Below are 230,686 nucleotides of genomic sequence, written 5' to 3'. Positions count from 1 at the left end.
ACTCTCTCTACAATCAAGCCCTCAATACCCTCAAAAAAGAAGCCAAAAATCTATCCCAAATCCACCAAAATATGAACGAAGCCAACAAGATTCTCAAACAAGCACAACAAAAGCCCCCAAACAATACCTCCCAAGAACTGCGTGTGGGTGACTATGTCAAATACGGCAACAACAAAGGTATCATCGTAGAAAAACGCGGAGATTTGTGCGTAGTTGAATGCGAGGGTTTGCGTCTCAAAACCAAAACACATCAGATCACTCCCACCCACAAACCCCCACTGCCCAAAACCCCAAAAAAACATATCACCTACACCCAAAAGCCTGTAGGGATCACGCTAGATCTGCACGGACTACGCGTAGAAGAAGCACTAGAAAAAGCGGAAGTTTTTATCTCGGATTGTTTGTTGGCAGGATATGATGAAGTGCTGATTTATCATGGAATCGGTGGAGGGATCCTCGCAAAAGCGATCAAAGATTTTTTGAAACACCACCCAAAAGTTGTGAGATTTGAAGACGCCCCTCCACAAATGGGAGGCTTTGGAGCCAAATTGATTTGGCTTTAGCTGTTGCTACGATTTTGGATAGTTTGTGCCACCTGTGAAGCACTTTCGCGAATCTTGTCCATAAACTCTTTTGCTTCACCTGTGAGCTTCACCCCGTCATCGACCTGATCGATACTCATCTTGATACTATCCACAACGCGTCCTGTCACATCGCGGATAGAGTTGATAGTCGTGGTGATCTCTGCGATAGATTGACCTGTGCGTTCTGCTAGTTTTCTCACCTCATCTGCCACCACTGCAAACCCTCTTCCATGCTCTCCTGCCCTTGCAGCCTCAATCGCAGCGTTGAGGGCTAGGAGGTTGGTTTGATCTGCAATGTCTTTGATTGTTTGGATGATTGAAGTGATTTCATCAGATTGTGAGCCAAGACTTGCTACAAGTGAAGAGCTTGTTTGCATCATTTCAGAGATTTGCTTCATATTGTCTGTTGTTTTTTCGATGACTCCTGTCCCCTCTGTCGTCAATCTGTCGTTTTCTTGTGCCATTTGAGAAGCGATTTTTGTATTTTCTCGATCGTTAAGCACTTGAGCTGTGATGTCAGTCGCAAACTTAATCACACGATACACGCGTCCATTAGAATCCAAAATCGGGTTATAACTTGCCTCTAGCCAAACCTCTTTGTTGTCTTTGCCAAGACGCTTAAACTTCCCAGCGACAAACTCGCCTCGTCTCAATCGCTCCCAAAACTGCGTATAGTCCTTTGACTGCACAAAAGAAGGTTCGCAAAATATCCTATGATGTTTGCCCTTGATCTCATCAAGCGTATAATTGACGGTTTTGAGGAAATTTTCATTGGCACTAATAATGCTACCATTGATGTCAAATTCGATTGTTGCCATTGAGCGATTGACCGCATTGAGCGTGTCGCGTGACTCATTTGCTTTTTGGACAAAATCGCTGATTTCAATCGCAAACGCCAAGACATGCAATACTTTGCCCGAATCATCGCATACGCAATTGAAGCTAGTATAAAACCATACAAGCCCACCGCCTCTTTTGACTTGAGAAAATACCCCCGCCACATCTTCTTTGTTTCTGATTGAAGCCCATAGATTGTTGTAATCGCTCTCGCTCACTTGAGGATTGCGGATATTTTTGTAACCAATACTCTTAAGCTCTTCAAAAGTATATCCGACCGTTTGCAAGTATTTTTCATTGGCAAAAATCATTTCACCACTCAACCCCAACTTCACAACGCAAACTGACTGATCAACGCATTTGACAAATGTATTGACATCTCTTAATTTCTCTTGACACAAAGCAAGTTGTGCTTTTATTTCCTGACCAAAAAACAATTCAAACTCCTTAACTTTTGATAATTGATATTATAAATCATCTTATGAATTTGATGATTAAGTTTTTATATTTTTGCCTCAATTTTACAACTACCTTCTTTTGTTTCTTTGTTTTTTGGGGCGATATTCCACAAACATCACATTGTGATCTCTTCCCCCATAAGTGATTTCAAAATCCTCAAGTGTTCTAAACACCTCCCCCCAAGTTTCTTTGCCGTAGGAAGAAGCTGTTTTGAAATACTGCTCTTTGAGCCACAAACCCACTCTAGAAACCAAAGATTTGCCCTCATCATTCATCGTAACCTCTACAGCACTACGCAAAATGCTCATCAAATAATGATTGGCACTCAAATCTATTTTTCTATCTTCCACACCCACTTCCTCAAAGCTCGAAAACGCATTTCTCAAGCTATCGCGACTTTTACTCTCTCCAAAGCCCACAGCCTGTAATCCACGCGTCCGTATCTCTTGAGCCAATGGGGCAAAATCACTATCGCTTGTCGCCAAAGCAATACAATGCATACGATCAGAATACAAAACATTCATCACATCAATGGCGATTTTTATATCGCTTGAGTTGCTTTTGTTGCCACTCCCTGTCACAATATGGATAGGCTCTATAGAATATTTTTGTAGCACTTCATCCCAACCACGCAACTCGCTTCTACGCCAATCCCCATAGGCTTTTTTGATACATATTTCACCAAAATCCTCAAGTCTCTTGATCACTTCAGAAATCAAACGATAGCTAATATTCTCGCTATCAATAAACAATGCGACTTTCTTTTTCCCCCCACTAATCTCTAACATTTTATTCATCTAAACATCCAAGGCATTTGTTTTGACATATCTCCAAATCAATCATCGTATCTTGTTCTCCACTTTTGAGATTCTTGAGAGTGACTTTGCCACACTTCATTTCTTCTTCGCCGACAATCAAAGCGAACTGATGTCCTTTGCGATCAGCATAAGTCAAAGATTTTTTCAAACGCACAATCTCTGGATAGACCTCAACCCCTATGCCACTATTACGCAGCTTGTGAGCCTGTTGATAGACAAAAGGCATCGCTTCTTTGTCCATCGCAATACACAAAATCTGTGTTTGTGTGGATTTTTGCTCCACTTTTCCAAGCTCAGACAATGCACTAAGCAAACGATCTAGCCCCACACTCGCACCAACTCCACTAAGTTTGTCTTTGGCAAATGTCTGCACTAGATTGTCATATCTCCCACCAGAGCATACACTCCCTATACTTGGCAACAAATCCAGCACACACTCATAAACAATCCCTGTGTAATATCCAAGCCCTCTAGCAATCGAAAAATCAATGCAATAAGATTCTTTGGGCAATCCCACCTTCTCAAGTATCGCATAAAGCTCATCAAGCTCCTGTAAAGACTTTTGCAAGGTTTCATTATAAGACTTCAGTTTGCTCACTTTGTCCAAAAACCCTCGCTCACCCCGCTCCTCTTTGAGTGTGATCAACTCTAGCAATGAGCAAACCTGCTCTTCACTCAACTCTCCTTCAAGCTCCTGTCTTACCCCATCTTGCCCTATCTTATCAAGCTTGTCAATGATTCTCAAAACAGCGTGGATTTTGTCGATCCCCAAATATTCACAAATGCCATTAAGCACCCCCCTATGGTTAATCTTCAAGCAAAATCCGCCCACATTGAGCTTGTGCATTATCGCGATGATGACCTGAATCACCTCGCTATCACTTGCAATACTCTCACTCCCCACCAAATCAAAATCACATTGTGTGAATTCCCTATATCTACCCTTTTGTGCTCTCTCTCCTCGAAACACATTGCCAATGGCATAACGCCTAAAAGGAAAATCCAACTCCTGCTTATGCTGTGAAACAAATCTTGCCAAAGGCACAGTGAGATCAAAACGCAATGCCACATCTCTCCCTCCGTGATCTCTAAAAGCATAGAGTTCTTTTTGGATTTCATCACTCCCCTGCTTCACCAAAATATCAGCATACTCCAAATGTGGCGTTTCAATCGGAGTGAAACCAAAACTATCAAAAACCTCGATGATTTGATTGATTATTTTACGCTTCAGAAGTGCCTCGCTTGGTAAGCGATCTTTAAAGCCACTTAATGTCTTAGCTTGAATCATTGCAATCCTTAAATCATTACTCTCAAAAGCAAATCTTACCATTTTATGCAAAAATACAGAAAACCAACTCAATCGCAAAGATTAAAAATGAAAATACTACTCCGACTTCCAACTTGGCTTGGTGATGCTGTGATGAGCACACCCACAATCGAACTCCTAGCACAGCACTACCCTCAAGCACAAATCAGTCTTGTCGGCTCAAAAGTAGGGATAGAGCTTTTCAAACGCCACACTTTTATCCATAATCTTTACCACGATGAAACCAAACTTGCCAAAAACCGATTCTTAGCCACTTTGCAACTAGCAAAAACCATCGGCAAACACGATATAGCCATCACATTGCAAAACAATCTCCCCTCTGCACTTTTGCTTTTTTTGACACGATCTAACATACGCATAGGCTACAGAGGCAACCTAAGATCCCCTCTCCTCACACACGCACTCAAACCCCAAAAGCAACTCCACCAAGTCCAACAATATCTACACCTCCTCACCGCACTCAACCTCTCTATCCCAGAGGACACACCCCTCAAGCTCCCAAACTTTCCAATCCCTCATAACACAAACATACGCATAGGAATCAACGCAGGAGCAAAATACGGAAGTGCGAAACGATGGTGCGAAGAATACTTCATCGAATTGATCGCGATTTTGCTCAATCGCAAATATGAGGTTTTCCTCTATGGTGGAAGTGAGGAATCAGAATCCAACATGCGTATCACTCAAGCCATCCAATCACTTGCACCAACCCAACTTTTCCACAACCTCACCAACCAAACCAACATCTCCCAGCTCATCGACAATATCGCCTCTCTTGATTTGTTTGTCACCAATGATAGTGGTCCTATGCACATTGCTTCAGCACTTGGTATCCCACTTCTTGCTATCTTTGGTCCCACAGATGCGACAGAAACCTCACCCTACAATTCCCAATATCCTCAAATTTTGCTCAACAAGCACCTCCCCTGTGCCCCCTGCAAAAAACGCCAATGCCCCCTCAAACATCACCAATGTATGAAGCTCATCACTCCTGATGAAGTGCTAAACAGCATTGACATCTTACTCAAGAGGTGAGAGGCAAAATGGATTCTTTTCTTTATGAAACACTTTTTTTTGCAGTCGTTGCTATCGGGCTATTGATTTATCGCTCAAGATTGAAAGATTAGCAATGAATCTCTTTGAATGGCTCGAAACGATTTTGCAAACAAGCGATATTCCGACACGCTTTGGACTTTTTGAGCAGGGGTATCAAGATTTCAAACACCAACCCCTTGCCCACACAGCACAATGGCAAATCACGCCAATCCAAGAGCCCATTTATGCGAACATTTGCAAAATCCTACATCCGACCAAAATCTCTCGCGACAAACAACTCAAATCCGATCAATCAATGGCAAGATTTTTGCATTCCATTGCCCATATCGAGTATTCTGCCTTTGATTTGGCACTAGATGCGAGTTATCGTTTCAGACATTTGCCACGCACTTATTATGAGCATTGGCTTGAAGTCGCAAACGAGGAGAAACGGCATTTCACCCTCCTCAATCAGCACCTAGAGGCACTAGGCTACACCTATGGGGATTTCCCAGTGCATACTCATCTTTTTGATGCGATGAAGCACACTCCACTTTTTGCCGATCGTATGGCAGTCGTGCATCGCGGTCTTGAGGCAGGGGGATTGGATGCCAACCCCTTCGTCTGCCAAAAAGTCCTCTCTAGCCTACACCCACTCAGTCCCAAAATCCTAGAAACTTTGCACATCATCCTCAATGATGAGATCTCCCATGTCCAAAAGGGCGATATTTGGTGGAAATATTCCAATGATTCTAGAAGTTTTGTCGAGATTCTCAGACAGCACCACTACCCACCACCCAAAATCCTCAATCAAGAGGCACGATTGCGATGTGGCTTTTCTCAAGAGGAGCTAGAAGCACTACAAAATTTCCACAAGGAGTCAATATGCTAACCCTACTCATCATTTTTGCCACACTCACTTGCCTTTTGTCTTTTGTTAGTTTGCGTTTTTATTTGCAGAGCAAACACACTAGCCAACTTGCACAAGAGCGAGAGAGGGCGTTGCAATCACAAATCCAACAAAAAACTCAAGCCCTGCAAGATACAAAAGAAAATTTTGCCAATGAAAAAGCACAGATTCAGCAATTCCACTTAGAACACATCCAAACCCTCCAATCCCAATATCAAGACAATCTCAAACATCTCAAAGAAGAGCTAAGCAAACATTACAAAGAACAAAACACTGCACTCCTAGCCCAAAATCAAAATCTCATCAATCAAGATAGCAAAAAGCTTCTCAATGAGATTTTTGTCCCCATCAAAGAACAAATCAAAATCTATTCTGAAGGGCTTATCCGCAATGAGAGTGCGATCAAAACCCAAATCGAATCAATGTTCAAATACTCCCAAAGCGTCGAGCAAAACGCCAATCAACTCGCCAAGATTCTCAAAGGAGACAAAAAAGTGCGTGGAAATTTTGGAGAAATCCAACTCAAATCGGTGTTGCAAAATAGCGGTCTAATCGAAGGGGAGCAATACAAACTCCAGCAAGGAATGCAGGTGGAAGACAAAAAATATATTCCTGATGCCGTGATTTATCTAGACAAAGAGAAGCAAATCATCATTGATGCCAAATTTTCCCTGCCTACGCATTTTGATTTTGAGGAGATTGATGCGGAGGTTTGCTCTAGCCTTTTAGCCAATCTCAAATCCAGAATCGATGAACTTAGCAAAAAGCCCTACAATGACGGACAATACACTTATGATTTTGTTTTGCTTTTCATTCCTTATCAAAATATCTTAGATCTTGCTTTGAGTTTAGATCCTAGCCTTTATGCCTATGCGTATGAGAAAAAAATATATCTCACAACGCCCCACACTCTCTTTATGGCACTCAAAACCATACAAATCACTTGGATTGACATCAAACGCAATGAAAATGCCCAAAAGGCTTTTGAGGAGATTGGGAAATTTTATGACAAATTTGTCGGCGTTCTAGAGGAGTTTGAAAAACTCAAAAAACAAATAGGGCAGATCCAAAACACCAGCGCAGAATTGGACAAAAAGCTCTCAAGTGGGAGTGGCAATCTCGCCTCAAGGTTTGAATCCCTCAAAGAACTTGGAGCAAAAAGCAAAAAATCTATCCAGTTTTAAATCAAATTGGCATTTTGCTAAAAAATATCTTATTGGCTATAATTAACTTTTTATTACATTGATGAAACTAAGGAGTGTATTTTGAACAAAACGATTTTGACTTACATTTTGTGTCTTGGATTTTTGGTCGCACAAGAGGAGATGACCAATCCCTCTGAGACTCTCCAAACTCTAGGAACCACCACAATGGAGGACAAACCCAAACAAAGCTTCATAGAGAGGATGAAAGAAAAAGAGAGGCAAAATGCTGTCCCACGCGAGACCGTGCCGGTAGAAGAGAGCAAATTCCTCATTGACACCCCTATCCCCAAAACCGCTCATTATCTACCTTTTTTGCAGACACTGCTCAATATCGAGCCGGGCACATTGCCCAATCCAATCGGAGTCTCTGTCATTGGAAGCTTCACGGATGAACGCTACACGATTACAAAGTTTAGGGGAACGATTGGCAAAGACATCGGTGGGGCACTTGTTCGTGGATTGCAACCCTCGATTGCTGGAGACAAGCAAAAAATTATACAAGCTATCAAAAACTCCAATCTGCCACTTTATATACGAATACCCGCGATTGCTCTTGTTAATAATATTGCTAAAGGCGATTTGGCAACACTTAAACTTTTACAAAACACAATCAACAACACTCTTGGTGCTGGAGAGGCGACAGATTGGCAACTCTCTGAAGGCAAGATCCACACCAAAACAGGAGCAGTAGGGATCAAAACAGATGTATTCCTCTTTCCTTTTATGAATCTATTTTTCACCGGAGCATATCTCAATGTCCAACAAAGCACCAATGTGGGCAATGCCACCATCCCTCTCAAAAAACCACTAGGAAAGCTCACTTCTATCACCTTTCCCGTTGGCACACTTAGCAATGATCTTGATGGCTATCTCCTGATGGGTGGGACCAATCTGATGGTGGGTTACAAAGGATTTTTTGCATCATTTATGGTTTCAGGAGGCTATGTGCGTCTTGATGATCTCAAAAACAATATCGCAAAATTTGTCGAAAAGCCTTTTATGTATCTCGCCCCACGCATTGGCTATAGCTACCATGGCATATTCACCACGCATGTCGGAGTGCAACGCATCGAGCTTTTTGGCGAAACCAAAGGGAGCGATTTGAGCCAAATCACAGGCGGATTGGTGGAGGGATATTCTGTGGAGATTCAGAAATTCCCTGTCAATTTTGTCGCAGGGGCACAGTTTATGTTTATGCGTGACTTGGGACTTTCTGTCGAGTATGTGGGAAGCCCTGATGTCAATGGGTTTAACGCAGAGATCGCTTATCGTTTCTAAGCTATGAAACCTTGCCCCCACTCTCCACTCATCATCGCAGAGCTTAGTGCCAATCACAATCAAGATTTGGATATAGCCTTGCAAAGCATTAGCAAAGCCAAAGAGATCGGAGCTGATGGGGTCAAAATACAGACTTACACCCCAGACTGCCTCACGCTTAATTCTCACAAAGAGCATTTCAAAATCCAACAAGGACTATGGGAAGGGCAATACCTACACGCGCTCTACCAACAAGCCTATACGCCACTAGAATGGCACGCAGAGCTGTTTGCCTATGCAAAGAAGCTAGATTTTCCGATTTTTAGCTCACCTTTTAGCCCAAAGGCACTAGAGCTTTTGGAATCCCTTGATTGCCCAATGTATAAAGTCGCAAGTTTTGAGATGGTCGACCTTGAGCTTATCTCCCTCATCGCCCAAACCCACAAACCCATCATCCTCTCAACAGGCATTGCAACCGATGAGGAGATCACAGAGGCGATTGAGGTTTGCCGACAAGCCGACAACCACGACATTACTTTGCTCAAATGCACTTCAGCCTACCCCACTCCACTCCAAGAGGCACATCTCTCTAGTATGCAAACTTTTGGGGAAAAATGGGGAGTCAAATATGGCTTGAGCGATCACACCAAAGGCTTTTTGGCTCCAGTGATTGCCACAAGTCTTGGGGCAACGATGATTGAGAAGCATTTTGTTTTGCACCACCAGTTGCAAACCCCTGATTCTCAATTCAGTCTAGATGCCTCTGAGTTTGGAGAGATGATCACTTGGGTGAGGCAAACCTCAATCGCCCTTGGGGATCGTGCATATTCCAACACAGAGCAAAACCCCAACAGAGTTTTTGCTCGTAGCCTTTTTGTCCAAAAACCTATCGCAAAAGGAGAGGTTTTCACCCCCAACCACATCACGATCAAGCGTCCAAATGTCGGACTGCACCCAAAGTTTTTCAAACAAATCTTAGGCAAAAAAGCGACAAGAGATCTAGAATACGGAGATCCACTCCACCCGCAAGATGTGGAGTTATAGCTTCCCGACACACTCACTACATTTGATGAAGAGCCTCATATCGTGGCTGATGAGTTTGGCATTGTGCTTCTTTGCCACCTCAATCTGCAATCTCTCAATCTCAGGATTGACAAACTCAATAATCGCCCCACATTCTAGACAAATCAAATGATCGTGGTGTTCTTTGGAGGCGATCTCATAGCGTTTGCCCCCCTTATCAGTTTTGAGTCCGCTGATGAAGTTTTCTTGCTCCAAAAAACTCAAAAGACGATAGACAGAAGAAATAGAGGTGCTTTTGTTGGCGATTTTGATCTGTTGGGCGATTTCTTCGGGGCTAAGGTGTGTGCCGGTTTTGTATAACACTGCCAAAATCTGCTCTCTTTGTTTGGATTTTTTAAGCCCATTATCCTTTACACATTGTTGCAATCTTTGGAGCATAGACTCCAAAGTCTCGATCCGCATTTCCATTTGTCAAGCCCTCTTTTTGATTTTTGTTCCTATGATTTTATACTAAGTTTTTATAATATTGCAATTATTACCTCAAAGCAAGGACACAAATGCCGTATTCTAAAGAATTACAAGCACTCAGGCACACCAACCTCCTAAGAGAAAAAACGCTACAAGATTCTGCACTACTTGATTTTGCTTCCAATGACTATTTGGGATTGTCAAGCAACAAACAAAGCCTCACACAAGCCTATCAGAAGCTACTCTCCACCCCTCATCACGCACCAAGAGCCTCCAATGCAATCAATGGCTACCACCTGATTCATCAAGAGTTAGAAGAGTTTTTGTGTGCTTATTTTGGGTTTGAATCTTGTCTGCTTTTTGGGAGTGGGTTTCTTGCCAATCTTGCACTTTTTGATACGCTTGTGCGTAAAAACGATACGCTATTTGTAGATGAGCTTTATCACGCAAGTGGGCGTTTTGTCACTAGGTTTTTGGGGGATCGTGCAGTGTTTTTCAAGCACAACGATCCAAAAGATTTGGACACAAAACTCAAAAGCCACAAACGGCAAAACGGCAGGATTTTGATTGCGATAGAGGGTGTATATTCGATGGATGGGGACATCGCCAAAGCAGAGTTTGCACAAATCGCTCAAGATTGGGGGGCGATTTTTATCGTCGATGAAGCACATAGCAGTGGCACGATCGGCACACATCTCAAAGGATATTTTGATTTTCACTCTTTGCCTATCACAAACCACACAATCAAAATGGGGACGCTTGGCAAATCCTATGGGAGCTATGGGGCGTATGTCCTAGCAAGTGATCCTATCATCAAGTTTTTATTCACGCGCGCCAAAAGCTCTATCTATACGACGGCTTTGAGTCTGTTTGACACAGCCCTTGCTTTGGAAAACCTCAAATATGTGCAATCCAACACCCCCGCCCTCTCCGCTCAACTTCAAGCCACCACCACCCTCACCCAAAAGCTTTTGGGACATCATCTCCAAAGCCAGATCCTCCCTATTTCTTTCCAGCGGCAAGAGCGTATGCTAGAAGTTGCCAAATCCCTCCAAACTCAAGGCTTTTGCATAGGGGCGATTCGCAAACCCACGACACAAACCCCCAAACTGCGTATCACACTCGGGATCAAGAATACCCTAGAAGATACACAAAAATTATGTAAAATATTGCAACAAATCCAAACAAACGAAGGCTTCTGATGTTGCACAAATCAAAAAGATTTTTTTTGATTTTTTTTATTATTTTGATGTTTATCGCTAGTGCTTATATCGTGCGTGTGTATTTTGTCATCACAGAGAAACTAGATATGATTGTCAATTATCGCCCAGAGTTGGCTACGCAAATCTTTGATCGCAAAAATCGCTTGATCGCCAACATCTTCGACAAAGAATTGCGGTTTTATGCACGATTTGATGAGATCCCCTCCAAGATGATTGAAGCCCTACTTGCAGTGGAAGATACGCTATTTTTCGAACACAATGGCATCAATTTTGATGCGATTTTGCGTGCGATGGTGAAAAACCTCATCGCAGGTAAATATGTCGAGGGGGGAAGCACACTCACCCAACAACTTGTCAAAAATGTCGCCCTCAGTCGCGATAAAACACTCGATCGCAAACTCACAGAAGCTATTCTCTCCTTTCGCGTTGAGCAGAAACTAAGCAAAGAAGAGATACTAGAACGCTATCTCAATGAAACATTTTTCGGACATGGATACTATGGAGTCAAAGCAGCCGCACAAGGATATTTCAAAAAACAACTCCAAGATCTCACCCTCAAAGAAATCGCTATCATCGTCGGACTTCCACGCGCTCCGAGCTTCTATGACCCTACGCGTAATTTGGATTTTTCTCTTGGGCGTGCCAACAACATCTTAGACAGAATGAAAACACTAGGCTGGATTTCAGAAGAAGATTATCTTGAAGCGATTGCAGAGATTCCACAAGTCTATCTCCAAACACTCACCCAAAACAAAGCCCCCTATGTCGTTGATGAAACTTTACGCCAACTCTCCTACATTTCAGACATTCGCACAGGTGGCTATACTATCAAGCTCAATATCGATTTGGATTATCAGAAAATCGCACAAGAAGCCGTGCTTGTCGGCTATGAAAACACCATAGCACGCATCAATGCACGCAAAAAGAAGCTCTCACAACCCCAACAATCAGAATCCCAAACAGAAGACTCACTCAATGGGGCGATGATTGTCACAGAGAGCAAAACAGGCAAAATCCTAGCTTTGGTGGGAGGAGTTGATTATGCCAAAAGCTCTTTCAATCGTGCGACACAAGCCAAAAGGCAATTTGGAAGCTCTATCAAACCATTTATCTATCAAATCGCCTTTGACAATGGTTACGCCCCTGCAAGCAAAATCCCAGATGTCGCCAGAAGTTTCAACAAAACCTTTGATCAACACTCACGCAACCAAAACGAGCGACGCGACGCAGAGAGTCTAGAAAAAGACGAATACGAGTATTGGCGACCCAAAAATTTCAACAAAAGCTTCAGTGGTGTCGTCACACTCAAAAACGCCCTAAGCAAATCGCTCAATCTGCCAACCATCAATCTCGTGGAGATTCTAGGGTTTGACAAAGTCTATGATGAGTTTGAGTTTTTTGGATTTACCAACATTCCCAAAGATATGACAATCGCCCTTGGGAGCCTAAGCCTCACCCTCACACAAGCAGCACAGGAGTATTCGATTTTTTCCAACTATGGGACACTTGTGCGACCCTCACTGATTGAGAGCCTCACAAACTTCAATGGCAACACGACATTTTTCCAAACACAAAAAGAAATCATCACAGACCCACAACAAGCCTATCTCACGATTGACATTTTGCAAGATGTTGTCAAAAATGGCACAGGCAGGGGGGCAAAAGTCAAAACAATCGAGCTTGCAGGTAAAACAGGGACAAGCAACAACAACATCGATGCGTGGTTTTGCGGGTTTTCTCCGACAATCCAAGTGATTGTATGGTATGGACGCGATGACAACACGCCCATCGGCAAATACGAGAGCGGAGGCGTTGTCGCCCCATCAGCTTTTGCTTATTTTTTCAGAAATCTCCTCAAAATCCAACCGGGAATCAAAAAAACCTTTGACATCCCAAAAGGGGTTTTCAAAAAAAACATAGGTGGAGAAACTTATCTCTACACAAATATCTCAAACTCATCAGATCAAAACAAACTAGATGACATCCAACAAAAGCTTATTTTTTAGCCCACTTCATAACAATTTAACCTAAAAAAAGCTAAAATAAACCAAAAAATTAAGGCTTGACAATGAGAATCAAATTACAGCACGCACCCTATGTCGCAAACAAAGTAGCACTTGACATTTTCAACTCCCAAGTGATAGAACAAAAATCTCCCATTGAGCAGATTCAAAAAGTCGTTTTTGGGGTGTTGGAAAAAAACATCAAAGAAGAAATGAGTATCGATGAAAAAGCCCGTGTCTTGCTAGACCAAAACCTAGAAGAAATCGAGTTTATGCGCGCAGATGAACGCCAACTTTTTTGGCTCATCAAAAAACAAATCGCCGAGGAAGCCAACTTCCCGATCAATTGGGATGACAGATACAGCAAACTTTCACACGAAATCCTCCAGCAACTCATCCACCAAAAGCTCATCACTTTTTCTCTATCAGACAATGTCATCAAAAACCTCATTTTCAAAGCCATTGATTCTTATGCCAAAATTTACGAAGAAGCTGAAAACATCGTATTTGAAAAGCTCAAAAACTACAAACGCAAACTTGTCGCAGGGAGCGATGAATACGAACTTGTTTTCAACAAACTCTACGAAGAAGAATTACGCAAAAAAGGCTATCTATAATGAAACCCGCTTACATCTACCTCAAAAATGGTTTATTCATTCAAGCGACAAGCTTTGGGGTCGATGGCACAAGGGTGGCTGAAGTCGTTTTCAACACTTCAATGAGTGGCTATCAAGAAGTCATCACAGACCCAAGCTATGCAGGGCAATTCATCACATTCACAATGCCAGAGATTGGGATCGTAGGCACCAATCCGCAAGATTGTGAGAGAGAGGTGAGCCACGCTCAAGGGATTTTTATCCGTCATTACAACCCCAAACTTTTCTCAAACTTCCGTGCCACACAGAGTTTGCAGGACTTTCTCATCGAGCAAAACATCATGGGGATTTGCGATGTGGATACGCGAGGCTTGACAGCGACATTGCGTGATTGCGGGGCGATGATGGCGATCGTTTCTACAGAAATATCAAGCCAACAAGAGCTTCAAGCAATCCTTGAGCGATCCAAAAGTATCGAGGAGCACAACTATATCCCTGCAGTTTCCACGCCGACGCAAAAAGCACACGCCAAAGGTAGATTTGACTTCGCACAAATGGATTATTCGACACCGCAGACACGCAAGTGTGTCGTGGCGATTGATTTTGGTGCCAAAGACAACATCCTCAATGAACTCACCGAAGTGGGCTTACAAACGATCGTAATACCCCATCATTTTGACGCAGACACTCTCATCCAAGACTATCAATCAGGCAAAATCCACGGGGTTTTCCTATCAAATGGACCGGGAGATCCGATGGTTTTGACCCAAGAAATCGCAGAGATCAAGAAACTCATTACAGCCAAAATCCCAATCTTTGGGATTTGTTTGGGACACCAGCTCTTATCAATCGCTCACGGCTACCCCACAGAAAAGCTGAAATTCGGACACCACGGAGGCAACCACCCAGTCAAAAACCTCCAAACAGGACGCGTAGAGATCACAGCCCAAAATCACAATTATTCTGTCACGGAGAAGTTGTTGGAAGTGGCAGATGCTACACATATCAACCTTTTTGATGGCACGATTGAGGGAGTGCGTTACAAAAATGCACCGATTTTTTCTGTCCAATACCATCCAGAATCAAGTCCGGGTCCTTGTGATTCCAAAGAATTATTTAGAGCGTTTGCAGAAATGCTCTAAGCCCCACCCAAGCTTACTTTCCCACCTTTGCACCCCCCCCTCTATTTGATCCTTATTTTTGAAGTATCTCCCCCTTTGATCGCTTAAGCACCTCTATCAGACACTGCCTCAACGGCGTCCTCTGTAGCCACCTCTTGATGAGCGACTGCGAGGAGCACGCGAGGAGTGTCTATCTCTCAAGCCACCGCCTCTCTCTTGTTTGCCATTGCGTCTCTCTGTGTTTTTGTTTTGCAATGCCGCAATCTCTGCTTGACTTGGTCCAAGACGCGATTGCCTGTCATTCTCACACATCAAAGAGAGGATTTTGAGTATCGCATTGGGCTCATCGATTTTGTCCATCAGTTCATTGTAAATATCCACAGCTTTGTCATTGATTTTGGTGTGGAGTATTTTTTGCACGATTTTGTTGTGGCTCTCCTCTTGCACAGGAAGCTCCTCTAGCTCCAGAGACTGCTTCACTTCATCTTGTATCTTTTTCAACTCTTTGAACTCAAGGGGCGTGATCAAAGTGATCGCCACGCCTGTTTTTCCCGCACGACCCGTTCTGCCGATACGATGCACATAGCTTTCGGGATTGAATGGGATATGGTAGTTAAACACATGGGACACATCGCTGATGTCTAGCCCACGCGCTGCCACATCAGTCGCAACCAATAGATTGATTTTCCCCTCACGAAACGCCCTAATCGTTGTCATCCTTTGCCTTTGCTCCATATCGCCGTGCAAAGCACTTACGCGATGTTTGCATTTTTTCAAATGCTCTGCAAGGGTGTCTGCCTCCCTCTTTGTCGCGGTAAAAACGATACTTTTGGGGGGGTTGAGACTATCAATCAAACGCACGATTGCCTCATCTCTATGCCCCTCATTGACCACATAGCATTTTTGCGTGATGTTGGTGTTGGTGATATTCACAGGAGTGATTTTGACATGCTGTGGCTGATAGAGAATCCTTTGAGCCAAATTTTTGATTTGAGCGGGCATCGTCGCAGAAAAAAGCAAAGTTTGACGATTGGAAGCCAAATAAGAAAATATCTCCTCAACATCATCCAAAAACCCCATATCCAGCATTTCATCGCCCTCATCAAGCACCACAATCTTGGGGGTGAAGTTGGGGATACGCTCGTTTTTGAGATGATCTAGCAGTCTCCCGGGAGTTGCGACCAAAACCTGTGGTTTGTTTTTGAGCAATTCGCATTGACGCCCGATGGATTGCCCCCCATAGACGCACATTGTCTTGACACGCAAAAACTTGCCTAGCTTGAAAATCTCATCGCTCACCTGCATTGCAAGTTCTCTTGTCGGTGTGATGACTAGTGCCTCGATCTCACCGCTTTTTTGGATCTGATTGAGGATAGGTATCGCAAACGCCGCTGTTTTGCCTGTCCCTGTTTGAGCCTGTGCGATGACATCTTCCCCCTCCAAAGCCAATGGGATCGCCTGTTCTTGGATAGGACTAGGTGTCGTGAAACCCATTTCTTTGATTCCACGCAAAACAAGTGGTTTCAAGGCAAAAGCCTCAAATCCTGATTTTTTGACATTCTTTTTTGTATTCATTTCTTCCATAATAACCCCGAAAATCTTTGAAAATAAAAGCTGCAATTATAACCAATTTGCTCAAACTCCTATTATAAGGTTTCAAGCTAAGCTTGAAATATCTGCAAACACATCCTGTAGATCAAGCTCGACCAAAAGCAAGGTTTGAAGCGCCAAATAGAGTGTATGACACAAGAAAATGAGTGAAATTGTCACATTTTGAACATCCAAGCTCCTAAAGAAATTACTGAAAAACTCATATTTTGTTTTGTAAATTGTTTTCTTTGTTACTTTCCATTAACTTTTTATATAATCTAACAAAATCACTCAAAAGGAGTCTTCCCAATGAATCCAAAAAACAAAAAATCCAACCCCTCTTTCAAACCTCTCATTGCCACTTCTTTGGCTCTAGCCCTGAGTATGAGCGTGACGAGTGCAGGGACTTGCCCCAACAACCAAGATGCAATCTGCTATGGGACTAGCGGAACAACATTAAAGCAATTTGATCAAATCATTTTTGGAGATGCAAGTGACTTTAAAAAACTTCAAAAACAAGGTACACCCAATGTTGATATTAACAATCTAACTTTCAAATTTACAAACGATAGCTCAACAACACCACCAACACTAACACCAGAAGCATCAAAACAAAATGATTTTACCCTCTCTTTAGGTGGCAATAATGCAGTCTTTCAACTCACCAATGTAGGTGCAAAAGGGCTTCAAATGAATAATGGAAGTGGTGTGATTACAATTGATTTTGGGCAAGATGTTGATGGTAGTGGTAACCCTGTGCAGACTAATTTTACGCGTAACGCCATACTTAATTTCACAGGCAAAAGCACCGATACAGCCCTCAAAGGTAATATCAAAGTCATTGCCAGTGCCTCTCCTACAGACAAACTCACAGCCACTTTTGGAGGCAATATGGAGGGAAATATTACTATCGGGGGACAAAAAAAGAATTCTAATGGCACATTTTCAGATTTCGCCAACATTCATACAGAATTCACATTCTCTAATGGAGCAACACTCAAAGGAAATATAGAAGTGGGAGGAGCACAAGGAGGACAAGATTTTATTTTTGAAGGAAATGGAGGAATTGAACTTAACCCAAAAGATGGAAAAATCAAAAAAAGTGGCGATGGCATTATTATTGATGGAATTAAAACTCAAGGTGCAAACATCATTGGAGGAGGAGGTTCTCCTAGCAATGTCAAAGTAGAAACCAATATCACTTTCAAAGGCGCTACAAATACAATCACAACAACTGGAAGCGTGGAGGGAAAAATTGTAGCCGAAGGTGATGGCACTAATGGAAACAATGCTTATAATAGAATCCTTTTTGATGGCGAGGGACAAATCGGAAAAGTAAGTCAAAAAATCAGTATCAAAAGTGGAAATTTAAGATCTAATAATGCAGCAGCTAAGCGATTTGAATCTCAAAATCTCCTCCTATTCAAAAAGGAAGCAACACTCAATCTTGAAAATTTAGAAACAAAGGCTATAGGAAAATCTGATAGTCGCAATGTTTTGAGTCTAGAGGGAGAGGCAAAGCACAATCTCACTATCACAAACATTACTGCACAAGCAAATGTGGATAGTGGCAATAATTCAACAGCAGTCAATCTCATCGGCAAGGGATTTTTAACATTTATAGAATCTGATTCTCAAAACAAAAATAAGCCTCAAGAAAAATACGCCAAAGATTTGATAGAAAACACTACAGCCATAGCCAACCCCACCAATGCCAATATTGCAGAAGGAACACTCAATGTTGGCACAATAGAAGCCATAGGGGATGGAATCAATAAAATTTTTATCCGAACTCTAAAAGCTACAACGATACAAAGTGGCAAAACCACAGCTGGAGGAATCAACCTTATTAACACCTATGATGCTGAAATTACCACAATAGACACAAAAGCTGGTGGCAAAAACTTCATCGCCCAAAACATTACAGAGAGCCAATTAAAAGATACAGAATTCACATCTACCACTTTTCTCACCGACAAATACGCAATGCAAGGAACACTAAAAATCACAGAAGGGATTTCTAGCACAAATGGAGGAATCAATAATATCTCTTTCAAAGCCAAACACGACATTCAAAATCCCATTATTAGCAAAACTACCGGTGAGGCAATCAGCGGAAGTGCCAATATTTATTTGAATCTGGAAGGAGTAAAAATAATTCCAACCAGTCAGAATCTAGAAAAAAACATCATCAAAGGTAATATCAAAACAGGTGCTAATCAAACCATCAATCTCAAAATCAAAGGAGCAAAAGATGGAAAGATTGGAGGTAAATTTGTCGCAAATGGAGCAAAAGCTACCAATAATTTTGAGCTTCAAGCAGGAGATTTGACAATCACAGACAATGTAGAGGCAACAGGTCAAGGAACAAATGATTTTACTCTCATAGAAAGCACCCTCGCACTAAAAGGCTATTTCAAAAGCCCAACAAATACCGAAAGAAACGAATTAACCTTGCATAATTCAAAACTCATAATTGAAAATGCAGGTGTGAGTGATACAAACACGATCAATGAGCTAACCCTAAATGATTCGGAAGTCATCATCGGAACTGAAAAAACCAAAGGCACCAAAAACGCAATCAAAAGGCTCAATAATGGCAATGGCAAAAATAGCATTGATTTTAGAAGTGGCAGAGTGGAGGATCTAGCATCAGAAACGCAATTCAACCTTCTCACAATAGGAGACAAAAACGACGCTAGCATTGCCAAAGGGCTTCTAGCAGATGGATTGACTTTCAAAGTCTTTGTAGATCCTGAAGCACCAAATGCAACACTTGGGGGAGATGATTCAGCAAAGAGAGGCAACACCAAAGCCTATTCCGATCGCATTGTCGTAGAAACTGGTGCAAAACTCGCATTGCACAAAATGACACATTATGTAGAAGCCACAGCAAAAAAAGAAAACTGGAATCTGATCAAATACAGACAAGGCAAAGGCACAGAGGAAGCAGGCAACATCGCAGTGGCAATAGTCAAAAATGGTGTCAATGCTACATTTGTAGGTGGATCTGAAGTCATAGGATTTGAAACGATACAAACCACGCTCACAGAGGGAATCCCAACAGATGTGAATGGCAAGATTGTAGGAGCCTCAACCAAAGACTACAAAACTTATTTTGTTTCTTCTTTGAATTATGGTGGCATCACCCAAACAAGTCAAGACATCACAGCTTCTGCTATGGGTTCTACTTATGCTCTTTATCTTGCTAATTTCAATTCTTTGAATAAAAGAATGGGAGAGCTAAGAGATACTACAAATGCTCAAGGAGTATGGGCTAGAGTGTTTAATGGTTCTCAAAGCTTAAACTTTGGTATCCAATCTCAAACAATCTATACAACCATTCAAGCAGGTTATGATTATGCTGTAGGCTTTGAGGGAGCTAATAACTACATAGGGTTTGCTCTCTCTTATGCCAACTCTACTACAAAAGCAAAGAATGTGAGTGAAATCAATGGAACTAATAGAGGGATCACTTCTATGACTTCCAATGCCATAGAGTTTGCTCTCTATAATGCCTATGTGCAAAATGGTGCTTCTTCTCTCAATGGGTGGAGTAATGGTTTGTATAGTGATAGCATTCTCAAATTTAGCTATATCACAAGTGATGCTAAGCTAGTAGGAGCGACAGCAAGTGCTATGAGTAACACTGCTTTCACTCTAAGTGAGGAAGTGGGTTATCGTTTCTTGCTAGGAGATCAGCAATGGTTTATCACTCCTCAAGCAGAAGTGGCATTTGGATACCTCAGTCGTGGTAACCTCAATCAAAAGAATGGGATCTATACACTCAATAGCACTCAAGAAAACATCATCACTCTAAGCAATAGGATAGGTTCTGATGTTGGATATACATTTGATATTCCAAAAGAAAAAGGATTCCAAGCAAAGCTTTATCTAGGGACTTACTTTGTTTATGATTATCTTATCGGTGGAGAGATTAATTCTAGAACAGGTATAGGAACTCAAAGTGTTCTTACTCCTTTCACTTCTTCTGCAAAAGGAGTGATCAATGTAGGGACAAATCTTGAAGTCAAAGACAACACTAGAATCTACTTTGATTTTGAGAGAAGTTTTGGAGGCAAAGTAGTGACAGACTATCAGATCAATCTAGGAGTGAGATATGGGTTTGGGGAGAAAGGGAGAGGGGTGAAAAAAGGGCTTGATAGCGACCAAACAAAGGAGTGAAAATGAAATTTGAACAAAACATCAATCACACAAAAATGAGCGAAACCCGCTCACAACCAAAACCTAGCACAAGGAGTTTCTCTATGAATCCAAACACAAAAAATCTAACCCGATCTTTCAAGCCCCTCATTGCCACTTCACTAGCACTGGCATTAAGTATGAGTGTAGCGAGTGCAGATCCTTGTCCTACAAATGATAGTGCAGTTTGCTATGGAAGCAGCGAAAGTGCATTAGACAAATACACTCAGATACAATTTAACACGGACAATTCATCAGCTCTTAAACCCAAATATGGTAGTGGGACACTTCAAAATATCAATAATTTAACTTTCAAGTTCACTCAAAATGGAACAAATTCGGAAACAAAGGATCCTAATTACATTTTCAATTTAGCCACAAGCAACACAACCCTTAAGCTCCTTGGTGTGCTTGATAATGGACAATGGCTTGATATGAATGATGGCAGAGGCACAATCACTATAGATTTTGGGACAAATCCCCCTACACCAACCTCCCCTCGCAAAGCTATTTTGGATTTGCAAAGGAAAAAAGGTTCCAACACAGCTACAATCTTAAAAGGCGGTATCGAAGTCAAAGCAAGCAATAGCAATCAAGATGAAGTTAAAGCAACCTTTGCAGGAAATATGGAGGGGAGTATCACTATCACAGGACAAAATACTGGCAATACACTATTTACAAAAGTTCAAACAGATTTTACATTTAAGAGTGGCAGTTTAATAGGAGATCTAGCAGTCAAAATGGTAGAAGGGGGACAAAATTTTGTTTTTGAAAATGGAGGGATTACAGGAGATATCAAAACTGAAGGATTAAATGGAAATAGTGGTATTACTTCACTTACTAATCCTATAAGCACAACTACCAACATCACCTTCAACAGCTCAAATAGTAAAATTATAGGAAAGAGTGGAGGAGGTAGTCCCAAAGGAGAGATTCACGCCATATCAGACCAAAAGACCAAAGATGCCAACGCTACCAACAAAATCCTTTTTGTAGGCAATGGAGAAATCGGAAGTAGCACAATCAAAACCTCTATCACAGCAGGAGATCCGTTACAAAATCAAAAAGGAGAATCACGAAATCTCATTCAATTTCAAAAAGAAGCAACACTTCATCTTGAAAATTTAGCAACATACGGCAAGGGCGAGGCAAAAAGTTATAATATCCTTAGCTTAGAGGGGGGAGAAAACCACACTCTCAATATCACCAACATCACTGCAACAGCAGGGCAAAATGGCAGCAAAACTGCGACAGCAATCAATCTCATTGGCAAGGGATTCTTAACTCCAAGCAATGGAAATGAAGCTAAAAACTTGAGAGAAAATATCACTGAAGCACCCACCAATGCCAACATCGCCTCAGGCACACTCACCGTTGGCACAATACAAACAGGACAACACGGTATCAACAAAATTTTTATCCAAAATCTAAAAATCACAACCAAAATAGAATCTGGAATTAGCGGAAATGTTTCTACTAGCACCAATCTTATCAATGCAAACAATGCCACTATCAAAACAATGCTTGCACAAGGTGGTGGTATTAACTTCATCGGACAAAACATTCCAAACGATAAATTAAATGGGGATTCCACAGGAGATTCCGCAAAAGGAGATTTTCTCTCTGATACATACGCAATGCAAGGGCAACTTCAAATCACAGAGGGGATTTCTAGTGAAAGTGGAGGAATCAACAATATCTCTTTTAAAGCCAAAGGAGAGATTGCAGCCCCTATTATTGGAAAAAACACTACCACTAACAATGCAATCAACAAAAGAGCAAATATTTATCTCAATCTAAAAGAGGCAAGCATTGCAAGTGGAATAAATATTATTGAAGGGAATATTAATGCAACTGCTAGCGAAACAATCAACCTCAAAATCAAAGGAGTAAGGAATGGAAGTATTAAGGGTGATTTTATTGCAAGTGGCAGTGAAGCCAAAAACATTTTCACTCTTACTTCAAGCACCCTTACTCTAGAAGGTAAATTTACAGAAACTAGCAATGGAGAGAATCAAGCAACCCTTACCAACTCAACACTCACTATAAAAAACACAGAAGGCACTGCTGGTGCTAGCACAATAAGCAATCTAACGCTTAATGATTCAAAACTCATCATCGGCAACAAAGGCACACAGAACACTATCCTAAAACTTATTAGCGATGAAAACAATCATATTGATTTGAGAAGTGGAAGTCTCAAAGAAATAGAAACAGAGACAAAATTCAATCTTTTAACTTTTGGTGGGACAGGTGGCACAGGACTTCAAGCAAACAATTTGCTTTTCAGAGTCTTCGCAGATCCCAACGCACCTGACGCAACACTTGGGGGAGTGGATTCGGCAGGTAGAGATAACACTCACGCCTATTCTGATCGTATCAAAGTAGAATCAGGCAAAGCAGGAGTGCATACCATAGAAGTTACAGCCAAGCCACACAAATGGGGCTCTATCAAATACACAGAGGGCAAAGGCACAGAGGAAGCAGGCAACATCGCAGTGGCAATAGTGAAAAATAACACAGGTATCACTTTCAAAGGTGGCTCTGAAGTCATCGGCTTTGAAACGATACAAACCACTCTCAAAGAAGTGAAAAACACAGATGGAAATGGCAAGATTACTGGTGCTCAAACTACAAACTACACCACCTACTTCCTCTCCCCTCTAGGTTATGGTGGCATCACCCAAACAAGCCAAGACATCACAGCTTCTGCTATGGGTTCTACTTATGCTCTTTATCTTGCTAATTTCAATTCTTTGAATAAAAGAATGGGAGAGCTAAGAGATACTACAAATGCTCAAGGAGTATGGGCTAGAGTGTTTAATGGTTCTCAAAGCTTAAACTTTGGTATCCAATCTCAAACAATCTATACAACCATTCAAGCAGGTTATGATTATGCTGTAGGCTTTGAGGGAGCTAATAACTACATAGGGTTTGCTCTCTCTTATGCCAACTCTACTACAAAAGCAAAGAATGTGAGTGAAATCAATGGAACTAATAGAGGGATCACTTCTATGACTTCCAATGCCATAGAGTTTGCTCTCTATAATGCCTATGTGCAAAATGGTGCTTCTTCTCTCAATGGGTGGAGCAATGGTTTGTATAGTGATAGCATTCTCAAGTTTAGCTATATCACAAGTGATGCGAAGCTAGTAGGAGCGACAGCAAGTGCTATGAGTAACACTGCTTTCACTCTAAGTGAGGAAGTGGGTTATCGTTTCTTGCTAGGAGATCAGCAATGGTTTATCACTCCTCAAGCAGAAGTGGCATTTGGATACCTCAGTCGTGGTAATCTCAATCAAAAGAATGGGATCTATACACTCAATAGCACTCAAGAAAACATCATCACTCTAAGCAATAGGATAGGTTCTGATGTTGGATATACATTTGATATTCCAAAAGAAAAAGGATTCCAAGCAAAGCTTTATCTAGGGACTTACTTTGTTTATGATTATCTTATCGGTGGAGAGATTAATTCTAGAACAGGTATAGGAACTCAAAGTGTTCTCACTCCTTTCACTTCTTCTGCAAAAGGAGTGATCAATGTAGGGACAAATCTTGAAGTCAAAGACAATACTAGAATCTACTTTGATTTTGAGAGAAGTTTTGGAGGCAAAGTAGTGACAGACTATCAGATCAATCTAGGAGTGAGATATGGGTTTGGGGAGAAAGGGGGAGGGGTGAAAGTAGAAAAAGGTAGAGGAGCAGAGCAAGTAGAAAAAGACAAAACCACAGAAACAGAAACAAACAAAGCTCCTTTGAAAGTGCAAGGGGATATGTAGGGGGAGAGGGGAAACTCAAGGGGGCAAAGTAAGTTTGAGGGGCTAGGAAGCCGTGGTTTATCCAAAACAAATCAAAAAAACAAAACTTTAAGATTCAACAAACTGATTTCTTTTGCTTGAGATTACTTTTGTAGAAGCACACTATTTGGTGATTCTAGAATCTCTAGGACTTCTTTTTGTAGTTGGCTTGAGAGGCTATGCTCTTTGCTGATTCTAAAATCTCTTAGATTCTCTTTTTGGGGTTTGGTTTTGCAGAAGCACACTTCTTAGCCATTGAAACTTGCTTTGCTTTTTCTATAAGGGGGACAAGGGGGTTTATTGACAGGCTTTCCCCCCTTATCCCCCTTAAAATCCCCCAAACCCCTGCCCGCTTTTTGTGTGACAACCCAACGATAGAGTGCAATGTTTTTGTTTTATTGTGTTTGGTGATTTTTTGATTTGATTTTGGATTTATTGATTTGAAACTAGATTCTAGATTCTTGTTTTTGTTTAGATTCTTTAAATTCTTAGAATCTTTAGAATCTTTGTGAAAAGTTTTGTTTTTGATTTTAAGAATCTCTTTGCAAACTCTTAAAAAACCCTAATCAATCATCAACCTTCACTATTTCAATATAAGCACAAACAACTGCTAACCAAACCAACCTTGTAGAACCCAAAAAGATTCCAAGTCAATGTAATCTTGAACGAGCCTTGCTAATGCAATGCTGGGGTTATGGGGGTTGTTAAGGGGGATAAGGGGAACGCTTGCTATAAGTTCCCCTTGACCCCCTTAAGAAAAACTCTAAGCTAAGCTTGAGAAACCAAAAGCCGTGCTTTTGCCAAAGTAACTTAAAAAGAGAATCTAAGAGATTCTAGAATTGTATAAAGGGTGCTTTGCTCAAGCCAACTTGAAAAGAAAACCCTTAGAGATTCTAGAATTGCCAAAGAACAAACTTCCCCAAGCCAAACCCAAAAAAGATTCAAATCAACTTTGAATTGCCCCCAAAGTCACCCTTTTGCCAAACCAAGATTCAAAAAGAAAACTTCTAGAGATTCTAGGATCGCCAAACACAACCACTACCACAAAATTTCACAAAATAAAATCAAGTTTTGATTATAATTTTGCACAAATATCACAATCACTCTTAGAGGGCTTCTTGATGGATGAACGCTTTTTGTTTTCTTTGTTTGCCAACTTCCCTTTTGTGGCAAGTTTTTTGGCAGGTATTCTTACTTTTTTGAGTCCGTGCATCCTGCCACTCATTCCTGCCTATATCTCCTATATCTCTGGGGTTTCTATCGAATCACTACGCCAAAAACAAGAAATAGCCACAAGCAAAATTTTGTTTAACTGCTGTTTGTTTCTTTTGGGGTTTTCTTTGGTGGTGGTTTTGATGATTGTGCTTTTTGGGAGTGTGTTTCAAAGCCTATTTGATCACGCGATCACACGCTACATCGTCGGAGGTATCATCTGCCTTTTTGGATTGCATTTTTTGGGCATTTTCCGGATCAATCTCCTCTACAAAACCAAACAAATCAATCTGCAGACAAACAACTCGTTTTGGGCACCATTTGTTTTGGGAGTGAGCTTCGCATTTGGCTGGACACCCTGCTCAGGTCCAATCCTTGGGAGCATTTTCTCTCTTGCCTTGACGCAAAAAGGGCTCTCGATCGCATTGATTTGTGTCTATTGCCTTGGACTGGCTTTGCCTTTTGTGTTTTTGGCACTCTTTGTTGGATTGGGGCTAAAATGGATCAAAAAACTCACAAAACATCTTAGAATTATCGAAATGATTTCAGGACTTTTGCTCATTCTCATTGGTATCGCCATCGCTACAGGTTCTGTATCAAATCCATTATTTTTTTTGGAGGGCTAATGGATCTTATCATCAAAAATGGAACACTCTGTGATTTTAGCGGAGAAAGACAGGCAGACATTCTGATCCGAGAGGGACTCATCGCACAAATCGCCCCTACGATCTCACAACAAGGAGTTGAGACACTGGATGCGGAGGGATTGCACATCCTTCCTGCAATGGTTGATCTGTGCATACAGCCCAAAAACTATACGCGAAGCCACCTCCAACAACTACAAGCCAAAGCGATTTCTGGGGGTGTCGGGGCGATTTTGCTCTCTCCCAAAAGTGATTGCTACCATTATGAGTTTCTCAACACTCTTTGTGAAAATGTATTGTTCCCTTATGACATCCAACCTATCATCGACAATCAACTCCAAAACATCGCGATCCTCCACAAATCAGGTGGGCGTGCATTAAGCTTTGATAGCTCTTTGGATTCACACACGCTCCAAAGCTTGTATCAATACGCACAAATGCTCCAAATCCCCTGTCTTGCACACCACGATGACAATCTATCTGCGGTGATGACTGCTAGTCCGCTAAGCTATGAGCTAGGATTGTCTGCAAATGCCCCGATTATGCAAACGCTTGATTTTGTGAGGATCTCTGAGATGGCGTTGTTCTATCAAGTCCCTACACTTTTGCACCTCATCCACGAAAAGCGTATCTTGGAAATCACCCAAAACCACCCATTCCTCATCAAAGAAATCAGTATCCATCATCTGATTTGCAATGAAGAGCAATACCGCACTTATGATCCATACACCAAACTCTCCCCTCCCCTTAGCACGAAGCAAACTCAAGAGTTTTTCCGTTCCCACATCGATGAGATAGACATCCTCACATCTAGACACACGGAGTTTTTGCCTCATCAAAAAGAACAAGTGTTTCAGGACGCACTTGCAGGGATTGATTGCTTGAGTTTTTATTTTGCTCTTGCTTACACTCATCTTGTCAAAACCCAGTGTATCTCTCTTGCCAAACTCAGCCAAATCACCTCATACCGCCCTGCCCAACTTATCAATCTCAATATGGGAGAAATCAACATAGGCAGACAAAGCAACCTTATCGTGGTGGATCTCAATCAACAGATCCAAATCAATCAGCAAGGACCCTACAAACATCAGACACTTTATGGGGCAATCCAAGCGTATGTTTCCAATACCAATGGATTGATGAGGCTCTAGCGATGGAAGTGGCTCTCTCATATCTTTTGCAATACAAAAGCTTGCTTCTCTCGATTCTCAAAGCCCTAATGATAGGAGGGCTTGGAATCTATCTCGCCTTTTTCATACGCACCTACATCTGCAAATGGCTAAGCAAACAAGATCCGATTTTGGGGAGTTTCATCAGTCAAGCTTTTTTTGTGCTGTTTCTCATCCTTACAGGGATCACGACACTTGGGACTTTGGGCGTGCAAACCACTTCTATCGTCGCACTGCTAGGCACGATCGGACTGACGATCGCCCTTGCACTCAAAAACTCTCTCTCTAGCCTTGCAAGTGGGATTTTGCTCATCGTATTGCGACCATTCAAACAAAACGATTTTGTAGAGATTGGCTCAATCGCTGGACATATAGAATCCATCAATCTTTTTCAAACAAGCATTCGCCTTGAAAATGGCAAACTCGCGATTTTCCCAAATGACAAAATCAACAACAACACCATCATCAACTGCTCCAATCTCATCAAAAAACGAGAGGTGCAATGGCTTGTCAATATCGCTTCCCTACAACAAAACACGCAAGATTTGCTACTAGCAATTTTCATCGATCCGCCCCTCAACCTCAAACCATCAGACATCGCAATCTGTGCTGTGGGGCTAGATAGCAATGGGATGGATTTCCATATCAAAGTGTGTGCAGAAAATCCAAGCCAAATCCCTCAAATCAAAGACCATTTCATCCACACAGCCCAAACGACACTATCAGAAATCACCAGTATCAAGGAAATCAAATGAAACTGATCGGAGCCAGTAAGGTGTTTGTATGCAACCCCTCTTTTGAGATATTGGATCGTTATGGGATTCTCTTTGATGTCAGTCAAGAGCAAAACACGATACTTGCTATCGATACATTTGACACACTCAGGCAACAATATCCAAGTGCCGAATATGAGTTTTTTGAAGATTGCGTGCTGACCCCTGCACTTAGCAATGCACACATTCATTTTGAGTTTAGTGCCAACAAAACAAGTCTTGTCTATGGCGATTTTGGAGAGTGGCTCAATAGTGTGATTGACAAGCGTGAAATGCTATTGAGCGATCACACTCAAGCAATCCACAATGCGATACAAGAACAACTCAAAAGTGGCATCGTCAATGTCGGAGCAATCAGTAGCTATGGTGGAGACATCGCACCATTGGCACATTCTCCGTTGAGGGTGGTGCTTTTCAATGAAGTCATAGGATCCAATGTGGGAATGCTTGATATGCTTTTCAATCATCTGCTCAATCGTTTGCAAGAATGCCAAACACACCAAAGCCCCTCTTTTTATCCAGCACTTGCCATCCACTCCCCATACGCGACACACAAGGCTCTGATACAAAAAGCCATCGCACTTGCAAAACAAAACAAACTCAGAGTGAGTGCTCATTTTTTGGAATCCCCACAAGAAAAAGAATGGCTACAACACCAGCAAGGGTATTTCTCAGATTTTTTTCAAAAATACTTTGATGTCAAAAACCCTGCTCCGACATTGGATGCCACAGAGTTTCTAGAGATCCTTGCAGGGACACAGCCCCTACTCACGCATTGTTTGCAAACTTCAGAAACAGACTTGCGACGCATTGCTCAAATACAAGGGCATATCATCAGCACACCAAGATCCAATCGCCTCCTCAACAATCAATATCTCGATCTTGAAGCCCTAAGCAAACACGATCTGCACCCAATCATCGCAACAGATGGACTGAGCTCAAACCATACGCTCAATTTGTTTGATGAGTTGAGATGTGCGATGTTTGCCTATCCGCACATTCCGCTCCAAAACCTTGCCCAATCTCTCATTTTGGGCGTTACGCACTATGCTTCTCAAGCCCTCAATATCAACAATGGCATCTTGGAGAAAGGAAAATTTGCAGATCTTGCAGTGTTTGAGATCCAAGGAATCACAAACAGCTCACAAGAAGCTCTGCATTTTGTTTTGCACACCAACAATGCCAAAGCATTATTTATCAATGGACAAAGGATCACGCTATGACTATTTTGACAAAACTCTATCAAATGATTGTGGGAGTATTTGATTTTTGTAATCGTTACTTCAAGACTCTTGTGTTATTTTTGATTGTGGGATTATTGTTTTTGCCCACACCAGAGAAACCGGCAAATCTTGCCAAGCTTTATCTACGCGACATTATTTTGCAAAGTGACACATTTAGAGAGCAAGTGGAGCAAATCACCAACAATCCAGACATTCAAGGCGTTTTGCTGATCATAGATTCTCCGGGTGGAGCCGTCGGATCAAGCATAGAAATCGCCAATCTTGTCCAAGAACTTGCTCAAAAAATGCCTGTCATCGCTCATGTTGAAGGTGCAATGGCAAGTGGAAGTTATTATGCAGGAATGTATGCCACAGAAGTCATCGCCAATCGAGGTGCTATCATCGGCTCAATCGGGGTAGTCCTCAATGGATTCAATGTCGCCGAAACATTGCAAAAACTAGGGATCAAACCACAAGGGCTTCAAGCAGGGGAATACAAAAACATCGGGACACCATTACGCGCTTGGAATCCCAAAGAAAAAGATTTTTTGCAGAACTTTATCCAAGCCCAATATCAAATGTTTGTTGATGATGTCATCCAAGCACGCAAGCTCACACAAACCAATCCAGAAGTTTTTGCAAATGGCAAGATTTTTACCGCAAAAGAAGCACTCAAGCTTGGGCTGATTGACAAAATCGGATCACAGAATTTGGCGATTCAAGAATTGCTGGCACGCACTCAAGTCAAAGACCCACAATGGCTTGAAAAAAGTCAGCTAGATCGCTTGTGGGACAAAGCAAGCCTATCACTCAATACATTCTTTTTGAATCTCCTCAAAGGACAAATACAATGAAGCATATTTTGAGCGTAAGCTCGCCAGATGCACAAGGATTGATTGCCAAAATCTCCTCAATCCTTTTCAAACATCAATTAAATATCGAAAAAAACGATGAGCATGTCGATGAGGAATATGGGCAGTTTTTCATGCGAACTTGTTTCAGTGGCGAAGCGGATTTTCAGGCGATTTTGCAAGAGATACGCACACAACTTCCGACATCTGCTGAAGTCAAAATCAGCCACACAGCACGCAAATCTATCGTCATTTTATGCACCAAAGAAAACCACTGCCTTGGGGATCTCCTGCTAAGACATGAGAGTGGAGAGCTTGATGTGGAGATCAAAGCCGTTGTCTCCAATCACGCTATTTTGGAGCCTTTGAGCCAAAAATTTGGTGTGCCTTTTTTTCATATCGATGCTGAAGGAATCTCAAGAGAAGCACACGAAGAGAAAATGCTCCAGTGTCTCAAATCTCTCAATCCTGATTTGCTAGTGTTGGCAAAGTATATGCGTATCTTATCTCCGCATTTTGTAGAGCAATTTCAAGAAAAAATGATCAATATTCATCATTCTTTTTTGCCAGCCTTTGTCGGTGCTAACCCATACAAACAGGCTTATGAGAGAGGGGTGAAAATCATTGGAGCTACAGCACACTTTGTCACACAGCTTTTGGATGAAGGTCCTATCATTTTTCAAGATATTGTGCGTATTGATCACACATATAGTTGGCAAGAAATGCAAAAAGCAGGGCGTAATGTGGAGAAAATCGTGTTGGCTAGAGCGTTGGATCTTGTTTTGAAAGATCGTATTTTTATCTTCCAAAACAAAACGATCGTGTTTTAGTGGCTGCAGCCACAACCACCGCCACCGCCTCCACAGCACCCGCCGCCGCCGTGGCTATGCCCCCCGCCTCCACAGCACCCGCCACCAAGAACCATCAAATCTTCTTCGCTTGCCTCACGCACACCCAAAACCTTGACATCAAAAAGCAAAGTTTTGCCTGCTAGTGGGTGATTGTAATCGATGATAACCATATCATCATTGAAGCTTTTGACACTCACCTGCACACTTTGTCCATTTTCTCCGTGCCCAAAAAGCGTCATCCCCTCTCTAAGCTCAATGCCTTCAAACTGCTCTCTTGGCACTTCTTGCAAATACTTGATATGGTATTCCCCATACGCTTCATCAGGCTCGATTTTGAGCTGTTTTTGATCGCCCTCTTTGGCATCACTCAATGCTTTTTCCAAACCTGCGATGACTTGAGAAGCACCTAGCAAAAATTCTAGAGGCTCCCCTCCGACATTTTGATCCAATACCTCACCAGTTTTAGCATCTTTGACGCTGTATTCGATTTTGATCATTTTTTTATTTTCCATTTGTTTTGACTCCTTGTTTTGATTTGGATTGAAGCTTGGCTTTGATTTGTTGAGCCTCTTTAGCTTCTTTTGTTTGGGGGTGGTTTGCAATCAAAATATCAATAAAATCGATTGCCTTTTGCTTATCCCCCAAAGCCCTAAAGGATTTGATAGTGTGCAAAAAAAGTATAGGCATATATTCTGCTTTTTGATTTTCTACAGCAGACACTTTGTAATAATACACGGCATCTTGATAACGCTTCTGGCGGTAGGCAATCTGCCCCAAGAAAAAACTAGATTCAGCTTTTTTGTATCCTTCATCAAAAAGCCAAGAAAAACGCAAACGCGAATCATCAAAGCGTTTATCCCAATAAAGTTTTTTTGCCTCTTCAAACACTTGAGGCTTTTTGTTGGGATCTTTGAATGCGTTTTTTTCTTGTTGTTTCTTTTTTGCCTCATAGAGTTTTTCTAACTCTAGGCTTAACTTTTTGATATTTTCTTGATCTTGCACAATCACATTGGCTTGTTTTTTGAGCTCTTCTTTGACTTGACCTAGCTCCACGCTCATCAATTCATTGAGCTTCACTCCGACATCAGCCAACTCTTTGAGTCTAGTCTCTGCCAATTTTAGATTTTCTCGATTGTCTTTGATCTCTTTGGCGTATTGGAGATTTTGCTCTTTGAGCTCGATATTTTGTTCTTGTAAAATATCAAGTTTGGCTTTTAGCTCAGCAAGTTTGAGCTCTATATCTTGCACTTGCGTCAAAATCCCCTGCACACTTTGACTCTGCCCGTCATAGAGGCTTTGGATTCCGTATTGGGATTGCTCCAAAGCATTGAGTCGATTTTGCAACTCCGTCACAATCCCTGAGAGATTGATACTGCTATCTTTGAGATTTTTGATGTCTTTTTTTGTCGCCCCACTCTGTCTCTCAAAAGCCGACGGCTCCGCTTGTAAAACACTCAAAGACAAGACGACAGATAGAAAAACGCTACTGCCCCTCAACAACAAAATTGACCCTCCTATTTTTGGCACGGCATTCTGCACTCATCTCCAAACAAACAGGATTGGTCTCGCCAAAGCTTACAAATGTAATGCGTGACTTATCAATCCCTGCCACCACAAGTGCATCTCTCACAGACAATGCACGCTTAGTGCCAAGAGCGAAATTATACTCATCGCTCCCATAGGCATCGGTATTGCCCTCGAGTTTGATTTTGACTTCTGGATATTCTTTGAGAATCGCTATGTTTTCATTGACTATTTTCAACATTGGCTTAGAAAGTGTGAAAACATCAAAATCAAAATAAATTGTCTGAAGTTTGGAAGCGTCAAAAACCGCTTGTGGTGGAGTGTAATCCTCGATCACCTCTTCGATTTTTGGAGGAGTTGCATTGGGCTTCTCCTCCAAACTCACAGAACTACTTACATCAGTTTTTTTGCCACCACAACCCACCAAAAAAACAATCATACCAACAAGTAAAATTAATCGCACTAATACTCCTTTTACCAATCAAAAGATTGAATCTTAAAGCCTGAAATTGGAAATAAATAGGTTTTATTATATCTCAATCTCACAATCCCCAAGGCACTTTGATTGGAATTTTTCAAAAACATCACATTTTCACCATCTTGCGAAAAACGGGGCATTTGGTTGGCTCCATTGAGCGTGATACGCTTGATCCCTGTCCCCTCCATCGGGATGATATACAGATTGAACACACTCAAGCCAAATTCATTTTTCTCTTCACGACTAGAATAAACGATATAGCTACCATTTGAAGCCGCAGAAGAGTTGTTGCGTCCGTGAAAAACCGCTTGGCGTGGATTGCTTCCATCATAATTCATCAAAAACACATTTGGATAACCCAAACGATCTGAAATGAAAATGATTTGATTTTTGGATTCCATAAAATTCGCCCCAACATCAATGCCGGGATAGTTTGTGAGCTTTGTCAATTTTTTGCTATCTACGCCATACATATAGACATCAGCCTGTCCAATCGGCGACATACTGACCAATAAGTTTTTAAAATCCGCACTCACATCAGACACAATCGCAATCCCCTGTGAAGCAAGTATCTTGTGGAATCTGTGATTTTTCAAATCATATTTGATGATTGTTGGTTGATCGAGATATTTTGTGAAATAAATGCTCTCCTGCTTTGCATCAGCCCATTTTGGAAATATATTGAGTCCGTCATTGATAATGGGTTTTTGGTAGGTCAATGTGTAGTCTGCCACCACAATGGCACTTTTGGAGGGTGCTAAGATTTTTGCAAAAACGACTTTGCGATTCATCCATCGGATATTGGGTGCTTGTAAATAATCATTGATCGCGTTGGCAATCCTATGAGCGACAAAAGGGTATTGCTCTTTTTGACTCATATCAAAAGTCTGCTCTATCGCCTTTTTCCCAGCATTGATGTCAAACAAAACCAAAGAGAGTTGTTGCCCCTTTGGGAGAAAATAAGCCAATAGATCTACTTTTTGACTCCTATACAACACATAGCTTGGATCAAGATCCAATGCCTTTTTTTGAGTCTCTACCTCAAAATTGCCACTGACTTCCAAATCTTTGGCAATCATCTTGGTGATTTTTTCTTCTACGCCTGATGTTGCAAGATTGATGAGAATGTTTGGAAGTTTTTTTTGATCACGCACAATCTCAAGTTTGGCGTCATTTGCAAAAACAAAACAACATAAAACAAAACAAGAAAACAAGATTTTATTCATTGACTCCCTTTATTTCTAAAATCTACTGTTATGACTTTGATCTGTCCATCAGGATAAGGTGGAAAACTCTCAAGAGATAGACCCTCAAGGACACTTTGTATGTGAGCATTATAAGATTGATTGTGTGAATATTTGATAATCTTGTAAGAAAACTTGCCATTTCTATCGATGGTGATCACCGCTGTTAGCAACGCAGGTTCATAGAAATTGTTTTTCCATTTTTCATCGATACGCTTTTTGATTTCTGCAAACCACTCATTATAAACGCCATCTGCTGTATCTTGTGGAGGAGGTGGGCTGATCTCAAGCTCTTTTTCCCACATTTCTTCTAATTGACTCTGGATTTTTTTGTTTTCATCATTTTGCTGATCGAGCTGCTCATTGTATGTGTAATCTTGAGTTTGAATGCTATTGGCTGTAAAAGTTGGGCGTTCATCTTGGACAACTTCCTCTCTTACAGGGGGTTCAGGGCTATCGATTTTTTCAAACATTTTTTTGACATCAGCTCCTGCCACAGGGGCAGTTTTGACTGATGGAGTTGGGGCAGAAGCAACTATTTGCTCTTGTGATTCGGATTTGGGGGCTTTGGGTTTTTTGGGGTTTTTGGTCTTGTCCTCTTGAATCCTCACCTCAAAATACTCAATCTGTGTTTTGTCATTGAATATATATTTTTCTTGAGTCTTTGGCAAAAACGCCACAACAAGCAACACACAAAGGGAAAACTGCACAATCAGTGCTAAAAGCCCACTCCAGATTAAACGCATATCCATTTTAGCCACTTGTCACAAGAGATGCACGAGAAAAACCTGCCTCTTTTACAACCTTTAGAACATAAATCACATTGTCATACAACAAATTTTTATCAGCGGCGATATAAATTGGGGTTTCTTTTTTCATTTCTTGGCTTAGAAGCAAAAAGTTATCGGCAAATGCCTTCAGATCATAGCTCTTGCCACGCATAATAACCTTTTTGTCTTTTGTAACTTGTATCTCCAATATCTGCTCTTCTTGCTTGACTTTTGTTTTGGAGCCTTGAGGCAGGGCAATATCCTCACGATAATCCACGGTGGGAATAGTGACCATCAAAATTGCAAGTAAAACAAGCATAATATCCACCAAAGGCGTGATATTGAGCTCGGGCGTTTCATCAAAATGTTGCATTCTCAAAACCTAAGACATTCTTCTCGTCTAGCAAACAACAAATCTAGCTCAATTTGCAAAAGGACACCAAAATCATAGAGTTTTCTTTTGAGAATCAAATGGAAACTATATGCAGGGATCGCTGTCAAAATCCCAGCAGCTGTGGCAATGAGAGCCTTAGAGATAATAGGGGCAACGGTATCAAAAGCTACTTTTCCTCCGCCACCCAAATAAAAAAAAGCCTCCAAGATCTCAACAACGGTGCCAAAAAGCCCTATAAATGGAGATGTTGAAGCAACGATTGCCAAAAATGTCATTCCCATAGAGGCTTTTTGGATCAATTGTTGTTTCCAAATATGCAAAGCCTCTTTTTTGGTTTCATTTCCTGAAATTCCATCGATTTGTTGCATTGATTGTGGAAATGCGATTTCATCTGCAATCATCTTTTGCAACGACTTCTGCTCTGCTTTTGCCAACGCTCCAAGACACCAAAAACGATAGATAAAAACCCACAATGTCAAAAAGAGATAAAAACAGAGCCAACACAAAACCAACAAGCCCACCAAAGAACTAGTGTGCAAAAAATTGCTAATCATCTCTGTCATTTTTATGCCTTGTTTGCAGACTTATCGAGCTTATACAACGCACTTGCGATGCCAATGTTATCCATACTTGCCTTTTGGAGCAATTCTTTGGCTTTGGCTAGATTCTGTGCAACATCTCCACAGAGCGCACTCGCCCCATGTGCCAAAATATCCACGCTATGGGCATTGACTTTTGCATAACCCCAATCTATTGCGACCAACTCCACTGCTCCATCGTTTTTGATGATTTCAATCACTCCACCTTTGAGCAAAGTGACCAAATCACAATGGTTGTATTGCACACCAAATTCCCCATCGATACCTGGAAGAGTGACACTTGTGGCTTCTTGATCAAAAATAGTCCCTTCAGGCGTCGTAATATTTACCTTCATCTCTTCCATATTCGATCCTTACCCATTCATCTTTTGTGCTTTTTCCAACACTTCATCAATTCCGCCAACCATATAAAACGCATTTTCAGGGATATCATCGTATTTGCCTTCCAAAATTCCTTTGAAGCCCTCCAATGTTTCAGCAAGTGAGACATATTTGCCCGGACTTCCTGTGAAAACTTCAGCAACAAAGAATGGCTGTGACAAGAATTTTTCAATCTTTCTTGCACGCTCAACAATCTTTTTGTCTTCTTCTGATAGCTCATCCATCCCGAGCAATGCGATAATGTCTTGCAAATCTTTATACTTTTGCAAAACCCTCTGCACTCCTGTCGCAACAGCATAATGCTCATCGCCAACGATTTGAGGATCCAATACTCTAGAAGTAGAATCCAAAGGATCCACTGCTGGATAGATTCCTTTTTCGGCAATCTTTCGATTCAACACGGTTTTGGAATCAAGGTGTGAAAACACAGATGCAGGTGCTGGGTCTGTCAAGTCATCTGCAGGCACATATACAGCTTGCACAGAAGTGATAGAGCCTTTTTTGGTGGATGTGATTCTCTCTTGGAGTTTGCCCATCTCACTTGCCAATGTCGGCTGATAGCCCACAGCTGAAGGGATCCTTCCCAAAAGTGCAGACATTTCAGCCCCTGATTGTGCATATCTGAAAATATTATCAATAAACATCAAGACATCAAGTCCCTTTTCATCTCTAAAATATTCTGCCATTGTCAAACCTGTAAAGGCGATTCTGTTTCTCGCACCCGGTGGCTCATTCATCTGTCCATAGCACAATGCCACTTTGTCCAATACCCCACCCTCTTTCATTTCGTGATACAAATCATTCCCCTCTCTTGTGCGTTCGCCAACACCTGCAAACACAGAATAACCACTATGCTTATAAGCCACATTGTGAATAAGCTCCATAATGATCACCGTTTTGCCCACTCCTGCACCACCAAACAATCCGACTTTTCCCCCTTTGAGATATGGAGCCAAAAGATCCACGACTTTGATTCCTGTCTCAAACATCTCTGTTTTGGTGCTTTGCTCTTCAAAACTTGGAGCATCGCGATGGATCGCCCATTTTTGCACATCTTGCAATGGAGTGCCACCATCGATGACTTCTCCTGTCACATTAAAAATCCTACCCAACACCTGCTCTCCGACTGGCACTTCAATCATTCTGCCACGCGCGGTTACCTCTTGACCACGCACCAATCCCTCTGTCATATCCATAGCAATCGTACGCACGGTTTGATCGCCCAATTCTGCTGCGACTTCCAAAACCAAAGTTCTCGCTTCTCCCTCGACTTCAAACTCGACATCAAGAGCCTCATTAATCAAAGGGATATAATCCTCAAACTTCACATCTACCACAGGTCCCATAACCTGAATAATTTTTCCATTTTTTTTCATCTTTCCTCCTTTATCTATTTCATTGCCTCAACACCAGCATTGATTTCCACCAATTCCGTTGTAATCGCCTCTTGTCGTGCTTTGTTGTAAGCAACAGTCAAACTTCTCACCAAATTACCTGCGTTATTGGTCGCTGCTTCCATCGCTTGGACTCTCGCACTATGCTCTGCAACCAAAGAATCCAAAAGAGCATAATAAAGCGTATATTCCAAATATTTATAAGACAGCTCTTCTAGGATCTGAGAAGCACTCTCATCAGGCTCAATCTCCATATTTGATATTGCCTCCCCCTCTTTTGCATATTCTTCAACTTTGAGAGGCAAAAGTGTCTGCACCTTGATTTCTTGAGAAATCATAGTCTTGAATCCATTATGAACGATCACCAAACCATCCGTGGCTTCTGATACAAAATCATCCACCGAACGCTTGATAAACTTTGCAGCCTTCTCATAATCAGGCGTAGAACTCAAATCCTCCATTTCATCCAATAATGCCACTTCATTGAATTGAAAAAATGAAATCCCTTTTTTGCCAATACCCCTAAGCCTCACTTGTATGCCATCTTGCTGGTATCGCCTAATCATTGCACTCACTTCTTTGATCGTCGCTTGATTAAATCCACCACACAATCCCTTATCTGATGTGACAAAAATCACATCGATGGTTTTGACATCTCTAGGCTTTGAAGCTTGAAAAATTGCATTGTCAAGATTCTCAAACCCCACCAATGCAACTTTCTGCACAATCTCGCCAAACACTTCATCTATTTTTTTAGCAAATGCTTTGGAAGCCTTTGCCAACTCCTCCGCCTTTTTGAGCTTTGAGGCAGAGACTAGCTTCATTGCACGAGTTGTTTTCTGTGTATTCTGAACGCTTGAAATCTTCCTGCGAATCTCTTTTAGATTGTTTCCCATAATCTACCTTATTTAACCGATAAAATTTACCTTGCACTCTTCAATCGCTTGATTGAGCATAGATTCAATCTCAGTATCCAAAGCTTTCTTCTCGCGAATGTTTTCCAAAATCTGAGGGTATTTCGTCTCAATAAATGTGTGAAGTGCTTTTTCAAATTGAACAATCTGTGCAATCTCTAGATCATCCAAAAATCCTTTGGCACCTGCATAAATGATAGCAACTTGTTTTTCAATAACCAAAGGAGAGTATGGAGCCTGTTTCAACACCTCAACCATTCTTTGCCCTCTCTCCAATTGTTTGCGACTGCTCTCATCAAGATTTGAAGCAAATTGTGCAAACGCTTGTAGCTCTCTATATTGAGCCAAATCAAGTCTTAGAGTTCCTGAAACTTGCTTGGTGGCTTTGATCTGTGCTGCACCCCCAACCCTTGAAACAGATAGCCCCACATTGATAGCAGGACGAATCCCTGAATAAAACAAATCAGTTTCCAAGAAAATCTGTCCATCTGTGATAGAAATCACATTGGTAGGAATATAAGCAGAAACATCTCCTGCTTGAGTTTCAATGATTGGCAACGCTGTCAAAGAACCTGCACCCAAAGCATCGCTAACCTTTGCAGCACGCTCTAGTAGTCTAGAATGTAGATAGAAAACATCCCCCGGGAAAGCCTCACGACCAGGAGGTCTTCTCAGAATCAAAGACATTTCACGATAAGCAACTGCGTGTTTGCTCAAATCATCATAGACAATCAAAGCGTGTTTGGCATTGTCTCTAAAATACTCGCCCATTGTCACACCTGTGTAAGGAGCCAAAAACTGCATTGCCGAAGACACAGAAGCGGGGGCATTAATCACAACTGTGTATTCCATCGCCCCGTGTTCTTCCAATTTCCGCACAACTTGAGCCACTGTGGATTCTTTTTGCCCAATCGCCACATAGATACAAACCACCCCTTGACCTTTTTGGTTGATGATTGTATCGACTGCAACTGTTGTTTTTCCTGTCTGTCTATCTCCGATGATCAACTCTCTTTGCCCACGACCGATTGGCACGAGTGCATCGATTGCTTTAATTCCTGTTTGCAATGGCTCATGCACTGATTTACGATCCATAATCCCCGGCGCTTTTTCTTCTACGAAGCGATACTCACTTGCATTCAAAGGACCTTTGCCGTCGATTGGATCTCCAAGCGCATTGAGGACCCTGCCTGTGACGCACTCACCCACAGGAACCTTCATCAAACGCTTGAGACGCTTGACGCTCATTCCCTCGCGTATTCCCTTGCCAGAACCCAAAACAACAACACCGACAAAATCCTCTTCCAAACTTGAGGCAAGACCAATGTCTCCGCTTTCAAATTCCACCATTTCATAATACATCACATTTTGAAGACCATAAACTTTTGCAACACCATCTGCATAAGTCAAAACTTTCCCTATTTCATCAATTTTTAAATCCATATCAAACTTTTGAATTTTTTCCTTGATGATTGCACTAATCTCTTCTGCTTTAATTTTCAACCTAGACTCCTTTTAAAATGAACTTAAAATACTTTGTTTAAGTTTTTGCATCACTCTTTCTTTTGAGAATGAAAACTCTACCCCTAATTCCTCAATGCTAATACGCATCTTTTCTTCAGACACTATACATTCGACAATCTCTGTCTTCAAGCCAAACTTTTGCAAAATAATCTCTTGTAATTTTGCTTTATTTTCCTCTCCAAGCTTTTGATGATAATAAACAAAAGCCCTGCATTCCTTTTTTTTGTTGGCAAGATACAAAGCAAGGTTTTGCATCACCAATGGCAAAAGTTTCAAGCGATTATTACGCACCAAAATACGCAAGAAAAAAGCAAAAGTCTTATCTAGCTCTCCACAAACCTGCTTGATCAACTCAAGCTTCTGATCATCTACAACAAGTGGAGATGTGACAAAAGTCCAAAAATCTTGATTCTTGAAACTCTCATCAATTTTTGCTTGATAGCTACAAAACAATGCCAATGTATCCAAATCCACACTCTCAATCAATGCCAAAGAATATTTATTTGCGATTTTTTTCAATTCTTCCCTCCATTTTGCAATGCTTCCAAACCAAGATGAGCGAGATCTTTTATCTGCACTTTTTGCTCGACTTCTTCAAGCAAACAATTCACCTCATTAAGCATCAACTTGCGTCTGTATGCCTCATAGATATTTTGATTGAGCAAATTGAATTGTTGAGTGTCTTTGGTTAGCTTTTCCTCATATCTTTGTCCGATCTCAAGCACTTCTTTTTTGGCATTGTTTTCAATCTCAAGGGCTAACTTTTTACTCTCCTCAAGAGCCTTAAGCGCTTGTTCTTTTTCGTTTTTGATGAGCAGAAGCTGCTCTTGTGCTTCCATCAGCCTTTTTTGTATCCCCTCGCGTCTATTAACAAAAATTGATTTGATAGTAGAACCCAAAAAATAATACAAAAGCCCAAAGAACAATACAAAATTGATCAAACGCACTAGAAAATCGCTCTGTCCGATTGACACCTCTGAAGCATACAACCCCACAGCACACATCAATACGACCAACAACTTCCTCATTTGCTATCTCCTGCAATTTCAAACTTTTGATCCAAAGCCCCAACAATCTCTTGCATTTTCCCGTGCAACTCTTGTCGCAAAACCTTCATTTCATCATCACATTCTTTTTCCAATGTCTCAAAATGCACTTTGATTTTGTTTTTGGCGTTTTCAAATTTCTCGACATAATTCGCACTCGATTCTTTTTCTGCATTGTCAATCATCGTTTTTGCTTGATTTTTGGCATCTTGAAGAATCTGCTGAGCTTCATTTCTAATCGCCTGTATCTCATCTCTATACCTCAAGGTTTCAAGATTTTCATCATCAACCAAATTGGCTCGTTTTGCCAAAAAATCTAGCATTGGAGTATACAACCAACGATTGAGTAATACAACCAATAAAATAAAAATGAAAAAAACCAAATACATTAAGTCTAGGTTTGGATTTAAATCCATACTGCCTACTCCTCACTCTTTATTTGAAACAAAGCATTCTAGCAAAATAAGTCAGATTTTAAAACTCTCACCTTTTAATTTTTTCTAAAAAATCAGCGATTTGCGTTTGTGAAGCAAACTCTATCATCAATTTTGATCCATTCAACTTGACGCTGTGGCAATAAGATTGCAAAACCTCACACAACTCTAGACACTTTTCACTCATCTCGTTTGTGTCTTGTGTGCGATTCTTTGGAGATTTTTTCGAATCACTTTTAAACTTCTTGACCATTTGTTCTGTTTGACTGACAGAGAGTTTTTGCCCAACAATTGAATGTGCGATTTTGAGCTGTTCGTCTCGCGGAAGTGCGACCAAAATTTTGGCGTGACCTTGTGTGATTGCGTTGGTCACAAGCATTTCTTGGACTTCTTGCTCCAACTGCATCATTCTGATTGTGTTTGTCACTTGGGCTCTTGATTTTTGAATACGCTGAGCTAACTCTTCGTGTGTCAAGTGGTATTTTTCCACCAATTCGCTATAGGCTTGTGCCAACTCGATTGGATTGAGATCCTCTCTTTGGATATTTTCAATCAATGCAAACTCTTGCAAATACTTCAAATCAATCTCTGCAACAATCGCCTTGATACTCTCTAGTCCCGCAAGTTTTGAAGCACGCAAGCGTCTTTCTCCAGCAATCAAAACATACTCTTGCTTTTCGTTTTGATAAACCAGAATCGGTTGCAACAATCCATACTCTTTGATTGAAGCAGCCAACTCATCCAACGCCTCGTGGTTAAAAGTTTTACGCGGTTGATATGGGTTTGGGATCACCTCATCGATCTCTAGCTCCACCACTCTTTCTTGATTGCCAGAATGATTCTCGTATGCTCTTTCTGTTTCAGAAAGCAACTCACTTAGTCCGCGTCCCAAAACCTGTCTTTTTTTGCCCTGCACCTTATGCCTCCTCCAAAATTGCTTTGGCTAGATCTTGATAAGCAATATTGCCATTTGACTTGCGATCATAGAGCAAAATAGGCTTCCCAAAGCTTGGTGATTCTGCAAGTTTGATACTACGCGGGATCACGATATGCTCCTTGTCTTGTTTGAACAAACTCTCATCAAAATGCTGAATCAAATCTGCTAATACCTGCTTGGAAAGATTGTTTTGCGATGAAAACATTGTGGGCAAAAATCCTCGTATCACCAAACTAGGATTGCTACTTGCTTTGAGCATTTTAATGGTGCTCATCAATTGTGCCAAGCCCTCAAGTGCAAAATACTCACATTGGATAGGAATGATCACAGAATCAGCCGCACACAAGGCATTGATCGTGAGCGGTCCCAACGCAGGAGGCGAATCAATCACAACAAAATCATACTGCTCTTGCAATTCTAGAATCTTCTTTTTGAGAATAAACTCTCTACCTGCATTTTTTTTGTGATAAAACTCCTTCTCAAACCCTACAAGCCCGATGTTTGAGGGAATAAGAAATAGATTTGCAACATCTGTTTGATGCACAATGTCTGATATTTTTTTTCCTCCAATGAGGGCGTGATAAATATCTGCCCCAATCTCATTGCGACGCAATCCCAAACTAGTTGTCGCATTTGCCTGGGGATCAAAATCAATCAGCAAAACCTTCTTACCTTGACTAGACAAAGAAGCAGAGAGATTGACAGCTGTTGTAGTTTTGCCTACACCCCCCTTCTGATTCGCAATTACGATTACCTCACTCATTTATCCTACCTTGATCCAAAATAATACTCTTCATCCACACAGATTGAGCCATCATCACACAATACTGCTTGAGCAAAACGAATTTTTCTATTGTTTTTGTCGTGAAAAGAGAAATCAAAATTTTTATAAAATTCTAACTTGTATTCCTTGAAAATTTGCTTCCAAGTTGGAAAAACAAACAAAAATTGCAAAAAATCCTCTAACATTTCTTTTTTGTAGCTCAGATTCCACTCCACTCCAAGTGCCTTGTAGCTTTGGCTCTGTAGATTCAATCCAATACCACACAAAATCTTTGTGCCAATCACCTGTGTGATCACACCACCTGCTTTTGATGTGTCGATATATAGATCATTGGGCCACTTGAGCCACACCTCAAACCCGTGCCTCCTAAGCCATTCTTTGAACACAAAACCAAAATAAATAGAGCAAGATTGCAGTGGCAAATCCTTGGGCAACACATCCAAATCCAATGCAAAAGAAAATGTCCAAGCATTTTCTACGCTCTGCCATTGATTATTCCTGCTACCAATTCCTGAGCTTTGCCTGTCTGCCAAAAAACAAATAGGCAATGCCGCATCGATATGTTGGTGCAAATATTCTTTGAGTGCGATTTGTGTTGATGGTAATGTCTCAAAGCTCAAGATTCTAGCAAAAGTCATCGCCAATCTCTAAACGCCTTCCACGCACATAGTCCAATGCCCCCATAGTGGATTTTGATGGAGGCTGAACTTCCAAAATCTCAAAAACCCCCTCCAAAGCACAGACCAACACCCCATTTGAACTCAAGCCGATGATTTTCCCATATCCTGCCTCGCTCTTTGTGTCTGTTAGCACCAATTTCCTAAGCTTTAGCCCATTATCAAGATAGAGCGTGGGCCATTGCGACAAGGCTAAATATTTGGCATAAATTTTTTGTGAAAAATGCACAAGCCCTGCTTCTTTTTTGATTTTCTTGCAAAATGTTGCATCGCAATGAATCTGCGCAAGAGGTTTGAGATTTGGCAAATATTTCAACACTTTGAGTGCCAATTTTGCACCCAAAATGCTTAATTTTTCATCTAAATCCGACAGGGTAAGGTTTTCATTTGTAGGCAAAAAGCTTATGCCAAGAATCTCCCCACAATCCAATCCCTCTTCCATTTTCATGATCGTCACCCCAAACCTCTGCCTCTCTTCTAATATCATCTCTTGCATTGGGGAAGCTCCACGCAAGTGAGGTAAAATCGATGCGTGGATATTGAGACACAAAGCGCTTTGCAAATATTGTGGAGGAAAAATCTGTCCAAACGCCACCACCAAAAACAAATCCGCCTTGAACTCAAGCAATGTTTGCAACAAAGCGTCATCTAATTTCTCTGGTTGAAATATTGGGCAATGATATGTGATTGCCAATTCTTTGATAGCACTCATTTTGAGTGTTTTTTGACGCCCAAATGGTCTATCTGGCTGGGTCACAACAGCCAACACCTCACACACTGCACCAACGATTTTTAGCACCCTTTGTGCAAATGCAGGGGTTCCAAAGAAAATAATTTTTTGCATTTCAAACTCCAAACAAGATTTTGTGCAGTGCCCACCAAACATTACACCTAGCCTCAAACCACGCTCACCCCCCCCAATATCTATGGATTGCAAAGCTTTAGCTTTTTTGCCACCTCAATGCTTGATGGATAAGGACTTTGAGCCTATCAATATTGATAGCACAAACCGATGAAATAGGCAAAACAAACAATGGCTCACCTGATTTTCTTTCTGTCCAAGAATTTGATTCTTTCAAACATTCTGCGATATAGCAACGCTCATCACAAGGAAGCCACCCAAACGCTTGTATAAGCTTCTCTAGCTCCTCTTCTTCAAGCAACTCGATTTTTGTCAAAACAACTCCAAAAGGACGCTCAAGCAAAGAATCTGAAAAAGATTCTAACTCTTTGCAAAGCTTCTGATACTGCTCCATTGGGCTATAACGATAACTCACATCAAGCACAAACAACAAAATCCCTGTGCGTTCAATATGGCGTAAAAACTCTATTCCAAGTCCCTTGCCACTACTTGCCCCATCAATGATTCCTGGAATATCTGCCACCACAAAACTATCAAAATCCCCGACATCAACCACTCCCAAATTGGGAACAAGTGTTGTGAATTCATAATTTGCAATCTCTGGCTTTGCATTTGAAATCGTAGCAATCAATGTGGATTTCCCCACATTTGGGAACCCCACCAATCCCACATCAGCAATCAGCTTAAGCTCCAAACGCAAATGCATTTTGACCCCTGCAATGCCCTTTTGTGCATAAGTTGGACGCTGATTGATAGAATTTTTAAATCTCGCATTTCCCATTCCCCCTTTGCCACCCTCAAGCAAAAGATGCTTCCCCTCCTTGACATCCAATAGCATTTCGCCAGTTTCTTCATTATAAATCTGTGTCCCTGCAGGAACTTTGATCACCAAATCATTGCCACCACGCCCACTGCGATTTTTTCCCTCACCGGGACGCCCATTTTCTGCTTTGTAATGCTTTGCACCTCGAAACCTTGAGAGCGTATCGGCATTGTGATCGACTTCAATATACACATTGCCACCACGCCCACCATCGCCCCCATCAGGTCCGCCCTGTATAACAAACTTCTCACGGCGAAAGCTCACTGCCCCCATTCCACCATTGCCAGATGAAGCAAAAATATCCACACAATCTACAAACATTTCTTATACTCTTTCATCTTATACTTGATACCATTTAGATATTCTTAAATGATTTTCTATATATTCTGCACTTTTTCTTTGGGATGTAATTATTTGGCAACATTGAGTTTTCTAGACACTTAACATCGCTTGTATTTTCAATACAAACAAGACAAACAAAGGAATATTGTGCAGATTGAGGAAGCATTGCATTGCAAAATTCCTAAATCCTAGGATTTAGGAATGCGATGCATTGGGATGAAGGGGATAGACAGAAACCTTCTTGCGATCTTTTGTCTTTTGTTCAAACTTTACAACCCCATCAATGAGGGCATAAATCGTATGGTCTTTGCCAATTCCTACATTATTGCCCGTATGAAACTTTGTCCCTCTTTGACGCACGATGATATTTCCTGCACGCACAAATTGAGAACCAAATTTCTTGACACCTAAACGACGACCGGCAGAATCTCTATTATTCTGCGTACTACCCTGACCTTTCTTGTGAGCCATAAATACTCCTTATTTTCCGAGAATTTTTAAGATTCTAACACGAGTGAAATCGCGTCTAAAGCCACGCTTAACTTTGCTGTCTTTGCGTCTTCTTTTCTTAAAAGTAATTACTTTTTTGCCCCTACCCTCATTAATCACTTCTGCCTCAATTTTTGCATTGGCAATATATGGGGAACCCAATTGACTTTTTTCTCCATCAATGATTGCCAACACTTCTTGCAACTCAAACTTTGATTTTGGCTCAAGGTTCATTTTATCAAGTAGGACAATATCACCCTCTTGCACCTTGTATTGCTTGCCTCCATTCTTAAACACTGCATACATCGTGTATCCTTAAAGTAAAATATTTTGTTCTTACAGAAAAACAAAAGTCCTCATTCTATTACATTTTCAGTAACTTTGTGAAAAAACAGCGAGATTTTCTCATCTTGATTGTTAGTTTTGCGAAAATTTGCGACAAAACAAAAGAATCAAATCATTTTAGGAATTATTTTTGCTGACGATTTGTCTGACTTAAAGATACAAATCAAAACGCTCAAGTGGAATGACACATAAATTTGGGTATAGAAGGTAAAAAATGAGAGTAACTTTTGGTGGAAAATACAACCAAATGCACAAAACACAACGCAATCTACAGGGAGAGCTCAATGAGCTTAATGCCAAACTTGCTTCTGGCAAAAAGATTCAGCATAGCTACGAAAACAGCAGTATTTACAACAGAGATCTACAACTTGGCTATCAAGAAAACACCCTAAGTCAAGGTATCGATATAGCACAAAATGCCTACAACTCTACGCTCAATACAGACAAAGCCCTTTCAGAACTGAATTCATCTTTGATGCAATTCAACACCAAACTCCTTCAAGTTGCCAATCAACCGCAATCCCAAACATCAAGAATCGCTATCGCCAATGATTTACGCTCTCTCAAAGACCATATGATCAATATCGCCAACACCTCAATCGCAGGGGATTATCTTTTTAGTGGGACCAAAATCAAAACCCCTCCCATCTCTCCAAATGGTAATTACAATGGCAATAACGAAAAGCTTGAAGCACTGATCGGCTCAAATGTGCGTGTGCCATACAATATCACGGGGCAAGAATTGTTTTTGGGGAAAAGCACAAGCCAAAATCGATCTATCACAAGCAATATCAAACATTACAATCTGACAAAACTCCAGCCTTCGATAATGAGCAAACTTGAAAAAGACGCTCCACCTCAAGAAGTTTTTATCAAAGCAGATGACACGATTCGCGATTTGTTTGGAGATAATGACGATGATCCAAGCAATGATGCACCAATTTATTTCTATCTGCAAGGCACACGACCTGATGGGACACACTTCAAAAGCAAATTTGAATTTGAGCAAAAATACGACAATGTCGAATACGCCACAAAAGTAGAGGATTTGCTCAGAAAAATTGGGCAAGAATATGGCAACAACCATCTCTCCAAAACCGTTGATGTGCAACTCAACGCTTGGGGCGAAATCGAAATCAAATCCCTAGTGCCCGGTAGCCCACATCTTGATTTCAACCTTGTTGCAAGCAATGCCAATGTTGAAAATCTCAAGGAACTTGGAAGCTCAGGGGCAAAAGTGATGAGTTTTCAAAAAAGCCCATACATTTCTAGCCAAATGCTTGATTCTATTACGCAACAAAACGATGATTTCAAACCCTTCATCATTGGCACACCAACGACTTTTATCTCGCTCAAAGAAAACACTTTGGCAAATCTCAACACTCCATTGCAAGACACTCTAAGCCCATTAGCCCAAAGCCTGTTGATAGATATTGGACCAAGTGCCTCAACAGATCAGGAAACACAAGAAAATATCACCCTTGAAATCCCAAAAGATGGCACCACATTTGGAGAGTTGGCAAAAAAAATCAAAGGACTTTATCAGCAAAATGGGAAAAATGTGGAAGTTGAAATCGCAGAAGGCAAAATCTTTGTGATCGATTTGGATGCTCAAAAAAATGGCGAAAAAACTCCACTCACTTTGAAAATCACTGCTCTAGATCATCAAAAACAACCGGTGGCAGGAATCCCCACAAACTATCAACTCGCACACGATGATGTGTTTTTTGAAAAAAACAGCTCAAAGCTTGTTTCAAATATTTCACAAATTTTGCTTGACAATTCTGGATATGCCAAAGACACTACAAAGCTATCTGAAGTGGCAGGAGATCTCGTTGGGCAAGTTTATACACTCAATATCAAAGATCACAATGGACAACCAATCCAAGCTCAACTCAGCTTTGAAGAAAATGGAGGGTTTTTGATTCTGCCTTCTTTGCAGTCAAATGAAGAGCCATATAGGATCCCCATTGTTGATCTCAATGAAAAAGGTGCAAGTAGTATCACACCAACGCAAAATATTACATACAGGCAACTTATGGGAGCTTTTAGTCTTGCTTTGAATTATTCCAATCAAGAAGACAAAACTTACAAAGCACTCTCTAGCATTCCACAAAATTTCACAATAGAACTCAAAGAACTCTATGAAAAAACCATCATCCAAGCACAAAGCAGAACAGAAATCTCCCTCAATCAAAAGGGGCAAATGCAGATTACCGATCGTGTTCATTCTGTCACAAAGATGGACTTTTCTTTTAGCAATCAAAACGACTTGGATTTTTCTGCCCCCACCATACAAGACACGATGTCAGGGTTGAGACTCCATAGCAACAATGCTCTGACGGTCAAGAATTCGTTTTTTGATTTTTTTGGTGCTTTGGATACCGCTATCTCAGCCGTGCAAGATGGTATTTATCGTCCAGATGAGTTTCCATTGTCCTACAATGACGGAATGCGTAACATCGGGATTCAAAATAGTCTTGACATCATCACACAACTCACCGATCATATTGAAAAAGTGACTGCACTCAATGGTGCGTATGGCAGGAATTTGGAAAACTCAATCGAAAAAAATCAAGCCCTCAAAACACAGATCCAAAATCTTAAGGGAGAGAATATGGGAGCAGATATTGCCGAAACTTACAACAAGTTTCAAACACTTAGCACCAATTACGATGCTGCACTTAGCTCTGCAGGTAAAATCAACAAAATGACAATCTTGGATTATGTTTAAAAATTAAACACTCTTTTGTTGTGTTATAATCTTTAAAATAATTTTAATCCAACAATAAAAAGGCGAGGGAATAAGATATGAGAATCTTAATTGTAGAAGATGAGCCAACACTCAACAAAACACTTAATGAGCTCTTGGGCGAATATGGGTATCAAACAGACATCGCCGAAAGCCTCAAAGATGGGGAGTATTTTTGTGAAATCAGAAATTATGATTTGATTATCATCAACTATCTTCTTACCGATGGCGTCGTGACAGATTTTATGACAAACATCAAATCAAAAATGCCCAAAGCTCAAATCGTGATTCTCTCCTCCAAACACAAAAAAGAATTTGAGCTTGAAGCCTTTAAATATGGTGCTGATGATTTTATTGTCAAACCCGTTGATTATGAGATACTCCTCGCAAGAATTGGGGCAAGATTGAAGTTTTGGGGATCCAATACAATCAATATCGGAGACATCATCATCAATCCCGACGAAGAACGCATCTCATACAAAGGCAAAGAAATCGAAGTGAAAGGCAAACCCTTTGAAGTCCTCACTCACCTTGCTAGACATCAAGATCAAATCGTTTCTAAAGAGCAACTCCTAGATGCAATTTGGGAAGAACCAGAGCTTGTGACACCCAATGTGATTGAGGTGGCAATCAATCAAATCCGTCAAAAAATGGACAAGCCTCTAGAAATCACAACGATTGAGACAGTGCGACGCAGAGGCTATCGTTTCTGCTATCCCAAAAAATAACCTATTGAGTTTGAGTGGGGTTGCAGAGGGATCGCACCCTATAATTTCTACAATCCAAAATCAACAACCACCATCCCTAGAAACACATCTCCTTCATAAAACTCTACACGATACTTTTTCCCCTGTTTGTCAATCGCATAACGCTTGATAAGTTTGTTTAGTCCCACCCTCTCCCCCGCTTCATTGCGTCTTACCCCTTGATAGCCAATGATATTGACGCGTTGCTGAGCTCTCAATGAATCCTCTTCAACCTTGAAAAACTTGCGTGCTTTTACAATGCTTCCCGCCTTGACCTGCTGTTTCACCCCGTCAATCTCAAATTCAAATTGACTGACCTCTGTAGCAAACTTCAAATACAGCGGTGTAAGTGTTGTCATTACGCGATTGCCATATTTTAGAACGATGTTTTTTTCTTTGGATACAAGCCCTGTGATATATTGATTGGAATCTAGCTTCAATCCATCAGGCTTCACGCCACTAGGAAAAGGGAAAAAAGTCAGATTTTTTTGGAGATCAAACAATGGAAGTTCAATCAATGGCGTAATTTTGACCCAAGATTTTCGATCATTGATCAAACGATCGATTGCATTGGGTGTCAAATCAAAATCCCTCTGATAACGCACCCCTATAGCCTGAAGCATCCCCTCAATAGCCAACAGATGATAATAAACGCGTTCTTTTACTGGCAAATTTTTACTCGCCTCGTTTGCCACCGCAGGTTTGTTGTGACGCACTGCAAAATAAGTCAAAGCCTTCTCCATCTCTCTGTCGCCTTTTGCAGTGTGTGTGTTGTGGATATGATAGCGATGCTCTGCCTTCAGAAGCCCCTGATTGATGTTTGCCACCACGGCGTTAGAAACTTTCAGCAAATCTCCATATTTGATTCCATCCACCACCTCTTGATCAATGATAGAACAATTGCCCCACTTGTTGGGATTAAACTCTTTGTCAATATATTCTTTGCGATAAAACCCACTTCCATCGTGCAGATGAAAAACAAAATCCACATCATCACGCACAATGATGTTTTTGACCCTCTCTACGATTTGATATTCCTCATCCTTGGGGCTTAGGGTGCTAAATTTACGATTCATATCTCCATAAATCCCGCGATGATTACGCATAATGCTGAAGTGATTGAGATTGGGGATTGCAAGCACTGCACCCTCCAAAATCTGATAATGTTGCAAAAACAAATTGATCGCATTAAATCCCCCCGGTTCATCGCCCTGTATCCCTCCGATAATCAACACTTTGGGCTGAGTTTGCTTGGGTGCAGACATTTCAATCAAATCAAAACCAAAGCTCAACCCACACATCAAAAGAATCATCAAATACACTCTCACATCGATCCCCTGCTTCTACAAATTTATGACAATTTTAGCTTAAAATCATCAAAACCACTCTCATATCAATATTGGAACAAAAAATGCTTTGCGTGACTCATTAAATAGATTATTTGGAGTGCATAGAATGGAAAAGACATCGATCTCAATCTTTCAGAAACATCTTGGAAGCCTTGAAGCCACAGAGCAAATCAATCAAGATTTTATACGCAATACCCACAATATCAATGAGGCAATCGGAGCATTGCAAGTCATAGATTTGACACTCAAAAAATGCCTATCACTTGGGGAGGATAGCCAAGCAATGCTTGAGTTAATCTGCAATGCCACTTTTATGGGGACTGCGATCTTTGATCAAGATATCCAAGTGTGTCTCTCTTCTCAAAGCAGACAAATTGCTATACGATGCATTGCTGACACTTTGACAAACAATCACCCTGCGACACTCAATAAGTTTTTATCCCAAAAACGCGAAGAGATTGCAGAATTTTTAGATTGGTTAATGGATTTAATGCAAATAGATGATATACCTTCTACTCAAACATCATACCAGCAAAGTATGACGCTATCCAAAAACTACTGATCCCACACTAGAGGAGCAACGATGGCACGCTTTTGTTTTTTATTGTGTTGCATTTCCTTAGGTGCCACCGAAATTACATTGGATTTTCTCCAAAAACAACCCAAAGGGTTTGCAAGAGATTTCTATATTCTAAGATTCCTAGATCAACAGAACACCACTGCACAAGAAGCACTCCAAGCCTATGATTTGGTCTATAAAAAAAACGCAAAGATTGAAAAATCAATGAATCAAAAAGGCTATGTCCATACACTTCCAAGAGATTTGGCGTGCAAAAATCTCTCTATAGAAGAACTTGTCAAGCAAGATGATCAATGTATCACCTATGGCTTGAAGCTCTCTTCTGTCTCATCTATCACCCAAGCACAAGCTCAAGAGATGATCAAAAAACTCCAATCCTCCAATCCTCTCCTAGCCAAAGAAGTGGAGATTTTGAGATCCAATGCGATTTTAGATAGCATTTTGCAAAACAAAAACGCTCAAATTTTTGGTGAGATTTTTTATGGATTAAATCTCAAAGAAAGAATCAAAACATTCAATCATCGCATTGATCCTCAAGCACTAGGCACACTAAGCCAACAAGATGCTCCGATATTCAACAAAATGCTCCAATACATTCTACTCTCCCAACAATTTCATCATTTCCAAAAATCCATTTTGGAAGCACAAATCAACACTCAAGACGCAGGACTGCTATTGCTACTAGGCATCTCTCACGCCAAAAACAAGCAACCCAAAATTGCCCAGCAATACCTCGCACAAGCCTTGACTTATGCCAAATATCAAGCCCAAAAGGACAAGGTGCTTTTTTGGCAATATCAACTCACCCACGATCAATCTTTTTTGAATCAACTTGCCAAAAGCCCAGATGCCAATCTCTATAGCATTTATGCCAATCAGACTTTGCAAACCAAACCAAGCTACAACCTCATATCCAAAATCGATGGCTTGACACAGGAAAACATAAATTTCAACATCTCCAATCCTTTTGAGTGGCAAAACCTCAAAGACTCTCTGATCAAGATTCAAACCAAAGAAGAATTCAAAAAAACTCTCGATCAACGCCTTGCTTTCACGATGACAGAGCCTCATTATGCCTATCTCCTCAATCGTATCAAACAATACAAAGGCAATTATTTCTTGATGCCCTATTCCAATGCTTTGACTTGGGAAAACAATCATCAAAAAGCCCTCACCTATGCGATTGCAAAACAAGAGAGCAACTTCCTCCCTGCTCTTGTTTCTAGCTCGTATGCTTTGGGAATGATGCAGATTATGCCTTTCAATGTCGCACCCTTTGCCAAAACAATGGGGAAGAAAAATATCACTTTGGATGATATGTTCAAACCACATATTGCCCTAGAGTTTGGGAGATATTATCTCAAAGAACTTGAAGAGGAATTCAAGCATCCATTATTTGTCGCTTATGCTTACAATGGCGGACCGGGCTTTTGGCGTAGAACCCTTGCAAAAAAAGAGCTATTTGTCAAAAATCGTGCTTATGAGCCTTGGCTCAGTCTAGAGCTCATCCCCTATGAAGAATCAAAAAATTATGGGCAAATTGTTTTGGCAAACTATATAATCTACCAACAACTTTTGGGCAAGAGCATCAATGTTGAAAAATTTTTGCAACAAACTCTTATCAACTAAGGAGAAACAATGATAAAGAAATGTTTATTCCCCGCCGCAGGATATGGCACACGCTTCCTTCCCGCAACCAAAGCAATGCCAAAAGAAATGCTCCCCATTGTCAATAAACCATTGATTCAATATGGAGTCGAAGAAGCCTTGCAAGCAGGGTGCAACCAAATCGCCATCATCACCGGACGCAACAAACGCAATATTGAAGATCATTTTGACATTAGCTATGAGCTTGAAGACAATATCAAGGGGACAGATAAAGAGAATTATCTTTTGGGTATTCGCAAAATTATGCAGAATTGCTCTTTTTCTTATACAAGACAAAACGAAATGAAAGGTTTGGGACACGCAATCCTCACAGGAGAGACACTCATTGGCAATGAGGCTTTTGGCGTGATTTTGGCTGATGATCTTTGCTCAAGCACAAAAAGCGTCCTAGCACAGATGATTGAAGTCTATGAAAAATACCAATGTGCTATCGTGGCAATCGAGAGAGTAGATCGCACCCAAATAGACAAATATGGAATCATTGAGGGCGAAGAGATTGAAAAAGGAGTTTTTCAAGTTAGAAAAATGATTGAAAAACCCTCGCCAGAGGAGGCTCCAAGCAACCTAGCAATCATTGGGCGTTATATCCTCATCCCTGAAATTTTTGACATTCTCAAACAAACACAACCGGGCAAAAAAGGGGAGATTCAAATCACTGATGCATTACAGGTTTTGGCACAACAAGGCAAAGTGATTGCTTATGAATTTGAGGGGATAAGATATGATTGTGGCAGTGTAGAGGGCTTCATCCAAGCCACCAATGCGTTTTATAAGAATATGCAATGAATCTTTCATTTTTTATCACACTCTATCTCGCCCTTGCAATTTGTGCGATACCCATCTTGTTGATTGGGTATCTCATCACACCTGAACTAAAAAAAAGACCTCCAAAAATCAAAACACCCAAACGACTTCTAAAAGACATCCGCAAATCCCAAAAAACCTTTGCCTCTGCACTCAAAACCTTTCAGACACATTACATCAGCTCAAGTTCTTGCGATGAAGACTTGTGGCTCAAAATGATTGAAGATATTTTTGCATCCAAGTGGCTACAAGAGGAGGAAAGCAACGCACTCAAAGAAAAACTCATCAGTCAAAACCCCGAAAAAGACAGGCAAATCGAACAGCTCATTAACAGCGAAAGGAGGAACAAATGATCACAGAAAAAATCTATATCGATGGGATGACTTGCACCGCCTGTTCTAGTGGCATAGAATCTGCCCTCAAACGCAAAAATGGAATCCAAGATATCAAAGTTGATCTACTCAACCACAACGCCATTATCGTCTTTGATGAGACGCAGATTTCTTTGGAAACAATTTTTGCTTTTATACAAAAGCTTGGCTATCAACCCTACAAACAAAACTTTATTGAAAAATTCGATGAGCATTTTCTCACACCAAAACGCAAAATCATTCTCTCCTGTATTTTCACCTCGATTGTGCTTTATCTTAGTATGTTTGCAATGAGCTTTCCCGCCCTTGTGCCAGACTTCCTCACGCACCCTATCAATCTTGCCTTACAAATTGTTTGCACACTGATTGTGATGCATCTAGGGAGGGGGTTTTATATCAAAGGATTCAAAAGTCTCTATGCCTTGCACCCAACGATGGATTCTCTTGTGGCTCTAGGGAGTGGTAGTGCTTTTGTGTTTAGTCTGTTTATGATATTGCACAACCCATATCAAGTGTATTTTGAAAGCGTTTGTGCGATCATTTTGTTTGTTTTGATTGGCAAAACAATAGAAGAAAAAGCCAAATACAACACCCAAAATTCACTGCTTACCCTCGCTTCGCTCAAAGATTGCTCCGCGATTAGGATCACAAATCATCTAGAAGAAACCATTGCAATACAGCAAATCCAAATCGGCGACATTCTTAAAATCCTCCCCCAAAGCCTCATTCCAACAGAGGGGGTATTGATTGAGGGAAGTGCCAACCTAGATCTCTCAAGCCTCAATGGAGAGAGTCTGCCAATCCACAAAAAACAAGGGGATCTGCTATCTTCTGGATCGCGTAATCTCAACACGACATTCTTAATGCAAGCCACACAAGTCGCACAAGAATCTTTCTATCATCAAATTCTAGATTTAGTCCAAAACGCACTGATTTCAAAAGCACCTATCGCCAAAATCGCCGATAAAATCTCGCTTTATTTCGTCCCCTCAGTCATCATCATTGCCTTACTTGCTGGAATCTTGTGGGCTTATTTTTCAGACATCACATTTGGTATCATCGTGTTTTGCAGTGTTTTGCTCATCTCTTGCCCTTGTGCTTTGGGACTTGCCACTCCTTTGGCACTCAACATTGCCAACAATCTCGCCCACAAAAAAGGGATGTTTTTCAAAGACGCTCAAGTTTTGGAGCTCATCAGCCATACAGAAGTTGTGTTTTTTGACAAAACAGGAACCCTCACCCAAAAAGAGCTTTCACTGCAAAACATCACATCTTGCTCCTCTTTGACACAAGAAGAGATTTTGCAAATCAGTGCAAGTTTGGAGCAGGAGAGTCATCATATTATTGCCCAATGCTTACTACAAGAAGCACAAAATCGCTCTATCAGACTGCTCACCCCTCAAGCACTTCACATCAATGAGGGTTTTGGCATTGCAGGGCAAATTGATTCTGTGCGATACAAGATTGGCAATGCCAAAAGCTTCAATCCCGCACCAACGATCCAAGACGAAGGGATTGCCGTCTTTTTGGGCATAGAGTCTGAAGACAAAGATCAAATACTAGGATACCTCATCTTGCAGGAAGCACTGCGACAAGAGGCACAAGCAATGATTGCAAACCTCAAAAAGCAAAACATCTTGCCCATTCTTTTGAGTGGAGACCACAGCTCCAATGTCTCCAAAATTGCCCAGATTCTCCAAATCCCTTTTGTCGCAGACGCCCTCCCACAAGACAAGCTTAGCACCATTCAATCCTACACCGACAAAACAACAATGATGGTTGGAGATGGTATCAATGACATACTCGCACTTTCACAAGCAGATATTAGTGTGAGTATGGGTGAAGGAAGCACGGAGGCGATTGCAAGCTCTAATCTTGTGATTTTAAACAATCATCTAGATAATATCCCTTATTCGATCGCTTTGAGTCGTGCGACATTACGCAATATCAAAGAAAATTTGTTTTGGGCTTTTGGATACAATGCCTTGATGATTCCTATCGCTTGTGGAGCATTGTATGGCTTTGGCATTATGCTCAATCCGATGATTGCTTCACTTGCAATGACGCTTAGCAGTCTTAGCGTAGTGCTAAATGCCCAAAGACTAAAAACCTTTCAAGGAGAAACCCATGCAAACACTAAAGATTCGAGTTCCCAAAATGACTTGCAGTCACTGCACACAAAAAATTGAAACCTTTGTTTCAGAAGTTGAGGGAGTGCAAAACATACAATACAACCTAGAAACCAAGGAAGTGGAAGTCAAGTTTATCGCTCCAGCAACGGAGGAAAAGATTATTGAGGCAATTAATGATTGTGGGTTTGAAGTGAATTAAACATTTTTTCCCATTTAGGCAAAATTGCGTGTGCTAAGAATTTTTCCTGCACTCTTTTTTTGGCATTTTTTCCCATTTCTTGACGCAAGTTTTCAGATTGCATTAAAAGTTGCATTTTGCAAGCAAAAGCATTCAAATCCCCATCTTTGATTAAAAATCCACTTTTCTCATTTTCGATAATATCACTTGGACCTGAATAAATATCAAAGGCTATGCTAGCAAGACCATAGATTCCACTTTCTAACAAAACCATACCAAAGCCTTCAAAATAGCTACTCATCACATAGAATGAAGCCTTAAGATATTCTTCTTGAATATTTTGAGTAAAAGGTTTGATAATCACTTGATTTTGCAAATGCAAATCTTTAATTTTTTGCTCAATCTCGCTTTGTAGTTTTCCTTCACCTACTAAAGTTAGTGTCCATTTTGGATATTCCAAAGCGATTTTTGCAAAAATATCAAGCAATCTTAAAAAACCTTTTTGATCACCCCTATCCATTCTTCCAACACAAAGTATATTGGTTTGCTGGTATTGTGTAAGCAAATCTGTCTCAAAGGGCAAAAAGTTTGGAATCACCCAAACATTAGAATGCACTTCCTCCCATTTATCCCTTTCTTTTTCAGAAAGCACAACTAAAGCATCATAAAAATCAAATTTTTTTCTTTTTTTGGGAAAATTTAAATGCCACAAACGCACATATCTTTTGTCCTCTTTTTTACATAATGGAGCTAAAGCACGATCATTAGCCAAAATAATTTGACTATCACTAAGATATTTTTGTGCTTTGAGAGTTAAAAAATAGCGATAAAAAATCCTTTTAAAAAGCGTTTGGATTTTTCCTCCACTTTTTTCTCCCTTTAGTGTGAGAAACTCTACATTGATTTTAGGATTCAGTGGATATGCTATGAGAGTTTGCATTCTATAAAAGCTAATAATTTGAACTTGATGCTTCAAACTCAAAGCATTTGCCAAATTCGCACAAACCCTCTCCCCTCCTCCACGCTCGGTAATATCCCTTAAAACAATGCTAATCTTCATTTCTTTTCATTTCATAAGTTTTCATATATTTTAGCATCGAGCCACTTGCATTAAACCAAGCAATAATAAAGCCCTTATATCCATATTTCCAGCCAGATCTAAAACAATAATCTCTAATAAAAACAAAAACAAATCGCACCACTCCTCTCCAAATTCCCCCATTTTTTCCATTAGAGCACATCTTTTTAGCACTCAATGTTGTATAACGATTCATTTTTGCACAAATCATTTCAATACTCTCTGTTGTATAATGCCTAATCCCCCCTTGTTTTAGTCGCACTTCTACACATTCTTTTGGAATCTCAAGCCCCTCATGCACCAAATCATTTTTAAACTTTATTTCTTGCTTACAAAAAATTCTCTTCACCCAATCAGGATGCCAACCACAGCCCTTAATCCATTCTCTGCCATAGCAATTCTTACGCAAAAAAGAATAATATTGCCCTTTTTGTAATTTAAGCATTTTGATTGTATCAATGAGTGCATCTTCTAATACTTCGTCACTATCAAGCGAGAGAATCCAATCATTTCTTGCATAACTGATTGCCAAATTTTTTAAAGCACCAAAACCAAGAAATTCACTCTCAAAGATTCTAACATTTGCAAACTCTTTAGCAATTTCTTGCGTCTTATCTGTGCTTTGGTTATCCAACAAAATCACTTCATCAAAATCCTTAACACTTTGCAAGCATTCTTTGAGTGTTTTTTGAGCATTTTTTGCAAGAATTGTGACTGAAATTTTAATAGCCAATTTTTTGTCCTTTTTGAATCTTATAAAAAGCACAAATCAAAAGTGTCACCAATGGAAGAGTTACATTAGATTCCCAAGGCTCTCCTACCAAGCTAGGAAAAATCAAATAAAAGAGTATTGAAACCCCACAAAATGAAAAAATCAAGCTATTGCCACTTGTATTCAAAAAAGGTGTAAAAAGCCTAAAAGAAGCAAACCAAACCAAAAGGAGTGCTATCACACCAACAATCCCCTTTTTGGCTGCTTGATTAAGAATCTGATTGTGCTTTTTGCCTCTTGCATCATTGTTGGGATTAGCTTTCTTGATACCTACCAAAGCACTTCCACTTCTTTGCAAAATTTCAGGCATTTTTTTTTCAATTTCAGCAGAAGTCAAACCAAAAAAGGGTGCCATTTGAAACATAACAATCGCCTCTTTCCACATCTCAAATCGCATACCAATACTCGTATGGGCATTGCCCTGCATATATTGTTTCAAATCATTTTCAGCACTATCAAACCTCATCGTGTCTTGTCTTTGCTCTAGTGTCAAACTAGGCACAAATGCCAATCCTCCAGCCAATACCCCAACAAAAAAGATTGGCAATAATTCTCTTTTTTTCCAAAAAATCATCACACCAACAAAAAGAAAAGTCACAACAAATCCCAAAATCGATCCACGCGTGCCTGAGAAAATACAAGCCAAACAAGCCAAAAAAATAGCGACAAAATAAAAAATGCGTTCTTTTTTGCAACTTGCAAATACAAACAACACAAGATTCAACACCGCAAGTAATGCCGAAGCCTCTGCCATTTCTGCAATCCCACTCCAACCATAAACCCTCGAATATCCAAGTTGATAATGCTGATAGATTGCAATGCACCCATTCACCATTGCACCCAACCCAATTGCATAACCAAAAACCTTGGGAGACAAACACCATTTGAGCCTAACGCACAGCAAAAAAACCAATGCTCCCAATAAATATTTAGAAGGTAAATCCAAATCTATCAATGAGGGCATACTAGGATTTCTTACACTTCTCAATTCCCAACCACTCCCAACAATCCAAGAAGTCAAAGCACTTACAAAAAAGCCAATAAAAGCAAAAATAAATAATTTCTCTCGCTGATTGAGCTCTTCTTTGATGCTAGATTTTTTGAAATAGACAATCCCTAAAACAATGAACAATAGCACTTCAGCAATCATACTCATAGAGCGATAAGCCGTCAATAAACATAAAGCAGAAAAAATCAATGTTAAAAGCAAACTTAATTTGTCATCTCGCATTGTTTTGACAAACATAAATATACCTCCAAATTTTCTCTAATAAATTTAGGAACTCTTTTGAGATTTTATAATAGATTGGGATCTTTGCCTTTCTGCTCTCACCCATTTTATCAGCATCAATGCAAGATTGCATATCTTGATTTTCTGTGATCAAACTAGGCACAACAAAAAGATTTGGGACATTGTGCAAAAAAGGTTTATCTATATAATTATCCACAGGACAAAACCAAATCTTTGCTTTTTGTAAAAAAAGTGAAGCTGCAATGGGGGACAAAATATATCCTTGTGTCCCACAAATACTATCAAAAGTTTGGCGGATTCCTTTTTTGAATTCAAAACTTCTTTTCTCAAAATAAGGCATTAAACGCAAAAAATTCAATTCCTCATCTTCAAACAAGTGCTGAATTTGTTTTGCAAAATCTTGTGAAAATACAACATCATCTTCTAAAACTAGAATCTTCTCTTGCATACGCACACATTTTTCCCACAAAGCATAATGCGAAGAAAAACAGGCTTTTTCTCCCAAAGTCAGAGCTTTCCCACGATAAAGTTTTGTGAAAAAATCCCAATCCCAATATTTGCGATAATGCAAAAATCGCTCATCTTCATAAGAGATTGCATCAAAGAAACAAAATTCTATCCCATCAATTTGAGCAATTTGACGCTCCATCTCTTCTTTGCGATGAGTTGCACTTTTTAAATTGATGATATAGGCTTTAATCACACTATCAATCTGCCTTCTTCAAGGGTATAAACTTTATGTGCCAACTCGATCGTACTTGGACGATGTGCGATGATAATCACAATGCGATCTTTGGCGATGGATTGAATGATGTCTTTGAATGCCTCTTCGGTTTTGATGTCCAACGCACTTGTTGCTTCATCCAAAATCAATACCTGCGGATCACGATACAACGCCCTAGCAATAGCGATCCTCTGTCTTTGTCCTCCGCTTAAATTGGCTCCAAACTCATCGAGTTTTGTATAGATTCCATCAGGCAGGGTTTGGATAAAATCCCAAATCAGAGCCTTTTTCAAAGCCCAAATTACGCGTTCTTCATCAACTTCTTTGCCATAAGCGACATTGCTCACAATGCTATCATTGAAAATAAAAATGCGTTGATTGACGAGTGCAAAATGCTGTCGCAAATCTTTGAGTTTAAACCTTTTGTTCTCCTCTTGATTGATAAGGATCTTCCCCTCTTTTGGATCATAAAGCCTCAACAAAAGAGACACAAGGGTGCTTTTCCCACTCCCACTTTTCCCCACTAGAGCGATGATTTCATTATTGTGGATTTGCAAAGAAATATTATGCAAAACACTCTCTTGCTCATAAGCAAAACTCACATTTTGAAACTGAATACTCTGAATCTGATCTTGAAAGCCCAAATCCCCATCAACAATTTTGGGCTTTTCTGACATAATCTCACCAATACGCTCGTTTGCCACAAGTGCCACCTGCATTCCCACAATAGAATTCATCAAACGCTTGATAGGCGTATAAGCCATAAACAAAGCCGTATTGAAAGAAAAAAAGCTTCCTGCACTCATTTCTCCCAAAATCACACTATGCCCACCCACGACAATCACGCTTCCGAGCATACAAGCTCCAAGGACCTCCATCACAGGATTGTTGATTTGATTGATCAAAAAGGCTTTGATATTGAGTTTGAAAAATTTTTGATTCTCATCTTTGAATCTCTGGCTCTCTATTGCCTCTCCACCGCTCCCCTTAATCACTTCGATATTGTTGAAAATCTCGCTCAACCTAGAAGTGATGTCTGCGTTTTTCTCTTGAGATTTACGCGCAAGTCGTTTGAGATGTTTGGAAATAATGCTGATAGGGATAACAATCAAAGGGACAATCACCAAAGCAATCAAAGCTAATTTGGGGCTTTGATAAATCACAACACCTATCAAGGCTACAGCCGTGATACTCTCGCGTATCAAATCAGCAAAAGTTGTTGAAACAGCACTTCTGATCAACCCAATGTCATTGGTGATTCGTGCCATCAACTCACCATTGCGTTTTTTGTTGAAAAACATCAAATCCAATTCAAGCATTTTTTCAAGCATTTTATCACGCATACTTCGGATAATGTCTTCGCCAACATAGCCCATAAAATAAGTCTGCACCAATGCACCCAACGCTTTCCCACAATAAAGAAGCACCAAAAGAAATGGCAAAATTTTGAGCATCGCCATATCTTTGTTGATGAAAATATCATCTAACATCGGCTTCACTAGATAGCTAATCCCAGCCGTGCATAATGCACTTGCAATCCCTCCAAGAATCGCAACAAAAAACAAAACATAATAGCCCTTCATATAAGGCAAAAATGTCTTGAAAAACCTCAGCACTACATCGCCCTTTTTGCTTTGATCCCAAGCACTTCCAAACCTTTTTCAATCGCACAAGACACGCAGAGCAAGACTTTGAGGATCGAGGCTTCATTTTGTTGTCCTATCACCCTATGGGCATTATAAAATGCGTGAAAAATAGAAGATAGATTCTTGAGATAATCGCATATCTTGACCATCGAGCGTTCATCAAAAGCGTTAGCAATCACACTTGGGATTTGAGAAGCAACAAAAACCAATTCCTCAAGCTCCAAATCCAACTCACTGACTTCTGTTTTTGTAATCTCTTCTAGAGTTTGTGTGCTTTTTTCAAGCAAACTATAAATCCTTGCATTCGCATAATGGATATAAAAAATCGGATTAGAAGAATCTTGCTTTTTGAAATCATCGATGTCAAACTCCAATGAAGTGTCCATTTTTTTGCAAAGGAAAACAAACCTTAGGGCGTCGCTCCCAATCTCATCGACTACATCTTGCATCAAAATAAAATTCCCCGCCCTCTTGCTCATTTTGTAAGGTTCGCCATTTTGTAGAAGCTTCACCATTTGCGACAGCAAAATCTCAAGCTTAGAAGAATCAAAACCCAAAAACTCTATTGCTGATTTCACTCTTGCAATATAGCCGTGATGATCTGCCCCCCAAATATTGATGTAATGTGCAAAATCTCTCAAAAACTTATCTTGATGATAGATGATGTCCCCTGCTAGATAAGTGGGCTCCCCATTTTCTCTCACCACAACGCGATCTTTTTCATCATCGTGTTTGGTAGATTGGAGCCAAAGCTTACCATCATCTTCATAAATGCCTTGATTCTTTATAAGCTCTTCCAAGACACTCTCCCATCGGGCATACAGGTGCTTCTCACTCACAAAAGAATCAAAACTAATATCAACAGAAGCAAGATTTTGTTTGATTTCTTGGAGCATCAAATCCTTACCAAACTCCGCAAGCTTTGCAACATCACCCTGCCTAAACACCTCTTCCCCAAACTGCTTGAACGCCTTATGGGCGACTTCTACGATATATTCCCCCTTGTAATATTGCTCAGGATACTCAACAGGGATCTTAAGAATCTCTTCTTGCCCAGCAAGTAAAATCGAGTTCCCAAGCATAGAGATTTGTGCCCCTGCATCATTGACATAATACTCACTCACAATCTCATAGCCTAGAAACTTCCCCAAACGCCCCAAACAATCTCCATATACCGCCCCTCTTGCATGTCCAATGTGCAAAGGTCCCGTTGGATTGGCACTGACATATTCAAGCAAAATCCTCTCTCCACGCAAATCCTTCGCCCTGAAGCCACGCTCTACAATTTCATCCAATACTTGCGTGAGAGCTTCTTTTGAGAGTGTGAGATTGATATAACCATTGAGTGTTTCAACTTTGGAAAAGATGGCTGAGGCTCTAAGCTGTGAGGCGATCTCTTCGCTTAGGATTTTTGGATTCTTGCGTTCTTGTTTGGCAAGCACAAAAGCAATGGGCGTAGCAAAATGCCCAAAACCCCGATTCTTTGGGCGTTCCAACACAACATCACATTGCAATAGACGATCAAGTTCTGTTTTGACTTTTTGATAAAGCATTAAGCGTTTTTGTCCTCTGTTTTTTTCACAGCTTCTGTTTCTTTGGGTGTTTGATTTTCTACCTCTGCTTTAGCCGTCTCTTCCTCATCTTCTTTCATTGCTTTTTTGAAATTCTTGATTCCGCTTCCCATTCCTTTGGCAAGTTCTGGAATTTTTTTGCCACCAAAAAGCAAAACCACAATCAACAAAACTACAATAATCTGCCACGCACTTGGTGCCATTGTCTCTCCTTCATAGTTGGTTTAGAAATTATACCTCAATCATTCCATTCTGCTAGAATCTTTTGTCTTCTCTGCGAGGTTTGCATACAGCCCATACTTCCAACAATAGACAAAATAGATCTTTTTGCCTCGTCGATGTCATCATTAATGATCAAAAAGTCAAACTCATCGATATGTTGCATTTCATTATAAGCGTGCATCAAACGCAACTCAATGATCTCATCGCCATCGGTTTTGCGATTTTTGAGCCTTTGAGCCAAAACCTGCTTGGTGGGAGTGGTGATAAAAACAGACTTCGCACAATCCCCAAAAAACTTTTTGATATTATAATGCCCCTGAACATCGACATCAAAAACAACGATCTTGCCTTGCCTCAAAGCCTCTTTGACAGGTTTGAGTGAAGTGCCATAATAATTGGTATGCACTTGTGCCCACTCCAAAAAATTGCCCTCTTGAATATCGCTCAAAAACTCCTCTTGACTCAAAAAATAATATTCGCGTCCATCTTTTTCGCCCTCGCGAGGCTTCCTTGTTGTGGAAGAAATAGAAAAGAAAACATTGGGGATGGCACGCATAATCTCTTGACATAAGGTGCTTTTGCCACTCCCGCTTGGTCCAGACAAAATAAGAACTAGGCTCATTCTTTCTCCTTCGGGAAAGAAAAATGGATCGTCACCGTCATCCCATCAAGCAGTGTTCGCAAATTTTGGGGCTGTTGTTCGGCAAGGACATTTTGCAAAAACCCCAATGCTTGTTCTTGTGGGATCTGGTTGGCTTCTTTTTTGATCTCTTTTGTTTCGTGCAAAAGTTGTTGAATCTGTGCAATATCATCGGGATTAAAAATCGCAGGGGTTTCATCAGATTTTTCTTCCTCGATCTTGATTCCTTGCTCATCCATATTCCCCACTTCTTCTAGCTCCTCCAAATCTCCCATATCCTCCGATATTTCCTCTTGGGATCCATCAGTTTTAGGAGAGGTGTCTGATATTTGCAAATCTTGATGATCGATCATCTCTTCTGCCAATGGCTCTTTTTGGTCATCTTGGATGCCATCCAACAGATCCTCTAGTTCTTGATCTTCTTCCTCTAGCTTCAGTCCCTCTTCATCAATCTGATTCTCTAGCTCTTGTATCACTAGGTTTAAATCATTGTTATCTGTAGCCACCTCTGCAGTATCGGAATTAGAAATCTGGGGGATGTTTTCAAAAATCTCATCAAAATCCTCATCATTTTTGTCAATTTCAGAGAAAATCTCATCTGTATTCCACTCTTGAGGAATCTCTTGTGTTCCCAATGGATTATTTTGACTTTGCTTCAAATTGGTCAAAAGATCCAAAAAATCTTTGGGCAAAAAAGGTTTGCTGATTGAATAGGTAAAATCACTAGAGCTTGTTCGATCTGATGAATAAAAAAGACAGGTTTTGAGATTATGAATCTTGTCTTGCAACAAAGTCTGATCCTTTGGCAACACCTCATCATCAAACACAACAAGACCATACTGCTCTACATTACCCAATGACACAAACTCTCCCCAAGTTGCTACAAGTAGATACTCAAAATCCGCTCTTTTGAGTGCTGATTCGAGTATCTTTTGCACCACAGGATTGCTATTTACAACCAAAATCTTCAACATAAACTCCAAAATTTAATTCTTTTTTAGGATTATAACGGCTAATATTATGAATTACTTCACAAAATCAAGGAATCACAATGCAAAAACTATTCCTTACACTATGCCTCATTTCTGGTTTGCTTATTGGCGAAGAGATTTTATACTTTATGCCCTATGAGCAACAAAAGGCATTAAACCATATCATCGCCCTTATCAATGGTGCCAAAAGCAATATCAATATCTCCATCTATAGTTTCACCAACAAAGAAATTGCAAAAGCACTCAAAAACGCGGGAAAACGCGGAGTTAGCGTGAATATCATCTATGACAAAGAGAGCAATACAAAAAACCCACATTCCACGATTGGCTATCTATCCAAATATCAAAACATCAACACTTGCTTACTCTCAGGGCTTCAAGATCACGGCAAAAAATTCAAAGGCTTGATGCACCAAAAAATGGCAATCATCGATCACTTGGTTTTGATTCTTGGATCAGCCAACTGGAGCAAAAATGCCTTCCAAAACAACTATGAGACACTTTTTATGACCTCAAATCAAGCAATTATCCAAAAAGCACTCAATACTTTTAGCAAGATGTTCCAACAATGCCAACCCTACTAAACGCCCTAAACGCTCCAAAAAATCTCTTTTAAAAACTCCAATGCCTTCACCAACGCATCTTGAAAATGCCAAATAATCGAAGGCACAACAAGCATAATCACAAAAAGTCCGATAGCGATTTTGATAGGAAAACCAATCGCCAAAAGGTTGAATTGTGGATTGGTTTTCATAATCATTCCAAAAATCACATCGCTTAGAAGCAAAACACCCATCACAGGAAATGCCATTGCAAAACCAATAATCATCATACTTCCAAACGCTTTGATACAATACTCTACGATCTGATCAGATAATGCAAAAGTCCCAAGTGGCAAAGTCTGGAAGCTTTTTGCAATCAACAAAAAAATACTATGATGAAAATCCAAACTCAATGCAATCACCATTGCCAACAAAGCAATCGCTTGTGCCACGATTGGCTTTTGCATTCCACTCACAGGATCATAGGCACTTGCCATTGTCAATCCCATACCAAAGCTCATCAAATCCCCGCCAAATGTCAAACTTGCAAACACAAACTGCAAAACAATCCCCACACAAAAACCAAACAAGATCTCCATCGCCCCTGCAATCATAAACTCAACCATTGTGATTTCATAATGCATATTTGGCACAAGGGGGAAAAACAAAATCGTGCAGAAAAAAATCAAAGCCCCACGCACACTTGCAGGTATCAGTTGATTATCAAAAAATGGGAAAAAAGCAAACAAACCACTAAAACGCAAGAGCAATAGCAAAAAACCTGCGATGTTGTTTTGTGTCAGAAACTCGATTAACTGCAAATAAACTCCAAAAATTTAAAAAGTTTTTTTGATAGGATTGTATCTTTAAATTCAACGATAAGGGACACAAAATGGTCACACGCTATGCACGCAAAGAGATGGAAGAAAAATGGAGCGTTCAAGCAAAATACAATGCTTGGCTAGAAGTAGAAAAAGCAGTTGTCAAAGGATGGTGCAAACTTGGGCTAATCCCCAAGCAAGATTGTGACAAAATCATCGCCAATGCCCGTTTTGATGTGCAAGAAATCGAAGAGATCGAAAAAATCACCAAACACGATCTGATCGCTTTCACAACCTCTGTGGCTCATTCTCTTGGTGAAGAATCTAGATGGATACACTATGGCATCACTAGCAGTGATTGTATTGACACAGCCAACGCACTCCAAATCAAAGATTCACTCCTACTGATTATCCAAGATATACAAAAGCTACAAGTGACAATCAAACAACGCGCACTAGAACACAAATCCACCTTGATGGTAGGGAGAAGTCACGGAATCCACGGAGAGCCTATCACTTTTGGATTGGTTTTGGGCATTTGGTATGATGAAATCAAACACCATTTATACGCTTTGCAAAACACGCTTCAGCTCATTAGTGTCGGGCAAATCAGTGGGGCGATGGGCAATATGGCACACTCTCCCATCGAGCTTGAGGAAATCGTCTGTCAAGAATTGGGATTGACACCTGCCCCCATCAGCAATCAAATCATCCAAAGAGATCGTTATGCACGACTTATAAGTGATTTAGCCCTTTTGGCAAGTAGTTGTGAAAAAATCGCTGTTGCCATTAGGCATTTTCAACGCACCGAGGTTTATGAGGCAGAAGAGCATTTCACTCTAGGGCAAAAAGGTAGCTCAGCAATGCCCCACAAAAGAAACCCTATTTTGAGTGAAAATATCACAGGGCTATGTCGTATGATCAGATCTTATGCTATTCCCGCTATGGAGAATGTAGCCCTTTGGCACGAAAGAGACATCAGCCATAGCTCTGTAGAGAGATTTATTTTGCCAGATAGTTTCATCACGACAGATTTTATGCTCACACGCCTTGATTCTTTGCTCGCAAACCTCATCATTTATCCTCAAAATATGCTCAAAAACCTCAATATGACGGGAGGACTTGTGTTTTCACAACGCCTCTTACTCGAACTTCCCAAAAAAGGGCTTTCACGCGAACAAAGCTATGAAATCATCCAACGCAATGCGATGAAGGTTTGGGAATCATTACAAGAGGGCAAAATGGCTCAAAATGAGAAGGGTGAAAGCTTGTTTTTGCAATTCTTGCTTCAAGATACACAATTGCAAAATTTTCTCACCCCACAAGCAATACGCGAGTGTTTTGAATATGAATATTTTCTGAAAAATATTGACAATATTTTCGCACGAGTTTTCAATGATTGATTTGCCTGTTTTTATCGTAGAAATCCTTGACAAACTTCAAGCACACGGCTTCACATCATATATTGTAGGTGGGAGCATTAGAGATTTGCTTCTTGGCAAAACACCCAAAGATTGGGACCTTTGCACCCCCGCCTCCCCCACGCAGATCAAAGCGATTTTCCCACATCATTTCACTCTTGGAGAGCGGTATGGGACAATAGGCGTGAAATCTCAAGATACAATCGTGCAAATCACGACCTTTAGAATCGAAACCAAATACCACGACTACCGCCATCCACAAGTGCATTTCACCCACTCCCTTCAAGAAGACCTCAAGCGTCGCGATTTTACAATCAATGCCATTGCTTTCAATCCTCAAGAGGGGATCATTGACCCCTATGGAGGTGTGCAAGATTTGAATGCCAAAATCTTAAGATGTGTGGGCAATCCTCAAGAGAGATTCCAAGAAGATGCTTTACGCATTCTAAGGCTTATGCGTTTCCAATCCACCCTCAACTTCCAAGCCGATCCACCCACACTACAACAGGCACTTCAAGCATCCCACCTACTCTCCAAAATCGCAAAAGAACGCATTAGAGAAGAGTTACTACAAAGTCTCATGGGTGATTATTTTGTCAATACATTCTGTGCCTACAAACCAATCTATCAGCAAGTGTTGCCACAACTCAAAAAAGCAAAAAAATGCCACTTCAAAAACCCCGCACTTCTGTTGGCTTTTTTGCTAGAGCAAGAAACAGATGTCCAAGCCCTTGTGCAATTAAAATTTGACAAAAAAACAATCCAACGCACACAAACGCTCCTACGCTACAAACATCTAGAGATTCAAGATGACCCCAAAAAGCTCAAAATGCTACTCAAAGACATTGGTTATGACTGCGTGCTAGCACTATTTGAACTTCAAAAGGCATTGGGGAAAAATATCAAAAAACAATATCAAAGACTACAAAGCATTATGATTCATAATGAATGCTTTATGCTCAAAGATTTACAAGTCAATGGGAATGATTTGCGGATGATTCAAGCACCCACCAAAGAAATAGGCAACATATTGGAAACATTGCTTGATGAAGTCATAGAGGAGAAGATCCCCAATCAAAAGGATATGCTACTCTCTAGAGCCCAAGAATTATTTTGATTCTGCCCTTCTTAGATAAGTAGGAATATCAAGATCGGCATCTTCATCTCGTTTGAATTGATCGACATTGATCGCTTCTGAAATCGAAGAATGCACCTGCTGTGTTTGCTTTTCTTCATAGATTTTGGGATCTTCTTCGCCTTTGATCACTTCTTTTTCAAATCCAGTGGCAATAATAGTCACCTTGACTTTTTCATCACCAATATCTCTTGTGATTGTTCCAAATTTGATATCTGCATCAGGGTGTGCATACTCTGCAACCATCATTTGAGCATCCTCAATCTCTGAATAAGGATATTCTTGACTGATCTCAAAATTCACCAAGATTCCCATCGCTCCATGGATTGAAACATCCCCAAGCAATGGAGAAGAAAGAGCTTTTTTGACAGCTTCAGCAGCTGCATCTGGACCTTCAGCTTCGCCAATCCCCATCAAAGCCAATCCACGATGTTCCATCACCGTTTTCACATCAGAAAAATCCACATTCATATCATTGCTACCATAATCAAGCATCACACTCGTGATCCCTGCGACCGCACGCACTAGCACATCATCTACAATCTTGAAGCTCTCTTTGATACCCGCACGCCTCTCTTGGATCACCGAACGCAAACGATCGTTTGGGACAACGACTATCGAATCACTCTCAACTCTCAAAAGCTTGAGCCCATCTTCTGCCAATCTAGCCTTTTTCTGCCCCTCACTACGGAATGGTTTGGTCACCACAGATACAGTCAATGCGTTGAGTTCTTTGGCAATTTTTGCAATCACAGGAGATGCACCTGTTCCTGTCCCACCGCCAAGACCTGTAGCAATAAACACAATATCTGAACCCTCAAGCATTTTGCGTATCTCTTCTCGGCTTTCCTCTGCCGCAGCTTGACCGATTTCTGGTCGCATACCTGCCCCCAAACCTCGCGTAATCTCCTCACCTAGACGGATCTTGTGGTGTGCAGGAGAACCTTCCAAATGCTGTTTATCTGTGTTTGCAACGATGACTTTCACACATTGGTGCAAACCAATTTCGCTATTAACAAGCGTTCCAACCGCATTGGAACCTCCACCACCGACGCCAATCACTGCAATCTTGGCACCAAAACTAGGTTGGATTTCTTCGACAACAATTTGTTTTTCCATTCCTTACACTCCTTTCTTGTTTAGAAATATTTTTTGAATGCTTCCCAGAAGCTCTCCAATTTGTTTTCTTTGGGTTGTTGATCAGGAGACATTTGCGTTCTTTTTTCGTCTTCAAAAATTTGACTTGGTGTGAGCTCCTGCTGTTCTGCGTTCAACGCCATCATATCGACTTTATCAAACCTATCATCCTCGATAAAACGGCTTTTTTGTACTCTCAAACGCTTGTGGCTATCTAGCTCATATTTTGTAAAATTCCCTGAACTATACAAAATCAAACCAACAAGAGTTGCATTCATATAATCACAAAAATCTTGAGGCATTCCCTCTATCTCTCTAGGCAAAGCAATACGCGTAGGAAGTTCTTTTGAAAAAGCCTCGACCAATTTATCAATCCCCTTAAGTTTCATCATCCCCCCAGTCAAAACCAATCCAGCATTGATTTGTCCTCGTAGCTCATTTTTTTTGAGCGTATCATAAACAATCCCAAAAATCTCAAGCAAACGATAACAAGCGACTTTGGCAAGATCCCCATAGGCAATCTGTTGCGTTTTGTTCGATCCCCCAACCAACGGGATCTCAAGTCTCTTTGAATTGCTTTGTTCTTGATAATTTGCCAAATCACTATGCTCTATCTTGATCTTTTCTGCAGCACTCAAGGGGGTGTTAAAAGCCATAGAAATATCACTAGTAATATGGTGTGAGCCCACCTTAATCACTTCATTATGACACATTGAATTGCCACTATAAATCATCACATCGCAAGTGCTTCCTCCAATATCCACACAAGCAACGCCTAGCTCCCTCTCATCATCTGACAATGTCGCAAGTGCTGAAGCATAAGAAGAAAGCACGATATTTTCAATCTCAATCCCTGCAGTTTTCATTACGCGTTTGAGATTCTCAAGATGTGTTTTTTGAGCAGTCACGATATGCACCATTGCTTTCAATCTGCCACCACTCATCCCATTGGGATCATCAACTTGCTCTTGCTCATCGACAACAAACTGATAGGGAAGCACATGAATCACATCATAGTCTATAGGTATTTGCACATTGTGCAAAGCTCCGACAACGACCCTTTTGATTTCTGCGGTTCCTATTTCGCCATTAGGAATAGTCACGATCCCAGATCCATTGCGACTCTTGGTATATACCCCAGAGATTGAAACAATCGCTTTATTAGCCGTCGTTCCTGACATCCTCCTAGCACAATCTACAGCCTCCTGCACAGATCGTGCAGCCTGCTCAATATTGCTAATTGCCCCTTTTTTAATCCCTCTAGATTGACATTGCCCATAGCCCAAAATCTTTGGCACACCATCTACAACTTCAGCAATCGCACAAGTTGCATTAATCGATCCAAGATCAATAGCCATCACAATTTGTCTCAAAATACACTCCTAAAATTCAAGATTAAAGCCCATTAAATTGATTAATTACCTGTATAATATTTTGTTATTTTATACTTATTTTGTAGATATTTATACAATTCTTCTGCGATCAATTGTCTCTTATAAAATCCAAATGCCTGTTCATTGCCAACAAGTATTTTTGGATCAACTTGCTTTTTATCAACCAGTTTTTGCTCAAGGATTTTATACACGATGCTTTTATCCTCAAGCAACACATAGTCCTGCTTTTTGGGCGTCACAAATAGATGATTGAGAAATTTTTTGGAATCATTCTCCCCAAATGGAAGTTTGGCAAAATCCAATGCAGTCAAAAATCCTGTTTTCACCCCATTGAAGCCCTCTTGAAGCAACTGATGAGATTTTTCTATCATTTTTTGAGTGCTAAGCTCTTTTTTGAGATTTTCAATCACTTCTATTTTGACATCTTCAAATGCTTTGATTTTCCTTGGTTGTTTATCGAGCATCTTGATCACCAAAAATCCATCTTTTACTTCTACGGGCTTTGCAGTTTGTCCTGAATTTAGTTGCTGTATCGTGTCAAAAATTTCAACGCCAAATCGTTTGTCACCCTCGACCAAAACCTCCTGCTTCCCATATTTTCCCGTTTCTTTTTTGAAAATCACATATTCTCTCAATGCCTTTTCTTCAGCCAACAATGCCTTTTGCTCCTCCACCAACTCGCCCTTCACTTGCTGATAAGTTTTGAGACTGCCATCATCATTGATAAAAAGACTCTTGCGTTCCTCATAAAGATTTTTCAACTCGCTTTCTTGAGGCTTTTGATCTGCATTTTTAATCAACAAATATTCGATTTTGTATTCTGCAGGAGATTGGTATTGATCTTTGGTTTTTTCCCAAAATTGCCGGATCTCCTCGTTGTTTGGCTGGAGTTTGAAACTGCTTTGAGAAATGACTTTGAATTCTATTTGATCTGCGATCTCAAAAGGGAAATTCAAAGCATCTTTTTCAAGTGAAGTCAATCCAATCCCATCATTCAAAGGTAGCACTGCCATTATTTTGCTTGACAAAATGCTATCTCTGACCTCTTGCTCAAACTCCGCCGGTTTGATGTGATTCTGCTCCAAAACACTCTGATACAACGCAAAATCAAAATGCCCAATCTGCTGAAACACTTGCATTTTAGCAATCTCTTCTTCGACTTCTTTTTTGCTCACCCTAATCCCCAAATCCAAAGCAAAATTTTGCAACAATGCACGACTGATCAAGTCTTCCAAAGCCCTCTGTGGCAAACCAAGATCATTTGCCTTTTGGGTGTCTAGATTGCCGTCTATGTTGTATTGTGCATAAATCTGCTGATATGCCCTTTGGAATTGTGCACGTGTGATTTGGATCTTCCCTACTTTTGCCACGATGTCATTTGATGAAGAGAAGTTATATGCCCCCCAACCTACAAGCCCTGCGGCAATAAGAGAAATTGTGCTAACCCAAATCACTACAATGAGCCATTTTTTGTGCCTTTGCATCCAATCAATCATTGATTTTCCTTGATCTTTAAAGTTTTGGTTAAGCATTTTAAGATGCTACTCAAAATATTTTTGAAGTTTTAAATTGTTAAAATTATACTTCAATAAATCTTAAAAACTTCTATAAAGGAATTCTCCAATGCTCAACAATCTCTCTGCACAGATTCAAGATTTGAACTACATTTGGCACCCCTGCACACAGCACAAAGATCACGAACAGCTCCCTCCTATCCCAATCGCAAGTGGCAAAGGGGTCTATCTGTATGACTTCAACCAAAAAGCCTATATTGACTGCATCAGTAGTTGGTGGGTCAATCTATTTGGACATTCTCACCCATACATCAATGCCAAACTTGCAGAACAAGCTCAAGAGCTTGAACACACGCTTCTAGCAGGATTTTCACACAAAGGGATCATCTCTTATTCCAAACGCCTCATTGAGCTTCTAGGGCAAGGATTTGACAAATGCTTTTATGCAGATAATGGCTCAAGTGCAGTAGAAGTGGCTCTAAAAATGAGCTTCCATCGACATCAAATCCTAAACAATCAACGCCCTATTTTCCTCACACTTGAAAACTCCTATCACGGAGAAACGATTGGGGCATTGAGTCTTAGCAATATCCCTTTGTATCAGCAGATCTACAAACCGCTCTTGCTCCAATCCCTCAACACGCCCATCCCATCGCAGATGACAAGCACACAAGAGGCTCTTGAAAAGCTTGAAAATATTCTAAAAGAAAAAGGACATCAGATCTGTGCCTTTATCCTTGAGCCACTCATTCAGTGTGCAGGAGGAATGCACTTCTATCCCAAAGAATACTTACAACAAGCTTGCAAGCTCTGCAAACAATATGGGATTGATATTATTTTTGATGAAATTGCTGTAGGGTTTGGACGCACTGGCACAATGTTTGCCTTTGAGCAATGCAACATCACTCCTGATTTTTTATGCCTTAGCAAAGGCATCACCGCGGGTTATTTGCCTCTATCTGTTGTTGTGACCAACAATGAAGTCTTCCAAAACTTTTATGCCCCCTATGAAGAATACAAAGCTTTTTTGCACTCACATAGCTACACAGGAAACGCCCTTGCTATCGCTTGTGCAAATGCCACACTTGATATTTTCGAATCTGAACAAATCTTGCAGAACAATGCCAAAAAACATTTGTTCATCACAGAGCTTTTTGGACAATTGCAATGCTTTGCGTGTGTCTCCAATTTCCGCTCTTTGGGGATGGTTTTTGCGTTTGAGCTTGATTTGGACATACCGCGTGCAGGATTTGTGTTTTATTCTCTAGCACTTCAGCACGGATTGATTTTGAGACCTTTGGGCAACACCATTTATTTTATGCCCCCCTACATCATCACGCAAGAGGAAATTATCCAAGTCTATGAGGGCATTTGCTCTGTGTTGTCAATTTTGGAAAATAAACAAAAGGGTTATATTTAGTAATATATAATTGCACCTTTTATCTGATTTCTAAACCAAGGATTCTCAATCAAAAAAGCTGTTGTGTTGCTCAATATGGGTGGAGCAAGTAATCTTTTCGAAGTGGAAATATTTTTAAAAAACCTATTTTCAGATCCACATATTTTGCAAATCAAAAACAATTTCCTTAGAAAAATCGTAGGCAACTTCATTGCCAACAAAAGATTAGTAGAAGCCAAAAAGAACTATCAAGCCATTGGCGGCGGATCACCAATAGCACGGCACACTTTTGCACTCACCCAAAAACTCAAATCTCTAGATACAAATACCTTCTACACTTACGCAATGCGTTATACGCCCCCTTATTCAAGTATGGTGATCGATGAGCTCATCTCTCAAGAAATCACTTCAGTCACACTCTTTAGTATGTATCCACAATACTCCACTACCACCACACTCTCCTCACTTCAAGATTTTCAAACCCAATGCCAACAAAAACAATACACCCCAACAATCCAAATCATCGATCGCTATTACAAACACCCTCTATTCATCCAAGCAATCACCCAACAGATCCTCCACACACTCTCAGACAAAAATCCACAGGACTACACCTTGCTCCTATCAGCCCACGGGCTACCACAATCTATCATTGACGCAGGAGATCCTTACCAACACGAATGTGAGCAGACTTGCCAAGCACTGCAAAATCACCTCGCACTTCAAGGCATTGTTTTCAAAGAAATCAAACTCTCCTACCAATCCAAAATGGGACCTATGAAGTGGCTAGAACCCTCCACAAAAAACACAATCAAAAAACTCAAAAATCAAAATGTGATCATCTATCCACTTACCTTCACCATCGATAACTCAGAGACACTTTATGAATTAGCGATAGAATTGCGTCAGATTTTTGCTCAAAGTGGAGGCAATGACTTTTTGCTCTGTCCGTGTTTCAACGACAATGATCTGTTTGCAAAGCTGATTATCAATCTCACACAAGGAGGACAACATGACTAAACAAATCAGTCTTATTTTTTTGTGCATTCTAGTATTGCTGGGTTGCAAAGATGACAAAATCGACAACAATGCTTTTTCCTCTGGTTCAAAAATCTCACAAGCAGAATTAGAAAAAAGTCAAAATCTCGATCAACTCTCTTATGCAGGATTGGAACATCTCTTTGGAGATACTAGCAAAATCTCTTCTGATGGCAAATTTGTGATGCTTATTTTTGGCAAGAATAATTGTCAATGGTGTGATTACCTCAAAGATGATATTAAAGAAAATATGAAAATTCAGGAAATATTGCAGAAAGATTTTAAATCCTACTATATCAATTTCAGCTATAGCAAAACGCATACTTTTGATTTCAATGGACAGATTTCAGAGATTGATACTGCTGGTTTGGTGCGTAAATATCAAATACTAGTTACGCCCACAACAATCTTTTTGGATTCTTCTGGAAAAACTATTTTAACTTATCCTGGCTATTTAACACCATCACAAATGCGTGTCACTCTGCAATTTGTTTCAAATGGTCAATACAAAAATGCAGTCAATAGCAACGCAGCCTTTCAAGAATTATCCAAAAAACTAAAGGAAGCACAATGAAATTTCTGAAACTATGTTTTGCGTCAATGTGGGCTGCAATCCCACTTGTTATGGTCTATATCACGGCTTGTGCTGTTGCGACTTTCATCGAAAACGATTATGGCACTCCGACGGCAAGAGCACTGATCTACAACACTTGGTGGTTTGATTTTTTACATCTTTATCTACTTGTTGTTCTCATAGGAGTGTTTTTGGTCTCCAAACCTTGGAAGCGTCGCAAATACGCGAGTATTCTCTTCCATTCAGCTTTTATTTTTATCATTCTTGGTGCAGGGATCACAAGATATTATGGCATTGAAGGAAGTATGCACCTTCGCGAAGGTATGGCGACAGATTTTTTCAGTTCAAGTGATTCCTATCTCAATATCAATGCACAAAAGCAAGGGCAAACAGAGCAAATCTCCCTTCTCGCCAATTTGGTCAATGGGCAAACACTTGAAACCCAAGCAACACTCTTCCACCAACCACTCAAACTTCAAGTTTTGAGCGTCACCAAAAGAAGTCTTGACAAAAAAGATCCGAGTGCCATCCTCAAACTTCGACTTCAATATGAAAACACACAGAGTGAATTAGAGCTCATCGGAGGGATCGGGATACAAGGACGGCTCCAAAGCCTATTGATCGGAGATACGACATTTGAAATCTCTTGGGGAACCAAACCCATCGTTCTTCCATTTGCAATCGCTCTTACGCGTTTTACCCTAGATCGCTACCCTGGATCACATAGCCCATCTTCATACGCATCAGATGTTTTGGTGCTTGACAAAACAAGCACAGGCACACAAACGCACATTATGCCAAACGCCTCATCTTTTCCTTTCCGTATCTTTATGAACAATGTCTTGGACTATGGAGGCTATCGCTTTTATCAATCCTCTTATGATCAAGATGAAAAGGGGAGTATTTTGTCTGTCAATAAAGATCCCGGCAAAAATTTCACATACTTGGGATATTTTTTGTTGATTCTTGGAGGTATTGCTTTGATTTTTAGTCCAAATGGTCGCTTCAGACAACTTGCAAACTTCTTGCAAAAACAACAGATCACAATCTTGCTCTACGCACTGATGTTCTTAGTGCCACAAACTAGTCTCAATGCACAAGAAACACAAGAGCAATACAGCACAAAAGAGATTTTGCAAAACATTCAAAGTCGTTCTCAAGGCTTTGCTCAAGCCTTTGATTCTGTTCTTGTGCAAGACTTTGGAGGACGCATCAAACCCATCAGCACCCTCGCAACAGACGCGATCCACAAAATCACCAAAACCAATAACTACAAAAACTTCAGCAACACCCAGCTCTTGATCGGGATGATGATGTTCCCTCACCAATTCCAGCAATTCAAAATGATCAAAATCTCAAACCCAAAACTCAAAAACATTTTAGGGATCCCATCTGATGAACGCTATATTTCTTTTGACAACTTGTTCAAAGATGGCACCTATGTTCTCCAAAACTATGTCGAGGAAGCCAATCGCAAAAAACCCTCAATGCGTGATATGTTTGACAAAGAAGTCTTAAACATTGACGAACGTGCTAATGTCGCTTTTTCAATCTATAGCGGAGAGATTCTAAGAATCTTCCCTGATACGATGGGTTCAAACACTTGGAGACAACCCATTCAAGCCATAGAATCTGCAGTGCAAAATGGCAACACACAAGAAGCACGCAAAATCGCCACAATCCTCCAAAAATATGCTCAAGGTTTTGGCAAAGGCGTCTTCCAAAATCAATGGAATGAAGCACTTGAGGCTATTGCAGAGATCAAAAATTACCAAAAAGAATATGGATCAGATTTGATGATCAGCGATACCAAAATTCAATATGAGATCTTCCTCAATGAGTTCAATTTCTTTCATCACCTCACCCTTCCATTCATCCTCTTGGGACTGATACTTTTTGGGACAACGATTGTTTATATCTTGCGTGATCGAAGCATCCCCCCCAAACTCACGCTCTTTTTTTATAGCGCACTCATTATTTTGACCTCTATCACCACGCTAGCTTTGATCCTGCGTTGGTATATCAGCAACCACGCACCTTGGAGCAATGCCTATGAGTCGATGCTCTATATTTCTTGGGCGTCTGCTATGAGTGCAATTTTGTTTTTTAGAAAATCAAATCTGGCGATTTCGGCTGCATCATTTATGTCAGGGATCAGCCTGTTTGTCGCAGATCTTGGTTTTATGGATCCACAGATTGGTAACCTTGTGCCTGTGCTCAAATCTTACTGGCTCAATATCCATGTGTCCATCATCACAGCAAGTTATGGTTTCCTAGGGCTTTGTTTCATTCTTGGGTGTATCACGCTTTTGTTATTTATTTTGCGCTCAAAACGCTACAAAAACATAGAAAACACGATCTTGTCCTTACACGCTATCAATGAAATGGCGATGATTGCAGGTTTGTTGTTGCTCACTATTGGGAATTTCCTTGGGGGAGTTTGGGCAAACGAATCTTGGGGACGCTATTGGGGGTGGGATCCAAAAGAGACTTGGGCTCTTATCTCCATAGGAGTGTATGGCATTATTCTACATTTGCGTTTTTTGGGATTCAAAAATATGCCTTTTGTTTTTGCAAGCTCGAGCGTTGTGGGCTTTTTGTCCGTTCTTATGACTTATTTTGGTGTGAATTATTATTTATCAGGGATGCATTCCTATGCAGCGGGTGATCCGATTCCGATTCCGACTTTTGTCTATTTCTTTTTGGCTGGTATCACTCTGCTCGTTTTCCTTGCCTCTTTCAAACGCCAACTTCAATTTCCCAAACTGCCCTAATGGGCTTGTCTGTCCCAAATACTTGGGATAGAGCGAGTTTGGCAAAAACTCGTTTTAAAATATTGTTTGCTAGTGATTTTTGTGTGCTTGAATTCTTTCTTTATTAAGGTTGCTTTGAGGAAATGTGTCTTTGAATGATTCTAGATTCTCTTAGAGCTTTCTTTTTGAATCTTGCTTTGAGCAAACCACCCTTTATACAATTCTAGAATCCCCTAGGATCTCTCTTAAGGGGGGCAAGGGGAACTTATAGCAGCGTTCCCCTTATCCCCCTTAACAACCCCCATAACCCCAGCATTGCATTAGCAAGGCTCGTTCAACATTACATTGACTTGGAATCTTTTTTGGTTCTACAAGGTTGGTTTGGTTAGCAGTTTCCTATGGATTTTTTGAAGTAGTTGGGTTTTATGTTTTTTGGAGTTTTTAAAAAATTGCAACAAGATTCTAAGAATATAAAAATCAAACTTTAAAACACCAAAGAATCAAAACAAAGTCAAAACAATGTGGGTCACACACAAAAAGCGGGCAGGGGTTTGGGGGATTTTAAGGGGGATAAGGGGGGTGCCTCGCAATAAACCCCCTTGTCCCCCTTATAGAAAAAAGCAAAGTGGGATTTGGAAACCAAGAAGTGTGCTTCACTCAAGCCAAGTTTCAGCAACAAAAAATCACCAAAGGACATAACTTCTCAAGGCAACTCCAAAAGGAAATCCTAGAGATTCTAGAATCCCCCAAAAGTGTGCTTGTGCCAAGCCAACTCCAAAACAAGAATCCAAGCCAAGCTTGAAAACCAAACAACAGATTCACAATACTTGATGCAATGCAAAATACCAAAAGCAATGAACTTCTGCACTTTAAATACCATCTTTGAGATTATGCTAAAATCACAAAAAAATCTTTAAGGATTCTTTGATGAAACCCTCCATCATTATTCTTGCCGGTGGCAGTGGGAGCAGAATGTGCTCCACCACACCAAAAGTATTACACAAAATCTGTGGCAAAGAATTATTGTTTTTTTCAATCCAAAACGCATTGCAACTCAGCGATGACATTCATATCGTTTTGTATCACCAAAAAGAACTGATACGAGAATATTGCCAACGCACTTTTGCCGCACACATCGACAGCCAAATCCACTTCCACATCCAAGATTATCAAAACTATCCCGGAACGGGCGGTGCGATTTTGCAAAACCAAAAATTGCTCCACACAAAATATCCATATCTATTGATTCTCAATGCAGATATGCCTCTCATCACCCCGCATTCATTGCAACAATTCCTCCATCCATCACCCATCACACTTGGCGTGATTCGATCCCACAACCCTCACGGCTATGGTCGCATCATCCTCCAAGACAACAAAGTCAGTGCTATTGTCGAAGAAAAAGACGCCACCCAACAAATCAAAGAAATCAAAACCATCAATTCAGGGGTTTATCTCTTCAGTCGAGAGATTCTTGAGCAATACCTCCCGCTTCTCAACAACCACAACGCCCAAAAAGAATACTATTTGCCAGACATCATCAAACTAGCCGCCAAAGACGGGATTGAAATATCGCCAATCATCGTAGAAGAAACAGAGTTTGGTGGGATCAACACAAAAGCACAGCTCACACAGGCTCAAGAAATTTTGTTGGCTCAATTACGCCATCAGGCAATGCTTAAAGGCGTGACAATGCATTTGCCCCATAGCATTTATCTTGATTATGATGTGCAGTTTGAAGGAGAGTGTGAGATCGAGCAGGGAGTGCAATTGCTAGGTCGCACCACGATCAAGCATTCTCATATTTTGGCTCATAGCTCCATCCAAAACAGCACAATCGTGCAAAGCAGCATTGGACCATTTGCGCGCATTCGTCCAGATTGCCATATCACAGATTCTCATATTGGCAATTTTGTAGAAGTCAAAAACTCCAAACTCACCGCAGTCAAGGCTGGGCATCTGAGTTATTTGGGGGATTGTGTGATTGGGGAGGGGAGCAATATCGGAGCAGGCGTGATCACTTGCAATTATGATGGCAAGAAAAAACATCAAACCAACATTGGGAAAAATGTTTTTGTCGGCTCTGATTGCCAACTCATCGCCCCTGTAACCATTGCCGATCATACACTGATCGCTGCAGGAAGCACTGTGAGCAAAGATTCTCAAAGTGGGGATTTGGTGATTGCAAGGAATCCCCAAAAAAATATCAAAGATGGCTTTTTTGCCTTTTTCAAATCCAAAAAGGAACAACAATGAAAAAAATTCCTGTCGGCATTATTGGCGTTGGAGGCTACACGGGATTGGAACTCCTCAAGCTTTTGCTCACACATCCTTACTTTGAGGTTGTTTTTTTGGGAAACACTCAAGGGCAAAGCAAAGCAAGCCATCTTTATCCATCATTACTCAATGTCTTGGAGCAAGAGGTGCAAATCAGTGAGGCTTCAGACATCGCAAGTAAATGCGAGCTTGTTTTCCTTGCTTTGCCCCACAAAAGTGCAATGGAGTTTGCACAAAAACTCCTTGAGTTTCAAGTCAGGGTGATCGATCTCTCAGCAGACTATCGCCTCAGTCTAGAAAATTACGAGCGTTCATACACGCAACATCTAGATCCCAAAAACCTATCTCACGCCATTTATGGTCTCCCAGAATACAATGAGGATTTGATCAAAAATGCCACGCTCATCGCCAATCCCGGATGCTACCCCACAGCAACACTTCTAGCCCTATTGCCATTTGCACCATATCTTGCAGAGCAAAGTGTTTTTGTAGATGCAAAAAGTGGAGTGAGTGGGGCAGGGAAAACACCCACTCCAAACACGCATTATTGCACCATCAATGAAAATTTGTTTGCCTACTCTCCATTGCAACATCGCCATCAAATCGAAATGGAAGAAAAGCTTTCTTTTTTTGGGCAACGCAAACTCAACATTCATTTTGTGCCACATTTATGTCCAGTCACAAGAGGAATGCTTGTCAGCATTTATGCACGCCTGCATCAAGAAATCGATCCGCTTGAAGTTTTGCAAACCCATTATGCTCATAAGCCATTTGTGAGAATCCGCACACAGCCTGTCGAGATCAAAAATGTATCAGGCACACACTTTTGCGATATTTTTGCCAAACGCTCTGGTTTGGATTTGTGGATCAATAGTGGGATTGATAATTTGTTGCGTGGAGCAAGTTCCCAAGCGATCTATAATGCCAATTTGATGTTTAACCTTCCACACGATTGCGGAATCCCAAAGATTGCTTATGTGCCTTGAACTCAAGCCTGATGCAATCTTTGTTGCGGATTCTCATTACAACCCCATCAATGCCACGATACTGATAGATTTTTTGGCATCCCTCCTTCCTTCTCCCCCAAGCCAACTGATTTTGATGGGAGACATTACTCAATTGTTGATCGGTGCAGTCAAAAGCAGTGTAGAGAGTCATACAACCCTTCTAAACGCTCTCAATGATTTAGAAGCTTGTGGAGTAGAAATTATATGGCTTGAAGGCAATCACGACTTCAGTCTCAACAATCTCAAATCTTGCGACTTGCTCAAAAACACATTGTTCATCCCTCGACACCAACAGCCACTACTCGCGACATTCCAAAACCACTATTATCTTTTGGCACACGGCGATCTTTTCCTTGGTCCTCAATACGAATGCTATACATTTTTCTTACGCAAAAGCACTTTGTTGTATAGGTTTTTGGACTTTTTGACAGATGGGACACTTTATTCTGACATCGAATCAAAACTCACCAATAAACAAATCCGCAATTACCACGATGAACGCTTTTATGTTTTTGCAGAAAGGCGTATCAAGGCTTATCAAAAAACATTATCGCAACAATCAGACAAAATCTCAGGGATCATCGAGGGGCATTTCCATATTGGCAAAAAAATCAAACTCTCCAATCTCCTTTATATCGCACTTCCAGCATTTTATTTCACTCAAACTGGGAATCCTATCTCAAAACTTCTAAAATAATTTTATAATATACATATCACATTCTCATTTAAAGGCGGAGCGTTATGGATGAAATGCAAGAAATATTGGAAGACTTCTTAATCGAAAGTTTTGAAATGATCGATCAGCTCGATCAAGATCTTGTGGAACTAGAGAACAATCCTCAAGATTTGGAGTTGCTCAATCGAATCTTTAGAGTTGCTCACACAATCAAAGGCTCAAGTTCATTTTTGAATTTTGAAACACTCACTCACCTTACTCACAATATGGAAGATGTTTTAAACAAAGCCCGAAAAGGCGACTTGATTATCACGCACGAAGTGATGGATGTCATCTTGGAATCCATTGATTTGATGAAAGCCCTCCTAGAAGCAATCAAAGAAAGCGGTAGTGATGATAGAGGGATTCAAATAGCAGACAATGTCAAAAAACTTGAAGCTATTTCCAATGGCGATGAAATCCCAGAAGCTCAAGATCAAGAATCAACACAAGAAGCAATAAGTCAAGAAGTCTCCAAATCTCTTGAAAATGAAGACTACTCTCATCTCTCTCCACAAGAACTTGAAGATGAAATTGAGCGTTTGCTCAAAATCCGCCAAGAAGAAGATCGCAAAAAACGCAAAGAAAAAAAGGAGAAAGCCGCTCAAACACCCCCTCCAAAACCACAACCAAAAGTCGAGAAAACAGCCAAAGAAGAAAAAGTGCCATCCACCAGTATCGAACAAACCGTGCGTGTAGATGTCAAAAGACTAGACCATCTTATGAATCTCATTGGGGAATTGGTGCTTGGCAAAAACAGACTGCTGAGGATTCACGGCGAAGTTGGGGATCGCTACAATGGCGATAGTCTCAACGAAGAACTCAATCAAGTTGTAAGCTCAATCTCCACGGTTACAACAGATTTGCAACTTGCTGTGATGAAGACAAGGATGCTTCCAATCGTCAAGGTATTCAACAAGTTTCCGCGAATGGTAAGAGATCTTGCAAGGGAGCTTGGAAAAAATATCGAGCTTGTGATGAGTGGAGAAGAAACAGAACTTGATAAATCCATTGTTGAAGAGATCGGCGATCCTTTGGTGCATATCATCAGAAACTCTTGTGATCACGGGATTGAGTTGCCACACGAGAGGGTCGCTCAAGGCAAAAGCGAAATGGGCAAAATCAACCTCAAAGCCTACAATGAAGGCAACCACATTGTGATTGAGATCCAAGATGATGGCAAAGGTCTAAACCCCGAAGCCCTCAAAACCAAAGCTTTGGAGAGAGGATTAATCACAGATCGCGATGCCGCAACAATGAGCGATAGAGAAGCATTTGCACTGATTTTCAAAGCAGGTTTCTCAACAGCTGCAGCGATCACCAATATCTCCGGGCGTGGTGTTGGAATGGATGTGGTAAAAACCAATATTGAAAAACTCAATGGAATTATTGATATCGAATCCCAAATGGGCGTTGGAACAATCCTCAAGCTCAAGATTCCTCTAACACTAGCCATTATTCAAGCTTTGATTATTGGTGTGCAAGAAGAATACTACGCCATCCCTCTTTCTTCGGTGCTTGAAACCGTCCGAATCTCTCAAGATGAAATCTTTACCGTGGATGGCAAAAGTGTCTTGAGGCTGCGTGATGAAGTGCTTCCTCTTGTGCGTTTGGCAGATATTTTTGATATTGAAAACGATTTTGGAAGTGTCAAAGAAGTCTATGTTGTCGTGATTGGACTAGCTGAGCAAAAAATTGGTGTGATTGTGGATTATCTCATCGGACAAGAAGAAGTGGTGATCAAGTCACTAGGCTATTATCTCAAAAATATTGAGGGAATTGCTGGTGCCACCGTGCGTGGTGATGGGAAAATCACCCTTATTGTTGATGTCGCTGCAATGATGGAGATGAGCAAAAACATCAAAGTCAGCCTCAACAAAATCATCGAGGAAAAAGCACTTGAAGCAGCAAGTCGCCAACCTAGCGATTACACGATCCTTGTTACCGATGATAGTGCCACTTATAGAGCCATTGCAATCAATGCCCTCAAGGAATTGGGAATGCAGATCCTTGAAGCACAAAACGGCGTAGAAGCTCTTGAGATCCTCAAAGAAAGCAAACGAAAAATCGATGCCGTGCTAGTGGATATTGAGATGCCAAAAATGGATGGCTATACTTTTGCAAGTGAAGTCAGAAAAAACAATCGCTTCAAATCATTACCACTCATTGCAGTGACTAGCAAAAGTGAAAAAAGCGATCGAATGTGTGGGGTAGAATCAGGGATGACAGAATACATTGCCAAACCTTACTCCAAAGATTATCTCATCAAAGTTGTAAAGCGTAGTTTAAATTTAGAAAACAAATAAGGACATAAGATGAATAATGATAAATTAAGAGAAATTTTTCAACAACAAATTACGACAAGCAAAGATAGCTCACAAACCACGCTAGAAAAAACACTTCAAGTGATTGGTTTTATTGTGGGTGATGAAGAGTTTGCAGTGCCGATTCTTAATGTCCGAGAGATTGTTAAACCTATCGAATACACACGAGTCCCGGGCACTCCAGAATATGTTTTGGGGGTTTTCAATCTACGCGGAAATGTTTTGCCTTTGATTGATTTGCGACAAAAATTTGGACTAGAAAGAAAGCGTTTTGATGCGGACACACGATTTCTAGTCATCAACCACCAAGATCAAATCGCTGGGTTTGTGATCGACTGCCTCACCGAAGCAATCCATATCAAAGAAAGCGAGATTGACTACACCGTCACTCAAGAAAGCAAAGAGGACTATCTCATCTATGGGATCGGAAAACAAGAAGATAAGCTCATCACGATTCTAAAAATCGATGTCTTGATGAAGCAGGAGTTTTAACTCCAATCTATTTCAAAAGAGAGAATCAAAGTCTCTCTTTAAGTAGTTCATTCACTCGCACAGGGTTTGCACCTTTGATATTTTTCATCACCTGTCCCACAAAGAATCCAAACAATTTGTCTTTTCCGGATTTATACTCTGCTACTTTATCGGCATTGTTTTTGATAATCTCTTCAATGACTGCAATCATCGCTCCATCATCATTGACCTGTTCTAGCCCCATACTTGCGATCAATGCATCGACATCGCCACCTTTGTTTGCAACCAAGGCTTCCAAAATATCTTTGGCACTCTTGCCACTAATGCGTGATTCTTGAATGCGGAGCACCAAAGTCGCAAGAGTTTTGCTAGAAATCCCGCAGTTTTTGAGATTATTCTCCCCTTTCAACTGCCCCAAAAGTTCCGTTGTCAGCCAAGTCAAAGCACCCTTGACATTTGCCCCATATTCCAACATTTCTTCAAAATACTCACAAAGCTCTAGCGAACTCACCAAGACTTCAGCATCAGAATCTTTGATCCCAAACTCATTGATATAACGCATTTTCTTTTCATCAGGAAGCTCTGCAATCTCACTGCCCTCACGCATCAACTCATCGCTAATAAAAACCGGTAACAAATCCGGATCAGAAAAATATCGATAATCTGCTGCCGCTTCTTTCCCTCTCATTGAACGCGTAACGCCCTTAGCGGTATCAAAAAGCCTTGTCTCTTGCACCACTTCTTTTGCATACACGCCATCTTCCCACGCCTCAATTTGCCTAGACACTTCATACTCAATCGCTTTGGCAATAAACTTGAAGCTATTGAGGTTTTTGATTTCTACTCTCGTATAGAGTTGGTCATCCCCCTTTGGACGAATCGACACATTGGCATCACAGCGGAAGCTCCCCTCCTGCATATTTGCATCAGAAATCTTGATAAACCTCACAATAGAGTGCAGTTTTTTGAGATATGCGATTGCCTCATCAGCACTACGCATATCAGGCTCACTCACAATCTCAAGCAACGGCGTGCAGGCACGATTGAGATCTACTTTTGAAATCTCTCCTTCGTGGATATTTTTACCCGCATCTTCTTCCAAATGTGCCCTAGTGATACCAATCTTCCTTGCCACACCACCAATATCAATCTCGATTTGCCCATTTTCGACAATCGGTCGATCAAATTGACTGATTTGATAAGCCTTTGGCAAATCTGGATAAAAATAATTTTTGCGCGCAAAGATAGAGCTCTGATTGATTGTGGCACCCACTGCCTTACCAAATGAAATAGCCTTTTTGACTGCTTCTTTGTTGAGCACAGGCAAAGCACCGGGCAACCCCAAACAAGTGGGGCACACATTTCTATTTGGCTCTTCTCCAAAAGATGTCGCACAAGAACAGAAAATCTTTGTTTTGGTATTAAGCTGGACATGCACCTCAAGTCCGATAATCGTTTCATATTTCATTTTTTTCCCTAATTCATTGATTTTTGTGATTCTATCGTATTTTCATTGGCACCAATCAAATCAAAAACAACTCGAGCGATTTTCTCCACAGAGCGGATCTCGCAACGCTCACTAGTTGAATGAGGATTGTAGATATTAGGACCGATCGAGCAACACTCTAGCCCCTCTTGCTTCGCACCAATGACACCACACTCTAGCCCCGCATGAATTGCATAAAATTTGGCAGTCGGGATAGATACATGCATCGCATCAAGCACTTGATGTGCAAATGCACTCTCTTTTGCCTCCCAAGGTAAATAAAAATTATCGCTCTGCACCATGCAGCCAAACGCTTTGAAAAATTCCAAAGTCTCAAATTCGATTTGATACAAGCCATCTGCCTCGTTGGATCGGGCAAATAGCTCAAGCCTTATCATTTTGTCTTGCATTTTGACCATCGCAAGGTTGATACTTGTTTTTACAATACCAAGCGTCAAATCATAGCTCCTCAATCCGTGTGCAAAGCTATTGATCATTTGAAGCAATCTTTGAGAATGATCGCACACATCAACTTCTTGCACTCCCAAGAATCTAAGCTCGATATTTTTCCCCTCCTCCATCTGATGAGGGAAAATCACTTTGGCTTTTGCGTATTTGGGGATAGAGTTGATTCTCTCTCCCCCATTAAACTCAATGATTTCTCCTCCATTTTTGGCAATGAAGGAAGCGAGGGTTTTGATTGCATTTGTGGGATTTGTGACAATATCCACTCCCGAATGCCCACCCCTCAATCCGACAACCTCCACCTCATAAAGAGAACCTGTCTTTTTTTGGTATCCATAAGGCATTTGTGCAAATACATCAACCCCACCTGCACAACTAATCGTCACATCTTCTTCATTTTCACAATCCAAATTGAGCAAGTTTTTGGCAATGAGGCGATGTTCCAATCCATTTGCCCCCACAAGCCCCACCTCTTCATCATTGGTAAAAAGGCATTCGATATTTTGGAATCTCTTAAGTGCGACAAGCATTATTGCCACACCAATTCCATTGTCTGCCCCCAAAGAAGAGTTTTTGGCTTTCAAATAGCCCTCATCCTCATACATCTCAACCCTTGGTGCTTCGCCCATACATACCATATCATAATGACTTTGCAGACATAGAGTGGGATTCCCTTTGTAAGCGTGGATATTGCCCACACTATCGACTTTCACCTCACATTGATTTTCAAGAGCAAAATCCACGATAAACTCCCTCATTTGCTGAGTGTCAAAGCTACAATGAGGGATTTGACAAATCGCCTCAAAATATTCTATTACTTCTTGCATAAAGCCTCCTTATAATTTCTTTTTGGTTTTTTGATTTGCAAAAACATCATCTCTCTATGAAAATTGTTCAACCCCATTTTTTCTTTGGCTCCAAGAGTATAGGAGATCCTTTGAAGATATTGCAAAATCTGCTTGTATGGTATCTGGCTTTGATATGCATACTGCTTGAGCAAATAATATGGGATCTTGATTGCCTTGCCACCAAAACCACGCGCGATTTTCTCTGCCAACGCACTCCCTCTTGCCACACAAAAAAGACCAAACACAAATGGCAATCTTTTTTTGTTCCACCACAATAGCCCTAAATCTTTGCACTCTCCACCCTCAAGCTTATACAGCAAGGCACGATCGCCGATCAAAACCTCCCCACTCTCCCCCAACACATCGATCAAAGCATTGGAAGTCGCAGATTGTGCGTCTTTTTTTGAATCATTTGGCAACGCCAAAACACTCCAAACTTCGCCTTTTGCCACGATGCCGATGTCTTGAAAATTGCGTTTGCCACGATTTGCCAAAATAGAAGAAACAAACCCCATATCGATGCGATGAAACAGCAAGTCTTGATTGAGCTTGGCTGGATAGGATTTTTTGTATTTCATCATAGCTTTTAGCTGACTAGGGAGTGCCGAACCTTTGATATAAATCTCAAATGGCAAAAGATTCAAATAGTCAATTTTGCCAATCCCATACATTAAAGCACCAAATTAACCACGGAACTTTGTTTGAATCGCATAAAGATTCGATCACGCTCAGCTTCATCCTGCACGAGCGTTTGGACAATGACAGAGACGAACTTCCCTCCGCTTGATTGCTGTCCATCTTTGATCACACTTGGATGTTCAATCACCTCTTCAATCAATGCCAACAACGCCTCTCTCTGAGAGCCAATCAAACGATACTCCCATTGTGTAGGGTAGTCAATCTGTGGCTTACCTTCTAAAGTTTGCATCGCAAAACCTCCATAAATTCTTCTGGGATCACACTTGGTTTGCCACTAGTGATACTCACGCACCCCATTTTCACACGCATATCAAACAACTTCTCTTCACCCTTATACACTCTCTGACTTAATAGTAGCGATGCCTTTTTGAGCTCCAAAATTTCGGTTTTCACTTCCAAAATATCCCCCAATTTGGCACTTTGCAAAAAATCTGCCTCGATTTTTCGCACTACAAACCCAATCTCTGCGTTACACGGCATTTTCCCATCTTCAAAAAACACCTCGCTACGCCCTCGTTCGCAAAATTTCAAAAAATTTGCGTGATAAACAATCCCGCCACAATCTGTGTCCTCATAATACACACGCACTTGCATACCCTCTCCTTGCTTGACTAAAATTTTCAAATATTATATCAATACTCAATAGCACACTTTGGAAACAAGCTTGCACAACTTAATTAATCAAAATCAAATTGCGATTCTAAAAACTTGCTTTATTTGATCTTAATTTAAGTAATAAATAAGTTAATTTGTATATTATTGTCACCGGAGAGTTTTACCAAGCAAAATTTCTCACACAAATATGCGGTGCATATTTCAGCAGGAGGTATATTATGAATAATTTCAGCAAAATAGGCTTCATTTTAGCGACATTAGGAAGTTCTATTGGATTAGGGCATATTTGGAGATTTCCTTATATGGCAGGAACAAATGGTGGTGGAGCATTTATCGTTTTTTATTTGTTTCTAGCAATTGTGATCGGAGTTTCTATGCTGATTGCAGAAATGCTTATTGGGAACAAAGCAAAATCCAACCCCGTAGAAAGTTTTGCCAAACTAGAGCCAAATCACAAAAGCACTTGGAAATTTATCGGCATTATGGCTATTGGCGGACCAATGGTAATGACTTTTTATGCAGTTGTATTGGGTTGGGTGCTTTATTATTTGTTTGTTGGTAGCTTTAATCTACCTCAAAACCTCCAGGAAGCACAAACAACTTTTGAAACCTTAGCCACAGGTTCGATTCCTACACAAATTGCAGGGCTTTTGGCTTGTATGTTTCTTACTGCCTATATCGTAGCAAAAGGTGCAAAAGACGGGATCGAGAAGCTTAATCTCATCTTGATGCCTTTGCTTTTTATTATTTTTATTGGCTTGTTTTTCTATGCTATGTCTTTTGATTCGTTTGGCAAGGCTGTGGATTTTATGTTTAAATTTGACATTGAAAAAATTACGCCACAAGTAGCTGTAGATGTGTTGGGTCAGGTTTTCTTTGCTTTGTCATTAGGGCTTGGAACGATTTTGATTTATGGTGCCTATGCCAATGACAATGAAAATCTATTCTCAAGCTCTGTTTGGGTTGTCATCTCTGGAATCTTTGTTTCATTAGTTGCAGGGTTGATTATTTTTACCCTTATTTTTGCATTTGAAGGAGAGCCTGCTGCTGGTCCCAAACTTATGTTTATTTCACTCCCTCTTGCATTTTCGCAATTGGAGAATTCTGTTGGGTTTTTTGCCAACATTATTGCTTTTCTCTTTATGCTCTGCGTGGCATTTGCTGGAATCACCTCAACGGTTTCCATCGTTGAACCTGCGATTGCATATCTTAGAGATCGATTTGATTGGACTCAAGCGAAGGCAACTTGGATTTGTTGTGGAATCATCACCATTTTTGGAGTGATGGTTATTCTATCAATCACCAAAGATTATAGTGTATTGTTTAGCTTTGGCGGAACCTCTCTCTTTGATTGGATGGATCTCGCTACCTCAAAGGTTTTGATGCCATTTGGAGGGTTTTTCTGTCTTATTTTCTCTGCTTATGTGATTGGCAAAGAAAGACTTAGAAAATACACAGAGAGCTTTTTCTCCCCTGCAATGTTTGAGCTATGGTATGCCATCATTGCCTATATTGCTCCATTGGTGATTGCAATCATTGCTCTTGCTCCAATATTATTTTAGATAGCTTCCATACTCATCTTGCCCGACTTCTTGGGCAAGTGTGTTTAAAGTTGCTTTAAACTTTTTCTTACTCATTTGGCAAATTTGATAAATTTGATCTGGCGGAGAATCTGTATTGACCGCTATACGACCACCATTTGCTCTCAATAACTCCAAGATTTTTTGACACACATCTGTTTGAACATATTTCAAATCAAGCTTTCCATCTTTTCGCAGTTTTTTGATTCCGACATTTAAGGGCTGAAACAAAACAACCTGAGAGAACACTTCGTTTGCAAACAACAAACCGCTAAATTTTTTCTCCACGACACATTTCCACCCCATAGGTGTTTTTTGATATGGAATTGCTTCTAGATGATTAGATCGTGGATATGAAAGACATTTTTGAAACTCAAGATTAGAACGCGCCAACAAACGCCCTTGTTTGTCAAGTGTGATTTGAACAACCACAAACTCTCCTTTGCAAAGTTTTCTTTGTGTGGGCATAAAAATATCTTTGGCTAATCCTAGATCAAGATATACGCCATTGGCGACAATATCCACAACTTGCAAACATACAATTTCTTTCAAAATCCCAAATGGTCGATCCGTTGTCGCAATAATACGATCTTCGCTATCTGTATAAACAAAGACTTCCACCTCATCGCCCACGCTCAATTGTCTATCGACATATTTTTGTGGGAGCAAAATTTCCTCCTCGCCAAGTATCGCCCCAAATGGCAGAAGTTTTTTTACCAACATTTTTTGATAAGTGCCAACCATAATTGTGAAACATCCTTAGATTGAAATAAAAAAAATTTTAGCCCAAGAATGAAAATAACCATATAGAGCAATCTTTTAGTGTAAGATTTTCGGCAAAAAACCAAAGGAAATCAATGCAAGTTTCTACAATCTATGAACAGCTTGACGCACTTTCTCCATTTACCCTACAAGAAAAATGGGACAATAGCGGTCTAAACCTTGGCAGTCTCAAGAATCGATTCCAACGCATTTATGCGACACTAGAAGTTGATTTGTCTATGGCTCATCAAGTCCAAGAGCATTCCCTCATCATCGCACACCATCCACTTATTTTTTCTCCTCTCAAACATCTCAATCCAGAATATTATCCTTGCAATATCGCCTCGATTCTTTTGGCTAAACATTGTTCGCTTATTGCAATGCACACGAATTTTGATTGCACTCATCTTAATTTGCATTTTGCAAAAGAAATCTTGGGGTTTGAATCTCTAGTCCAACAAAGTTTTGCTCTGCATACTTCTATTCCTCCAACAAGTTTTGAATCACTCATTCAAAGAATCAAAAACAAAATGCAAACCTCTCATCTCAAAGCTGTCAAATCTAGCCCATCAATTTCTCAAGTTTATATCGTCTGTGGAAGCGGAATGAGTGCATTATCCATTATCCCACCCCACTCAGATTCCTGTCTCATCACAGGTGACATCAAACATCATCAAGCAATGGAAGCGCAGAGTCTTGGAATCTCTTTGATTGATGTCGGACATTTTGAGAGTGAAAAATATTTTGCAAAAATCTTATATAAAATTTTGCAAAATCTCGGCTATGAGGTTATAATACCCAATTTGGAAAATCCACTTAAATCTTACTAAGGAATCGCTGATGAATAAACACCTTAAAGAACTAATCGAAGTCTCATCTTTGGACAAAGCTATCAATGCTTTGGAGCCAAAGATTTTGGAAATCAAGAAAAACCAACTTGACAAAGAAGCACAATTAGAAAAACTTGCACAAACCCAAATGCAACTCACAGAACAAGCAGAAGAATGCAATCTCTCGATTCAAAAAAGCAATCAAACTTTGCAAGAACTCTCTACAAAACTAGAAGATTTTGCTAGAAAGCTCAAAGAAGTCAAAACAGAAAAAGAATTGAAATCCCTCAATATCGAAGAAGAGATTGCAAAAGAGCAAATCGGCTTCCAAAATACAGAAATCGAACGCTTAGAAACACTCAAAGCTCACATCCAAGAAAAAATCGAAGCCACACAGAATCAAATCAGTGAAATTAAACATCAAATCAGTGAAATCGAGGGCGACATTCAAGCTCAAGTGCAAGAAGTCAAAAATGAGCAAGGCAAACTCTTTGAACAAAAAAGTGCCATGGTCGCTCAGATGGATCAAAAAATAGCGTCATTTTATGAAAAAGTCAGAAAATGGGCTCAAGACTCTAGTGTCGTCCCAGTCTATAAACAAGCATGTGGAGGGTGTTTCATCCGCATTAGTGATCGAGTTTATTCTGATATACTCAAGGGCGAAAGTATCACAACTTGCCCACATTGTGGAAGAATCCTTTATATCCAAGAATAACCCCAAGACAAGATGAAAGCTCCTTTTCCTTTTGTCTATTTCATCACCCTAAGCCTTTTATACATCTTTGCTTTGCCACTCCTACTACTTCTTTCTTTGAAAAAAAAATATTCTCAATCCATTCCTGCTCGTTTTTTCTTGCGAAACTTCAAAGTCAAAAATACACCAAAATTTTGGTTTCACGCTTGTTCATTTGGCGAGTGCAAATCCTATGCTCCGATTTTGCATTTGATACTAGAGAGAGATCCAAACGCCCAAATACTGCTAACTTGTATCACTCAAACAGGATTCCAAGAGCTCCAGCGAATCACTCGATTTGCCCCCCAAAACTTTGAGATCCACTATCTACCTTTTGAGATTTTTCTACCCTTTTGGCGTTTCCAAAACCTGCAGACACTGATTGTCACCGAGGCAGAACTATGGAAAATGCTCTTTTGGAGTGCCAAAAAATCTCAAGCCCACACCATTCTCCTCAACGCAAGAATCTCAGATCGCAGTCTCAAAAACTATCAACGATTTGCCTATTTTTATCGCGGTTTGTTCAAACTGATTGATAGCGTTTTGGCTCAACAGGCAATCGATGCCAAACGCTTACAGAATCTAGGTGCGACAAACATCTCTTTGTTCCCCAACCTCAAAGTCTTCACACAACCCACGATCACAAAACAATATCCCAAAGATTCTTTAGTGATCCTTGCAGCCTCGACACATCAAGGCGAAGAAAAGCTGATCCTTGAAGCTTATTTGCGATCCAACTCTCAAGCCAAGCTTCTGATCGCACCGCGTCATCCCGAACGCTTTGAGGAGGTGGAGAGATATGCCAAAAACATTTGCAATGCCTCTAGCAAACGCTTCAGTCTTTTCTCTGAGCAATGGGGCGATGTGGTTTTGGTCAATACGCTAGGTGAGCTCAACAATCTTTTTGCGATTAGCGATTGTGTGATACTAGGCGGTAGCTTCATCCAAGCCGGAGGACACAACCCTCTAGAACCTGCCTTTTTCCACAATCCCATCCTAACCGGACCACACATCTACAACCAAAAAGCCCTTTTTGAGCTTGTGGAGAACTATGAAATCATTCATCAAGAAGAGCTTTCTACCAAATTGACAGATCTCCACACCCTTAGCAAAACAAAAATTAAAGATTTTGATTGTAAAATGCAAGATCTGATTACCCTGATTTTTGGACATTAAAATGCAAAAAGCCTATAAACTCTTAGCGATTCAAGAAAACATCTCCAACAAAGAAGCCAAAAACCTCATCGACAAAGGACTCGTAAGCGTCAATGGCAAAAAACTCAATATCGCTAGACAAGAAATAAATCCCAAAAGCATTTTCACAATCCAAACCATACAAAAACCACAAATTATCTTTGAAGATGAACACATCTTGGCTCTTGAGAAACCTCCATTTATCGAAAGCTATGAGCTATGCAATTTTTTCCCGGGATGGACTTTGTTGCATCGTTTGGATCTCCAAACTAGTGGAGTGATTCTCCTTGTCAAAGACAAAAGCCCATTCCACCTTGAAGCCAAACAAGCCTTCAAAGAAGAGCGTGTGGTGAAGCAATATTATGCAATCATCAATGGAATCTTGAGCGAAGAAGTGGAGATCACCAAACCCATTTTGACAATCAAAGGAAATTTTGCAAGAAGCAAAATCAGCAAAGATGGGCTAAGAGCCTACACAAAAGCCACACCACTACAAATCAGTGGCAAAAAAACTCTGCTAGAAGTGCAAATCACCACAGGGAGAACCCATCAGATTCGCGTGCATCTCCAAAGCATCAAGCATCCAATCTTTGGAGACACTTTTTATGGAGGCTCATCGGCAAAACGCCTGATGCTCCACTCGCACACGATCAAACTTTTGGGGTATGAATTGCACTCCCCAATGCCAAAGATATTCAAAGATTTGATGCAATGAAATTACGCTATGAAATCGAGGGCAGCACACTCCTTATGGAATGCAAAGGCAAAACAACAGATGCAAAAAGCTTCATAGAGTTCAAAAAAACTCTTAGCAACACACTCCTTGCAAACCCGCAAATCAAAACCATTGGGATTACTTTTGACACCTTCCCACTTAGCACGCAGATTTTGGGTTTGATTCTCAAATACATCAATATCGATGCATATCCAATCCACATCATCACATCAAACTACGCTTGTTTCAAAACCTTTGAAGATTTGAAACTGGTAGAAAAATTCGATGTCAAATACCAAAAGGATGAAATATGAATTGGTATGAGCATTTCAACCCTGTTGCATTTGAGTTGTTTGGGCTCAAAGTCCATTGGTATGGGATCACCTATATCATCGCACTTATCAGTGCCTTGTTTTTTTCTCTGTTGTTTATCCGAGAAAAACGCTTCCACAACATCACACGCAAAAGCTTTGAAGATTTTTTCATCGTTGCAGAGATTGGGATCTTGCTTGGGGCACGATTGGGATATGTGCTGATCTATTCTCCAGAGCGTTGGGAGTATTTCACACATCCTTGGCTGATTTTTAGCCCATTTGATTCGATGGGAAACTTTGTCGGCATTTCAGGAATGAGCTATCACGGGGGTGTGGTGGGCTTCCTTGTCGCTAGTATCGTTTATACATATTACAAAAACCTACCGCTATTGCGTTATCTTGATCTAATGGCTCTAGGTGTGCCACTAGCATATATTTTTGGACGCATTGGCAATTTTTTGAATCACGAGCTTTATGGACGCATTATTCCTGATAGCGATACTTTTTGGAAACCCTATGGCATCCTTATTGATGGTGCCTTGCGTTATCCAAGCCAACTCATCGAGGCATTTTTGGAGGGCTTTGTCGTGTTTTGGATTGTGTTTTTTGCACGCAAACGCTTCTTGTTTGACGGTGCGCTCATTTCAATTTATGCTATGAGTTATGCTTGTATGCGGTTTATCGCAGAATTTTATCGCGAAGCCGATGTTCAGATGGGTTATTATGGATTCTTGACGATGGGACAGATCTTGAGTTTGGCAATGCTTATCTGTGCATTGGCTTTATTTTTTTATGCCAAACATTTACAAACTTCACAAAAAGGAAAACAATGAAATACATCACTACCCCTATTTATTATGTCAATGATGTGCCACATATTGGACACGCATACACAACAATCCTTGCAGATTTTCTAAAACGCTTTTATGACATCAGCGGAGAGGAAACCTTTTTTATCACTGGCACGGATGAACACGGGCAAAAAATCGAGCAATCTGCCAAAGCAAAAGGAAAAACTCCATTGGAATATGCCACACAGATTAGCCAAACATTTCGCAACCTTTGGGATGAGTTTGGTATCCAATATGACCACTTCATTCGCACAACCGATGATAAACACATTCTTGCTGTCCAAAAAGCCTTTGCATTGATGAAAGAAAAGGGGGATATTTACAAAGGAGAATATGTTGGGCAATATTGCATCAGCTGTGAGAGTTTTTTCACTGCAAGCCAACTCATTGATGGCAATGCTTGTCCAGATTGTGGCAAAGCGACACAAACCATCAAAGAAGAGAGCTATTTTTTTGCCCTTAGCAAATACCAAGACAAGCTTTTGCAATGGTATCAGACCAACCCCATCTTACCTGCCTATCGTCAAAATGAGGTGATTAGATTTGTAGAAAATGGGCTCAATGACCTATCCATCACACGCACAACTTTTGAATGGGGGATTCCTATCCCCAATGCTAGCCAAACAGATTCCAAGCACATTATTTATGTTTGGCTTGATGCTTTGATGAATTATTTGAGTGGCTTAGGTTATGGCGGAGATGAATCCAAAATGCCATTTTGGCAACATAGCATCCATTTGGTAGGCAAAGATATTTTACGCTTTCACGCAGTCTATTGGCCCTGCTTTCTTCTGAGCCTTGGATTGCCTTTGCCTCAAAAAATCCTTGCACACGGATGGTGGCTGAGTGAGGGGAGAAAGATGAGTAAAAGTATTGGTAATGTGATTGATCCTCAAGGGGTGAGCGAGACTTTTGGCAATGATGTTTTGCGTTACTTTCTTTTGAGGGAGATTCCTTTTGGGCAAGATGGTGATTTTAGTATTAGTGGATTAATCCAACGCATTAATGCTGATTTGAGCAATGATTTGGGCAATCTTGTCAATCGTGTCATTGGAATGAGTGAAAAATACTTCAACCTCTCTCTACAGGCACAACATCCAAACGCCACCTTTGCTCAAGAAGACAAACAAATCCACACCTTCATCCAGTCTGCACTCCAACGCATTCCTACTGCGAGTTTTCACCTTTTCTTGGAAGATGTTTGGAAAATTTTCGCTCTCTGCAATGAAATGATCAGCCATTATGAGCCTTGGAAACTTATGAAAAATCAGCAAGAGCACAAGGCAATGGAGCTTCTTGTTTTTCTCAGCAATGCTATCTTGAAAGGCACTCTGCTTTTTTCTGCAGTAATGCCAAAAACTTCACAAAGAATTGCCGATATTTTCAACACTAAAATCGATTCGCATTTGTTTGACAAGCTGATCAACTCTCAAAGTTATCTTGAAAATCTAGCCCTAAACAAAAGCGATCCATTATTTCCAAGAATTCAACAAGAGGAGAAAGAAGTGCAACAAGAAACCCAAACCCCACAAGCCAAACAATACATCAAAATCGATGATTTTCTTGTCTCTGATTTGCGTATTGGCGAAGTTTTGGAGTGTTGCAATGTGGAGGGTAGCACAAAACTTCTTTGCTTCAAAATCGATCTTGGAGAGGAGAAACCGCGTCAGATTCTCTCAGGGATTGCACAATACTATCAACCTCAAGATTTGATCGGGACGCAAGTTTGTGTTGTTGCAAATCTCAAACCTGTCAAACTAATGGGGCATATCAGCGAAGGGATGATTCTTTCTGCAAAAGATGGCGATGGGCTCAAACTCATCATCCCTCAAGGCAAAAAACAAAATGGCAGTCAAATTGGCTAGGAGAGCACTTTGAGAATTCTTGAGATTGTAGAAATTATTAATGGAAAACTTCTAAACACCCCCTCTATTTCAGCATTTACACACATCACCACAGATCTAGACAAAGTCTCAAGGGGTGCGCTTTTTTTTGTTTCCGCACAATCTCAGATTCCTCAAGCGATCAAACTTGGGGCTTATGGCGTGGTCTTTGAGAGCAATTTGACAAAAATTATTGACAATGAAATTGCGTGGATTGAGGTGGATAGTTTGCAAGATGCGAGTATCCGCCTGATGCGTTATCAGATTCTCACACAATCTATGCATCTTTTGTTTTTGAAACCTATTGAGTTTGAACTTGCGTTGCAAATCTGTGCCAAAAATGAAAACTTATTTTTGCAAGGTAGTTTTTTGGAATGCCTTGAGGCAGTGCAAAACCAAAATGCCAAACGCATTATCATCAAAGACACTCATCTCCTTGATCTCTCTCTTGACTACACCTCAAGTATTGAACCAGCACAAGATCCATTCAAAATCATTTCTTACACTCTTTTTACAAGCAAACTCTACTACAATGGTGAGCGTTATGAGATCCCAATCCCTCATTTTTTGCTCAAACCCCTAGCATCCGTGATCACGCTCTTTCAAAATGAAGGCATTGAGCTAGATCTTGCATCAATCAAAGGAATCGATGAGTTTCAACCTTTGTTTATCAACACACGCAACAAGCTTTGCAAATACGGGCAAAGCGAACGCGTTCTGATCGCCCAAACTGCACTTCAAGAATTCAAAGATATCTTAGCCTATATGCTCAGACACGCCAAATGGGCACAAGTCATTTGCTTCGCCCCTCAAGATTATGTTGAGTTTTTTGATCAACTTGCCCCAACTTACCCTTATCAATCAACCCAAGATCTACTTGCACAAATCAAAACAGCGACATTCAATTTTGCACTCATCTTTGATACCTCAACCCAAGATCTACTTGAATATCTCCAACAGCCAGATCAAGAACAGAGCTTGTTTGAATGACATTGCAGACACTTAGAGAAGCCCAAAGCCACAAGCTCCAAGCCTCAAATATCGCCCCACTGATCAAACAAATCGCCTCGCTCCCAAACCTACAGGCACAGATTCATTTCGATGAAAGCATCCATTTGAGTTTCCCCTCTCCACTAACTCCAGAGCAACACAAGCAAATCTATGATTGTGCGATGATGCTCAAACCTTGGCGTAAAGGTCCCTTTCAGATCGACACACTCTTGATTGATAGCGAATGGCAAAGCTTCATCAAATACAATATCATCGCACCACATATCAAACCCGCAGACAAGGACATTGCCGACATTGGCTGCAACAATGGCTACTATCTTTTTGCCCTTCTCCCACACAGCCCCAAAAGCCTCACAGGTTTTGATCCATATCCACTTTTCAAATGCCAATTTGATTTCATCAATCACTTTGCCCAAACACCTATCAATTATGAACTCTTGGGGATAGAACATCTTGGATTGTTCCCAAAACAATTTGATCTGATTTTGTGTATGGGAGTGCTCTATCATCGCACAGATCCTATCGCTTCACTCAAACTCCTCAAAAGAGCATTGAGAGAGGGCGGTGAAATCATCCTAGATACGCTTATTTTTGATTCTCAAGAATCCATCGCCCTATGCCCCCAAACAAGCTATGCCAAAATGAGCAATGCCTATTTTATCCCTAGCCCGAGCGCATTGGAGAGTTGGTGTGAGCGCGCAGGGTTTGAGAGCGTAGAGAGATTGGCTTTCAAATCGACAGATTTTATAGAACAACGCAAAACAGAATGGATTGATACAATGAGTTTGCAAGACTTTCTCAACCCTTGCGACACAAGCCTAACCATTGAGGGCTATCCAGCCCCCATTCGTGGATATTTCAAACTAAAAAGGAAATGAAATGGAAGACAACAAAGAACAAACCAATATAGAGCTTATGACTTGCACAGCACTCAAATCAGACTTGTGTGGAGTTATTTTGAATCACACAGAAGAAGAGATTCTCACCAAATTCACTCCCACCAAACAAATGATCTGCGATGAGGACAATCTCATCCATTCTGGCTTTATTTTCAATGCCGCCAACTATGCGGCGATGTGCTTGGTCAATCAACCTTTTTCTGTAACGATTGGATCTGAAGTGGAGTTTCTAGCCCCGTTGGAATTTGAGCAAGAGATGCATTTTGTTGGTGTCATCAAACAATCCAACAACAAAAAATACGAGGTGCGTGTCATCGGCAATCTATTGGACATCAAAATCTTTGAGGCGACTTTTTATATCGCTATTTTTGACAAACAGCTTTTCAAACTCAATTTTCAAGAATAGTTATTTTTGACAACAATACACTACAGCGGGTGGGAAGTTTGCCCAAATAATTTTGGACACCTTAGTTTTTGGAAACTTAGCAAACAGCAATTTTCTAAATTTCAACGCCTGAGGAGTTGGCAAAACATAGGCAAAAGTAACAAACTTGCCTCCATTTCTCAAACTCCCCTCAATCACATCTAGCAAATCATTTTGCAATTTCTTTGGGAACACACTCCAAGGCAATCCTGAAACAACCACATCAAGCATTTCTACATCTCTTGAGTGCATAATATGTTTGAGGTCTGAAGCATTTTGATTGTAAATGGCAAGATTTGGGAATTTTTTCTTGAGCTTATGCGTCAAATCAGAGGAAATCTCCACAGCAAAAAAATCACTTGCTTCTGGTTTTTGTATCAAAATCTCTTTGGTAAAAGCTCCAAGACCTGCCCCAATCTCTGCAATATATCGGGCTTCTTTTATATTTGCATATCTCACCATCGCCTTAGCAAGATATTGAGAACTTGAACATACAGCACCAACTTTTGTTGGATTTTTGAGAAATTGGACAAACAATGAAGATTGCATCGAGATCCTTGTGTTAAATATTTTCAAAATTCTACAAAGAATTTATAAAACCAAGATAAAGCAAATCAAGCACTTGCAATATGTAGCAAAAATAAATACTCAAACAATGAAAAAAATCTGATTGATGATTTTGAAGAATGGCTCCGGATGCAGGATTCGAACCTGCGACCAAGCGGTTAACAGCCGCCTACTCTACCGCTGAGCTAATCCGGAAAACAAAGGAAAATTTTAGTGTGTTTTGACAACAAAGTCAAGAGTTTATGACAAAAAAATCCATATTTGCCACTTTTTTCACAACAATTCTCTCTGCTTGAAGTAGCTCCTGTATCAAATCCACCCCATCATCAAAAAGTATTGAGCACTCCTCCACCCCGATGGGACGCCTTGATATTATGTCATAGACCTCATTTGCATCTTTGGGCTTTAGCTTATGCTCCATACTATATTGCTCTCGCATTGGGATACTCACACATTGCCCTTTGAAACTCAAGGCTAGTTCTCTTAGTTTTTCTATTTCTACCCCTTTGGCTTTGTAGGCTGGTGGGCGATCTAGAGTTCCCAAATCGATTCTTGCTACTTTGATTTTCTGTGTGAATTCTGCGATTTTTTCCATCTCCTCTTGAGTGTCATTGAGGTTTTCAAGCACTAGGATTTCACAGACTAACTCACCTTGATACAGGGTGGCAAACTCTTGGATTCCTTGCAATATTTCATTGATATGTAGGCTTTTGTGGGGGCGATCGATTTTTTTGAAAATCTTTTCACTGACGCAATCTAGAGAAAATTTAACGATATCAAACTCCAACAATCCTTTTTGCACTTCTGGGATTAGAAATCTTGAGCCATTGCTTAGAATCAGTGTTTTGCAACGCCCTTGCACGAGGGGTTTGAGCTTGGAAGAGAGGGCGGTGAAATGAGGATAGAGTGTGGGTTCTCCATTTGCTGTAATGGTTAAGACATCGATATTTTGCTCTTTTTTTAGAGCGGTTTCTATGGCATTGAGCACTTCTTGCAGGGGCAAAACTTCTTGCATTGATTGAGTGGTTTTTGCACCTCCAAGCTCACAATAGAGACAATCAAAATTGCATTGTTTGTTGCTAGGAGAGAGATCCACTCCCAAAGACACGCCAAAACGACGCGAAACAATGGGACCAAATGTAATTTTTTGCATTAGCGTTTGGTTTTTTCTTTTACCATTTTGACAAGCTCTATCGCATTTTCACGCGGCAAATCAGGAATCATTCCATGCCCTAGATTGAAAATATGCCCTTGAGTTTTTCCCATCACAGCAACAATCTCATCGACTCCTTTTTCCATCGCCTCTTTGTCATAAAGTCGTGCTGGTTCAAGATTGCCTTGCAAGACATATTTTGCCCCCAATTTTTCTTTTGCCAAACTCATCGGTGTCCCCCAATCAACCCCTAGCACATCAAAATTGCCATCTAAATATTCCAAATATGCCCCTACACCCTTAGGGAACAAAATCACGGGAATATGGGGGTATTTGCTTTTCAATGTTTGTGCGATTTCTTTCATATAAGCCCAGCTAAAATGCAAATAGCTCTCAAGCTCCAAAGCCCCTGCCCAAGAATCAAAAATCATCACAGCATTTGCCCCTGCGTTTATTTGCCGCTCAAGATAAGCTTCAAGCTCCTTTGTGAGTTTTTGCAACAAATTGTGCAAAAGGGCAGGTTGTGTGTAGAGCATTTTTTTGCTATGGGGGTAGGTTTTGCTCCCCTCTCCCTCAATCATATAAGTTGCAAGTGTCCAAGGTGAGCCGCAAAAGCCAATCAATGCTTTGTCTTGAGGAAGTTTTGCACGCACGCTCACAAGCGTTTCATAGACATAATCTAGTCTAGAAGTGATTTGAGTGTCAAGCTTTTTGATGTCTTCATCTGTGCGGATTGTTTGGGTAAATTTCGGACCCTCTCCTGCCAAAAAGTTTAGCTCCATTCCCATCGCATTTGGCACCACCAAAATATCACTAAACAAAATCGCAGCATCAACATCTAGAATCTCCACAGGTTGAAGTGTCACTTCTGTAGCAAGTTCTACATTTTGACACAAATCCAAAAACCCTCCAGCCTTCGCACGCGTTTGTCTATACTCACTCAAATAGCGTCCTGCTTGACGCATCATCCAAATAGGCGTATAGGGTGTGGGTTTCCTCAAAGCCGCATCAACAAAAATCATTTTTTCTCCTTAATCTACAATGCATACAGAACTGTATCCTCTGGGACACATTGGTGATTCCTTAAATAAAAACGATAGTTAGGGTTAAATGTTTGGAGTAATTTGGGAATCTCAATCAAATCATTACGCCGATGATAAACGCAAATAGCCAATTTTGGCTTGTATTTTTTAATTGTAGATTCTGCACCCCTAAGAGCTTCAAGCTCGCTCCCTTCAATATCCATTTTGATAAAAGTAATTGGCTTCTCTGTATCTTTTACCAAAGAATCAATACGATCTGTTTGGATAGAAAAACTACCATCTTCTACAACCTTAGAACACCCACTATCATGACTTTCAAATCTTAAAACACCTTTGGATGAATAAGCCCCAACTTCAAAAATTTCAATGTTGAGTTGTTTTGTTGCCTGTTTTAACCTTGGCACAAACTCACTATTTGGCTCCAAGGCATAAATCTTTGAATAATTTGGACACACTTCTACAAATTTCAATGCCGTATCACCATCAAATGCACCACAATCAATCATCACTTCATCCACTCCAAAATTTAGCACGCTTTTAAAATATGCCCCCCCCCCGCATATGTCGAGGCTAATCCTGAAAAATTATTGAAAATTTTGCCTTGAAGATAAGCAACCATACAATCTTTTGATGTCTGATCTTGCAAGATTGCATAAGTTTGTTCAAATCCATCGATGTTCTTTTGGAAATATTCCAAAGTGATATCTTCCAAAAACAATTCTGCAAATGCGTCAAACACAAAAATATTGTGAAAACCATACGATTCAAGCTCTGATCGTGCGTCTATCCAATTTGAGATTCCAACAATCACATTGACATCTCTTGGTATTTCGCATTTCTCAATCGCAACAACTGGTTTGCCCAAATGTGTAGCCTGCTGGATAAACCTCTCATTTGCTATAAAGCCATTAAAATCAATCCCTTTAGTCTTCAAAAATTGTGCATTGACGGAAGCTAAAGACATACTACCAAGACCACCAAAGAAATAAATTTCTTTTTGATTTGCAAGCATTATTTCAACTTGCTCCAATGCTCCCTTGTGTCTTTGCGTGTTATAAATAAGATTTTTCATTTTAACTCCTTTGTTTAATGTTTAGAATCCTTGTGCAAAAAATACAAACCTAGCGATAAGCCCAAGATAGATCCTGCAAAATAAATCATATCTAGAGAAGTTTCAATCCCCATATTAAGCACTTTGGAGAAAAACGCTACGATCAAAGCCATCACAATCACTTTTGCAAGTTTATCTTTGAGCTGATCTAATGTATGTATTTCAAGCACTTTTGAGCTTTGCTCATCTTTGATTTCAATCTTAGCGATAAAAAGTTCATACAATCCAAAAGCAAAGATCAAAAGCACCACAGCAATCAGATACAAATCAACTACACCAACGATTGCATTGAGCAAAATGGTATGGATATCTTCGCCTGCACTCAAGCCGTTTGTGTAGTATTGATAGGTTTTTGCTCCTGCTTTCAAAATATCCACACTTGCCACCCAAAAAAGCAAAATCGAGCCCACCATCGACAAGACAACGGCAAAGATGACAAAGAGTCTAGAATTCCACAAGATATTTGCAAATATCTGATGTAAAAATTTCATATTTCCCCTTACTTTTGCAAAGCAATCCATTTTTGTGCGATTCGCACTGCATTTGTGGCTGCTCCGACGCGGATCTGATCTGCCACACACCAAAGATGTAAAATCTTAGAATCAAAGTGATCGCGACGGATACGCCCAACATAAGTTTCATTGGTATCTGTGGCAATAGAGGGCATAGGATAGAGATTGTTTTGGATCTCATCAACCACAACCACATTTTCTGCCTTTTCTAGCCCCTCTCTTGCTTTTGCAACATCTACATCGCATTCAAAATGCACGCTCAACGATTCGCTATGGCTCCTCAACACCGGGACTCTCACGCAAGTTGCACTGATTGGAAAATCCACCTGCATAATTTTTTGGGTTTCATTGATCATTTTCATCTCTTCTTTGGTGTAGCCATTTTCTGTAAAAACATCAATATGGGGGATAAGATTGAGAGCGATTCTGTGTGCAAATGCTTTGGGCTCACAAGTATCAAGCTCAAAGGCAAAAAATTTCTGCATTTGTGTCACAAGCTCTTCCATACCCTTTTTCCCTGCACCACTAACTGCTTGATAAGTGCTGACATCAACACGCTTGATCCCAAAAAGTTTGTGCAAAGGGTTTAGCACTTGCACCATTTGAATCGTAGAGCAATTTGGATTGGCAATGATTCCTGCTCCTGCTTGAATCATCTCAGGATTTACCTCTGGCACCACAAGAGGAATGTCTTTTTGCATACGGAAATGACTTGTGTTATCGATCACCACACAACCTGCCTCCACAGCACTTTGGGCAAACTCCGCACTCACACTGCCACCTGCTGAAAAAAAGGCGATCTCGATGTTTTCTTTTGCAAAAATTTGGTGTGTCAATTCTTGCACAATCCATTCTTGACCAAATGCCTCAACACTCTGCCCTGCACTTTTTGCACTTGCCAAAGGCAATAGTTTGTTGATAGGGAAATCCACTTCTTCAAGCACACGAGCGATCTCTTCTCCCACAGCACCTGTAGCTCCAACAATGGCAATATTGTATTGTTTCATCTCTCTCTCCTAAAGCGTTTTTTCAAGTTTGAGTATTTTTTCCCAAGTGTGTAGCACGGAATCGGGGTTGAGAGAGATAGAGGTGATTCCTTCTTTGACCAAAAACTCTGCCACTTCGGGATAATCGCTTGGGGCTTGTCCGCAGATTCCACAATACTTCCCTCGTTTTTTGCACGCCTCAATCGCTCTTTTGAACATTTCAAGCATCACAGGATTTCTCTCATCAAAAATATGACTCACAAGCTCACCATCGCGATCAACTCCCAAAGTTAGCTGTGTCAGATCGTTAGATCCGATAGAAAACCCATCAAACAGATTCAAAAATTCATCTGCCAAAACTACATTCACAGGCAATTCGCACATCACATAGATTTCCAACCCATCTTTGCCTTGCTCCAAACCATTGCGACGCATGATCTCAAGGACTTTTTTGCCCTCCTCTGGCGTCCTAAGAAAAGGAATCATCACTTTGAGATTTGTCAATCCCATTTCATCTCTCACCATTGCCAACGCTTGACATTCCCACTCAAATGCAGGGCGATACTGCTCGGAATAATAGCGACTTGCCCCACGATAGCCTAGCATTGGATTTTCTTCTCGCGGCTCATATTCTTCACCATTGAGCATTCCACGATATTCGTTGGATTTGAAATCACTCGTGCGGACAATCACAGGATTGGGATAGAAAGCTGAAGCAATCATTCCCATTCCCTCAGCAATTTTTTGGATGAAAAAATCTTTGGGGCTATCATAGCCACTGATGAGTTTTTTGATGTCTGCTTCACAACGGACAGATTTGTGGTTTTGCATATCTACAAGGGCTAGAGGGTGGGCTTTGATTTGATTGAGGATGATCATCTCCATACGCGCAAGTCCAACGCCATTGTTGGGGAATCGTGCAAAATCAAAAGCCTTTTCAGGATTGCCCACATTGAGATAGATTTTGGTTTTGGGTTGATCAAATTGCTCAAGCTCGATCACTTCCACCTCATAAGGGTGAATACCATTGTAAATATACCCCTCTTCACCCTCCGCACAAGAAATCGTGACCTCTAGTCCATTATAAAGCCTCTCTGTTGCACCCAATGCACCCACAATTGTAGGCACTCCGATCTCTCTAGCCACGATCGCTGCGTGACAAGTCCGACCACCTCGATTGGTGATCACAGCCGCAGCCTTTTTCATCGCAGGTTCCCAATCTGGATCGGTGTTGTCTGTGACCAAAATCTCACCCTCATTGAAAGAACCCATATGCTCAATATCATTGATGATTCTCACCTTGCCACTTCCGATTTTCCCACCAATAGCGATACCTTTGAGTATCACCTCGCTTTTTGGAACTTCTTGCTTGAAGCGATATTTTTCTAATCTTTGCCCACCATCTTTTTTGAGTGCTTGGCTTTGCACGGTTTCAGGACGCGCTTGCACGATGAAAAGCTCTCCACTCTCGCCATCTTTTGCCCATTCCATATCCATCGGACGATATTCTCCAGCTTCCTTGCTATAGTGCTCTTCGATCAAGATCGCATAACGCGCAAGTTTCAAAATATCTTCATTGTTGATAGAGAAAGAGTGGTATTCCTCTTGAGTTGTGGGGATGTTTTTGGTTGGATGTGAGCTTCCTTTGGGGGCATAGACCATTTTTTGGTGCTTGTGCCCTAATTGGCGTTTGATGATTGGGCGTTTGCCCTCCAAAAGCGTAGGTTTAAACACATAAAATTCATCAGGATTGACCGTTCCACCGACGACATTTTCTCCAAGTCCCCAGCTTGAAGTGATCAACACCGCATCTCTAAACCCTGTCTCTGTATCAATCGAAAACATCACCCCCGCACTTCCTTTGTCAGCACGCACCATTTTTTGCACCCCCACACTCAAAGCGACTTTGAAATGATCAAACCCTCTTGAAGCACGATAGCTAATCGCACGATCAGTAAAAAGAGAGGCAAAACAAGATTTCACATAGTGGATGAGCTCGCCTTGTCCTTTGACACTTAGATAAGTGTCTTGCTGACCTGCAAAAGACGCATCGGGCAAATCTTCAGCAGTCGCAGAGCTACGCACAGCCACATCAGCCTCATCCATATTGTATTCTTGGCTCAAAATTTTATAAGCTTGCAAAATCTCATCTTTGAGATCTGTGGACAGTGGCGTTTGGAAGATCAAATCGCGGATTTGTTTTGCTCTCACTTTGAGCACATCAATATCAGTGGGATCTACATCTTTGAGAAGTGAAATGATTTGCTCCCTAATCCCCGCACTATCAAGCAAATACCAATATGCCTCGCTCGTGATTGCAAATCCATTTGGGACTTTGATTCCTACAGGCAACAATTCTTGAAACATCTCTCCGATACTCGCATTTTTGCCACCAACAATCGGGACATCTTTGTTGTTGAGTTCTTTAAAAAACTTGATATATTTCATCTTCTCTCCCATACACTAGAGTGATATTTTCAACATTATGTAATTTTAATCAAAAATTTCACAACTTAAAAATCAAATTCTACTTTATGGGGAATAAAATATTTTTAGTTTATTGAGAATCCAACTTTTGGCATCGTGTATTCTTGGTGAAAATTTCAATATCTATACAAAATATTATAGAATCACAAAATTTAAACCAATCTATCTACTAAGGATTCACAATCAAATATTTATTTTTTGGGCTTTATGCATTGTTTCTTTTTTATTTCATTGCAATTGTTGTGGGTGGATTTGGGCTAATGGGGAGTTGGGGCAAAGAGATTTTTGATTTTAGCTTCAACATCTTTGGGCTATTGGCATTTGCATTGCCCATCGCCCTTGCCTATGCGACATATCTCTACCACAAAGATCCCAAAATCACATTTAGAAAAATCGAGCTATGCCTCACTAGCATTTTGGCTGGGATGATTTGCCTCATCACTCAAAATCTATTCTTGGGCGACACATACGGCGTCATCGGCGACTCCATCATTCAGACACTCAAGCCCTTTCTTGGAGGTTTTGGCATTTTTTTGTTGTGCTTTTTGGGGGCAAATCTATGCTTCATCTCTTTTTATAGCTCCAAGCATTTCCCACCATTTTACAAAAAGGCTTATCACCATATATCTATCTTTGCAATGCAGGGCTTTGAGCTGATGCTCACAACCATCAAAATGCTAATGCAACGATTCAAACACAAGCCCAAACCCCAAGAGAAAAATCTCGATCTCCCAATCCTGCAAACCCCCCAAATGCCCAATCTAGAAAACCTCAAAGACAAGCCCCCTTTTCAGACCCACACGCCTCCACCATTGACACAAAACATCGATCTCACCCCCATCACCCCACCCACACCTGAGAAAACCAATATCCTGCCATTTCTAAACAAAAAAAAGGAGAATCCAATGGACGAAAAAGATATCAAAATCCAAGAATACATCGTGACAAAAAAACTTCAGCAACAACCCACACAGATCAAAATCGTCGATGAGGACACACGCCCACAAGAGACGACAGAGAACCCTTTCAGCCATATCGATTTGAGCCAGTTCCTCAACTCCAACCTTAGCTCGACAGGGGATCTGTTGCAAAAAATCAAACAAGAGACAGAGCCAAAGACGCAAACCCCACAAACCACGCACCCCGCCCCCCAAGATCTAGAGCCACTCTCCACTACAGAAACAATAGTGCCACCCACCACCCAATCGCCCACCACTCCGCCCCAAGATCTCTCTACCATAGAGCCACCCTCTATACCCAATCCATTCCAAGAGGCTTCACCCACAGAATCCCCACTTGCAGATTCTCCGCTCCAAGAGACTCCACTCGTAGAAACCTCACCCATTGAGACACGCGAATCCCCACTTGCAGGATCCACACCCACAGAATTCTCAAAAGAACGATTGGCAAAGCCACAAAAACCCCTCCCCACAAGACCGCATATCACCTCACTTGCGGAGAATGAGGCGTTGTTGCAAAATATCGACAAAGGGGTTTTGGAAATCCCCAAAGATTACAAACTCCCACCAATCGATCTACTTTCTCTCCCTCCATCAACCACGCCAATCCAAGCCGATGAAAATGAAATCGATAGTAAAATTGACAAGCTTCTTGAAAAACTCAATATTTTCAAAATCGAGGGCGATGTGGATCGCACTTATTCTGGACCACTCATCACCACGCTTGAGTTCCGTCCTGCCGCAAATGTCAAAGTCAGCCGTATCCAAAACCTTGAAAACGATCTTGCAATGGCTCTAGAAGCACAATCTATCCGCATACAAGCACCAATCCCGGGCAAAAGCGTAGTAGGGATTGAGATCCCCAACTCCTCAATGCAAACAATCTATCTAAGAGAGATTTTTGAATCTGAAATTTTCAAAAACTCTGCCTCTCCTCTCACTCTTGCACTTGGCAAAGATGTAGTGGGCAATCCTTTTGTCACAGATCTCAAAAAGCTCCCACATTTGCTCATCGCAGGGACTACAGGAAGTGGGAAGAGTGTGGGGGTGAATGCGATGATCCTCTCTCTACTCTATCGCAATTCCCCGGATGATTTGAAGCTTTTAATGGTGGATCCAAAGATGGTGGAGTTTATGCCCTATAGCGATTTGCCCCACCTCATCACACCTATCATCACTGATCCCAAAAAGGCAGTCATAGGGCTAGGCAATGCCGTCAAAGAGATGGAGCGACGCTACACCCTCATGAGCCAAACACGCACCAAAGAGATTCTTAGCTACAACCAAAAAGCCGAAGAAGAGGGGTTTGAGAAGTTTCCATATTTCATCATCATTATTGATGAGTTGGCAGATCTGATGATGACTGCAGGCAAAGATGTCGAATACTCACTAGCACGCATCGCACAAATGGGAAGAGCCTCTGGGATGCACCTCATTATCGCGACCCAAAGCCCAAGAGCAGATGTGCTCACAGGGATCATCAAAACCAATCTCCCCTCACGCCTTAGCTACAAAGTGGGGGGAAGGATTGATTCTAGTATCATCGGATGTGTGGGTGCTGAGACATTGCTAGGGCGTGGAGATATGCTATTTACCCCACCCGGATCTAGCGGACTTGTGCGTTTGCACGCCCCTTGGAGTTCCGAAAACGAAGTCAATCAAATCGTGGAATACATCAAAAGCCAAAGGGAAGTCATCTATGATCCAGAGTTTGCACCTGAAGAAAAAGAAGCATTTGGTGCCATCGACCCAAGTGAGCTTGATAGCGAGATGACTGAGCTCATCCAAAAAGCCCAAGAAATCATTCTACGCGATCGCAAAACCTCAGCAAGTTATTTGCAAAGACGCCTCAACCTCGGCTACAACAAAGCCTCCAACATCATCGAACATCTTGAGCAAATCGGATTCCTCTCTAGCCCCAACAACAAAGGGATCAGAGAGATTTTATAAGGACAATAATGCAAAATTTTCTCGATTTTATCCATTCAGATTCTTTGCAAGATAGCATCGTGTTTCCGATGCTCAACTGCGACATACCAAGTGCGAAAATCTTGCAATCGATGAGCAAAGCCCTCCTTGAAGGGCAAACAGACTTCAATACACTCAATCTCATCGAAGCACTTTTCAGCGTCAAAGGAGAAGCCACCCTCCCATACCTCAACAAAATCAAACACTTGCTCGATCAAGGCTGGATTTTGTATTCCAACTTCTCATCCCACCCCATCACCTCGCTTGAGCTACTCAATGAGACAATCTACCTTAGCCCAAATTTTCTCAAGCTTTTGGAAGAGGGGCAACCCCTGATGAGCCTCCCTGAAGACAGACCCTACAAAGACCATTTGGAATACCTCAAAGATCAGTTTTTGCGGATCGAACTGCTAATGCAAAGCAAAATGCTCTACCCTGCCAATCTAGATCCACAATCTGTAAGCAAAAGCAAACACTACCTTACCTTGCTCAACCAACAAATCCAACACCGCCTCAAACTCACACACAAAAACCTCAACATCCACTCTTTTCTCAAAAAACATCAACTCCAACCCAAAGAAGAAATCATATTTTTTGCCCTGCTCAGAGAGGAGTATTATGGGGGAGAGGGGATTTTGCGTGAGATGAACACACTCATCGAGCTTGTCAGTGAAAACGAATACGAAAAAATCAAAAACCGCTCACTCCTAGATGACAAAAGCACCCTAATCGAAAAAGGATTGATTGATTATGATGAGTTTCTCAGTCCATTTGGGGGGATCAGTCGCACATTTTTTATCACCCAATCCACGCTCCACACGATGATCCACTCATCAAACAAACACAAAAAAACCAAGCACACCCTCTCTCATTTCATCAAAGAACAAGAAATCTTTGAAATCCTCAAACCCAAAAAAAGCCTCAAAGACATCATACTCGCACCGCAGACACGCTCCACTCTTGAAAATCTCCTCAAACAAATGGACCCCAAAATCTTGCTACAGCTCAAACACTGGGGGATCAAAGACAAAAAAACAGGGATTGAATCCAAGATCATTTTTTATGGTGCTTCTGGGACGGGCAAAACCCTCACAGCCCTAGCTCTTGCCAAAAGTCTCAAAAAAGACATACTCAATTTTGACTGCTCCAAAATCCTATCAATGTATGTCGGAGAGAGTGAAAAAAATGTCCGCAAAATCTTTGACACCTATCAAGAGATCGCCAAAAAAAGCAAGAGTGAGCCGATTTTGCTCCTTGATGAAGCCGATCAGTTTTTGAGCACACGCAGTTTGGGGAGCAGCGGTGGTGACAAAATGCACAATCAAATGCAAAACATTTTCCTAGAGCAGATCGAACGCTTCGATGGGATTTTGATCGCTACGACAAACTTGCTAGAGACGATTGATCTAGCATTTTCAAGGCGTTTCAATTACAAAATCGAGTTTAAACGCCCTACTTTAGAGCAGAGGAAACAGATTTGGAATATGCACCTCCCCAAAAATGCAGATTTTTCTCTCCCACAAGAGGATCTGATCGATCAGCTTAGCACATACGATCTAAGCGGTGGGCAGATTGCGTTGGTTTGCAAAAACACTGCCTACAAAGTCGCCACACGCAAAAAGCCGATATTCAACGCCAATGATTTCATCGAAGAGATCCAAAGAGAAAAAGATGGGAATTTTGATAGGGAAAAAAGTATGGGGTTTTTTCACAACCACTGACTAGTTTGCATTGATCGCATTGACCCGATAGAGCCTCCCTGCCCCATTTGCAAGGGTTTGGGAATGCAAAGTTTGAGATCAAATCCTCTCTTGCTTGGCTTTTGATTGATTTATCAGAATCTCTTTGATAGAATCCACGCTTATTTCATCATTTTATCCAAAGGCTCAACTATGTCAGACACGCGTCCCATTCCACACAAAAATCCCAACTCCAAATTCATCAACAACACAGACATCAAGCTCAAAGACAAGCTCAGCCAAATCATCAATGATGATCAGCAAAACATAAGCTATCTTGATTTTCTTGTCGGCTATTTCCAAATCAGTGGCTTCAAACACCTTCAAGACATCATCAAACACAAGCTAAGCTCAATCCAAGAGATACGAATCTTAGTAGGTATCGACCTAGACCCAATTATCGCAGAAATTGCAGGTAGCAATATCGATTTTACAACAGCCAAAAAAGATCGATTTCTCAAGCAGTTTGCCCAAGAGCAAATCGCCCAGCTCAATAATGATGAAAACTATTTGGAAGACACTGACATCTCTATCGATCAGCTCCTAGAAGCGATCAAAAGCAAAAAGATAAAAATGCGTATTATCCGCGAAAGGGGCGTGCATGCAAAATTCTACATCTTGAGTTGTCAGCCCAATTTGAGTCGAGAGATCGATGGTGTCAAACATTATGATTACAAAGGCTCAGTCATTATTGGAAGCTCCAATCTTAGCCACAATGGACTTGTGAAGCACTACGAATTCAATGCCGAGTTACGCGATAGTCAAGACATAGAAACCGCACTTTATGAGTTCAATCAACTATGGGACAAAAGTATCGAGATCCAAGCCCAAGATATAGAGCAAATCGAGCAAGAATCCTTTCTTGCCACACTCACTCCCCAAGAGCTTTATTACAAAATGCTCATAGAATATTTTGGAATGGATAGAATCAAAATTGATGAAAGTATCAAATCCCTCTTTCCAAAAGATTACAAAGCACTCAGATACCAAATCGATGCCATTACAGATGGGGTGAAAAAATTGAGAGAATATGGTGGATTTTTTCTCTCTGATGTTGTGGGACTAGGGAAAACACTCATTGCCACCATCATTGCTCAAAAGCTTGAAGTGAGTGGAGAATTGAAAGGCAGGATTCTTGTCACTTGCCCCCCAGCCCTCAAAGCAAACTGGGAAGATCATTTTGCAAAAGTAGGTGTCAATCGCCACACAACTATCAAAACCCACGATATGCTCCATGAAATCACCAATCCCCAAGATTATGGATTGATCATCATTGATGAATCTCATCGCTTCAAGTCCAAAACCTCACAACGCTATGAGCAACTCTATCGCATTTGCAAAGAAGAAACAAAATACACAAAACAAGTCATCCTCCTCTCTGCCACCCCCCAAAACAACTCGCCTGAAGACTTAGCAAACCAAATCTATCTTTTCACAGATCCAAGAGGAACAAACATAGGCGAACACAACAATCTAGAGAAATTTTTCAAAGAGATTCAAAAAGAATACAAAAATATCAAAGACAGGCTCAAAGCACTCGATGAGAAAAAAGACACAGCAGCCAACAAAAAGCAAAAAGAAATACTAAAAGAACAATTACGAGCGATCTCTAATAGAATGAGAAACGAAGTGCTGGAATCTATTATGATAAGACGGACTCGCAATGATGTCAATACTCTCTACAAAGATGACTTAGAAGCTCAAGGTATTGCTTTTCCTGACACTCCCAACCCCACACCACTAGAATATGAGCTCAAAAATCAAGCAAAAGAGCTCACAGAGCAGACTCTAGCACTCCTTAGAGTCAAAGACGCACCAAGCAAAATCACAAAATATGGCTATTATCGCTATTTGATTTATCCAAACCTCACTCCTGAGGGGCAAAAGATCTACCTAGAAAAAATGGGAACACACAAAAATGGAGAGTTCTATGAGCACACCGCAGAGAGGCTAGAGGGCTTGATGAAGTCTTTGATGTTCAAACGCTTCGAATCATCGATCCATTCTTTCCAACAAACGCTCAAACGACAAATCAAATCGCTCAGCACACTTGTAGAAATGCTAGAAAAAAATCAAGTCTATATTCCTATGAAAAATCTAAGCAATCTTGAAGCTTATTATGAAGCCCTTGAGAGCGACAATGAAAACGGGATCGATGAAGAGTTTTTGGAAAAATATGGAGACAAGTTGATGGAGCTTGATGCCTATGATTTCAAACCTGACTATCTTGACAATCTCAAAAACGATTTGGCTATCTTGCAAGATTTGCTGAAAAAATGGGGAGAGATCAAAGAGGATTCAAAACTTGAAAGACTAGTCGAGCAAATCAAAATCCAGCTTGAAAGGAAACTCGACCAAGACACCCCCAAAGTGATCATTTTCACAGAAGCTCAAACAACAGCCCACTACCTTAGAGACAAACTCAAAGAGCTTTTGCCACAATACAAATTGTTGCAAGTTGATTCTGATAATCGCAAAGACTGCCAAGACAAAATCAAAGAAAATTTTGATGCCAATTATCCTAGAGACAAATGGCAACACGAGATTCAGATCCTCATTTCCACTGACACACTCTCTGAAGGTGTCAATATGCACCGCTCCGACACTCTGATCAACTACGATGCTCCGTGGAATGCCACAATCTTGATGCAAAGAGCAGGGAGGATCAATCGCGTCGGCACACAGCACAAACAACTCTCTATCTACAATTTCCAACCAAGCAATATTGGCGAGGAGACACTCAAGTTTGGGAAGCAAGTCTATCAGAAACTCCAAAGCTTCCATTTCACACTCGGAGAGGACAATGCAGTCTATACTCCCGAAGAAGAATCAGGCATAGCAGGACTCTATCAAGCCACCGAAGATAGCAAAAAAACTGATCCTGAAGTAGCGTTTTTGGCAGATATTCTTGAGCTTCATCGCAACAACCCCCAAGAGTTTGATCGTATCAACTCCCTCCCTAGCAAAGTCCGTAGCTCGATGATTGGAGAGCGTGAGAGCTTTTTCTATCTCAAGCAAACGATACAAAAAATCTACCCAAACCACACGCTTGAGATTTGTAGAAATGCTTTTTATCAAGTCAGCACACAAGGGCACACCAGAGAAGCACGCCAAATCAACTTTTGCCAAATGGCTCAACATCTCAAATCTCATCTCACCAACACCCCAACCCCACTTCCAAAAGAAGTGCATTATGCTGATGCTGAGCTAGTTTGGCAAGCCCACAAACTCCATTCCCAAATCTCTGAAGGAGAGACAAGCCTAGACGCAAAAGAGATCGCTGAGCTCAAGTTCATCATCCGACAAAACCTCCTGCTATCCCAAGAAAAAAAAGATTGCTTGATTCAAGCATTGGAGCGAGGTGTGCATATCGATAGCACCACAAGGAAGCAGATCAAAAATCAAAAGGCTGATTTAGATAAACTTGCAGAAGAGCTCAAAGACACAATGCGAATCAAAGAGAGCGAATCTAGAGTGCAAATCCGATACGCCAAGCCCTCTTTGCAACTTAGCTACACAACAAGAAAGGATCAATAATGGAAAACAATGCGATTTCAAACTTCATAACCCAAGCTTTTGATATTTACAGATTCAGGAACTTCGTGTCTGAAGTGTTTGCAAACTCACAAGATGGCTTAGAATTTTGCAATGCAACATTCACAAAGCTAGGTCACAATCATATCCAAATCCAAGAGGAATGTGCCCTCCTCCCTCAAGCAATCATATTGCAAGATGTCAATATCACCCCACACTTGAAATCTTTGCTTTCAAAGTCTCATCAATCAATGCCAAAATAGGCTTATATCGAGAGCTCAAAGAAAATGTGCTGAGAAAAACTACGGCTAGTGCGATTTTGGCTTGTTTCTTTCAAGAGGACAAACCAGACACCTTCAGATTGACTCTCATTACGCGTTCTATCAATGCAAAAGGCGAAATTGACTACAGCAACCCCAAACGCCAAAGCTTTGTGCTAGGAAAAGGCGTAAAAACACGCTTTGCACAAAAGCAATTTGCAAAACTTATCCAAGCCACACACACCCTTACAGGCATTCAAGAGGCTTTTGCACTCGAACCTCTTAGCAAAGAGTTTTTTGACAAAATTTCAGAGTTTTTTCTTGAATTGACTTTTAGCATATCTTTTCCTCTCGCCATAAACGACAATGAAGACAGAAAACGCCAATTTAGCCTAAGATTGATTGCTAGAATCTTGTTTTGCAAATTTTTGGAAGAAAAGAAAATCATTCCTTCAAAAATTTGGGATACCACTCTCTCACAAGATTATTACCACAATATCCTAGAGTCTCTGTTTTTTCTCACACTCAACACAGCAAAGCAAAAGCGAAATTATGGATTGCTTGAAGAGAAAATCACCAAACTTCTAGATTCTATTCCCTATCTAAATGGAGGGCTTTTTGCCCCACAAGCAGATGATTTTTTCAATCCATCAAAACCAAATTCCCACATCAATACACTCAAGATTCCCAACGAGGCTATACAAAAATTGCTAAATATATTAGAGGAATATCATTTCACCATTGATGAATCCACTCCCCTAGATCAAGAAGTAGGACTCGATCCTGAAATGCTAGGAATGGTATTTGAAAGCCTCCTCTCTGTGCTTTTCACAGATAACAGAGTCGATAATCTCTCAAGCCTTAGAAAAAAGACAGGGAGCTATTACACCCCAAGAGAGATTGTAAGCTATATGGTCAAAAACTCGATTTTGCAATATCTCAAAACCCAAACAGGTTTAGATGAAACAGCCCTTAGAGAGCTTGTGTTTGACTACACCCATTCTTTTGAGCATAGTGACATTTTACGCATAATGGAAGCTTTGCAAAGTTTCAAAATCCTAGATCCTGCGTGTGGAAGTGGGGCTTTCCCTATGGGAATGCTCCAAGAGATTTGTGCGATTTTGGAAGCACTAGATTCAAAGGCAAAGGCATTTTTGAATCTCCAAAATGAAAACTTCAAGGCTCAAAATCAAGGCAAAAATCCAACCTACATTCGCAAACTCTCCATCTTGCAAAACAATATCTATGGGGTAGATATTCAACCAATGGCTACAGAGATTGCACGATTGCGTTGCTTCCTCTCGCTTATATGTGATGAAGATAGCCAAATCCAACCATTGCCCAATTTGGAATTCAAATTTGTAAATGCAAATTCTTTGCTCCCTATACCCAAAAAAGAAAATCTACGATACCCCAACTACAACAATGACAAAAAAGAATTAGAACGACTTCGCAAAAAAACCTTTGAATCAGCAAGTGACAAAGCGTCTTTGGAAACAGAATATTTAGCCCTAGCAAACAAAATTGCCAAAAATCTAGTGTTTGAAGATGAGATCTCTCCTATTGTAGAATGGAATCCCTACAATCCTCAAAGTGTTGCAGAATTTTTTGATAGTGAATTTATGTTTGGATTCCAAAACTTTGATTGTGTGATAGGCAATCCGCCTTATGGCGTATCGCTTACAAATGAGGAAAAGATAAGATATAGGGCTATTTTTAACTCTAAATCAAGCGATACTGCCCAACTCTTTATCTTGCAATCAGATAAGCTTCTTAAGCCAAATGGTGTCAATTCTCTCATTGTTCCTAAAGCTCTTACTTTTGCAACAAATTGGAAACAAATAAGGGATTTTTTACAAAAAGATTTAAGGCAGATTATTGATTGTGGAAAGGCTTGGAGCTATGTGCTTTTAGAGATGATTATTTTTACAAAAATCAAGCAATCATCTACAAAATCTTATACTACAGGTTTTTTGAGTGAGGGTAGAAGCTTATCTCAAATGCTTGAAATAGATAAACAATATATTGATCTTTTCGATTTTTATCTTAATGATTTGACTAAAGAGGAGTTAGCAATAGGAATAAGTATTCGCAATAAGTTTTCTCATTTTCTTATGGATTGTGGTGAAAATTATAGGGGGGATATATTCTATCAACATATTACAAAAAACGGAGATTGTAGAGTGTTAGGAGGAAAAGAGATACAAAGATACTATATTAAAGGTGTAAAGGGTTATATTGCTAAAGATTTTAATGTAAGAAGTTCGGCTTTTATCAAAGATAATGCTGTTTTAACGCAACGATTAATAGCACACATTGAGAATCCAACACCACATATCAAAATGACAGGCACAATTATCAAAGATTCTAAAGATATTCGTATTGTGGATACCATTTATCAAATAGTATGCAAAAAAGAATTTTCAAATAAATTCATTTTAGCCCTTTTACATTCGAGGTTTTTGAATTGGTATTGTTATCGTTTTGTTTTTGCAAAAGCAATAAGGACTTTTCAATTTTCATCTGAAATCGCAAAACGAATACCTATCCCAAAAATAGATTCCACTAACAAAGAAATAGCAGATAAAATCATTGCCTTAGTAGAAAAGATTCTTAAGGCAAAAGAGAATAACCCCACCACCGACACCAAACCCCTAGAATCCCAAATCGATTCTTTAGTCTATACCCTCTACAATCTCACAGAGGCAGAAATCCAAATCATTGAAAACAAGGAGTGAAAATGAAATTAGTTAAATGTAGAATCAAAAATTTTCGTGGTTATAAAGATGTAGAGATTAGTTTTTCAAATTTGAATGTCATTGTAGGAAAAAACGATGTTGGCAAATCAACATTATTTGATGCACTAGATATATTTTTCGAAAACAATAAAGCATCTGAAGATGATGCGAATATCAATGCGAATGAAAACAAATTTAGCATTACTTGTTTTTTTAAAGTTGAACCTGCAATGCCAATTTATCTAGATTCTGCAGAAAGTGAAAGAACACAAACAGCCCTAGAAAGTGAGTATTTATTAGATGAGAAAAAGTTATTGCAAATTAAAAAGGTATGGGAAAAAGGAAAACTGAGCAAAACATATATCGTTTGCAATCATCCAACCAATTGGGAAAAACCCCTTATTACACTAAAAATTACAGACTTGAAAAAAATTATTCCACCTGAATATGTAGATCAAGTCAATAAAAGCATCAAAAAAGAAATAAGAAGTTTTTTATTTCAAAAAGAGCAAAAAAATATAGAACTTGATGAGAAAGAGATAGATATTTCTACAAAAGAAAGTGATATTGCTGATATTTATACAAAATTGAAAGCAGAAATGCCCAAGTTTTTGTTATTTAAATCCGATAGAACAAACACAGACAAGGATAATGAAATTTCTCAAGTGACCAAAGCTATTACACAAAATGCTATCTCTGAAATTGAGCACGAGTTTAATGATATGAGGGAAAAAATTTTGCAGGAAATGAAAAGCTTTGCCAATGCAACACTTGAGAGATTGAAGAGTTTTGATAAAGATATTGTTAAAGATTTGATTCCGAACATTGATTCAAAAGATTTGAGCTCATTGTTTAGTTATGAGTTTAGAAGTGATAATGGAATATCATTTAATAAAAGGGGTAGCGGGGTTAAAAGATTATTTCTTTTAAGCTTTTTTTTTGGAAGATGCTGAAAGAAAACAACAACAAATATGATTTATGCTATTGAAGAGCCAGAAACATCACAACATCCCAACTATCAACAAATCATTATTGACACTTTTAAGAAATTGGCACAAAATAATGGGCGTCAAATATTACTTACAACGCATACTCCAGAGATTGTAAAAATGGTAAATAGAGAAGATGTTATTTTTATTCAAAAAAAACAATGAAGATGAACCAACGGTGCAATATGGCAATGAGATTATCTTAGAGACTCTTGTTGGAACTCTTGGTGTTTTGCCTTATTTGCTATATAAGAGAGTTCTATTTGTAGAAGGGGTAACTGATGTAAAATTTTTAGAAAGACTAAATGAAAAATTTGAATGTTTGAGAAATATATTTAATCTAAATACAATAACTTTGATTCCTTTGTATGGTGGCGGAAATGTTAAGAATTGGATGACTGCAGATTATTTAGAGGGTAGCAATGTTAAGTGCCTTTATTTTTTGGATAGAGATAAAAGCAAAGATGAAACAGGTGCTTCAGATCAAAATCTAATCAAAACAAAAAAATGAGAAATCGAAAATTACTATCCTATCGATGTGCTTGAAGCATATTTTAAAAATAAATTAAAAGAAAATCAGATTTTTTCTGATGACTTCAAACAAGATTGGGACAATCAAGATATTGCTAAATATATATTTAAGCATCAACAAACATTAAATTTTAAAGAAGAAGATATTAAATCAATGTTTCTTTGCAGGGATATTTGGAATCAAATCAATGAAGACAATATGCAAAGTTTTGATGAAATCAAAGAATGGTTTGAAACAATAAAAAAATTTTTTGATGAATAAGTCAATTATTTTTGCTTTTCAAACCGCTCGCAAAAACTCCATAATCCCAAGCTGATTCTATATGCCCTGCATTTGATGGAATCCCAAGCATTAAAACGAGGCGATAGCAATGGCACATCATAATCAAGGGCAAGACAGATAGAGAATTTTGGAGCAGTAAGTTTTTGAGTTGGAGCAACTCTAGATTTTTGGAGATTCCTGATTTTATTGTTATGAGCACAAATAATCTAAAGAGAGCTTGAAACACTTTTGTTTGACATTGCCAAAGAAAAGCAAGTCTTGCAATGCTTTTGCTTCTTTTCTCCCTCCAAAACCATCCGCAAAAACTCCATCATCCCCAACTGATTCTCCACAATCAGCACGATGCTAAGGAGTATTGTTTATTTGGCAATATATTGCTTTTCAAATTGTGGGGGGCTCCCTCAAGCGAGGGAGATCGTTTAAGCTTTTTGTGCGTTAAGCATCCAAATGCTTTTTTGCAATTTGGCAACTTTGTCATCTGCAAAAGCTCCTGTCACTTTATCCCCACACTCATCAGCGACACTTGAGAGCTCCTCTAGAGCCTTTTGGAAATACTTATACTCATTGATGACACCCTCAAGCACTTCATTGGCACTGAAGCTTGTTTGGCTCACTTCTTGCACCTTACTTACTTTGAGACACTCTGCGATCGTGACATAAGGCGTCCCACCAAGCTGGATCACGCGTTCGGCTAGATCATCAAAAAGTGTCGCAAACTCCTCATAGATCTCCTCTGTCGCAGAATGCACTTGCGGGAAACTCAAGCCCCTCACATTCCAATGATAGTTATGCACTTTCATAAAAAACACAAGGCTATCGGCTTGCAACTGCTTCAACAATTCAATCGTTTTCATTTTTTCCTCCTTCAAACGATAATTTTTATCGTTTGAGAAATGCTAAAACTCTTTTCACAATATTTGATTAACTTTTTTGATTTTGATGATAAATGTTTTGGGATCGTGGATCAATGTGATTCCACCCTCGTGTGCCTCAATGATTTGTTTGCACAATGCGAGTCCTAGCCCCGTTCCTTTGAGTTTGGTTGTCTTGAATGGCTCAAACAAAAAGCTACTATCTTTGATCTCCTTGCCATTGTCACTGACTTTGAACACACAAAACTCCTCCTCCTCCTCAAACTCCATCACGATTTCCCCCTCCTCGCACTCCCCCTCCTCGATCGCATCAAGAGCATTGCTCAAAAAGTTCTGCAACACAATCACCAAGAGATTCATATCGCACCATACTTTTTTGCTCTCTGGGAAACGATAGACCACCTCATAAGGTTTGGTAGAAGCCAAATAATGCAAAATCTCTTGAGTGTGTCCCTGAATCTCCCCAAGAGTGTAGAAATCCCTTGTCGCACTCACCCCCTTAGAAAACATCAATGTCGCCTTGATGATATTCTCCACCCTCCACACTGCTTTTTTGATCTCATACACTAGCCCCTTGCTCCCTGTATCCACACGCTTGAGCAATGTGGAAGTGAGCAAAGAGATCGATCCTACGGGGTTGCGTATCTCGTGTGCCAAATGTGCCGACACTTGCCCCATTGACGCAAGACGCTCTTGGCGTTTTTGGTGGGTGATGTTTGTCGCTGTGATGATCTGCTTATCGCCGACAAGCGAGCCCTGCAACAGATAAAAATTAGAATCAAACTCGACCTCTAGCGATTCTCGTAGGGGCAAAACCCCTTGCAAAATCGCCGAGATTTTGTAAGCCTCTGGGTTGTAGTAGAAAAAACTCCCATCTTTTTCTAGCACCCAAACTGCTTGAGGGAGCATTTTCAACACCCCCTCAAACAACATTTTCAGACCTGCAAACTCCTCTTGTGCCTCATCGATTTGAGCGATAAGCTCTGTGAGCGTGGCTAGAAAAGTCTCTTTGTCCCCCTGTGTCAGATTCTCCAAAATCCCATAAGAATGGTTTTCTATCATCTCTTGCCCAACTGCTGTTCTTTGAGGTAATTGAGCAACAATTCACTATAGCCGAAACTTCCGCTCAAGTTTTCAGCCAAAGTGTCCAAATACATCGAATGGTAAATATCGCTCCCAGCCGATTTTGGATAGAGCGGATCTTCATTTTTGATCGCTGTAGAGAGCATCGTTTTGAGGATCAACGCTTCAAAGGCGTCAGTCTGCTCTTTGAGTTTTTGTTCATCATTGTTGTTTTGGGTGACTTGGGGCGTTTTGCCCACCTCATACGCACGCAAACCCATACTGACATCAACTCTCATATCCACACTCCTACACTATTTCCAAATCAGCACTAATCGCACCACTCTGCTTCATCGCACTCAAAATCGAGATGATGTTTTTGGGAGTTGCACCCATTTTTTGTAATGCACGCACCACGCTAGAGACCGTGGGCTTTTTGCCGTTCGTAGAGATGATATTCTGTGCCGATGAGATCATTGTCCCATCTCCCACATCACTTGCTTTGGGATCGTTGAGTTTTTCTTGTGTGATTTTGATTGTGATGGCTCCGTGTGTCACTACAATCGGCTCAATCGTGATACCCACACCAGCGATAATCGTCCCACTACGCTCATCGACGATGATTTTTTCACGCGTAGAATACTCCACCTCCACCTCCTGCACCAGAGCCAAAAACTCGATCATACTCAAATCTTTGGGTTTGTTTATTTTGATTGTCCGCGAATCCACAGCCCTTGCAACTCCTTCACCAAACACGCGATTGAGCACCTTTTGCACACGGATCGCGTTTTGGAAATCCGAGCTTTTGAGGCTAAGGGTCGCATTGTTTTTGTTGTAAATGTCATAGGCGATTTCTTTTTCTACGATCGCCCCGTTGAGGATATTCCCTGCCAAGACATTGCCACTCTCCCCGAGGCTCAAAGGACCCTGTGCCACGGCATAGATATTGCCATCCACAGCCGTCAGAGGCGTGAGCAGAAGCACCCCACCCGCGATAGATTTGGCATCGCCGATAGAGGAGACGACGATGTCTAGCTTGTCGCCTTGTTTGGCAAATGGTGGGAGTGTCGCAGTCACCATCACCGCAGCAATATTTTTGGATTTGATGTCGTTGGGAGAGACTTTGACATTCACGGTTTCAAGCATATTGGCGATGCTTTGCATTGTGAATTTGGAGGCAGACTTATCCCCACTCCCATCCAATCCGACCACAAGCCCATAGCCAATCAGCTGATTCTCCCTGACCCCCACGATATTGGCGACATCCCCAATCTTTTGAGCCATCACACTCGAGCACAGAAGCAAAAACATCAAGATCGCGAAGCGAGATTCCTTTCTCATTTGTATCCTTTCCTTGAACTTTACAAACCAAAAAGCAATTTATATTCCACTAACCCAAAATGATTGTTTTTTCTCTTTTGGCGACAAACTCCCCAATCACAGCACTTCTTGCATACCCCGCCCTTTTCAAAGCATCGACCAACCCATCGGCTTGGCGTTTGGGCAATGCAAACAACAGCCCCCCAGATGTTTGAGCATCAAACAATGCGATCTGCCCCGCTATCTCTTTCTCACACTGCACGCTAGATTCCAAATATCGATGATTTTGCAGACTGCCATTTGGCACAATACCCATCGCAATCAGCTCCAAAACCCCAGCCATCAAAGGCACACGCTCCACTTCAATCATCGCACTTTTGTCCTCACTGCACATCTCACGCAAATGTCCGATCAGACCAAATCCTGTCACATCGGTGCAAGCGTGTATCTCAAACCCTCTTGCCACCTCACTAGCTTTTTGATTGAGCATTACCATCGACACCACCCCCTCTAGATCTTTGTCAAACTTCACTTTGTTGCCCTTCAACGCACTTGCGAGTATCCCACTCCCCAGAGGCTTACTCAACACCAACGCGTCTCCGATTTGACCACTGCAGTTACGCCAAATTTTTTGGGGATGCACGACACCCGACACACTCAAACCATACTTCTGCTCCAAATCATTGACACTATGCCCACCCACCAAAGACACCTTCGCCTCCTCAAGCCTCTCGCTCCCCCCTCGCAAAATCTCACGCACCATTTCCTGACTGATATGCTCTTTGTCCCACATCAACAGATTCATCGCGGTTTTTGGCACACCCCCCATCGCAAAAATATCGCTCAACGCATTTGCACTCGCAATCTGCCCATACACAAAAGGATCTTCTACAATCGGCGTGATGAAATCCACGCTCTCCACCAAAGCGATCTCTTCACTCAAAGCAAACACACCCGCATCATCGCTTCCATCAAACCCCACCATCAACGCATCACTTCTATATGTTTCAATCCCTGCCATAATTTGTCCTAGATCTTCCAGACCTACTTTGGCAGCTCAACCGACGCAACGCACAAAAGAGGTGATTTTCTCCATCTGTGACTCCTTGTTTTGATTTGTTTTGTTTCCATAATTGTAGCCAAACACCCATTTGCCCCACCAATCAATCCCCCCATCAAATCATCACCCTCCTCCCTTTTTATACCCCCTCCCTTTTTATCCCACCAAATCATCATCCCCCCTATCCTTATCCCCCTTAACAACCCCCATAACACCAGCATTGCATTAGCAAGGCTCGTTCAAGATTACATTGACTTGGAATCTTTTTTGGTTCTACAAGGTTAGTTTGGTCAGCGGCTGCTATAGATTTTTTGAAGTAGAGAGAGTTTTGAAGTTTTGATTTTGTATAATCATATCTGTGTTGGAGAAGGACGCTTCCTTGTGAAAGGAGGTGGTGATGATGGATATATTTATTCTCATCATAAGGCTTCTGCTAGCTTTGCTAGAGCTAGCAAGAGCTATTTTTGAACTTATTCAGTTCAATTAATCAAATCAAGAGGCATTATACTCAATCTAGCTAAAGTTTTGATTGATTCTTCAACACAGCAAAAATATACAAGGAAGAAAGTCCTAAACGGAGGCTAGGTTGAGTTGGGGTTTCCCAATGCCTCTCCCCCCTTGTAAATTTTCTTACGCAGTTTTTGTATTGCTTGTTCCCTCATACTTCTTTTTGGTGTTTCTTGTTCTAGAATCTCTTGGATTCTCTCTTTTGGGGGTTTGTTTGGCAAAAGAACGGCTTTGGAGTGATTCAAAGTTGGTTTGAATCTTTTTTAATCTTGGCTTGATCAAACCACCCTTTATACAATTCTAGAATCCCCTAAGATCTCTCTTAAGGGGGACAAGGGGAACTTAAAGCAGCGTTCCCCTTATCCCCCTTAACAACCCCCATAACCCCAGCATTGCATTAGCAAGGCTCGTTCAAGATTACATTGACTTGGAATCTTTTTTGGTTCTACAAGGTTGGTTTGGGAAGCGGTTTTCTTTGCTTTTATGACTTAGTGGGGTTTTTATATTTTTTAGAGTTTTTTGAGAGTTTGCAAACAGATTCTAAAAATCAAAAACAAAACTTTTCAAAAAGATTTTAAAAATCCAAGAAACCAAAGAATCAAGAATTAAAAATGCTTTCACAAAGATTCTAAGAATTAATAAAGAAATACAAGAAACTAGAATCAAGATTCAAATCAATAAATCTAAAATCAAATCAAAAAACCACCAAACACAATAAAACAAAAATATTGCACTCTATCGTTGGGTTGTCACACAAAAAGCGGGCAGGGGTTTGGGGGATTTTAAGGGGGATAAGGGGGGTGCCTCGCAATAAACCCCCTTGTCCCCCTTATAGAAAAAAAGCAAAGTGGGAATTGGTGACTAAGAAGTGTGCTTGTGCAAAAGCAATCTCAAGTAAAGTTTCAAAAACAAAAGAAGTCCAAAGAGTGTAGCCTCTCAAGCCAACTTGCAAAGAAAGCCTCAAAGATTCTAGAATCCCCCAATACCACCACTATGCAAAAGCCCCTCAAAAACCTCTAGCGTCTGCTCGATGATCGCACACTCCTCTTCTGAAGTCATCGATGCAAGGGGTTTGGGCAGTATCACATAACGCCTATCTTTTGTCGCCCATTCCCTCAAATGATCTTGAGCGAAAAGTCCGATAGTCGGGATAGAGAGATTTGATGCGATATGTATAGGACCTGTGCTAGGAGCGATGAGGCATTGAGATCGTGCGACACACTCTATGAGATTTAGCACATCATCATTGTTTTGATAAACAATCAACGATTGGAGATTGCCGCCTTTGCGTTCAAACTCCTCTACACTTGCCACAAAATGCTGATGCACCTGTGGATAAGTCACCACAAAGGGAATGCAGTTTTTGATTTGCCCAATAGCCTCGATCAATTTCAAGAAACCCAAAACAGAAAGCGTGTGCGAAGCTGAAACATTGAAAGGACACACAAAAATCAAATGAGACTGACACATCGACCTTGGGGCGATGTGCTTGTTGAGAAACTCTGTGGTTCTGGTTTGGTGTGCTGGAGAAGTCCGTATCTGTGCTTCTTGCCAATCCACGCACCCAATCTGTGTATCAAACTTCTTGGGATTGATGACACGGCACAGCCACAATGCTTTTTCTCTCATCGACATTGCACGATGTCGCAAAAAAGACAAAATGCTCGGGGTTTTGCACCTAGGTGTCAAGATATTGCTAAGCTTGAGCGGAGCGATGATACACCCGACATTGCTTCTCTTGAGCGGAATCAAATATTCCCTCTTACACTTTGGCAAAACCACATAATCCAAGTGGTAGCCATCGATGACATCCAAATGTGCCTGAATGTCGTTGCGGATATCCACCACCTCATCGACAAAATCACAATACTCCAAAAGATGTGCAAACAAGGCATTGCCAAACACAATCAACTCGCAATCATAGATTTTTTTCAAAGCCAACAACGCATCAAACATCATCACATTATCGCCCAAGGCGTGGAAATAGATGAAACCAACTCTCAACGCTCAAATCCTTGACACACCCAACATCTATCACTCAATCAACTGCAGAGACTTTTGGCACAAATCTTTCCAAGCACTCATCCCCTGTGGCTCTAGACATTTTTGAAAAGACTTCTGTGCATTGTTTTTGTCACCCAATGCCTTATAAAGTGAGCCTTGAGTATAAAACACTCTTTGCAAGTCGGCGTTTTTGAGCTTTTGCTCTGCTAGGACTTGAGTTTCTTTGATCGCCTCTTGGTATTGCTGTTGTTGATTGAGCAAATCAATCAGCATAAAATTGACAAGTGGCGTATAGTCTGCGATTTGATTGACTTTTTGCACTCTTAGCAAATCTTGAGCATAGATTTGGGCTTGATTGTAGTCCTTGTTTGCACTCGCCCATTTCAACAGAGCAAAATCCACTTCAAGCAATCTTTTGTCATTTTTGAATAGCTTTTGAGCCTCAAGCCCTACTTTTTGTGCCGAATCATTCAAACCAAGCTTCACCAAATCATCAAAAAGCACAAAAATCACATCTTTGTATTTTTTGTCACTCAACGCCTGTGATAACTCTAGACAATCCTCACTTGCTTTTTTGGATTCTGCAAAACGCCCCAACTGATTGAGCACTTTTGCCAAACGATAGAGATATGGGATTTTTTGCGGGGCTTGAGATTCTTTTTGGATTTGTCCCTCGATGGCTTTGTAAGCTTCTTGATAAAACGCCAAACTATACAAACAATCAAAAATCTCCAATCTCTCTTTTTGATCAAATTGAGCATAATCCATTTCCTCAAGATAGGAAGGTATCTTTTTGCACTCTTTGTTTGCAAGTGCCTGCAAAACAAGGGCTTTTTGGGCTTTTGCAACCATCTCTGATTGTCCCAAACCAAGCTTTAAGATTTCATCATATTTTCCAAGCTCATATAGCACATCTGCCTTGCGTTTCAAGGCTTCTGTAGCGATATTGCTATCAGGGTATTTTGCGATGATTTCATCATATTTTTTGAGTTTCTCATCGGGAGTCATTTTGTCCTCTAGTTTGAAAAACAACGCATCATCGCGTTCTTGCACTTTTGTATAGTCTTTGCTATCAGGGAATTTCTGCATAAACATTGCATTGTAGCGGTGTGCCTCATCGACCAGCCCTGCCTCCTCAAACCACTCTCCCGTCCAATCAAGCAGATTCTCCAAATACTCGCTACTTGTTTTGGGCAAGTGTTCTGCCAAATAGGCTCCGAGTTTTCCTGCTTCGGTATATAGCTCTGCTGCGGCAAATGTTTTGGCAATCGCTATGCTTCCTTGCGGATGATTGAGAAAATAATAAGGATACTGCGTAAAAATAAGATTGAACAACTCTTGAGCTTTTTGGGCATTGCCCTCTTCGAGCTCAAACACCGCCCAAGTGATCGCAATCCTATTGGCAACACTTTGTGTTTTGGCATCTTTGTAGGCTTGTGCAAACATTGCAGGAGTGATATTGCTCCCCTCCACATTAGAAAAATAATACGCCATTCGCATTTCTGCAAGTGCCACCCAATCGGTATTGACATATTCATTGATGATACGGCGATAATAATAAATCGCCTCATCATTAAGATGGAATTGTGCATAAGTATTGGCTAAGATATACAGAACTTCAGGTGCTGCACTATCAGAAGGAAAATCACGCAACCATTCCAAACACAAAGTAATCAGAGCGTTTTTGTCCTCTTGATCTTTTAGATGGGCGATTGCTTTGATTTTGTTCAACAAAAAATCTTTTCGAAAGATACTATTTGGATAACCATACAATGCCTTATTCACCCCAAGAATGACATCTTGATATTTACCCTTTTCGTAGTCTTTGCGTATCTCTAGCAAATAAGTATAATCAAGCCCCTCGTTATAGACCAAAGGCTGACGATTGACATCGAGTTGTTGCGTGTAAATGTCTTGAGTGCTTGCAATCTTGATAGGGAAATTCAAACCATTGCCTTTTTTGCCGGACAAAAACGGGATTTGTTTCTCATAGCCGACGACCTGCCAACGCTTCGAAACTTTGGGACGCTCCACTGGGATAGGATCCCCCCCCTTGAGATCTAGAAATGTCATAAACAATTTGGCATTTTTCTTGGGAATGATGTCAAGATAAAGTTTAGAATCTTTGATATGTGTCGCAAAATCAAAAAATGCCGTGCCTGTGGGGATGAAATTGTTGAATGGCGTTTGATTGATGACACAAACGACTTTGGTCACTTTGTTATAGACATCAATCTCTTCACGGCATTCAAAAGGCTTGGTGTGTGCCAGATTGAGGACAGCAAACTCCTCTCCTTTTTCTTTTCCAAAATTGATCTGCACATCCAAAGCAAAAATCATCTGCAAACAAATACACAAAACAAGCAAAAACCGCAAATTACATCCTTATTGGAATTTCCACACACTCTAGCAAATCTAATTCCCTCTATGCACCAAAATCTTTTGATAAGGATAAAACGGATAATCCTCTCTGATCTCCAAAACCCCTATCGTCCCCTTGAGATCCGAATCTTCTCTGCACTCCACCTCCACTTCCAAACCTTTGAGCGAGAGCTTCACCCTCTCTCCGTCTGTGAGTTTGGCACTTTTGGCAAACTGCCTTGAAAAGCTCAAACGATTGTCGCCACGACGGACAAACACGAAGCTCCCATCAGATTGAGGCAACTCCATAGGGGTGCGACATTTTGGTAGATCAGCAAAGATTTGGCACTCCCGTTGTTTGCAAATCTCTGCCAAAAATGCCAACATATTGGCATAAGCAAAATGCTTCAAAAAACTTTCAGAAACCACAATATTGAAACGCCCACCACCCAAAAACTCAAGAACACCCTCCAACTCCTCCTCTCCGACATTGCTCTCTGCACTCAAATATCCTATATCCAGCTCGGGCAATACAGATCGATCAGCACACAAATAATAAGCAAGCAGTGCGACAACCCCCTCCTCCGCCCCTATCTCATAAACCACCTGCTGTTTTGACATCTCAAAAACCGGAGCAAAAACAATCCTATTCCTAAAAGCTTCCAAATTTTCAATATAACCTAGAATAATTGTTTTTGTATCGGTAGGTGCTAAGGGATTTTCCAAAAAATGTAACATTGTCATTTTTCCTTTTGTTTTTTTGTTTATAATTTGAAACAATAAAATCTAGCACAACACACCACGCCATCATTATTAGTTTGTTAGTATTTTAAGCTATGTTTTATCATCAAAATTTTAAGGATTGTATCAAATGTTTTTTTTAAGTTCCAAAATTTTACGCACTCTACTCATGGTTTTTGTGATATTTGTATTCAGCGGTTGTTTTGTGCTCAATGTTTTTGATACGGGTCCCTCTATCAATCTAGGCAAAAATCAATGGAGTATCGCTTCTTTTGAGAATGATTCTGTTGTCTATACGCCAGAAGATTATGATGTTGTTCCTGATTTGCGATTTGACACTCAAGAACTCAAAATCTATGGGAATACAGGTTGCAATAGCTTTTCTGCCACTTATAGTTGGGTCAAAGATGAAAAAAAAGAAAAAACCATAGAGATTCGCGACGCAAGCCTCACACGCAAACTCTGCTCTGAAGAAATTATGACTTTTGAACAAAAACTGATGGAGGAGTTTGATGGAGAATTTGCAATCAATGAAGATGGGGATAATATGGTGCTGACAAAAGAACAGCTAACCATCCATCTCACACCCTATGACAACACCACCTCACCCAACAATCAAGATGTATCAAATCAATGAAACATACTGCGGGAACTTTGAAAACAAAGGCTCAAAATTTTTAAGCTTCCTCACTCCATACAAAGATTTTGAGCCATTATTGCACTCTCTCAAAATCCAACACCCCAAAGCCGTCCATTATGTCTATGCAACGCGTGTTTATCAAAGCCACATCATAGAATCATTTAGCGATGACGGAGAGCCCAAAGGAAGTTCAGGGATACCCACACTCAATGTCTTGAGAGGGGAGGATCTGATTGATGTGGGGCTCATCATTGTGCGTTATTTTGGTGGGACACTATTGGGGGTGGGAGGACTTGTGCGTGCCTACACCAAATCCGCCCAAGACGCAATCCAACAAGCCAAAAACAATGGGGGCTATCAAATGTTTGTGCAAAAAGTGCAGTGGGAGATCGTGATCTCCTATCCTCATTTAAGACAGGTGGAGTATTTTTGCAAACATTGCGACATCAACATCATCGATAAAAATTTTCAAGCACAAGAAGTGGGTTTGAAACTAGAATCAACACAAGAAAAAAAGCTAGAGTTTGAAGTTTTTATCACGCAAAATCAATTTGGTTGCGGGAGGCGGATTTGAACCACCGACCTTTGGGTTATGAGCCCAACGAGCTACCGGACTGCTCTATCCCGCGATAAGTCATTGAAAGATCAAATGAAGAATGGCTGGGGTAAAAGGATTCGAACCTCTGAATGCCTGGACCAAAACCAGGTGCCTTACCGCTTGGCGATACCCCAACAAAAACTGCGATTATAGTGTAATTAAAAAACAAAGTCAAGAGTTTCATCAATAAATGGCGAGAAGGTGAGAGAATCGAACTCTCCAGCAATTAGACACCTAACCACTCTATGGGTTTGAAGCCCAAGGCGAACACCAGAATCGCTTACCCTCCACGAAACGCAATCATCCAATGAGTTTTTACAATGTTTGAGATAGAATTATATAAAATTATCTATCAATTTATGAGGAACTTTTGTCGTGCAAGATCTCTTGAAACATTTGCCAAAAATCGATGCTTTACTCAAAGATTCTGATTTTTCAATGATGAAACACAAAATCCTAAAACCTATCATCCAAACCCAAATCCAAAAACTAAGAGAGGAGATTTTGTCGCACCAAATCCAAGCACTAGATATTGACCAACTCAAATCCTCCATCACAGCCCAATATCACCGACAAACGCACTCTACGATTATGCCTCTTATCAATGCCACAGGAGTTGTGTTGCAAACAAATCTTGGACGCAGTCTTTTGCACCCAAAAATCCTTGAGGAAATAATGCCCTTGCTTTCAAGCTACAACAATTTGGAATACGACATCAACACAGGCAAGCGTAGCGAACGCTACACCCATATCACACATTTGCTCCAAACGCTTTTGCATTGCGAAGATGTGCTTGTCGTCAATAACAATGCAAGTGCAGTTCTCCTCATACTCAACACCTTTGGCAAAGACAAAGAAGTGATCATCTCCCGCGGTGAGCTTGTAGAGATCGGGGGTTCTTTTCGTATCAATGAGGTGATGAAACTCTCAGGAAGCCACTTGATCGAAGTTGGCACAACCAACAAAACACACTTGAGCGATTATCAAGAAGCCATCACAGAACGCACAAGCCTTCTACTCAAAGCACATCAATCCAATTTCAAGCAAATAGGATTTTGCTCAAGCGTGAGTTTTGAATCCCTCACCCAATTGGCACAACAACACAACCTCATCGATTATTATGATTTGGGAAGTGGCTATATGCAAGGCTTGGAGACAAAAGAAGAGCCGAGCATTTTTGAAATTTGTGCCAAAGCCCCCTCTCTTGTGAGCTTTAGCGGAGATAAGCTCTTTGGGGGACCTCAAGCAGGAATCATAGTCGGCAAAAAACATCTGATCGACCAACTCAAAAAAAATCACCTCCTGCGTGCTTTACGCGTTGATAAATTTACCATTCTTGCACTAGAGGCGACATTACGCTCCTACCTCAACGAAAACCTAGAGCAAATCCCCACACTTGCGATGCTCAACACCCCCCTCTCAACCCTAGAACAAAAAGCTCTCAAACTAGCCAATCTTTTGGCACCCATTCCAAACCTCGATATACAAGTGGAGCGACTTGATTCTTTGGCAGGTGGAGGCAGTTTGCCACAAAGCCTATTCCCCTCTTATGGGATCACGCTCTCTAGCCCCAAATACAAAACCTCCACCCTTGAGCAAAAAATCCGCCTTCAAGGCATCATCACAAGAATCTCCAATGACAAAATCTGCCTAGATGTGCGTTGTATCTTTGAAAAAGATTTTGCCAAGATTGCAGATATTTTGAAAAAGGTGCTTGATGTCTAAGCATCTTCTTATCGCAGTCGGTGGGCATATTGATCATGGGAAAACTTCTTTTATCAAGTCTCTCAATGGATTTGATGGAGATCAAAACCACGAGGAAAAAACAAGAGGAATGACTCTTGATCTTAGTTTTTCTGATCTCAAACTCCCAAAACGCAATGTCTCTTTTATCGATGTGCCAGGACATGAAAAGCTTGTCAAAAATATGATCGCTGGTGCATTTGGCGTGGATTTGCTATGCCTAATCATTGCATGTGATGATGGGATTATGCCCCAAACCCTTGAGCATTTGCAGATTGCAAATTTTCTCAAAATCCCACGCTGTTTTTGTATCCTTTCCAAATCCGACAAAGCAACCCCCCACAAACTCGAACTTTTGGCACAAGAGATTCACAAACTTTTCCAACCCCTGCAAATACAACTTGATCGGATTTTTCCTTTTACAATCTTACAAGCCCAAGATCACTTGCCTCCGATTTTGGATTATCTCAACCTCACAGAAAAACCTCACAAAAAAGATATTGGATTTTTTAGGTATTACATTGATCGTGCGTTTTCTTTGCGTGGTGCTGGTTGCATTGTGAGCGGGACATCATTGAGTGGTGCAGTCAAAAAAGGTGATAAGCTCATAGTTTATGATCTCAACAAAGAAGTGCAAGTCAAAGAAATCAAAATCCACTCCTCATTTCAAACCTCGGCGACACGCTCAAATCGCGTTGCACTCAATCTCAGCGGTATCCATTCCAAAGACCTCAAACGGGGATTTCTGATCGCCCCAAAAGGATTCTTGCGTGGCTTTGATCAACTCGATGTAGTCATTTATGGTGCCGACCAACTCCCCAAAGAAGCGATGTTTCACATTGGTGCAAAACGCACAAGCGTGCAAATCACCCCTCTAGCTCAACTAGACAGCAAAGTCTTTTTGGCGACACTCAAAACTCAAGATAAAATTTTTGCCATTTTCAAAGAATCCTTTGTTTTACGCGATCATCAAAACACAATCTATGGAGGCGAGATACTCTCCCCCATCATAGATCCCATCAAAAAATCCCAAAAAGCCCTCCTCCTCTCTCACCTATGGCAAGAAAACTTTTCTCAAGCCTTTGCTTTGTTGGCTCAGATTCATCTCAAAGGATTTGGGCTCATTAGTAGCACGCAACGCTTCGCCCTCAACCACGATCAAGCCCTCAATATCGCAAAAACCATCCCTGATCTTTTTGTAGATTCTCAAAACCTCGTGCTGTATTCAGATCAAAGTTTGCAACACCTCAAACATCTGATCCTGCAAACTTTTGCCAAAAACCCCAACGCACTCCTCTCTTCAGCAAGTCTCAAAATCAAATACCATTGGGCAAGTCAGCCTTTTATCCAACACATTCTTGACACATTACAAAAAGAAAAAAAGATCGTTTTCTCCAATGGACTCTATACCAATCCAAACAACCACATCAAAAACCCCCAAGACTTCATCTGTGATCGCATTTTTGAATCACTCCAAAAACAAGGATTTTCTCCTATCGCTCCATACAATCTTTATCAATCCCTCGATCTAGATCGCAAAAGTGGAGATCAAGCCCTCAAAAAACTCTGTGCTTCTCAAAAAGTCGTGCGTTTGGAGCACAACCTATTTATCACAGCCCAACAGCTCAATGAGATCCTCAAACTAATGCGTCAAGTGATTGAGCAGCATGGCTACATAGATCTCAACCTTTTCAAAACCATTCTCCCACTCTCACGCAAATACCTCATCACCTATCTTGATTATCTAGATTCTTTTGAGGATATTATCAAGCTCGACACCAAACGCGTCTTCAAACACAACAAAAGGTTCCAACAATGAAACTCGATTTTTTGCAAAATCCCCCAATCTCTACAGAACTCAATGCGTTTTTGCTACAGAGGCAGACTTGCAACCTCCCCCCTATCCAACAAAACCTATTCAAAGAGGAGCAAGAGTGCTTATCGCGTCTTAGCAATCTATTTGGAGGCGATAGTGGAGGGAATTTTGGCTTTGGGAGTGGAGATTTTCTAGAGCTTTTGTTTGCCCTAAAAGCCCAAAATCTCAACATCGCTTTTGCAATCAGCAACCACCAACAAGCCTACTATGCCTACCAAAATTTCAAACAATTCTTTCCGATCACCCCAATCATTCCATCTCAACAACAAGGCATCATCGAGGCACTCCCCACAGATTGCGATGTGTTTATTTTGCCACTCATCAATCAAGATTTGCTCACGCTCAACCCTATCCAACAGCTCAAAGCAGAAGTTTTGCAGAGCAATCCCAACGCACTTTTCATCATTGACATCAGCGAATATCTAGTCTTTGAATCCTATCAGGCACTCAAGCTTGATGCACACACGATCTTTTTGTGCAATGCAGAAAATCTTGGTTTCCTTAGGGGCAATGGCGTATTCCTAAGCCACAACAAACACACCTCCCTCTTTCCACCCACACGCTACACGCAAGGCTTTTATTCTGCACTTTATGCCAAAATCCTCTCTCAGACACCGCCACCAAACCAAAACGCAGAATGCTTTCTGTTCTTGCAACAGCTCCTCACAGAAGTGGGGCTTTTTGCACCACTCCATTCTTGCTTCACCAACTCTCTCCCCTTGCGTCTGCCCAATATCAAAGCACGCACCCTCATCCAAAGTCTATTTTTAGAACACATCTCTGCAATCAACGGACAGCAATGTCTCTTTGGGTTTTCTCAACCCTCTTTTGTTTTGCAAGAAATGGGCTACACCCAGACACAATCACGCGAACTCTTGAGCCTAAGTTTTGAACACTTGCATTTAGAATCGATTCAAAAACTTGCAGAGGCTTACACACAAATCAGAATATTGGAGGTTTAAATGATAACGCTACAAGAAGCTTATGAAGTCCTATTTTCACTCACGCTAGATCTCAAGACCCAAAGCCAAAACATTTTCCAAGCTCAAGGCTCAATCCTAGCACAAGATATTTTTGCCAAACGCGATTTCCCTGTTTTTAGCAATTCTGCAATGGATGGCTATGCTGTGAGTGAAATCGCTGATTCTTATACAATCACACACACTATCTATGCTGGAGAGGCACATCAGCACATCTTGAAACAAGGAGAATGTTGCAAAATTATGACAGGAGCGATGATCCCTAGCAATACACTTGCCATCATTCCATTTGAAAACGCTCATTTGCAAGACAACACCATCACCCCCACACACCCCATCACCCCAAAGCAACACATCAAATTTCAAGGACAGGAATACCGCCAAAACGACCCAATCCTTGCACGCGGGACTAGACTTGCCTACCCCGAACTAAGCCTACTTGCCTCTGAGGGACTGCACACAATCAACACATACCAAAAGCCAAAAATCGCAATCTATGCAAGTGGCAATGAACTCAAAGAGCCTTGGGAGGAAGCCCAAGATCATCAAATCTACAACATCAATGCGACAGCCTACCACTCTATCCTCTCCTCATTTGATTTTCATTCTAGCTATCAAGGCATTTTGCCTGATTGCAAAACCTCTCTACTTCAAGCTATCGATGACTTTAGGGCATTTGATATTGTTTTGACAAGCGGAGGGGCGAGTGTGGGCGAAGCTGATTATTTTGAAGAAGCACTCAAACTCTCTGGTGCTGAAATCTTGTTTCACGGCATACGACTAAAGCCCGGGCGTCCAATGCTTCTTGCTAGACTTCACTCTACTTTGATTTTTTCACTTCCCGGCAATCCTTTGAGTGGAATCTGCAATCTACTCACATTGGGGATTCCTGCATTGCAAAAACTTAGCAACGCCAAACACTATGTGCCACAAACCATTCAAGCAGAAATCACACAAGATCTCACGCTCAAATCCAAACGCAGTAATATGGTATTTGGAATGTTTGATGGTCGATATTTTGAAGTGTATCAAAACGGACGCTATGGCTCTGGTGACATTTTGCCACTGCTCAAATGCAATGCTATAGCGATATTTGACGAATCTGTTTCCTTTGTTCCAAAAGGCACAAACCTGCAGATTCTGCCCACGAGATACCAATTTGGCACACAAGAATCAATGCAAACCAATCAAGTCTAAAAATTTAGGATTTTTTGTGTGTCTTTGAGCTACAATACAAAAATTTTTTTAAGGAGGAATAGTATGAAAAAAGTTAGTTTAGTATTAGCGTCCCTTTTGGGTTTCTCCTCACTCCACGCCCTTGAGTTTGGAACAATGGGGAGCCAAGCTTTTGGTATGGCAGGCACAGGTGTTGCAGTCAGCAAATCACCTTGGGGCTTGTATTACAATCCTGCTCTAATGAGCGTTGATAGCGGATTAAAATTTGGAGCATTTGTCGGTGTGCAAACCAAAAACCACAATGTCCGCCAGATCTTGACAGATCCTTTGTTAAAGATGAGCCAACAAGATCTTACTCAACTCAACGGAAAAAATCCAGCGTTGGTTGAAAATTTAAAAGCCAAACTAACAGACAATTCTCTCAAGATCAACAATCAAAATGGCTTGGTCTTGCAACTCCCTGATTTGTTTGGCTCCCTCTCTGTTGGTGCCTTCACCAATTTTGAAGGGTATTCCAAAGTTGATTTAAAAACAGACGATCTGCATAGTCAAGGTCTAACGCAGGGCAGTATCAATGTATCCTCTTATGCACTTTTGGAAGTGCCATTGGGTTATTCCTATCAATTTGATACAGCCATTGGTGATATTAGTCTAGGTGTGGCAGGCAAATACCTCAACCTCACCGCCATTGACATAAAAACAGCACTCAATCCCAACGCAAGTGCTCAAGATAGTTTAAATGTATTGTTCAAAAACGCCAATACACAACATTCAAGTAGCAATTTTGGTGTCGATGCAGGTTTGGTTTATACTCCTGTTGATTTATTGTCAATCGGCGTTGTAGGCAAATATCTCAATGCTCCAGAATTTGCGATTTTGGGCAAAACTTACAAGATTGATCCACAAGTGCGTGCAGGTTTGGCACTCAACTTCCCTATTGTCACATTGGCACTTGATGCTGACATCACTGCCAACAAAAACTTCAATCAAACCTTTGAAACTCAAATGGTTTCTTTTGGAACTAGTGTTGATTTGGCTTTTGTTGCATTGCGTGCAGGTTTGGCGACAGACCTGAAGCACACAGATGACATCATCATCAGTGCAGGTCTTGGCTTGGCATTCTTGGATTTTGGTGTGCAGTTTGGAACCAAAACAAACCCTTACAATGGTATCCAGCTTCCTGACTATCTTGCATTGCAGTTAGGACTTGGATTTTCATTTTGATCCAGCAGGGCTTTTGCCCTTTGCCACACTCCCCTCTATTTTCCAGCTTTAGGAGTCTCAAATGCAATTCACTCATTTACACCTTCATACAGAATTTTCCCTTCTTGATGGGCTAAACAAAATCAAAGTTCTTGCCAAACGCATTAGAGAGCTAGGGATGACAAGTGTCGCCATCACAGATCACGGCAATATGTTTGGTGCGATTGAGTTTTATCAGGCAATGCTTGAAGAGGGGGTGAAACCAATCATCGGTATGGAAGCCTATATCCACAATCAAGACGCACTAGGGGACAAAAGCAGCAAACAACGATTCCACCTCTGCCTCTATGCCAAAGATTATGAGGGTTATCAAAATCTCCTCTATCTTAGCTCCCAAGCCTTTATCCACGGATTCTATTATTATCCTAGAATCAACAAAAAGCTTCTAAGAGAACGCAGCAAAGGATTAGTTTGTTCATCTGCCTGTCTTGCAGGAGAAGTCAATCGCCACCTCAACTCCACCAACCCCAACCACCTCAACAATCCCAAACGAGCGGGGTTTTATAATCAAAACGGATATGAGATCGCAAAAGAAGTCGCATTGGAATATCAAGATATTTTTGGTGAGGATTTCTATCTTGAGATTATGCGACACGGCATCAAAGATCAATACCACATCGACTCACAAATCATTCAGATTGCTTCAGAAACAGGGATCAAAATCGTTGCGACCAACGATTCGCATTATTTGCTACGCCAAGATTCACAAACGCAAAATATCGCAATGAAAATCGCGATGGGGGACAATGGGATCACACATAGTGTCAAAGAAATGTATATCAAATCCCCTCAAGAAATGCTAGAGATTTTTGCAGATATTCCTGAAGCAGTGCAAAACACCCAAGAAATAGCCGACAAATGCAACCTTGTTTTGCCTCTCAAAAACATTGACATCACCAACAAACACACAGGAGAAAAAATCCTCAAATCCACTCCAGCCACCCCTCCGACATTTCGCTTCACACAAGAATATGCCAAAGAGGAAGGACTAGCAAACATCACAAATGACGCAGAATATTTTGCATACAAATGCCGAGAGGGATTGCAAGAGCGTCTCAAAATCATCCCACAAGAGCAACATCAAATCTATCAAGACCGACTAGAGCAAGAGATTGAGATCATTACCAAAATGCAATTCCCGGGCTATATGCTCATCGTGTGGGATTTTGTCAATTTTGCCAAACGCAATGGTATCCCTGTGGGTCCGGGTAGAGGAAGTGCAGCAGGAAGCCTTGTCGCCTTTTCTCTCAAAATCACCAACATCGATCCTCTCAAATACGATTTACTCTTTGAGCGATTCCTCAACCCTGAGCGTGTCAGTATGCCTGATATTGATATGGATTTTTGCCAAAGACGCAGGGGGGAGATCATCGACTATGTTGCAGAGCGTTATGGCAAATACAATGTCGCTCAAGTGATCACTTTTGGTGAGCTAAAAGCTAGAGGGGTGCTTCGTGACGCAGGACGCGTGTTTGGAATGAGTGTCAAAGACGCAGATACGATGGCAAAATTGATCCCTAGCGACTTAGGGATCACTCTCCAAGCAGCCTATGAAAAAGAGCCAAAAATCAAAGAAATGATCGAGCAAAACCCTTTGGCTCAAACCGTATGGGATTTTTCACTCAAGCTTGAAAACCTCAAAAGAAATGCAGGGACACACGCAGCAGCCATTGTGATTGATTCTGAGCAAGAACTATGGAACAAAGTCCCGCTCTATACAAGTGAAAGGCTTGAAGGGGCAATCGTTACGCAATACTCTATGAAATGGCTAGAGCCTGTAGATCTCATCAAATTTGACTTCTTGGGATTGAAAACTCTCACCGTGATTGATGATGCACTCAAACTCATCAAAAAGCGTTATAACCAAGAGATTGACTTCTTGCAAATCGACACAGAAGACCCAAAAGTCTATGAAACTATGCAAAGCGGAGATACTTTGGGTTTGTTCCAAATCGAATCAGGGGGAATGCAAGATCTCAACAAACGCCTCAAACCTACAACTTTTGAAGACATTATCGCGGTTTTGGCTCTCTATCGACCGGGACCAATGGAATCAGGTATGCTTGATGACTTTATCGACAGAAAACACGGACGCAAACCGATCACTTATATGTTCCCCGAACTTGAGCCTATCCTCAAGCCCACTTATGGGGTGATTGTCTATCAAGAGCAAGTGATGCAGATCGTGCAAACTATCGGTGGATTTACACTCGGTGGAGCCGATCTCGTGCGTCGTGCAATGGGTAAAAAAATCAAAGAAGAAATGGATCGACTAAAAGACAGCTTCGCAAGTGGTGCAGAACAAAAAGGCTTCAATCGTGCAAAAGCAGAGGAGCTTTGGGAGCTTATTGTCAAATTTGCAGGATATGGATTCAACAAATCCCACTCTGCAGCCTATGCGATGATCACTTTTCAAACAGCCTATCTCAAAACCTATTATCAGCACGAATTTATGGCTGCAATGCTTACAAGCGAAACCAACAAAGTCGAATCTGTCGCACATTATTTGGATGAAGTCAAAGCGATGAATATTGAGGTGATCCCCCCACATATCAATGTTTCAGATCGCGACTTTGGTGTGACAGATTTCAAAGAAACCAAAAAGATTGTGTTTGGATTGAGTGCGATCAAAGGCGTAGGCGATGCTCCGATTGAAAACATCGTCAATGAACGCACCAAAAATGGAGAGTATCAAAGTTTGGAGGATTTTGTCGCACGCATTGATTGGAGCAAAACTTCCAAACGCATTTTGGAGCCTCTGATCAAATCAGGAAGTCTTGACAATCTAGGCTATTCTCGCAAATGTATGCTCACACACATTGATACGATCTGTGAAGTAGGAAGAGCCAAAGACAAAGCAAGTGCGATGATGGCAGAATCATTGTTTAGTGGAATGGAAGCAGACAACACGCATGTCACATTTGATTTCAAAGATATGCCCGAAGATGAAGAGCTTGTATTGCTAGAAAACGAATACGAATGTATGGGGATTTATCTCTCAGGACACCCCCTTGATTCTTTCAAAGAAGCGATCGGACAGATCAAAAAACTCACCAAAAGCTCTGATTTGCACAAGCTTGAAGACAAATCACAAGCCTTAATGGTCGGAAAAATCATAGCCCTAGATCGCAAAATTGGCAAAAAAAGTGGCAAACCTTACTACATCGCTTCATTGCTTGATTTTGGTGGCAAATATGAGCTCACGATTTGGGAAAAAAATACTGCACAATTTGAAGCACTCGATCTAGCACAACCTATCGCACTCAAAGTCGCCATTGAATATCCAGTCAAATCCGATGGCAGCCCCTCTCAACCCAACCTCCGATTCATCCAACTTCTCACACTGCAAGAAGCACAAGAAGCCAAAACCTACATCAAAAAGAAAAAAGAAGAAACACCAACCCCCACAATCCACCCCAAAGAATCAAACCAACCTCTTGCAATCATTCTGCAATCAGAAGCGAGTGAAGAGTTTTTCATATCTCTTGCACAAGAAGCCAAAAGCCATAGTGGCACAAGGATTCTCAAAATCCTTGTCAAAGACGCACAACAGACTTTTGTATTTTCTAGCAATCTCAAAGTCAATGACAGCATCAAAGCCAAATTCCCATCATTGCAATGGGTGGATCTATGAGAATCAACAAATACATCTCCCACAACACAAAACACTCACGCAAAGAAGCTGATGGGCTTGTTTTGGCAGGACGCGTCAATATCGACAAACAAAAAGCAATGCCCACAAGTATCGTCCAAGAGGGGCAAAGGGTGTTTATCGATGGCAAACCCATCAAGCCCAAAGAACAATTCACAGCCATCATCTACCACAAACCAAAGGGCGAACTTGTTAGCAAAAAAGACGATCGCGGGAGGAAGACTATTTATCAATCCCTCAGCTCTCAATTTGGGCATTTCTTGCCCGTTGGGAGATTGGACTTCGCTTCAGAGGGGCTACTCATCTTGTGCGATCAGCCCAAAGTCGTCGATGCACTTATGCGATGCAATCTCACACGCACCTATCTCCTCAAGCTCAACGGAAGTATCACACAGGCAATGCAAGAGAGTATGCAAAATGGACTGAAGCTAGAAAATGCGACACTTGGAGGACATACCAAAAGCACGATCACCTCTATGGAGTTTGCTCCATTTGAACACTTCAGCATTATCAAAAATGCACGCAATTACTCCAAAATCAAAGTGAGTATCACAGAGGGCAAAAATCGTGAGCTAAGGCGTTTTTTTGCACATTTTGGGCGTGAGGTTTTGGATCTCAAACGCGTAAGCTATGGTTTTGTCAATCTCAACGCACTCCCAAGTGGCAAAACGCGATTTTTCAACAAAGAAGAATACAAAGCCTTGCACCAATTTCTCAAAACTTCACAAAAGGAGCTTTAATGGATTTCCTTAGAATCTCTCAAACCCAAAGACTCAAAGGGAGCATTCCTATCTCAGGAGCCAAAAACTCTGCATTGCCCATTCTTACCGCCACACTTCTATCCAAAACCCCAATGGTGATCAAAAACCTCCCAAATGTCGCAGATGTCAATACTCTCTTGCAACTGCTTGCGATTTTGGGGGCGGAATATTCAAGAAACAGCACAAACCAAATCTCTATTGACACCTCCAAAGTCAATAAAACTCAAGCAAACTATGACATTGTGCGTAAAATGCGTGCTTCGATTCTTGTTTTGGGACCCTTGCTTGCAAGATTTGGGCATTGTGAGGTGAGTTTGCCCGGGGGTTGTGCGATTGGGGCTAGACCTGTGGATCTACATCTCAAAGCGATTGAGAAAATGGGAGCAGAGGTTGAGATTCAAAATGGCTATATCGTCGCTAGGGCACCAAATGGACTGCATGGGAGCGATATTGTCTTTGACAAAATCACCGTGACAGGGACTGAAAACATCCTGATGGCTGCCTCTCTTGCCAAAGGCAAAACCAAAATCATCAATGCCGCCAAAGAGCCAGAAGTCGTGCAATTATGCGAGATTTTGCAAGAAGGGGGAGTCACAATCAATGGAATCGGTAGTAGCGAAATAGAAATCATCGGTAGAGAAAGGGAGCTTTTGGAGATACAGACAATCAATGTCATCCCAGATAGAATCGAAGCAGGAACTTATCTCTGTGCAGGAGCAATCACCAATTCCCCTATCACCCTTACAGATGTGATCCCTCATCATCTCCAAGCCATATTAGACAAACTCAAAGAAATTGGTTTTGACTTTGAAACCACTCAAGATTCTCTTACCTTGCTTCCAGCCAAACAACTCAACGCTTTTGAAATCACCACCACAGAATATCCGGGCTTTCCGACAGATATGCAGGCTCAATTTATGGCTTTAGCCCTTGCGTGCAATGGAACTAGCACGATCGAAGAGAGATTGTTTGAAAATCGCTTTATGCATGTTAGTGAGCTTCAAAGACTTGGAGCAAGTATCACTCTCAAGGGACACACAGCTACAATTATTGGCAACGAAAAGCTCAAAGGTGCGGATGTGATGGCTACAGATTTGCGTGCGTCATCTGCACTAGTGTTGGCAGGACTCATCGCTCAAGGAGAAACCAATATCCATAGAATCTATCATCTTGATAGGGGCTATGAAAACCTAGAGGGCAAACTCCACGCCCTTGGTGTGCAAATCCAACGACTACAAGAGTCATAACTGCACCCGCACTTTGCACCCCAATCGCACTTTTTTGGACTTTTTTTGCATTTTTTTGCAAAAACTCTTGATTTTTGTTTTTAGAAATGTTACAATGTGCCTTGATTTTTGTATGGGGCTTCAGGTTCCCCCACCCCCTATCCTGAAGCCCCCTAGAGAAATCACCCCTTTCACTCCGAGGCATTCACAATGTTTTACTATCTCTACTCTCTTTTTGGAATCAATATTTTTCAATACATCACCTTTCGTGCAGGATTGAGTTTTTTTATCGCGTTTGCTTTTAGCGTCTTTTGTATGCCTTGGTTTATCAAATGGGCAAAAGCCCAAAAAGCCAACCAACCCATTTCCTCATTTGTCCCCACACATCAAAACAAAAAAGACACTCCGACAATGGGAGGGCTTGTGTTTGTGAGTAGCACTCTGATCGCAAGTCTATTGTGTATCAATATCCAAAACTCCTATGCACTTTTGGGGCTTCTCACTTTGGCATTATTTTGTATCGTGGGTGCAAAAGATGACTATATGAAAATCTCAGCAAGAAGCAATGCAGGAATCAGTGCTAGACTCAAATTCACTTTGCTTTTGTTGTTTGCACTTTTGATCTCTTATGCCCTCATCTCCCTTGGACATCAAGGCAAATTCTACATTCCTTTTGTCAAAGAACCTCTCTTTGATTTGGGCGTCGGATTGTCTATTTTGTTTTGGTCTCTTGTGTTTTTGGCGACATCCAATGCGGTGAATCTCACAGATGGTTTGGATGGCTTAGCCACAGTGCCAAGCATTTGTGCTCTTATCTCCCTCTCTGTCTTTGTCTATATCGGTGGGCATTCTAATTTGTCGCAATATCTTCTTTGGCCCCAAGTGATTCAGAGTGGGGAGCTAGTCATCGTGTCTGTCGCCCTTATCGGTGCACTCTTTGGCTTTTTGTGGTATAACTGCCACCCTGCTCAAGTGTTTATGGGAGATAGCGGGAGCCTTGCACTTGGGGCTTTTATCGCATATATGGCGATTGTTTCCAACAATGAAATCTTGTTGTTTTTGATTGGTTTGGTCTTTGTGATCGAGACACTCTCTGTGATTTTACAAATCGGTAGCTACAAAATGCGTAAAAAAAGAGTGTTTTTGATGGCACCCATTCACCACCATTTTGAAGTCAAAGGTTGGGCAGAAAACAAAATCATCATTCGCTTTTGGATCATTGCGATTTTGAGCAATCTTGTCGCATTGCTTAGCCTCAAAATCCGATGATCGCATTACTTGGATTTGGCAAAACCAATCAAGCCCTTCTTGAGCTATGCAACCACCAAGGCACACAATGCCTAATCTTTGATGATTCGTTTGCTCAAATCCACACAGACACCAAACAAAACCACTACATCCCTAGCCAACTTTTCGATCAATACATCCATCAAATCGACTTTGCGATCCCTTCACCCGGTATCCCGCCACACCACCCACTCATCGCCCAAAGCCCAAAACTCATCAGCGAGTATGACTACATCCTCCCCAACATCCGACAACCTCAGATCTGGATCAGTGGCACCAATGGCAAAACCACCACGACAGAAATGCTAGAGCATTTGCTCTCTGATTTTGGAGGTGTCGCAGGTGGCAACATCGGGCGTCCATTGGCAGAATTGCTACACCTACAGCCAAAGATTTGGATTTTGGAGACAAGCTCATTCACCCTGCACTACACGCACCAAAGCACCCCACAGATCTACCTCCTCCTCCCGCTCAGCCAAGATCATATTTCTTGGCACAAAAGCTTTGGAAACTACACACAAGCCAAGCTAAGCCCGCTTGCAAACATGCGTCCTGACGCCACTGCCATCATCCCACAGCAATACATTTCCCACCCAATCGCTCAAGCTTCACAAGCCACAATCATCGGCTACACAAGCGAGGAGGATCTCAAGGAGCGATTTGGTATCGACTCTGCGATACCTTTTGATCCGCCCTTTCTCCTTGACGCACTTCTAGCAATCATAGGTGCCAAACTTCTGACACAATGCGATTTGAGTGCCAAACTGCAGGATTATCGACTGGGTGCCCACAAAATGGAAAAAATCCTTGACGCGAGAGGGCGTTTGTGGATCAACGACTCCAAAGGCACAAACATCGATGCCACCATTTGGGCATTACGCACTTACAAACATCAGAAAGTCTTTTTGATTTTGGGGGGCGATGACAAAGGTGCAGATCTCGCCCCACTTTTCGCACAAATCAGACTTCAAGAAGTCGAGATTTTGGCGATCGGCAGCAATGCCTCGCGTATCCAAAAGTATGCAGACCGATACGCCATCCAATGCACGCGATCCCTCACTCTAGATCGTGCCGTGCGACAAATCCACGCACATCTCGACCACCAAAGCGTCGCGATACTCTCTCCAGCTGCGGCAAGTCTTGATCAGTTCGTATCTTACAGACAGCGGGGAGAGCGTTTTGTCGAGCTTGTCAAAGATTTAAGCTGATTTTTATTTTTTTCAGATAGAATTCGTGTTTTGCAAAAGGCTTGATAGCTCAGTCGGTAGAGCAGAAGACTGAAAATCTTCGTGTCGGTGGTTCGATTCCGCCTCAAGCCACCATCTATCATTTCCCCTTTATTTTGGCATTCCTTACAAGTTTCAAGACGCCTTTTTTAGAGTATGTTGTATTTGCTTCTCTTTGGCACACCCTCCAAACCCGATCAATCAACTGCCCCCCACCCAAACCTGTATCAAACCCCTCTCTATCTCCCCACAAAGTTACCAAAAGTAGCAGATTTCTCAATATTTTCCCACTCATAGCGTCCCAAGCCCCATTCTCACGCACGGCTATCTCTCTAGACCACCCCCCACCCCAAGATCGACTGACTGACTCCGACACGATACCACGACGCACTTCTACAGCCCACCTCCCCCCACCCTATCCCCTCTATAATGATTTGCAGATTCACAAAACCACATCAAACCCCCTATCCCACAAACTTCCAAAACATCCAAAAACATAGTAGGGGGGGGGGGCATATCAAACCTCATTGTGATTTGCAAAATTTTGAGTTTTGCCACACGGATTTTGTATAAAATAGTGCGTTCAATTTATCAAAATTGTAAATCTCTCGTTGCAAAACGATCTAAGGAGTTTTCACCATGAAACAAACATGTAAAAATCAAATCAAACATAGCAAAACAGGAGGATCCACCTCCACATTGTTCAAACCACTCGTTGCTAGCTCGCTGGCTTTGGCATTGAGTATGAGCGTGGCATCGGCGGCGTGTAGTATTGATGGTGCTAGTTTTGGAATCTGTACCGACCCTAATGCTAGTGTCGACGCTCCACAGAAAGATAAGAATGTAACCTTACCACTAACACTAACAAATCAGCCTTCTCAATCTTTTATATTGGAAGCAGGCACTAGCACTAACGATGGTTTTGTTATGCCACTGCTCCAAATGAATTCAAATACCAAACATAATATCGACAAACTCACCTTTCAATTCGGTGCTAATGGCAAATCTGCTGTCGAGGCAAGTGGGGATACAAGCAATTTGATCATAGCAACAAAAAATAATGACCATTATTTGGGATTAGAATCTGGAACAGGTAAAGGGTTTCAAGTGGGTGCTAATGGAAGTGGGACTCTCGTATTTGATTTTGCCACCAACACTGCAGCCGACATTGATTATGTAATGAAAGTCAATGTTAGCAGTCCGACTGGCGATCAAAAACCACAAACCTCTTTGAAAGGCAACATTGAAGTTCTAGCAAAAGCTGGGCAGGCTACTCTAGGAACTGGGGCTGATAGTGCAAAGAATAGATTTATAGCAGACTTTGAGAAAGGCATAACGGGAAACATCATAATCGGAAAAGACGCAAGCAGTAACGAAAATCACGATCTTCTAGCTAAACTCCTTTTTGGTCAAGTCGCTACTATTGGTGGTAATGTTACAACAAATGGCAAGGGTGTAGTAACAAACCTAACCTTTCAAAACAACGGAACTATTTCAGGGAATGTCACCACAGGCGAAGGTGCACAAACTAATGTTGCTTTAACAAAAGATAATGGTTTTCTTACACTAGAAGGAATAAACAATCAAATCACTACCCTTAAGTTGGAAGCACTTGGTGGTGGTGGTAGTAGTAGTACTCCATTAACAGCTGTCACTCTCAAACTCAAAGGTGGTGCGAGCGATAACGCGAAAGCAACTACAGAGATCAGTGGCGGTCTTACAGGTGCTAGTAAAGATAACAAGCTGACGGTAAATTTTTTAGAAGGTCATTCAAAACTCATTCTTGGTGGAGCAGCAGAGAATAAAGTTCAAGCATTAGTTCTTGGAGCAAATACAACTTCTACTCTTGAAGTAAAAGGCAAAGGAACAACAATCAATGCTGCAGTCACTGCAAACGCTAATCAGAATCTTAACCTCAAAGTTACAGGCGAGAAACTTGGTTTTGTAGGTGCACTTGCCGCTAATAGCGGTTTAGTTGATGTCACACTCGCAGGAGATACAGCAAAGACAACAGGTATCCTTGATTTACAAGAGGGTGACAATACGCTCTCAAGCCTTGCAGTGACTACAGGTAAGCACGGAACACTCAAGCTCAAAGGTGCCGCTACTGCTAAAGCCACAACTATCACAGGCAATGTCAGTGGTGGTGCCAATGTAGTATTTGGTGAAAACAAAGCAAGTTTGGCTTTAGAGGGAACAAACAATGTGCTTGGAGATGTTAGCACTACTGCAGCAGCTACAGGAGTTACAGCTACTTCAGCCGCTACCCTCACAATCGGTAAAACAGGTGCTACTGAGAATGCAACAACAACAATCAATAGCATTGGTGGCAATCTAGTAGATGTCACATTTGCTACAGCAGCAACCAAAACAACCACCCTCAATCTTGGTGGAACTAGCACAATCAAAACACTTACAGCAAGCACTGCTGGAACAAGTGCTCTTAATGTGACAGGCACAAGCACAACGATTCTACAAGCAGTTAGTCTTACTGGTAGCCAAAAACTTGATGTCACACTCGCAGGAGATACAGCAAAGACAACAGGTATCCTTGATTTACAAGAGGGTGACAATACGCTCTCAAGCCTTGCAGTGACTACAGGTAAGCACGGAACACTCAAGCTCAAAGGTGCCGCTACTGCTAAAGCCACAACTATCACAGGCAATGTCAGTGGTGGTGCCAATGTAGTATTTGGTGAAAACAAAGCAAGCTTAGCTTTAGAGGGAACAAACAATGTGCTTGGAGATGTTAGCACTACTGCAGCAGCTACAGGAGTTACAGCTACTTCAGCCGCTACCCTCACAATCGGTAAAACAGGTGCTACTGAGAATGCAACAACAACAATCAATAGCATTGGTGGCAATCTAGTAGATGTCACATTTGCTACAGCAGCAACCAAAACAACCACCCTCAATCTTGGTGGAACTAGCACAATCAAAACACTTACAGCAAGCACTGCTGGAACAAGTGCTCTTAATGTGACAGGCACAAGCACAACGATTCTACAAGCAGTTAGTCTTACTGGTAGCCAAAAACTTGATGTCACACTCGCAGGAGATACAGCAAAGACAACAGGTATCCTTGATTTACAAGAGGGTGACAATACGCTCTCAAGCCTTGCAGTGACTACAGGTAAGCACGGAACACTCAAGCTCAAAGGTGCCGCTACTGCTAAAGCCACAACTATCACAGGCAATGTCAGTGGTGGTGCCAATGTAGTATTTGGTGAAAACAAAGCAAGCTTAGCTTTAGAGGGAACAAACAATGTGCTTGGAGATGTTAGCACTACTGCAGCAGCTACAGGAGTTACAGCTACTTCAGCCGCTACCCTCACAATCGGTAAAACAGGTGCTACTGAGAATGCAACAACAACAATCAATAGCATTGGTGGCAATCTAGTAGATGTCACATTTGCTACAGCAGCAACCAAAACAACCACCCTCAATCTTGGTGGAACTAGCACAATCAAAACACTTACAGCAAGCACTGCTGGAACAAGTGCTCTTAATGTGACAGGCACAAGCACAACGATTCTACAAGCAGTTAGTCTTACTGGTAGCCAAAAACTTGATGTCACACTCGCAGGAGATACAGCAAAGACAACAGGTATCCTTGATTTACAAGAGGGTGACAATACGCTCTCAAGCCTTGCAGTGACTACAGGTAAGCACGGAACACTCAAGCTCAAAGGTGCCGCTACTGCTAAAGCCACAACTATCACAGGCAATGTCAGTGGTGGTGCCAATGTAGTATTTGGTGAAAACAAAGCAAGCTTAGCTTTAGAGGGAACAAACAATGTGCTTGGAGATGTTAGCACTACTGCAGCAGCTACAGGAGTTACAGCTACTTCAGCCGCTACCCTCACAATCGGTAAAACAGGTGCTACTGAGAATGCAACAACAACAATCAATAGCATTGGTGGCAATCTAGTAGATGTCACATTTGCTACAGCAGCAACCAAAACAACCACCCTCAATCTTGGTGGAACTAGCACAATCAAAACACTTACAGCAAGCACTGCTGGAACAAGTGCTCTTAATGTGACAGGCACAAGCACAACGATTCTACAAGCAGTTAGTCTTACTGGTAGCCAAAAACTTGATGTCACACTCGCAGGAGATACAGCAAAGACAACAGGTATCCTTGATTTACAAGAGGGTGACAATACGCTCTCAAGCCTTGCAGTGACTACAGGTAAGCACGGAACACTCAAGCTCAAAGGTGCCGCTACTGCTAAAGCCACAACTATCACAGGCAATGTCAGTGGTGGTGCCAATGTAGTATTTGGTGAAAACAAAGCAAGCTTAGCTTTAGAGGGAACAAACAATGTGCTTGGAGATGTTAGCACTACTGCAGCAGCTACAGGAGTTACAGCTACTTCAGCCGCTACCCTCACAATCGGTAAAACAGGTGCTACTGAGAATGCAACAACAACAATCAATAGCATTGGTGGCAATCTAGTAGATGTCACATTTGCTACAGCAGCAACCAAAACAACCACCCTCAATCTTGGTGGAACTAGCACAATCAAAACACTTACAGCAAGCACTGCTGGAACAAGTGCTCTTAATGTGACAGGCACAAGCACAACGATTCTACAAGCAGTTAGTCTTACTGGTAGCCAAAAACTTGATGTCACACTCAATAGTGGTGCGACTCTTGCATTGAGAGGAACAGACAACAAAATCACTTCGCTATCAAGAGAGGCTACTCCTACTGGAACTGCCACATTGGATATTTCAAGCAAACCCGCCAATGATGCAGCAAGAAGCAGTCACACTTACAACAAACTTGAAATCGGTTCGCTTGATAACACAAAGATTGCAGACAATAGCTACACTTTCAAAGTCTATGCTTCAGCAGTCAAGGCAGCAAGTGGCGATGTTTATGCCGATCGCATTGTGATTAGCAATGAATTACCAAGTGGGACTGCAACACAACAAAATCTTGAAATCGATGTCGATAGTGCCAATGCAGCCAAAGAACTTGGCAACAAAATCAAAGAGTTGGCTGGGCAAAACAAAGGTATCGCCCTTGTGACATTAAAAGATACTGACGGAAGCAAATCTGTCATCACTTTTGCCACCGACACAGTAAAAAACGGACAAAATATAAGCTTCAAGCTTAAAAAAGGCGAGACCGATAAAAACGGAGGCAACTACACAAGTGGCGACAAATACGCCACTTACTTCTTATACTCTGCTGATTTGGGTGGAGCAAATGCAGTGACTCAGCAAATCACTTCCTCTGCCCTTGCACTCAATTTTGATTTATTCACAGCCAACTTCAACTCTATCAACAAAAGACTTGGAGATCTCAGAAACAACCCCTACAATCAAGGGGTTTGGGCTAGAGTGTTTGGCGGAAGTCAAGAATCTAACTTCGGTGTCAAAACTAAAACAAGCTATGTGACTGCACAAGGAGGCTATGACTATGCACTTGATTTGGATAATGCCAAAAACTACATAGGTGTCGCACTCTCTTATGCCACATCATTTGGGAAAAGCCTCACGCTCAAAGACAAAGATGGTGCTAGCCGAAGTCTAGATGACATCAAATCTAGAGCTTTTGAAGTGGCAGTATATAACTCCTACATCAGCAATGTAGGCTTGTATAATGACACGATTGCCAAATTTAGCTACATCACTTCTGATTTCAAAATCAGTGGTGACCAATCAACCACTGGCACGACTTCTAGCCCTGCTTTCTTACTCTCCAACGAAGTGGGCTATCGCTTCGCTTTGGGTGAGAACAACAGCTGGTTCATCGATCCACAACTAGAGATCGGTCTAGGCTACCTTTCTGCCTCTGATTTCAAAGCTATGCTTGATGGCACCAATGAGCTCACTGCCAACCAACAATCAGTTCTCCTTGTGCGTTCTCGTGCAGGTGCGAGCTTTGGCAAAGAGTTTAGAGGAGAGGATTGGGCGACTTCACTCTATGTGGGGACATTCTATGAATATGATGTCATCAATGGAGGGCAAAACAAAGTCACTTTTGCTAACAACAATTTGGCAACACCTACAGAATCCTATACTTCCAATGGACGCTTCGTGCTAAATGTCGGGACCAATGTCGAAGTGGCAGAGGCAACAAGAATTTATCTTGATGTTGAGACAAACTTCGGAGACATATACAAAAAGCTCTATCAAGTGAATGTTGGAGCAAGATATAGCTTCGGAGACAAAGCCACAAAAGCTACAATGACAGACAAAGAGGACAACAAAGCACCTCTCAAAGTCCAAACAACAGAGGAAAAAGAGGGGACAACAGATGTAGAGGACACTCAAGAATCCACCAACTAACCCACTACCCAAGCCCCCCGCTTGAGTAGTAGATCAAAGAGATGGGATCCCCCCTCTCTTATCCATACCCACCAACAAAACCTCCAAAAACACAAACCCCTCACTATTTCAATATAAGCACAAACAACCGCTGACCAAACCAACCTTGTAGAACCAAAAAAGATTCCAAGTCAATGTAATCTTGAACGAGCCTTGCTAATGCAATGCTGGGGTTATGGGGGTTGTTAAGGGGGATAAGGGGAACGCTTGCTATAAGTTCCCCTTGCCCCCCTTAAGAGAGATCCTAGGGGATTCTAGAATTGTATAAAGGGTGCTTTGCTCAAAGCAACTTAAAAAGAGAATCCAAAAGATTCTAGAATCACCAAAAAGAAGTATGGGAGAACAAGCAATGCAAAAACTGCGTAAGAAAATTTACAAGGGGGGAGAGGCATTGGGAATAATCCCAACTCAATCTAGCCTCCGTTTAAGGACTTAACTTCCTTGTATATTTTTGCTGTGTTGAAGAATCAATCAAAACTTTAGCTAGATTGAGTATAATGCCTCTTGATTAAGTTTTAAATCATTGAGCGATTAGCTCAAGAAAAGCTTTTACTAGCTCTACCAAAGCTAGCAGAAGCCTTATAAGTTGGAATGTTAAATCCATACTTACCACCTCCTTTCACAAGGAAGCGTCCTTCTCCAACACAGATATGATTATACAAAATCAAAACTTCAAAAATCCTCACTAAGTCATCAAAGCAAAGAAAACCGCTGACCAAACCAACCTTGTAGAACCCAAAAGATTCTAAAATCGCCAAAAGTGCGGTTTGTAGAACGCTGTTCGCTGCCTCTCTTTTCGTTTCTTGCTTTTGCACAAGCACACTTTTGAGGGATTCTAGAATCCCTAGGGCTTCCTTTTGAAGTTGGCTTAAGAGGCTACGCTCTTTGGTGATTCTTGAGTTGTCGAATCTTGGCTTGAATGAAGCACGGATTCTTGGTTTTTCAAATTTGATGAAATCTTGCTTGAGATTGGTTTTGCCAAAGCACACTTTCTAGTTACCAAATCCCACTTTGCTTTTTTCTATAAGTGGGACAAGGGGGTTTATTGCGAGGCACCCCCCTTATCCCCCTTAAAATCCCCCAAACCCCTACCCGCTTTTTGTGTGTTACCCACATTAATTTGACTTTGTTTTGATTCTTTGATGTTTTAGATTTGTTTTTTTGATTTGAATTGAATCTAGATTCTTAGAATCTTTAGAATCTTTGTGAAAAGTTTTGTTTTTGATTCTTAGAATCTTGTTGCAACTTTTTTAAAAATCACAAAAACACAAAACCCCCACTATTTCAATATAAGCACAAACAACTGCTTCCCAAACCAACCTTGTAGAACCAAAAAAGATTCCAAGTCAATGTAATCTTGAACGAGCCTTGCTAATGCAATGCTGGGGTTATGGGGGTTGTTAAGGGGGATAAGGGGAACGCTGCTATAAGTTCCCCTTATCCCCCTTAAGAGAGATCCTAGGGGATTCTAGAATTGCATAAAGGGTGGTTTGCTCAAGCCAACTTTATAAAAGAAAAACACCAAGCCAAGCCTGAAAAATTAGAAAATGTGCTTTTGTCAAAGTAATTTGAAAAGAGAAACCAAGAGTTTCAAGAATCACTCAAGGTGGTGGTTTGCAAACCCCAAAAACAAAACTTTTGCCAAAGCAAAAGTGCCACCCCTCTCCTTTTATCACCTAATACAAAACCACATACACCACTTGAGGACCATGCACCCCAAACACGACTTGCAACTCAATATCAGCCGTTCTTGAAGGACCTGCGATAAACAAAATATTGCTAGGCAAAGCCTGAGGGTATTTGGCTTTGACATCACAAAGCACAGCGGACATATTTGGCTTGATTTTGTTTTTGTCAAGCAAAATCACACAGCAACGCGTAATCAGAGACGCAAGCCTTGGCTGATTGCTTGAGGACACCATAGAGGTGATACCCAAATTCGCCACGCCATAATCTGCCTCAACTACAGAACAAGGGATCTCAAAAAGAATATCTTTCATCTCTTCCATTGTTTTGTCATAACAAACCTTTTGGATTGACAAATCAAGGTGCATTAGGCTTTGGGGGATGAGCGTCTCTGTGATGTTTTCTTTTGTCGCCACCTCATTGATTTTTGAAGCGATCTCTTCCTTGCTACACTCAATGACTACAGCACGATTGAGTGCCTGCAAACGCTTGTATTCTGCGATTGGATCTTGCTCCACAGGAATGATGATGTCTGTATAATGAGCCTTTTCAACACTCAATGGATTCTGCTTGAGTGCGTTGCTGATGTCTCTTAGTATTGTTGCCTTACTCATATACCACTCCTTTCATTTCTTTGACCTTGCGTTGAAAACTACTATCAAGATCAGGAAATGCACGACAAGAAGTCCATTGCTTCAACGCAGGTAACACTCCACTCAAAACTTTGAGCAATGGAGCCAATGTCCCTGCACTAGACAATGCCAACCTCCACGCCCAAGGAGTCGTCGCCACACTTGCAAAAGCCTTGAAACTTAGCTTTTCACTTATTTTGGGTTTGACACGCTCAATCCCCAAAATCTTCTCACCACTGCCATCACCCACTTGCTCTGCACGCAAGTCTCTAATCATCTCTGCCAAAGGAATCTTCACAGGGCACACTTCAGAGCAACGACCGCACAAGGAGCAGAGATTGAGGACATAGCCATATTTGTCAATCCCAAATAGCTGTGGGGAGATGACCTCTCCAATAGGACCGGGATAAGTCGCACCATAAGCATGTCCTCCGATCTTTTCATACACAGGACAATGATTCATACAAGTTCCGCAACGGATACAACTCAACGCCTTGGCATAATGCTTGTGTGCCAAAATATCGGTGCGATGGTTGTTGAAAAGCACGACATGCACCTCTTTGGGACCATCTTTGTCGCCATCTTTGCGTGGAGAGGTGATGATATTGTTGTAGCAAGTGATACTCTGCCCCGTCGCAGAAGGAACCAACAAAGTATCCAAAATCACAGCATCATCAAAGGTTTCTACAATTTTTTCAATCCCACACACTGCCACATGCACATCTGGAGCCGTTGTGCTCATTCTGCCATTCCCCTCGTTCTCAAGCAACCAAATCGCTCCTTCATCAGCAATGACAAAATTCACTCCCGAAAGCCCCATTTTGAACTCTTTGAACTCTGAACGCAAATAAGTTCTTGCCACTCTGTTCAAATCCTCAGGCTCACTGAAACGCTCTACTTTCAAATGCTTCTCAAAAATCTCGCCAATCTCATAGCGGTTTTTGTGAATCGCCGGAACAACAATATGCACAGGACGCTCATCAATCAACTGGATGATGATTTCCCCCAAATCTGTTTCGATCGCCTTAGCCCCTTTGCTCTCCCAATAGTGATTGAAGTGTATCTCTTCACTCGCCATAGATTTGCCCTTCAAGATTGTGGTGGCACCCTTTTCTTGAGCTATCTTGTGGATGATTTCATTGACTTCTTGAGGGGTATCTGCCCAATGCACTTTGATGCCATTTTTACTCGCATTCTGCTCAAACCTCTCCAAAAGCTCCGGAAGTCTTGCCAAAGCACTTTCTTTAACTTTGCGTCCTTCTTCTCTCAAAGCCTCCCAATCCCCATAGCGATCTTTGAGAAGATTTTTGCGATTGGTTTTGAGGAGATTCATCCCTTTGAGGAGATTCTCTCTCAACTGCTGATCTTTTAGTTTTTCTGAAATGAGTGCTTGAGAATCCATCATTGACCTCCATCAATTCCAATGCGTTTTGCCAAAAACTCATACAAATGCATAGGCTTGATTGAATGTCCTTGATATTTCAAAGCCCCGCTAATATTGAGTAAACAACCACCATCCCCAGAGATGATGTATTCTACATTTTGGCTGATGATGTCTGCGACTTTTTTCTCAACCATCGCTTGACTCACCTCAGGCTCTTTGACACTAAAAGTCCCACCAAAACCACAGCATTCCTCTTCGTTTTCTAGCTCCACTAGCTCCACATTTTTGAGCATTCGCAACAAGCCTTTGGAAGAATCAATGCACTTTGCCACACGCAATGCGTGACAATTAGTATGCCAAGTCACACGCGTAGGTTCGCCCTTGTCCAACAATTCTGCCTTGAGTTCTTGATACAAAAAATCGCTCAAATCATAAACACGAGCACAAAACTCTTGTGCTTCTTGAAAATGAGGAGTATCTTCAAACAATTTCAAATAATCATGCATCATCATTCCGCCACAAGAGCCAGAAGGAAGCACCACAGGATATGGCTCACTAAACAAACGCATATTTGCCAAAGCAACTTTACGCGTTTCCTCATAATATCCGGAGTTGAAACTAGGTTGCCCACAACAGCTTTGATCTTTTTTGTAAATCACTTCAGCACCAAAATGCTGAAGCAATTTGATTGAGTCCAAAAGGGCTTGTGAATACGCCACGCCCCCCAAACAAGTCCCAAAAAAATAAACTTTCATTGCCATCCTTTCCTACAACAAAAATAAAGCAGCCACACTCACCGTGATGACGCAATACAAAAAGCAAGGCAAAAGATTGGTGCTCACCCTTGCCGATCAATCCAACGGTCGCACACGCTGCGACAATGTTGTTGATACAAATCATATTACCTGCAGCCCCTCCGATATTTTGCAATGCCATAATCACTTGAGTTTTTAGTCCGACCAAATTTGCAGCCTCAAATTGCAATGGCGAAAACAAAATATTTGATACGGTATTTGAGCCAGAGAAAAACGCACCCAACACACCAATCAAAGGTGCAACCACCACATAAGCGTGACCAGAAATATCAGCAAAGAATTGTGCCATTACTTTCAACATAGAATCCAAATGGATCGGATTGTTGCCACTATTGACCATCAACTGCACCATTGCCACACCAGCACACAATGGGATCACAGCTGCACCTACTTGCTTAAAAGTAGATTTCCACGCATCTTTGACCTCTTGTGCAGTCATTCTGTGCAAGAAAATAGTCAAAATTGCAACAAGCATAAATGGAATGATTCCGGGCAAATAGGCATAAGCAAATTTATAAGCCGTATTACTAACGCCAAAAATTTCAGGGAATCTAATCCCAAGAGATGTCAATTGTCCTTTGAGACCAAATTCGGGGATTCTTGTGATCACCAAAATCAGAGAAATCAACAAATAAGGAAGCCAAGCCATCACAAGGCTAATCTTTTTGCTATGTGCTTGTGCCTCACTCTTTTGTGCACCAATCCACGCATCAGCCCATTGAGAGGGGTGATCAAAATCCCAGCTTTCTTTGGGAGTGAGAAATCCGATTTTGGCAGCCAAAACCAAAATCCCCAAACAAATCAATCCGCCCACAAGAGAGGGGATCTCATATCCACCATACTTCGCAATCAAAAAATAAGGAATGATAAACATCACTGAAGCAAAGAGTGCAAAAGGAATCGCAGGTAACGCATCAGCAAAACTTCGATTCTTGCCAAAAAATTTCACTAGCAAAAACACAACAAGTGTTGGGATAATCATCGCAGAAACAGAATGGATACCTGCAGTGATAATCGTAACTTCTGACATATAGTTTGCCACATCGATTCCACCCGCCTCAAGCAATTTGCCAATCGCTGTCTGAATACCATTGGTGGGCGTCCCAACGGCACCAAAGCTCACAGGGCTTGAATTGAGGATCAAAGCACTCATCGCTGCAGCAAGTGCGGGGAATCCAAGTCCCACCAAAAGAGGAGCAGCAAGTGCAGCAGGTGTCCCAAATCCCGCAGCACCCTCAATAAATGCCCCAAAAGCCCAGCCGATGATCAAAACTTGGATTCTGCGATCTGTAGAAACAGCACTAAACGCAGAGTTGATGGTATCCATCCCCCCACTAAACTTAAGCGTATTCAAAATCAAAATTGCCCCAAAGACAATCACCAAAATATCAAACGCTTTTAGAAACCCATACAACACATAAGCACTGATTGCCGTGAAGTCCATTTGCCATACCAATGAACCCACAGCGATACTGACAACTAGAGCCAAACTCAAAGACAAGCGTGAAGATTGCTTCAATCCAATCATCATCACCAAAATCAAAACAATCGGCAAAAATGCCAAAGCAATGTTTAACATCTGCAACTCCTTCAATTAAAAGATAAAAACTTGGTTAAATTTCTTTGAACCATTTTAACAAGCTTGATGAACTAGACTTAGAAATTTTGAATATTTTCTATCGCTCCGTGTATTTTGGTATCAAACCCTAAAATTGCTATCATAGATTCTAAGCAATGCAATAAACAAAGCCGTAGCCGCAGGACCGATGATGATTCCTGAAAATCCAAACACACTGATACCTGCCAAAATCGCAAAGAAAATCAACATTTCATTGATTTTTACCGAAGTTTTGATGATCTTCTTGGCGATCAGAGAAATCAATATCGGTTTCACAACATTATCAATCAGCACTCCGATAAACACAGCACCATACAATGCGACAAAAATAGCTCCTTGACTATTCCCCAAATAAAGTTGATGAAACGCCACAGGCACCCACACGATCGCACCTCCGACAACAGGTACAAGCGAGGCTATCCCATAAAGCACACCGAGCAAAAACCCATCATAACCCAAAAAATAACTTGCAACGCCAAAGCAAACACCCTGAATCAAAATATTGAAAACCGAAGTGAAAAACACCACGCTCAAAACGCCACTCACTTCATTATACAGAGCCATCACTTGCTGTTTCTCTAGTGGAATCATTTTGAGTGCATAGCTAGTGAATGCTTTGGAGTAATAAAAAAAGAAATACAAAAACGCGACGATGAAGCCGACATTGCCCACAAATGCCACACTCCATTTCGCAAAATCAGCACTCATACTCAAAGCATGACCTAATATTTTGCTTCCAGAAAACTCGCTCAATATCCCTTTGATCCGCATAGAAATCTCAGGAAACCCACTCAGCCAAAACAAAATCTTCGCCTTACTTGCCTCAACAAATAGATTGAATTTGGCAGAATCAATGCTATTGACAAACTCTATGCCCTTGCTCACCACAAAATACATTGGCAATGCAAAAAGCACCACAAGCACCAAAACACTCACAAAAGACGCCAACCAATTCCAAGGCAAAAAACGATCAAAGAAGTTTTTCAAAAAATATGTTGAAATGCACAACAACAAAGCAATCAGCATATTCATCAAAAAAGCATTATAGAGATATGCCATCGCATACACGCTACCAAAAAAAATAATCCAAAAGAAATACACAGGTTTGACTTTATGATTCAAAACAAACTCTCCTGATGTTGATGAAATAATGACAATGTTTTGGAAGTCGCCACCCTCCCTTTGGCTGTGCGTTCAAAATACCCATTGACTAACAAAAACGGCTCGATGACATCTTCTATCGTGCTTTCATCTTCGCTCATCGCAGCTGAGAGGGTGCTAAGTCCAATCGGTTTGCCTTGATTTTGGATCAAAATCTCAAGATAACGCAAATCCAACTCATCAAAGCCGTTTTCATTGACCCCAAGCTCACTCAAAGCAAATTTTGCACGCTCCAAACAAATCTCATCTTCACCTGCCACTTGTGCAAAATCCCTCACACGCTTCAAAAGCCTAATCGCAATGCGTGGAGTGCCTCTAGAACGCTTAGCAATCTCACAAGAAGCCTCAAGCGTGAGCCCTATGCCTAGCTTCTCACTTGCCCCCACCAAAATCTTGCCTAGCTCCTCAATGCTATAAAACTGCATTCTAAAACTCATACCAAAACGATCCCTCAAAGGATTGCTAAGCATTCCTGCCCTTGTTGTCGCACCAATGAGTGTAAATGGTGCCAAATCAATCTTCACGCTTTGAGCCGCCGGACCTGATCCGATGATAATATCAAGGCGAAAATCCTCCATCGCAGGATACAAAATCTCCTCAATCGCAGGAGAGAGGCGATGAATCTCATCGATAAACAAAATATCCCCTTGACCAAGATTAGTCAAAATCGCAGCCAAATCTCCACTTTTTTCAATCATTGGGGCTGCGGTGACTTTGATGTCGGCTTCCATTTGTGTAGCGATGATGTGGCTGATTGTCGTTTTGCCAAGCCCCGGAGGACCAAAAAACAATATATGATCTAAGCACTCTTGACGCTTTTTGCAAGCCTCGATAAACACGCGGAGGTTTTTTTTGATTTGTTCTTGCCCGATATATTCATTCCAAGCGTTGGGACGCAAAGATTTCTCCATACTTTCCTCAAAAGAAAGCTTCTCTACCTCCACAAGACGCGAATCAATGCCAATCTTTTCCACTCAATAACTCTCTTCTTGTGTTGGGAATTTCTGTGTTTTGACATCTTGCACAAAAGCTTGCAGGGCTTCTTTGATCAATGCACTGCCATCCAAATAGCGACGCACAAATTTGGGCTTAAAAGTGTCAAAAAACCCAAACACATCACTCCAAACTAGAATCTGCCCATCACAATCCACCCCACTCCCAATCCCAATCGTTGGAATGCTGAGCATTTGTGTGATTTGCGTTGCCACTTCACTTTTGATCCCCTCAAGCACGATGGCAAACGCACCAGCCTCTTGCAATGCAAGTGCTGATTCTTTGAGATAATTGACACTCTCTGCATCTTTGCCTTTGATTTTGTATCCGCCCTCACTCCTTGCAAATTGTGGCATTAGTCCGATATGCCCCATCACTGCCACCCCCTCTTCCACAATGCTTTGCACGATCTTGGCACGCTTGATCCCACCTTCAAGCTTGATCGCCCCTGCTTGTGTTTCTTGATAAAAACGCAGGGCATTATGCACGGCTTGACTTTGATTCTGATAGCTACCAAAGCTCATATCCCCGACTATCAATGAGGTTTTGGCTCCACGGCACACTGCCTTGGTGTGATAGATCATTGCATCAATGCTCACCCCCAAAGTGTCAGGATGTCCGCCAAAGCTTTGAGACAGACTATCCCCAACTAGGATGAAATCCACCTCCGCATCAAAAATCTTGGCAAACAAAGCATCATAAGCCGTGATGGCTGTGATTTTCTCCACCCCCTTTTTGTTGCGTATTGTATTGATGCCACTCATTATGTCCTCCTCAAATCTCAAAGTTGTTTTGTCCTAGAATCATTTCTGCCAACACCAAACGCATCATTGATTCTGCTACGACACTACCACGAATCGCGATACAAGGGTCGTGCCTACCTTTCAATCTCAACACCACTTCCTCCCCTAAGCGATTGATGGTTTTTTGGGGGAGAAAAATACTTGCCGTTGGCTTGAAATGCACACGCATCACAAGCTCTTCACCATTCCCGATCCCACCCAAAATGCCCCCTGAATGATTGCTCAAAAACCCATCGCGATTTTGCAAATCATTATAGGCTGATCCCCTCATTTGACTTGCTTTGATTCCTTTGCCAATCTCTACGGCTTTCACCCCATTGATCCCCATCATCGCCTCTGCCAACGCTCCATCAAGTTTGCGATACAAAGGCTCACCCAACCCTAGCAGATCCCCCCTCGCACACAAAGCCACAACCCCCCCTATGCTATCTTGACTTTGACGCACTTCTTGCAAAAGCTCAATTTGCTCAGCCTCCCTTTTTGGCGTGATAGAACAAATCTCGCTTTTGGAAGCAAAATCAAAATCTAGCTCTTCATCTTCAATGCCACCGATCCCACACACACCGCTATACACCTCAATCCCGCGACTTTTGAGGATCGGCTCGATGATCCCTGATGCCACCACACGCACCACGCTCTCTCTAGCCGAGCTTCTCCCACCACCGCGATAGTCATAATGTCCGTATTTTTGAAAATAAGTAAAATCTGCGTGAGAGGGACGCAAACACTCTCTCATCTGCTCATAATCGCTACTTTTGCAATCTGCATTTTTGATCAAAAAAGCGATAGGAGCTCCTGTTGTTTTGCCCTCAAACACACCGCTGAGTATCTCTACCTCATCTTTTTCTTTTCTCTGTGTGACGAAGTGACTGCGTCCCCCCTTCCTCCTCTCTAGCAAATCATTGATTTTTGCCCAATCCAAACCAAGACCTGAAGGCACCCCATCAAGCACCCCTCCCACACACACTCCGTGCGATTCTCCAAAAGTCGTCAATCTCAGATAATATCCAAAAGTATTCACTCGCCCTCTTTTTCCAACTGCAGGTATGCAAGTTTTGCACACTCTTGCTGTGCTTGTTTTTTGCTTTTGCCCACGCCCCTTGCATATTCTTTGCCCCCAATCCATACAGCCACTTCAAAGCTTTTTTGATGATCTGGACCCTCTTGAGCGAGCAAAACATATTCTGGAATCAACGCAAAACGCGCCTGTGTCACTTCTTGCAATGCTGTCTTAAAATCAGTGATCATCTCTTCAAAATTGATATTGCCATAGAACTCTTGTATCAAACGATTGAGGATGGCTTGGGCTTGTTTCAAGCCACTCTCCAAAAAAATCGCCCCAATCAACGCCTCAAACGCATCTGCCAAAATCGAGAGCTTTTGGCGTCCTCCATTGGCATCTTCTGCACTAGAGAGGCGGATACACTCAGGCAACCCTATCGCTTTGGCAAACTTCGCCAACCCCTCCTCATTGACAAATGCGGCTCTGATTTTAGAGAGTTTGCCCTCTTGGAAGTTTGGAAACCGCAAAAACAAATATTCTCCCACGATCAAATCCACCACCGCATCGCCCAAAAACTCCAAACGCTCATTGTTATAAGCACTCTTGCAGCTTTTGTGTGTCATCGCACAAACTAACAACTCTTTGTCATCAAAAACATATCCGATCTTTTGTTGCAATATTTCCAAATTGTTTTTTCTCATTTATTCACTCTCTTACTTGCTTCTGCTTTTGCAATCTTATCGCACCTCTCGTTTTCTGGATGCCCATTGTGTCCTTTGACCCATCGTGCCTCAATCAAATGCCTACAAGACACATCCAAAAACTCTTGCCACATTGTTGGGTTTTTGACATTTTTGAAATCCTTTTGCACCCACGATTTTAGCCAAGTATTGATACCCTCACACACATAACGCGAATCGCTATAGAGTATGATATGGCACGGAAATTTTAAAGCCTTGAGTGATTCTATCACAGCCCTTAATTCCATTTGATTATTTGTGACATTGATTTCCCCTCCGCTCAATACTTTTTCCACTTCTTGGTATCTCATAATCGCACACCACCCCCCTGCTCCCGGATTGCCCAAAGATGAGCCATCACAAAAAATCTCAACTTGCTTCATCGCATTTTTGAGGATTGACAATCAACCTCATCTCCCCAAGCTCTCCACAATTAGGACATCGGAAGCTATCAAATGGTATCTTTGTCTGACATTCAAGACAGACATACATAAATGTCGGTTGCACACTTTGTGAAGAATACCGCCCAAACAATCGTATCGTCTCTAGGGCAAAATGACTGCACCCCCTCCCCTCCAAATATCCCTTCGCCTCAAACACCTCACAGATTTGAGAACCACTAATGGCATCAAATGGCACTTGCTCTTTTTGAAAATCCCACAACAAATCAATCACTTGATCCACTTCGTTTGTGGAAATCATTTCCCAAAACAATGGTAAATCATAAAACTTCAAATACCCCAAAATCACTTTGGATAGTTTGGATTCTTGTTGCATCACCTCACAAAGCCTCTCTCGCTTTTCAGCAAATGGCATCAAAGCATCATTGATCACAATAAGAGTTTGTAGATAAAGACGCGCAAGTCGGAGCTTCGCTCTGTCCTCATTTGAGAGTGCTTCATTGAGTTCATCAAAACACTCCAAAACTTCCATAGCCTCCTTGTAGTCCCCTAGCGTTTCATATACCCTTACCAAAGCAATCAATGCGTGAGAATGGCGTGGAGCGTTTTTCAAAAGCTCGATATAGATATTTTTGGCTTGTTGCAAAAATCCAGCTTGATAATACAAATGCCCCAACTCCTCAAGGATCTCTATCTTTTCTGCAAAATCCTCCAAACGATCTAGCAAAGTCAGATAGATAGTGATTGCTTGTTGATTCTCGCCACGATTGGCATAGCTTTTTGCCAAAAACACAAGTGCGGGTAATGGATTGTGGGAGACTTTGAGCAAATCCCCGATTTCATCGCGAAACCCATTGTGCTCATAAGATTTGACCAAATCTTGCAAAGATTTTTCTTTTTGTTTTTTGCGATAGATATTGCGACCATAATCTAGCAACACAACTAGGGCAATGATCCCTAGCAGTATGGCGATGCCAAAGAGTGGATCGCGATAGATTTGTGCAATATCATTCACACTAATTCCTTATTTCAACAATAATCGCACTCGCCAACAAACGATCGTAATATTCTTGCAAAATCTTATCTTTGCGGGACAAAACAACTTGTTGCATAATCATTGGCTTGATTTGATCAAAAGGCATCAAATCATTCCCCTGCTTGTCTTTGATAAAAAACGCTAACGCCATCCCTCCGTTATTGACAATCTGTGTGAATTGTCCTTTGGGAGTTTGGGCAAACATCTGTGCGATGTTGGGATTGATCCCCTTCAAAACCACCCTTTCCTCTCGTTTTTCCACACCGCTGACTTTGGAGGAGGGGTTGTTCATCGCTCTAGCTAGTGCTTTTGGATTCTGTGAGATGTATTGCACAATCGTGACTTCTTTGGGCATACTAAATTCATCTTGATGTGTTTCATAATACCTTTTCAACTCTTTTTCATCGACAATCTTGATATTGTTTGACAAGATTTTTTGAACCAGCAATTCCTCTTGCACATAGTTTTGATAAAACGATCTTAGCTCCTCGTAAGAATACCCATCACTCACCATATTTGCCACAAACTCATCACGGCTCACCCCTTTCATATTTGCAGCCGCATCAATTTGCTGATCTATACTGATTTCATCAGCCTCAATCTGCATTCTTTGTATTTCTTGTTTTTTGAGGGCATTCAAGATGAGCAGACGCCTCGCTTCTTTTTGGGAAACCTTTTTTTGTTGCATCATCTGCGTGATCTCATACATCATAATAGGGGTATTATTGACTTTCAAAGCAATGCCATCGATGATATTCTCCGCACTCAACCCTACGATCAACCCAAATACACATAATATTTTTTTCATTGTTTTCCTTCAAATCTCATTGGCACTCTCTCTGACATCATTCAAACTACAAGCCCAAATCAATCATTTTGTGTTTTGTATTTTATCTCCAAATTATAACCCAACACCCCTTGCAAAAAATCATAATGTCAAAGTTGGTCATCTTTGGGGTTTCAAACTGCGTTTTGAACTTGGCTTGGGTTTTCTTTTGTGATTCTAGAATCTCTTGGATTCTCTTTTCAAGTCACTTTGGCAAAAGCACATTTTCTAGTTTCTCAAGCTTGGCTTGTGGTTTCTTTTAAAGTTGGTTTGTTGGGAGTTATGCTTTTTGGGTGATTTTAGAATCTAGGGTTCTTTATGAAGTTGCTTTGAGCAAACCACCCTTTATACAATTCTAGAATCTCCTAGGATCTCTCTTAAGGGGGATAAGGGGAACTTATAGCAAGCGTTCCCCTTATCCCCCTTAACAACCCCCATAACCCCAGCATTGCATTAGCAAGGCTCGTTCAAGATTACATTGATTTAGAATCCTTTTGGGTTCTACAAGGTTGGTTTGGGAGTAGTTTGCCGTACTTATTATATGAAGAAAATGATTCTTGCTGGGATATAATCCAAATTATGAAAGAAAAGAAATTTATGCAACTAAATCTTTTTGATGATTCTGATTTGGATTATGACCTCAAGGATTATGCTGACAAATCGCTTTTGATTCGCAAATATAATCCCTTTACAAAACTCGCATTTGATCCAAAGAAGCTTTCAAGCTTGGATCTTGTTGTTAAAAATTGGCTTTTTTTCCTTTTACAAAATGCCCTCAACAAAAAGAAAGAACATTTTGCCTATCGCTCAGAAAGTATTCGATTGCATTATTATGAGATTCGAAGATTCTTCAAGACTTATTATGAAGAATATAAGGGTGTTGAGATGAGACACAATTGGTTTGAGGATTTTAAATCAAGCATATCTAAACTCAAAAATATCAATTTTAAAATCTTGAATTGCTATTTGCCCGTCGTGGAAGAGATTGCCAAACAAAAGGACAAAGAGATTGCTTTGAAAGATAATTCTATGGTGGTGCTTGATTTGCAAAAAGAGAATTTCTTTTGTTCTAGCCACTTCAAAGAGGTATCTGAAGCAGAATTTAGTTTTTTGAGTAGCTGGGTGATTTTTGGCAACAAACGCCACAAGGAGATGCTTGAGTTTGAAATCACATTTCCAAAAGAAGTCGTATTTTTTGTTTCAGTGACAAGAGATTACACCAATCAGAAATTTGGAGATATTTTTGGCTTTTCAAACAAATACACTTATTGGCTCTATGAGTTGTTGCTTGAAGAGAGTGCTCGTGCAATTTCTAGAACATCAACACTGCATAGACAAGAATTTATTAATCGCGATGAGCTTGAGATCCCAGCCACAACTCTTGAAAACGCTTTTAGAATCGCTTATAGCAATAAAAAAAGCAGTGCTATCGAGGTTCTATCAGATTTAAAAAGACGCAATAAGTTAGATGAACTCAAATCCGTTTTTCCAAATTTTGATTACATTTATGACAAAGGATGTCGCACACTCAAATTCAGTGGAGTTTTGAAAAATTCCTAAATATCACTATTGTTTAATGTCAAATAATGGTTTTTAATTATTAAGTAATGTATGAAATTGTAAGAGATCTTGCAATCGCATTCTAATTCTTTTTCAGCAATTGCATCATCTACCTTTTGCGATAGTTTTGATGAAATGATAAGAATGGTGCAATAAGACTGCAAGAGTGATGATAAAAACAATTGCCCAAAAGCAAATTATGATTAGGATAGGGAGATCCACTGGGAGATAATGCGACACAAGTAAAAGAGGAAAGTCAAAAATAGACTTAAAGATTGGATTGAGATTGAAACCAACTTCTAGAGAAAAACACAAAAACAAGCAGATACCATCGTGTTTTGTCAAAAATGATTGAGCAAAAAACAATAGTCCAATCAGCCAATAAAGAATCAAAATAAAAAAAATAATTGAAGAAAGAGTGGTTAAATAACCTAAGAGTTCTTGCTGATAAGGCGTATTATCAAAAAACAGATAAATGCAAAGCATCACAAAACAATATCCACAAATGAAGCTAAGATGATATAAGTATTTAGTGTGGATTAAGATTGAAAATCTCATCATACAAGAACCAATACATAAGACAAGCACAATCGGAATAAAAAGCATAAGGCTCATAAAATCCAAAAAATGTATCAAACGCGTGTCAAATGGACTATATGCAAGAGGTGCAAAGCCAATCAGCATCATTCTGATTGCAAGATTTTTGGTTTGTTTTTGTGTATCGTGGAGAAGATTGTAGAAATACAAACATAAAATAGGCAAGAAAATAAGATAAAACAATGAGATTAGTTTGAAATGTATTTGCATTGCTTAGAATTAGAAAAATGTAAAAACCACATTGAGATGATGTGAAATATCATTGGAGGTATTTCTGAATCTATAAATATTGATGCGATATAAAATATCCACATTGACAGGTATTATTTTCCATAGTGTGATCCCTGTTTCTGCATATCCCCCAATCCTTGCTTGTTCTTGAGTTTCCCATAAAACACCAGTGCCCAAGATAAGAGCAGCAGCAGAGATTCCATGGGAAAGATGCAGATAGTTCACTAGCCCAAAAGATTGTGTCCTTGGTTTGTCAAAGGTATAGAGATATTTAAGACGCCAACCATAGATTGGTCGCCCCCATCTATTCGTTAATTCGTTTATTTCTCCAAATATTGGTGGTGGCATATAATTTACTCCTATACTACCCCCAAGGATAAGGGAAGTGTTGGAGTTTGAATCTTGAAAACTTGTATCAGAGCCGATATGAAAAGAAAGCAATTGTATTATATTGGAGATATATTCAAATTGATAATCTGCCCTTGTTTCAGAATGAATGCCTACTATCAACAAAACAAAAAGCATAAGTTTCTTTTTCATTTATTTTTCCTTAACTTGTTAGAAAAATGTAAAAACTACATTGAGATGATGTGAAATATCTCGTCCATACATATTCATTCGATACAAAATATCTACATTGACAGGTATTGTCTTCCATAGTGCAATCCCTGTTTCTGCATATATTCCATTTCTGGTTTTTTCTTGAGTTTCCCATAAAACACCAACACCCAAAGAAAGTGCAGAAGGGAACAAATAGCCATAGGACATATGCAAATAATACACTAATCCCAAAGATTGCGTCCTTGGTTTGTCAAAGGTATAGAGATATTTAAGACGCCAACCATACCTTCGCAATGGTTCGTTAATATTCACAAAATCAATCAGATAATTGATACCCATACTGCCTCCGAGAACAAGAGAAGTGTTGGAGTTTGAATCTTGGAAACTTGTAGTGGAGCCAACAAGAAAAGAATAGATTTGAAGATTATCAGAGAAAATAAGAAATTGATCATTTGAATCTGCCCTTGATTCAGAATGAATGCCTACTATCAACAAAACAAAAAGTATGAGTTTCTTTTTCATTTATTTTTCCTTAACTTGCTATAAAAATGTAAAAACCACATTGAGGTGATGTGAAATATCATTAGGGGTATTTCTGAATCTATAAATATTGATGCGATATAAAATATCCACATTAATTGGTTCTGCTTTAAATATCGTGATCCCTGTTTCTGCATATCCCCCAATCCTTGCTTGTTCTTGAGTTTCCCATAAAACACCAGTGCCCAAGACAAGAGCAGTAGAAGAGACTCCATAGGAAAGATGCAGATAGTTCACTAGCCCAAAAGATTGTGTTCTTGGTTTGTCAAAGGTATAGAGATATTTAAGACGCCAACCATAGATTGGTGGACCATGTCTCGTAACATAAATGTCTCCTATACTGCCTCCGAGAATCAGAGAGTTGCTAGAATCTGAAGAGCGAAAATTGCTATCAGAACCGACATGAAAAGAAAGTATTTGGAGATAGCTAGAGTAATAATTGAACGCATAATCTGCCCTTGATTCAGAATGAATGCCTACTATCAACAAAACAAAAAGTATGAGTTTCTTTTTCATTTATTTTTCCTTTTAGATTGCGAATCAAATATTGGAGCGACTGATTCAATAAATTTTTCTGGAGTGTGAATAGTGGTATGGGTGTTATATTGTCTCAGCAACCAAGGGATTAAGAATAAATCTGCAAATTGAAACTTACTTGAATCCTTAATTGGGACATTAATCGTACCTGACATGGTTTGATCGGCAATCCCAGGCAACAAGCCATTCCCCAAGAATCGTTGCGCCAAAAAATCCCCTCTATCATACACATTTACAATTTTTCCTCCTTTTTTCAATGCCTTGCTATTAAATTGTGCATCTTTTCTATGTGGAGTGGCTAGAAAGATGGCATTATCAATAATTTGTTTTAATTCTTTTGAAGCATACTTTACTACATTACCTCCGTGAGAGTGGGCAACAAGATTTAATGGCTCTCCTTTTTTAAGTTTCAATAACTCTTTTTTAATCATTTGAGCTAATGCCTCCCCTCCCTCTTTCCTTGCTTCAACATTATTATCTCCTTCGCCCCATTGAAAATTTTTTTGGTGATTGTCTTTTAGAGTCTTTGCCACTGCTTTTTTAAAGTCTGGTGTAAAAGTAGCAGGATCAGACCAAGTTCCATGAATAAAGATGGTGAGATTATCCCTCTCCCCATTCCCACTCATATCACCCAAGTAAGCAATCGCATTATAAGCATTCCCTTGTTTAAAAATGCTTGAGTTTGCATATCTAGCATTCCACTCTTGAGTGTTGATTGTATTGGTATTCTGATTGGCATAGTTTTTGAGCATAAAGATATTTTCTGCACTATTGCCTCTATTGATTGCATAAGCATCATTGTTTGTTTTTTCACTGATATGATGCAGTGTTTTATTGCTTGTTTCGTGGAATATAGTATTGATTGCTTCATTGGGTTTGGTTAAATCATTGGTTTTTGTATTAAATCCTATCCATTTGTCTTTTTTATTATTTCCTTTTCCACTATAGGCATAACCTTTAGAAATATTTTCATTGTTATAGAGTGTAAGAAGTGCATTAAATCCATCTTTTCCACTTGCAATTTGCACAACCTCTTGTAAAACTTCTAGCATTTCTTTAGAGTTAAGATTGGTGAGTCCATTAAGAGCGGTGATGAGATCTTGGTTTTGAGAGATGGAGGTGATGAGTGAATCAATCACAACATATCTTTGCATTTCTGTAATGAGATTGCTATCTTGATCTCTTAAAGTATTGACAATACTTTGAGTTAAGATATTGCTCCCCAATCCTCTAGTGATTTGAGCGACATTCCTTCCTAGATTCTTAAAATCATCTACAATCGTTTCTATTCCACTTGGAGATAAGAGATTGTTATCTATGATGAAAGAAGTATCAAGAGCCCTAGTGATTTTATCTTTGGTGATGAGTGAAGTGGTAGAGAGATCGGTATGCACTCCTAGAGATTGTGGAGTGTCTTGATTTGAAACAATCTCTATCTTTGCTTGAGGATTCAAACTTCCTATACTTGTATAACTCACACCCTCTTTTTCTTTTGCTTGATGTTTGTAATTGATCTGTGTATTGCCAGTGAGTTTTATTCCAATAGAGCTATTATTCCTTCTTATAGAAGTAGAGCCATAAAATCCATTAGAATCACTTGTTTCTTGATTTGTCAGATGTGTTGCTGTAATAGTTTTAGCAGAGATGGAGAGAGTGGGAGTGTTGGCTTGAGCATTGCTTGGAGCTTTTTCTTCTCCTACTCCTATCACTCCAGCCTTGATGTTTAAAGTGTCTTCTAGTACTATTTTGACACTCTCGCTTCCCAATATCTTTGCTTGAGTATTGACCCATTGTCTTTTGAAATTGGATCTATCTTTTCCTCCACCCCCACTTATTCCTCCAAGAGAAGCACCTGCATTGAGATTAAAGCTTTGAGATGTTGAGCTTTGCATATCTTGCAAACTGACTACTTCTAAATCTTTTGCTTGGATATTGACTTCTTGAGCCACAAGAGAAGAATTCATTAAAGAGACTTTTAAATCTTTTGGAGTATTGGATGGTTGTGAATAAGAACCTATGGAAATCTTTTGGGCTAAAGTATGACTTGCTACATAGTGTGCATCTGTATCTCTTCCTTTTCCCTCTCCTCCACCAGCATTGATTCCTCCAAATCCATTGCTCCCAAAGCTTATTGAAGTGTTGTAGTTTTGATTAGAATGCTTGGCATTGTAGGTGTTTTGAAGTGCTTTGATATTGATTTGTTTGTCTGCCCTATAAGAGATTTGCTGGGCTGTGAGATTGGAGCTTGCTTGAGTAATCGAATCTTTGGCATTCAAAGCGATAGAAGAAGCCAAAAGATTAGAAGAGATTTGAGAGATAGAAGAAGCAGTGGTTTTGCTATTTACTCCTTGAAAGCTTGCATGCACTCCTGCATAAAATCCCGTGCCAAAGGAGCTAGTTAAAGCACCAGCTGAACTTGCAATAGAGCTTGCAAAATTGGTGCTAACAGAAATTAAAGAAACAATGGCAAGCTTATGGTTGAGATTATAATCATTAAGAGCCTGTGCACTAATCTTTCCATCTTTATAATCTTGCTTTGCTTGATCTAATTCTCTTTTGGCTTTACTGACAACCTTGCTTGCATCTACCACATTTTTTCCTGCAAAGTAGGCATCAACATAGGCATTTCCTATCTCAACTCCTACTCGCATCACCCCTTTTTTATCTTGTATATTTTCTGTGGTGGTATCTTGACTTGAAGTGATTTCAATAGAAGAGGCGAAAGCATCAATGGAGCCTTTTGTATTGAGATTAGAGCCACGCACCAAAAGTGAATCTTTGGCAGAGGCAGTGAGATTTCCTCCAATATTTAATACACTTCCCACACTTTTTGTTTGATGCACTAAGGTTTTGTTCTCATCATCTTTAAACTCAAGCCCCATATCAAATTTTTTATCTAGATCGAAGTAGAATTTTTTAAAGTCTCTATCTTTAGAGCTAGACATACTTTCAATCGTTGAGTGAGCTTCTAAGATATGAATGGATCCACTAGATTCTAAAGTCGCATTTGAAGCAATGTTTAAAGTAGAGCCAATGATATTAAGAGAGGGGGAAGTTTGAGATTGTGCTGTGGCTTGTGATGAGTTGTTTTGATCTGTTGTTTGAATCAAAAGTGAGTTTGCATTTAGGGTGGAGGATTTCACTACAGATTCTCTTGTTTTTGTTGCTTTTGCTCTATCTTTTAATCCCCAAAACTCTTTTTTATCTCCACCTTTGCTCTCTTCTTTTGTATCCAATACATTAGAGAGGGTGAATGATTTGGAATGGATGGCTACATTTTCTTTGGCATTGATTTCTGCTCCCAAAAGCTGGACACTCTCTGATGTTTGAATGAATAAATTTTTGGCATCAAAAGATGAAAGAGTGTGGGTGAGAGAAGAGGAGAAAGAAGCATTGGAGGATTTAGAAAATCCAAATGCTCCATTATCTTGAGATTGAGAAGAGTTTTCTCTCACTTCCTTAGAAGCCAAAGAGGTGAAATGCTTCGCTTTGATTGCAATATGTTCTTCTGCCTTCAAATTGCTTCCAATAGAAAGAATATTTTCTTGTGCATTCATCACTATATTGGAAGCTTGAAGAGAGTTTCCTATTTCTTTAGAATAAAAACTTTTTTCTTCACTCATAGAGGAAGCTCCAAAGAAGTTAGAGCTATCATTTTTCTTTAAACTAGAGCTTTCTTCTTTGTCAGCAAGCAAAAAGATATTGTTGGCATTAAAAACTAAGCCATCTTTGGCTTCAAAGTTTGCTGAGGCACTAGAGAGAGTGGAAGCATTGATGTTCAAATCCCCACCAGATTTTAGAGTGCTTTGCAATAGTGTAGTGGCAGAGGAAGTGGAGTTTGAATCCCTAGTATTGATTTGTTTTAGAGCAAGAGTTTGGACAGAAAGATCTTTGGTATTTAAAGAGAGGTGTTTAGAGGCTAAAATATCGCTTGCTTTGAGAGTAATGGAGGAAGAGGCATTGATAGAGATGTGAGATCCACTCAAAAGGCTTTTGGAATGGAGGCTTTGAGATTGATAGGTAAGAGCATTATAGGTTTCAATTCCATTTTCTTGCCATTTTTGAAGATTGAATCTTATTTTTTGTGTGTATTCTTGATGTGTATTGATTGTGGATTCTAGATTCACTTCTTTGGCATTTAGAGCTAGATTTTCTTTTGCTTTGAGCGTTCCTCCAAGATTATTGATCTCTCCTTCTGAAGTGAGATAAATATTTCCTCCCTCAATGCTTCCAGAGTTTTGCAATCTTTGTTTTGTTTGAGCAAAGATATTTTCACTTGCTAAGATACTGCCTTCATTGTTAAGAGATTGTGTATTGATATAGATATTGCTTCCTTGAATTGAGGCAGGAGTAGAGATCAAAGAATGCAATGGCGTAAGAAAAGCCAACGCATTATAAGCAATCCTATTTTTAAATGTATGTTCTTGAGCAATTTGGAAGTTTGAGAGTGGCAATGTGAGAGCTTGTGCATTTCCTAGTTTGGAAAGCAAATCTAGATTTTCTTCTTTAGAAAGAAGAGAGAAGAATGCGTCTTGATTTGGAATGCTTTTCAAAAATCTCAATTTGGATTGAGTGCCTAAGTGAATAAAACGCTCTTTAAAATAAGAACTAGCAGTAAAATCTTTAGGCTCTAGAGATTGTGCCTGTGGGATTTCTTTTGGAGCGTATGCAAGATAGGGATTGAAGAATTGTTGCTTTGGAACAAGCTCTAGATTTGCAGTAATCTCAGGCAATGGTGTGGGAGTGGTATAAGAAGAAGAACTTGAATGAGCAATGCAAGTTTTTTTCCATAACCATCCACATTTTTCTGTGCGTTTATAATAGGTTGTGGTTTTAAGTTGGACAACAGGGTTAAGCAAGGATTCTTTAATGGGTAAAACTAGAGTTTCCCCTTGAATTTGTCCATATTCATTGCTTAAAGTGTCTGCTTCTATTAATAAATTGTTTTTGGCATAAAGAATAGAGGGGGTGTAAGAATTGATGACTTGAGTGTAGGTATCTCGAATATGTTCGCCTTTGGTTTTGACTATTTTGCCTTCCCAAAAAGATTGGTAATAACGCGAATGCTGTGTTTTTATATCTAGTTTGGCAATGTTAAAGACATCTTGAGCTTTGATATAGAGATCTTTGTTGGCAACAATAAAACTCTCTTGATTTTTGAGCACATCTGATTTGATTTTTATGGTTTGACCCTCTAATAAACCTCCGTTTGTGTTGTTAAGAGATGGTGCAGTGATTGTTAAATCATTTTGAGTAGCAATAATCAAATCATTGTAGATTTCCTCTCCTTGCAGATTCATTGCACCATTAGAAAGGATTAATCCATTATTATCAATCTTTTTGGCTTGAATCATCATAGAATCAAAGCCAAAGATTGCTGGACTACCATCTTTTTCCAAAGTTTCCAAAGAAGAGTCAGAAAGCTTTGTATCTTGGACTATATTTTCTTCATTGCTTGTTTGTTTGGGTGGATTTGCAATTCTTAGCTCACCATTGACATCAAGATAAAATCCCCCATCTCCTTGTTTTTGACTAGGCATTGTTGCAAGCAAGCCAGAATGCTTGATTAAAGAATTCTCTTCATTTGCAACAAGATAAATTGAGTTTGCATACACTCTTCCAAGATGTCCGACATCAAGAGCTAAGACTTGTGTAGTTTCTTCTGTATCAGATTCTTTTTTGGAGTGATTTGTGGGATGGGATAGGTTAATAGGTTGCCATAAAAGCAAGGCTCCCTTGTTGGATAGAGAAATATTATTTCTACCCAATAAAACTCTTAGTTCTTTAGCATAGAGTTCTCCATCAACTTTTAAACTTCTTGAGAGGAGATTGAGTGTATCACTTCCTAAAGCATTGAGTGAATCAATATTAATATGTCCTCTCTCTACTCTCAAAGCAAGATTGGAAATCAAAGAAGAATTGGAGTTGTGGGCATTGAATGCAGAAGGATCAATCAAAGATGAAGTGGTGAGTGTGGCTTCATTGACATTAATAAACCCACATCCATTACAAGAAATCCCATTGGGATTGGCAATTAAAAGCGAGGCTTTGTTTCCTGCTACCTCCATAAGCCCTAAAAGATTGGAGCTAGAGGTGGAAGTCACTTGATTGAGAATGAGCAAAGCATTGGAAGTGAGATTTGGATTGCCTGTGATAAATCCTGCAAGTTGTGTTGGTGTGATTGCCTCTAATGTATTATTAAATATGGCTCCTTGCTGTGCGACATTGAAATCCAAATAAAGATTGTTTGAGATTCCATTATTGTCAGGATTGGCAATGTTGATAATATCTACTCCATTAGGTGCGTGATCTAATTGTGTTTTGGAGGAAGTTGGATCAATCACAATGGGATTACTAAGTAATGGATAAAAAACCAAAAGCAAAGACAGCCAAAGATTGAGGAGTGGGCGTAGAGATTTGAAAAATCGTCTTGTAAGCTTTAGATACATCTTGTCATCCCTTCTTCTTTCTGTCATAATCTTGATAGTTAAGAAAACTATCTAAAAGTTCTTAAAAACAAAATAAATGTTTAAAGTTAAGGAGGGAGTTGAATGAAGCGGTGCTATACACCTCTTTTAATCTTATTGCTCCCCATTTTTACTCCATTGCTCTTTGCTTCTCCGCTCAATCCCTCTGATCTCACAGAAAGATTGAATCAACAAAGAAAAGAAACTCTGCTCTATGAAAATGTCCCAAAACTCAAAGGCTCTAGAATTCCCAAAGAAAATTTGAAAGATGAAGAAGAGATTAACCAGCTCAAAAAAGCGATTAAAAAACGGGATGCAATCAAAACAGATGCTCCCTGTTTTGAGATTAGTGAGATTAGACTTGAATCTTCATTGGAAAATTTCAAGAAAAAATTTTCTTTTTTGGATTCAATTCTAAAATCCTATACCCATCAATGCCTCAATCAAAACGATCTCTCCTCGCTTTTAGATGAACTTAAAATCGCCTCAATTCAAAAGGGTTATGTGACAACACTTTTTGGTCTAAAACCACAAAATCTTAAAAAAGGTGTCCTTCAAATCAACCTTGAAAGCTCCGTCATAGGACAAATTCAAATCAATGATCCTAGCTTGATTGCATTCTGGGGAAAAGATTTTGGATTAAATGTTGGAGATATTTTAAATATTGAGCCTCTTGAAAGAGGAATTTACAACTATAAGCGATTAAGAACTCTAAGTCCTAGATTTTTTATCCAAGCTCTCCCCTCTGTTGATGATGTTGCTCAAACACAGATTAACATCATCTTTGATCAAAAGAAGCTTTTTGGAATCAGATTTCCTTTTTATTTCAATGCAAGTGTGGATAATGCTGGTTCGCAAGGAAGTGGAATGTATCAAACATCATTCCAAGCAGGACTTGAGAATGTTTTATCTCTCAATGAAGTTCTTAATGGCTATGTTGTTTTTAGTCCAAAATGGAAGAAAAATGCTCACAATTTTTACTCCTCGCTTGATTTTTCAATCCCATTTAGAAGAGTTTTGTTCTCTGTAAGCGGATCTTATGCTTTTTATGCTTATCCACTTGAGTTTGTCGGACAATCATTGAAATATCACGGATATTCTGCCAATTTTGATTTAAAAACAAAAATTTTGGCTTATATGGACAATCTCAACCAAGTTTCTGTGAGTCTTGGATTAGGAAAACGATGGGCAAAGAATTTTTTGGAGACAATCGAGTTAATCCCCCAAAGAAGAAATCTCACTAATGTCTATGCTTCATTGGATTATCTAAGATACTTTCAAAATGGAGCAACTCTCAATCTAAGCCTTGGAATCAAGCAAGGAATAAAGGCTTTAGGCTCAATGTCTAATTTCCCATCAAATGAAAAAAATCTTCCAAATTTCTTTTATACGCTCCCCACCCTTGATGTTTATATGCTTTATCCAATGTCTTGGGGGGAACATCGGTTAGTTTATACAAGCTTATTAAAAACACAAGTCTCGAGGACACAGCTTTATGCGAGTGAAAAGATGGGATTGGGCGGGATCTATAGTGTGAGAGGATTTGATAGCAATGTTTTAAGTGGAGATTTTGGGGTGCTTAATCGTAATGATTTGAGTTATTTTTTGCCATCTTTGTATGGAGTGAGCTTTGCACCAAGCTTGTGTGTTGATATGGGGTATGTCAAGGAGATTTATACTCCTTCTGCGTTTGCAACAAAAGGATTTGTGAGTGGTGGTGGAATTGGAGTTAAGATTAGCTACAAAGATTATTTGCAAACGCAAATTTGGGGATATATGCCCTTTTATCACTCAGACAAACAAAGATTTAAATACTTATATCTTTCTTTGGGGGTTGGATTTTAATACAAGTATATTTTGCACAATCTTTCAATATCAATAATATATCCTTAATAATTCTTATTAGACAAAGAACATAAGAAATAAAATTTTGGATACGATGTTTTGGGGCTTGCAAGGCTCTTTAAGGTTTGATTTTTTCAATCAGCATATAAACTTTTTCATAAAACCTCGCAAATTAGGCACTTCAAGCCTTGTTTATCTGAAAACTTTGATTTTCATAACTAAAATTTGAGGATTGAAATTTTGATGGTTTTTGATTTAAAGCTTGAGTTTGATCATCAAGCTATCATTTCTTTTTTGAAGAGATTTGTGATTTTTTAATTACTGCAAATAAAGTCTTATTTTATAAAGCAAAAGAATTATACGAATTATTGGGTATTAAAAACAATAAGCTTTCTTGAACCTTTTTGCGTGAAAATCTCTTGCTGGTGTGCCAAATCTAGTATTTATGGTATGCTTTTGCTAAGGGGAGAATATCATTTTCTTTTGGAGTTAATCAAATCGCTATTTGTTGATAAGGAAATATCGTGTGGAATGTAGAGTTTGTCAATGAAAAAGCTAAAAGCGAGTTTGTAGAATTACCCCAAGAACTTTTGGCTCGTGGAACTAGGATTATTGAATTGTTGGAAAGAAAGGGAAATGCTGTAGGTGAGCCACACACAAAAAATATAGGCGATGGATTGTTTGAAATACGCATAAAAGCAAGTAATAGAATCGCTAGAAGCATTTATTGCTATGAAGTCAATAAAAGAATTATTGTTTTGCTAACTTTCATAAAAAAGAGCAATAAAATACCGAAGAATATGTTAGATTTAGCAAAGATTAAAGGATTTTAAACATGGCAACCATTAAATTTAGTGAAGTCAAAAAAGAGCTTATGCAAAACCCAGAATTTAAAAAAGAGTATGAAGCATTAGGCGATGAATTTAATGCGATTGAGGCTTTGATTGATACGAGGAATAAAGCCAAACTTACACAAGCACAAGTTGCTGAAAAAATGGGCATCACGCAATCTGCTGTCGCTAAAATAGAAAGCGGAGCGTGGAATATCAAATTTAGCACCTTTTCAAACTATTTAAAAGCTTGTGGGCAAAGAGTTGCTATAACTAAATTATCTTAGAATAAAGAAAGGGGGGCGGAACACTTGGCTCTCTTAAAGAAACGCTTTTAAGATACAGCAAGATTGGATTTATTTCATACCCCAACTCTCTTAGAACAGAAAAAGGTGCAAATTGTGCTGACATTTGCTCTGCTGACATTTGTGGATATTTTTTGACTTGATTGTTTTGTAGTCTAAATCTAGTATATCGTTATAAGCATCTGGGATAAATGCGGAAACCCCGAAGGGTGGCATCGACTAAGCGATGCGTGAGGACTATCCGTCTTCATAGCCTCGAATCCTTGAAATTGTGACAAAGAAAGGTAAATTGCAAAAGCCCATAGCCTTAGAATCAGCAAGCAATCACAAAACAAAACAGAAAATAAATGATTTTAGAATAAGTTGCGGAGGAGAATTTTATTTCAGTGTGTATAAAAAGAATAAGAAAGGGTCATCAGCCAAACACTAACACCCTTACTTGCGAATAATATACATAATGTTGTTTTCAGTGCTTTGCAAAGCGAATCAGACTCACATACCAAACCGCAGAAATCAAAAAACATCTTGCATTTGAAAGGGTTTGAGAATCCATACAAACAACCACCAAGAGAATTGTTGCAAAAACTCTTAAAATGAATAAGTGAAAATCCTTTTAACCACCTTGAGCCAAATTAAAGCAACAGCACAACAGAATCTAGCTCATTTGGGTTAAAATGTTTGAATTTTTTGGTTAGATTCTATAAAATTGGATAAATTTTTAATGCTTTAAAAAAATTAGGAAAAATTATGTATAATGCAATCTACAACTTACACCTATATGGTTGTAACCAAATCTCCTTTGGAGATTTGGACTAATGAGAGTCAATGCTTATATTGATGGCTTCAACTTATATTATGCAATCAAACAACTCAAAACACCTTTGTTTAAATGGATTGATTTAAAAAAACTCTGCGAAAATTATCTAAAAGATTCAGATCAACTCATTGATGTATATCTCTTCACAGCATTGGTGAAATATAATCCAGCAAATCCTCAACAAACAAAGCGACAAAAAATATATCTTAAGGCTCAGCAATCTCGTGGAATAAAAATTATTCTAGGGAGATTTAAAAGCAAGTATCCATTTTGTAAGAATTGCAATACAACCTATCATTCCTATGAGGAAAAAGAGAGTGATATCAACATAGCTATTCAATTGATAGAAGATGCCTATGAGAATAGATTTGATAAGGCTTTCGTAATCACTGCAGATACAGATTTATCTTCAACATTATCAAGAGTAAGAATGCTTTTCCCTCAAAAGAATATTATTCTCCTTGTTCCACCATTGAAACTTAAAGAAGCTAGAGATCTTACTTCTTGTAATCGTTGGATTGAAATCAAAAAAAGCCACATCAAAAAATCTCTCTTACCAGAGAATATATATTTTAATGGAGAAAAAATTTGTATTCCTCAAGAATGGAGATAAGGCAATAGCACAACAGAATCTAGCCCATTTGGATTAAAATGTTTGAATTTTTTGGTTAGATTCTATAAAAAGCTCAAGATAACTTAAAAACTTTATTAGGAGTTTTAAGTTAGTCCGATGAAAAACAAGTATATATTTCGTTCCTTCAATTTCTGAAAAGAAATTTCGTGAAATTTTAGAGTATTTTTGTCTTGATATTGAAGCTTCAAAAATATCAAAATTAAGTGGAATTTCTAGAATTACACTCAATAATCTGGTAGCGATTATTACTTTCGTGACAGAAAGAATAAAATATTCAATTACTTAAAAATCATTTTGGAAGAATTTCTAGGATAAATGCGGAAACCCCGAAGGGTGCCATTGCAAAGCAAGGCGTGAGACCATCCGACTTCATAGCCTCGAATCCTTGAAATTGTGACAAATAAAAGCAAATATTTTTTTAAATATCTTTCGGAGCTACAAGTAATAGGTGAATTACTCCCAAGAAGCAAGGGTTTTATTACTTAGGATCTTAGTCAAACACTCTAGCAATTCTCCCCCCTTGTTTCAGACACCAAATGACGCCTCGAATAGACAACATCTAGATAATTCATAAATTCTTTAATATATTAAAACATTCTATTAATATTAAAAAATATTTTTATATTTTTTAATATATCTATTGTATGATTTTTGATTTAAATCAGGAGCAGAAATGAAAATTGCTGTATTAAACAAAAAAGGCGGGACAGGAAAAACTCCAATCTCAATGAGTTTGGCAATCGATCTGAAATTAAATATTGCCACAAATGACACCTCAGTTCTTGGATATTTCTCAAGTCAAGAAGACCATTATTTCTTTGGAAAATATTCTTTTGTCTCGGATCTAGATCTAGAAACATTTCAAATGTCAGAAAATCAAATCTTTGATTTTGGAGGATGGACGCACAAAGGAGTTGTCAATGTGATCAAGCAATGCAATAAAATTCTTATCCCCTGTAGTGCAGAAAATCCAAATTCTGTTTTACAAACAGCCTCCACAATCGCAGAACTTAAAGATTTCAATTCCAAAATCATTGTCATCATTACAATGCACGAAAAAGATGGAGAGTTTGAAATAAAACAAAATGAACTGAAAGAATATTTTGACTTGCCAATTATGCCTCTCAAAAAATCAAAGATTTTTCATAATGTGATTGCCAAGGGATTGAGTGTCAAAGAGATTTATTCTGAAAATCATGCTTCTAGACATATCTATAGAAACATCTACCCACAATATGACGCATTGCTAAATTTAGTAAAATTTCTTTAATGTTTAAAATATTTTCTTATATTCAATAAAATATAAAAAACAATATAAAAAGGATAAAAATGAGTGACAAAGTGACATTAAAAGATATGATCCAAACACCAATGAATATCACACAATATACAGAACAACCCAGTAAAAAAGTCGGCAGACCAAGTGGAAGAAAACGCAATCATATTGTAACTATCTACTGCACTGAGGAAGAAAAACACATACTTCAAAAAGAGGCAAACGAAAAGGGACTTGGTTTAACCCAATATGCACGAATGAAAATTTTTGGATTGTAGAAGTTTTTCAATACAAAAAGAAAGACTCCAAAAGATCCAAGCAATACTCAAGCCAATACTCCACTCTTAAAACTTTGAGAGTTCTGCACATAATTGCATTTTAGAACACAAATTTTTATTAGAATACTGGACATAGAAGCTTGGGCATAAAACCTTAAGAATATTGATAGACTTTAAGGCAACCCCCAAGTGTTATAGAGCCACAATAAACATAGAAATGTAAAGTGGCTCTCAAGCTCATATGGGAGATCATATTAAAGGCGACCTAGAAGAGCATATTGATTATCTAAAAACAACTTTGCCTCATTTCAAAAAAATAAATTTACCAAAATCCCAATTAAACTTTCTTTTGCATTATTATCTCCTATATTTTAATATTTAAAATATTTTCTTATATTCAATAAAATATAAAAAACAATATAAAAAGGATAAAAATGAGCGACAAAGTGACCTTAAAAGATATGATCCAAACACCAATGAATATCACACAATATACAGAACAACCCAGCAAAAAAGTCGGAAGACCAAAAAGACTCCAAAAGATCCAAGCAATACTTAAGCCAATACCCCACTCTTTCTATCCAAGTTCTCTTACAATTTAATACATTACTTAATAATTAAAAACCATTATTTGATATTAAACAATAGTGATATTTAGGAATGTTTCAAAACTCCACTGAATTTGAGTGTGCGACATCCTTTGTCATAAATGTAATCAAAATTTGGAAAAACGGATTAAATCTGATAGAACAGAAATCAAAAAAGAGTTGGGAGTTTGGTTTCAAGATAGTGTTGCCCCTTAGTGGAATGGAACTCCACTAAGGGAAATTTACACTCCCCGAAAGGAGGGCAAATATGAAAGCAATACTTATTATAGCACTGCCATTATAGCTTATTTTAATAACAAAAAGCATTTTAGTTTAGAATTAGCTTTTTTAAACAATTCAAAAAGGAGCGACAATGAAAGAAATTAACAACACAAGCACCTTGGATTCACACAATGATCTAATGGCGAAATTGCCATTATATGAATTAAACGCAGGTGCAATCAATCTTTTAACGGTCATAATGGCAAATCTCTATGACAAAGAAAATAGCGAAGTGACATTTACTGCAAATCAACTATTAATGATTACAGGAATGAAGGACAAAAAACGGCTATATAGCTATATCGAAGAAATCGCTCAAGTTCTATATAACTTAGACTTGAAATATGTCGACGAAGAGCCATACAAATTTAGCGTTGGTTCAAGAAAAGTTATTAAAAGACTAAGACTCTTCATAGAATATTCTTTTGACAGAGAATATAGAAGCGATTTTGAATTGACAGTCAAGGTCAATGATAGTTTTTTGTTTTTCTTCAACAAATTGGAAAAGAACTTTTTTAATGTAGCATACAACAATGTCAAGCTTTTAACAAAAGCACCTTCAAAGATTCTGTTTTACAATATGATGAGATACAAGGGGACTGGGAAAATCATTATGGATGAAAGAGAATTTGCCATATTGCTTGGTGCTTCAGAAACAGAGTTGGAAACAAGGAATTATAAAAGAAATATAGAGACCGCTATTGAAGAAATCGAAACAAAAATGAAAACAAAAATCAATGTATCAAGGAAAAAAACTCTTGACAAAAACTCAATTCTCACAATCGATTTTAATCCCAAAGACTTGAAAAATAAAGAGTGATCGCCCTATCTCTTAGGTGAGGGTAATCCACCTTCAAGGCTTTTTAAAATTTAATTGATATAATCTTGACAATTTAGAGATCTTACCGCTATGAATAGTGGGTGCTTGTTTAGAATCTAGGCAAGAGGACACTCTAAATTCCCATAATTGTGAGCAATTAGAATAAGGGAGTGAAAACAACAGGGAGCCAAAAGCTCCCAACTGCTAAAATGCTTTTGTAATTAACACAAAAGCCACTAGCAGTGCTATAATTAGCGTTGTGTTTCGCATAGTTTGCTCCTCCTTTCGAGGAGTGCAAATTTCCCTTAGTGGAGCCTCTATTCCACTAAGGAACAACACTCCACAAACGAATTCTACAATTTTTCCCTTTGCAAAAGTTCTTAGCAATCAGCAAACTAACCATTGTGATATGACATTGGAGAATCTTTATACGCAGTTTATTGTCAAAGGCAATGAAAATTTCAAAGACAAGACTAGAAAAATACAAGTGGATTGCTCTTATGCGATAAGGCTAGAAAATGGTTTGGTAAGGCTTTCTTTGCTTAAATAGCCTAAATACCTATTTGGGATTGACTGATTCAAAGCAAAAAAGAGGGGGGCAGGAAGCCCCAACCTTGCTAAAGTTTTTGCTCCATTCAGATTTGAACCCAAAGAATACAAACTTGAGATAGAATTTGAACTTAATAAGGCTTAGCTATGTTTGTTTATAGCTTACTCCTTGTTTCGCTTATCGCTCCCAACAGGGAGCAAAACCTAAACTAAAATCATCAAAGTATCAAAAATTTTTAGAAAAAAGCAAAGCAACTTATCAAAGCATACCAAGATCAGCAAACTATCTTTAGGATTTTTACAAATTCACAAACACACATTCCAAGCCCCCAAGTTAATGCTATTTTACGCCCCTAGCAACCAATCACACTTTTTCAAATTCTTTCCAAAAAAAGAAAAAGGACTGGGATCTTAAATCTTCTTAGTCGTCCATTCCTTTTTTTCACCATTTCCTAAATCCTCATTTGTTTGAGAATCAGGCAAAACACCTTGATTATCCGAAACTCCAATTTCTTTCATAAGCTCTTCAGCGGTAGGTTCTGCATATTTTGTAAGCTTCCCACATTTTTAATGAATTTCAATGGATTGTTGAGCAAAATCATTTCCAAATTGTCCAGTTTCTTTTTTTCATATCCTAGTAGCTGGAATCCTCTTTCTAAAATTTCCAACATATTGTTTTTTACAATTTCTTGTGTCAATCCATCAAGCTCTTTTTCTTCATTTTCTATCATACTGATACTTTTGATTTTGTATTGATTGAAAAAATCCACCTCTTGCTGAAAAGTCTCACGCGTGTATGAAGTAAAGAATAGGTTTTCATATTCAAAATTAAGTCCTTTGAATCCATCTTCATCAAAAGGAATTTCAATGCGATTTGTCCTATAGATCTGATTGAATACTATTGTCGGAGCCTCAAGTTTTTTGATGCGTTTGGGATACATTTTGTTCCACAGCAGTAAATTTTCAATGATTTTTTTGCTAGATGTGATTTTAGCGTTATTCTCCATCTCGTCGTTTTCCATAGCTTGAGAGATGTTTTGAAGTGCTTGGACAAGATGTGCTACATTTTCTGTCTTTTCAAATTCTGCCAGCACAGACTTAATATTTAAAAGACTCTCTTCTCCACCATTGAAATAGTGCCGATTTCCCTTTGTCAATTCCTTAAGACTATCGCCAATGTTTTTAATCAGCGATTTCATTACATTTTCTTGACCTATTTTTTGGATTAATGCCTTAATTGACTTTCTAATGTCTTTCATCCTAGAGAGCTCTTCTTGCCTATCCCGAACAAGCAAGTCAAAAGCTTCCCTAAATTCATCGTGTATGTAATGAACGAAGAAGTGATCACTCAAAGTTGGATACCAACTAAATTTATTTTTTCTGTCTTAATCTTGCAGAGCCAAACATTTTATAAGCAAGAAAAACATATCAATAACCCAGCAATCTATACAAAGATTATATTTTGTATGTGTTTTGTATATAAAAGATATTGCTTTGTATATTGAAAATAATACTTTGTATAGCAGAAGTATAGTTTCTTATATCAAGAGTATTATTTTCTATATAAAAAGTATTGCTATGAGTAAAATCTTTTTTCAATGTTGATGGATTTGAGTAAAGCTACATTGATTTTTTCTACTGGCTAGGCAAACAAACTTTTTCTTTTTTTGGAAATTATGATACAATTTCAATCTAATATTAGCCCATTGGCTTTCGTTATAATCGCTGGAAAGCTTGGGCATTTTTTTCAATTTGCTATTCAGAAAATTATATTTTTATATTCCCTCTCAACAATAACATCACTATGTATTTTAAATCCATCGGAAAGTATTAATCCTTCTTTTAGATGTGCTATTTTTACTTGAATTCCACAAATTCTTGCACATTTTAGTGCTGGGATAATATCTGTGTCTTTTGAAAAAACCAAGATACTATCTACAAGCTTATTGTAAGAAAGATGAGCTATATCAAGCCCCATTAACATATCAACTTGTTTTTGTTGAAAATTTCCATTAATGTATTTTAATTTTCCCAATCTTAACGCACAATATGGACTTTGTGCAATTCCATTAATAAATTCTTCTATCTCTTTTTTTCTTGGATGTTCAGATATATTTTGTGCAGGATCTGCTTCTAATGGCATAGAAGTATAAAAGAAAATTCTATAAAGATATTCATTTGGCTCTAGAAAAAAATTCAAAAAATAGATGATATGATCTTTATTGTTATAGTCAATATATCTATTATTGCTTATAAAATTTGGATCATGTTGTCTGATAAATCGTTGAGCTTTTTCTATATCTTTTCTTAAATTTTCCCAATCTACGAAAATTGCAATTTTGTTTCTTTCAATACTGGGTTGAATTGTATTTTGATTGTTGGTTTGAGTTTGATTTTCCATATCTGCAATATTGCCTTTAGTGTATTTAATAAGACAATCATTATACCAAAACTCCATTCCTTAAAACCACTGCCAAAATACAACTTATTATTAATTTATATATCAAGGAAACAAATGGAGCTATTTATTTTTATAGTTTGCACAATATTATTTGTGCAAGGCTTCTTAGATCCATTCTACTATACTGCAATAGTCTTACGGATCTGCAAAAACAACCAAAAAAAGAAAAAGGACTAGGATCCTAAATATTCTTACGACGCAATGCGAAAAATTTCCAATACAGCAGGTGCTTTAGACGCAATGCGTTATTCTACAGCAAGCTCATCCCTAGATGGTGCTCAAAAACTTGGAGCAGTTTCACAAACTGGCAATCTCAGTCAAGTTGCACAAAGAGGAGCAACATTTGCAGGAATGAATGATGCCAACAAACTAGTCGGACTAGGACAATCAATGGATAATTCAAATGTCGTCCAAGAACTCTCAAACCTTGCAAAACTCTCCCCTGCAACTTCTCAAAGAATCCAACAAGCCCTTGCCAGCAATGATAAAACCCAAGCCTACAAAATCTTTGCTCAAAACACCACAGGCACAAACATTTCAGGATTTGGTGGCTTAGGACAATTCAATCTCGCAGTCTCCCCAAATCGACCCGATGTCTCAGGCAATGTCTCCTCCGCTCTCTCTATCTCAGGAGGCTACACTGTCAATATGGGGTATGTCAGTTCAGCCGCAGCCTACGCACTAGGTGGAGCTGACGCAGCAAGAACACTTGCAGGAGCAGAATCAGTATCCAACGCCATTGGCAACGCACTCAACAATTTCGCCTCTGTCACCCCGTATGGAAAACATATACAAAACCTCAAAAAAATCACAAGCGTATTCCAAAACAACCGCCAAAACAGCAATATGGTGGGGAATAATATACCAAATAATGGTGGAGCAGGGGGAAGTGGAATTCCCACAATCCCCTAATTAAATAAGATTAGGAGCAAAGCTCGAGTGGATAATTTAGAAATGCTGTGTTTGTTTCAATGCCTTTTTTGTATCTATCTTTCTTGAGAATATACCAAGTATCATTTGCAACTGCCTTAACAAACACAAACTCATTCTTTTTGACTTTTTCAAACATTTCAGCTCTTGTGATGTTAAATTCAATTTGAGCATAATCGACATAGGCTGTTTTATCATTCTCGGTTCTCTCAATCAACGCATCCCTCAAAGCATTATATCTTGCCAACTTCAAATCCACAATATTCGCATTGCGTCTGATCTCATTATAATAAAACTCCTCAACCATTGCCACAAACTCAGGATTAATCCCCTCATTATCAATCATCCCATCATACACATCATCACGATTCAACCCCCTAAACACATACTTAGCTTTAGACAACGCCCTAAGGTATCCCATCTTATCATTCTTAACCAACCACCCAAAATAATCATCACTTGCCAAAATCCCCTCAATCTCCACAATCTGTTCTGCAAGTTGCTTCTTTGCACGATTATCCCAAAAACTATTCACCATCTCTGCCAATCTAATAGAACCAACAATGTTTGACATTTTTACTCCTTTACTTTTGATGATGTTATTATAACACTTCCTTTTGTATCTCTAGTCGTTTGAAATGGATATACAAAATATAGCAAAAGTAGTGTTTTTGATATTGAAAGTATTATCTTTTATATATAAAGTATTATTTTGTATATCAAAAGTATTGCAATCTATACAAAGATTATATTTTGTATGTGTTTTGTATATAAAAAGTAATGTTGTGTATATTGAAAATAATACTTTGTATAGCAAAAGTATAGTTTCTTATATCAAAAGTATTATTTTCTATATAAAAAGTATTGCTATGAGTAAAATCTTTTTTCAATGTTGATGGATTTGAGTAAATTACGACGCCCAACAGATGTTGTTTCTTTGAATTTCTTTTGGCTAATTCCAGCTTTTTTTAAAGCTCTAAAAATCCAATACTCATTACAGCCATATAGCGTTGTTGCAAGAATATTGACTACCTCTTGAGTCATTTCAATAAGAGGTTTCATTGTAATTACAACTTTCATTTCCTCAGCATCTGAACTTTGGAGAAATGTCTCAATGAATGACTTTTTGAAGGCGATACAATTCATTTGGACCACATCTTTTTCTTTGGTATCGCTCTTTTTTTGAATGATCAACGAGGAATAATAATTCATCTCTGACTTTTTTGTGTATTTTGATGAGACTGCTTTTAAACCCACTCTAGAATTGAAATAAGAGATACCAAAACCAAATTCAAATAACGCAGACATCACTCTTACATTAGGATTTGGCTCACCCACGACTAATCTAAAATCCTGAATGAATTTCAATCTGCTCTCAGGAGTAAAGAATTCAGACAAATTGTAGATGAAATAATTGTAATCGATGTTCAGAATATAGCCATATCTATTGTTTGTCAGCTCATCATAGATTTCATTTTTTGTTTGAGCAAACATTGGAACATAGGGAATGACTGGTGGAATGTTGTTATAAGATAGATTTTCAATAGCTTTTGCATTTTTGATGATGTTTTTGAGTGTTGCTCTGATCATAGGAATGTTGGCAATTACAGAAAGAGCTGAAGTTAATCCATTGTATGGGACAAGATCTAAATTGACTTCTTGTTTTGTATGTGGATGAGAATAGTATTCTGCATCTGTCATCATTTTTTTAAATTCGAGACTTCCTTTTTTTAATTTCTCTGCTTCTTTTAGCTCATATCCTAAAGTTTCAAATTCCCGTAATTTTCTCAATTCTCTTAATTCGTAAGCTGAAATTGCCACTGAAAACACTCCTGATATTTGAAATGTTGCAAATTATAGCACTTTTTTGTAGTGATGATTTTTTGTGGATGATTTGACATAATTTAATGGGGTTGTTTGACATAATTTCCATAGGTAGATTGACATAATTTAATGGGGTTGTTTGACATAATTTCCATAGGTAGATTGACATAATTTAATGGGGTTGTTTGACATAATTTCCATAGGTAGATTGACATAATTTAATGGGGTAGATTTATGCAGTTTTTTTCTTATTCTATGATGTCCCTCTCTCTGTGTATATAAGGGAGTTAGAATGATTTTTTGGTGTTGAGATTATTATATATAATATATATAATTATATATATGTAAAAACGATTTGTAGCTAAATCAATTAAGGAATAATTGGCAGATAAAGAATTAAGGAATAATTTGTAGCTAAATCAATTAAGAAATATTTGGCAAGTAAAAAATTAAAGAATATTTGGCAAATAAAATGGTTATTGTTTAAATATAAGTAATTTGGCGGTATTTTTTCTTTTGAAAAAATCGATTTGCTCGAGGAAATTGCATTTTTTTTGCCGTTTTTTTCGAAAAATCAAAAATTGAAAAGCCTTGGAAAATTCGCAAAAAATGCACAAAAAGTTCCGTATTCGGATTAAAATTGGCAAGTCCAAATTGTCGATCTTTTGAAATGGATTTTTGGTCAAAAAATGAGAGGTAGATCAAAATATCGCTTTAAATGGGCTTTAAATCGTTTTTGTATCAAAAGTAGTGTGTTGATATTCCTTAGGCAAAGAAAATCGATTTTTGATAGCAAAGAATGATGAAAAAGATAAAAAAAGAATAGCTAGAAAAGTAAAGTGGAAAATAAAAAATAAAATAGAGGTGTTGTCAGACTATGGATCTTGATTTTTTAGAAAAAATGATGAATTACATCATATATCTCATACAGAATGGTTGCCATTTTTTTCAAGATCTATGTCAATTAATCATTGAAGTTGTGTCTAAATATTTTACAAATTGATTACTTCATTTCAAAATCTTTTTCTTTTTTTTAGGGCAGATTTTGCAGATTTTTATCATCAAAGGTATGTGAATTACTTTTTTAAGTTTATAAATTTATATATTTGTAGTGTATGTGAATATGTGAATTCTGATTTTTTCTATGTTCCTCAAATATCGTCATTTGTGTAGCTTGAGAGATCTCTAATTTTTGAATCCTCAAAAATTCCTGCCCTAAAAAAAAAGAAATAACCCTAAAAAAAAAGAAAAATGAGTCTTGCTGGGATATAATCTAAATTATGAAAGAAAAGAAATTTATGCAACTAAATCTTTTTGATTATTCTGATTTGGATTATGACCTCAAGGATTATGCTGACAAATCGCTTTTGATTCGCAAATATAATCCCTTTACAAAACTCGCATTTGATCCAAAGAAGCTTTCAAGCTTGGATCTTGTTGTTAAAAATTGGCTTTTTTTCCTTTTACAAAATGCTCTCAACAAAAAGAAAGAACATTTTGCCTATCGCTCAGAAAGTATTCGATTGCATTATATTGCATTATTATGAGATTCGAAGATTCTTCAAGACTTATTATGAAGAATATAAGGGTGTTGAGATGAGACACAATTGGTTTGAGGATTTTAAATCAAGCATATCTAAACTCAAAAATATCAATTTTAAAATCTTGAATTGCTATTTGCCCGTCGTGGAAGAGATTGCCAAACAAAAGGACAAAGAGATTGCTTTGAAAGATAATTCTATGGTGGTGCTTGATTTGCAAAAAGAGAATTTCTTTTGTTCTAGCCACTTCAAAGAGGTATCTGAAGCAGAATTTAGTTTTTTGAGTAGCTGGGTGATTTTTGGCAACAAACGCCACAAGGAGATGCTTGAGTTTGAAATCACATTTCCAAAAGAAGTCGTATTTTTTGTTTCAGTGACAAGAGATTACACCAATCAGAAATTTGGAGATATTTTTGGCTTTTCAAACAAATACACTTATTGGCTCTATGAGTTGTTGCTTGAAGAGAGTGCTCGTGCAATTTCTAGAACATCAACACTGCATAGACAAGAATTTATTAATCGCGATGAGCTTGAGATCCCAGCCACAACTCTTGAAAACGCTTTTAGAATCGCTTATAGCAATAAAAAAAGCAGTGCTATCGAGGTTCTATCAGATTTGAAAAGACGCAATAAGTTAGATGAACTCAAATCTGTTTTTCCAAATTTTGATTACATTTATGACAAAGGATGTCGCACACTCAAATTCAGTGGAGTTTTGAAAAATTCCTAAATATCACTATTGTTTAATGTCAAATAATGGTTTTTAATTATGATCAAAGAAGTATCAAGAGCCCTAGTGGATTTTGTCTTTGGTGATGAGTGAAGTGGTAGAGAGGATTGATATTGAAATCTTGAGTGTTTGCTTCTTTGTTATTTAAAGTCATGTGGATTTGTTCTTTATTTTGACTATAGCCTTCCAATTGAATAAAGAACGAAAAAGAAGGGGGTAGATAAATAAACAAAGATGATAGAAAAAAACAAAATTTGAATCTTTCTTTGATTTGTAAGGGTGAGTTTTAGAAAATAATAAGAATGATGTAGAATAATTAGAGAACCAAGGATAAATAGAGTTAATACAAATAAGGCAAGTGCAATATAATAGAGTTCTTGTGTTATATAACTCTTTATATTTGCAAATAGTGCAACAATATGAGGATTTTCAATCATTGTTATTGGCACTAAAGCAAAATACCACAACAAGCAAACCATATCGTGAAAGCACCACTCCTTCAATAATTTAAAACTGAACAACAAAGCGATAATACAATACATCATCAGAGCCAAAAAGATAAGAGAGGGGGTTACAATGAGAACAAGTAATAAAACATTGACAATTTTATTGTCTGCAAATGATGAAAAATAAAGCATCGCAATGCAATAAATACAAATTAAGCAAAGATGATGGAAATATCTATTAATAAGTTTAGTTTTACTAATCCAACATATAAGAATAAATAGAATAAATGAGAAAACAAAAAATGAGAGCATTTCAAAAGTATCATTCCATCTTTGATACAAAGGAATCAATCCTATAAGTATCAATCTAATAGCAAGATTTTTCTTTTGTTTTTGTGTGTCGTGAATGAGATTGTAAAAATACATCATAAGAGGGGGGTAAAACATACATACACCGTATGACAATTGAAATAGAGTCTCAAATAAACTTTCTATCATTTTCCATCTCTAAAGATAGGTGCTACAAACTGACCTTATTCTTTCATTGCTCTATAATTAAACTTAACATCTTCTCTATGAGGAGTGGCTAGAAATACAACATCATCAATAATTTGTTTTAATTCTTTTGAAGCATATTTTACCACATTGCCTCCGTGAGAGTGGGCAACAAGACTTAAGGGCTCTCCTTTTTTGAGTTTCAATAACTCTTTTTGGATCATTTGAGCTAATGTCTCCCTGCCTATTTCCTTGCTTCAACATTATTATCTCCACCCCAAGAAAATCTTTTTGATTGTCATCTTATAGAGTCTCTGCCACTGCTTTTTTGAAATCAGATTTAAAATCAGTATGTTTCCTTCCTGTAGAAGTAGAGCCATAAAATCCACTAGAATCACTTGTTTCTTGATTTGCCAAATTGTTGTTGTAATGGTTTTGGCAGAGATGGCAAGAGTGGGAGTGTTGGCTTGAGTATGTAAGTTTTTGTGTGCCGTGTTATTTCTTAACCTTAGTAGGACAGAGCCATCAATATTTATCAATATTTCTAAATTGTTTAGTGTGTTTTTAAATCTTTTTCTCATTTCTTTGCTATGAGACTTGCTATTTTGTTTGTTTGATTTTTGGGATAAAAAAGAGAGCTAGATAGAGTAAAAACACAAAGAATAGAGATTCATTATTTCTCACTTAATTGCTTGTATCTCTATAAAATGCTTTGCACAAAATCTTGACAATTGCCGTGTTCCATCAAGTATTTTTCTACCTTCCTACACTAATTTGAGCTACAAACATCTCATCCTCATCAATTCCTATCTTTGTTCTTATTTGTAATCCTCGCTTCTTAAACCCTAGGTTCCAGACTAATGATAAGAAAAAGCAAAAATTTTCACAATGTCTTTGATCTTGAAAATCAATTTCAAAGATATTCATTGCCAATTCTAAGTTTGCAATATTGGAACTTTGCTGATATTCATTCCGCAGCTCCTCTTTAAAAAGACATTCTAAAAAATATTGATTTTTTCTATTAAGAATTGAAGGATGTAAAAAATCTGAAAATGCGAGTAAAAACTCCAAATGAGTACAAAAATCAAAATCATAGTGTTGCAATTCTTCAATCAAGGATTGAAAAGAAAAGATATCCTCTTTGGTTGTGCTTATTTCAATATTCACATCTTGTTTTGCATAAAAGCTTATTGTGTCTTCATTGAGCTCAAATACAAGAAAGGAGGAATACAAAAGATTCCAAAAAAACAATAAAGATCGATTTAGCTCTTGAATCTGAAGCAATTCTTCATCTGTGACTGGATTAAAGATTTGATAGAGATTAACTTGATTGATTTGTTTTTGTATCTCTTGTTGATTGATGTGCAAAATGAGCTCATCAATGCTCGTTTGATCAAAAGTGAAATCAAAAAACAACATATTTTTATAAGTAATAATCCTTGGATAAAACAGATTTTGGAGGAGGCTGAACAAATGATCAATAGAAAAATTATACGATACGAGCAAAACTAGATATTCTGAGACAATCGGAGGAATCCACTCTACAAAATTTTTTGCATTTTTTGAGCAAAAGGAATTTAAAAATCTTTTATTTTTCCCAAGATTTGGGTATTTCATCTGGTCTTGCCTCTCTAACTTTGTAGCCTTCATAGATTTTTCCATCTTTCTTTAGTTGTATTCTTTTTGTATCCATGCCCTCTTTCTGACATTAGTGAAGTATGTATAATCCCATTTTTATAATCTTTTTTTGAATATTTGTGGTTTTATCAAAAATAATCAAGTTTATACAATAGTCTTCAGTAATTGCATCCACAAGAATTTTTGCCTTTGGAAAATAAAGACTATGTCCTCTTCCTAATCTTGCTCCCATATATAAATTATTTGTTATATCCTGTTGAGTCATCTTGTGTAAAATAAGCTCATCATTGTCTTCGAAATAGATTTTATATCCTTCAAATTGCGATGAAAGCCAAATGACAAAATTAAATATTTTATCCTCATTTAATTGCTTTTGTTGCATCAAAGAATTTTGTGTTTTTAACAAATAAGAATCAAAGAAATAATTAATGATAAGTTTGCTGTATTCTTGTTCATCTTTAATCCGATGATCCCAAAGTGTAATAAAAAAATGAGATGTATTCTTTTTAAGAAAATTCCAATAAGGGTGTTCATTATCGTGTTTCAAACAACTATCAAATTCATCTTTTAGCTTGAAGAATTGCATAAGCAAATCATAATCTTTTTTGTCAATTAGATTTGATATCTGTCGCTTTGAGAGCTTTCTTGGTTTTGCATAGATTACTTTGTATCTTATATTTTTGGATAGATCTTGTGTAAGGTAAAAATTATGCTTTTTAATGATAGAGTTTATTTTTGCAATAACAATACTGTCTTCTATGAACATATGGATAAAACAATAGCAAGTTACATAAAATGCAATTTTTAATTCTTTAATGATTAGCAAGTCATCTGGAAAGCAATCTTGCATCCAGGAATAGCAATCAAAAGCCTCCCATTCTCGCAATGATGGAGTTTCAATGCGATAGAGAATCTGATCTGCAAGATGGGAAAAATCTTGCCAAGAAAGCATTTGTTTTTTTGTTAATTTATCTAAAACTTCGGGTCTAAATACTTGATAAACCTCAAATGTATTGGTGAGTTCCACCAAAAGAGTAAAAAAAATATTTTCTTGTAAATTTGTATAGCTTTGAATTTTATACTTTTGAGTTGGCACACAATAATAATGCATTATTTTGAAATAATCCTCCCATATTCATCTACAGAACCTTTCCTTTTTCCTTTTTTATCAAAGAGTTTATAATAACGCCCTCCGTGATTGGCATTATCTTTTTGAATCATTTCTCCCGTTTTGGGATTTTTAAAATATGGTTATTTAGAGTCTCCCTTGTATTTTTCATTTTTAACTCGCTTGGTAAAATCACTTATATCAATACGACCACAATCTTTATCCTTCTTGTCTCCATCTCCCTTCTTCCCACCATTAGCACTACCACCATTCCCTTTATTTGAAGAGGGGGTATTTTGTATCATCACCAAAAAGTATATTAACACTTTCTTTGATTCCTTGCCATTCTTTTCCTACAAACCTTTTGAATTCTTCTAGGCTTGGAGCTTTCTTGTATTTGGAAACATAATTCGTAGCAAATCTTGAAATCTTAAAAGCTGTTCCTATAACCCTATTATCCTTCTCTCCATTCCCCATAGCATCATTAACATAAGCCTTGATATTCCTTTAGAAATATCTTCATTGTTATAGAGTGTAAGAAGTGCATTAAATCCATCTTTTCCACTTGCAATTTGCACAACCTCTTGTAAAACTTCTAGCATTTCTTTAGAGTTAAGATTGGTGAGTCCATTAAGAGCAGTGATGAGATCTTGGTTTTGAGAGATGGAGGTGATGAGTGAAGTGGTAGAAAGATCGGTATGCACTCCTAGAGATTGTGGAGTGTCTTGATTTGAAACAATCTCTATCTTTGCTTGAGGATTCAAACTTCCTATGCTTGCATAGGCTAAGACTGATTCCAAAGCTTTTGATTCTGTGAGAGTGAAAAAGAAGCTGGGGGATATAGAAAAGAAAGAGAAAAAGAAGTATAAAAAGAGCTTCATTGATTGTTGGATTATTTCTTGAGCTTTTTGTTTTGATAGAGCTTCAAGAAATAGCGACTATAATAGAAAAAGAGGATAAGACCATAGATTGTAAAAGGGGGGACAAAAAAGAAAAGTATCCACAATCCATCAAGATTGAAAACAAGGGATAAGGGCTTATAGATGAGAAGTTTGAGAATTGGATCTTCAAGAGAAGCAATTACAATTACACCAAAACACCAAAGAATACACACTCTATCATGCCTATTGAAATAAGACTTTTGAAAAAGTAAAAGTCCGACAAACCAATAAAGAAGCAGAGAAAGAGCAATAAAACTAATCACCCAAACTATGAAGCTCAATAAGACATCATAGGGTGGAAAATAATTTGTGTATCTAGTCAATAAATAAAAAGAAAACATCGTAAGATAATATAAGTAGATCAAAAACAAGTGGCGGAAATAGTGAGCAGAAAAGAAATAGGACAAAAAAAGCGACAGAATTAAAATCACTACAATAAGGCAAATAACTCCTATTAGAAAAAGATTATACGCAGGCATAAATAGAAATGGAGTGCATGTGGGAATCAATCCTATAACAACCATTCTTAAGGCAGTGTTTTTGAGAATTATTCCTGTAGGATTGAGGAGATTATAGAAATAAAGCAAAAGTGGGACAAGAACAAAAATAAAGATTAGTGCAATATGGATTAAGCCTCCAATGATTAGAATCCCTAGCTCTACAATTTCCATCTACTTCCTTAATATTGGATCGACATATTGATTCCATTTATCGCGAGTTTGGATTGTGGTGTGAGCGTCATATTGTTTGTATAATGGTGTTGTGTTGATGCGAATATTGGTAGCTTCTGGTATGGTTTGATCGGCAAGTCCATCTATTACCATATTTCCAAGATATCGCTGAATCACGAGATCGCTCTTATCATACACATTCACCACCTTTCCTCCCTTCTTGACTGCTTTGTAATTCCACTTCGCATTCTTTCTGTATGGAGTGGCTAGAAAGATAGCATTATCAACAATTTATTTTAATTCTTTTGAAGCATATTTTACTATATTGCCTCCGTGAGAGTAGGCAACAAGATTTAATGATTCTTTGTTTTTGTTGTAGATGAAATTTGGAAAATTATTTTTATAAATCTCAAAAAATCTAGGTATTTTTATGATCTGCAAATTTAAGAGTTCAAATATAGAGTCAAGATATTCTTCTGCACAATGATGAATAAATTTGCTTTTGATTTCTAAAATTTCTAAAGGCTTAATGACATAGCTTTGATAGAGCACATCACTCCAGTCTGCACATTCTAAATCCCAAAAATAACTTTCAATTTGATAAAGCAAAATTGCCCTGATCTTCAAAGAAGTGCAACCCATCAAAGAGAAATAATCTCCCCCCATTCCTAAAAACTCTAGAATTGGTCTCCTAGCATCAAAATCTTGCCACTCAAAGATTAGCTCTTCATTGGCATAAGCTTCATAGAGATCCTTTGATTGAGGATTTGGGATTGCCTTGGGCTTAGCTTTGGTGATGAGAGGGGTGTTGTCGAGTTTAGTGTGAATGGTGGCTTGTGGATGTGTCAAAAAAGGTGTTTTGTGCCCCCAATATAACTCATAAGCATCTTTATCAAAATAATTGATAAATTTGAGTTTGGTGCCAACGCCTGTCGCAATTAATTTAACTGCCATAGGGATTCCTTGAGTGCTTCTTTGTCTTTAAAGATTCTTGTTGGTTTGTTGAGATTATGAATCTCAAAATAGCGTTCAAGTCCTGTGAGTAAAACTTCTATTTCTTTAGAATAATGGGGCTCTTGCATCACAAATTTGCTTTTGATTTCTAAAATTTCTAAAGGCTTAATGACATAGCTTTGATAGAGCACATCACTCCAGTCTGCACATTCTAAATCCCAAAAATAACTTTCAATTTGATAAAGCAAAATTGCCCTGATCTTCAAAGAAGTGCAACCCATCAAAGAGAAATAATCTCCCCCCATTCCTAAAAACTCTAGAATTGGTCTCCTAGCATCAAAATCTTGCCACTCAAAGATTAGCTCTTCATTGGCATAAGCTTCATAGAGGTTAGAAGCTCTAGATTTGGGCGTATCATAAGACAAAAGTGGCACAACAAAAAAATCATTATTAATATCGTAATGCACTAAACCCATAGAAGTGGGTACAAGATTCCCCAAAAGATTGAAACTCCCAATGCACTTCCCAAAATCCATATTTTCCTTTTTGCTTAAATGTATGCCCGTTGCAATGAGTTTCATTGTTATCCTTCTGTATTATGGAGTAGCTGGAACAATATGAAAATTTCCATTTTTGTCATAATGAATTGTTCCCCTGCTCGTTGGAGTAAATTTCCCAGTAGTCTTATCATAATGTTTCCCAATAATTCTATCAAAATCTATAACTTCTCTATGTTGCCCTGATCCTTTCTGTTTGACAATTTTTTCTAAGAATTTTGAATCCACTTCAATTGGACTTTTTGAAGTGTTTTGTGTTGCAGTTTTATGCTCATTGGTTCCAACAATATGTTTATTTTGTTTGTTTTGATTTAATTGCCCATTTTTTTTATCCTTCTTGTCTCCATCTCCCTTATTCCCACCATTGGCACTACTACCATTCCCTTTATTTGAAGGGGGGGTATTTTGTGTTTTAGGGCTATCATCATTTGTTGCCATATAATAAATGGATTTGAAATCAATCCCCGTTCCTATGGGAGCAAACCCCAAAGAGCTAGACATCAAAAGGCGTCTGAAAGAAATAGCAGCATTAAGCTTGTCAGGAAGAGAATCATCACCAAAAAGTATATCAACACTTTCTTTGATTCCTTGCCATTCTTTTCCTACAAACCTTTTGAATTCTTCTAGGCTTGGAGCTTTCTTATATTTGGAAATATAATCTGCAGCAAATCTTGAAATCTTAAAAGCTGTTCCTATAACTCTATTATCCCTCTCCCCATTCCCCATAGTATCATTAATATAAGCCTTGATATTCCTTGTATTCCCCTCTTGCAGTATCTTTGAGTTTGCATATCTAGCATTCCACTCTCGAGTGCTGATTGTATTGGTATTCTGATTGGCATAGTTTAAGAAGTGATAGGCACTTTGGACACTAAAAGATTTTATTTTTTACACTTCTTCTTTTAAGCCATAGGGAATTTCTTTGGGATACGGTAGATTATTTGGATGATTGATAATCTTATCTTGATATTTTGGATGCACTAATTTAATCTCATCTGCTAAATTTTCTTTCTCATGACTTTTTGACTTTATAAAATTTTGTATATTTTTAGCAATTATTTTTGCCTTAAGTTTTGGAGAATATCCATAGTCAATACTTACATTGTTATATAAAAGGTTGTTGGGCAGTGTTTGGCTAAAACGCTTAATTTCAAATCCCTCAATAAACATTTCTTGCAAAAAATCTTCAAAATATTGAATGGGTGTTTGATGGCGAGAATAATCTTGAGCTTGCCGAATAATTTTTTCATATAAAGCTAGAATAGAACAGCTAAAATCTTCTTGAATGAATTGATCAATTAGATCTTGAATCCAAAGATCTCTATCTTGATTATGGATGACTTTACTTTCTATCTCATCAATAATTTTTTTAATAACATCTGATTTAATGACAATATTTTTCAATACAAAAGCACTAGCTCGACCCTTATTGTGTAGAAAAGGCTGCAGATTTGTATCCATAAGATCAATGCTGTATAAATCAAAATAAAAAATGCCACATAAATCAGTATGAAAACAGATATGACTACCCCCTTGAAATTCGGATGCAGAGTAATGATTGGGAATCTTAACTTCTTTTGATTGTTGATGTTTTAAAAACTCTTTGAGCGGAATGAGAATATTTTCTACCCTCTCAGTTGTGCTAGGTGAAAACTCCCAATAACCTTTTGCCACAATTTGTATCGATCTTTCTCTATCCCAATAGCCAAAAATCCAAGTGTAGCAGTAATATTCCAAATCCTGCTGAACTGAAAAATAGACTCCCTCGCCAAGATGATTTTTCTTTTGGAAAATTTGTAATGTTTTATTTGATTTTAAAATCATCAAAGCTCCTGTTTTTATATTGTAATTGAAGTGTATAGTTATCCTCTCATTCTTTGGACCATCTTTAAAGCGTTGCATCTTAACCCACCCCTCATTGCTTGGCCATCTAGAATCATTCATTTTGATGGGAACTTGTGTTGCTCCCTCTAATGGATTATTTTTGACTTCTTGCATGAAGTTCTTTTCAAATTGCGTAGATGGCTGTCTTTTTGCTATAGAGCCCTTATGTGCAATTTTACTCTTTTTGCTTTCTTGCTTTGTAAAATACTCAACATTTTTTTACAAAGCCAAAACCTCCAATCCCTCTCCCCATTCCCTACAACATCATTAATATATAAGCCTTGATATTTCTTTGGAAATATCTTCATTGTTATAGAGTGTAAGAAGTGCATTAAATCCATCTTTTCCACTTGCAATTTGCACAACCTCTTGTAAAACTTCTAGCATTTCTTTAGAGTCCATTAAGATCAGTGATGAGATCTTGGTTTTGAGAGATGGAGGTGATGAGTGAAGTGGTAGAGAGTAGTTTAATGATTGAAAGATTTCAATCCTTCTTCATTAATAGCTTTTTGATTGGTGGTGCTACATTTCCCTTGTATTACAATAAACCAACATTAAGCAATTTATCAATGAAGCACTCAATCGCCTTGCCTAAAGGTGTTGGATAGTTTTGATTATCAAAGCATTGCAACATCATTATTGTGAGAGTATAAATTAGAACCCCAAGAGATTTTGCATCCCTAATTAAAAGAAAAAAACGACAATTAGAAAAAATCTCAATTTCTACTTTTGAGGATGAATCTGCTCTAAGATATTTATGGATAGATTTGATATTTTTCCCTTTCCAGACCCCAATAACTTCTAAAGAATAATTTTGCAACAGCATAATATTGCTATTACTCACAATAAAACCCTCTTGTGTGTATGCCTGAGTGTTATCAAGCATACATTTAGCAAGCTCTTTATTTAGTTGATTCCAGACTTGTGATGTGCTGTGAATACATACATGAATATTTAATTCATAAGCTAGAATTTTTAACTCTACTAATGTAAGGCTTATTTTTTTGATTTGTTTCTTCATACAATTTCTGTCAAAACCTTAGGGTTAGCTCTAAAATTGGTTTGCATACTTGATAACCAAGATGCCATTTTGGGGGAGATTCCACAATCATAAACATTCTCCCCATAAAAAGTAGGCACAAAGCAAATACTTGCTGACAGCCCACACTCTTTGTATTTGTCAAGTATCTCAATAATCTCCTTTTCTCTTTTTTGAAATCTTGCAACAAATTTTTCAAAATTCATATCAATATCCCAATCGCGATATGTTTTTGATTGTTTAGTCCATCTTGTAAATTTAGAAATACTAGTTTGATTAAATGCCACAAAGCTTTCTCCCATCATTTTACTTTCAGAAGGCTTGATTCTTAGCTTTTTGCTAATCCAATCCAACTCAATCAAAAGTGCTTGATCTCCACTAGCTTCAAGGGTAAATTCAAAGTAATAATGGGGTTTTTGGCGAAATTTTAGATGTGATAATTGAGGATTGGGTTCAAAGTAGGCGTCAGTTGTAAAAAACGATTTTGTAGTAGATAAAAAACGCATAATATGAAGTGGGATTTTTATTTTATAGGCATTTTGATCATAAAAAGTAGGCACAAAGCAAATACTTGCTGACAGCCCACACTCTTTGTATTTGTCAAGTATCTCAATAATCTCCTTTTCTCTTTTTTGAAATCTTGCAACAAATTTTTCAAAATTCATATCAATATCCCAATCGCGATATGTTTTTGATTGTTTAGTCCATCTTGTAAATTTAGAAATACTAGTTTGATTAAATGCCACAAAGCTTTCTCCCATCATTTTACTTTCAGAAGGCTTGATTCTTAGCTTTTTGCTAATCCAATCCAACTCAATCAAAAGTGCTTGATCTCCACTAGCTTCAAGGGTAAATTCAAAGTAATAATGGGGTTTTTCATGAATAGACATTATATGTTCCTTAGTTTATAAAAATATTTGTAGGAATAGAAGCCCTTCTATCTTTTGATTTAAGAGTAATTTCCCCTGTTTTCGTATTTCTATAGAGATCGAACTTGCCCACATTGTTTTTTCCTGACATATTATTCTTTGAATTTATAGATATCACCCACCTGCTTTTTGTTATGGATTTTGAAAGGGTTTTGACATCTTTAGGGGTAGATTCATTGTAGCGATTATTTCCCTTACCCCTCCTCTTGCTCCTCATCACTACTCTTTTTCCTACCATTAGCACTTCTATCATTTCTCCTTTGGTCATTTGGTTGGGTGTTTTGTGACTTTTGTCATTTCTTTGAGTGCTGATTTCTAATCAAGTATCGCTCAATGTCTTTGTATTTTTGTGCCTTTTGTGCAAAAAAATCTTCTTTGTAATTAAAAATCACATCATTATTGATTTCTTCTAAATTATCAGATAGCCTCCAATTTTCACATTCTTTTCTTGTATCAACAAAGACTTGTAAACAAAAATCTTTTTCAAACTTGAGAAAAAAATCTCCAAAACTTTTAACTTTAATCATTTTAATTTTTAAAGGCAGGGGGAGAAGATTGATTTGATATACATTCTCAAAGAAAAGCTTTTCATAAGATCCAAAGAGAATCATTTCATTTTGAATGAATCGAAACGGAGATTGAATCTCTAAATCAAATCTAGGTATTTCTACCTTGGTATTGATTTTGACATTTTCTCCAATTGATAAGCAAAGAATGGCTTTATAAACATAAACATCTTTGACCTGTAAATTTTCTAAAATTTTAAGCATCTAAACTTCTTTAAAAACAATATGTTTTGGAGAGCTATGTGATAAATCAATCCATCTCCAATGTTCAAGCTCTTCTTTTGAAGAATCAATAAAGCATTCAAATGTAATCTTATGATCAAAAATGATTGAAATATCCCTAAGTGTATTAATTTTTAAACGAATAATTCTTAAAGGTAAAATATTTATGAGTTTTTCCAAAAAAGAATCCGCAAGAGTATTACCCCATCGATATTCTAGCTCCTCTTTGGCATGATTGGTCAAATCAAAAGAACCCACAAATATTCTATTGTGCTTTTTAAATCTCCAATGGGATTGAATATGCAAAGCATGCTCAATCCCATTACAATCTCGAAAATTCAATCTGAGCATGTATCCACTCCTGTGAATGGAAACTAATTCAATTGGTAGTTTTTCAATAGATCTCATTTATCAAATAATCCCTTAGCCATATCTAATAATTCTTGGTAGGTGAGATTTTCTCCTTCTTTGATCTTTTGTTAATCAAGCATATCGGAAATATGATCAACTTGTTGATTTTGTTTTTGATTATTTCTAGGAGTCCTTTTATCCTGTTTTCACTTTCTTTTCCTTCTTTTCTTGCTTGTCTTTTTGGATTGATTCTTTTTTCATCTTGCTTATGCTCATCTTTTTGCTCATTCTCTAGTTCATTATCACTTGTTGCCATATCAATCCCTGCTCCTAAAGAAATAGCAGCATTAAGCTTATCAAGAAAAGAATCATCACCAAAAAGTATATCAACACTTTCTTTGATTCCTTGCCATTCTTTTCCTACAAACCTTTTGAATTCTTCTAGGCTTGGAGCTTTCTTATATTTGGAAACATAATCCGCAGTAAATCTTAAAAGCTGTTACTATAACCCTATTATCCCTCTCTCCATTCCCCATAGCATCATTAACATAAGCCTTGATATTTCTTACATTCCCCTCTTGCAGTATCTTTGAGTTTGCATATCTAGCATTCCACTCTTGAGTGCTGATTGTATTGGTATTCTTATTAATCGCGATGAGCTTGAGATCCCAGCCACAACTCTTGAAAATGCTTTTAGAATCGCTTATAGCGATAAAAAAAGCAGTGCTATCGAGGTTCTATCAGATTTGAAAAGACGCAATAAGTTGGATGAACTCAAATCTGTTTTTCCAAATTTTGATTACATTTATGACAAAGGATGTCGCACACTCAAATTCAGTGGAGTTTTGAAAAATTCCTAAATATCACTATTGTTTAATGTCAAATAATGGTTTTTAATTATTAAGTAATGTATGAAATTACGCCCTACCAATATTTATCAATATTTCTAAGCAATTTAGAGTGTTTTTAAATCTTTTTCTCACTTCCTTATTTTAACTTCTAGAGTTTGTCTTTCTCCAAGATTGGTATAACACAAATACGCCCCTCCTTGTTTTTGGATTAATTTATCAAGAGAAATCATTTTGTTTAGCAAGAGATGTAAAACAGAATTATCATCCCCAAGACGCAGAAAAAACAATTCATTGTGTTTAAAATTTGAGAGATAAAGTTCTAAGATAGTAGCATCAAGATGAGCAACCTTGTAAATACAAACCTTTTGATTACCTTGTCCAATCTGTAAGATTTTGCAATCGCGTTCTAATTCTTTTCTTGTTCTTTGTGCTGTATCGCTCAGCATTTTTATGGGAGAAGGAGAATGTATAATAAGAAAAATCTGATAAGGAATTGCACAATAATAATATGATTTTTGATAGTTAATGTTGGCAGAGAGTTCTTGAAACACAATCCCCAAACCTGCCATAAAATATGCAGTATTTTTCAGAGAAAATGGAGCTTCAAGAACAAGTGTTAGATGTTTTAAGTTCTTGTTTTTGTCAAACTCTAGTTTTTGCTGTTTGTGTGGATTGTTTGGATTAGGGGAATAGGGAAGCTGATTTTCAGTAATTAGATTTGTATCATTATACATAAGAGCAAGAGCAAGAAATTGCAGTCTGTCGATTCGATCATATTGATTGATATTTTCGCTTTGATTTTGAGTGTTGAGTTTTTCAAAATCAATAATATAAGATGGATTCATAGCAAAATAATAATCAATAATTTTTCCAAGTATGGCATTGATTTTTTTTTGATATTTTCCATTTACATTAAGCTCTATAAGCTCAATCACACCTTTTTCTAATTTCCAATATTCTTCATCGCTCCATCCCCCTCCATTCCACAGACAATATTTAAAATCGTCATTCAATCTAAGAAGTTTTTTTAGATCGCTGTTTATTTTGTTTTTAGTCTTCAATTTTCTTTTTCTCACTTCCTTATTTTAACTTCTAGAGTTTGTCTTTCTCCAAGATTGGTATAACACAAATACGCCCCTCCTTGTTTTTGGATTAATTTATCAAGAGAAATCATTTTGTTTAGCAAGAGATGTAAAACAGAATTATCATCCCCAAGACGCAGAAAAAACAATTCATTGTGTTTAAAATTTGAGAGATAAAGTTCTAAGATAGTAGCATCAAGATGAGCAACCTTGTAAATACAAACCTTTTGATTACCTTGTCCAATCTGTAAGATTTTGCAATCGCGTTCTAATTCTTTTCTTGTTCTTTGTGCTGTATCGCTCAGCATTTTTATGGGAGAAGGAGAATGTATAATAAGAAAAATCTGATAAGGAATTGCACAATAATAATATGATTTTTGATAGTTAATGTTGGCAGAGAGTTCTTGAAACACAATCCCCAAACCTGCCATAAAATATGCAGTATTTTTCAGAGAAAATGGAGCTTCAAGAACAAGTGTTAGATGTTTTAAGTTCTTGTTTTTGTCAAACTCTAGTTTTTGCTGTTTGTGTGGATTGTTTGGATTAGGGGAATAGGGAAAGCTTTTTTTGATTAATTTTGTATTGTTAAACAAAAGAGCTAGGACAAGAGATTTGAATCGATCAATGCGTTCTTGTATTCCTATATAACCATTTTGATTATCTACATTTAAATCGTTAAAATAAATGCTGCAGCCATGAGTTTCTTGCATAAGAAAATACACTTCAATAATTTTTCCAAGTATGGCATTGATTTTTTTTTGATATTTGCCATTTACATTAAGCTCTATAAGCTCAATCACACCTTTTTCTAATTTCCAATATTCTTCATCGCTCCATCCTCTCTCATCCCATAAGCAATGTCTAAAATTATTGTCCTCTAAAAAATCTTCAAAATGTTGATTTGAAAAGTTTCTAAATACATCATAGGGAATATTCATTTTCCTATCCTTTCTGTCAAATCCTTATTAAAGGTTCCATTGCGTCTAGTTGGCGTTAGATCATCCGCCGTTTTTGCCTCCTTCCATGCACCCCCAGAATGAGAATCTGTGTCTCTTGTGATAACACTTCGTTTTTTGGTATGTTGATAAATTGTCTCTCCATGAGATTTTCTATTGGTTTTTTGATAACCCAATTCTTTTGCAATTTTCTCAGCCTCATCTTTTTGAATTTTTCCCTCTCTTTTAAATCGATCTTCATCCTTCTTATCTCCATCTCCCTTATTCCCACCATTGGCACTACCACCATTCCCTTTATTTGAATAGGGGGTATTTTGTGTTTTAGGGCTATCATCACTTGTTGCCATATAATAAATGGATTTGAAATCAATCCCTGTTCCCAAAGAAATAGCAGCATTAAGCTTATCAAGAAAAGAATCATCACCAAAAAGTATATCAACATCTTCTTTGATTCCTTGCTATTCTGTAATAATGTGTATGAAATCAAAGTGGGGGGTTGGGGGGTGTTAGGTGCGATGTGTGCGTGGTTTGAGGGTGGTTTTTTTAAAATCAAAGTGAGGGTAAAAATTAGGAATTTTTAGGACATTTTTTGAACGATTTTTGACAATCTTTAGAACATCATTGCGACACATCAGAAAATAATCATCAATCAACCCCCTAAAATGCGTAATTTGAGCCATTTGACACTTAAAAAATGGGTTTGTATGGGGATTTGGCTACAAAAGAATATTCAAAAAGCCTTTAAAGCCCTTTTAAACGGAGTTTAAAGGGTTAGATGATACATCTTAAAACCTTACCAATGACAATGAACTCGATCTGGGATTCTGAGATGGAGTAGCTTTTGTAGTCCTTGTTTGCAGAGATGATGTCTAAAATATTGCGTGCTGGGTCAAGTTGGAGGAGCTTCACCATCAATTGATTGGCGTAGTTGATGATGTAGAGCCCATCTCCTTTGAATTCCCTGCTTTCCTCAAAAATCACCCAACTATCAGGATAGAGCATAGGAATCATTGAGTAGCCCTCTACTTTGATGGCTTTGAGCTTGTGCTGGGGAATGGATTTGAAAAAGGCTTTGTCGATGGTGAGTGTTTCTCCACTCTCATAGCAGCATAGATCTAGGAGTTCGTTTCCTCCTCCTGCTTGGGCGTGGAGGGTGAGCTTGGGGATATTGTAGTAGGAGTTTGGATCGCTGGAGGGACTAACGCACTCACTTACGCACTCATTTTGAGGGACTTTTTGACTTATGGACAACTTATGGACATTGTTTTCTTGACTTATGGACAACTTATGGACATTTTTTTCTTGACTAACTGACAACTTACTGACATTTTTTTCTTGACTAACTGACAACTTACTGACATTTTGATCTATTAAGAAATCTAATGAAACATTAAAAAAAAGAGCAATCTTTTGCAAATCATTGTTCTTGATAGATCGTGTTTCGCCTCTTTCTATCCTTCCGATTTTTTTAACATCGACTCCTAAAAAATTTGCCAGCTCTTGTTGTGTTTTTCCCTTTGCAATACGCATCTCCGCAATCTTTTTTCCAAAATAAACCATTTGTGTCCTTTTTTATTGACAAAAATACCAAAAATGCCCTATAATTCTACCCACTAAGATAGAATTCTATCAGAAAGGAGCAAAGACTATGCCAAAGAACAAGAACAAAACTTTAGCTCAAAAAATGAGAGATAAGGGGATAGTGCTCTCTGTGTGGGCTCAGGCTAAGGGAATGAGCCAAAAAGATATCAGGCTTCTGTGGCAGATTTCTCAGGGGTTGGTTAAGGGGGCTAGGGGGAGGGCTAAGGAATTGAAAGAGGCATTAGAAAAAGATGGGATCAAGGTAGGATAGGCGGAATAATGGCTTGGGTGAGTAGTAGGGAGTTTCTGACTTTAAAAAATTTTTGCATAGAAAAGGACAAAAATGTCCTTCATCAAAAAGTGACTCGTGCAAAAGTAAAGCAAAAAAGAGTAGTTCGTTTTGGTGAATATTTTTTTATTTTCTCCTACACCCAAGGTATTGGGCGTGGTGGTAGGGTCCTTAGAATCTGGGATGAGCCATTCTCTAGTGAAGAGGAAGCCCAAAGCTTCTATGAAAGAGAGGTGCTGGGTGGGGCATTGGAGATGAGTGCAAAGAATAAAGATCATTTGAGTGGCTCTGCTAGCAATGGAGGTCTTTTGAGTGGTGGGGGTGGCTCTGCTGGTGGCTCTGTTGGGGCTGGTTTGGGTGGGGGTGGCTCTGCTGGGGGTTCTGCTCTTTTGAGTGGTGGCTCTGCTCTTTTGGGTGTGGAGGGGATCAAGCCTAGTGTCTATGATCGCTCTTATCTGCTCGCTTTGGAGAAACAAAGGGTGGTGCAAGAATGGAATAGAGCCAAAAAAGAGAAAATGAGGGCAAAAGATTTCATCTATGCTCTCAATGCCAAAGGGGAATATAGCTTTGAGCTAAGTGAAAACAAGCTTTTTGCTTGGCTAAGGGCTTATAAACAAGGAGGGCTGGAGGCTCTGAGAGATACAAGGGGGAAAAATCGCAATGGGGAGAATAAAATCAAGGAGCTAGAGTGTGAGGAGCTAGTGGTCTCCCTCATCAAAGCAAGTAAGGGGGGAGTGAATCTCAATAGTATGCACAGGGCATTGCATATCTTGCTGCACAGAGAGGGGAAGTTTGATTTTGAGGTGTTTAACTCTAGGAGGGGGGAGGCTGTGAGCTATAGCGTGTTGCGACGCTTCGTGCAGGAATGGCTAAGAAAGCATCCAATGAGCAAAAAACTCATCGAAAAAGGAAGTGATAGCGTGGTCTCAAGTTTCGCTCCTGCTGTGGGTGAGGCTAGAAGGGGCATCACTCTCAATGAAATCGTAGAGATTGATGGGAGCAGTCTAGATCTCATCATCGATGCAAGAGAGTATGCAGAAATGCTGGGGGTGAGTGTGGAGGGAGAGTGGCAGAAGAGATTCACTCTCATCCAACTTATCGATACTTACTCTAAAGTGAGGAGTTTTTTCATCTGTGAGAGTGAGAATAAGCTAGGGGTGGCAAGAGCTATCGCAAAATATATCAGCAAGTTTGGCAAACCCAAAATCATCCGTGGGGATAATGGGAGGGCGTTTGTGAGTCAAGATGTGCAGGCGTGTCTAGAAAATCTGGGGATAGAATATGAGAGAACTCCTGCTTATAGTGGGTGGTGCAAGCCTTTTGTGGAAAAGAGCTTTGGGACATTGCAAAACCATCTAATGGAATGGATGAAGGGGTATATCGGGCATTCTGTCAGTCAGAGGCAGGCGATCGAGTTTTTCTTTGATCGTAAGGAGAGGAGGCTAAAGAGGGGGCATAAGACACATCTAGAAAATCTGCATTTGCTTAGTGAGCTTAATGTGATTTTGGATGATTATGTCGAGGCGGTGCTGCTCAACTCTTATGATGAGGCTCTGGGGGTGTCTCCAAGAGAGGCATTTGAAAGCAAAAGGAATGAAGCTAGGGCAATCCACGAATACGAGCTCTCTGCCAAACTGCTGCCTGCGATGAAAAGAAGTGTGGGCAAAGAGGGAGTGAGCGTGGGTGGGTATAAGTGGGTGCATCCTAAGATGTTTGAGCATTCCTCTATCTATATCACACAGAATATCAATAATCTATATCAGAGCTTTGTGTTTGATTTGGAGATGAATTTTTTGGGGGAGGCGGTCATCAAAGATGGGAATGATCCATTGGTGGCAGAAATGGCACAGAGTGCCAAAAGAGAACATCAGAAACGCTTGAGGGCAATCAAGAAGGGAGTGGAGGCTTCACGCAAGGAGGTGGAGGAAGGATTTTTGGAGGGTGTGAGGAAAATCAAGGAGGGGGCTACAAGAATAGAACCCCCCAAACTCAAGCCCCTCAACTCTGTAATGGAGAGAGAAGTCAAGCTCAAGGAAGCAAGTGAGGGGGGAGAACTTGAGAAATACACTCTTTCAAAAAACCTCCAAAAGAGCAAAAAAGACTATAGCTGGGAGGCTTGTGTTCTCAATAAGGCTTAAAGCTTTGGGTTAGGTTTCCCACCAAAAAATCAAGTTCTTTGAAAATGCAATGTTAATGCTCCAAGTGAGCCCACCACCTTCACCACCTTCACCACAACCCATAAAATAGGGAGGTTTGATGTGGTGGTCTCATTTGGGGTTTTAACCTCATAAAAAACAAAAGGAGAAGGAATGGAAGCGATAGAACTATCTCAAGTGAGAGCCGACTTAGAAGCTTTTATGAGCAGAGAAAATGTGTCTCAAGCCTCTTTAAGTCGTGCTCTGGGTGTCAGTGCAAGTGCGATTTCACTTTTTGTGAAAGACAAATACACTGGAAAAAGTGAGGAGCTTGCAGAAAAAATCAAGCTCTACATTGCCAATTTTAGCAAAAGAGAGCAAAAGGTGGAAACAAAGCTCTATGAGAGCAAGGATAAAAGAATGAGTGATTTTGTGATTTCTGAGGCGATTGAGAATAGAGAGATCGCCATCATCACAGGAGAAGCTGGGAGTGGGAAAAGCAGTATCGCCAAAGAGTGGAGCAAAAGCCACCCCAATGTCGTGCTCATCGAAGCCACACTGCATACTACTGCAAGTGTGTTGCTCAAAGAGCTATGCGTCAGATTTGGAGTTAATGGAGGCTCTAATCTGCACGAGAGTGTTAGCAATATCGCTAAATACCTAAAGAGTGCTGATGTGGTGCTGATGATTGATGAGGCGGAGCATCTGCCCCTAAGAGCATTGGAAGATCTACGCAGGATTTGGGATTTTAGCGGTGTGCCTTTGGTGCTGTTTGGGACTGAGATCTTAGTAAGGAATCTAGTGGGAAAAAATGGAGAGTTGCGTCAGCTCTATAGTCGGATCGGAGGAAAATACAAGATGAAGGGGCTAGATAAGAAGGAATGCAAAGAGGTGTTCTGTGAGGAAATCTATCCCTACACTCTGGGGAATTTCAGAGCAAGCTCCAAACTCTACAAAAGAGCTAGGAGACTAGCAGAGCTTCATAGTGAGCCACTGAGTGAAGAAATCATCAAGAATGCTGTGAATATGGTGATTTTATGATTGGGGTGGTGAGAGTGCGTGGAAAGGCTGGAGTTTTGGTGCTCAAAAAAACTCTGATTGCTGGGGAGAGAGATTTTGGAATTTGTCAAGAGTGAAGCAAAATCTCATCGGCTTGGGAGTGTTGAGAATGCTACAAAGCTAGTGGAAGAGGCTCAAAAAAGGGGGATTATCGCGTATTTGGAGGAAAAAATATGAAAAGACTGATTGAATGGCTATTTGGGAGAGGCAAGGTGGAGATCATCAGGGGGAGAAAGGCTGGGTATAGCTCTAGGTATTTTGAGGTGCAGGGGGAGTTTATCGCGATCAAGTCTGGGGAAAATAAGGGGTTTGTGGTGGATATCGTGGAAGGTCGCTAGAGACTACAAAAAAGGGGGCAGTAGTCTTTGTGGGGTTTTCCCAAAAAAACAAAAAGGAGGATCAATGGAAGAACCTAAGTTGATTTGCTATGTGGCAAGTCCGGTGAAAAATATCCTAGAGCTAGAAAACTACACGCCCAAAGCTTGGCAAAGAGTGATGGATATGGCAGAGAGTGGGTGCAGAGAGGTGAAAGAGAGGGGCTATATCCCCCTTTCTCCTGTGCTGCTTTTTGCAAAAGTGTATTGCGAGGAGAAGCAGAGAGAGGAAGCACTCAAAGATGGGTTGGCACTTCTTGCTAAGTGTCATTGCTTCTATGAAGTCAAGAGTGCTTATAAGAGTGAGGGGGTGGCAAAAGAAAGAGAAGTGGCGATTGATTTGGGGCTTGCCCTACTAAACTAAAGGAGCGAAAATGGAAATCAAAAATTATGAAGATGTGGACAAGGCACTTAGAAGAATCTGTGAGTGCGAGGTGGAGATCGGAAGGATTGAAGGAGAGGTGACACTCAAAGTCAATGAGATCAAAGAGGCTTATAAGAATGATGTGGGCAAGCTAGAGAATGAGAGAAACTATCTCAAGCAGTGCATTGAGGGCTTTTGCAATGAGCATAAGGCAGATTTTGTGGATAAGAGAAGCAAGGAGCTAGTGTATGGAAGCATCGGCTATCGCGTCAGTAAGAGTGTGAGCCTGCCAAGAGTGAAAGCAAAGGTGGAAGCTTTGATTAGCACCATCAAGAAGTTTGGGCTCAAAGAGTGTATCCTCTATGAAGAGAAGCCCAATAAGGAGGCTTTGAGTGAGCTTGATGAGGCGAGCTTGGTCAAGCTTGGACTCAAAAGAGAGGTGAAAGATAACTTTCGGATTGAGCCAAAGATTGAGAGCTTGTCATTGGAGGGGTAACCCTCTAATGAGGCTAGTTTAAAGGGCATTAAAATGCCTTTTAAAGTGGGTTTGGGAAGTCAAAAAAGAAGGAAAGGAAATGTGGGAGAAGTTTGAAAAAATCAAAGCGTTAAGGAGTTTGTGGCTAGATGTGGTCAAACTTCCAATAGTGGGGATCAATCTAGAAAATGATATTTTACGCATCACACTATCGCACCCCGCTCATCTGCAAGAATGGAGAATGAAGGAGGAGGTGTTTTTGGAGGAGCTAAGGAGGGAGTATAAAAAAAGGGGGCTCAAAAAGGTCGCGGTGTTCAAAAAAATCGTGTGCAAGGTGAATGGGGGAGTGGAGACAAAGAAAGAGGAAAAAGAGGAGGATCTAAGCTATGAGGAAAGAGCTAGGGGGGAGTTTGTCAATCATTGCACAAATGAGAGGCTTGCTGGAATGTTTGAAAAAATCAGAGAAATCATAAGGAGTAGGAATGACAGAGAAACAAAGGCAATATCGTAATGCACTTTTGAGAAAAATCCACACCCACCCAAAATACAAAGAAATCAAGGGTGCTCAAGCTTGGGGGGATTATCTATATGTGAGGTTTGGGGTGAGTAGCTCTAAGGAGCTTGGAATAGAGGAACTCCTCTCTTTGATTGATAGTCTAAATGGATATGAGAATGGGAGGGGCAAAGATATCAGAGGGAGAGTGATGCTTTTTGGCTCTAGACAAGATCAAAAGATCGCTTTGTTGCTTGAGGATTTGGGAATGAGGGGAATGATTGGTGAGTTTATCTATCGCCAAACTAAGAAAAGAACGCTAGAGGAATGCAGCACAAAAGAAAAGACAAAGATCATCATCGGACTAGAAAAAATCAAAAGGGAGAGACAATGAGAGGCGTGCTCAAAGAGATCTGTGAGAGTTATAAAGAGGGAATGAGTTGGGAGAAAATCTGCAAGAAATATGGAGGGGTGAATATCTATGTGCCCAAAGTGATCCCAAGTGTGAGGGAGCAAATCTTGGAGGAGTATAATGGGTATAATAAGGTTTTTTTGGCTCACAAATACAATCTGAGTGTGAGGAGTGTGGAGAAGATTGTGAGGGAGTGGAATAGGAATAGTCTATCTTGATGTATTTTTGACATTTTTTGGGGTTTTTTATAAAATCCTGCACCCAAACTATAAAGAAGGAAAAAAATGAAAACTTTGATTTATGGAACGCTCATCACATCAGGATTGTTGTTTATTGGATGTTCGCAAGTCACTTCACCGGCTATTGGTTCATTTTATACAGGAACAAAATCCGCCATTATGGCTACTGGGGAAACGATTGATGAGAGCAAAAAGAAAGTGGGCGAGGCTGAATGTATAGTCATTCTTGGTTTTGCAACAGGGGATTGTAGTATTGAGACTGCAGCAAAGAGTGCAGGGATCAAAAAGGTTCATTATGTGGATGGAGAGTCTTTGAATGTGCTTGGGATTTTTGGAAAGTACAAAGTGATCGTCACTGGGGAGTGATTAAAATCCAAAATGCTTCTTGATTGCCTGCTTGATACTTCTCTTTAGATCCCCTGGGATTTTGCCTTTGTGGGTGGGGAGATAGGCTCTAGGGGGGATAAAAGCCTTTCCCCCTTTGCCTGCGTGCCCTCCAAACTGATGAATGGGAGCATAGCTTAGGTTGCTTCCAATGCTCACTTTATCCACTCTATTGTTTCTAGCTATGATACTAGCTTTCAGCACTCCTGTGTCTTGTAGGATTTTTTGCTTGAGTGGTTTTTTCTTTTTGGTGGGAGCCCAAGGATTGCCAAAGGGATCTCTCTCTTTTTCAAAGGAATCCATAGTTTTTTGGTAAAGGGCGTCTTGGGTGTGGTAGAGAATGGGGGTGAGGTCTTGGGCTTTTTTGCTTAGATCTTGCAAAAAGGCAGAGAGAGAGTTTAAATCTTTCATATCATTTTCCACAAAAGCAGTTTTGATGGTCTAGTGCAATATCTGGCGTTTGGAATTCTTTGGCATATTGGAATTCTTTGGCAAATTCTTTGGCATACTCAAGAAGGCTTTTTGGCTTAAAGGTTTGGTTGATACAATTGAGCTCTTTTGCCCTTTTTTCCATATCAAGTGCGATTTGATAAAGCTCTGGATAATATTTCCAAAGGGTAAAAAGGCTTTTTTTGCTTTGTTTGGGGCAGAAAAAGCACCCTGTTCTTTGGAAGTGGTTGTAGAGTGGGTTGAAAAGTTGGCGTTTTTTCAAAAAAACATCTATCTCTTTTTCATTCCATTTCCATTGGTGGAGGGGGTAGATAGAGATGCCATAGTCTAGGTTTGAGACTCTGCCCTTCTCCACTTCATCGTAAGTGTAGCCTATAAGAATGTTGTTTTTGAATTTTTGGGGAGATTGGGAGAGGATAAACTCTTTGCTGGGTTTTGCTTTGGTTTCTCTGGTGCAAAAAGAAGGTCCTAGCATTTTTGGCAATCCCCTCAACTTCCCTTTGTGCTCTCCTCTTGTGATGGGGTAAGCGAAGCTCCAATGCTCAATCTCTTTGGTTTTGTCAATCTTTGTGATTTGTTTGTTGAATTCTTTCTGCAAGTATGAATCTAGCTTTTGGATATAGTCGTGCATTTGAGGGAACTCATAACCTGTATCACAAAAGAGTATAAAATCAAGAGGTTTTCCTAACTCTAGCCATCTGATAACCATTGCAGTGCTATCACGCCCCCCACTCAAATTTGCAAAAAACATATTTACCTTTCTCTAATAAAATTTAGCTGCCTTAGGAAAAGCAAGGAGTCAGCTTGAGACACTTCTCTACCTCATAGGAGCATAGGGCGTGGGTCTATCCTTTACCACGACTAAGGTTTTGTTTCTCTCTAGCTTTCTTTTTTCTCTTAAAATCTTTTTTTCACTATCAATTCCTACCAAAGAACTCACCCATATTTCATTTTTCTCTTTGATGTGTTTTAGAGCCAAACGATAATGTCTGTCAAACTTTTTGCTTATAAGAATGAGGTAACGCTCATCTTTGGGATCTGTATAGAGAGAATCAATGTTTTCTAGTATGTAGGGAATGAGGCTGTAGTCAAAGGCGTCAATCTCTGGGTGTTTGCTCTTGTGGCGTCTCATCGTATCTGCAACAATCCCCACTTCTTTTGGCCCCAAAAGAGAAGTGAGGGTGCTGGGGATAGAGCCAATAGAGTAAGGGGTTTTTAGATCAGGGCTATCATAAAGCCTCCTTAGAGCTTTGAAGGTTTTCTCTCTTTTTTTAGCTCTGTTTGCAATGAGTGGAGAGCTTTTGAGGCGGTTTTGTTGTGGGAGTGGGCTTCTAGCTTTTTGGCGATGATGTGGGCTAAGTGGGAGCTAGTGGAGGAGGAGGCAAAGGGGTTGGCAATAGAGCTAATGGGTGGGGTGGAGGAAGGAGTCCAACCTTTTTGCTCTAAATCATAGGAGCTAAAAATATCAATCCTACAACGGCAGCCCCAATCAAGTGGAGGGGTGTGGGTGTCCCAAAAGGAGTGATTCCTAGGTAAGATTGTCCCGTGCAAAACACGATGGGTGGGTCTTGTCGCAGAGTCAAGAACGCAGGAAAATCTAAAAAACCAACCATCTTCTATCCCCTCTCTATCTTTGGGGGTTTTAAAAGCTGGACGGCTCATCATCTCCATCTTTCTCCCTGACGCGTAGGCGTTTTTGAGATTGTGGGCATAGATTTTCTTTAGTCTTTTGGGGTTTGCTCCCTCCCAACCCTCTATCAAGTTTGCATTTGCCTTTTTCCACTCTGAAAAACTCTGCCCTTTGAGCATTGCAAGAGCTATGGAGTTTTGGAATGCACTCAAGCGGTCAATATTTGTAATCCCACTAATGGTGAAGGCAGTTTGAGCGGTGTGGTGTCTGAAGTCTGCTTTGTCTCTCAAAGCAAGGGGTTTTTTGCTCAAAAGATAGGCAATAGCCTGCAAAGGAGGGGTGGTAAAATCTAGCATTTAAGCCTCATTGAGCGCCCCTTTGATTGTAGCATTTGTGAGGTATTTCATCAACTCCTCCTCTAGTGCTTCAATCTCTGCTGCATTAAATCTCTCTAAGATTTTCTCTTGCACTTCCTCAAAGCTTGAGCTCTCATTGATGAGAGACTCTAAGATCGTGGGCAATGGGAGCTTGAATTTGTCTAGGGGGAGGGAGTGTTTGGTTTGGTTGGCTTCTAGGGAGAGAGTGTGGTTGAGATTTGGGGTGGGGTCTAGCTTTTTTAGCCCTTTGATTTTGAAGGTTTTCTCTAGATGCTCAATAGGGATCTCATATCCCATACCTGTAAGATTGAGATATACCTCGCTTTGGGTTTTTTCATCGATTTCGGTATTGGAGTCAAAGCCAAAGGAAAAGGGGGCAGGATTTGAGAAGTTGAGGCTTAGAGTCAGCTCTATGAGGTTTTGCACGCTTTCTCCCAAAAGCAAACTATCGTGCTCGCTAATGCCTTGCATGATTTTTTCGTGCACTTTGCCTAGGGCTTGGGTGCCATTGAGGGTGGAGTTGCCTGCCAAAACCTGCCCTGTGATGACTTTGGAGATACATTCATCACAATAGCGGATAAACTCTAGGAAGTTTCCTTTGTCTTGGGGGGAGCTTAGGAGCTCTAGAATGTCGTTTTGTGCAAAGAGTGCCACTCCATTGCTTCTAAGCTCTAGAGCACTCTCTAGGATTTCTTTGGCATTTTCTTCGTCATTGATGGCATCTGATCTGATGATGAGGGGAGGGATAGAGAGAGAGTCAAAGAAAAGCATATTTTTGGAAACTACAGAAGCTTTGAGTGAGGCAATGATACAGACTTTGTGCATCAAAGAGCTTTTGAGGAGGTCTCCACTATCTGTGGGGTGGTAAATCAGCCACACATCGCTTCTATCTTTGAGATAGATTTTTGCTCCTGAGTTATATACAAAAAGCTCACCTCTCTCCTCTTGGATATAGGAATGAGGAATCAGTCTAGGGGAGGGGTAGAAAAACTCGCCCTCTTTGCTCCATTCCAAAATAAAGGCAGAAAAGCCATAAGCGATAGAGCTAGAGCAATCAAATAGGAATCTCCTAAAGGAGTGTTTGTGGATAAGGGAGGTGATGAAAGCCTCTTGGGCAGTGTCGGTGGAAGTGCAGACTAGAGGGAGAGAGGTGAGAGCACTTTTGCGTTTGTAAATCTCGCTTGAAATTTGTGTGTCTGTGGCGAGGAGGTAGTCAAAAATAGAGATAAAGGCGTTTAGGTCTTGCTCTTTGAGGGCTTTTTTGGTCAAAGAGTAACTGATCCCTCCTAGTGTGGTTTTGGAGTTGGGGTTGAGCATCAGTGTGGCTCTTTTCTTTTTGAAAAATTTAAACATTAGCTATACCTTTCTTTGATGGATTGGAATCTCCCTTTGAGTTTGGAGGAGATTTTGGCGTTTTTGTAATCGCACACGCTTGAGTGCATAAATGCAAGATAGGCAATGTCTCCACTATCAAGCAAATCATCGTGGGCACATTTGGGATAGGTAGAGAGCTCCTCTTGCAAAAGGGTGCTTTTTTGGTCAATGAGAAAAATAGAGGAGGAAAGAAGTGGGGAGAGGCTATCTAGGCGGACTTCTTTGTGGGCTGTGGGTTTAACCCCAATGATTGGGAGGATTAGGTTTTGCTCATAGAAGGCTTTTTTGAGGCTGTCTTTGAAAAACTCTTGGAATGCGATGCTTTCACAAGCAATCATAATCTTTTTGCAGATTTTGAGCTTTTTGAGCGTGAGGTCTAGGATTTTTTCAATCATTAGATCTGGGGTGATTTTGTATCCATGAGCTTCCCAAAAGAATTGCTTGAGAGGTTTAGAGTAATGCAAAAAGCTCAAAGCAAAATAATCACTCCTTGCTTTGCCCAAAGAGGGATCAATCCCAATATAGATACAATCAATTTGGGAGGGTAAAACCTCATAGGTGCTAAAAGAGCTTAGAGGGGCGTTTTCTCTGTCTAGAGGTTGGTTTTGGAATTCGCTCATAAAGGAGCTTTTGTCTTCTAGATAGTCGCTTAACACATCGCTTGCTTTGATACTAGGATCATCAAGGAGGAAATCTAGAGGGAGGAAGGAGCTAAGGTTTTCTTTGTGGAGCTCATCTAGATTGCTTGGGAAATTGATCACTAGGGGGAAGGATTTGAAGTAGAAATCGCTCCTTTTTTCAATCCTTTTGAGCAAAGAGTCGTAGTGGAGAATAGTGCCTACAATGATGATGTTGTAAGTGGGGTTGGTCCTAGCTGGGAGCTTTAAAACAGCTTTGTTGAACCAAGAGTAGAGTTTGTCTCGCTGGGTGGAGCTTGTGACATTTTCATCGTTTTCGATATCATCACAAACCACCAAATCTGGACGCATACTTAGAAAGTTTGTCCCCCTTAGTTTTTTGCCTGCTCCAAAGGCTTTGAGTTTGCAAGGAATGCCATCGCAACAAAAGCTCATCTCTTCACTTGTGGCACTGAGGAAGGGAGTGAGGGAAAAGTCGCTTTTTAGCCTTATGTTTTCTTGAATCTCAAGGGAGAGTAGCTCGATACTCTCTTTGGCTAGATCTAGAGTGGAGCTAATAATGATGAGATAGCGTTTGTCTCCCCTTAGGAGTTTCCAAAGAGAGAAAAGACGCGTGATGAGTGTGGTTTTGGCTCCTCCTCTGTAGGCTTCTATCAAAATCTTGTTGTGTTTTTGGGATAAGTCCTCAAGGTGGTCATAGATGTAGTTTCTAAACAGAGAAGTTTCGGTGGGGCTTACATGGTGGGAGAGGTAGGTTTGGACAAAAAATCGAAAATCAGTTTTGGCTTTTTGCACTCTTTTTGCTTTGTCTTTGTCATTTAATGCAGGAAGTGCTTTTAAAAAGCTTTGGAGTTCTTTGAGGTTATTCATATCGCCCCTTATGTTTTAAAACGATTTTAAAGGGATTTAAAGGGGTTTTAAAGGGGGTTTTGGTTTTCATTTAAAAACCCTTTTGATGATTTCCTCGTGGTGTGTGCTCAAAAAATCTATCACTTCTTTTTGCTCAAGCTCTAGGGCAAGATGGGCTAACTCTTTGATGGTGAGCTCTGCTTTTTCTCTAAGTTTGTCTTTGAGTTTGAACTCATCATCGTTTTTGGGGGCTTTGAGTTTCCAATAAGTTTGGGCGTATTTGTTGAGCTTCTCTAAGGAGGGGTTAGCACCTTCTAGCAATGCTTTTTCAAAAGAGGCAATGAGGGTGGCAAGAAAATATTCCTCACTTGCTTTTATTTCCTCCTCTCCTCTTTTTTCTCTCAAAAACGCTTCATCCCAATCATCTCCTGCTTCTTTGGCTTTTTTCTTGTGGTAGTAAAAAGTCGAGCGCGTGATGTCAAAAAGTGTGCAAATAGAACTAATCTCTTTTCCTTTGAGATAAGCATTTTTGATTTCTTGGCGTTGTGGGTTCAAATCCTCCTCCTTTTTCTTAAGAGTGGAATTTTTACCTAGTCCTAATCGTTATTTTGAGGAAAAATTCGCAAAATTGGGGGCTTGCCTCCATTTAGAATTCCAATCAAAAAAATAAGGAGCGGGAATGAGAGAGTTTTTGATCGAATTCAATGAAGTCTCAAAAGATGACAAAATCAAGATTTCTCCTGTGGGAGAAAAGGTTGTCGGAAGAGATGGAAGAGTGTTTGCCATCAATGCAGAAGAAGTGATAAAGGCTACCAAAAAAGGTGGAGTGGATCTGATGCTTGATGTAGATCATTGTGGAGGAGAGGCTGTTGGGTGGTTTGCACTTAATAGTTTGGAAGCAAAAGATGATGGAATCTATGCAAAGCTAGAGCTTACGCCAAAGGGGGAGGAGCTAGTAAAAAACAAAGCCTACCGCTATCTCTCACCGGCATATTTGACAGAATATCAAGGCGAGGCAATGGTGGTCAAAGGGATCCATAGTGTGGGACTAGTCAACCACCCCAATCTGTTGAAAAAGAGCCTCAACTCCAAAGAGGAGGGAGAGGGAATGCAAAAAGAGAATGAAAAGCTCAAGCAAGAGAATAAAGAGCTCAAGGCAGAGATTGAACAACTCAAGCAGGAGAATGAAAAGCTTCTCTCCTCAGTCAAAGAGCTAGAAAAAGAAAAAGAGGCAATCATCAAAGAGTATGAGAGCAAGCTCACTAGCACCAAAGTCAAGAATGCTTTGATGGGGAATAGAATGCTTAAAAAAAGAGAGGAGGAGGCTAGCAAACTTAGCGGTGAGGCACTGGAGAGCTTTTTGTCTATGTGTGCTTATGAGGCTAAGGAGGTTTTGAAAGGAAGTGATCTGGCGGATTTGCAAAAAAACTCAACGCAAAGCACAGATAAAGAGAAAATCGCCCAAAGTTTAGGGCTTGAAAATTTAGATTAAGGAGAAAAAAATGCCAAATAAGTTGGACGCAAGTTTTATGGAGAATGTGAGTAAGGGCTTTTCTAAGGTGTTTAATGAGAGCCTTGTCAAGCAAAATGATGACTACAAAAAGATCTCACTTGAGGTATTGAGTAATACCATCGTGACAGATTATGCCTGGATTGCAGACCTTCCTAGTATGAAAGAGTGGGTGGGAGAGAGAACACTCAAAGAACTCTCAGCCCACAACTACACAATCAAAAAGAAAGATTGGGAGGCAACAATCAAAATCCATAGGGATAATTTGATCTATGATAATTTGGGGATTGTCAAGCCACAGATACAGAGTTTGGCAGAGAGTGTGAGTATGCACTACAATCAACTCATTTTCAAGCTTTTGGAGGATAATGGGGATTGTTTTGATGGGAAGAAGTTTTTCGCCACTGATCATAATGTAGGTAGTCAGAGCTTTGGCAACAAAGGAACAAAGGTGCTAAGTGCGGAGAGCTTTTTGGAGGCAAGAAAGGAGATGAGGAGTTTGGTGAATTCTCATGGCACTCCTCTTGGAATCCGTCCTAACTTGCTCGTTGTGCCTCCTGAACTAGAGGCAACAGCCCTCAAAATCCTCAAGGCTCAAACAATAGAGGGCTCTAGCAATATCACTTATGGAATGTGTGAGCTTTTGGTGTGTGATCATTTGAGCAATGATAAGGCGTGGTATCTCTTTGATACAAGTCGCAGTGTGAAGCCTTTCATTTTGCAGGTGAATAAAAAGCCTGAATTTGTCGCATTGGATAAGCCTAACTCTGATCGCAATTTTATGAGCAAAGAAATCCTCTATGGAGTGGATACTGAAGATAATGCAGGGTATGGAATGTGGCAGCTTGCTTATAAAAGTGAAGGAAGCGAGCAATGAATAGAGAAAAGGCTCAAAAGTTAAGGGAAGAGAATGAGAGGGTAGAAAATGGGGGGAGAGAGCTAGAAGAAAGAGTGGCAAACTTAGAGGAAAGAGTGGCAAGCTTGGAGGCAATCTGTGAAAGCTTGGTGGAGCATGTAGGGAGAATGGAGGAAGAGCTTGAGCCTAAAAGAGCAATGGAGGCTTAAGGCAGAAGCCTCTCTGCTAGATCCTCCAAAAGAGGAGTATCTGGAGCATGCAATGAAAGAGGCAAAAGAAGTGGCAAAAGGAAAAGAAGTGCCTACTTTTGCCCTCCTTGATGTGGCTCTTGTGAGATTGAAACTTTTGCTCAAAGTGCAACTCAATGGAGAAGATGAGCTCCTCTATAAACAAGCTTTGAGCGTTATCAAAGAGGCTCCAAGTGAGGGGAGCGAGAGAAAGAGTAATTATGCAAGCAAAACTAGAAGGAGTGAGTTTGATCTGTAGTGTTTTTGATGAACTTTGCACCGCCACTAGAGCTAAGCCCCTCAAAGAAATCCCCAATGAGAATGGGCGGTATCTGCTTTTTAGAGGGCTAAGGGTGCAGGGGAATGAGGAAACCCAAGAGTATAGCTTGTTTTTTGTTTTTAATGCAAGTGATGCAAGGGCAGGACTAAAGGAGGTCGATGGGATCAAAAGAGAGATCCTCCAACTCCCTACTTTGGAGAATGTGTTGCTTCCTAATAAGGTGAAACTAGAAGAAATCAAGAACTCTATTGTTGGGTTGGCTCATAGCTATGAGTTTGCTATCAAAATAAGACTGAAAGGAGCGTGGGCGTGAGAAAAATCGAAAAAATCATCATCCACTGCAGTGCCACTCCCCCTCAATCTGATATTGGAGTGCGTGAAATCGATATATGGCACAAAGAGAGAGGGTGGAAAGGCTGTGGGTATCACTATGTCATCAAAAGAGATGGAGAAATCCAAAAAGGACGCGGGGTGGAGGAGATCGGAGCTCACACTAAGGGGTTTAATGCCAAAAGTATCGGAATCTGCCTGGTGGGTGGGGTGGATAAGAATGGCAAAGCAAGGGATACAAAAACACAGAAACAAGAAGCGTCTCTAAGGGCTTTGCTAGGAGAACTCACAGAGGAGTTTAAGGGGGCGGAGGTGCTAGGGCATAGGGATTTGGATCCAAACAAAGAATGTCCTAGCTTTGATGTAAGGAAGTGGCTCAATGTTTAGAGGTGTAGTGGCAGGAGCTATTGGAGCTGTTTTTTTGGTTTTGTGTATGTCTCTGATGTATTACAAGAATGCTTATGAGGAAAAGAGTGGGCAGTTTGTGAGGTGCAAGGGGCAGGCTGATGGACTGATAGCAACACTCAAGCACAAGGAGCTAAGGCTCAAAGAGTTTATGGAGCAAAAACAAGATGAAAGGCAAAAAATCATCACAAAATACAAAATCATCAAGCAAAAAGATGAGGATTGTCAATCTTTTAGGGAGGGAGTGCATGAGGTTCTTGATGTTTTCTATTCCCATCCTCCTCCTTAGTGGGTGTGCAAAGGAAGTGGTCACTATCATGCTTCCTTGTGAGGTCAAAAGTGCCCATCGTCCAAAAGCGAAGCCAACAAATGATAATAAATTGCTTCTGTGATCTTGCCTTGACGATACCACAACTCGATTTTTTGTCTGATAGCATCGATTTTTGCTCCGTTGTAATCGCTAAAATATTGCCTTGTCCCATGAGTGCCCAGACAATAGTGCTGATATATTTTTCCCTCGATGATCGGAGTTGATGTGTCTGATTGCAATTCTTCAAACAAGCAATGCACATCTGCAAACTCTGCGTGGTTGCCAATGTAGTTTTGATTGAGCACAAAGCTATAATACTCCCAATCATTAGCAATGACTTGCTTAGTCTTGTTTTTGAACAACTTGCCCACAGCACCAGTCCCAGCAAAAACATCGCAAAAAACACTTTCTTTGAGACTTTTGGAACCAGCATGGCTTAGCGTTGATTCTATTGTTTCCTCCAAAAATGCATAAAGCTTGTATTTTGAACCAATATAATTCACACATCGCCCTCCCAATCAAGCTTTTTCATTTTTTCCGTCTTTGCGATCGATTTCAACCTTTGTATTCACCAAATCACCATTAATCCCAAGCATTGCACACTTTACACCTTTTGAGACTACAACCCCAATGCAAAAACATTCCACAAATGCTCAACCTCCAAATCATCAAGTCCGATGCTACTGCGTTGGGACAAAAACTCTATGATTTTATGGCGTTTGAACACATATCCACCTGCACATTGCGGATGTGCAAACAAAAAAGAACGCCCCAAAGAAATGCCATCTTGCAACGCCCTCCCGCACAAAAAACACATCTCACTCTGCAATCTAGCACTACGCCCCTCATACTCCACTATTTCAGCACTCATCTCAAGAGCCACACGCATAGGGTTTTGCATTTGCATTTTTGTGGCTGATTGTTCCAATAGATCATAATAAAATCGTGGCAACTCCTGCACTTCCACCAAATGCTTGGACAACAAACGCATCACAAACTGCCACACATAGACACGGCTATAATCCTGCTCCCACGCATAGCCTAGCTGGATCAAATTACAAATCTTTGGCAGATACACCCCCTGATATTGCAAATCAAAATCTATCTTGCGTCCCAAAGCGATGATACTATGCCTCATTCCATAGAAACGATAGGCTTGAAGTATTTTGCTAGAAGTCAAAACCGATACGATCAAATCCTGATCTCTAACTTTTGCAATACGCAAAATAAATCCCTGCATTGAAGCAACCTTACACACTCAAAGATTTCTGTTTTTTGTTAAGATTCTAAGTTAAAATTACCAATTTTAAAACCAGAATCAAGGAAAACAAGTGGGTTTAGAAAAGTTTTTTAGCAAATTTAGATCTAGCTCTAGAGCGACATCAGATGAAGCCCCAAGCCATTGGGTCAAATGCCCAAAATGCAATGCCATCAATTATTACAAAGAAGTTTTGAACCAACAAAATGTCTGCCCAAAATGCACCCACCATTTCAAAATCAGTGCTCAAGAACGCATTAACCTCCTCTGTGATACCTTTGTAGAATACGATCAAACCCTTGCCCCCAAAGATCCCCTCAACTTTGTGGATAAAAAAAGCTACAAAAAACGCATTGAAGAAGGAGTCAAAAAAACAAGACGCCCAAGCTCTATCATCAGTGGGGAGGGGCTGATGTTTGATGAAAAATTTCAGCTCGTGGTGTTTGATTTCGCATTTATGGGGGGAAGCTTGAGTTCTGTGGAGGGGGAAAAGATTTTGAGAGCCATCAAGCGGTGCATTGATTCTCATCAAGCCTTGGTGATTGTCTCAACAAGTGGCGGAGCAAGAATGCAAGAATCCACCTTTTCACTCATGCAAATGGCAAAAACAAGTGCGGCACTCAATAGCCTAAGCCAACACAAACTCCCTTTTATCTCCTTACTCACAGATCCGACTTATGGGGGAGTGAGTGCAAGTTTTGCATTTCTAGGAGACATCATCATCGCAGAACCCGGTGCCAACATCGGCTTTGCTGGTCCTAGAGTCATCAAACAAACCATTGGGGCAGATTTGCCCGAGGGATTCCAAACGGCAGAATTTCTACTTGAATGCGGACTCATCGATATGGTCAAAGAACGCAAAGACCTCAAAGAAACCATCTACCATCTCATCAAGATTCTCAAACCCAAATGATTATCAACCTTTATTCTATTGGCAAAAACGATTTGTTTGCAGATTTTTATTCCAAAATCATTCAGCAATGCAGAGCGTTTGGCACAACACTCAAACTCCTAGACATCTTCACGCCCCAAATCGCCAAAGCCCAGCAACAATCTTACCAACAAGCACAAAAGTCCTACACTCAAGCATTTGCCAAATTCCTTAGCCCCCACTCTTATGCACTGCACCCCGATGGCAAAACCCTAGATTCTCTGCAGTTTGCCCAAATCTTGCAAGATCAAAGCGAGGTGAGTTTTTTTATCGGTGGAGCCTATGGTTTTGAAAAAGACTTTTTGGAGCAAACACGCAGTGTTTCACTAAGCCCACTGACACTCTCCCACCAGATCGCCAAAGTTGTCTTGTGTGAGCAAATCTATCGCGGTTTGAGTATCAACGCAGCACACCCTTACCACAAATAAAGGAGATTTTATGGATCAAGAAATGATAGAAAAATTTCGTATTATTTTGCAAGAACGCATTCAGTCTATTCAATCCCACATCAACACTGCAACACATTCTTTTGCTGAGCTTCATTCAGACAGAGCACCCGATCACGCCGACATCGTCTCTATCAATTCACAAGGTCTGCTCAATGCCTCCATACTTACGCAATACCAAACAGAATTGCGTGAAACAGAATACGCACTCAAAAAGCTTAACGAAGGGACTTTTGGGGTTTGCGAAATGTGCGGAGATTTCATCGAAGAAAAACGACTTGAGCTCAAACCTCACGCCAAATTTTGTATCATTTGTCGTGAAATATATGAAAAAGATCGAAAATAAGGAGTCAAAATGAAAATACGCCACTACTTCATTGCAGGTTTAGCTTTTATTGTGTTTGTGGGCTTATGTGCCTATTTTATTTATCCCGAGGACTTGTCAATTCACATTTGGGGAATGCAATCAGAGCTTACGCTCCCTCTTGCAGTTTGGATCATCATCACGCTAGGTGTGTTTTTTGTCCTCACTTTGTTGTTTTTGACGACAAACAGCATTGCAACGCAAATCCATTCATATCGAGGCAAAAAAGACTTTGAGCATTTGCTCACTCAGATCCAAAACCAAATGCTTGACATCAATCACTCTGATTTGTCTTTCAAGCTCCCTGCTTACCAAACGCTTTCCAAAGCTCTGCAACGCTGTCACATCACCCCCATTCTCACAAGCCCAGAGAGTGGCAATGCCAAGTTTGATCATCTCATCAAAGATTTGGAGCAGATTTCCAATGGCGTGTTTTTGAAGACAAATATCCAATACCCCAAAGATACGCATTTTTGGAATCTAAACACACAAAACAAGATCGCTTCAGATTTGAAATTCGCACGAGAAGTCCTCAATGGAGACTATCAAGAAACACTCCAAGAAAAAGCTCTTGATACGCTTTTCCACTCTCAGCTTGATGCCAAGGCGATCCAAAAAATCACAGCTTCAGAATATTCTCCTACA

The 230,686-nt window shown here is 39.8% G+C and carries 222 protein-coding genes, 5 tRNA genes and 3 pseudogenes (2 of these 230 only partly in view); 107 read left to right on the top strand and 123 right to left on the bottom strand.

Features of this window, described 5'->3' with window-relative positions; genetic code table 11:
* Positions 1 to 563 carry the 3' portion of an endonuclease MutS2 gene (locus tag BBW65_RS06610; RefSeq protein ID WP_233702021.1) on the top strand. The gene continues 1,678 nt to the left of window position 1, outside the view, so the window shows 563 of its 2,241 coding nt (coding positions 1,679-2,241); the start codon falls outside the window, past its left edge; its stop codon occupies positions 561 to 563.
* Here the strand turns inward: BBW65_RS06610 and BBW65_RS08140 are convergent.
* The 3 genes from BBW65_RS08140 to hisS form a co-directional block, all read right to left on the bottom strand.
* Positions 560 to 1,858: a methyl-accepting chemotaxis protein gene (locus BBW65_RS08140; protein WP_066341289.1), complete on the bottom strand. Its 1,299-nt coding sequence runs from the start codon at positions 1,856 to 1,858 to the stop codon at positions 560 to 562. The genes BBW65_RS06610 and BBW65_RS08140 overlap by 4 nt on opposite strands.
* A 90-nt stretch (positions 1,859 to 1,948) precedes the next feature.
* On the bottom strand, positions 1,949 to 2,677 hold the full coding sequence (locus BBW65_RS06600; protein WP_066341288.1) for an NYN domain-containing protein: 729 nt from the start codon (positions 2,675 to 2,677) through the stop codon (positions 1,949 to 1,951).
* Positions 2,670 to 3,986, bottom strand: coding sequence for a histidine--tRNA ligase (gene hisS / locus BBW65_RS06595; protein WP_066341287.1), 1,317 nt, complete (start codon positions 3,984 to 3,986; stop codon positions 2,670 to 2,672). The genes BBW65_RS06600 and hisS overlap by 8 nt, the downstream gene beginning before the upstream one ends.
* 87 nt (positions 3,987 to 4,073) lie before the next feature.
* On the opposite strand from hisS, the gene waaF reads away from it, so the two are divergent.
* The 5 genes from waaF (at position 4,074) to pseI (ending at position 9,476) form a co-directional block, all read left to right on the top strand.
* The gene (waaF, locus tag BBW65_RS06590) at positions 4,074 to 5,060 is read left to right on the top strand and encodes a lipopolysaccharide heptosyltransferase II (RefSeq protein WP_083986126.1); all 987 of its coding nucleotides are present in this window, start codon (positions 4,074 to 4,076) and stop codon (positions 5,058 to 5,060) included.
* 94 nt (positions 5,061 to 5,154) lie between these two features.
* On the top strand, positions 5,155 to 5,952 hold the full coding sequence (locus tag BBW65_RS06585; RefSeq protein WP_066341285.1) for a ferritin-like domain-containing protein: 798 nt from the start codon (positions 5,155 to 5,157) through the stop codon (positions 5,950 to 5,952).
* The gene (rmuC, locus tag BBW65_RS06580; protein ID WP_066341284.1) at positions 5,946 to 7,154 is read left to right on the top strand and encodes a DNA recombination protein RmuC; all 1,209 of its coding nucleotides are present in this window, start codon (positions 5,946 to 5,948) and stop codon (positions 7,152 to 7,154) included. The genes BBW65_RS06585 and rmuC overlap by 7 nt, the downstream gene beginning before the upstream one ends.
* A gap of 81 nt (positions 7,155 to 7,235) precedes the next feature.
* Positions 7,236 to 8,453 (top strand): hypothetical protein, encoded by a 1,218-nt coding sequence (locus BBW65_RS06575; protein WP_066341282.1) that lies wholly within the window; start codon positions 7,236 to 7,238, stop codon positions 8,451 to 8,453.
* 3 nt (positions 8,454 to 8,456) lie between these two features.
* Complete coding sequence (gene pseI, locus BBW65_RS06570; RefSeq protein WP_066341280.1) at positions 8,457 to 9,476, top strand: pseudaminic acid synthase; 1,020 nt, start codon at positions 8,457 to 8,459, stop codon at positions 9,474 to 9,476.
* Here the strand turns inward: pseI and fur are convergent.
* The gene (gene fur, locus BBW65_RS06565) at positions 9,471 to 9,923 is read right to left on the bottom strand and encodes a ferric iron uptake transcriptional regulator (protein ID WP_066341279.1); all 453 of its coding nucleotides are present in this window, start codon (positions 9,921 to 9,923) and stop codon (positions 9,471 to 9,473) included. The genes pseI and fur overlap by 6 nt on opposite strands.
* Positions 9,924 to 10,012: 89 nt before the next feature.
* Between fur and BBW65_RS06560 the strand changes: the two genes are divergently transcribed.
* The 4 genes from BBW65_RS06560 (at position 10,013) to carA (ending at position 14,887) form a co-directional block, all read left to right on the top strand.
* Entirely contained in the window at positions 10,013 to 11,125 is a 1,113-nt protein-coding gene (locus BBW65_RS06560) for an aminotransferase class I/II-fold pyridoxal phosphate-dependent enzyme (protein WP_066341278.1), read from the top strand.
* Positions 11,125 to 13,152 carry a penicillin-binding protein 1A gene (locus tag BBW65_RS06555; RefSeq protein WP_066341277.1) on the top strand — a complete coding sequence of 676 codons (2,028 nt, stop codon included), beginning with the start codon at positions 11,125 to 11,127 and terminating at the stop codon, positions 13,150 to 13,152. The genes BBW65_RS06560 and BBW65_RS06555 overlap by 1 nt, the downstream gene beginning before the upstream one ends.
* Positions 13,153 to 13,214: 62 nt before the next feature.
* Positions 13,215 to 13,766, top strand: a complete 552-nt coding sequence (locus tag BBW65_RS06550; protein ID WP_066341276.1) for a DUF507 family protein — start codon at positions 13,215 to 13,217, stop codon at positions 13,764 to 13,766.
* Entirely contained in the window at positions 13,766 to 14,887 is a 1,122-nt protein-coding gene (carA, locus tag BBW65_RS06545) for a glutamine-hydrolyzing carbamoyl-phosphate synthase small subunit (RefSeq protein ID WP_066341274.1), read from the top strand. Before BBW65_RS06550 ends, carA begins: the two co-directional genes overlap by 1 nt.
* 108 nt (positions 14,888 to 14,995) lie before the next feature.
* Here the strand turns inward: carA and BBW65_RS06540 are convergent, their stop codons facing one another.
* Positions 14,996 to 16,441: a DEAD/DEAH box helicase gene (locus BBW65_RS06540; protein ID WP_233702017.1), complete on the bottom strand. Its 1,446-nt coding sequence runs from the start codon at positions 16,439 to 16,441 to the stop codon at positions 14,996 to 14,998.
* Between the two features lie 324 nt (positions 16,442 to 16,765).
* On the opposite strand from BBW65_RS06540, the gene BBW65_RS06535 reads away from it, so the two are divergent.
* Together BBW65_RS06535 and BBW65_RS06530 are read left to right on the top strand one after the other, a co-directional pair.
* Positions 16,766 to 20,641, top strand: a complete 3,876-nt coding sequence (locus BBW65_RS06535) for an autotransporter outer membrane beta-barrel domain-containing protein (RefSeq protein ID WP_066341265.1) — start codon at positions 16,766 to 16,768, stop codon at positions 20,639 to 20,641.
* A 2-nt stretch (positions 20,642 to 20,643) separates the two neighbouring features.
* The gene (locus BBW65_RS06530; protein ID WP_066341263.1) at positions 20,644 to 24,441 is read left to right on the top strand and encodes an autotransporter outer membrane beta-barrel domain-containing protein; all 3,798 of its coding nucleotides are present in this window, start codon (positions 20,644 to 20,646) and stop codon (positions 24,439 to 24,441) included.
* 122 nt (positions 24,442 to 24,563) lie between these two features.
* Here the strand turns inward: BBW65_RS06530 and BBW65_RS07910 are convergent, their stop codons facing one another.
* A complete protein-coding gene (locus BBW65_RS07910; protein WP_199919415.1) occupies positions 24,564 to 24,704 on the bottom strand; it encodes a hypothetical protein in 141 nt (46 codons plus the stop codon).
* 876 nt (positions 24,705 to 25,580) lie between these two features.
* Here BBW65_RS07910 and BBW65_RS06520 point away from each other — a divergent pair.
* The 6 genes from BBW65_RS06520 to purU are packed head-to-tail and all read left to right on the top strand — an operon-like array spanning position 25,581 to position 31,161.
* Positions 25,581 to 26,297 carry a cytochrome c biogenesis CcdA family protein gene (locus tag BBW65_RS06520; protein WP_066341261.1) on the top strand — a complete coding sequence of 239 codons (717 nt, stop codon included), beginning with the start codon at positions 25,581 to 25,583 and terminating at the stop codon, positions 26,295 to 26,297.
* Positions 26,297 to 27,466: an amidohydrolase family protein gene (locus BBW65_RS06515; RefSeq protein WP_066341260.1), complete on the top strand. Its 1,170-nt coding sequence runs from the start codon at positions 26,297 to 26,299 to the stop codon at positions 27,464 to 27,466. The genes BBW65_RS06520 and BBW65_RS06515 overlap by 1 nt, the downstream gene beginning before the upstream one ends.
* 2 nt (positions 27,467 to 27,468) lie before the next feature.
* The gene (locus BBW65_RS06510; protein WP_066341258.1) at positions 27,469 to 28,239 is read left to right on the top strand and encodes a mechanosensitive ion channel family protein; all 771 of its coding nucleotides are present in this window, start codon (positions 27,469 to 27,471) and stop codon (positions 28,237 to 28,239) included.
* On the top strand, positions 28,236 to 29,480 hold the full coding sequence (mqnF, locus tag BBW65_RS06505; protein WP_066341256.1) for an aminofutalosine deaminase family hydrolase: 1,245 nt from the start codon (positions 28,236 to 28,238) through the stop codon (positions 29,478 to 29,480). Before BBW65_RS06510 ends, mqnF begins: the two co-directional genes overlap by 4 nt.
* Entirely contained in the window at positions 29,477 to 30,334 is an 858-nt protein-coding gene (gene sppA / locus BBW65_RS06500; RefSeq protein ID WP_066341254.1) for a signal peptide peptidase SppA, read from the top strand. Before mqnF ends, sppA begins: the two co-directional genes overlap by 4 nt.
* On the top strand, positions 30,331 to 31,161 hold the full coding sequence (purU, locus tag BBW65_RS06495; RefSeq protein ID WP_066341252.1) for a formyltetrahydrofolate deformylase: 831 nt from the start codon (positions 30,331 to 30,333) through the stop codon (positions 31,159 to 31,161). The genes sppA and purU overlap by 4 nt, the downstream gene beginning before the upstream one ends.
* On the opposite strand, the gene BBW65_RS06490 is transcribed toward purU, so the two are convergent.
* The 21 genes from BBW65_RS06490 to rplU all read right to left on the bottom strand — a co-directional run bounded on the left by BBW65_RS06490 (position 31,158) and on the right by rplU (position 47,104).
* Complete coding sequence (locus tag BBW65_RS06490) at positions 31,158 to 31,694, bottom strand: FKBP-type peptidyl-prolyl cis-trans isomerase (protein WP_066341246.1); 537 nt, start codon at positions 31,692 to 31,694, stop codon at positions 31,158 to 31,160. The two genes, purU and BBW65_RS06490, sit on opposite strands and share 4 nt — an antisense overlap.
* Entirely contained in the window at positions 31,684 to 32,679 is a 996-nt protein-coding gene (locus BBW65_RS06485; RefSeq protein ID WP_199919414.1) for a tol-pal system YbgF family protein, read from the bottom strand. Before BBW65_RS06485 ends, BBW65_RS06490 begins: the two co-directional genes overlap by 11 nt.
* The gene (locus BBW65_RS06480) at positions 32,666 to 33,169 is read right to left on the bottom strand and encodes an OmpA family protein (protein ID WP_199919413.1); all 504 of its coding nucleotides are present in this window, start codon (positions 33,167 to 33,169) and stop codon (positions 32,666 to 32,668) included. Before BBW65_RS06480 ends, BBW65_RS06485 begins: the two co-directional genes overlap by 14 nt.
* An 11-nt stretch (positions 33,170 to 33,180) precedes the next feature.
* Positions 33,181 to 34,410 carry a Tol-Pal system protein TolB gene (gene tolB / locus BBW65_RS06475; protein WP_066341238.1) on the bottom strand — a complete coding sequence of 410 codons (1,230 nt, stop codon included), beginning with the start codon at positions 34,408 to 34,410 and terminating at the stop codon, positions 33,181 to 33,183.
* On the bottom strand, positions 34,407 to 35,174 hold the full coding sequence (locus BBW65_RS06470) for a TonB C-terminal domain-containing protein (RefSeq protein ID WP_199919412.1): 768 nt from the start codon (positions 35,172 to 35,174) through the stop codon (positions 34,407 to 34,409). The genes tolB and BBW65_RS06470 overlap by 4 nt, the downstream gene beginning before the upstream one ends.
* A 7-nt stretch (positions 35,175 to 35,181) precedes the next feature.
* Complete coding sequence (locus BBW65_RS06465; protein ID WP_407645224.1) at positions 35,182 to 35,571, bottom strand: biopolymer transporter ExbD; 390 nt, start codon at positions 35,569 to 35,571, stop codon at positions 35,182 to 35,184.
* Between the two features lie 2 nt (positions 35,572 to 35,573).
* Positions 35,574 to 36,155, bottom strand: a complete 582-nt coding sequence (locus tag BBW65_RS06460; RefSeq protein ID WP_066341231.1) for a MotA/TolQ/ExbB proton channel family protein — start codon at positions 36,153 to 36,155, stop codon at positions 35,574 to 35,576.
* Positions 36,156 to 36,157: 2 nt separating this feature from the next.
* Positions 36,158 to 36,535, bottom strand: coding sequence for an ATP synthase F1 subunit epsilon (gene atpC / locus BBW65_RS06455; protein ID WP_066341230.1), 378 nt, complete (start codon positions 36,533 to 36,535; stop codon positions 36,158 to 36,160).
* Between the two features lie 9 nt (positions 36,536 to 36,544).
* A complete protein-coding gene (gene atpD / locus BBW65_RS06450; protein WP_066341228.1) occupies positions 36,545 to 37,948 on the bottom strand; it encodes a F0F1 ATP synthase subunit beta in 1,404 nt (467 codons plus the stop codon).
* Between the two features lie 14 nt (positions 37,949 to 37,962).
* On the bottom strand, positions 37,963 to 38,862 hold the full coding sequence (gene atpG / locus BBW65_RS06445) for an ATP synthase F1 subunit gamma (RefSeq protein ID WP_066341226.1): 900 nt from the start codon (positions 38,860 to 38,862) through the stop codon (positions 37,963 to 37,965).
* Between the two features lie 12 nt (positions 38,863 to 38,874).
* Positions 38,875 to 40,383 carry a F0F1 ATP synthase subunit alpha gene (gene atpA / locus BBW65_RS06440; RefSeq protein ID WP_066341223.1) on the bottom strand — a complete coding sequence of 503 codons (1,509 nt, stop codon included), beginning with the start codon at positions 40,381 to 40,383 and terminating at the stop codon, positions 38,875 to 38,877.
* A 12-nt stretch (positions 40,384 to 40,395) separates the two neighbouring features.
* Positions 40,396 to 40,923 carry a F0F1 ATP synthase subunit delta gene (locus BBW65_RS06435; protein WP_066341222.1) on the bottom strand — a complete coding sequence of 176 codons (528 nt, stop codon included), beginning with the start codon at positions 40,921 to 40,923 and terminating at the stop codon, positions 40,396 to 40,398.
* Positions 40,920 to 41,432, bottom strand: a complete 513-nt coding sequence (locus BBW65_RS06430; protein WP_066341220.1) for a F0F1 ATP synthase subunit B family protein — start codon at positions 41,430 to 41,432, stop codon at positions 40,920 to 40,922. The genes BBW65_RS06435 and BBW65_RS06430 overlap by 4 nt, the downstream gene beginning before the upstream one ends.
* Positions 41,429 to 41,866, bottom strand: a complete 438-nt coding sequence (locus tag BBW65_RS06425) for a F0F1 ATP synthase subunit B family protein (protein ID WP_066341213.1) — start codon at positions 41,864 to 41,866, stop codon at positions 41,429 to 41,431. The genes BBW65_RS06430 and BBW65_RS06425 overlap by 4 nt, the downstream gene beginning before the upstream one ends.
* 67 nt (positions 41,867 to 41,933) lie before the next feature.
* Complete coding sequence (locus tag BBW65_RS06420) at positions 41,934 to 42,800, bottom strand: ParB/RepB/Spo0J family partition protein (protein WP_066341211.1); 867 nt, start codon at positions 42,798 to 42,800, stop codon at positions 41,934 to 41,936.
* Between the two features lies 1 nt (position 42,801).
* Positions 42,802 to 43,584, bottom strand: a complete 783-nt coding sequence (locus tag BBW65_RS06415) for a ParA family protein (protein ID WP_066341209.1) — start codon at positions 43,582 to 43,584, stop codon at positions 42,802 to 42,804.
* A gap of 5 nt (positions 43,585 to 43,589) precedes the next feature.
* Positions 43,590 to 44,243, bottom strand: a complete 654-nt coding sequence (locus BBW65_RS06410; RefSeq protein WP_066341207.1) for a biotin--[acetyl-CoA-carboxylase] ligase — start codon at positions 44,241 to 44,243, stop codon at positions 43,590 to 43,592.
* Complete coding sequence (gene fmt / locus BBW65_RS06405; protein ID WP_066341857.1) at positions 44,230 to 45,126, bottom strand: methionyl-tRNA formyltransferase; 897 nt, start codon at positions 45,124 to 45,126, stop codon at positions 44,230 to 44,232. The genes BBW65_RS06410 and fmt overlap by 14 nt, the downstream gene beginning before the upstream one ends.
* Positions 45,127 to 45,223: 97 nt before the next feature.
* On the bottom strand, positions 45,224 to 46,288 hold the full coding sequence (obgE, locus tag BBW65_RS06400; RefSeq protein WP_066341205.1) for a GTPase ObgE: 1,065 nt from the start codon (positions 46,286 to 46,288) through the stop codon (positions 45,224 to 45,226).
* Positions 46,289 to 46,504: 216 nt separating this feature from the next.
* Positions 46,505 to 46,780, bottom strand: a complete 276-nt coding sequence (gene rpmA / locus BBW65_RS06395; RefSeq protein WP_066341202.1) for a 50S ribosomal protein L27 — start codon at positions 46,778 to 46,780, stop codon at positions 46,505 to 46,507.
* Positions 46,781 to 46,789: 9 nt separating this feature from the next.
* Positions 46,790 to 47,104, bottom strand: a complete 315-nt coding sequence (rplU, locus tag BBW65_RS06390; protein WP_066341200.1) for a 50S ribosomal protein L21 — start codon at positions 47,102 to 47,104, stop codon at positions 46,790 to 46,792.
* 253 nt (positions 47,105 to 47,357) lie between these two features.
* Between rplU and flgL the strand changes: the two genes are divergently transcribed.
* Positions 47,358 to 49,877: a flagellar hook-associated protein FlgL gene (gene flgL, locus BBW65_RS06385; protein ID WP_066341199.1), complete on the top strand. Its 2,520-nt coding sequence runs from the start codon at positions 47,358 to 47,360 to the stop codon at positions 49,875 to 49,877.
* Between the two features lie 77 nt (positions 49,878 to 49,954).
* A complete protein-coding gene (gene hsrA / locus BBW65_RS06380; RefSeq protein ID WP_066341198.1) occupies positions 49,955 to 50,623 on the top strand; it encodes a homeostatic response regulator transcription factor HsrA in 669 nt (222 codons plus the stop codon).
* Between the two features lie 47 nt (positions 50,624 to 50,670).
* Here the strand turns inward: hsrA and BBW65_RS06375 are convergent, their stop codons facing one another.
* Entirely contained in the window at positions 50,671 to 51,969 is a 1,299-nt protein-coding gene (locus BBW65_RS06375; protein WP_066341195.1) for a M99 family carboxypeptidase catalytic domain-containing protein, read from the bottom strand.
* 127 nt (positions 51,970 to 52,096) lie between these two features.
* Between BBW65_RS06375 and BBW65_RS06370 the strand changes: the two genes are divergently transcribed.
* Genes BBW65_RS06370 through BBW65_RS07795 form a run of 6 tightly spaced genes read left to right on the top strand, consistent with a single transcriptional unit; the run spans position 52,097 to position 57,744 of the window.
* Positions 52,097 to 52,552: a flagellar FLiS export co-chaperone gene (locus BBW65_RS06370; protein WP_066341192.1), complete on the top strand. Its 456-nt coding sequence runs from the start codon at positions 52,097 to 52,099 to the stop codon at positions 52,550 to 52,552.
* Between the two features lie 21 nt (positions 52,553 to 52,573).
* Positions 52,574 to 54,199, top strand: a complete 1,626-nt coding sequence (locus tag BBW65_RS06365) for a lytic transglycosylase domain-containing protein (RefSeq protein ID WP_066341190.1) — start codon at positions 52,574 to 52,576, stop codon at positions 54,197 to 54,199.
* 9 nt (positions 54,200 to 54,208) lie between these two features.
* Positions 54,209 to 55,024, top strand: a complete 816-nt coding sequence (gene galU, locus BBW65_RS06360) for a UTP--glucose-1-phosphate uridylyltransferase GalU (protein WP_066341187.1) — start codon at positions 54,209 to 54,211, stop codon at positions 55,022 to 55,024.
* Positions 55,021 to 55,395, top strand: a complete 375-nt coding sequence (locus tag BBW65_RS06355) for a hypothetical protein (RefSeq protein WP_066341184.1) — start codon at positions 55,021 to 55,023, stop codon at positions 55,393 to 55,395. The genes galU and BBW65_RS06355 overlap by 4 nt, the downstream gene beginning before the upstream one ends.
* On the top strand, positions 55,392 to 57,602 hold the full coding sequence (locus tag BBW65_RS06350; RefSeq protein WP_083986118.1) for a heavy metal translocating P-type ATPase: 2,211 nt from the start codon (positions 55,392 to 55,394) through the stop codon (positions 57,600 to 57,602). The genes BBW65_RS06355 and BBW65_RS06350 overlap by 4 nt, the downstream gene beginning before the upstream one ends.
* Complete coding sequence (locus BBW65_RS07795; protein WP_083986116.1) at positions 57,541 to 57,744, top strand: heavy-metal-associated domain-containing protein; 204 nt, start codon at positions 57,541 to 57,543, stop codon at positions 57,742 to 57,744. Before BBW65_RS06350 ends, BBW65_RS07795 begins: the two co-directional genes overlap by 62 nt.
* On the opposite strand, the gene BBW65_RS06345 is transcribed toward BBW65_RS07795, so the two are convergent.
* The 9 genes from BBW65_RS06345 to BBW65_RS06305 are packed head-to-tail and all read right to left on the bottom strand — an operon-like array spanning position 57,716 to position 66,602.
* Positions 57,716 to 58,783 (bottom strand): glycosyltransferase family 4 protein, encoded by a 1,068-nt coding sequence (locus BBW65_RS06345; protein WP_066341182.1) that lies wholly within the window; start codon positions 58,781 to 58,783, stop codon positions 57,716 to 57,718. The two genes, BBW65_RS07795 and BBW65_RS06345, sit on opposite strands and share 29 nt — an antisense overlap.
* Positions 58,773 to 59,534, bottom strand: a complete 762-nt coding sequence (locus BBW65_RS06340) for a glycosyltransferase family 2 protein (protein ID WP_066341181.1) — start codon at positions 59,532 to 59,534, stop codon at positions 58,773 to 58,775. The genes BBW65_RS06345 and BBW65_RS06340 overlap by 11 nt, the downstream gene beginning before the upstream one ends.
* A complete protein-coding gene (locus BBW65_RS06335; protein ID WP_066341180.1) occupies positions 59,524 to 60,819 on the bottom strand; it encodes an O-antigen ligase family protein in 1,296 nt (431 codons plus the stop codon). Before BBW65_RS06335 ends, BBW65_RS06340 begins: the two co-directional genes overlap by 11 nt.
* On the bottom strand, positions 60,794 to 61,528 hold the full coding sequence (locus BBW65_RS06330) for a glycosyltransferase family 25 protein (protein ID WP_066341179.1): 735 nt from the start codon (positions 61,526 to 61,528) through the stop codon (positions 60,794 to 60,796). The genes BBW65_RS06335 and BBW65_RS06330 overlap by 26 nt, the downstream gene beginning before the upstream one ends.
* A complete protein-coding gene (locus BBW65_RS06325; protein WP_199919411.1) occupies positions 61,525 to 63,165 on the bottom strand; it encodes an ABC transporter ATP-binding protein in 1,641 nt (546 codons plus the stop codon). The genes BBW65_RS06330 and BBW65_RS06325 overlap by 4 nt, the downstream gene beginning before the upstream one ends.
* Positions 63,165 to 64,748, bottom strand: coding sequence for an arginine--tRNA ligase (gene argS, locus BBW65_RS06320; protein ID WP_066341177.1), 1,584 nt, complete (start codon positions 64,746 to 64,748; stop codon positions 63,165 to 63,167). Before argS ends, BBW65_RS06325 begins: the two co-directional genes overlap by 1 nt.
* Complete coding sequence (locus BBW65_RS06315; protein ID WP_066341173.1) at positions 64,748 to 64,969, bottom strand: twin-arginine translocase TatA/TatE family subunit; 222 nt, start codon at positions 64,967 to 64,969, stop codon at positions 64,748 to 64,750. Before BBW65_RS06315 ends, argS begins: the two co-directional genes overlap by 1 nt.
* 35 nt (positions 64,970 to 65,004) lie before the next feature.
* A complete protein-coding gene (gene gmk / locus BBW65_RS06310) occupies positions 65,005 to 65,610 on the bottom strand; it encodes a guanylate kinase (protein WP_066341170.1) in 606 nt (201 codons plus the stop codon).
* Entirely contained in the window at positions 65,607 to 66,602 is a 996-nt protein-coding gene (locus BBW65_RS06305; protein ID WP_066341169.1) for a hypothetical protein, read from the bottom strand. The genes gmk and BBW65_RS06305 overlap by 4 nt, the downstream gene beginning before the upstream one ends.
* Before the next feature lie 77 nt (positions 66,603 to 66,679).
* On the opposite strand from BBW65_RS06305, the gene BBW65_RS06300 reads away from it, so the two are divergent.
* A complete protein-coding gene (locus BBW65_RS06300; RefSeq protein WP_066341168.1) occupies positions 66,680 to 67,204 on the top strand; it encodes a phospholipase D-like domain-containing protein in 525 nt (174 codons plus the stop codon).
* A 5-nt stretch (positions 67,205 to 67,209) separates the two neighbouring features.
* On the opposite strand, the gene fliR is transcribed toward BBW65_RS06300, so the two are convergent.
* Positions 67,210 to 67,983 (bottom strand): flagellar biosynthetic protein FliR, encoded by a 774-nt coding sequence (gene fliR / locus BBW65_RS06295; RefSeq protein ID WP_066341167.1) that lies wholly within the window; start codon positions 67,981 to 67,983, stop codon positions 67,210 to 67,212.
* 71 nt (positions 67,984 to 68,054) lie between these two features.
* On the opposite strand from fliR, the gene purB reads away from it, so the two are divergent.
* Both purB and BBW65_RS06285 read left to right on the top strand, forming a co-directional pair.
* A complete protein-coding gene (gene purB / locus BBW65_RS06290; RefSeq protein ID WP_066341165.1) occupies positions 68,055 to 69,386 on the top strand; it encodes an adenylosuccinate lyase in 1,332 nt (443 codons plus the stop codon).
* Positions 69,379 to 70,521: a CCA tRNA nucleotidyltransferase gene (locus BBW65_RS06285; protein WP_066341162.1), complete on the top strand. Its 1,143-nt coding sequence runs from the start codon at positions 69,379 to 69,381 to the stop codon at positions 70,519 to 70,521. The genes purB and BBW65_RS06285 overlap by 8 nt, the downstream gene beginning before the upstream one ends.
* Here the strand turns inward: BBW65_RS06285 and ftsZ are convergent.
* From ftsZ to BBW65_RS06270, 3 genes are read right to left on the bottom strand one after another with little or no spacing between them, the layout of a single operon-like run.
* Complete coding sequence (gene ftsZ, locus BBW65_RS06280; RefSeq protein ID WP_066341159.1) at positions 70,513 to 71,658, bottom strand: cell division protein FtsZ; 1,146 nt, start codon at positions 71,656 to 71,658, stop codon at positions 70,513 to 70,515. The two genes, BBW65_RS06285 and ftsZ, sit on opposite strands and share 9 nt — an antisense overlap.
* 20 nt (positions 71,659 to 71,678) lie before the next feature.
* Positions 71,679 to 73,049 carry a cell division protein FtsA gene (gene ftsA, locus BBW65_RS06275; RefSeq protein ID WP_066341157.1) on the bottom strand — a complete coding sequence of 457 codons (1,371 nt, stop codon included), beginning with the start codon at positions 73,047 to 73,049 and terminating at the stop codon, positions 71,679 to 71,681.
* Between the two features lie 41 nt (positions 73,050 to 73,090).
* Complete coding sequence (locus tag BBW65_RS06270) at positions 73,091 to 74,566, bottom strand: peptidylprolyl isomerase (RefSeq protein WP_066341154.1); 1,476 nt, start codon at positions 74,564 to 74,566, stop codon at positions 73,091 to 73,093.
* Positions 74,567 to 74,693: 127 nt separating this feature from the next.
* Here BBW65_RS06270 and BBW65_RS06265 point away from each other — a divergent pair, with 127 nt between their 5' ends.
* The 10 genes from BBW65_RS06265 (at position 74,694) to BBW65_RS06225 (ending at position 87,163) form a co-directional block, all read left to right on the top strand.
* A complete protein-coding gene (locus tag BBW65_RS06265) occupies positions 74,694 to 76,004 on the top strand; it encodes an adenosylmethionine--8-amino-7-oxononanoate transaminase (RefSeq protein WP_066341151.1) in 1,311 nt (436 codons plus the stop codon).
* Between the two features lie 48 nt (positions 76,005 to 76,052).
* Positions 76,053 to 77,003 (top strand): ferrochelatase, encoded by a 951-nt coding sequence (hemH, locus tag BBW65_RS06260; protein WP_066341148.1) that lies wholly within the window; start codon positions 76,053 to 76,055, stop codon positions 77,001 to 77,003.
* Positions 76,996 to 77,595: a thioredoxin fold domain-containing protein gene (locus tag BBW65_RS06255; protein ID WP_066341143.1), complete on the top strand. Its 600-nt coding sequence runs from the start codon at positions 76,996 to 76,998 to the stop codon at positions 77,593 to 77,595. Before hemH ends, BBW65_RS06255 begins: the two co-directional genes overlap by 8 nt.
* On the top strand, positions 77,592 to 80,369 hold the full coding sequence (gene ccsA / locus BBW65_RS06250; RefSeq protein WP_066341141.1) for a cytochrome c biogenesis protein CcsA: 2,778 nt from the start codon (positions 77,592 to 77,594) through the stop codon (positions 80,367 to 80,369). The genes BBW65_RS06255 and ccsA overlap by 4 nt, the downstream gene beginning before the upstream one ends.
* Positions 80,370 to 80,973: 604 nt before the next feature.
* Positions 80,974 to 81,150 (top strand): hypothetical protein, encoded by a 177-nt coding sequence (locus BBW65_RS07905; protein ID WP_199919410.1) that lies wholly within the window; start codon positions 80,974 to 80,976, stop codon positions 81,148 to 81,150.
* 125 nt (positions 81,151 to 81,275) lie between these two features.
* The gene (glmU, locus tag BBW65_RS06245) at positions 81,276 to 82,604 is read left to right on the top strand and encodes a bifunctional UDP-N-acetylglucosamine diphosphorylase/glucosamine-1-phosphate N-acetyltransferase GlmU (protein ID WP_066341138.1); all 1,329 of its coding nucleotides are present in this window, start codon (positions 81,276 to 81,278) and stop codon (positions 82,602 to 82,604) included.
* Complete coding sequence (gene argC, locus BBW65_RS06240) at positions 82,601 to 83,611, top strand: N-acetyl-gamma-glutamyl-phosphate reductase (protein ID WP_066341135.1); 1,011 nt, start codon at positions 82,601 to 82,603, stop codon at positions 83,609 to 83,611. Before glmU ends, argC begins: the two co-directional genes overlap by 4 nt.
* Positions 83,601 to 84,329 (top strand): metallophosphoesterase, encoded by a 729-nt coding sequence (locus BBW65_RS06235; RefSeq protein WP_066341132.1) that lies wholly within the window; start codon positions 83,601 to 83,603, stop codon positions 84,327 to 84,329. Before argC ends, BBW65_RS06235 begins: the two co-directional genes overlap by 11 nt.
* A gap of 44 nt (positions 84,330 to 84,373) precedes the next feature.
* Positions 84,374 to 86,653, top strand: coding sequence for a hybrid sensor histidine kinase/response regulator (locus BBW65_RS06230; RefSeq protein WP_066341130.1), 2,280 nt, complete (start codon positions 84,374 to 84,376; stop codon positions 86,651 to 86,653).
* A 9-nt stretch (positions 86,654 to 86,662) separates the two neighbouring features.
* Positions 86,663 to 87,163 (top strand): chemotaxis protein CheW, encoded by a 501-nt coding sequence (locus tag BBW65_RS06225; RefSeq protein WP_066341128.1) that lies wholly within the window; start codon positions 86,663 to 86,665, stop codon positions 87,161 to 87,163.
* A gap of 25 nt (positions 87,164 to 87,188) precedes the next feature.
* On the opposite strand, the gene gatB is transcribed toward BBW65_RS06225, so the two are convergent.
* From gatB to BBW65_RS06200, 5 genes are read right to left on the bottom strand one after another with little or no spacing between them, the layout of a single operon-like run.
* Positions 87,189 to 88,610 (bottom strand): Asp-tRNA(Asn)/Glu-tRNA(Gln) amidotransferase subunit GatB, encoded by a 1,422-nt coding sequence (gene gatB / locus BBW65_RS06220; RefSeq protein ID WP_066341127.1) that lies wholly within the window; start codon positions 88,608 to 88,610, stop codon positions 87,189 to 87,191.
* Between the two features lie 8 nt (positions 88,611 to 88,618).
* Complete coding sequence (locus tag BBW65_RS06215; protein WP_066341125.1) at positions 88,619 to 89,920, bottom strand: M20/M25/M40 family metallo-hydrolase; 1,302 nt, start codon at positions 89,918 to 89,920, stop codon at positions 88,619 to 88,621.
* Positions 89,908 to 90,612, bottom strand: coding sequence for an MqnA/MqnD/SBP family protein (locus tag BBW65_RS06210; RefSeq protein WP_066341123.1), 705 nt, complete (start codon positions 90,610 to 90,612; stop codon positions 89,908 to 89,910). Before BBW65_RS06210 ends, BBW65_RS06215 begins: the two co-directional genes overlap by 13 nt.
* Positions 90,612 to 90,869 (bottom strand): HP0495 family protein, encoded by a 258-nt coding sequence (locus BBW65_RS06205; protein WP_066341122.1) that lies wholly within the window; start codon positions 90,867 to 90,869, stop codon positions 90,612 to 90,614. The genes BBW65_RS06210 and BBW65_RS06205 overlap by 1 nt, the downstream gene beginning before the upstream one ends.
* Positions 90,857 to 91,234 (bottom strand): YbgC/FadM family acyl-CoA thioesterase, encoded by a 378-nt coding sequence (locus BBW65_RS06200; protein ID WP_066341115.1) that lies wholly within the window; start codon positions 91,232 to 91,234, stop codon positions 90,857 to 90,859. Before BBW65_RS06200 ends, BBW65_RS06205 begins: the two co-directional genes overlap by 13 nt.
* Positions 91,235 to 91,473: 239 nt before the next feature.
* On the opposite strand from BBW65_RS06200, the gene BBW65_RS06195 reads away from it, so the two are divergent.
* Positions 91,474 to 92,817, top strand: coding sequence for a sodium-dependent transporter (locus tag BBW65_RS06195; protein WP_066341112.1), 1,344 nt, complete (start codon positions 91,474 to 91,476; stop codon positions 92,815 to 92,817).
* On the opposite strand, the gene BBW65_RS06190 is transcribed toward BBW65_RS06195, so the two are convergent.
* Positions 92,809 to 93,579 (bottom strand): S1-like domain-containing RNA-binding protein, encoded by a 771-nt coding sequence (locus tag BBW65_RS06190; protein WP_066341110.1) that lies wholly within the window; start codon positions 93,577 to 93,579, stop codon positions 92,809 to 92,811. The genes BBW65_RS06195 and BBW65_RS06190 overlap by 9 nt on opposite strands.
* A gap of 113 nt (positions 93,580 to 93,692) precedes the next feature.
* Here BBW65_RS06190 and BBW65_RS06185 point away from each other — a divergent pair, with 113 nt between their 5' ends.
* Genes BBW65_RS06185 through BBW65_RS06140 form a run of 10 tightly spaced genes read left to right on the top strand, consistent with a single transcriptional unit; the run spans position 93,693 to position 102,433 of the window.
* On the top strand, positions 93,693 to 94,427 hold the full coding sequence (locus BBW65_RS06185; RefSeq protein WP_066341108.1) for a Nif3-like dinuclear metal center hexameric protein: 735 nt from the start codon (positions 93,693 to 93,695) through the stop codon (positions 94,425 to 94,427).
* Positions 94,428 to 94,437: 10 nt separating this feature from the next.
* Complete coding sequence (locus tag BBW65_RS06180; RefSeq protein ID WP_066341106.1) at positions 94,438 to 95,142, top strand: zinc ribbon domain-containing protein; 705 nt, start codon at positions 94,438 to 94,440, stop codon at positions 95,140 to 95,142.
* Between the two features lie 12 nt (positions 95,143 to 95,154).
* Complete coding sequence (gene waaA / locus BBW65_RS06175) at positions 95,155 to 96,336, top strand: lipid IV(A) 3-deoxy-D-manno-octulosonic acid transferase (protein WP_066341103.1); 1,182 nt, start codon at positions 95,155 to 95,157, stop codon at positions 96,334 to 96,336.
* Position 96,337: 1 nt separating this feature from the next.
* A complete protein-coding gene (locus BBW65_RS06170) occupies positions 96,338 to 97,069 on the top strand; it encodes an RluA family pseudouridine synthase (protein WP_066341101.1) in 732 nt (243 codons plus the stop codon).
* Entirely contained in the window at positions 97,066 to 97,383 is a 318-nt protein-coding gene (locus BBW65_RS06165; protein WP_066341099.1) for a hypothetical protein, read from the top strand. Before BBW65_RS06170 ends, BBW65_RS06165 begins: the two co-directional genes overlap by 4 nt.
* Positions 97,380 to 98,216 (top strand): prolipoprotein diacylglyceryl transferase, encoded by an 837-nt coding sequence (gene lgt, locus BBW65_RS06160; protein ID WP_066341096.1) that lies wholly within the window; start codon positions 97,380 to 97,382, stop codon positions 98,214 to 98,216. The genes BBW65_RS06165 and lgt overlap by 4 nt, the downstream gene beginning before the upstream one ends.
* Positions 98,213 to 100,099, top strand: coding sequence for a methionine--tRNA ligase (gene metG / locus BBW65_RS06155; RefSeq protein ID WP_066341091.1), 1,887 nt, complete (start codon positions 98,213 to 98,215; stop codon positions 100,097 to 100,099). Before lgt ends, metG begins: the two co-directional genes overlap by 4 nt.
* 9 nt (positions 100,100 to 100,108) lie before the next feature.
* Positions 100,109 to 101,107 (top strand): hypothetical protein, encoded by a 999-nt coding sequence (locus tag BBW65_RS06150; RefSeq protein ID WP_066341089.1) that lies wholly within the window; start codon positions 100,109 to 100,111, stop codon positions 101,105 to 101,107.
* On the top strand, positions 101,104 to 102,006 hold the full coding sequence (cmoB, locus tag BBW65_RS06145) for a tRNA 5-methoxyuridine(34)/uridine 5-oxyacetic acid(34) synthase CmoB (RefSeq protein ID WP_066341088.1): 903 nt from the start codon (positions 101,104 to 101,106) through the stop codon (positions 102,004 to 102,006). The genes BBW65_RS06150 and cmoB overlap by 4 nt, the downstream gene beginning before the upstream one ends.
* Before the next feature lies 1 nt (position 102,007).
* Positions 102,008 to 102,433 (top strand): hypothetical protein, encoded by a 426-nt coding sequence (locus tag BBW65_RS06140; protein ID WP_066341087.1) that lies wholly within the window; start codon positions 102,008 to 102,010, stop codon positions 102,431 to 102,433.
* On the opposite strand, the gene BBW65_RS06135 is transcribed toward BBW65_RS06140, so the two are convergent.
* From BBW65_RS06135 to ppsA, 9 genes are all read right to left on the bottom strand, one after another.
* The gene (locus BBW65_RS06135) at positions 102,434 to 103,000 is read right to left on the bottom strand and encodes a class I SAM-dependent methyltransferase (protein WP_233702015.1); all 567 of its coding nucleotides are present in this window, start codon (positions 102,998 to 103,000) and stop codon (positions 102,434 to 102,436) included. It abuts the gene before it with no gap.
* A 138-nt stretch (positions 103,001 to 103,138) separates the two neighbouring features.
* Positions 103,139 to 103,213: transfer RNA gene (locus BBW65_RS06130), tRNA-Asn, on the bottom strand.
* 37 nt (positions 103,214 to 103,250) lie between these two features.
* Positions 103,251 to 104,171 (bottom strand): radical SAM protein, encoded by a 921-nt coding sequence (locus BBW65_RS06125; RefSeq protein WP_066341086.1) that lies wholly within the window; start codon positions 104,169 to 104,171, stop codon positions 103,251 to 103,253.
* Positions 104,171 to 105,193 carry a uroporphyrinogen decarboxylase gene (gene hemE, locus BBW65_RS06120; protein WP_066341085.1) on the bottom strand — a complete coding sequence of 341 codons (1,023 nt, stop codon included), beginning with the start codon at positions 105,191 to 105,193 and terminating at the stop codon, positions 104,171 to 104,173. The genes BBW65_RS06125 and hemE overlap by 1 nt, the downstream gene beginning before the upstream one ends.
* Before the next feature lie 14 nt (positions 105,194 to 105,207).
* A complete protein-coding gene (locus BBW65_RS06115) occupies positions 105,208 to 105,720 on the bottom strand; it encodes an FkbM family methyltransferase (RefSeq protein ID WP_066341081.1) in 513 nt (170 codons plus the stop codon).
* Positions 105,721 to 105,740: 20 nt separating this feature from the next.
* Positions 105,741 to 106,286 (bottom strand): hypothetical protein, encoded by a 546-nt coding sequence (locus BBW65_RS06110; protein ID WP_066341079.1) that lies wholly within the window; start codon positions 106,284 to 106,286, stop codon positions 105,741 to 105,743.
* Between the two features lie 14 nt (positions 106,287 to 106,300).
* Positions 106,301 to 106,816, bottom strand: coding sequence for a YqhA family protein (locus BBW65_RS06105; protein WP_066341078.1), 516 nt, complete (start codon positions 106,814 to 106,816; stop codon positions 106,301 to 106,303).
* Between the two features lie 8 nt (positions 106,817 to 106,824).
* Positions 106,825 to 107,844: an aspartate-semialdehyde dehydrogenase gene (locus BBW65_RS06100; protein WP_066341075.1), complete on the bottom strand. Its 1,020-nt coding sequence runs from the start codon at positions 107,842 to 107,844 to the stop codon at positions 106,825 to 106,827.
* A 9-nt stretch (positions 107,845 to 107,853) separates the two neighbouring features.
* The gene (gene ppsA, locus BBW65_RS06095) at positions 107,854 to 110,271 is read right to left on the bottom strand and encodes a pyruvate, water dikinase (protein ID WP_066341073.1); all 2,418 of its coding nucleotides are present in this window, start codon (positions 110,269 to 110,271) and stop codon (positions 107,854 to 107,856) included.
* Between the two features lie 299 nt (positions 110,272 to 110,570).
* Here ppsA and BBW65_RS06090 point away from each other — a divergent pair, with 299 nt between their 5' ends.
* The 8 genes and pseudogenes from BBW65_RS06090 (at position 110,571) to BBW65_RS07790 (ending at position 123,290) form a co-directional block, all read left to right on the top strand.
* Positions 110,571 to 113,219, top strand: coding sequence for an FtsK/SpoIIIE family DNA translocase (locus tag BBW65_RS06090; protein ID WP_199919409.1), 2,649 nt, complete (start codon positions 110,571 to 110,573; stop codon positions 113,217 to 113,219).
* Between the two features lie 8 nt (positions 113,220 to 113,227).
* Complete coding sequence (locus BBW65_RS06085) at positions 113,228 to 114,958, top strand: ATP-binding protein (protein WP_066341069.1); 1,731 nt, start codon at positions 113,228 to 113,230, stop codon at positions 114,956 to 114,958.
* A gap of 105 nt (positions 114,959 to 115,063) precedes the next feature.
* Positions 115,064 to 118,513, top strand: a complete 3,450-nt coding sequence (locus BBW65_RS06080) for a helicase-related protein (RefSeq protein ID WP_199919408.1) — start codon at positions 115,064 to 115,066, stop codon at positions 118,511 to 118,513.
* A complete protein-coding gene (locus tag BBW65_RS07900; protein ID WP_066341065.1) occupies positions 118,513 to 118,773 on the top strand; it encodes a hypothetical protein in 261 nt (86 codons plus the stop codon). Before BBW65_RS06080 ends, BBW65_RS07900 begins: the two co-directional genes overlap by 1 nt.
* A gap of 26 nt (positions 118,774 to 118,799) precedes the next feature.
* Positions 118,800 to 121,508, top strand: a complete 2,709-nt coding sequence (locus BBW65_RS06070) for an Eco57I restriction-modification methylase domain-containing protein (RefSeq protein ID WP_066341063.1) — start codon at positions 118,800 to 118,802, stop codon at positions 121,506 to 121,508.
* A 2-nt stretch (positions 121,509 to 121,510) separates the two neighbouring features.
* Positions 121,511 to 122,662 (top strand): annotated as a pseudogene (locus BBW65_RS06065) (ATP-binding protein).
* Positions 122,634 to 123,008 carry a toprim domain-containing protein gene (locus BBW65_RS08040; protein WP_233702014.1) on the top strand — a complete coding sequence of 125 codons (375 nt, stop codon included), beginning with the start codon at positions 122,634 to 122,636 and terminating at the stop codon, positions 123,006 to 123,008. Before BBW65_RS06065 ends, BBW65_RS08040 begins: the two are co-directional and overlap by 29 nt.
* A gap of 27 nt (positions 123,009 to 123,035) precedes the next feature.
* Complete coding sequence (locus BBW65_RS07790; RefSeq protein ID WP_083986108.1) at positions 123,036 to 123,290, top strand: hypothetical protein; 255 nt, start codon at positions 123,036 to 123,038, stop codon at positions 123,288 to 123,290.
* Position 123,291: 1 nt separating this feature from the next.
* On the opposite strand, the gene BBW65_RS06060 is transcribed toward BBW65_RS07790, so the two are convergent.
* From BBW65_RS06060 to BBW65_RS06015, 9 genes and pseudogenes are all read right to left on the bottom strand, one after another.
* Positions 123,292 to 123,510, bottom strand: a complete 219-nt coding sequence (locus BBW65_RS06060) for a hypothetical protein (protein WP_066341061.1) — start codon at positions 123,508 to 123,510, stop codon at positions 123,292 to 123,294.
* Positions 123,511 to 123,730: 220 nt separating this feature from the next.
* A complete protein-coding gene (locus tag BBW65_RS06055) occupies positions 123,731 to 124,165 on the bottom strand; it encodes a Dps family protein (RefSeq protein WP_066341059.1) in 435 nt (144 codons plus the stop codon).
* A gap of 54 nt (positions 124,166 to 124,219) precedes the next feature.
* Positions 124,220 to 125,245, bottom strand: a complete 1,026-nt coding sequence (locus tag BBW65_RS06050) for a sensor histidine kinase (RefSeq protein WP_199919407.1) — start codon at positions 125,243 to 125,245, stop codon at positions 124,220 to 124,222.
* The gene (locus tag BBW65_RS06045) at positions 125,242 to 125,544 is read right to left on the bottom strand and encodes a rod-binding protein (protein WP_066341057.1); all 303 of its coding nucleotides are present in this window, start codon (positions 125,542 to 125,544) and stop codon (positions 125,242 to 125,244) included. The genes BBW65_RS06050 and BBW65_RS06045 overlap by 4 nt, the downstream gene beginning before the upstream one ends.
* A 10-nt stretch (positions 125,545 to 125,554) precedes the next feature.
* Positions 125,555 to 126,586 (bottom strand): flagellar basal body P-ring protein FlgI, encoded by a 1,032-nt coding sequence (locus tag BBW65_RS06040; RefSeq protein WP_066341055.1) that lies wholly within the window; start codon positions 126,584 to 126,586, stop codon positions 125,555 to 125,557.
* 49 nt (positions 126,587 to 126,635) lie between these two features.
* Positions 126,636 to 127,610: pseudogene (gene selD, locus BBW65_RS06035) on the bottom strand (selenide, water dikinase SelD); the annotation flags it as partial.
* Between the two features lie 1,491 nt (positions 127,611 to 129,101).
* Positions 129,102 to 130,136 (bottom strand): glycosyltransferase family 9 protein, encoded by a 1,035-nt coding sequence (locus tag BBW65_RS06025; protein ID WP_066341049.1) that lies wholly within the window; start codon positions 130,134 to 130,136, stop codon positions 129,102 to 129,104.
* A gap of 30 nt (positions 130,137 to 130,166) precedes the next feature.
* A complete protein-coding gene (locus tag BBW65_RS06020) occupies positions 130,167 to 132,512 on the bottom strand; it encodes a DUF7494 domain-containing protein (RefSeq protein ID WP_066341047.1) in 2,346 nt (781 codons plus the stop codon).
* 39 nt (positions 132,513 to 132,551) lie between these two features.
* Positions 132,552 to 133,241 (bottom strand): hypothetical protein, encoded by a 690-nt coding sequence (locus BBW65_RS06015; RefSeq protein ID WP_199919406.1) that lies wholly within the window; start codon positions 133,239 to 133,241, stop codon positions 132,552 to 132,554.
* A gap of 127 nt (positions 133,242 to 133,368) precedes the next feature.
* Here BBW65_RS06015 and BBW65_RS06010 point away from each other — a divergent pair, with 127 nt between their 5' ends.
* Together BBW65_RS06010 and BBW65_RS06005 are read left to right on the top strand one after the other, a co-directional pair.
* Entirely contained in the window at positions 133,369 to 133,875 is a 507-nt protein-coding gene (locus BBW65_RS06010; RefSeq protein WP_066341044.1) for an META domain-containing protein, read from the top strand.
* Positions 133,859 to 134,452: a YigZ family protein gene (locus tag BBW65_RS06005; protein ID WP_083986106.1), complete on the top strand. Its 594-nt coding sequence runs from the start codon at positions 133,859 to 133,861 to the stop codon at positions 134,450 to 134,452. The genes BBW65_RS06010 and BBW65_RS06005 overlap by 17 nt, the downstream gene beginning before the upstream one ends.
* On the opposite strand, the gene BBW65_RS06000 is transcribed toward BBW65_RS06005, so the two are convergent.
* The 3 genes from BBW65_RS06000 to BBW65_RS07895 form a co-directional block, all read right to left on the bottom strand.
* A tRNA-Met gene (locus BBW65_RS06000) sits at positions 134,431 to 134,507 on the bottom strand. The genes BBW65_RS06005 and BBW65_RS06000 overlap by 22 nt on opposite strands.
* A gap of 28 nt (positions 134,508 to 134,535) precedes the next feature.
* Positions 134,536 to 134,610, bottom strand: a tRNA-Gln gene (locus tag BBW65_RS05995).
* Positions 134,611 to 134,667: 57 nt separating this feature from the next.
* Positions 134,668 to 134,765 (bottom strand) — tRNA-Sec (locus BBW65_RS07895).
* A gap of 86 nt (positions 134,766 to 134,851) precedes the next feature.
* On the opposite strand from BBW65_RS07895, the gene selA reads away from it, so the two are divergent.
* The 11 genes from selA to BBW65_RS05940 all read left to right on the top strand — a co-directional run bounded on the left by selA (position 134,852) and on the right by BBW65_RS05940 (position 149,762).
* Positions 134,852 to 136,201 (top strand): L-seryl-tRNA(Sec) selenium transferase, encoded by a 1,350-nt coding sequence (gene selA, locus BBW65_RS05990; RefSeq protein ID WP_066341042.1) that lies wholly within the window; start codon positions 134,852 to 134,854, stop codon positions 136,199 to 136,201.
* The gene (selB, locus tag BBW65_RS05985; protein WP_066341039.1) at positions 136,194 to 138,038 is read left to right on the top strand and encodes a selenocysteine-specific translation elongation factor; all 1,845 of its coding nucleotides are present in this window, start codon (positions 136,194 to 136,196) and stop codon (positions 138,036 to 138,038) included. Before selA ends, selB begins: the two co-directional genes overlap by 8 nt.
* Positions 138,035 to 139,057 (top strand): hypothetical protein, encoded by a 1,023-nt coding sequence (locus BBW65_RS05980; RefSeq protein ID WP_066341036.1) that lies wholly within the window; start codon positions 138,035 to 138,037, stop codon positions 139,055 to 139,057. The genes selB and BBW65_RS05980 overlap by 4 nt, the downstream gene beginning before the upstream one ends.
* Complete coding sequence (locus BBW65_RS05975; RefSeq protein ID WP_066341034.1) at positions 139,058 to 140,272, top strand: molybdopterin molybdotransferase MoeA; 1,215 nt, start codon at positions 139,058 to 139,060, stop codon at positions 140,270 to 140,272.
* A gap of 63 nt (positions 140,273 to 140,335) precedes the next feature.
* Entirely contained in the window at positions 140,336 to 141,475 is a 1,140-nt protein-coding gene (traF, locus tag BBW65_RS05970; RefSeq protein ID WP_066341032.1) for a conjugal transfer protein TraF, read from the top strand.
* Between the two features lie 61 nt (positions 141,476 to 141,536).
* Positions 141,537 to 145,148 carry a DNA polymerase III subunit alpha gene (gene dnaE / locus BBW65_RS05965; protein WP_066341030.1) on the top strand — a complete coding sequence of 1,204 codons (3,612 nt, stop codon included), beginning with the start codon at positions 141,537 to 141,539 and terminating at the stop codon, positions 145,146 to 145,148.
* Positions 145,145 to 145,906 (top strand): pseudouridine synthase, encoded by a 762-nt coding sequence (locus BBW65_RS05960; RefSeq protein ID WP_066341028.1) that lies wholly within the window; start codon positions 145,145 to 145,147, stop codon positions 145,904 to 145,906. Before dnaE ends, BBW65_RS05960 begins: the two co-directional genes overlap by 4 nt.
* Positions 145,906 to 147,174, top strand: a complete 1,269-nt coding sequence (murA, locus tag BBW65_RS05955; RefSeq protein WP_066341026.1) for a UDP-N-acetylglucosamine 1-carboxyvinyltransferase — start codon at positions 145,906 to 145,908, stop codon at positions 147,172 to 147,174. Before BBW65_RS05960 ends, murA begins: the two co-directional genes overlap by 1 nt.
* Before the next feature lie 189 nt (positions 147,175 to 147,363).
* Positions 147,364 to 148,422, top strand: coding sequence for a phospho-N-acetylmuramoyl-pentapeptide-transferase (gene mraY / locus BBW65_RS05950; RefSeq protein WP_066341024.1), 1,059 nt, complete (start codon positions 147,364 to 147,366; stop codon positions 148,420 to 148,422).
* Positions 148,419 to 149,648, top strand: coding sequence for a UDP-N-acetylmuramoyl-L-alanine--D-glutamate ligase (gene murD, locus BBW65_RS05945; protein ID WP_066341022.1), 1,230 nt, complete (start codon positions 148,419 to 148,421; stop codon positions 149,646 to 149,648). The genes mraY and murD overlap by 4 nt, the downstream gene beginning before the upstream one ends.
* A 38-nt stretch (positions 149,649 to 149,686) precedes the next feature.
* Positions 149,687 to 149,762: transfer RNA gene (locus BBW65_RS05940), tRNA-Phe, on the top strand.
* Between the two features lie 4 nt (positions 149,763 to 149,766).
* Here BBW65_RS05940 and BBW65_RS05935 read toward each other — a convergent pair.
* Positions 149,767 to 150,057, bottom strand: coding sequence for a hypothetical protein (locus BBW65_RS05935; protein WP_066341013.1), 291 nt, complete (start codon positions 150,055 to 150,057; stop codon positions 149,767 to 149,769).
* A 248-nt stretch (positions 150,058 to 150,305) separates the two neighbouring features.
* Between BBW65_RS05935 and BBW65_RS05930 the strand changes: the two genes are divergently transcribed.
* On the top strand, positions 150,306 to 155,972 hold the full coding sequence (locus BBW65_RS05930; protein ID WP_066341012.1) for an autotransporter outer membrane beta-barrel domain-containing protein: 5,667 nt from the start codon (positions 150,306 to 150,308) through the stop codon (positions 155,970 to 155,972).
* 575 nt (positions 155,973 to 156,547) lie between these two features.
* Here the strand turns inward: BBW65_RS05930 and BBW65_RS05925 are convergent.
* The 13 genes from BBW65_RS05925 to BBW65_RS05865 all read right to left on the bottom strand — a co-directional run bounded on the left by BBW65_RS05925 (position 156,548) and on the right by BBW65_RS05865 (position 169,091).
* The gene (locus BBW65_RS05925) at positions 156,548 to 157,000 is read right to left on the bottom strand and encodes a hypothetical protein (protein WP_066341011.1); all 453 of its coding nucleotides are present in this window, start codon (positions 156,998 to 157,000) and stop codon (positions 156,548 to 156,550) included.
* Positions 157,001 to 157,687: 687 nt separating this feature from the next.
* Positions 157,688 to 158,311, bottom strand: coding sequence for a LutC/YkgG family protein (locus BBW65_RS05920; RefSeq protein ID WP_066341009.1), 624 nt, complete (start codon positions 158,309 to 158,311; stop codon positions 157,688 to 157,690).
* Positions 158,304 to 159,734, bottom strand: coding sequence for a LutB/LldF family L-lactate oxidation iron-sulfur protein (locus BBW65_RS05915; protein WP_066341004.1), 1,431 nt, complete (start codon positions 159,732 to 159,734; stop codon positions 158,304 to 158,306). Before BBW65_RS05915 ends, BBW65_RS05920 begins: the two co-directional genes overlap by 8 nt.
* Entirely contained in the window at positions 159,731 to 160,468 is a 738-nt protein-coding gene (locus BBW65_RS05910) for a (Fe-S)-binding protein (protein WP_066340996.1), read from the bottom strand. The genes BBW65_RS05915 and BBW65_RS05910 overlap by 4 nt, the downstream gene beginning before the upstream one ends.
* On the bottom strand, positions 160,374 to 162,107 hold the full coding sequence (locus tag BBW65_RS05905) for an L-lactate permease (protein WP_199919405.1): 1,734 nt from the start codon (positions 162,105 to 162,107) through the stop codon (positions 160,374 to 160,376). The genes BBW65_RS05910 and BBW65_RS05905 overlap by 95 nt, the downstream gene beginning before the upstream one ends.
* A 120-nt stretch (positions 162,108 to 162,227) precedes the next feature.
* Entirely contained in the window at positions 162,228 to 163,268 is a 1,041-nt protein-coding gene (locus BBW65_RS05900; protein ID WP_083986104.1) for an AI-2E family transporter, read from the bottom strand.
* Positions 163,265 to 164,281 (bottom strand): Holliday junction branch migration DNA helicase RuvB, encoded by a 1,017-nt coding sequence (gene ruvB / locus BBW65_RS05895; RefSeq protein WP_083986102.1) that lies wholly within the window; start codon positions 164,279 to 164,281, stop codon positions 163,265 to 163,267. The genes BBW65_RS05900 and ruvB overlap by 4 nt, the downstream gene beginning before the upstream one ends.
* Complete coding sequence (gene panB, locus BBW65_RS05890; RefSeq protein WP_066340993.1) at positions 164,282 to 165,064, bottom strand: 3-methyl-2-oxobutanoate hydroxymethyltransferase; 783 nt, start codon at positions 165,062 to 165,064, stop codon at positions 164,282 to 164,284.
* A gap of 10 nt (positions 165,065 to 165,074) precedes the next feature.
* The gene (gene aroC, locus BBW65_RS05885; RefSeq protein WP_066340991.1) at positions 165,075 to 166,124 is read right to left on the bottom strand and encodes a chorismate synthase; all 1,050 of its coding nucleotides are present in this window, start codon (positions 166,122 to 166,124) and stop codon (positions 165,075 to 165,077) included.
* The gene (gene rnc / locus BBW65_RS05880; RefSeq protein ID WP_066340989.1) at positions 166,121 to 166,807 is read right to left on the bottom strand and encodes a ribonuclease III; all 687 of its coding nucleotides are present in this window, start codon (positions 166,805 to 166,807) and stop codon (positions 166,121 to 166,123) included. The genes aroC and rnc overlap by 4 nt, the downstream gene beginning before the upstream one ends.
* A complete protein-coding gene (gene rnhA, locus BBW65_RS05875; RefSeq protein ID WP_066341843.1) occupies positions 166,804 to 167,229 on the bottom strand; it encodes a ribonuclease HI in 426 nt (141 codons plus the stop codon). Before rnhA ends, rnc begins: the two co-directional genes overlap by 4 nt.
* Positions 167,216 to 168,262 (bottom strand): tetratricopeptide repeat protein, encoded by a 1,047-nt coding sequence (locus tag BBW65_RS05870; protein WP_199919404.1) that lies wholly within the window; start codon positions 168,260 to 168,262, stop codon positions 167,216 to 167,218. The genes rnhA and BBW65_RS05870 overlap by 14 nt, the downstream gene beginning before the upstream one ends.
* 1 nt (position 168,263) lies before the next feature.
* On the bottom strand, positions 168,264 to 169,091 hold the full coding sequence (locus BBW65_RS05865; RefSeq protein ID WP_199919403.1) for a peptidyl-prolyl cis-trans isomerase: 828 nt from the start codon (positions 169,089 to 169,091) through the stop codon (positions 168,264 to 168,266).
* Between the two features lie 615 nt (positions 169,092 to 169,706).
* Between BBW65_RS05865 and BBW65_RS05855 the strand changes: the two genes are divergently transcribed.
* Positions 169,707 to 170,669, top strand: a complete 963-nt coding sequence (locus BBW65_RS05855; RefSeq protein ID WP_066340974.1) for a hypothetical protein — start codon at positions 169,707 to 169,709, stop codon at positions 170,667 to 170,669.
* Positions 170,670 to 170,774: 105 nt separating this feature from the next.
* Here the strand turns inward: BBW65_RS05855 and BBW65_RS05850 are convergent, their stop codons facing one another.
* From BBW65_RS05850 to BBW65_RS05830, 5 genes are read right to left on the bottom strand one after another with little or no spacing between them, the layout of a single operon-like run.
* Complete coding sequence (locus BBW65_RS05850; RefSeq protein WP_066340972.1) at positions 170,775 to 171,476, bottom strand: hypothetical protein; 702 nt, start codon at positions 171,474 to 171,476, stop codon at positions 170,775 to 170,777.
* Between the two features lie 9 nt (positions 171,477 to 171,485).
* Positions 171,486 to 172,037, bottom strand: a complete 552-nt coding sequence (locus tag BBW65_RS05845; RefSeq protein WP_066340963.1) for a hypothetical protein — start codon at positions 172,035 to 172,037, stop codon at positions 171,486 to 171,488.
* A gap of 18 nt (positions 172,038 to 172,055) precedes the next feature.
* On the bottom strand, positions 172,056 to 172,580 hold the full coding sequence (locus tag BBW65_RS05840) for a hypothetical protein (protein ID WP_066338565.1): 525 nt from the start codon (positions 172,578 to 172,580) through the stop codon (positions 172,056 to 172,058).
* Positions 172,581 to 172,598: 18 nt separating this feature from the next.
* A complete protein-coding gene (locus tag BBW65_RS05835) occupies positions 172,599 to 173,114 on the bottom strand; it encodes a hypothetical protein (protein WP_066340960.1) in 516 nt (171 codons plus the stop codon).
* The gene (locus tag BBW65_RS05830; protein WP_066340958.1) at positions 173,111 to 179,584 is read right to left on the bottom strand and encodes a two-partner secretion domain-containing protein; all 6,474 of its coding nucleotides are present in this window, start codon (positions 179,582 to 179,584) and stop codon (positions 173,111 to 173,113) included. Before BBW65_RS05830 ends, BBW65_RS05835 begins: the two co-directional genes overlap by 4 nt.
* 102 nt (positions 179,585 to 179,686) lie before the next feature.
* On the opposite strand from BBW65_RS05830, the gene BBW65_RS05825 reads away from it, so the two are divergent.
* From BBW65_RS05825 to BBW65_RS07890, 9 genes and pseudogenes are all read left to right on the top strand, one after another.
* Complete coding sequence (locus tag BBW65_RS05825) at positions 179,687 to 181,447, top strand: ShlB/FhaC/HecB family hemolysin secretion/activation protein (RefSeq protein WP_066340956.1); 1,761 nt, start codon at positions 179,687 to 179,689, stop codon at positions 181,445 to 181,447.
* A gap of 524 nt (positions 181,448 to 181,971) precedes the next feature.
* On the top strand, positions 181,972 to 182,280 hold the full coding sequence (locus BBW65_RS05820) for a type II toxin-antitoxin system RelE/ParE family toxin (RefSeq protein WP_083986096.1): 309 nt from the start codon (positions 181,972 to 181,974) through the stop codon (positions 182,278 to 182,280).
* 2 nt (positions 182,281 to 182,282) lie between these two features.
* Positions 182,283 to 182,564, top strand: coding sequence for a helix-turn-helix domain-containing protein (locus BBW65_RS05815; protein WP_066340954.1), 282 nt, complete (start codon positions 182,283 to 182,285; stop codon positions 182,562 to 182,564).
* Between the two features lie 833 nt (positions 182,565 to 183,397).
* Entirely contained in the window at positions 183,398 to 184,012 is a 615-nt protein-coding gene (locus BBW65_RS05810; RefSeq protein WP_066340952.1) for an NYN domain-containing protein, read from the top strand.
* 117 nt (positions 184,013 to 184,129) lie between these two features.
* Positions 184,130 to 184,271: pseudogene (locus BBW65_RS08035) on the top strand (IS1595 family transposase); the annotation flags it as partial.
* Positions 184,272 to 184,706: 435 nt separating this feature from the next.
* Positions 184,707 to 185,303 (top strand): P-loop NTPase family protein, encoded by a 597-nt coding sequence (locus BBW65_RS05805; protein WP_066340950.1) that lies wholly within the window; start codon positions 184,707 to 184,709, stop codon positions 185,301 to 185,303.
* 59 nt (positions 185,304 to 185,362) lie between these two features.
* Positions 185,363 to 185,587 (top strand): plasmid mobilization protein, encoded by a 225-nt coding sequence (locus tag BBW65_RS05800; RefSeq protein WP_066340948.1) that lies wholly within the window; start codon positions 185,363 to 185,365, stop codon positions 185,585 to 185,587.
* Positions 185,588 to 186,547: 960 nt separating this feature from the next.
* On the top strand, positions 186,548 to 187,276 hold the full coding sequence (locus tag BBW65_RS05795) for a replication initiation protein (protein ID WP_066340946.1): 729 nt from the start codon (positions 186,548 to 186,550) through the stop codon (positions 187,274 to 187,276).
* Positions 187,277 to 187,685: 409 nt separating this feature from the next.
* Positions 187,686 to 187,826 carry a hypothetical protein gene (locus BBW65_RS07890; protein WP_199919401.1) on the top strand — a complete coding sequence of 47 codons (141 nt, stop codon included), beginning with the start codon at positions 187,686 to 187,688 and terminating at the stop codon, positions 187,824 to 187,826.
* Between the two features lie 514 nt (positions 187,827 to 188,340).
* Here the strand turns inward: BBW65_RS07890 and BBW65_RS05785 are convergent.
* Complete coding sequence (locus tag BBW65_RS05785) at positions 188,341 to 189,084, bottom strand: hypothetical protein (protein WP_199919400.1); 744 nt, start codon at positions 189,082 to 189,084, stop codon at positions 188,341 to 188,343.
* 500 nt (positions 189,085 to 189,584) lie between these two features.
* On the bottom strand, positions 189,585 to 190,283 hold the full coding sequence (locus BBW65_RS05780) for an NYN domain-containing protein (RefSeq protein ID WP_066340940.1): 699 nt from the start codon (positions 190,281 to 190,283) through the stop codon (positions 189,585 to 189,587).
* 204 nt (positions 190,284 to 190,487) lie between these two features.
* On the opposite strand from BBW65_RS05780, the gene BBW65_RS05775 reads away from it, so the two are divergent.
* On the top strand, positions 190,488 to 191,198 hold the full coding sequence (locus tag BBW65_RS05775) for a hypothetical protein (protein ID WP_066339677.1): 711 nt from the start codon (positions 190,488 to 190,490) through the stop codon (positions 191,196 to 191,198).
* A gap of 10 nt (positions 191,199 to 191,208) precedes the next feature.
* Here the strand turns inward: BBW65_RS05775 and BBW65_RS05770 are convergent, their stop codons facing one another.
* Together BBW65_RS05770 and BBW65_RS05765 are read right to left on the bottom strand one after the other, a co-directional pair.
* Positions 191,209 to 191,790, bottom strand: coding sequence for a hypothetical protein (locus BBW65_RS05770; protein WP_066339674.1), 582 nt, complete (start codon positions 191,788 to 191,790; stop codon positions 191,209 to 191,211).
* A gap of 293 nt (positions 191,791 to 192,083) precedes the next feature.
* Entirely contained in the window at positions 192,084 to 193,037 is a 954-nt protein-coding gene (locus BBW65_RS05765) for a hypothetical protein (protein ID WP_066340930.1), read from the bottom strand.
* A 1,301-nt stretch (positions 193,038 to 194,338) separates the two neighbouring features.
* Between BBW65_RS05765 and BBW65_RS05755 the strand changes: the two genes are divergently transcribed.
* Positions 194,339 to 194,587, top strand: coding sequence for a hypothetical protein (locus tag BBW65_RS05755; RefSeq protein ID WP_066340925.1), 249 nt, complete (start codon positions 194,339 to 194,341; stop codon positions 194,585 to 194,587).
* 49 nt (positions 194,588 to 194,636) lie between these two features.
* Positions 194,637 to 195,311 carry a hypothetical protein gene (locus BBW65_RS05750; RefSeq protein WP_066340920.1) on the top strand — a complete coding sequence of 225 codons (675 nt, stop codon included), beginning with the start codon at positions 194,637 to 194,639 and terminating at the stop codon, positions 195,309 to 195,311.
* A gap of 979 nt (positions 195,312 to 196,290) precedes the next feature.
* Here the strand turns inward: BBW65_RS05750 and BBW65_RS05740 are convergent.
* From BBW65_RS05740 to BBW65_RS05655, 17 genes are all read right to left on the bottom strand, one after another.
* Positions 196,291 to 196,458 (bottom strand): lipase family protein, encoded by a 168-nt coding sequence (locus tag BBW65_RS05740; RefSeq protein ID WP_199919399.1) that lies wholly within the window; start codon positions 196,456 to 196,458, stop codon positions 196,291 to 196,293.
* 60 nt (positions 196,459 to 196,518) lie between these two features.
* Positions 196,519 to 196,833: a hypothetical protein gene (locus BBW65_RS05735; protein WP_066340914.1), complete on the bottom strand. Its 315-nt coding sequence runs from the start codon at positions 196,831 to 196,833 to the stop codon at positions 196,519 to 196,521.
* A 175-nt stretch (positions 196,834 to 197,008) separates the two neighbouring features.
* Positions 197,009 to 197,902: a hypothetical protein gene (locus BBW65_RS05730; protein WP_066340913.1), complete on the bottom strand. Its 894-nt coding sequence runs from the start codon at positions 197,900 to 197,902 to the stop codon at positions 197,009 to 197,011.
* Positions 197,903 to 197,960: 58 nt separating this feature from the next.
* On the bottom strand, positions 197,961 to 199,001 hold the full coding sequence (locus tag BBW65_RS05725) for a hypothetical protein (protein ID WP_066340911.1): 1,041 nt from the start codon (positions 198,999 to 199,001) through the stop codon (positions 197,961 to 197,963).
* Positions 199,002 to 199,141: 140 nt separating this feature from the next.
* Positions 199,142 to 199,324, bottom strand: coding sequence for a hypothetical protein (locus BBW65_RS07885; protein WP_199919398.1), 183 nt, complete (start codon positions 199,322 to 199,324; stop codon positions 199,142 to 199,144).
* 117 nt (positions 199,325 to 199,441) lie between these two features.
* On the bottom strand, positions 199,442 to 199,762 hold the full coding sequence (locus BBW65_RS05715; protein WP_066340907.1) for a hypothetical protein: 321 nt from the start codon (positions 199,760 to 199,762) through the stop codon (positions 199,442 to 199,444).
* 848 nt (positions 199,763 to 200,610) lie between these two features.
* Positions 200,611 to 200,817 (bottom strand): hypothetical protein, encoded by a 207-nt coding sequence (locus BBW65_RS05705; RefSeq protein WP_066340904.1) that lies wholly within the window; start codon positions 200,815 to 200,817, stop codon positions 200,611 to 200,613.
* Positions 200,818 to 200,901: 84 nt separating this feature from the next.
* A complete protein-coding gene (locus BBW65_RS05700) occupies positions 200,902 to 201,564 on the bottom strand; it encodes a hypothetical protein (RefSeq protein ID WP_199919397.1) in 663 nt (220 codons plus the stop codon).
* Positions 201,549 to 202,145, bottom strand: a complete 597-nt coding sequence (locus tag BBW65_RS05695; RefSeq protein ID WP_066340901.1) for a hypothetical protein — start codon at positions 202,143 to 202,145, stop codon at positions 201,549 to 201,551. Before BBW65_RS05695 ends, BBW65_RS05700 begins: the two co-directional genes overlap by 16 nt.
* 15 nt (positions 202,146 to 202,160) lie before the next feature.
* Positions 202,161 to 202,847, bottom strand: coding sequence for a polymorphic toxin type 50 domain-containing protein (locus BBW65_RS05690; protein WP_066340898.1), 687 nt, complete (start codon positions 202,845 to 202,847; stop codon positions 202,161 to 202,163).
* Positions 202,848 to 203,009: 162 nt separating this feature from the next.
* Entirely contained in the window at positions 203,010 to 204,119 is a 1,110-nt protein-coding gene (locus BBW65_RS05685) for a hypothetical protein (RefSeq protein WP_066340896.1), read from the bottom strand.
* Positions 204,120 to 204,543: 424 nt separating this feature from the next.
* Positions 204,544 to 205,026 (bottom strand): hypothetical protein, encoded by a 483-nt coding sequence (locus tag BBW65_RS05680; RefSeq protein WP_199919396.1) that lies wholly within the window; start codon positions 205,024 to 205,026, stop codon positions 204,544 to 204,546.
* Entirely contained in the window at positions 205,023 to 205,934 is a 912-nt protein-coding gene (locus tag BBW65_RS05675; protein WP_066340888.1) for a DUF4279 domain-containing protein, read from the bottom strand. The genes BBW65_RS05680 and BBW65_RS05675 overlap by 4 nt, the downstream gene beginning before the upstream one ends.
* A gap of 10 nt (positions 205,935 to 205,944) precedes the next feature.
* Positions 205,945 to 206,226, bottom strand: a complete 282-nt coding sequence (locus tag BBW65_RS05670) for a hypothetical protein (protein ID WP_066340886.1) — start codon at positions 206,224 to 206,226, stop codon at positions 205,945 to 205,947.
* A 40-nt stretch (positions 206,227 to 206,266) separates the two neighbouring features.
* The gene (locus BBW65_RS05665; RefSeq protein ID WP_066340884.1) at positions 206,267 to 206,743 is read right to left on the bottom strand and encodes a hypothetical protein; all 477 of its coding nucleotides are present in this window, start codon (positions 206,741 to 206,743) and stop codon (positions 206,267 to 206,269) included.
* Positions 206,744 to 207,169, bottom strand: coding sequence for a hypothetical protein (locus BBW65_RS05660; protein ID WP_199919395.1), 426 nt, complete (start codon positions 207,167 to 207,169; stop codon positions 206,744 to 206,746).
* Positions 207,170 to 207,194: 25 nt separating this feature from the next.
* Entirely contained in the window at positions 207,195 to 207,428 is a 234-nt protein-coding gene (locus BBW65_RS05655) for a hypothetical protein (RefSeq protein WP_066340880.1), read from the bottom strand.
* A gap of 301 nt (positions 207,429 to 207,729) precedes the next feature.
* Here BBW65_RS05655 and BBW65_RS05650 point away from each other — a divergent pair, with 301 nt between their 5' ends.
* On the top strand, positions 207,730 to 207,972 hold the full coding sequence (locus BBW65_RS05650; RefSeq protein WP_066340878.1) for a hypothetical protein: 243 nt from the start codon (positions 207,730 to 207,732) through the stop codon (positions 207,970 to 207,972).
* A gap of 119 nt (positions 207,973 to 208,091) precedes the next feature.
* Here the strand turns inward: BBW65_RS05650 and BBW65_RS05645 are convergent, their stop codons facing one another.
* The 5 genes from BBW65_RS05645 to BBW65_RS05630 form a co-directional block, all read right to left on the bottom strand.
* Entirely contained in the window at positions 208,092 to 209,039 is a 948-nt protein-coding gene (locus tag BBW65_RS05645) for an Imm41 family immunity protein (RefSeq protein ID WP_066340876.1), read from the bottom strand.
* Positions 209,036 to 209,983 (bottom strand): Imm41 family immunity protein, encoded by a 948-nt coding sequence (locus tag BBW65_RS05640; RefSeq protein ID WP_066340872.1) that lies wholly within the window; start codon positions 209,981 to 209,983, stop codon positions 209,036 to 209,038. The genes BBW65_RS05645 and BBW65_RS05640 overlap by 4 nt, the downstream gene beginning before the upstream one ends.
* A complete protein-coding gene (locus BBW65_RS05635; protein WP_066340871.1) occupies positions 209,980 to 210,348 on the bottom strand; it encodes a toxin C-terminal domain-containing protein in 369 nt (122 codons plus the stop codon). Before BBW65_RS05635 ends, BBW65_RS05640 begins: the two co-directional genes overlap by 4 nt.
* A gap of 159 nt (positions 210,349 to 210,507) precedes the next feature.
* Positions 210,508 to 210,681 carry a hypothetical protein gene (locus tag BBW65_RS07880; RefSeq protein ID WP_199919394.1) on the bottom strand — a complete coding sequence of 58 codons (174 nt, stop codon included), beginning with the start codon at positions 210,679 to 210,681 and terminating at the stop codon, positions 210,508 to 210,510.
* A 91-nt stretch (positions 210,682 to 210,772) separates the two neighbouring features.
* Positions 210,773 to 211,561 carry an XRE family transcriptional regulator gene (locus BBW65_RS05630; RefSeq protein WP_083986094.1) on the bottom strand — a complete coding sequence of 263 codons (789 nt, stop codon included), beginning with the start codon at positions 211,559 to 211,561 and terminating at the stop codon, positions 210,773 to 210,775.
* An 88-nt stretch (positions 211,562 to 211,649) separates the two neighbouring features.
* On the opposite strand from BBW65_RS05630, the gene BBW65_RS05625 reads away from it, so the two are divergent.
* The 10 genes from BBW65_RS05625 to BBW65_RS05585 all read left to right on the top strand — a co-directional run bounded on the left by BBW65_RS05625 (position 211,650) and on the right by BBW65_RS05585 (position 217,788).
* Positions 211,650 to 211,853: a hypothetical protein gene (locus BBW65_RS05625; protein ID WP_066340870.1), complete on the top strand. Its 204-nt coding sequence runs from the start codon at positions 211,650 to 211,652 to the stop codon at positions 211,851 to 211,853.
* A gap of 8 nt (positions 211,854 to 211,861) precedes the next feature.
* On the top strand, positions 211,862 to 214,009 hold the full coding sequence (locus BBW65_RS05620) for a DDE-type integrase/transposase/recombinase (RefSeq protein WP_066340868.1): 2,148 nt from the start codon (positions 211,862 to 211,864) through the stop codon (positions 214,007 to 214,009).
* Between the two features lie 171 nt (positions 214,010 to 214,180).
* Positions 214,181 to 215,047 carry an AAA family ATPase gene (locus BBW65_RS05615; protein ID WP_066340866.1) on the top strand — a complete coding sequence of 289 codons (867 nt, stop codon included), beginning with the start codon at positions 214,181 to 214,183 and terminating at the stop codon, positions 215,045 to 215,047.
* 191 nt (positions 215,048 to 215,238) lie between these two features.
* The gene (locus BBW65_RS07875) at positions 215,239 to 215,403 is read left to right on the top strand and encodes a hypothetical protein (RefSeq protein ID WP_199919393.1); all 165 of its coding nucleotides are present in this window, start codon (positions 215,239 to 215,241) and stop codon (positions 215,401 to 215,403) included.
* 64 nt (positions 215,404 to 215,467) lie between these two features.
* Complete coding sequence (locus tag BBW65_RS05610; protein ID WP_066340865.1) at positions 215,468 to 215,803, top strand: DUF7768 domain-containing protein; 336 nt, start codon at positions 215,468 to 215,470, stop codon at positions 215,801 to 215,803.
* Positions 215,804 to 215,813: 10 nt separating this feature from the next.
* The gene (locus BBW65_RS05605) at positions 215,814 to 216,299 is read left to right on the top strand and encodes a host-nuclease inhibitor Gam family protein (protein WP_066340862.1); all 486 of its coding nucleotides are present in this window, start codon (positions 215,814 to 215,816) and stop codon (positions 216,297 to 216,299) included.
* 79 nt (positions 216,300 to 216,378) lie between these two features.
* Positions 216,379 to 216,789: a hypothetical protein gene (locus tag BBW65_RS05600; protein ID WP_066340861.1), complete on the top strand. Its 411-nt coding sequence runs from the start codon at positions 216,379 to 216,381 to the stop codon at positions 216,787 to 216,789.
* Positions 216,761 to 217,165: a phage protein GemA/Gp16 family protein gene (locus tag BBW65_RS05595; RefSeq protein ID WP_066340858.1), complete on the top strand. Its 405-nt coding sequence runs from the start codon at positions 216,761 to 216,763 to the stop codon at positions 217,163 to 217,165. Before BBW65_RS05600 ends, BBW65_RS05595 begins: the two co-directional genes overlap by 29 nt.
* Complete coding sequence (locus tag BBW65_RS05590; protein WP_066340857.1) at positions 217,162 to 217,401, top strand: Mor transcription activator family protein; 240 nt, start codon at positions 217,162 to 217,164, stop codon at positions 217,399 to 217,401. Before BBW65_RS05595 ends, BBW65_RS05590 begins: the two co-directional genes overlap by 4 nt.
* Before the next feature lie 66 nt (positions 217,402 to 217,467).
* Positions 217,468 to 217,788, top strand: a complete 321-nt coding sequence (locus BBW65_RS05585; protein ID WP_066340856.1) for a TRL domain-containing protein — start codon at positions 217,468 to 217,470, stop codon at positions 217,786 to 217,788.
* Here the strand turns inward: BBW65_RS05585 and BBW65_RS05580 are convergent, their stop codons facing one another.
* From BBW65_RS05580 to BBW65_RS05550, 7 genes are all read right to left on the bottom strand, one after another.
* A complete protein-coding gene (locus tag BBW65_RS05580) occupies positions 217,789 to 218,217 on the bottom strand; it encodes a phage virion morphogenesis protein (protein ID WP_066340855.1) in 429 nt (142 codons plus the stop codon).
* A 1-nt stretch (position 218,218) separates the two neighbouring features.
* Positions 218,219 to 219,007, bottom strand: a complete 789-nt coding sequence (locus BBW65_RS05575) for a phosphoadenosine phosphosulfate reductase domain-containing protein (protein WP_066340854.1) — start codon at positions 219,005 to 219,007, stop codon at positions 218,219 to 218,221.
* A gap of 66 nt (positions 219,008 to 219,073) precedes the next feature.
* Positions 219,074 to 219,388, bottom strand: a complete 315-nt coding sequence (locus tag BBW65_RS05570; RefSeq protein ID WP_199919392.1) for a hypothetical protein — start codon at positions 219,386 to 219,388, stop codon at positions 219,074 to 219,076.
* 110 nt (positions 219,389 to 219,498) lie between these two features.
* Positions 219,499 to 220,242 (bottom strand): phage head morphogenesis protein, encoded by a 744-nt coding sequence (locus tag BBW65_RS05565; RefSeq protein WP_066340852.1) that lies wholly within the window; start codon positions 220,240 to 220,242, stop codon positions 219,499 to 219,501.
* Complete coding sequence (locus BBW65_RS05560) at positions 220,243 to 221,616, bottom strand: phage portal protein family protein (RefSeq protein WP_083986092.1); 1,374 nt, start codon at positions 221,614 to 221,616, stop codon at positions 220,243 to 220,245.
* A complete protein-coding gene (locus BBW65_RS05555; protein WP_066340851.1) occupies positions 221,616 to 223,145 on the bottom strand; it encodes a hypothetical protein in 1,530 nt (509 codons plus the stop codon). Before BBW65_RS05555 ends, BBW65_RS05560 begins: the two co-directional genes overlap by 1 nt.
* Positions 223,146 to 223,211: 66 nt before the next feature.
* Entirely contained in the window at positions 223,212 to 223,679 is a 468-nt protein-coding gene (locus BBW65_RS05550; protein ID WP_066340848.1) for a DUF1804 family protein, read from the bottom strand.
* 124 nt (positions 223,680 to 223,803) lie between these two features.
* On the opposite strand from BBW65_RS05550, the gene BBW65_RS05545 reads away from it, so the two are divergent.
* The 7 genes from BBW65_RS05545 to BBW65_RS05515 are packed head-to-tail and all read left to right on the top strand — an operon-like array spanning position 223,804 to position 227,021.
* Positions 223,804 to 224,616 (top strand): phage protease, encoded by an 813-nt coding sequence (locus tag BBW65_RS05545; protein ID WP_066340846.1) that lies wholly within the window; start codon positions 223,804 to 223,806, stop codon positions 224,614 to 224,616.
* A 10-nt stretch (positions 224,617 to 224,626) separates the two neighbouring features.
* Positions 224,627 to 225,511, top strand: a complete 885-nt coding sequence (locus BBW65_RS05540) for a Mu-like prophage major head subunit gpT family protein (RefSeq protein ID WP_066340844.1) — start codon at positions 224,627 to 224,629, stop codon at positions 225,509 to 225,511.
* The gene (locus BBW65_RS05535; protein ID WP_066340842.1) at positions 225,508 to 225,699 is read left to right on the top strand and encodes a hypothetical protein; all 192 of its coding nucleotides are present in this window, start codon (positions 225,508 to 225,510) and stop codon (positions 225,697 to 225,699) included. Before BBW65_RS05540 ends, BBW65_RS05535 begins: the two co-directional genes overlap by 4 nt.
* A complete protein-coding gene (locus BBW65_RS05530; RefSeq protein WP_066340840.1) occupies positions 225,671 to 225,976 on the top strand; it encodes a hypothetical protein in 306 nt (101 codons plus the stop codon). Before BBW65_RS05535 ends, BBW65_RS05530 begins: the two co-directional genes overlap by 29 nt.
* Positions 225,939 to 226,310, top strand: coding sequence for a hypothetical protein (locus tag BBW65_RS05525; RefSeq protein ID WP_199919391.1), 372 nt, complete (start codon positions 225,939 to 225,941; stop codon positions 226,308 to 226,310). Before BBW65_RS05530 ends, BBW65_RS05525 begins: the two co-directional genes overlap by 38 nt.
* Positions 226,307 to 226,714: an N-acetylmuramoyl-L-alanine amidase gene (locus BBW65_RS05520; RefSeq protein WP_066340835.1), complete on the top strand. Its 408-nt coding sequence runs from the start codon at positions 226,307 to 226,309 to the stop codon at positions 226,712 to 226,714. Before BBW65_RS05525 ends, BBW65_RS05520 begins: the two co-directional genes overlap by 4 nt.
* Positions 226,707 to 227,021, top strand: coding sequence for a hypothetical protein (locus BBW65_RS05515; protein ID WP_066340831.1), 315 nt, complete (start codon positions 226,707 to 226,709; stop codon positions 227,019 to 227,021). Before BBW65_RS05520 ends, BBW65_RS05515 begins: the two co-directional genes overlap by 8 nt.
* A gap of 44 nt (positions 227,022 to 227,065) precedes the next feature.
* Here BBW65_RS05515 and BBW65_RS05510 read toward each other — a convergent pair whose 3' ends face one another.
* Genes BBW65_RS05510 through recO form a run of 3 tightly spaced genes read right to left on the bottom strand, consistent with a single transcriptional unit; the run spans position 227,066 to position 228,282 of the window.
* Positions 227,066 to 227,545 (bottom strand): DNA adenine methylase, encoded by a 480-nt coding sequence (locus tag BBW65_RS05510; RefSeq protein ID WP_066340827.1) that lies wholly within the window; start codon positions 227,543 to 227,545, stop codon positions 227,066 to 227,068.
* A gap of 15 nt (positions 227,546 to 227,560) precedes the next feature.
* Entirely contained in the window at positions 227,561 to 227,689 is a 129-nt protein-coding gene (locus BBW65_RS08165; protein WP_199919390.1) for a hypothetical protein, read from the bottom strand.
* Positions 227,662 to 228,282, bottom strand: a complete 621-nt coding sequence (gene recO / locus BBW65_RS05505; protein WP_066340826.1) for a recombination protein RecO — start codon at positions 228,280 to 228,282, stop codon at positions 227,662 to 227,664. Before recO ends, BBW65_RS08165 begins: the two co-directional genes overlap by 28 nt.
* A gap of 91 nt (positions 228,283 to 228,373) precedes the next feature.
* Here recO and accD point away from each other — a divergent pair, with 91 nt between their 5' ends.
* The 4 genes in view from accD to BBW65_RS05485 are tightly spaced (at most 10 nt apart) and all read left to right on the top strand, a layout consistent with a single transcriptional unit that may run on beyond the window.
* Positions 228,374 to 229,213, top strand: a complete 840-nt coding sequence (gene accD, locus BBW65_RS05500) for an acetyl-CoA carboxylase, carboxyltransferase subunit beta (RefSeq protein ID WP_066340821.1) — start codon at positions 228,374 to 228,376, stop codon at positions 229,211 to 229,213.
* Positions 229,210 to 229,659, top strand: a complete 450-nt coding sequence (locus BBW65_RS05495; protein ID WP_066340813.1) for a 23S rRNA (pseudouridine(1915)-N(3))-methyltransferase RlmH — start codon at positions 229,210 to 229,212, stop codon at positions 229,657 to 229,659. The genes accD and BBW65_RS05495 overlap by 4 nt, the downstream gene beginning before the upstream one ends.
* Positions 229,660 to 229,669: 10 nt before the next feature.
* Complete coding sequence (gene dksA / locus BBW65_RS05490) at positions 229,670 to 230,023, top strand: RNA polymerase-binding protein DksA (RefSeq protein WP_083986090.1); 354 nt, start codon at positions 229,670 to 229,672, stop codon at positions 230,021 to 230,023.
* Between the two features lie 9 nt (positions 230,024 to 230,032).
* Positions 230,033 to 230,686, top strand: the 5' portion of a protein-coding gene (locus BBW65_RS05485; protein ID WP_066340811.1) for a hypothetical protein. Its footprint extends 360 nt past the window's final position; the window shows 654 of its 1,014 coding nt (coding positions 1-654); the start codon lies at positions 230,033 to 230,035; the stop codon falls past the right edge of the window.

Source organism: Helicobacter enhydrae, assembly GCF_001693335.1.
GTDB lineage: Bacteria > Campylobacterota > Campylobacteria > Campylobacterales > Helicobacteraceae > Helicobacter_G > Helicobacter_G enhydrae.
The sequence above is the reverse complement of the archived record's forward strand: the minus strand, read 5'-3'. Positions and strand labels throughout refer to the sequence as shown.

Coding starts and splice junctions, on each gene's coding strand:
- BBW65_RS05910 (WP_066340996.1), bottom strand. CDS start 160,468: ATGAAAGTTTATTTTTTTGGGACTTGTTTGGGGGGCGTGGCGTATTCA.
- murD (WP_066341022.1), top strand. CDS start 148,419: ATGATCGCATTACTTGGATTTGGCAAAACCAATCAAGCCCTTCTTGAG.
- BBW65_RS06465 (WP_407645224.1), bottom strand. CDS start 35,571: ATGCAACATTTTGATGAAACGCCCGAGCTCAATATCACGCCTTTGGTG.
- BBW65_RS06300 (WP_066341168.1), top strand. CDS start 66,680: ATGCAAAAACTATTCCTTACACTATGCCTCATTTCTGGTTTGCTTATT.
- BBW65_RS05855 (WP_066340974.1), top strand. CDS start 169,707: ATGCAACTAAATCTTTTTGATGATTCTGATTTGGATTATGACCTCAAG.
- BBW65_RS05580 (WP_066340855.1), bottom strand. CDS start 218,217: ATGAAAGATTTAAACTCTCTCTCTGCCTTTTTGCAAGATCTAAGCAAA.
- BBW65_RS05960 (WP_066341028.1), top strand. CDS start 145,145: ATGAGAATCAACAAATACATCTCCCACAACACAAAACACTCACGCAAA.
- sppA (WP_066341254.1), top strand. CDS start 29,477: ATGACTATTTTGACAAAACTCTATCAAATGATTGTGGGAGTATTTGAT.
- argC (WP_066341135.1), top strand. CDS start 82,601: ATGAAAAAAATTCCTGTCGGCATTATTGGCGTTGGAGGCTACACGGGA.
- BBW65_RS05700 (WP_199919397.1), bottom strand. CDS start 201,564: ATGGCAGTTAAATTAATTGCGACAGGCGTTGGCACCAAACTCAAATTT.
- BBW65_RS06255 (WP_066341143.1), top strand. CDS start 76,996: ATGACTAAACAAATCAGTCTTATTTTTTTGTGCATTCTAGTATTGCTG.
- BBW65_RS05750 (WP_066340920.1), top strand. CDS start 194,637: ATGAGACACAATTGGTTTGAGGATTTTAAATCAAGCATATCTAAACTC.
- rpmA (WP_066341202.1), bottom strand. CDS start 46,780: ATGGCTCACAAGAAAGGTCAGGGTAGTACGCAGAATAATAGAGATTCT.
- hsrA (WP_066341198.1), top strand. CDS start 49,955: ATGAGAATCTTAATTGTAGAAGATGAGCCAACACTCAACAAAACACTT.
- BBW65_RS05555 (WP_066340851.1), bottom strand. CDS start 223,145: ATGAATAACCTCAAAGAACTCCAAAGCTTTTTAAAAGCACTTCCTGCA.
- traF (WP_066341032.1), top strand. CDS start 140,336: ATGAAAAAAGTTAGTTTAGTATTAGCGTCCCTTTTGGGTTTCTCCTCA.
- BBW65_RS05825 (WP_066340956.1), top strand. CDS start 179,687: ATGAAGCGGTGCTATACACCTCTTTTAATCTTATTGCTCCCCATTTTT.
- BBW65_RS05810 (WP_066340952.1), top strand. CDS start 183,398: ATGAGAGTCAATGCTTATATTGATGGCTTCAACTTATATTATGCAATC.
- BBW65_RS06600 (WP_066341288.1), bottom strand. CDS start 2,677: ATGAATAAAATGTTAGAGATTAGTGGGGGGAAAAAGAAAGTCGCATTG.
- BBW65_RS06560 (WP_066341278.1), top strand. CDS start 10,013: ATGCCGTATTCTAAAGAATTACAAGCACTCAGGCACACCAACCTCCTA.
- BBW65_RS06370 (WP_066341192.1), top strand. CDS start 52,097: ATGGAAAAGACATCGATCTCAATCTTTCAGAAACATCTTGGAAGCCTT.
- BBW65_RS06045 (WP_066341057.1), bottom strand. CDS start 125,544: ATGAGAGTTGATGTCAGTATGGGTTTGCGTGCGTATGAGGTGGGCAAA.
- BBW65_RS05775 (WP_066339677.1), top strand. CDS start 190,488: ATGCGAAAAATTTCCAATACAGCAGGTGCTTTAGACGCAATGCGTTAT.
- BBW65_RS06010 (WP_066341044.1), top strand. CDS start 133,369: ATGTTTTTTTTAAGTTCCAAAATTTTACGCACTCTACTCATGGTTTTT.
- BBW65_RS05685 (WP_066340896.1), bottom strand. CDS start 204,119: ATGCAAGAAGTCAAAAATAATCCATTAGAGGGAGCAACACAAGTTCCC.
- BBW65_RS05920 (WP_066341009.1), bottom strand. CDS start 158,311: ATGAGTAAGGCAACAATACTAAGAGACATCAGCAACGCACTCAAGCAG.
- BBW65_RS06215 (WP_066341125.1), bottom strand. CDS start 89,920: ATGCAAGAAGTAATAGAATATTTTGAGGCGATTTGTCAAATCCCTCAT.
- BBW65_RS06140 (WP_066341087.1), top strand. CDS start 102,008: ATGGAAGACAACAAAGAACAAACCAATATAGAGCTTATGACTTGCACA.
- atpD (WP_066341228.1), bottom strand. CDS start 37,948: ATGAAAAAAAATGGAAAAATTATTCAGGTTATGGGACCTGTGGTAGAT.
- BBW65_RS06265 (WP_066341151.1), top strand. CDS start 74,694: ATGCTCAACAATCTCTCTGCACAGATTCAAGATTTGAACTACATTTGG.
- BBW65_RS05980 (WP_066341036.1), top strand. CDS start 138,035: ATGAAACTCGATTTTTTGCAAAATCCCCCAATCTCTACAGAACTCAAT.
- metG (WP_066341091.1), top strand. CDS start 98,213: ATGAAATACATCACTACCCCTATTTATTATGTCAATGATGTGCCACAT.
- BBW65_RS06285 (WP_066341162.1), top strand. CDS start 69,379: ATGATTGATTTGCCTGTTTTTATCGTAGAAATCCTTGACAAACTTCAA.
- BBW65_RS07890 (WP_199919401.1), top strand. CDS start 187,686: ATGACATTGGAGAATCTTTATACGCAGTTTATTGTCAAAGGCAATGAA.
- BBW65_RS05595 (WP_066340858.1), top strand. CDS start 216,761: ATGACAGAGAAACAAAGGCAATATCGTAATGCACTTTTGAGAAAAATC.
- BBW65_RS07900 (WP_066341065.1), top strand. CDS start 118,513: ATGGAAAACAATGCGATTTCAAACTTCATAACCCAAGCTTTTGATATT.
- flgL (WP_066341199.1), top strand. CDS start 47,358: ATGAGAGTAACTTTTGGTGGAAAATACAACCAAATGCACAAAACACAA.
- BBW65_RS05655 (WP_066340880.1), bottom strand. CDS start 207,428: ATGGCAACAAGTGATAATGAACTAGAGAATGAGCAAAAAGATGAGCAT.
- fmt (WP_066341857.1), bottom strand. CDS start 45,126: ATGCAAAAAATTATTTTCTTTGGAACCCCTGCATTTGCACAAAGGGTG.
- purU (WP_066341252.1), top strand. CDS start 30,331: ATGAAGCATATTTTGAGCGTAAGCTCGCCAGATGCACAAGGATTGATT.
- BBW65_RS05565 (WP_066340852.1), bottom strand. CDS start 220,242: ATGCTAGATTTTACCACCCCTCCTTTGCAGGCTATTGCCTATCTTTTG.
- BBW65_RS06135 (WP_233702015.1), bottom strand. CDS start 103,000: ATGCAATCTTCATTGTTTGTCCAATTTCTCAAAAATCCAACAAAAGTT.
- BBW65_RS06510 (WP_066341258.1), top strand. CDS start 27,469: ATGGAAGTGGCTCTCTCATATCTTTTGCAATACAAAAGCTTGCTTCTC.
- rnc (WP_066340989.1), bottom strand. CDS start 166,807: ATGAGAAAAAACAATTTGGAAATATTGCAACAAAAGATCGGATATGTT.
- BBW65_RS05610 (WP_066340865.1), top strand. CDS start 215,468: ATGGAAGAACCTAAGTTGATTTGCTATGTGGCAAGTCCGGTGAAAAAT.
- BBW65_RS06205 (WP_066341122.1), bottom strand. CDS start 90,869: ATGCAAACTTTAGAAGGTAAGCCACAGATTGACTACCCTACACAATGG.
- BBW65_RS05605 (WP_066340862.1), top strand. CDS start 215,814: ATGGAAATCAAAAATTATGAAGATGTGGACAAGGCACTTAGAAGAATC.
- BBW65_RS05495 (WP_066340813.1), top strand. CDS start 229,210: ATGATTATCAACCTTTATTCTATTGGCAAAAACGATTTGTTTGCAGAT.
- BBW65_RS08040 (WP_233702014.1), top strand. CDS start 122,634: ATGTTATTTTTATTCAAAAAAAACAATGAAGATGAACCAACGGTGCAA.
- BBW65_RS07880 (WP_199919394.1), bottom strand. CDS start 210,681: ATGGCTCAAATTACGCATTTTAGGGGGTTGATTGATGATTATTTTCTG.
- BBW65_RS05770 (WP_066339674.1), bottom strand. CDS start 191,790: ATGTCAAACATTGTTGGTTCTATTAGATTGGCAGAGATGGTGAATAGT.
- BBW65_RS05680 (WP_199919396.1), bottom strand. CDS start 205,026: ATGAAGAAACAAATCAAAAAAATAAGCCTTACATTAGTAGAGTTAAAA.
- BBW65_RS05545 (WP_066340846.1), top strand. CDS start 223,804: ATGAGAGAGTTTTTGATCGAATTCAATGAAGTCTCAAAAGATGACAAA.
- carA (WP_066341274.1), top strand. CDS start 13,766: ATGAAACCCGCTTACATCTACCTCAAAAATGGTTTATTCATTCAAGCG.
- BBW65_RS05575 (WP_066340854.1), bottom strand. CDS start 219,007: ATGTTTTTTGCAAATTTGAGTGGGGGGCGTGATAGCACTGCAATGGTT.
- BBW65_RS05615 (WP_066340866.1), top strand. CDS start 214,181: ATGGAAGCGATAGAACTATCTCAAGTGAGAGCCGACTTAGAAGCTTTT.
- rnhA (WP_066341843.1), bottom strand. CDS start 167,229: ATGAAGCAAGTTGAGATTTTTTGTGATGGCTCATCTTTGGGCAATCCG.
- ppsA (WP_066341073.1), bottom strand. CDS start 110,271: ATGAAATATATCAAGTTTTTTAAAGAACTCAACAACAAAGATGTCCCG.
- BBW65_RS06585 (WP_066341285.1), top strand. CDS start 5,155: ATGAATCTCTTTGAATGGCTCGAAACGATTTTGCAAACAAGCGATATT.
- BBW65_RS06115 (WP_066341081.1), bottom strand. CDS start 105,720: ATGATTGATTGTGGTGCATTTGATGGTGATACGGCATTGAAATTTGTA.
- BBW65_RS06530 (WP_066341263.1), top strand. CDS start 20,644: ATGAAATTTGAACAAAACATCAATCACACAAAAATGAGCGAAACCCGC.
- cmoB (WP_066341088.1), top strand. CDS start 101,104: ATGACATTGCAGACACTTAGAGAAGCCCAAAGCCACAAGCTCCAAGCC.
- BBW65_RS06315 (WP_066341173.1), bottom strand. CDS start 64,969: ATGGCACCAAGTGCGTGGCAGATTATTGTAGTTTTGTTGATTGTGGTT.
- BBW65_RS06355 (WP_066341184.1), top strand. CDS start 55,021: ATGAATCTTTCATTTTTTATCACACTCTATCTCGCCCTTGCAATTTGT.
- BBW65_RS06185 (WP_066341108.1), top strand. CDS start 93,693: ATGCAAGTTTCTACAATCTATGAACAGCTTGACGCACTTTCTCCATTT.
- waaA (WP_066341103.1), top strand. CDS start 95,155: ATGAAAGCTCCTTTTCCTTTTGTCTATTTCATCACCCTAAGCCTTTTA.
- BBW65_RS05635 (WP_066340871.1), bottom strand. CDS start 210,348: ATGGCAACAAGTGATGATAGCCCTAAAACACAAAATACCCCCTATTCA.
- BBW65_RS05585 (WP_066340856.1), top strand. CDS start 217,468: ATGAAAACTTTGATTTATGGAACGCTCATCACATCAGGATTGTTGTTT.
- BBW65_RS06180 (WP_066341106.1), top strand. CDS start 94,438: ATGAATAAACACCTTAAAGAACTAATCGAAGTCTCATCTTTGGACAAA.
- murA (WP_066341026.1), top strand. CDS start 145,906: ATGGATTTCCTTAGAATCTCTCAAACCCAAAGACTCAAAGGGAGCATT.
- BBW65_RS06195 (WP_066341112.1), top strand. CDS start 91,474: ATGAATAATTTCAGCAAAATAGGCTTCATTTTAGCGACATTAGGAAGT.
- BBW65_RS06460 (WP_066341231.1), bottom strand. CDS start 36,155: ATGACAGAGATGATTAGCAATTTTTTGCACACTAGTTCTTTGGTGGGC.
- glmU (WP_066341138.1), top strand. CDS start 81,276: ATGAAACCCTCCATCATTATTCTTGCCGGTGGCAGTGGGAGCAGAATG.
- BBW65_RS05815 (WP_066340954.1), top strand. CDS start 182,283: ATGGCAACCATTAAATTTAGTGAAGTCAAAAAAGAGCTTATGCAAAAC.
- BBW65_RS05560 (WP_083986092.1), bottom strand. CDS start 221,616: ATGTTTAAATTTTTCAAAAAGAAAAGAGCCACACTGATGCTCAACCCC.
- BBW65_RS07795 (WP_083986116.1), top strand. CDS start 57,541: ATGCAAACACTAAAGATTCGAGTTCCCAAAATGACTTGCAGTCACTGC.
- BBW65_RS06550 (WP_066341276.1), top strand. CDS start 13,215: ATGAGAATCAAATTACAGCACGCACCCTATGTCGCAAACAAAGTAGCA.
- BBW65_RS06105 (WP_066341078.1), bottom strand. CDS start 106,816: ATGAAATTTTTACATCAGATATTTGCAAATATCTTGTGGAATTCTAGA.
- BBW65_RS06005 (WP_083986106.1), top strand. CDS start 133,859: ATGTATCAAATCAATGAAACATACTGCGGGAACTTTGAAAACAAAGGC.
- BBW65_RS05735 (WP_066340914.1), bottom strand. CDS start 196,833: ATGAGAAAAAGATTTAAAAACACACTAAACAATTTAGAAATATTGATA.
- BBW65_RS06125 (WP_066341086.1), bottom strand. CDS start 104,171: ATGCAAAAAATTACATTTGGTCCCATTGTTTCGCGTCGTTTTGGCGTG.
- BBW65_RS06230 (WP_066341130.1), top strand. CDS start 84,374: ATGGATGAAATGCAAGAAATATTGGAAGACTTCTTAATCGAAAGTTTT.
- fur (WP_066341279.1), bottom strand. CDS start 9,923: ATGGAAATGCGGATCGAGACTTTGGAGTCTATGCTCCAAAGATTGCAA.
- BBW65_RS05690 (WP_066340898.1), bottom strand. CDS start 202,847: ATGGGGAATGGGGAGAGGGATAATAGAGTTATAGGAACAGCTTTTAAG.
- BBW65_RS06515 (WP_066341260.1), top strand. CDS start 26,297: ATGGATCTTATCATCAAAAATGGAACACTCTGTGATTTTAGCGGAGAA.
- BBW65_RS06100 (WP_066341075.1), bottom strand. CDS start 107,844: ATGAAACAATACAATATTGCCATTGTTGGAGCTACAGGTGCTGTGGGA.
- rmuC (WP_066341284.1), top strand. CDS start 5,946: ATGCTAACCCTACTCATCATTTTTGCCACACTCACTTGCCTTTTGTCT.
- BBW65_RS06200 (WP_066341115.1), bottom strand. CDS start 91,234: ATGCAAGTGCGTGTGTATTATGAGGACACAGATTGTGGCGGGATTGTT.
- BBW65_RS06490 (WP_066341246.1), bottom strand. CDS start 31,694: ATGGAAAATAAAAAAATGATCAAAATCGAATACAGCGTCAAAGATGCT.
- BBW65_RS05800 (WP_066340948.1), top strand. CDS start 185,363: ATGAGTGACAAAGTGACATTAAAAGATATGATCCAAACACCAATGAAT.
- BBW65_RS05675 (WP_066340888.1), bottom strand. CDS start 205,934: ATGTCTATTCATGAAAAACCCCATTATTACTTTGAATTTACCCTTGAA.
- dnaE (WP_066341030.1), top strand. CDS start 141,537: ATGCAATTCACTCATTTACACCTTCATACAGAATTTTCCCTTCTTGAT.
- BBW65_RS05805 (WP_066340950.1), top strand. CDS start 184,707: ATGAAAATTGCTGTATTAAACAAAAAAGGCGGGACAGGAAAAACTCCA.
- BBW65_RS05930 (WP_066341012.1), top strand. CDS start 150,306: ATGAAACAAACATGTAAAAATCAAATCAAACATAGCAAAACAGGAGGA.
- BBW65_RS06305 (WP_066341169.1), bottom strand. CDS start 66,602: ATGTTGAAGATTTTGGTTGTAAATAGCAATCCTGTGGTGCAAAAGATA.
- BBW65_RS05830 (WP_066340958.1), bottom strand. CDS start 179,584: ATGTATCTAAAGCTTACAAGACGATTTTTCAAATCTCTACGCCCACTC.
- BBW65_RS06050 (WP_199919407.1), bottom strand. CDS start 125,245: ATGATAGAAAACCATTCTTATGGGATTTTGGAGAATCTGACACAGGGG.
- BBW65_RS05540 (WP_066340844.1), top strand. CDS start 224,627: ATGCCAAATAAGTTGGACGCAAGTTTTATGGAGAATGTGAGTAAGGGC.
- BBW65_RS06520 (WP_066341261.1), top strand. CDS start 25,581: ATGGATGAACGCTTTTTGTTTTCTTTGTTTGCCAACTTCCCTTTTGTG.
- lgt (WP_066341096.1), top strand. CDS start 97,380: ATGAATTGGTATGAGCATTTCAACCCTGTTGCATTTGAGTTGTTTGGG.
- selB (WP_066341039.1), top strand. CDS start 136,194: ATGTCTAAGCATCTTCTTATCGCAGTCGGTGGGCATATTGATCATGGG.
- BBW65_RS05535 (WP_066340842.1), top strand. CDS start 225,508: ATGAATAGAGAAAAGGCTCAAAAGTTAAGGGAAGAGAATGAGAGGGTA.
- BBW65_RS05590 (WP_066340857.1), top strand. CDS start 217,162: ATGAGAGGCGTGCTCAAAGAGATCTGTGAGAGTTATAAAGAGGGAATG.
- BBW65_RS06270 (WP_066341154.1), bottom strand. CDS start 74,566: ATGATTGATTGGATGCAAAGGCACAAAAAATGGCTCATTGTAGTGATT.
- BBW65_RS06225 (WP_066341128.1), top strand. CDS start 86,663: ATGAATAATGATAAATTAAGAGAAATTTTTCAACAACAAATTACGACA.
- BBW65_RS06335 (WP_066341180.1), bottom strand. CDS start 60,819: ATGTTTGTCAAAACAATGCGAGATGACAAATTAAGTTTGCTTTTAACA.
- BBW65_RS06540 (WP_233702017.1), bottom strand. CDS start 16,441: ATGAATACAAAAAAGAATGTCAAAAAATCAGGATTTGAGGCTTTTGCC.
- BBW65_RS06090 (WP_199919409.1), top strand. CDS start 110,571: ATGGGGAGTTGGGGCAAAGAGATTTTTGATTTTAGCTTCAACATCTTT.
- BBW65_RS05670 (WP_066340886.1), bottom strand. CDS start 206,226: ATGATAGAAGTGCTAATGGTAGGAAAAAGAGTAGTGATGAGGAGCAAG.
- BBW65_RS06425 (WP_066341213.1), bottom strand. CDS start 41,866: ATGGATTTAAATCCAAACCTAGACTTAATGTATTTGGTTTTTTTCATT.
- BBW65_RS05600 (WP_066340861.1), top strand. CDS start 216,379: ATGTGGGAGAAGTTTGAAAAAATCAAAGCGTTAAGGAGTTTGTGGCTA.
- ftsZ (WP_066341159.1), bottom strand. CDS start 71,658: ATGGAAAAACAAATTGTTGTCGAAGAAATCCAACCTAGTTTTGGTGCC.
- hisS (WP_066341287.1), bottom strand. CDS start 3,986: ATGATTCAAGCTAAGACATTAAGTGGCTTTAAAGATCGCTTACCAAGC.
- BBW65_RS06190 (WP_066341110.1), bottom strand. CDS start 93,579: ATGGTTGGCACTTATCAAAAAATGTTGGTAAAAAAACTTCTGCCATTT.
- BBW65_RS05835 (WP_066340960.1), bottom strand. CDS start 173,114: ATGAAAAAGAAACTCATACTTTTTGTTTTGTTGATAGTAGGCATTCAT.
- BBW65_RS05785 (WP_199919400.1), bottom strand. CDS start 189,084: ATGAAAGACATTAGAAAGTCAATTAAGGCATTAATCCAAAAAATAGGT.
- pseI (WP_066341280.1), top strand. CDS start 8,457: ATGAAACCTTGCCCCCACTCTCCACTCATCATCGCAGAGCTTAGTGCC.
- BBW65_RS06350 (WP_083986118.1), top strand. CDS start 55,392: ATGATCACAGAAAAAATCTATATCGATGGGATGACTTGCACCGCCTGT.
- BBW65_RS05730 (WP_066340913.1), bottom strand. CDS start 197,902: ATGAAGGCTACAAAGTTAGAGAGGCAAGACCAGATGAAATACCCAAAT.
- BBW65_RS06085 (WP_066341069.1), top strand. CDS start 113,228: ATGCAAAATTTTCTCGATTTTATCCATTCAGATTCTTTGCAAGATAGC.
- argS (WP_066341177.1), bottom strand. CDS start 64,748: ATGCTTTATCAAAAAGTCAAAACAGAACTTGATCGTCTATTGCAATGT.
- BBW65_RS05515 (WP_066340831.1), top strand. CDS start 226,707: ATGTTTAGAGGTGTAGTGGCAGGAGCTATTGGAGCTGTTTTTTTGGTT.
- BBW65_RS05915 (WP_066341004.1), bottom strand. CDS start 159,734: ATGATGGATTCTCAAGCACTCATTTCAGAAAAACTAAAAGATCAGCAG.
- recO (WP_066340826.1), bottom strand. CDS start 228,282: ATGCAGGGATTTATTTTGCGTATTGCAAAAGTTAGAGATCAGGATTTG.
- BBW65_RS05695 (WP_066340901.1), bottom strand. CDS start 202,145: ATGAAACTCATTGCAACGGGCATACATTTAAGCAAAAAGGAAAATATG.
- hemE (WP_066341085.1), bottom strand. CDS start 105,193: ATGATTTTTGTTGATGCGGCTTTGAGGAAACCCACACCCTATACGCCT.
- BBW65_RS06110 (WP_066341079.1), bottom strand. CDS start 106,286: ATGAAAAATCTTATTTATAACACGCAAAGACACAAGGGAGCATTGGAG.
- BBW65_RS05620 (WP_066340868.1), top strand. CDS start 211,862: ATGGCTTGGGTGAGTAGTAGGGAGTTTCTGACTTTAAAAAATTTTTGC.
- BBW65_RS05625 (WP_066340870.1), top strand. CDS start 211,650: ATGCCAAAGAACAAGAACAAAACTTTAGCTCAAAAAATGAGAGATAAG.
- gatB (WP_066341127.1), bottom strand. CDS start 88,610: ATGAAATATGAAACGATTATCGGACTTGAGGTGCATGTCCAGCTTAAT.
- gmk (WP_066341170.1), bottom strand. CDS start 65,610: ATGAGCCTAGTTCTTATTTTGTCTGGACCAAGCGGGAGTGGCAAAAGC.
- BBW65_RS06015 (WP_199919406.1), bottom strand. CDS start 133,241: ATGACAATGTTACATTTTTTGGAAAATCCCTTAGCACCTACCGATACA.
- BBW65_RS05865 (WP_199919403.1), bottom strand. CDS start 169,091: ATGAAAAAAATATTATGTGTATTTGGGTTGATCGTAGGGTTGAGTGCG.
- BBW65_RS05975 (WP_066341034.1), top strand. CDS start 139,058: ATGATAACGCTACAAGAAGCTTATGAAGTCCTATTTTCACTCACGCTA.
- BBW65_RS06345 (WP_066341182.1), bottom strand. CDS start 58,783: ATGAAGATTAGCATTGTTTTAAGGGATATTACCGAGCGTGGAGGAGGG.
- BBW65_RS05640 (WP_066340872.1), bottom strand. CDS start 209,983: ATGAATATTCCCTATGATGTATTTAGAAACTTTTCAAATCAACATTTT.
- BBW65_RS06555 (WP_066341277.1), top strand. CDS start 11,125: ATGTTGCACAAATCAAAAAGATTTTTTTTGATTTTTTTTATTATTTTG.
- BBW65_RS07875 (WP_199919393.1), top strand. CDS start 215,239: ATGAAAAGACTGATTGAATGGCTATTTGGGAGAGGCAAGGTGGAGATC.
- obgE (WP_066341205.1), bottom strand. CDS start 46,288: ATGTTTGTAGATTGTGTGGATATTTTTGCTTCATCTGGCAATGGTGGA.
- tolB (WP_066341238.1), bottom strand. CDS start 34,410: ATGAATAAAATCTTGTTTTCTTGTTTTGTTTTATGTTGTTTTGTTTTT.
- BBW65_RS05525 (WP_199919391.1), top strand. CDS start 225,939: ATGCAAGCAAAACTAGAAGGAGTGAGTTTGATCTGTAGTGTTTTTGAT.
- galU (WP_066341187.1), top strand. CDS start 54,209: ATGATAAAGAAATGTTTATTCCCCGCCGCAGGATATGGCACACGCTTC.
- ccsA (WP_066341141.1), top strand. CDS start 77,592: ATGAAATTTCTGAAACTATGTTTTGCGTCAATGTGGGCTGCAATCCCA.
- BBW65_RS05755 (WP_066340925.1), top strand. CDS start 194,339: ATGCAACTAAATCTTTTTGATTATTCTGATTTGGATTATGACCTCAAG.
- waaF (WP_083986126.1), top strand. CDS start 4,074: ATGAAAATACTACTCCGACTTCCAACTTGGCTTGGTGATGCTGTGATG.
- panB (WP_066340993.1), bottom strand. CDS start 165,064: ATGAGTGGCATCAATACAATACGCAACAAAAAGGGGGTGGAGAAAATC.
- BBW65_RS05665 (WP_066340884.1), bottom strand. CDS start 206,743: ATGCTTAAAATTTTAGAAAATTTACAGGTCAAAGATGTTTATGTTTAT.
- BBW65_RS06210 (WP_066341123.1), bottom strand. CDS start 90,612: ATGTATGGGATTGGCAAAATTGACTATTTGAATCTTTTGCCATTTGAG.
- atpC (WP_066341230.1), bottom strand. CDS start 36,535: ATGGAAGAGATGAAGGTAAATATTACGACGCCTGAAGGGACTATTTTT.
- BBW65_RS05780 (WP_066340940.1), bottom strand. CDS start 190,283: ATGGAGTTTTGGTATAATGATTGTCTTATTAAATACACTAAAGGCAAT.
- BBW65_RS06535 (WP_066341265.1), top strand. CDS start 16,766: ATGAATCCAAAAAACAAAAAATCCAACCCCTCTTTCAAACCTCTCATT.
- BBW65_RS06365 (WP_066341190.1), top strand. CDS start 52,574: ATGGCACGCTTTTGTTTTTTATTGTGTTGCATTTCCTTAGGTGCCACC.
- BBW65_RS05840 (WP_066338565.1), bottom strand. CDS start 172,580: ATGAAAAAGAAACTCATACTTTTTGTTTTGTTGATAGTAGGCATTCAT.
- BBW65_RS06415 (WP_066341209.1), bottom strand. CDS start 43,584: ATGAGTGAGGTAATCGTAATTGCGAATCAGAAGGGGGGTGTAGGCAAA.
- BBW65_RS06055 (WP_066341059.1), bottom strand. CDS start 124,165: ATGAAAACGATTGAATTGTTGAAGCAGTTGCAAGCCGATAGCCTTGTG.
- BBW65_RS06235 (WP_066341132.1), top strand. CDS start 83,601: ATGTGCCTTGAACTCAAGCCTGATGCAATCTTTGTTGCGGATTCTCAT.
- BBW65_RS06040 (WP_066341055.1), bottom strand. CDS start 126,586: ATGAGAAAGGAATCTCGCTTCGCGATCTTGATGTTTTTGCTTCTGTGC.
- purB (WP_066341165.1), top strand. CDS start 68,055: ATGGTCACACGCTATGCACGCAAAGAGATGGAAGAAAAATGGAGCGTT.
- BBW65_RS06410 (WP_066341207.1), bottom strand. CDS start 44,243: ATGACTTTTGCTAGAATCTTGAGCTTTGAGACATTACCATCAACACAA.
- mqnF (WP_066341256.1), top strand. CDS start 28,236: ATGAAACTGATCGGAGCCAGTAAGGTGTTTGTATGCAACCCCTCTTTT.
- BBW65_RS05795 (WP_066340946.1), top strand. CDS start 186,548: ATGAAAGAAATTAACAACACAAGCACCTTGGATTCACACAATGATCTA.
- atpG (WP_066341226.1), bottom strand. CDS start 38,862: ATGGGAAACAATCTAAAAGAGATTCGCAGGAAGATTTCAAGCGTTCAG.
- BBW65_RS06165 (WP_066341099.1), top strand. CDS start 97,066: ATGAAATTACGCTATGAAATCGAGGGCAGCACACTCCTTATGGAATGC.
- BBW65_RS05660 (WP_199919395.1), bottom strand. CDS start 207,169: ATGAGATCTATTGAAAAACTACCAATTGAATTAGTTTCCATTCACAGG.
- dksA (WP_083986090.1), top strand. CDS start 229,670: ATGGATCAAGAAATGATAGAAAAATTTCGTATTATTTTGCAAGAACGC.
- BBW65_RS05725 (WP_066340911.1), bottom strand. CDS start 199,001: ATGCATTATTATTGTGTGCCAACTCAAAAGTATAAAATTCAAAGCTAT.
- BBW65_RS05905 (WP_199919405.1), bottom strand. CDS start 162,107: ATGTTAAACATTGCTTTGGCATTTTTGCCGATTGTTTTGATTTTGGTG.
- BBW65_RS05845 (WP_066340963.1), bottom strand. CDS start 172,037: ATGAAAAAGAAACTTATGCTTTTTGTTTTGTTGATAGTAGGCATTCAT.
- rplU (WP_066341200.1), bottom strand. CDS start 47,104: ATGTATGCAGTGTTTAAGAATGGAGGCAAGCAATACAAGGTGCAAGAG.
- BBW65_RS05630 (WP_083986094.1), bottom strand. CDS start 211,561: ATGGTTTATTTTGGAAAAAAGATTGCGGAGATGCGTATTGCAAAGGGA.
- BBW65_RS06170 (WP_066341101.1), top strand. CDS start 96,338: ATGCAAAAAGCCTATAAACTCTTAGCGATTCAAGAAAACATCTCCAAC.
- BBW65_RS06470 (WP_199919412.1), bottom strand. CDS start 35,174: ATGCGTTTAATCTGGAGTGGGCTTTTAGCACTGATTGTGCAGTTTTCC.
- BBW65_RS06430 (WP_066341220.1), bottom strand. CDS start 41,432: ATGAGGAAGTTGTTGGTCGTATTGATGTGTGCTGTGGGGTTGTATGCT.
- BBW65_RS05570 (WP_199919392.1), bottom strand. CDS start 219,388: ATGAGACGCCACAAGAGCAAACACCCAGAGATTGACGCCTTTGACTAC.
- mraY (WP_066341024.1), top strand. CDS start 147,364: ATGTTTTACTATCTCTACTCTCTTTTTGGAATCAATATTTTTCAATAC.
- BBW65_RS05850 (WP_066340972.1), bottom strand. CDS start 171,476: ATGCAAATACATTTCAAACTAATCTCATTGTTTTATCTTATTTTCTTG.